Raw genomic sequence first — 228,154 nt, forward strand, 5'->3', positions numbered from 1 at the left:
CTCGGTATCGCGCCAGAAACCCTGTCGCGCGTGCTGCGGCAGCTGCGTGACCAGGGGCTGCTCGATGGCATGGGCAAAAGCCTGCGGCTGCCCCAGCCGGAGTCGCTGCGCCAACTGGCTAAATCCTGATTTTCTGGCTCAGTGGCTGTGCGAGCCTCTTGCGGTGCTTTCCTGCAAACCCTTGGACCAAGGTGTTTTCCTTACGGCCTTCTACCGATAGCGGGATGGCGCTGAAATAGCGAACATGTGCGCAGTCTGAACAGGAGTTGCGCCATGTCCTTGCCTTTGGCAATCCGTCTCCCTTATCTACCAGCCGTTAAGGCCGCCTAGGGAGCGTATGGGACGTCTGCTTGACAACCAACGCCTGCTGCCTTCGCAGCACGCCACGCAGCCCGGCAGTGCTGTGGCGGGCCGCTGGACTCTGCAATTGATGGTGGTGGTGCCGCTGCTGGTACTCTTGGCAATGGCATTGGCGGGGCTGCTGGTCGTGCGCAGCAACCAGGAAAGCACCACCCGGCAGCTCGTGGCGCAGCAGGCTGATGAGACGGAGCTTCTGGCCAAGCTGATCGGCAGCAAGCTTGAGCAGAGCCAGAAGGTGCTGGCCACCGTGGCAGAGGCTGCAGCGCCCTGGGCGCTTGACTCCCGTCCCACCCTTGAATGGCTGCTGGACCAGGGGTTGCCTGCCACCCGTTACTTCGACAGCATGGTCTTCGCCCGTGGCGCGCAGGTGTTTCGGCTGGATTTCCGCTCGGGCGACGGCAACCGGGCAGAGGTGGAGTCGGCAGAGCGCGACCTGCTGAGGCGGGTGATTGTCGACGGCAAACCCCAGGTATCCGATCCGGTCAAGAGTACGCTGGGCGGGCCCAGCATCGCGCTGGGCATTCCGCTGCGGGCCCGAGACGGCAGTGTGCAAGGCGCCATGGCCGGTGTGCTGCGCCTCCAGTCGCAGAGCCTGTTGCCTGTGTCGTTGGCCGTACCGGCCCGTGAGAACGCGCAGTTGGTTGTGATGAGTACCAGCGGAGTGGTCATCTCGCACCCTGATCCATCCCGTATTCTGGGCATGGCGGTCGATGAGCCTGCGCTGGCCCAGGCTTTGCGGCTGTGGAGCGAGCGTGAGCGCAATGGTGCGTCCAACGGCGCGAAAGCCTGGTGGCGCGCACCGCAACTGATCAGCGTGGCGGAGATTCCGGCCGCGCGCTGGCTGGTGGTGCGGGTGGTGCAGCATGAGGCAAGCCTGCCTCTGGTGGGGCATATGCTCGACACTTGGGCGGGGCTGCCTGTTCTGGCTCTGGCACTCGCCATGGTGGCTCTTAGCCTGGCCTGGCTGTGGTGGCATACGTGCAAGCTGAGGGCGATGGTTGCCGATATCCCGCCGCCCATGCCGGGCGAGGCACTGATTGCGGGGGATGAACTCGATCAGATCGGGCGCCAGTTGCGCAGCCTGCAGCAGCAGCAAAGCCTGCTGGAGCGCCGCTTGCAGCAGAAGTCCCAACTGGCCGATATCGTGCTGGAAAGTGCGCGCTTTTCCATGTTGCTTCTGAAAAATGAGCGCATGGTGCAGGTTTCGCAGGCGCTTTCGCATCTCCTGGGCTACGACCGCAGTGAGCTTGAGGGTAAGGATGTGCAATTGCTGGCGATGGATGCGGCGGATCTGGACGCGTTGTGGAATCAGGCCCAGCCATTGCTGTCTCGTGATGGCAGCGCCGAGGTGACGGTGAGCTTGCGCCACCAGTCGGGGGCACCGGTGATCGCCACGGTGCAGATGGTGCGCGTGCCTGGTGTGGCAGAGGGTTATCTATGGTGCTTTGTGCGCGCGGGCCAGGCCCGGGTGGCCAGCCGTTCGGCCTCACAGCAGGACAAGTTGACCGAATTGCCCAGTTACGATGCGCTGTTCTCGCATCTCACCGCCATGCTGCAGGCGCAGCGTGAAGGCCTGGACGGATCCTCTCCCAGCACGCCGGTCCTGTTCTATGTGAATGTCGACAACATGTCGTCCATCAACGCATTGGCAGGCCATGCGCAAGGTGACCTGGTGCTGCAACAGGTGGCGCGCCAATTGCAGATGCTCCAGCCATTTCAGGGGTTTGCCGCGCGTGTGGCTGGCGACAAGTTTGCCCTGGTGTTGCGCCAGTGCAGCCGCGAAAAAGCCGACGCGCTCGCAAGGCAGCTGTGCGAAGCGCTGCAGAATTGGCAGCCAGAGCTGCGTGGCAAGCACTTCATGGTCACGGTCAGCATCGGGCTGCTGCACATGGACGCAGGCTTTGCCGATGCCCACCAGGTGATCCGTGCTGCAGACATGGCCTGCTACGAGGCCAAGCGGCAAGGCGGTAACAGCGTGCACTGGAAAGCCGACCGGGTGGAAACAAGTGGTGCGTCGTTGCGCCACGGGTAAGACCGGGATTGCCGCGAGGGCCACTGCTGCTAAGCTCGTCGGATACGAGTTTTTCTGGCATGCGCTGCGTGCCCGCCGGCATGCGAGACCAAACCCTGTTTGACAAGATAGACCTGCACCTCATCCGGGTGCTGCACACGGTGCTGACCGAGCGCAGCGTCTCGCGTGCGGCGTTGCGCCTGGGCATGTACCAACCTGCGGTGTCGGCGGCCCTGAAGCGCCTGCGCGAGTTGGCGGGCGATCCTCTGCTGGTGCGCTCGGGTGCCGGCATGATGCCGACCGAGGCAGGCCAACGCATGGTGGAGCCGGCAGCGGCCATCCTGCGGGCGGCAGAAGGCCTGTTCAGCGATGTGCGCAGCTTTGACCCGCGCACGGCCACACGCACCTTCCGGATTGCAGCAAGCGATTACTTCGACCCGCTCTACCTGCCCACCCTGGTCGCACATATCAAGGCCGAAGCGCCGCTGTGTACGGTCGAGATCTATCCGCTTTCGCCCGAAACCCATTACCACGCGCAACTGGCCAACGGTGACATCGATGTGGTGGTCGGCAATTGGTTACAACCCACCGATGACCTGCACATGGCCAATCTGATGCGCGACGAGGTGGTGTGCCTCGTCAGCAGCAAGCACCCGGCAGTACGACGAGGCTGGGATGTGACCAGCTGGCTGGAGGCCGAGCACATCGCCCCCACGGCCACCCACCCTGGCGCGCGCGGCATCATCGACGCACATCTGGACGCCATGGGGCTGCAGCGTCGCATCACGGCGCGCTGTGCCCATTTCAGTGCCATTCCGGCCATGTGTGCATCCACTTTGCTGGTGCTGACGACCGGCCGCCAGTTCTGCGAGCGGTTCAGAGGCCAGTTGCCTGTCGAGATTCTGGAGTGCCCCGCGCAACTGCCGCCACTCGATTACTACCTGCTGTGGCATGCGCGCTCGCATGCATCGGACGCCGCAGCCTGGCTCCGTGATTGCCTCAAGAAAGTGGCGCAATCCTTGCGTAGTACTGCTGGCACCGTGTAGAAAATCGATGTAAGTGAGCGCTTCTCCGGATTTTCTCCCGCTCCCCGTAACATTCTGAGAGACAATTGCGGCCCATGAATGCACAGACTCCGACTCCGACGACCGCAGGCACTGCAGTGCCCCGGTTACAGCTGATCGGCATCACCAAGCGCTACCCCGCGGTAGTTGCCAATAACCAGGTATCACTGACGGTACACGCGGGCGAGATACACGCCATACTCGGCGAAAACGGCGCAGGCAAGTCCACGTTGATGAAGATCATCTATGGATCGGTGAAGCCGGACGAGGGCCAGATCCTGGTCGATGGCAAACCGGTGCAGGTGCGCAACCCGCAGGAAGCCCGCCAGCTTGGCATCAGCATGGTGTTCCAGCATTTCAGCCTGTTCGATACCCTGACGGTTGCGGAAAATGTCTGGCTGGGTCAGGACAAGCGGCTTTCGCTGGCCGAGGTGACTGCACGCATCACTGCCGTTGCCGGCGAGTACGGGCTGGAAGTGGATCCGCTGCGCCCGGTCCATACCTTGAGCGTCGGCGAAATGCAACGGGTCGAGATCATTCGCGGCCTGCTGACCAAGCCGCGCGTGCTGATCCTGGACGAGCCTACTTCGGTGCTGACGCCGCAGGCGGTGGAAAAGCTGTTCGTGGTGCTGCGCAAGCTGGCTGCAGAGGGCTGCAGCATTCTGTATATCAGCCACAAGCTGCACGAGATTCGCGCGCTGTGCACCGCCTGCACGGTGTTGCGCGCCGGGCAGGTCACGGGCGAATGCAACCCGGCTGTTGAGAGCAATGCCTCGCTTTCGCGCATGATGATTGGCGCAGAGCCGCCGCAACTGGAGCTGCGCCCCAGCCAGGTCGGTGCTGCCGTACTGCAGGTGCAGCAACTGCGACTGCCTCGGCAAGACCAGTTCGGCGTCGATATCGACGGCATATCGCTGCAGGTGCGCGCTGGCGAGGTGGTTGGCATCGCCGGAGTATCCGGCAACGGCCAGAAGGAGCTGCTCTACGCGCTGTCGGGGGAGGACATGCGCGCTGCGCCTGCGATGGTGATGATCGGCAGCACGCCCGCAGGTCGCCTGACACCGGGCCGCCGCCGCGCATTGGGGCTGCATTTCGTACCGGAAGAGCGTCTGGGCCGGGGAGCCGTTCCCAGCATGGGCCTGGCCCACAATCTGATTCTGACCCGCAAGGAGATGGTCGGCCCTGGCGGCTGGCTGCGCATGGGGCTGCTCGATACCATGGCGCGCAACATCATCGATCGCTTTGGCGTCAAGGCGGGCGGCCCGCACTCGGCGGCGCAGTCGCTGTCGGGGGGCAATCTGCAGAAATTCATTGTGGGCCGGGAGATCGACGCCAAGCCCAGCCTGCTGATTGTGTCGCAGCCGACCTGGGGCGTGGATGTGGGCGCCGCAGCGCAGATTCGCGGGGCGATACTCGCGCTGCGCGATGCGGGCTGCGCGGTGCTGGTGGTCAGTGAGGAGTTGGACGAATTGTTTGAAATCAGTGATCGCCTGCATGTGATTGCCCATGGACGCCTGTCGCCTTCGGTGGCGCGTGCCGATGCCACCGTGGCGCAGATTGGCGAATGGATGAGCGGCCTGTGGCCCACAAGCAACGCGGAGGTGGCCCATGCTCAAGCTTGAAGCCCGCCCGCAGCCATCACGCATCTGGACCCTGGCGTCTCCATTGCTGGCACTGGTCATCACCGTGCTTCTGGGCATTGCACTGTTCGCGCTGCTGGGCAAGGACCCGGTTCGCGGCCTGCAGGCCTTCTTCTGGGAACCGGTCAAATCGGCCAATGCGCTGGCAGAACTCACCGTCAAGGCCACCCCGCTGCTCTTGATTGCACTGGGCCTGGCCGTGTGCTTTCGCTCCAACGTCTGGAACATTGGTGCCGAGGGGCAGTTCGTCATGGGGGCCATTGCCGCTGGCGGTGTGGCGCTGATGGCGGGCAAGGGCACAGGAGGCTGGATCGTGCCCGTCGTACTGCTCGCCGGTGTGGCAGGCGGCATGGCCTGGGCTGGCGTTGTGGCGTTGCTGCGCGACAAGTTCAATGCCAATGAGATTCTGGTGAGCCTGATGCTGGTCTATGTGGCCACCTTGTTCCTCGGATATCTGGTGTATGGCCCGTGGAAAGACCCGATGGGCTACAACTTTCCGCAGACCAAGATGTTCGAGCGCGTCACCCAGATACCGAAGCTGGTGCAGGGCATGCGCATGAACATCGGCGTCATCATTGCCCTGGTGGCGGCGGCCCTGTTGTGGGTGTTTCTGTTTCGCACCAAAGTGGGGTTTGCGCAGCAGGTGGGCGGTCTTGCACCGGCCGCGGCCCGCTATGCGGGTTTCAGCTCGCGCCGCGCGCTGTGGACGGCATTGCTGATCTCGGGCGGCTGTGCAGGCCTGGCAGGGGCGCTGGAAGTGGCGGGCCCCGTAGGCCAGCTCACGCCCTATGTGCCCATGGGCTACGGCTTTGCGGCCATCATCGTGGCCTTTGTGGGGCGCCTGCACCCAGTGGGCATGGTGTTCTCCGCCATTTTGATGAGCATGTTCTATATCGGTGGCGAGCTCGCGCAGTCGCGCCTGGGCTTGCCCAAGTCGCTGACCGGCGTGTTCCAGGGCATGCTGCTGTTCACCTTGCTGGCCTGCGACACCCTGATCGCCTACCGGGTGCGCTGGGTGCGGCCCGCTGTCGCTGTGAAGGGAGGCCTGTGATGGACGCTTACGCACTGTTATTGGGCTCCACGCTGACGGCGGGCACCATTCTGGCGCTGGCGGCGCTGGGCCTCCTGATCAATGAAAAGGCCGGTATCGTCAACCTGGGCGCCGAGGGGATGATGCTGTGCGCCGCCATTGCGGGCTTTGCCACCGTGGTGCACTCGGGTAGCACCTGGCTGGGCTTTGTGGCGGGCATGGCCGCGGGTGCGGCATTGGCACTGGTGTTTGGCTGGCTGGTGATCTGGCTCAATACCAACCAGTACGCGACCGGCCTGGCGCTGAGCCTGTTCGGCGTGGGCTTCTCGGCATTTGTCGGCATCAACTATGTGCAGGCCAAGATGCCGGCATCGCCCAAATATGGCATTCCGGTGCTGGAAGACCTGCCTGTCGTTGGCAAGGCGCTTTTCACCCTGCATCCACTGGTCTACGGCACCATGGTGCTGGCTGCGGTCATGGTCTATTTCCTCTACCGTACCCGGGCAGGCCTGGTGCTGCGCTCGGTGGGCGAATCGCCTGCCTCTGCCCATGCACTGGGCTACCCCGTGCGCCGCATCCGCCTGATGGCCGTGGTGTTTGGCGGCGCGTTGTGCGGGCTGGCTGGTGCATTCATCTCGGTGGTGTATACGCCACTGTGGGTGGAAAACATGGTGTCGGGGCGCGGCTGGATTGCGCTGGCACTCACAACCTTTGCCACCTGGCGCCCGGCGCGCGTGCTGCTGGGGGCGTACCTGTTCGGCGGCGTGACGATGCTGCAGTTCCACCTGCAGGCCACGGGTGTGCAGGTGGCCAGCCAGTTGCTGTCCATGCTGCCGTATGTGGCCACCATTGTGGTGCTGGCAATCATGTCGCGTAATCCAACCTGGATTCGCGTCAACATGCCGGCATCGCTGGGCAAACCGTTCTACCCGGGTTCATAAAAAGTATAGGCAGTAACCCATTCCGTTCCACCATTTCAGATTCGAAAGCGTTCACCCATGAGCCATTCCAGCAAACGTACCTTGATCCAGTTGATCGGCCTGTCGGCAATTTCCATGGCGGCTCTCGTGGCCTGCGGCAAGAAAGAAGAAGCTGCGGCCCCGGCGGCTGCGCCAGCACCTGCTGCAGCCGCTCCGGCTGCTGACAAGTTGAAAATCGGTTTCGTCTACGTCAGCCCTATTGGCGATGGTGGCTGGACCTACCAGCACGAGCTGGGCCGCAAGGCGATTCAGGAAAAGTTTGGCGACAAGATCGAGACCTCGATGGTCGAGAGCGTGCCTGAATCTGCCGATGCCGAGCGTGTGATGCGCGACATGGCAGGCCAGGGCAACAAGCTGGTCTTCGCCACCAGCTTTGGCTACCAGGAATTCGTGCAGAAGGCTGCAGCCGACCTCAAGGATGTGAAGTTCGAGCACGCCACCGGCTACAAGACCGGTGACAACGTGGCCGTTTATGACACCAAGACCTTTGAAGGCGCCTACCTGGCTGGCGTCGTGGCGGGCGCCATGACCAAGACCAAGACGGTGGGCGTGGTGGCATCGGTGCCGATCCCCGAAGTGGTGCGCAACATCAACAGCTTCGTGCTGGGCGCGCAGAGCATTGATCCTGCGATCAAGGCCAAGGTGGTGTGGGTGAACGAATGGTTTGCGCCACCCAAGGAATCCGAAGCCGCCACCAGCCTGATCAACGGTGGTGTGGATGTGCTGTACCAGAACACCAATTCGCCAGCGGTGCTCAAGACCGCCGAAGAGCGCGGCGTGCGCGCCTTTGGCAAGGATGGCGACATGAGCGCCTTTGCGCCCAAGGCGCACCTGGGCTCAGCCGTGATCGACTGGACGCCTTACTACACCAAGGTGGTAGAAGACACCCTGGCTGGCAAATGGCAGACCGGCAACTTCTGGTGGGGCGTGAAGGAAGGCGCCATGGACCTCAAGAAGATCGCAGACGATGTGCCGCAAGAGATCAAGGACAAGGTCGAAAAGGCCAAGGCCGGCATGAAGGACGGCAGCTTTGCCGTCTGGACGGGCCCTGTGCAGGACAACACCGGCAAGCAGGTGCTCGAAGCTGGCAAGGTGGCTGACGACGCCTTCCTGCGCGGCATCAATTTCTATGTGAACGGTATTGAGGGCAAGGTACCCGGTACCAACTAGACACGGCAAAGGGCGCATTGGCGCCCTTTTTGCTAGAGGGTACGGAGCAGGGCGCTGCATCCATGCAGACCATGACCTGTCGTTTTTTGGCGGCAGAGCTCGGCAAATCCCATGCTTTGTGCCTATATTGAACACAGTTTGATTGATCTCCCCGATAACAACCACGCAACCGAGGACTTTTCCATGAATCCCATGCACAAGCGTTCGCTGCTCAAGGTAGCAGCCCTTTCGGCCCTGGCCAGTGCGGCCCTGGTGGGCTGCGGCAAGAAAGACGAGCCAGCGCCTGCGCCGGCCCCCGCACCGGCAGCTGCTGCGCCTGCACCGGCTGCAGAGCCGCTCAAGATTGCCTTTGGCTACGTGGGCCCCGTGGGCGACGGCGGCTATTCGTTTGCGCACGACCAGGCGCGCAAGGCCATCGAGAAGGAATTTGGCGACAAGATCCAGACCTCATTCGTCGAGAGCATTCCTGAAGGTGCCGATGCCGAGCGCGTGTTCCGCGACATGGCGGCCAACGGCAACAAACTGGTGTTTGCCACCAGCTTCGGCTACATGGAGCCGATCCAGCGCATCGCGCCCGATTTCCCGGATGTGAAATTCGAGCACGCCACGGGCTACAAACAGGGCACCAATGTGGCGACCTACGACAGCCGCACCTACGAAGGCGCCTATCTGGCGGGCGTCATTGCCGGAGCGATGACCAAGTCCAATGTGCTGGGTGTTGTTGGCTCGGTGCCGATCCCCGAGGTGCTGCGCAACATCAACAGCTTCACCCTGGGCGCCCAGTCGATGAATCCGAAGATCACCACCAAGGTGGTCTGGGTGAACGAATGGTTTGCGCCGCCGAAGGAAACCGAGGCAGCCACGGGCCTGATCAACGGCGGCGCCGACATCCTGTTCCAAAACACCGATTCGCCTGCCGTGCTCAAGACGGCCGAGGAAAAAGGCAAGCGTGCCTTTGGCTGGGATTCGGACATGACGGCCTACGGCCCCAAGGCGCATCTGGGTTCGGCCATCATCAACTGGACACCGTACTACAGCAAGGTGGTGAACGACGTGCTGGCCAACAAGTGGACCAGCCAGCACACCTGGTGGGGTGTGAAGGAAAACGCCATCGACATCGTGTCACTGGCGCCTGATGTTCCCGACAACGCCAAGGCCAGGATCGAGGAAGTGAAAAAGGGCCTGAAGGACGGCACCTTCACCATCTGGAAGGGCCCGATCCTGGACCAATCCGGCAAGGCCGTGGTGGAAGAGGGCAAGTCGGCGGATGACGACTTCCTGCGCGGTATCAATTTCTACGTCAAGGGCGTGGACGGCAAGGTGCCAGGCGCGCAGTAAACCGCTTTTGGCACATGCCCAGGGCCGCACATGCGGCCCTTTTTTCGTTACAGTGGTTCATTCATCGGACTTTGCGATACTGGCAAACTGCTATGAAAATTGAACTGCTGGCGCTTGCAGCACCTCCGCCAGCGGCCGAAATCGATAAAAACCACAAAACAAACAGAAAGTACCCATGCCCTCCTTGCCCACCGATTTTCCCCATGATCTGCCTGCAGACCGCCTGCCTGCCCTGCTGCGCGCCATGCCTAAAGCCGAGCTGCACATGCATATCGAAGGCTCGCTGGAGCCCGAGTTGATCTTTGCGCTGGCCCAGCGTAACGGTGTGGCGCTGGCCTACCCGGATGTGGAAGCCTTGCGCGCGGCCTACGCCTTCACCAATCTGCAGAGCTTTCTCGACATCTACTACGCAGGCGCCAGCGTGCTGCTGACCGAGCAGGATTTCTATGACATGGGCATGGCCTACCTGGAAAAGGCCGTGGCTGACAACGTTGTGCATACGGAGATATTTTTCGATCCGCAGACGCACACGGCACGCGGCGTGCACATCAAGCACGTCATCCTGGGCTTGCACCGCGCCTGCCAGGTGGCGGAAAAGCGCTGGGGCATCACCTCGCAACTGATCCTGAATTTCCTGCGCCATCTGAGCGAGGACGACGCCTGGCTCACGCTGGAGCAGGCCTTGCCCTACCGCGACTACTTCAGCGGCGTGGGCCTGGACAGCAGCGAAGTCGGCAATCCGCCGGAGAAGTTTGCCAGCGTGTTCGCCCACTGCAAGGACCTGGGCCTGCGCCGCGTGGCCCATGCGGGTGAAGAGGGGCCTCCAGCCTATATCTGGGGTGCGCTGGATCTGCTGCACGCCGAACGTGTTGACCACGGCGTGCAGGCCGTGCATGACGCAGCCCTGGTCCAGCGTTTGAAAGAGGAGCGCATTCCGCTCACCGTCTGCCCGCTGTCCAACCAGAAGTTGCAGGTCTTCCCTGATCTGGCCGACCACAACATGCCCCAACTGCTGGCGCAAGGGCTGGTAGCGACCGTCAACTCGGACGATCCAGCCTATTTTGGCGGCTATGTGAACGACAACTTTGTGCAGCTGTTTGCTGCCACCGGCATGGGCGCGCGCGAAGCCTACCAGCTGGCTGCCAACAGCTTTGAGGCGAGCTTTGTGCCACAAGAGCGCAAGGACGCATGGATGTCGCAGCTGCAGCAATGCTTTGTGCAGGCAGCGCGCGGCGCATAAACTGGATAAAAAGGGCGTTTGCGCAGTATGGATGTGCGCTGGCAGCTATCAAAATCATAGAAAGGAGACGCTGCGGCGTCTCTTTTTCGTAGTGTGGCAGGTGACTGCCCGCATCTGCGCCATGGCGGAGCGCTGTGCCAGGCGTACATATGCCATGACAGAATGCCGACCATGACTTTTTCCAACTGGAACCGTCCGCTGGTCTGGCTCTCCGCCTGGGTGGTGGTGGCCGTTGCAGGCGCTGCCTGGCTGGGCCACGCGCGCCTGCGGGTGCTGGAAGACGCGTTTGTGACGGACGCGCGCATCGTGCACCGCCTGCTCAGCCAGCGCGCGGTACAGCACGATGCGGTGATGGCCATGCTGCCGCTGCTGCAGCCACCGGTCGACCGTCCGGGCAACGTGGCCTTGCCGCTGCCGCGCCTGCCCGCTGCCTATCCGCAGATCACCCAGGTGTTTCGCCGCCTGCCGGACAGCACCTGGCCCGCCAACTGGCCCGACGCGTTGTGCGCTGGGGCGCAGGAGGCGGTCACCCGTTCGGGCCAGAGCGGCCATGCGGAGCTGGCCCTTGCTGATCTGCCTGCGGGCAAGGCCTGGCTGGCACTTGCAGGCCAGGAGGTCGATTTTGCGCTGCTGCTGGATTTGCGCGCAGCGATTCCCTGGGAGGAGTGGCCCATGGATGCTGCAACCAGCGCGGTGCGCGTGCGGCTGGAATACCAGGGGCAAGCCATGGTGGTGCAGGCCGGGCGGCCACCATCGGATGGCTGGCGCTATGCCTTTCGCAAAACCCTTGCCTCGCAGAGTCAGCCTTTCGATGTGGTGCTTGCGCGTGAAGTGGGTTGGGGCGAACTGCCCTGGGGCCGCATGCTCACCTGGGCGGTGGTGAGCGCAGCAGTGCTTGCTGCGCTGCGAGCACTTCTGCGCCAGCGGGCAGCGGTGCGCCGGGCCGAAGAGCTGCTGCGTGTGGGGCAGGTAGCGCGGCTCAACCAGCTGGGAGAACTTGCCGCCGGCATGGCCCATGAGTTGAACCAACCCCTGACCGCCTTGCTTGCCAATACCCAGGCTGCGCAACGTTTGCTGAAGGACGAAGAGCCCGATCTGGACACCGCGCGCCATGCGATGGGGCAGGCCGTGGAGCAAGCGCGGCGCGCGAGTGCCGTCGTGGGGCGGTTGCGCCGCGTGGTGGAGCGGCCCGATCTCTCGGGCCAGGCCCAGCCGCTGGCACTGGCCGCTGCCGTGCACGAAGCGCTGCACCTGCTGGAGCCCGAGCTGCGCCGCCGCAGCATTGCTGTGCAGGTGGATGCGCCTGCCGATCTGCCTGCCGTGCTGGCCGAGCCGGTGGCGCTGCAGCAAATCCTTCACAACCTGGTGATGAACGCACTGCAGGCGATGGAGCAGGTGGAGGCCAGCCAGCGTCGCCTGCATATTCGCTTGCGTGTGCAGGGTGCGCAGGCGCTGCTTGGCGTGTGCGATTCGGGGCCTGGTGTGCCCGCCGAGGCGCGTACACGGCTTTTCACGCCGTTCTATACGACGCGCGCAGGCGGGCTTGGGCTGGGCCTGTCGCTGTGTGAAAGCCTGGCCCAGGCAATGGGGGGCGAGTTGACACTGGCGCCATCGCCGGAAGGGCCCGGCAACCGGCCGGGCGCTGAATTCCACCTGCTGTTGCCGCTGGCCGTTCCGGCCTCGCTGGCCTGAACGATTTCCTTTACAGATGCCATGACCTCTGCACTCTCGCCCCTCATCCATCTCGTGGACGACGATGCCGCTGTGCGTGACAGCCTCGCGCTGCTCATCGGTACGGTGGGCCTGCGTGTGCAGCCATGGAGCGATCCGCAGGTGTTTCTGTCGCAGTTTGAGCGCGGCGATGTCGGTGCCATCGTGCTGGATGTGCGCATGCCCGGCACCAGCGGGCTGGCGGTGTTGGACATGCTGATGGCGCAGGGCGTGGACCAGCCGGTGATCATGTTGACCGGCCATGGCACGGTGGAGATGTGCCGCCGCGCTTTCAAGGCGGGAGCTACGGAGTTTCTGGAAAAGCCGGTGGATGACGAGCTTCTCATCGAGGCATTGCAGGCGGCGGTGCGCCAGCATGTGCGTTCGCGCGAGCGCCTGCAGGCCGACCGACAGGCCCGCGAGCGCTATGCACAGCTCTCGGGCCGCGAGCGCGAGGTGCTGGGGCTGATTGTGGCAGGTCTCACCAACAAGGAGATAGGCCGGGCGCTGACGCTTTCGCCACGTACCGTGGAGACGCACCGCGCCAACCTGTTTGCCAAGCTGGGGGCGGATTCGCTCGCGCAGCTCATTCGCGGCTACGCCGAGCTGGTGGACGAAGACACTGCGTAGTTTTACGGAGGTGCGCGCGTAGCCGACCGCATTGGCGCGAGGCTGGTGTTTTTCTACAGTGGCATGCATTCCATCCCTTTCGGAGAACCGCATGCAACGTACCTTGATCCTTGCCGCCCTGTCCCTGGCCGCCACCGCAGCCAGCGCCCAAGGCGTGCGCACCGAGAAGAACATGTCGCTGGAGCTGGCGAGCCAGATTGCTGCGCAGACCGTGGCTGCCTGTACTGCCAGTGGCTATGCCGTGACTGCCACCGTGGTGGACCGCGCAGGCGGCGTGCGCGCCGTGCAACGTGCCGACAATGCCGGCCCGCACACGGTGGAGGCAAGCCGTGCCAAGGCATTCACCTCGGTCTCGGCCAAGGCGCCGTCGCTCGCCATCATGGAGAACGCGCAGAAGAACCCCGCTGCAGCAAATCTGAAGGACATTCCCGGCTTTTTGCTGCTGGGTGGCGGTGTGCCCGTGAAGGTGGACAGCGAAGTGATCGGCGCTGTGGGCGTTGCCGGTGCGCCGGGTGGTCATCTGGACGACCAGTGTGCCCAGACTGCCCTGTCCAAGGTCGCCGACCTGCTGAAGTAAGCCATCGCAACCATCCCTATCTACCGATGAAGAACCTCCAACGCATCCTTACCGTCCTTTTTCTGGCTGCGAGCGGCTGCGCGCTGGCCCAGGGCAATCCGAGCAATTCAAGCACTGGTAGCGGCAGCTACTATGGCGCGCTGCGCATCAATTCCGCCAGCTACAAGGCGCATGACATGGATTCCAGCGCCCGCCCAGGCCTGGGACAGTTCGTTCCGGGCGACGATTCCCGCTCTGCGGCTGGCGGCTCACTGGCTTTGGGCTACCAACTGCCTTCGAACTGGCGCGTGGAAGCGGAATACACGCTGCCGAAGAACAACGAGTTCACCAGCGGTTCCACCAACTTCCCGACCAGCTTCAACCACCACAAGATCCGCTCGCAGCGTCTGATGCTCAATGCGTACAAGGATTTCCCCTTGAATGCGCAGTTCTCGCTGTACGGCATGGGCGGCCTGGGGCTCTCCCTCCTGGAGTCCAGCGGCTGGCAGGGCAATGTGAACCGCCAGTATTTCAGTGATTCGCAGAACAAGCTGACATATTCGCTGGGCCTGGGCCTGAGCTACTCGCCAGTGCAGAAGGTCAGCATCGACCTGGGCTGGCGCTATGTTGCCATGGGCAAGACCAGGAGCGGGGCGAACAACTTCACCAATGTTCGCGGCAAGCAGGACGAGCAGATGCGGGCCAAGCTGACTTCCAGCGAGGTCACGCTGGGCCTGCGCTACAGCTTCTGATCAGGCGGCCGACGTGGCTTGCACATGCATGGCGTTGCGCAGCTGCAGCGCATAGCCTTCCAGCATGGCGCTGCCCGGCTCCTTACGCGGCCAGGTGAAGGTGAGGCCGTCGCCTGCATGGCGCGGCACCACATGCAGGTGGAAGTGCGCCACGGTCTGGCCACCTTCGGCACCATTGGCCTGCAGCAAGGTGAGGCCCGCAGGCTCGAAAGCCAGCTTGGCTGCCAGCGCCACCTTGCGGGCGGTCTGCATCACGGCAGCCGATTCGGCATCGGTGATCTCGAAGATGTTGGCTGCGTGGCGCTTGGTGGCGACCAGCACATGGCCGGGGTTGACCTGGCCCAGATCCATGAAGGCGAGGGTCAACTCGTCCTCGTACACCTTGGCCGAAGGAATCTCGCCGTTGACGAGCTTGCAGAAAATGCAGCTGCCTGGGGGAGAGGTGTCAACAAAATGCGGCATGGGCTGTGCCTCCTCCTTTTCGCGAGTCCTTCGCAGAGGGCGCGTCGGTTCATGGTTGATATGGGTGAAAACTGATTTCACCAACCGGTAAAAGAAACACTATAGACCGCCCAATTGCGCTCATTGGGATTCAATATTCAGGGTTTTCCCTTGATTTTTAATGGTTTGCGATTGCCGCGTTTACGTGGGTTCGGCACCTTCGGGTACGCCAGGCACCGATAGGTGATATAGGTCAATCCATATATCGGTGGCGCTGGCTGCGTTTAAGCTTGCTGCATGCATATCTACCGATCCTCCCTGCTGCGCTTTGCCGATGATGGCCGCGCCATGTATGACGAAGATGGACTGCTGGCCACGGCGCCCGGCGCCGATGGCCGTGAGCGCGTGGTGGCAGTGGGCAGCTGGCAGGCACTGTCGCCCCAACTGCTGGGGCAGGCGGGTGGCGAAGTGGTGGTGCGCCACCTGCCGGGCCGCCTGATTGCGCCGGGCTTTGTCGATCTGCACATCCACTATCCGCAGACCGATGTGATCGGTGCGCCGGCGCCCGGTCTGCTGCCTTGGCTGGAGAACTACACCTTTCCGCATGAATCGCGCTTCCACGACCGCGCCTATGCCGACGGGGTGGCTGATTTCTTCATGAACGAATTGCTGCGCAACGGCGTGACCACGGCGCTCGCCTTTGCCACATCGCACCCCACGTCGGTGGATGCGATCATGACGGCTGCGCAGCAGCGCCGCATGCGCATGATTGCCGGCAAGGTGCTGCAGGACCGCAACAGCCCGGACGGCGTGCGCGACGATACCGAGCAAAGCCTGGTCGATACGGAAACGCTGATTCAGCGTTGGCACGGCACAGATCGCCTGGGTTATGCGATCACCCCGCGCTTTGCCCCGACGAGCACGCCTGCCCAGTTGCGTGGTGCGGGCGAGTTGGCTGCCAAGTACAGCGATGTGTGGATTCAGTCGCATGTGGCAGAAAACCTCGACGAAGTGGCCTGGGTGAAGGAGCTGTTTCCGGCCGCGCGCAGCTATCTGGCGGTCTACGACGACTTTGGCCTGATGCGCGAGCGCGCCGTGTATGCGCACAGCATCTGGCTCGATGACACCGACCGCCAGTTGATGTACGCCACCAGATCAGCGGCAGCCGTGAGCCCCACCAGCAACCTGTTTCTAGCCAGCGGCTACTTCGATTACCTCAAGGCCGACGAGGCGCAGATGCTGTACGGCCTGGCCAGCGATGTGGGGGGCGGCATGAGCTTTTCACCGTTCCGTACCATGCAGGCGGCCTATGTGGTGGGGCGTGAAAGCCACGCCAAAGCGGGGCAGAGCCTGTCGCCGCAGCACCTGTGGTGGCAGCACACCGCGGGCGCTGCCAAGGCGCTGGGCCTGCAGGGCGTCATCGGCAACCTGCAGCCCGGCTGCGAGGCAGACTTTGTCGTCATCAATCCGCGTGCGACACCGCTGCTGGCCCGCAAGGCCGAGCAGGCGCGCAACCTCGATGAGTTGCTGTTTGGCATGGTCATCCTCGGTGACGACCGCTTGATCGAGCAGACGCACATTGCCGAACAGGTTTGAGTAATCTTGGCCGGTGGCGCACGACAGATGAGCGCCACCAGCTATCAAAAAGATACTAAACCTGTGATTCGGGTCTTGCTCCTGCATTCGCTACAATCTCCGCCCAGGAGTTTTAGACATGAGCATTCAGAGCGATAAGTGGATCCGCCGCATGGCAGAACAGCACGGCATGATCGAGCCGTTTGAGCCCGGCCAGGTGCGCCAGGTCGATGGCAAGAAGATCATCAGCTACGGCACATCGAGCTACGGCTACGACATCCGCTGCGCGCGCGAGTTCAAGGTCTTCACCAACATCCACAGCACCGTGGTCGACCCCAAGAATTTCGACGAAAAGAGCTTCGTTGATTTTGAAGGCGATTACTGCATCATCCCGCCCAACAGCTTTGCACTGGCGCGCACGGTGGAGTACTTTCGCATTCCGCGCGATGTGCTGACCGTCTGCCTGGGCAAGAGCACCTATGCGCGCTGCGGCATCATCGTCAACGTCACGCCGTTCGAGCCCGAGTGGGAAGGCTATGTGACCCTGGAGTTCTCCAACACCACGCCGTTGCCTGCCAAGATCTATGCAGGTGAGGGTTGCGCGCAGGTGCTGTTCTTCCAGGGCAACGAGCCTTGTGACGTGAGCTACAAGGACCGTGCCGGCAAGTACCAGGGCCAGCACGGGGTGACCTTGCCCAAGGCCTGACAGCGTCGAGCATGCAGAAAAGCCATCCAGCGTCTTGGATGGCTTTTTTTATCGATCTTTGTTAATGCCTAACTTTTTGCAAGATTTGCAAATTTTGTTCAATTGCAGGGGCGACTGTCCTGCGGTTGGCCGCCCAAAGCGTTGCTTTGCGAGCATGGCGGCAACAAATGCGCTACTGTAGCGTCCAGTGACAGGTAATAGATAACTGATGCGGCGCCTTGGCGCGGCAAGGAGAGTGACGATGAGATGGGAAGGCAATCGCGAATCTGAGAATGTGGAAGACCGCCGTGGGCAGGGTGGCGGCGGAGGTGGTGGTGGTTTTGGCATCGGCGGTCGCAGCATTGGCATCGGCACCGTGGTGCTGGCGCTAATTGGCTGGGGCGTGTTCGGCATCAATCCGCTGACCACGATTGGAGTGCTGTCGGGCAGCGGTTCGCCCGCACCGGTGGAGCAAGGACCCGCCAAGGCGCCGCCGTCGAACGATCAGGGTGCTAAATTCGTCTCGACCGTGCTGGCGTCGACCGAAGACGTCTGGACCGATATCTTCAGCAAGGCCGGCGCCCGCTACCAGGCGCCAAGGCTGGTGCTGTTTACCGGCGTGACACGAACCGCCTGTGGCACGGGCCAGTCCGCCATGGGGCCGTTCTACTGCCCGGGTGACCACAAGGTCTATCTGGATATGGACTTTTTCAACACCATGAGCCGCCAACTGGGAGCGCCTGGCGAATTTGCCCGCGCCTATGTCGTGGCGCACGAAGTGGGCCACCACGTGCAGAACCTGCTGGGCATATCGGACAAGGTAGACAGCATGCGGGGCCGTATCAGCGAACGCGACCAGAATGCGCTGTCCGTGCGTCTGGAGCTGCAGGCAGACTGCTATGCAGGTGTATGGGCCAACCATTCGCAGCAGGCCAAGAACTGGCTCGAGCAGGGCGATATCGAATCGGCCGTGAATGCCGCGCAGCAGATTGGCGACGACAAGCTGCAGCGAGAAGCCTCGGGCACGGTGCGGCCAGACAGCTTCACCCACGGCTCCAGTGCGCAGCGGGTGCGCTGGTTCACCCAGGGCTACAAGACGGGCAGCGTGCAGTCGTGCGATACCTTCCAGGCGGGCAGCCTGTAATTCTGTCGGGAACACGTATCCAGCAGCCGGCTTTGCCGGCTGTTTTTTTGTGCGGCCTGCAGTGGTTGGGCTCCCATTTTTTAAAAACAATAGCAGTCAAGCAAGGGTATGCGCGCCAGGGCAGCAATACATGACAGCTACACCCCCATTCCGTAACCGTGTACGGGGTTAAGCGCAGCAGCAATCTGCCCACGGTGCGACAATAGGGGGCTTACATGACAAATTCTTTCTCCAACCTTCATCTGGCCGAGCCCTTGGCCAAGGCCATCGCCGAGATGGGCTATGCATCCATGACGCCGATCCAGGCACAGGCCATTCCTGTGGTGCTGACCGGCAAGGATGTCATGGGCGCAGCGCAGACTGGTACCGGTAAGACGGCTGCCTTTTCATTGCCGTTGCTGCAGCGCTTGATGGCGCATGAAAACAGCTCGGCATCGCCTGCCCGCCACCCGGTGCGCGCCCTGGTGCTGCTGCCCACGCGCGAGCTGGCCGATCAGGTGGCCCAGCAGATTGCCCAGTTTGCCAAATACACCAAGCTGCGCAGCACGGTGGTGTTCGGCGGCATGGACATGAAGCCCCAGACTATCGAGCTGAAGAAGGGTGTGGAGGTGCTGGTGGCCACACCGGGTCGCCTGCTCGACCATATCGAGGCCAAGAACGCCGTCCTCAATCAGGTGGAATATGTGGTGCTGGACGAGGCTGACCGCATGCTCGACATCGGCTTTCTGCCCGATCTGCAGCGCATCCTGTCGTATTTGCCCAAGAAGCGCACCACCTTGCTCTTCTCGGCCACGTTCTCGCCCGAGATCAAGCGGCTGGCCGGCAGCTACCTGCAAGATCCGATCACGATCGAAGTCGCCCGTCCCAATGAGACGGCTTCCACCGTCGAGCAGCGCTTTTTCAGCGCCTCCGACGATGACAAGCGCCGCGTGATCATCAAGACCCTGCGTGATCGCCAGGTTCGCCAGGCCTTTGTATTCGTCAACAGCAAGCTGGGCTGCTCGCGCCTGACGCGCACTCTGGAGCGTGACGGTCTGCGTGCCGCAGCACTGCATGGCGACAAGAGCCAGGACGAACGTCTGAAGGCGCTCGAAGCCTTCAAGCAAGGCGAAGTCGATCTGCTGGTGTGCACCGATGTGGCTGCGCGCGGACTGGACATCAAGGATGTGCCTGCCGTCTTCAACTACGACGTGCCTTTCAATGCCGAAGACTATGTGCACCGCATTGGGCGAACGGGCCGTGCGGGCGCTTCAGGTCTGGCCGTGACTCTGGTCACCAATGCCGACGCGCGCCACGTGAGCGACATTGAAAAGCTGATCAAGAAGAAGATCGAGGTCGAACCCTTCGAGCTGGATGAGCGGCCACGCGGCCGCTTCAACGACGGCCACCGGGACCGCCGCGAGCGTGAAAGCCGCGATCAACGTGGCCGCGAGCGCGACGACGAAACATCGGACCGCCGGGAGCGCTATCGCCCGGCACCCGTGTCGCGCGATCCGTTCTTTGACAAGCCCTACGAGGCGAAAGCTGCCGAGCCCGCAGCCTGGGATGCGGGCTCCAAGCCCGCACCTGCACGGGGCGCTGCCAGCGTCAAGCCACGTCGCAAGGTGGCGGCGCTCTTCAAGCCCGCACCCACGACCGAGTCGTGACACTGTGATTTCAACGGCAAGGCCTCTGCAGGAATGCAGAGGCCTTTTTCCATCTGGCTCTTCGGCGGTTGTTGAGGCTCAGCCGGGTTGCTGCGCCTGCTCGCATTCCACGTGAATGAGCTCGCGCTCTTCCAGGCTGGCACCAAAGCGCACGGCCGTCAGGCATCCGCCCCAGACACAGCCTGTATCCAGCGCAATCAGGTGCGGGCGATTCAGTTCGCCGAGTGTGGACCAGTGGCCAAAGGCGATGGTGGTCTCGGCGGTCGCGCGGCTCGGCAGGTCGAACCATGGCAGAAGACCGGGAGGGGCATGTTCGGTGCTTTCGGCGCTTTCAAAATCCATCCGGCCGTCGGGGGCGCAGTAACGCATACGGGTAAGCACATTCGTGATGACGCGCAACCGCTCCATGCCGGAGAGCTGCTCGCTCCACTGGTCGGGCTCGTTGCCATACATGGCCTGCAGGAAGAGGGGCAGCTCATCGCCCTGCAACACGGCTTCCACCTCCTGTGCGTAACGAAGGGTATCGGCCGCGCTCCAGCGTTGGTGGACGCCGGCATGCACCATCAGCAGGCTTTCTCCGCCCACATCATGGGTACGTGCCAGCGGCTGCTGCCGTACCCATCGCAGCAGTTGGTCTGCATCGGGCGCCTGCAGCACTTGTAGCAGGGTGTCGCGCCTGGAGAATTTGCGTCGTCCGTTGGCTGCGGCGAGCAGATGCAGATCATGGTTGCCCAGCAGCACGCGGATGCTGTCCCCTGATTCCATGCAGCGGCGAAGGGTTTTTTCCGAATCTGGTCCCCGGTTGACCAAGTCGCCCAGAAGGTAGACGGTGTCGCGGCTGGGCGAGAAATCAATTTTGGCGAGCAGGCGCTCCAAAGCGCCATCGCATCCCTGGATATCGCCAATACAGTAAAGTGACATGCTTGTTGAACTACCTGTGAACTATTTTGTTAGACGTACTTCTGATCGCGCTTTTGACCCTGCTTAATGGCGTATTTGCCATGTCGGAGTTGGCGCTGGCAAGCAGCCGTAAATCACGTTTGCTGGCCATGGCGGAAAGCGGCGACAAGGGCGCCAAGGCGGCCCTGGAATTATTGGCCAATCCTACCCAGTTTCTTTCGTCCATTCAGGTGGGTATCACTTCCATTGGCATGCTCAATGGTATTTTCGGCGAAGCCGCTTTCAGCGACGGCCTGGCGAGCTGGCTCATTTCTGCAGGAATGCCGGCCTCGGTGGCGTCTGTGGCAGCAACGGCCACGGTGATCATTGTGATCACCTACCTCACCATCGTGTTTGGCGAATTGGTGCCCAAGCGCATTGGCCAGATGTATCCCGAGGCTTCCTCACGCATGATTGCGCTTCCGCTCACATGGGTGTCCAGGATTGCCAAGCCTTTCGTGTGGTTGCTGTCGGTTTCCGCGCAGTATGTACTCAAGTTGTTGCGTATCAAGGATGAATCGAGCCGGGCTGTGACCGAGGAGGAAATCGTGGCCAGCCTCGATGAAGGCCGTGATGCAGGTGTGATCGAGCAGCACGAACACCTGATGGTGCAGAACGTCTTCCATCTGGATGACCGCCCTCTGATCTCGATGATGGTGCCTCGCGGCGACGTGCAGTGGCTGGATGCTCGCCTGACAGTGGCCCAAGCGCTGCACGAAGTGCGTGCGGCCGGAGGCAAGGGAGCGCACTCCTGGTATCCCGTCTGCCGCGAATCGCTCGACAACGTGGTGGGTCTGGTGAGCGTTGCGCACCTGCTGGATGTGGTGTCTCCCAAGACAGTGCCGGTGTCGGATCTGGTGGTGGCGGCCACCTATGTGCCTGAAACACTGAGCGGCTTTGAGTTGCTGGAGCAGTTCCGCGCTCGCGCCGGCCGCATGATTTTCGTGGTGGATGAATACGGGGTCGTGCAAGGCATCATCACGCCGCGCGATGTGCTGGAAGCCATTACCGGAGAGCTCAAGCCAGGTGGTGCCAACGAGGCCTGGGCCGTTCAGAACGACGATGGCTCCTGGTATCTGGATGGCCTGATGCCGATATCCGAATTGAAGGCACGCCTGGATATCAAGGAATTGCCGGATGAAGGCAAGGGCAGATATAACACGCTGGCCGGTATGCTGATGGCCGAATCCGGGCATATGCCGCCGGTGGGCGAGAAGATATATTGTGCAGGATGGGTATTCGAAGTAATGGCTCTGGAAGGGAAACGCGTGGACAAGGTGATTGCTCGCATCGACGCGGGCCTTGCCGATTACTAAAGGTAATAGACCGCCATGTTTATGAAAATTTACATTGGTATTTAATGGTTGAGGGGCAAAAAAGCCTTTTGCAAATTTGAGTTTTGGGTATACTGGGGCCGTTAATTAAATTACTTGGATATACCAACATGGCTACTTTGAAGGAAATCGACGCCCAATTGGCGGCACTGCAAGCCCAACGTGAAGAAGTTCGCAAAAATGAACTGAAGAACGTCGTGGATCAGGTACGCAGCCTGGTGGCCGAATATGGACTGAGTGAGCTGGACGTGTTTCCCCCAGCACGTGGTGGCCGCAGTGCCGCAGCAGGCTCCAAGGTTGCTCCTAAATACCGCGATCCAGCGACTGGCGCAACCTGGACTGGCCGTGGCAAGGCTCCAAAGTGGATTGAAGGCCAGGCCCGCGAGAAATTTGCGATCTGATCAAGAGAGCGCAATGCATGAAAACCCGCTTCGGCGGGTTTTCCTTTTTCAGGGAGCGATTTTCAGCATTTTGCAGCTACAGAAATCCCCTTTTTCATAGATTGCTGCTATTGAAAATTCTGATGAATCTATAGGCTTATTTTTCGAGTTGCTGAGTGGAGGGATATTGGGGCAATGGGTATGACAAGTCCCCGGTCACGAAAGCTTCAGACGGTCCGTGCCTGAGGTGGTATGGACTTTGCGAATGGGCGGGGCGCGGTGGCAGGCAGCACCAATAGCCATATCGAATGTCTGGCGACATGCAGGTGTCGGCGCACGCAGGTAGACTGTCTGTTCGAGAAGAATTTCTGTGGCATTCCCAAGCAAAACAGGAGCAACGATGAAATCGAGCAACCCTCAGTCGGGCAAGCATGCTTTTGCCTCCACCTTGAAGTCTCTGTCGCTGGGTAAGGCGGGCAAGGGCAGCTTCTATTCGCTGCCAGCCCTGGCCAAACAGTATCCCAATATCAAGCGGTTGCCGGTTTCACTGCGCATCGTGCTGGAGTCGGTGCTGCGCAACTGTGATGGCCAGCGGGTTCTGCCGGAGCATGTGGAGCAGCTTGCCAATTGGAAACCTCGGGCGGAACGGACCGAAGAGGTGCCATTCGTCGTTGCCCGCGTGGTGCTGCAGGATTTTACGGGCGTGCCATTGCTGGCAGATCTGGCTGCCATGCGCAGCACTGCCGATCGGTTGGGGAAAAAGCCCAAGGCGATCGAGCCGCTGGTGCCGGTGGACCTGGTGGTGGATCACTCGATCATGGTCGACTACTACGGCAACAAGAATGCCCTCGACCTGAACATGAAACTGGAATTCCAGCGCAACAACGAGCGCTACCAGTTCATGAAGTGGGGAATGCAGGCTTTTGACACCTTTGGCGTGGTGCCTCCGGGTTTTGGCATCGTGCACCAGGTCAATCTGGAATACCTGGCGCGGGGCGTGCACCACACCAAGGACGGGGTGTACTACGCCGATTCCCTGGTCGGGACGGACAGCCATACCACCATGATCAATGGCGTTGGCGTGGTGGCGTGGGGCGTGGGCGGTATCGAGGCCGAAGCCGCCATGCTGGGCCAGCCGGTGTATTTCCTGACACCCGATGTCGTCGGCTTTGAACTGACGGGTAAGCTGCGCGAGGGGGTGACGGCGACCGATCTGGTGCTGACGGTGACCGAAATCCTGCGCCGCGAAAAGGTCGTGGGCAAGTTCGTGGAGTTCTTTGGCGAGGGCACGCGCAGCCTCTCCGTTCCTGACCGGGCCACCATCGGCAACATGGCGCCCGAATATGGCGCAACCATGGGCTTCTTCCCGGTTGACGGCAAGACCCTCGACTATTTTGAAGGTACCGGGCGCACCAAGGCCGAAATCGAAGCATTTGAGGCCTATTTCAAGGCGCAGGACCTCTTTGGTGTTCCCAAGGCGGGGGACATCGACTACTCGCAGGTTGTCAGGCTGGATCTGGGCACCGTCGCTCCCAGCCTGGCGGGGCCCAAGCGCCCGCAGGACCGCATCGAGATCGGACATGTGGCCGACAAGTTCGCGGAGCTGTTTACTGCGCCGATTGTGCAAAATGGCTTCAATCTGCCTGCGGACAGGCTCGGGCAGAGCGTGCGGGTACATATCAACGGCGAAGGAGAAACCGCCGAGCCCGATGCCAAGCCTGTGCCCGCCGGTGCTCCGCGCAACGTGGTAGAAATGGTGGCCAATACCCCCAATGTGGAAGATGCACCGGGCAGCCTGCGCAGCGAGGAAGCGCATGTGGAGGCCAAAGAGCGCGGTGGCATCGATCTGCACAATGGAGATGTGCTGATTGCGGCCATCACCAGCTGTACCAATACTTCCAACCCCAGCGTGATGCTGGCGGCAGGCCTGCTGGCCAAGAAGGCGGTGCAGGCTGGCTTGACGGTCAAGCCCCACGTCAAGACTTCGTTGGCTCCTGGGTCGCGCCTGGTCACGCTCTACCTCACGGAGTCGGGCCTCTTGCCCTATCTGGAAAAGCTGGGTTTTGCGATTGCGGGCTATGGTTGCACCACCTGCATTGGCAACGCTGGCGATCTGCTGCCCGAATTCAATGCCGCGATCCAGCAGAACGACCTGGTATGCGCCGCCGTGCTGTCCGGCAACCGCAACTTCGAGGCCCGCATCCATCCCAACATCCGCGCCAACTTCCTGGCGAGCCCACCTCTGGTCGTGGCCTATGCCATTGCCGGCAACGTGCGCAAGGACCTGATGACCGAGCCGGTTGGCAAAGGCAAGGACGGGCGTGACGTGTACCTGGGGGATATCTGGCCGAGCACGGATGAGGTGCACAAGCTGATGAAGTACGCGATGAACGGCAAGGCTTTCCGGGCCAACTACGAAAAGGTCACCAGCGAGCCGGGCAAGCTGTGGGAGAAGATCAAGGGTGTGACGGGAGCCACCTATACCTGGCCCCAGAGCACCTATATTGCCGAGCCTCCGTTCTTCAAGAGCTTCCAGCTGGAGGCCAAGCACGAGAATGCCCAGGGCGCAGACCAATATGCCATCCACAGTGCACGGGTCATGGCGCTGTTTGGCGATTCGATCACGACCGATCACATTTCGCCGGCCGGCTCCATCAAGGAGACCTCGCCTGCCGGGCAATGGCTGCTTGCCAATGGCGTCAAGAAGGTCGATTTCAACAGCTATGGCTCGCGCCGCGGCAATCACGAAGTGATGATGCGCGGCACTTTTGCCAATGTCCGCATCAAGAACCAGATGTTGCCAGTCGGCGCCGATGGCTCGCGCGAGGAAGGGGGACTCACCATCTACCAGAACCCCGGCGAGGACCAGGGCCAGAAGCTGTTCATCTATGACGCGGCCATGCGCTATGTTGCGGCCAACACCCCCACCGTGGTCTTTGCCGGTGAAGAGTACGGTACCGGATCGAGCCGCGATTGGGCTGCCAAGGGGACGCAGTTGCTGGGCATCAAGGCCGTCGTGGCGCGCAGCTTTGAGCGAATTCATCGCTCCAACCTGGTGGGCATGGGGGTGCTGCCCCTGCAGTTCCTGGCCGGGGAAAGCTGGGAGACGCTGCGCTTGCGTGGCGATGAGCAGGTCGACATCATTCCCGACCCCTCTCTGGCTCCGCGCAGCAAGGCCAGACTGGTCGTGCACCGCGCCGACGGCAGCAAGACCGAGACGGAACTCGTGTTGCGAATCGATACGCCTATTGAAGTAGAGTATTACAAGGAGGGCGGTATACTTCCTTTTGTACTGCGGCAGCTACTGTAAGTAACTGCTTGCAAAATATCCTAACCGGGCCCGTTCTAGCAGGGCCCGTTTGCGTTTGACGGCAATTGCTGGTCAAATGCCGCTATTTACATTTACCTTTTTTACCCCCTCGGTAACCGATGGCACGTCCTTACACCCCCTTATCGCTTGGTCGGCGCCTGTGGGATACACATACGCGTGTCATGCTGTGTCTGCTGGCTGGAGGGGTTTTGCTGGCGGGGCTGATGGCCTCGGACGACCAAGGCATCGGTTTTGCTGCCGCCCTGGGCACCTGGATTCAATTGCTGGCCTTGCTGGCAGCCCTGGCCACCATTGGCTGGGGAGCGCGTTTGCTCTTGCAAAGTGCTTCAGGCGGCGCGCCTCTTGGGCGGCCCTTGTGGGTATGCAGCGCAGTGGCCCTGGCCGTCTATACCGTGTTTGCAGCGCTTCCGGTCAGCCAGGCCGAAGCCATGGTGCAGGCGCAGTCCTGGTCGATCATTGCAGTCAATCTGCTGCTCTCCCTCACGCTGTTGATCATTTCGATAGATGTCAGACATCCTGCGGGTCAGGATGGGCTGGCAACCAGTGTCGAGCGCACGGGCAGTCTGCAGTTGCGCAGCAATGCCGGCGTGCTGCTGATGCTGGTGGCGTTGGCTGTGCTGGCTGCCATCGTGGCGCGTGGGTTGGTTTTTTCCCATTGGGCGCAGGCATATGCCTTGCCTGCGGGCATGCTGCTGTGCTGCGGCAAGGCATGGTGGGATACGCGCAATCTGGTAGGGCGCTCCAGCCGATGGCCGGTGCGCAGCATGACCGCTGCCGTGGCGCTGGCTGCGCTGGCACAGGGCGCATATTCCCATGCGCCCTTGGCGCTGTCGGTCATGGAGGCCGCCTGGTGCTATGCATTGTCGGTGGTGGCCCTGGTCATGCTGATGGCTTCGGTGCGGCATACCCTGGTTGGCTGGGCCTCTGCGCATCCGGAACGCCTGCAAGGGGCTGAATGGCTGGAGCAGGCGCCTATCGGCATGGTGCGTGTCGATGGAGCTGGCATTATTGTGCATGCCAACCAGACCCAGCTGGAATGGCTGGGGGTCAAGACCCTGAGCGGCCAGCCCTGGACTCAGGCCCTGACCCCTGCATTGCGCAGCCAGGGCCCCGAATGGATGGAGCGGCTGCGTGCGGGCGAATCGCTGGCTTTCGAGCAGAGCATCGAGACCCGGCACGGTGTGCGTCACCTGCAGACCGATCTGATGGTGGCCCCACAGGGGTTCGATGACAACGCGTTTCTGCTGCTGTCGCATGATGTATCGATGCAGAAGCTCATGGCAGGCCGCATGCAGGAGCAGCAGTCGCAACTGGTGTCGTTGGTCAGTGCGATTCCCGACCTGGTCGTGCTCAAGGGCGTGGATGGCCGCTTTCTGCACTGCAACCAGGCCTTTGAGCGTCTGGTGGGGTTGACGCATTCGCAGATCATTGGCCGAACCACGACGGATCTGGCGCTCGATGCCTACCTGCCGTCCGAGGTTGAAACCGACCTGCAGGCCAGGCACTCCCTGTCTCCTGTGGTGTATGAGGAAACCCTGCGCTTTGCCGATGGCGGCTATCAGGGGCGTTTTGAGATCACCAAGTCGGCCATTCGCTCGGCGTCCGGTGAAGTCACCGGCCTGCTGTGCATTTGCCGCGACCTGGCCGAGCGCAGCCATGCGCGCAAGGAAATCGAACGGCTCGAGTTCTTCGACGTGCTCACGGGCCTGCCTAACCGGCGCATGCTGATGGACCGGCTGGAATGGTCGATCCGCGCCTGCAAGCTGCGCGCCAGTTATGCGGCGCTGCTGTTCATCGATCTGGATAATTTCAAGGATCTGAATGACTCCCTGGGCCACCAGCAAGGGGATCGCCTGCTGTGCGAAGTAGGCAAGCGCCTGATCGCCAGTGTTCGCAGCGGTGACGTGGTGGCGCGCTTTGGCGGTGACGAGTTTGTGGTGCTGGTGGAGCATCTGGGCGGCGTGCGCGAGCAGGCTGAGAACCATGTCCGTGGCGTGGTGGAGCACCTGATCAGCCGTTTCAACCAGCCCTTCAGCCTCGACGGTGTTGCCCACTACAGCACGCCCAGCATTGGCGTGACGGTGTTTGGCGACAACGATGTGCACAGTGCCGAAGAACTGCTCAAGCGCGCGGACATGGCCATGTACCAGGCCAAATCAGCCGGGCGCAATACCCAGCGGTTCTTTGATCCGCAGATGCAGGCGCAGGTCAATGCCCGTGCGCACCTCGAATCCGACCTGCGCCATGCGATTCACGATGGCGAGTTGCAGGTGTACTACCAGCCGGTGATGAACGGCCATGGGCGTCTCCTGGGGGCCGAGGCACTGGTGCGCTGGCGCCATCCGGGGCGGGGCCTCGTCATGCCTATCGAATTCATCGATCTGGCGGAGCAGACCGGGCTCATCGTGGACCTGGGCACCTTTGTCATGCGCACCGCCTGCGAGCAACTGGCGGCCTGGGCAGACAGTCCTTTGACCGAGTGCCTCACCATAGCGGTCAATGTCAGCCCCCGCCAGTTCCGCAATGCAGGGTTTGTCGATGAAGTGCTGTCCATTTTCGACGAAACCGGCGCCGACCCGTCCAAGCTCAAACTGGAGCTGACCGAGAACCTGCTGCTGGGAGACGTGAACGAGACCGTGTGCCGCATGCGCGAGCTCAAGGAGCGCGGCGTGGGCTTCTCGCTCGACGATTTTGGCGTTGGTTACTCTTCGCTGGCCTATCTGAAACGGTTGCCGCTCGACCAGCTCAAGATCGACCGCAGCTTCGTCAATGATGTGTTGAGCGATGTCAATGATGCCGTCATCGTGCGCACCATTCTGGCCCTGGCCCACAACCTGGAGCTGGAGGTGGTGGCCGAAGGCGTGGAAAACGCCGGCCAGGTGGATTTCCTCGTCAGCAATGGCTGTGAGCGTTTCCAGGGTTACCACTTCGGCAGGCCGGTGCCGATCGGCGAGTTCGAACGCCTGCACGGCTTTGCTTCGTGCGTTTAGGCGCCTGACTCCGTTTCATGCACTCCTTTGAGCAATTTGCTGCGTCTTCGCGCTGGCTCAAATGTGCGTGGCCTGATCCCGGCACAATGGTGGCATGCAAGAACAGATTCTGATCGCGGGCGGGGGTATCGGGGGGCTGGCTGCAGCGCTGGCAGCAAGTCTGGCCGGTACGGAGGTGCGTCTGTATGAACGTGCCCCGGCTTTCGGCGAAATAGGGGCTGGCGTACAACTGGGTCCCAATGTGGTGCGGCGCCTGCAGGCCTGGGGGCTGCAAAAGGGTTTGCAGGCCACCGCAGCCTTTCCGCAGGCGCTGGTGTCGCGCAACGCAACCAGTGGCGAGGCACTGGCCCGACTCGACCTCGGAGCCGATGCCGTGGCACGCTATGGCGCCGCGTATGCCACCATCCACCGGGCTGATCTGCACCAACTGCTGCTCGATGCCGTGCAAGGGCGTGATGGCGTGCACCTCAATCTGGACAACCCCGTGGATTACCACGAGGACAATGGCGAGGTCGTCACCATCACCACCAAGAAAGGGAAGAAGATCGAGGGCGATGCGCTGGTAGGGGCCGATGGCGTCTGGAGTCGCACCCGCCTGCGCATGCTGCACGATCAGCCGCCGCGCCAGACCGGCCATCTCGCCTACCGTGCCATGGTGCGCCAGGCCGATCTGCCGCCTGCGCTGCGCACGCAGGAGATCACCGCCTGGATGGGGCCGCGTTTTCATGCCGTGCAGTACCCGGTGCGCGCGGGCGAACTGCAGAACCTGGTCATCATCACCGAAGGTGCACCGCCCGATGATCTGGAAACCTGGGACCATGCCGCCAACGCAGCGGATCTGCAGCGCAGCCTGGCTGGCGCGCACCGGCAATTGCTGGATCTGGTGCAGGCCGTAGCTGCAGTGGGTTCTTCGCCGTGGCGCCTGTGGCCGCTGGTCGAACGTGCACCCGTTGCGGGCCCGCATGAGATGGCCCAAGGTCTGGTGGCGCTGCTCGGGGATGCGGCGCACCCCATGCGACCCTACCTGGCCCAGGGTGCAGCCATGGCCATCGAAGACGCTGCCGAACTGCAGCGTGCGCTCACCATGCACGATCTGGAGTTGCCGCTGCGTTTGCGCCGCTACGCGCTCAACCGCTGGGAGCGCAATGCAAGAGTGCAGGCGCGCGCCATCCGCAACGGTGACATCTTCCATGCCCGCGGCCTCGTGGCCCTGGGCCGTGACACGGCCTTGCGCGCCCTGGGATCGCGGCTGATGGACGTGCCCTGGCTGTACCGGGGCGATGGTTCGTCAGCCACGGTGCTCTGAGGGGTTCCGTTCGCCTTTCGGGATGCATGGCTTTGCTTTAAAAATCATAGCTAGAGGCGATTTACTCTATTGATTTTTAAAGGCTTATAGCTCTGAGGTGCGCTGTTTGCATACACGCATGGCTATCTTTTCGATAGACAGTGCTCTGCCTATCTGCCGCCTTGCTGCGCCAGCAGGGGCGATTTGGGCAGAAAGCGAAAGGCCAGACAGCCCAGCATCAGCATGGCGGCCACGAAAAGCATCACATATTCATAGGTTTCGGCCTGGTGGTGCTCGGCCCAGGCCGCGACTTTGCCAGACCCCCATTGCATCAGCGCCACGCCCAGAAACATGGCCATGGTGTAGACCGAGAGCGCGCGGCCCGTGGTCTCTTTGGGGTAGGACGAGCGCACATCGGCATACTGCAGCACGGAGTAGCCGGATACCAGGCCCATCAGCAGGATCAGGGCTACGGTGGCAAGCGGATGGTGCACAAAGGCGAGGGCGCAGAAGATGCTGGCCATCACGGTGGCGCCAATGATGATGCGGCGGCGGCGCCTGGCCGGGCCCGGGTCGAAGCGGCCAAAGATCGATGGGACGAACAGCGAGATCACCGACACCACCAGGGCCACATTGCCCGTGGCAACGAGGCTGAAACCGTAGCGGTCGATCAGCATCGGGCTCAGCCACAGGCCGCGCACGGTCAGGAACGACGCATAACCAACCATGCCCATCAGCGCAATCGCCCAGGTGTGTGGCACCTTCAGGAGACCGCCAAAGCCTTTGACGGCATTGATCCAACTGGGCTTGGGCAGATCGTCGCTGGCCAGGCGCGGTTCGTGCACGCGCCAGAAGATCGCCAGCCACGACAGCGCACACAGCGCTGCCAGCAGCCCGAAGCCAAAGCGCCAGCCCTGGTGCTGCACCAGCCAGGCCAGCGGCGTGCCGGTGAACAGCAGACCCAGGCCTCCAACCCCCATGCCCACGCCCGACATGAAGGCAAAGCGATCACTGGGAAAGTGGCGCGAGATGAACATGGTGCAGGCCAGAAACGCGGGCGAACAGCCAATGCCGATCAGCAGCTGCCCCAGCATCAGCCAGTGGTAGCTGGGCGCAGCGGCGGAAATGGCTGAACCCGCAATCGCCAGCGGAAAAGCGGTGAGTACGGTTTTGCGCAACCCGTACAGATCCATGCCAACGCCCATGAAGAGCTGGGTGACACCGAAAGACAGGCCAAACAGCCCGGCAAATGCGCCCAGCGACTCAGCAGACAGCCCGAAATCCGTTCGCAGCCCGTCGGCAATGATGGAGGTGACGGTACGGAACGCCTGGCTCAGCGCAAAAGCCGAGAGCAGGGTGAGCAGCATGGCCCACAGTACGGTGGGGGATGCGGGCGGCTGGGCGGCTGCGGGCGCAGCCTGGGATGGGGTTGGGTTGTTGTCGGGCATGGCACAGGCAGGCATTGGCGTGGCAGCGGCGCCGCCTGAAGTATTTGTTTGCTATGTAAAAAATAGCAATTGGCGCTCATCAGGCGGGCGCTGGAGGCTGAAAATGCTGCAATCGCACATGCATACTATAGGACAGACCCGCTGGGTCTGCAGCCCGCGCATGTCACATGCGGCAATCCTGGCAGGATCGGATGCTGGCGTGACGCAACGAGCAAAGGCCACTCGTAGCGCCGCAGGGGAGTCACAAATCTGTACGCAGGCTCCAGATTTCGGGGAACAGCACGACATCGAGCATCTTCTTGAGGTAGCTCACGCCACCCGTGCCGCCTGTGCCGCGCTTGAAGCCGATCACCCGCTCCACGGTCGTGAGGTGGCGGAAGCGCCACTGGCGGAAAGCGTCCTCGATATCGGCCAGCTTTTCGCCCAGCTGGTACAGGTCCCAGTACTGGTGCGGGTCGCTGTAAACGGTGATCCAGGCCTTCTTGACACCTTCGCTCTCCGTGTAGGGCTGGGTCCAGTCGCGTTGCAGTGCTTCCTGCGGCACGGCGATGCCCTCGCGTGCCAGCAGCTGCAGGGCAATGTCGTACAGCGATGGCGATTCGTAGGCCCGCTGCACCTGCTCCAGCAGGTCGGGGCGGTGCGCATGGGGCTTGAGCATGGCTGCATTCTTGTTGCCGAGCGAAAACTCGATGCAGCGGTACTGCGCGCTTTGAAAGCCGCTGGAGTTGGCCAGATAGGGCCGCATGGCCGAGTACTCGGGCGGCGTCATCGTCGAGAGCACGGTCCAGGCGCCCACCAACTGCTCCATGATGCGCGAAACCCGCGCCAGCATCTTGAAGGCCTCGGGCTTGGTATTGGCGGATGGGTTGGCAATTGCCTGCATGGCGGCGCGCAGCTCGTGCAGCATCAGCTTCATCCACAGCTCGCTGGTCTGGTGCTGCACGATGAACAGCATTTCGTCGTGCGCGGGCGACAGTGGGTGCTGGGCGTTCAGGATCTCGTCCAGGTGCAGGTAGTCGCCATAGCTCATGTCTTTGCTGAAATCGAGCTGGGCGCGCTCTTCATGCACAATGGATTCGGGCTTGCTGTTGGTGTCTCGCATGGTGTGTGGGGCTATGAAGCGGCTTGAATTACAGCGCAAGAATGGCACTGCATCGAGGGGCCGCAAGGCCTAAAGTGGCTGCATCGATTGTACTGAGGTGATTCGCATGAAACCGTCTGCCACTCTCGCTTCTGCTTCCCAGCGCGCACAGCAAACCCAGGCTGATCCGCGCTGGGCCGACGTGCGTGCCCGCGATGCCGGTGCCGATGGTCGCTTTGTCTATGCCGTACGCACTACCGGTGTATTTTGCAGGCCCTCGTGCAGCTCGCGCCAGGCCAAGCCAGAAAACGTCAGTTTCTTCGACTCTCCCGCACAGGCGCAGGCAGCGGGCTACCGCGCCTGCAAGCGCTGCCAGCCCGACGCACCGGCCAAACCCGGGCATGCGGCGCTGATGGCTCAGCTGTGCCAATGGATCGCTACCGCTGAGGAGGAGCCCAGCCTGGCCGATCTGGCTGAGCGCGCGGGGATGAGCCCTTTCCATCTGCAGCGGGTCTTCAAGGCGGCGGTGGGTGTGTCGCCCAAGGCCTACGCCAAGGCCCAGCGCCGCCAGCGCCTGCAGGCGGCGCTGGGCGACGCCCAGGAGGCGCCGCGTGTCATCGATGCCATTTTTGACGCTGGCTTTGCCAGCACTGCGCAGCTTTACCGCGACAGCCAGGCCGTGCTCGGGATGACGCCGCGCCAGTACCGCACCGGCGGCGCGGCTCAGAACATTCGCTTTGGTGTGGGCGAGTGCAGCCTGGGGCCTATTCTGGTGGCTGCCACGGAACAAGGCATTTGCGCCATCCTCCTCGGCGATGATGCCGATGCGCTGGTGCAAGACCTGCAGCAGCGCTTTCCCAAGGCGCAACTCGCGGGGGGCGATGCGGCGTTCGAGCGCTGGATGGCGCAGGTCATCGGCTTTGTGGATGAGCCCTCGCGTGGGCTGGCGCTGCCGCTGGATGTGCGGGGCACGGCCTTCCAGCAGCAGGTATGGCAGGCGCTGCGCCGCATTCCGGTGGGCAGCACCGTCAGCTACAGCGAACTGGCGCGCACGCTGGGCATGCCGCAGGCCAGCCGTGCGGTGGCGGGCGCCTGCGCTGCCAATGCGATTGCGGTGGCCATTCCCTGCCATCGCGTGGTGCGCAGCGATGGCGAAATCTCCGGCTACCGCTGGGGCGTGGACCGCAAGCGCGCGCTGCTGCGGCACGAGGCAGAACTGGCTCCCCAGGCCCTGCGGGTGGCGCGTCATGGCTAAGCGGGCGGCCAGCGCTGGCCAGGCTGCCTTGCCGCTGGGTGATGAGGAAATATTTGAAGAGAAATTGCCTGCTGCGCCCATCCATAAAGCGCCAGTTGCTATGAATTTTGAAGATAAAGCGGCAATTCGCCATCTGGCGCACTACGACTGGCCCGGCATTTGCGCGCAGGTGGACAGCCAGGGTTGGGGCCTGCTGCCGGGTTTGCTGGATGCAGGGCAGTGCGCCCAGTTGGCCGGAATGTATGACGAAGCAGCGCATTTTCGCAGCCGCATCACCATGCAGCGCCACGCTTTTGGCCGGGGCGAGTACCAGTACTTTGCCTATCCGCTGCCAGCGCTGGTGCAAGCCATGCGCGACGCGCTGTATGCCCGGCTGCAGCCATTGGCCGAGCGCTGGCGCCAGTTGCTGCAGCCAGAGGCCAGTCCGTGGCCTGCCTCGCACGAGGCTTTCATCGACCAATGCCATGCGGCGGGCCAGGTGCGGCCTACGCCCCTGCTGCTGCGCTATGGCACGGGCGATTACAACTGCCTGCACCAGGATCTGTATGGCGAGCTGGTGTTTCCATTGCAGGTGATCGTGCTGTTGTCGCAGCCAGGGCAGGATTTTGAAGGGGGTGAGCTTGCGCTGACCGAGCAGCGCCCGCGCATGCAATCGCGTGTGCAGGTGCTGCCCCTCAGGCGTGGCGATGCGGCCATCATCGCAGTGCGGGAGCGGCCGGTGCAGGGTGCGCGCGGCAGCTATAGGGTGCAGCACCGGCACGGCGTCTCCACCATACTGCGAGGCGCACGCCACACCCTGGGGGTGGTGTTTCATGATGCGGAGTGAAAACCGCTGGAGGCACAATTGGAGTACACGGTAATCGCTATCAAAATGAAAGCAAATCAGCCAGTCCTTGGTCGTCGCCATAGTGACCCTCGTGTCTGCGTTAGCACTGCCACCTTCTGACTGTCTCCCCATGCCACTGATTCTGGAAACCATTGCAGCGCTGCCCGCCAACTACCGCCCACAAGATGTGCTGGCCCTGCATTCGCGTGATACCCAGCAGCGCTCTGAAAAAGTGGAGGGCTTGCACATCTCCAAAGGCGTAACTTGGCAAGGCCGCCCGGCACTGCTGCAACTGCAGATAGGGCTCGGCCAGGAAAGGCTCGGCCAGAAAGGGCCCGGCCAGGAAAGGCCCGGCGAGCAAACACACGGCCAGGTGCAGGCCCGCCTGACGGTCGACGGGCTGCGCAAAGGCAAGCTTGCCGCTGCCAATGCACAGCAACTGGCCCTGAACGCCATGGTCTCGCGCATGCTGGGGCTGGGCGATGGTGCAGACCAACTGGAGCGGCAGCATGCACAGCACCCGGTGCTGGGCCCCTTGCTGCGTAGCCAGGCGGGCTTGCGGGTACCGGCCAGCAGTACGCCGTTTGAAGCGCTGGTGTTGGCGATTACCGGCCAGCAGATCAGTGTGGCAGCCGCCATTGCGCTGCGTCGGCGGCTGATTGAAACGGCAAGCGTGCAGCACAGCAGTGGCTTGCTATGCCACCCCGATGCGGCGGCACTCGCTGCGCTGACACCGGAGCAACTGCGTGCGGCGGGTTTCTCGGTCAGCAAGATCGCCACCCTCGAGCGGGTTTGCGCCGCGATTGCCGACGGTGCCCTGCCGCTGGACACCTGGGCTGCGCAACCCATGGAGGCCGACTCGGCCCGGGCGCTGGAGGCCGCGCTGCTGGCCATCAAGGGCATTGGCCCGTGGACGGTGCACTACGCCTTGCTGCGCGGCTTTGGTTGGCTCGATGGCAGCCTGCACGGCGACGTGGCGGTGCGCAATGCCTTGGCACGCCTCCTGGACGTGCCCAGCGTGTCACAGCGCGAGGCGGAGCAATGGCTGGGCGCGTTTTCTCCCTGGCGTGCCTTGGTGGCTGCGCACCTGTGGGCCAGCCTGTCGGCCAAAAGCTATTGAAGCCTGAGCGCATGCCCACACGCTCTTTGTGCGCGTGGCTGGCGGCTGGGCCGTTCCTCCAATCCCTGGCGCCAAGCTGTTACGCACCGTGCGACGGCGCTGCCACCAGCAGGATGAAGCGTGCGGTGGCGTTGCCTTCGTTGGCAAAGTGGTGCTCCGTATCCATGGCCAGCTGCGCGCTGTCGCCTGCCTGCAACAACACGGACTCCGCTCCCGTCCAGACCCGGAGCGTGCCGCTTTCCACGTAGAACACCTCGCGTGTGCCGGGGCGGTGGGGCGCAAAGTGGCTGGATACCTGGCCGGGCGGCACGTCGTAGTGCAGCAATTCCAGGCCAGGCAGGGGGCGGGCAAGCGCCAGCCGGACGATACCCGTGTCCTCGTGCACAAAACGCGGGTGCTCGCCCGCCCGGGTGATCTGCGCGGCAGCGGGGCTCTGGATCAAATCGCTCAATTCACAGCCCAGGCCACGTGCGATGGCCATGGCATTGCGCAAGCTCACACTGAGCAGCCCGCGCTCCACCCGCGACAGCGCCCCCGATGTCACGCCGCTTGCCTGGGCCAATTGGTCCAGCGTAATGGCCAGTTGCGCGCGGCGGGCGCGTACGGCCAGGCCGAACTGCAGGTCGGAGTCGGAACCGGGAGAAGGGATTTCAGTCTGCATGGATTGACAAATTTCGTGTAGGAAATATTATTTACCTATATGCAATTTTTACAAGGTCACTACCAATGTACCTGCTATTGAGTGCTTTGCCGGTCCTCGCTGTCATCGCGGGACTGTTGCTGGGGCTGCGTTCGCTGTATGCGGCGCTGCTGGGCGTGGTGCTGGCATTGGCTGGCTGCATGCTGGCTTTTCCCTTGACCGCGCAGGCGGCGCTGCAAGCTGCGACGGGTTGGCTGCCCGTGCTGGTGGAGGTGCTGCTGATCGTTGGCGGCGGCCTGCTGCTCTCGGAGGTGCTGCGTGCTGCGGGGGCGCAGAAAGCCCTGGCGCAATGGGTGATGGGGCGTACCGGCAAAGGCGTTGGCGCCGTGCTGCTGGTGGTGCACGGGGTCACCCCTTTTGCTGAATCGCTCACGGGCTTTGGCATCGGCATCACCATCGGGATTCCGCTGCTGGCGCACAGCGGATTGCCTGCGCGCAAGGTGGCGGTGATCGGTCTGCTCGGCCTGTGCGCTGTGCCATGGGGGTCCATGGGCCCGGGCACGCTGATTGCGGCCACGATGTCGGAGCTTTCGTTTGACGCACTGGGCGTGGCATCCGCGTGGGTCAGCGTGATTCCCATGGTGGTGGTGGGCGTGGCTGCGGCATGGCTGGCCAGCGATAGCGGCCAGCGTGGCACTGCGATGCTGCAGGGGGCGCTGTCCGGCCTGCTGCTGGCTGCGGCCATTGGCCTCGCCAATATGCTGGCCGGCACTTCGGCCGCCGGGGCATTGGGCGCATTGGTGTTGACCGTCTTGTGGCTATGGCTTGGCAGGCGGGGCGTGAAGGGTTCTGCGACGGCTGCCCCTGCGCCATTGAATGCCCTGGGTTGGCGCGCGCTGGCAGCCTATGGCCTGCTGCTGCTCGGTGTGCTGGTGGCAGGGGTGGCGGTGCGCGCAATGCAGTGGACGGGTGTGTGGCATCTGCTGGCATCGCCTGCGGTCTGGCTGTTTGTGGCAGCGGCCTGGTTTGCCAAGGGCCTGCCCGCTGGCAGCAGCCTGCAGCGGGTGTGGCAATCGTGGCGCCAGGTGGCGCCCGTGACCGGTCTTTTCATTGTGCTGGGGGTGGTGATGGCGGTATCGGGCATGGCGGCGCAGCTCGCGCACGCTCTGGCGCAGGGCGGCAGCGCCTATGTGTTTGCCGCCCCGTTTGTGGGCGCCCTGGGCGGCTTTGTGACAGGCTCCAACACCGGGGCCAATGCCATGTTCGCTGCCACGCAGGCCGAGATTGCCCAGGCCCTGGGCGTAGGGGTGCTGCCGTTCATGGCGGTTCACAATGTCAGCGCGGCACTGCTGCTGATGGCATCGCCCGGCAAAGTGGAAATGGCTTGCCAGCTGGTGCCGGTAGGGGCGCCTGGCGAGGTACAGGCGCAGCGCTCATGGGTGCAATCCACCGTGCTGTTGATCACCATGGCTGCGGTGCTGCTGATGGCGATGCTGAACGTGGTGCTCAGTATGGCGTTGCCTTGACCGGGGTCATGCTGGCAAGCTCTGGCAGCTGCGGCTGGGTCTGGCGGGCGGATGTATTGCTGAGCCAGCGGCCCAGGTGCTTGCGCTGGCAGGCCTGCAATTCATTCAGCAACGCGTGGCTAGGGTCTGGAATATGCCAGCGATTGCGCAGGTCGGCCTGCATGCGCAGCAGCAAATGCGCAGTCATTTCGGCATCGGCCAAGGCGCGGTGGGCCTTGTCGGCAGGCGGTAATTGCAGGTGGCGCACGATTTTGCCCAGCGAGTGGCTGGGGGCCTCGGGGTAGAGGCGGCGCGACAGCAATACCGTGCATGCAAACAGGCCGGTACCGAACTCTTGTGAGGCTGGGCAGCCAGCGCGCTCCAGCTCGTCGCGCCAGAACTTGCTGTCGAACGATGCGTTGTGCGCCACCAGCGGCGCGCTGCCGACAAAGGCAGCCGCCTCGCGCATGACCTCTTCGGCCGGTGCCGCCGCCTGCAGCATGGCGGTGGTGATGCCGGTCAGCTGCGTGATGAAGCTGGGCATGCGCTGGCCTGCGTTCATCAGGCTCTGGTAGCGATCGACAATGCGGCCATCCTCCACCATCACGATGCCCACCTCGGCGGCACGCGCCCCATGGGCCGGGCTCATGCCCGTGGTTTCGAAGTCGAGGATGGCGATGCGTTCAGACATGCAATGTCAGGCGGGCGGAGATCAGGTGACCGCGTTGATGCGGTTGAATTCCGGACGCTTCCATTCGCCCGATTCCAGCACCTGGCGCAGGTGTTCCACCGCGTTCCACACGTCTTCAAAGCGGGTGTACAGCGGCGTGAAGCCAAAGCGCAGAATGTCCTTGTGCGGGCCCTTGCCGTTATCGCCCTTGCGGAAATCGCCAATCACGCCACGGGCGATCAGCGCCTGCATGATGGCGTAGGCGCCGCTGCCCTGGCCGTCGACACCAGCGCCTTCATCGCGCGTCAGACATACCTGCGAGCCGCGCGCAAAGATGTCGCGCGGCGTGGCCAAGCCCAGGCCGTGGCCGGCGCAACGGGTCTCTACCAGCTCGATGAACAGGTCGGTCAGCGCCACCGACTTGCGGCGCAGCGCCGTCATGCCGCCATACTGTTCGGCTTCGGTGTACACATCCAGCCCACACTGCAGGGCGCTCAGGGCAATCATGGGCTGGGTGCCGCACATGTAGCGGCGAATGCCCGCCGCAGGCTGGTAATCGCTGGTGAAGGCAAATTGCTCCGCATGGCCGAACCAGCCTGACAGCGGCTGCCAGAACTTGTCGGTGTGGCGCGCATTGACCCAGACAAAGGCCGGCGCTCCCGGGCCGCCGTTGAGGTATTTGTAGCTGCAACCCACTGCGTAGTCGGCATTGGCGCCGTTCAGGTCTACGGGTACTGCGCCTGCGGCATGGCACAGGTCCCAGATTGTCAGAATGCCCTGGGCATGGGCGTCGCGCGTTACCTGGGCCATGTCGTGCATGTGGCCGGTGCGGTAGTTGACGTGGCTGAGCAGCAGCACGGCCACGTCACCCGTCAGGCAGGCGGGCAGCTCTTCGGGCTCGATCAGCACCAGCTCCAGGTTGTGCTGCTTGCACAGTGATTCGGCAATGTACAGATCGGTGGGGAAGTTGCTGCGCTCGCTCACGACCTTGGTGCGGGGTACCGGGTCGGAGAATTCCTGCTGAGACAGGCGGATGGCGGCACTTAGCACCTTGTACAGGTTGACCGAGGTGGTATCGGTGAACACCACTTCGCCCGGGCGGGCGCCAATCCATGGCGCAAACTGGTCGCCCAGGCGCTGGGGCAGGTCGATCCAGCCAGCGTCGTTCCAACTGCGGATCAGGCCCTGGCCCCACTCGCGTTGCACCACATCGGCTACATGGGCCGCTGCGGCCCTGGGCAGGGGGCCCAGCGAGTTGCCGTCGAGATAGATCACGCCATCTGGCAGGTCGAACAGATCGCGCAGTGGCGCGAGCGGCTCTTGCAGATCGACTTCGCGGCAGGCTTCCAAGGTGGTCATGGCAGTGTCTCTTAGAGGAAAATAGGCTGTTGGCGCACGTCTATCAAGCGCCAACAGCTATTGAATTTGTAGTTCAGGAATTTCGATGATTGTAGGCGCCGGGCAGGGCGCGCAGCACGGCGCGCACCGGTGAGGCATCGGCCTGCACCAGTTTGAGCGGCAGCGCAATCAGTTCATAGTCGCCCTCGGGCACGGCATCGAGCACCAGGTTTTCGAGCACGCGCATGTCGTGGCGGCGAATGGTCTGGTGGCTGGGCAGCGCCTTGCTGTCCGCCGGATCGATGCTGGCCGTGTCGATGCCGATCAGGCGCACTCCGCGAGCAGCCAGGCGTTCGACGGTATCGGCTGCGTATCCGGTGAGTGCAGCATCCCAGCGGGTTTGCGGCATCTGCTGGTAGGTGCGCACCAGCACGCGCTCGGGCAGGTCGTCACTGATGGCGTGCTCCAGATGGCACCACTCGATCAGCGCGCCGCAATCCATCGCGTGGATCACCCGGCAGCGGCCCAGGTAAGGCGCCAGATCCACATGGCCGATGGTGGCGCCATCAGGGGCGTAGTGCAAGGGCGCATCGGCATGCGCGCCCGCGTGGGGCGTGCTGGTGATGCTTGCCACATTGACCGGGCAACCCGGCCCGATGGTGGCCACCCATTCCTGCTGGTAGGGCGTATCACCAGGGAAAACCGGCATGCCCACATAGACAGGCGGCGAGATGTCCCATAGCTGCAGAGCGGTGGTGGGTGTGTTTGGCATAGGTATGCAATGTATCAGCGCTGGCGGTACCAGATCTGGTAGACGGCAGCCAGCACCAGCAGCATGGGCACGCCGATCACTGCCGTCATGTGAAACACATCGGTGAAATAGGTGGTGACGATGACGGCCAGCATCAATACGGCGCCGAGCAGCGTCAACACCGGAAAGCCCCACATGCGAAACTGCAGACGCTCGCCCGGGTGCTCGCGCTGCCAGCGCGAGCGGAAGAACAGGTGCGTGACGAACACCATGAACCACGCAAACATGGCGCCGAACATCGAGATCGACATCATCAGCGTGAGCGATTCCTCGGGCTTGAGCACATTGAGCACCATGGCTACCGCCATGCCCAGGCAGGAGACGGCAATTGCACCCATCGGCACGCCACGGCTGTTGACGCGGCCAAGGGCCGCTGGCGCATAGCCGCCGCGCGAGAGGCTGAACATCATGCGCGAGGTGACGTAGAGCTGCGCATTCATCGCCGACAGGCTGGCCACCAGCACCACAAAATTGAGCACGCTGGGTGCGCCCGGGATGCCGACGATCTCCATCACCTTGACGAAGGGACTCTTGTCGGTGCTGGCATGGCTCCACGGCACGATGGCCAGCATCAGCGCCAGCGACAGCAGGTAGAACAGCACCAGGCGCAGCACCGTGGTCTTGAAGGCGGAGGTCACTGCCTGGCGCGGGTTCTGGGCCTCGCCTGCGGCAATGGCAATCGATTCCAGGCTGAGGTAGCTGAAGATGGCCACGATCACCCCCACCCAGGTGCCCCACCAACCGTTGGGAAAGAAGCCGCCATCGGCCGTGTAGTTGGAAAACCCGACACCTGCCGGGCGCGAACCGAACACCACGTAGGCGCCGATCAGGATGAAGGCCACGATGGCCACCACCTTGACCATCGAGAACACATATTCCATCTGCCCGAACGCCTTGACGCTGGTGGCATTGACCGCCGCCAGGACGACCGAGAACAGCGCCACCCACACCCACTGCTCCACATCGGGAAACCAGTACTTCATGTACTTGCCGACCGCGGTTACCTCCATGCCCACGGCCAGCACCACGGCGGCCCAGTAGGCATAGCGCACCACAAAGCCAGCCATGGGGCTGATGTAGTGCTCGGCATAGGCACCAAAGGAGCCGCTCGTGGGGTGCGCCACGGTCATCTCGGCCAGGCACCCCATCAACAGCAGGCCGATGAGCGCGCCAATCGCATAGCTGATGAGAACGCTCGGCCCGGCAAAGCCGATGGCGAAAGCGCTGCCCATGAAAAGCCCCGTACCGATGGCACCGCCAATGGCGATCATGGTCATTTGGGCGGCGGTGAGCTGCTGTAAAAGCCCGCGCTCGCGGCGAGCAATGGATTCAAAAGGGGACACGGGAATGGGCCTGAGTGAGGGGCCGGAGCGGCATTGGTAGCTGCTGGCGCATGGAAGGGAAAGCGGCGATTTTAGGTTTTGTGGGAAATCCATGTTGGCTGTTTGCTGCTTGGACTGCTTTTAATTTTGCAAGTAGCTGTTGGCCGGGACTCGCCCCGGCGGGTGAGGCACTTTCTTGTCTCGCAGCAAGAAAGTACCCAAAGAAATGCGCCCTGTGCTCCTCGGCGCAGGCAGAAGGGGTGAGAGCCGAGCGCAGCGATGGCCCGCGTGGATGTTTGGCTGTCGGGTTGCCCCCTTTTGCATGCGCCTGTGGCGTGGTGTTTGCAGGGTGGCGCTGGCACCGCAGAGTGCCAGCGCTTCGTGATCTGACTTGCCGCATCTGTATGAACGAAGCGCGGAGCGCGCAGTGAGTTATGCGGCACACCCCGCAAATGCTGCGACCCAGGTTGCCCGAAGGCGAAGCCGCAGGGACGCAGGCAGCAGGGCGGCCTTCTTTTGGGTACTTTTCTTGGCCGACAAGAAAAGTGCCTCGCCCGCCGGGGCGAAACCCGGCCAGCAACATGCAACTCAGCCATAGCTTAAAAGCAGGCTACAAGTTCCAAAGCCCAAATCCCAAAGCCTTAGCGCACCCCCACAATCACATCCCAACTGAGCCCAAACTTCTGCAAATACTTGCGCAACCGATCCGCATCATTCACCACGCTCCGCTGCGCCCGCGAGGCTTGAAAAAGTTGGCGCCCAGCATCCGACAAGCTGCTGGCACCGCGGCAAACACGTACGACAGACGCCAGCTGCATCCGGTCAAACAGATCCATCGCAGCAATCGCATCGGCGGGCAATACATCCTCCAGCGCCACCTCTGCAGGGTCATCATTCGATGGCTGCAGTGCATCGGGCCGCTGCCACAACCACTGCAACCGGCCAATCTCGGCCTCAACCTGATCCTCGGTGATACGGCCACTGTGAGACAAGGTGGCCAGGCGTGTCACGCTGGCGTGCAGGTCGCGGAAGTTGCCGCTCCACAAGGCCGCCGGGCTTTGCGCAAACTGCAGATAGCGCTTGCGTGCCTCGGCGTTGAAGCGCTCGGTGCGGTGGGTCTGCTGCGCGTGCAGGGCCAGCAGATGGTCGATATTGGGTTCGATGTCTTCAGCGCGCTGGGCCAGGCCGGGCAGGTTGTAGGTCCACAGGTTGATGCGGGCAAACAGGTCTTCGCGAAACCGGCCAGCGCTCACCTCCAGCCGCAGATCGCGATTGGTGCCGGCAATCAGCTGAAAGTCACTGTTCACCTCGCGGTCCGACCCCATGGGGTAGAAGCGCTTTTCCTCAATCGCCATCAGCAGCATGGCTTGCTCGTCCGCGCCCAGCTCGCCGATTTCGTCGAGAAAGAGAACGCCATGGTCGGCGGTGCGCAGCAGGCCGGCACGCTCGGTAGCGGCGCCGGTGAAGGCGCCCTTTTTGTGGCCAAACAGCGTGCTGGCGGCGCTGTCGCCGCGCAAGGTGGCGCAGTTCACTTCCACAAAGGCGCCGCTCACCTGGTGGCGCGCCTTCTTCAGTTCATACATGCGCCGCGCAAGGAACGACTTGCCCGCGCCGGTGGGTCCCACCAGCAGCATGGGTGCCTGCGAGCGGCCCGCCACCTGTTCGATCTCTTCGATCAGCCGGTTGAAACGCTGGTTGCGTGTGGCGATATGGCTTTTGAGAAAGGCCACGCCGTCTTCGCTGGCCCGTGCGTGGCGCGTGGCAATGGCGTCGTAGCGCGACAGATCCAGATCGATGAGCGTGTAGTTGCCCGCAGCGCCATCCACCTGGCGCTTGGGGGGCGAGGCCTGCAGGATGACGCCCGGCATGGCGCGTGATTCGGCCAGCAGGAACAGGCAGATCTGCGCCACATGCGTACCGGTGGTGATGTTGAGCCAGTATTGCGCGGAATCGCTATCAAATTGATAGCTTTGAGCCCAGTCATAAAGGGCGCCATATACCTGCTGAAAATCCCAGGGATCATGAATGGGCAGCTCCACCAGATGCACCTCGGTCTCGGGGCTCACAGCCGCGATATCAGCCTGCACCAGCCGTGCCAGGTCGATGTGCGATCGCGTATACAGCAACTCCATTCGCGCCACCACCATGTCTTCATGCTGTGTGATCGCGACCGACGGGCGCCACTTGCTCCAGCGGCCAGCGCCGCGCCCGCTGTCCAGCTGGGTACCCAGAAAGCCGATGACGGTGATGGATTTCATGTTGGGATGGGGTGCTAATGATGATAAATAATTCTAAAGTAGCTATCTAAATAGATAAATTTCTATGGTTGAAAAAACGGTGTCAAGATGGCTTGAAAAATGAATTTCTTTAAAAATCATTTTGTTATGACTTTCAAAGGCATAAATTCAAAAGCTGGCATGCTTCTGGCAATAAGAATGGCAAGCGCTGTGTGGCGTGAGTCGGGGAAAGCAAGGCAGGGTCCTTGCTTTCCCGCCGGGCCAGGGCCCGCAATGAACCAGACAAACAAGAAAAAGGAAACACCATGACCTACCAACAAATGCAAGTGCCCAACGGCGTGCCGATCAAGATGTGGACCAACGGCGTGCCCGTGGAGCCAGAGGCCCAAAACCAGCTGGCCAACATCTCGCGTCTGCCCGTCGTGTTCAAGCACGTGGCGGTGATGCCCGATGTGCACCTGGGTATCGGCGCCACCATTGGTTCGGTGGTACCCACCATCAAGGCCATCATTCCGGCGGCCGTCGGTGTGGACCTGGGATGCGGAATGATGGCCTGCAAGACCACGCTGACCGCGAGCGACCTGCCGGACAACCTGGCACCCATTCGCGCTGCCATCGAGCGTGCCGTGCCCGTGGGCATGACGCCCAAGCGCTACGGCCGCGACAAGGGGAGCTGGGAGACGCCGCCTGAGGAAACCGATGCCGCCTGGACGGTTCTCGTCAAGGAGTTCGAGGAAATCTGCGAGGCGCACCCGCGCATCAAGAACACCAACAACTACAAGCATCTGGGAACGCTGGGTACCGGCAACCACTTCATTGAAGTGTGCCTGGATGAAAACCAGTCGGTGTGGATCATGCTGCATTCGGGTTCGCGCGGGGTGGGTAACGCCATCGGCACCCACTTCATCGAGTTGGCGAAAAAGGATGCCGAGCTGCACCAGCGCAACCTGCCTGACCAGGATCTGGCGTACTTCGAAGAAGGCGCCGCTTACTTTGGTGACTATGTGAAGGCGGTCGGTTGGGCGCAGAAGTTTGCGCGCGCCAACCGCGAGGTGATGATGATCCGCGTGATCAACGCGCTCAAGAAGGTGATCACCAAGCCGTTCGAAACGCACTTGGAAGCGGTGAACTGCCACCACAACTACGTGCAACGCGAAACGCACTTTGGCGAAGAGGTGTTTGTAACCCGCAAGGGCGCGGTGAGTGCGCGGGCCGGTGAGCTGGGCATCATTCCCGGAAGCATGGGCGCCAAGAGCTTCATCGTGCGTGGAAAGGGGAACCCCGAAAGCTTCAACAGCTGCAGCCATGGTGCGGGCCGCACCATGAGCCGTAACAAGGCCAAGAAGTTGTTCACCGTGGAAGACCAGGTGCGAGCCACCGAAGGCGTGGAATGCCGAAAGGACGCCGACGTGATCGACGAGATCCCGATGGCCTACAAGGATATCGACGCGGTGATGGCTGCACAGAACGACCTGGTGGAAGTGGTGTACACGCTCAAACAGGTGGTGTGTGTGAAGGGGTGAGGGCCAGGGTCGTGCTGCCGCTTTTGGGATGAAAGGCGGCAGCTTCAGCGCTGGCTGCCGCTCAGCCGTGGGATGCGTCTCGTCTGAACCTCTTCTGTAAATTTGATCTCGCTATATCTATATATTTGGTGGCTGTGTGCGTTTTAGGAATAAACGCTGGAGGTTGTTTGATGTGCGAAGAAAGAGAACTGCTGCATTCTGCGCACCCCGTGGAGGCGTCCATGCGCATTGAGGTATTGGAGAGCTTGCGCCGTATAGAAGCGGAACACAAGGTGACCGTATTGTTTGCCTGCGAATCCGGCAGCCGTGGCTGGGGTTTTGCCTCGCCTGACAGCGACTACGACGTGCGATTCATCTACGTTCACCGGCTGCCCTGGTACTTGACGGTGGCACCGGGCCGAGACGTTATCGAGCTGCCGATCAGCGGTGAGCTGGATGTGAACGGCTGGGATTTGCGCAAGGCGCTTGCGTTGCTGCGCGAATCCAACCCCACGCTACTGGAGTGGCTGGGCTCGCCCATCGTCTATCGGGAGGAGGCAGATGTCATGGACCGCTTCCGCAGGTTGGCGCAGCGCGTGTTTTCCAACGCCAAAGGCTGGCATCACTATGCCAGCATGGCCAAGAAGAACTTTCGCGAACATCTGCAAGCGGATGAGGTGCGCTACAAGAAGTACTTGTACGTGCTGCGTCCCTTGTTGGCTGCGCGCTGGATTCGTGCCCGGCCAGGTGTGCCGCCCATGCGCTTTGCGGAACTGGCCCAGCACACCCTGGATGCCACCCGCGACGCAACGCTGATTGCTGAAATCAACGCATTGCTGGAAGTCAAGATGCGAGCGGGCGAAGCAGCCACCAGCCCACGTTGGCCCGGAATTCATGCCTTCATCGAGACCGAGCTGGCGCGCAATGCGGCGGAGCCCGTGCAGCCTGTGCCAATGGCAGGACATGCCGATCTGGATGCATTGCTGCACGATACGGTATTGCATTTTGACCGCCGCTGTCATGACCGCAGTTGATGTGCGAGGTGTATTGCAACGCGCCTGGCTATGCAGGGCTCTGGAATGGAGCCTTGCAATTTCAGAGAGACCTGCCTGCTGGGCAATTTGGCCCCAAGCAGGCACCAAGAGAAAAGAACAAGAACGATGTCAACAACAAGTACAGAATGGAAGGCGGTAGGCCGGGACGTGTCGCGGATTGAGCCGCAAGTCGAAATTGACGGCTCGCAAGGCGAAGGCGGTGGCCAGATTCTGCGCACAGCGCTGGCGCTGTCCGTGATCACGCAAAGGCCGCTGGCGGTGCGCAACATCCGCGCAAAGCGCCCCAAGCCTGGCCTGATGCGCCAGCACCTGGCCTGCGTGCATGCCGCGCAGGCGATCAGTGATGCCCAGGTATCGCCCGTGGCGGTGGGCGCTACCGAACTGCACTTTGCGCCGCGCGCGCTCCGGGCGGGCCAGTACCAGTTTCCGATTTCGGGTGCGGGCAGCTCCATGCTGGTGCTGCAGACGGTATTGCCTGCGCTGCTGCTGGCAAAGGGCGAGAGCGAAGTGCGCTTGTCGGGTGGTACGCACAACCCGATGGCGCCGAACTACCACTTTGTAGAGCGCGCTTTTGCGCCGCTGGTGGCGCGGTTGGGCGCGCGGGTCGATATGGAGCTGCGCCGCTTTGGCTTCTATCCTGCCGGCGGCGGTGAGGTGCAGGTGCGCATCGTGCCTGCAGTTGGTACGCTGCAGCCATTTGATCTGCTGGCGCGGGGCGATCTGCAGCATGTGGTGGCAGAGGCCGTGTGCGCTGCAGTGCCCAAGGCGGTTGCCGCGCGGGAGTTGGATGAGTTGGCGAGGCTGACGGGCTGGGATCGCAGCGCCATGCAGCAGTTGCCCGCCCGCCAGCATGAAGGCCCTGGCAATATTCTGCTGGCTACCCTGCATTACACACACGTGACGGAGCTGTTCAGCTGTCTGGGCGCGCATGGCGTGTCGTCGGAAGCGGTAGCGCGCAATCTGTGCCAGCAGATGCGCGATTACCAGAAGAAGCCCGAGGCGGCGGTGGGCGCACACCTGGCTGACCAGCTGGTGCTGCTGCTGGCGCTGGCGGTATGGCAAAGCGGAAAGCGCGCGGCTTTCAGTTGCAGCGAGGTGACGGAGCATCTGCGCAGCAACATGGAAGTGATCCAGCAGTTCTTGCCGCTGCGCATTTCCATCGAAACAGCATCGGCCCCGGTGGTGCATATCGCTCCGGCGTAGAACCTTCACAGGAGCAACAGCGATAAAAAAGCGGTCTAGTACAGACCGCTTTCCAGTGCAGGCAGACCGTGCCTTTGGCGCACCCGGTTGCAGGCCTCGCTGCCTGCTGCAAATTCGCGGCAGGGCGAGGGTCGCCATTCGTAGATGCCGCAAGCGGCCTTTTCGCCCACCGTGCCCGTCAGTGCTGCACAGCGTGGCCGTGCGTAGTCGGTACCGCGCATGCGGCAGATGGAATCATTGATCTCGTCCGCCAGGCTCGCCGGTACTCGCCCGCCATGGATCTCCGATTCATAGACCGAAAAATCGACACGAAAACTGGCGCAGCAGGCGCCACAGGTAAGGCAGGGGTGAGGCATGGATTTTGTGACAAAGCGAAAAAAGCCCGAGCTAGCGTGACCAGGGTGATTGCATGCAGCTAGCTAGATATGGCATAAGCCTATCTATGCAATAAATAAAGGAGTTTGTATGGCGCTACGTTCTATTTTGCCATTTCGACTGGGTGCTGTAGTCGGGGCTGCGTTGCTGGCGACCGCGTGCGGCGGAGGTGGTTCTGACAGTGCCAATCAAGGCAATCCCAATCCACTGGTTGCGGATACCGCTTTTGGAGAGGGCGGCAATGTCCGTATTGCTTTGGGATCTTTTAACGGAGCATTGAGCGCCATTGCCGAACAGCCCGATGGCAAGTTGATTGCCGCGGGGTATCGCAAACTGGGGCCGTCAGTGGTAGAGCAGTACCCCTTTGGGGTACGGCCCAAGAGTGCGGTGTTTGTGAATCGGTATCTTGAGAATGGGCAGCTGGATTCCAGTTTTGGAAGTGGCGGAACCGTCGACATTTCTGTTCGGGGCGCAGATATATCACCATATCTGAAGGTGATGGAGGATGGTGAAATCTATGTATCCATTAATGCGTCTCGGCCATGTAACTATGAATATGCAGGCAGTCTTCGGCTGATGTGTACTGTTGATGGGGTGCGCGAAGATTCGAAAACGGTATGGGTGAAATTGAAAAGCTCTGGGGAACTGGATGCAGGCCCCGCTGGTGATGGCTTGAATGCAGCACAGTTACCTGAAGCGATTCGTGTGCTCGCTAACCAGGTAACGGGACAGCGATTGGCTCTGGAGAATGGAAAATACCTCGTTTTGCAATCCAATACCAATGCGGTGGGGCAGATATATAGCTGGAGCCTGATGCGCTATTTGGCAGATGGATCTGTGGACAGCCAGTTTGGCACCAATGGTGTGGTGTATTCGCGTTGCAAGACCAACCAAGGCCGTGTGGTTGCGGACAGGCAAGGCAATGTATGGGTTGTTTCAGCTGTCAGCGCTAACTATTCCCAGCCGTCTGCCGATATGGGGCTTTGTACCGAAAAAATCAGCGAGTCGGGCTTGCCGAGCGTGAGTGCGCCCAATCCGATAAAGACGGCGTTGGGTGCCAATGTGTCTGTTCACGATGCAAAGCTGACGGATGACGGGGCATTGATGGTGGTATTGGGAACAAGCAATGCAGGCGGCTATGGGCTGAAAGCATTGAAGTACCAGGCAGATGGAAATCTGGTGGATAGCTATGGCACACGAGGGATTGCCGATCTGCAAGGACTGAGTGCAGACCAAATGGCAAGAATTGGGGTTCGTATCGTGGATGGTTCCGGGGCGATGGCCGGACTGGCCCCAGGACAGCGTTCTTCCAATAGCAACTATGACCGCCCGAATCTTTGGGCGCAGTGGTTGGCAGACGGAACACCCAATAGGCGCTTTGGAAATGACGGGATATTGACCATGGGAGATGTGCCTGATTTTTCCATCCGTGCTGTGGCCCTGGTAGACCGTCGTAAGCGTTGGCTGATGCAGACCACGACTTCGGCAAGTGCCCACATCGATTCAGAAGGTTTGGTGACCTTGACGCGTCTGGTTGGCGATAGCCATTAGCGTGGTAAAAAGCCCCCTGCAAACTTGCAGAGGGCTTTTTTCCAGGCGAGTAGATTATTTACCGGCTGCAGCCGCCTCCTTCACCCAGCCATCAAACCTGGCCTGGTTCTTCTTGATCCAGCTGTCCACATGGCGGTCGATGTCGGCGGTCTTGTTCTCGCCATTGCGCATCAGCAGATTCTGGGCGGTGATGTCTTCAATGGGCACTTGCATGATGGCAAACAGCTTGGCTGCTGCCGGGTTGGCATCGGCCCATTTCTTGTTGGCCAGAATGTACTGATTGTTCACCTTGAAGCCATAGTTCTTGCCGTTGGGCAGGCGGGTGTCGTCATCGCCCTGGGCGCCAGGGATGTTGGGCACCTGCAGCCACACCACGTCCTTGCCCGGCTGGAGCACCCCGTTGACCCAGTAGGGCGTCCACACATAGTAGAGCACCGGTTTGCCGGACTGGTAGCGCGCAATGGTGTCGGCAATCAGGGCGGCGTAGTTGCCCTGCCTGTGGGTGACGCTGCCTTCCAGGCCCAGGCCCTTGAGGTGTTTGTTGATGGCCAGCTCGCAACCCCAGCCGGGATTGCAGCCGGTCAGGTCTGCCTTGCCGTCGCCATCGGTGTCAAACAGCTTGGCGATTTGGGGATCCTTGAGCTGCATGATGTCGGTGATCTTGTATTTGTCAGCTGTGGCCTTGTCGATCAGATAGCCCTGCGCCGCATTGGTGGAGAACACGCCTTCGCGGTAGAACACCTTGGCGCCGCCGTTGCGGTCGTAAAAGCTCTGGTGCAGCGGAATCCAATGGTTGGCCATGAAGGTGGCATCGCCCTGGGCCACCACCACGTGTTCGGTGCCGTTTTCAAGACCCTTGGGAGCCTTGACGCTGTAACCCAGCTTTTCGAGTGCGCGCGAAACGATCAGGGTCTGGAACATTTCTTCATCGACGGTGCCCAGAAGCGGGAGGGCATCCACGCCCTTGCCCGGTAGATTCTGTGCCTGGGCATGGGCAGTCGTGCTCAGCAGCAAGGCAGCGACGATGCCTGTCAGGGCGGTGCGGCGGGTGTTGTGTTGGTTCATGGTTCTCCTTGGATGAATGTTGCCCTTGGCGAGCTGATGCAGGCCATTCGAACCCAGTGGCCTGGGCCCGGTGGGCATGAAAAAGCGGCACACACGGTGCCGCTCGGAAGCGAAGAATTATTTGGAGGTGGCTGCTGCCTTGGCCTGTTCGATCCAGCCGTCAAAGAGCTGCTGGTGGGCCTTGATCCAGCCATCGGCATGGCGCTCGATATCGGCAGGCTTGTTCTGGCCGTCCTTCATCGCCAGGTTCTGCGCGTTGATGTCGGCCACGGGCAGCTTCATGAGGGAAAACAGCTTGGCCGCCGCGGGGTTGGCGTCGGTAAAGCGTTTGTTGGCAACGATCTTCTGCGTGTTCAGCGGAAAGCCGTAGTTCTTGCCATTGGGCAGTGCCGTCTTGGTTTGCGCCTGATCACCCGGCAGCGCGGTAAAGGGTACCTGCAGCCAGACCACGTCGCGGCCTGGGCGCAGCTCGGCGCTCACCCAGTAGGGCGTCCAAGTGTAGTAGAGGATGGGCTTGCCCGATTTGTAACGCGTGATGGTGTCGGCCATCAGCGCCGCGTAGGCCCCCTGTACATGGGTGACGGTGTCGCGCAGCTTGTAGGCTGAGAGTTGGTGCTCGATGGCGCCTTCACAGCCCCAGCCGGGCGTGCAGCCGGTCAGATCGGCCTTGCCATCGCCATTGGTGTCGAACAGCGCCGCAATCTTGGGATCCTTGAGCTGTTCGATATTGGTGATGTTGTGGGCATCGGCGGTTTTCTTGTCGATCAGGTAGCCCTGCACGGCGCTGGTGGAGTACTCGCCTTCTCGGTAGAGCTTGGCGGCGCCCCCTGCGTTCTTGTAGAACTCGGCATGCAGCGGATCCCAGTGGTCGGCCATGAAGGTGGCATCGCCGTTGGCAATAGCCACGTGGGCGGTGGCGTACTCCACTTCGCGGATCGGCAGCACGTTGTAGCCCAGCTTCTGGAGCGCCTTGCTTACCAGCAGGGTCTGAAATGTTTCTTCGGCAATCGAGCTTTGCAGCGGCTGCACCTGAACGCCTTTGCCTGGCAATTCCTGTGCCTGAGCACCGGTGCCTGCGGCCAGGCCCATGGCAAGCAGGCTGCTGGTGAGGATGGTGCGGGTGTTGCGCAACGCCGTTGTGAGGGGAGAATGTTGAAACATGATGCTCCTTTTTAATAGCTGCCTGCGCTTTATAGAAAAGCGCAGGCGGTGGTTTTTATGAATGAGTGGAATGTGTGCTCAGTGCGCAGCCGCTGGCTGGGGCTGGTGCGTGCCCTGTGTTGCGTTTGCAGGTGCAACTGGTGCAACCGCTTCCGTCTTGCGCAGGCTGCGTGCCACCAGGCCGACGGGGCCCGTCTGCCACCAGTGGCGCACGCCACGTCGGGGCTGGCCCATGGCCTGGGTGATGCGGTCGAGCAGGATGGCCAGCAGCACGATGCCCAGGCCGCCCACGGTGGCCAGGCCCATGTCCAGGCGGCCAATGCCGCGCAGCACCATCTGGCCCAGGCCCCCTACTGCAATCATCGAGGCGATCACCACCATCGACAGCGACAGCATCAGCGCCTGGTTGATACCGGCCATGATCGATGGCATGGCGAGCGGCAGTTGTACCTTCCACAGCAGCTGCATTGGCGAGGCGCCATAGGCGCGGCTGGCCTCGATCAGATCGGGCCGCACCTGGCGGATGCCGAGGTTGGTCAAGCGGACGAGCGGCGGCAGCGCAAATACGATGGTGACCACCACGCCAGGCACGTTGCCAATGCCAAACAGCATCACCACGGGCACCAGGTAGACGAAGGCGGGGGTGGTCTGCATGGCGTCCAGCACGGGGCGGAAGAACTTCTGCGCACGGTCGCTGCTTGCCAGCAGAATGCCCAGCGGCAGGCCAATGATGATGCAGAAGGCGAGCGAGGTCAGGACCAGCGACAGCGTGACCATGGCCTCATGCCAGATACCCAGCATGCCGACGATCAGCAGCGACACGATGGCCCCAATGGCCAGGGCGCCGCCGGCAAACTGCCATGCCACCAGGGACAGGATGGCAATCATCGCGACCATGGGAATGGCGGTGAGCAGGTGTTCCACGCCATTGAGCGTTCCGTCAATCGGCACGCGCACGGCCTGGAAGAAGGGGCGGAAATGCGCCACCACCCAGGTCAGGCCGCTGTTGATCCAGTCCTGCACCGGCAGGCTGCCGTCCCACAGCTGGTGTAGCGAAAAGCCGCTGTCCTGCACCTGTTGCGCCGCCTGCACGGCGTGCGATGGGTCGGCCGCCTGCGCAGCGCCCGTGACGGCATTGGCAACTGCATCCGGGCCGCCAAGCCAGTCGGTATTGCCCGAGACCTCGCCTACGGCGACCCAGGGATCACTGCTGGCACTGTTGGCGGTGGAGGCTGCTGCTCCAGCGGCATCGGCGGCCGGGCTGGCGGCGTTGCCGGTCCAGGACGCTGCGGTTTCGGTGCTGGACATGGTGTCTGCCCACGGGTCGCTGGCAGTGTTCTGGGCGATGGTGATGGGGGCTTTACTCATGCGGCAATCCTGTTCTCGTTGTTGTGGGTTTCAGCGGTCGTGGCGGTGGCTGCCTGCACGGCAAGCACGGCAGGGTCGGTGGGCGGCACTGGAGGGGTGTCCCGATCCAGGAAGCGCAGCAAGGTGTTCTTGCTGATCACGCCGGCAAACCGGCCATCGGCTTGCAAGACGGGCAGCGGACAGGGGGCTTGCGCCACCTGGCCGAACAGATTGGCCACCAGCGCATCGGCAGCAATCGGTTCCACCTTGTCCAGGTAGGCGTTCTGCAGGCCCAGCGGGCCGACATGGCCTTGCAGCGCGCCGCGCAGCGAATCGGCGGACACCGTGCCCAGGTACTGCTTGCGGGGCGAGACGATGTAGGCGAAGTCGCGGTCTTCGTCTTGCAGCAGCTGCAACGCCGCGCGGGCACCGCGCTGGTCGCTCTCCTTGACGATGGTGATCGCGCGGCGTGCAATATCGCCTGCCTTGAACACGGCGGCTGCATCCACGCCCTGAATGAAGGCCCGCACATAGTCGTTGGCGGGGTTGCGCAGAATCTCGTCCGGTGTGCCCACCTGCTGCACCTGGCCGTCCTTCATGATGGCGATGCGATCGCCAATGCGCATGGCCTCGTCCAGATCGTGCGAGATGAACACGATGGTGCGACGCTTGACCTCCTGCAGGCGCATCAGCTCGGACTGCATCTCGGTGCGGATGATGGGGTCGAGGGCGGAGAACGCTTCGTCCATCAGCAGGATGGCGGGGTCGGAGGCCAGTGCCCGGGCCAGGCCCACGCGCTGCTGCATGCCGCCCGAGAGCTCGTCCGGGTAGCTCGCGCCCCAGCCAGCCAGGCCTACCTGTTCCAGGGCCTGCTCGGCGGCGGCAAGGCGCTCCTGGCGGCCCACGCCAGCCAGCTCCAGGCCGAAGGCAGTGTTGTCCAGCACGGTCAGGTGCGGCATCAGCGCAAAGCTCTGGAACACCATGCTGATGTCCTTGCGGCGCAAGGCACGCAGCTCGCGGTCGCCCAGTTTGTTGATGTCCTGGCCGTCGACCACGATGGCGCCACTGGTGGGCTCGATCAGGCGGTTGAGCATGCGCACCAGCGTGGACTTGCCCGAGCCTGACAGGCCCATGACGACAAAAGTCTCGCCGGCTTCGATGGTGAAGTTGGCATCAAACACGCCAATCGACTGGCCGGTCTGCTCCATCACTTCTTGCTTGCTGGCGCCCTTGCGCACAAGATCCAGCGCAAGCTTGGGGGAATCACCGAACACCTTGAACACATGCTCGATACGGATTTGTTTGGCCATAGAGGCACCTCCCTTGTCAGAAGCTGCTTGCGCCAGATTGCGCCAACGCACGGCCCCGTTCAGCGCGGGGGGGCGATGGTGAAACAAAAGCAAATCCGTGATTTGCGATCTGTGAAAAGGCGTAAGCGGCTTGTATGAAGTTGCACATTGCCGGGCGCGCGCAGCAGCGCGCGGACCCGGCACGGGACCGTGAAAGCCAAACCCTGATGCCGACAGCTCCGCCCGCCAGCGCAGACGGCGCCAGCTGGGCAAGCCCTCGTGGTGAGGGGCGGGACACATAGTGACCAACAATTTCTGCCTGTACCGGGCGTGCATGCCAGAAGCCAAAAGGCGCCAGTTGCGCTGCTTCAGGGTCGAGCCCGGGTACAGGGTCTCTCGTGCGCATTGGAAGAGGTCCGGTCAGGAGGACTTCCAATCACGCGAGCGTGGCGGGCACTGTACAAAGGCCACCACGCCGGGGCATCAGGGCCGGAAGCATTCCGGCCTTTAGACGGACTTCGGCATGGCGCCAAAGACCCGACGGAGACGATCCACGCTGACGTTGTTCAGCACGGATTACCTGCATTGCAGGTTGTAAAACATCGTTTTAGTATACGGATTTGAGATAAAGAAATCAAAGGATGATGGTTTCATCCGGGGTAATTTCGGTCCATTTCGGTGGTGGAGCGGTGCGTGCGTTTTTCAGAACCGCTATCTTTTTTGTAGTTCTTTTTGACGCTATATGGTCGGATCGGTCGATACCGGGTGTTGTGAATTTTGTAACATTTAAAGAATAATTTCGTTACAAAAAAATCAAAATGTGGAACTGCCGAAACGCAATTTTTGGCGGTTGCCGGCGGATGGCCTAGCTTGCTCAGTCAAAGATGTCTTTTGCTGCAAATTGACAGCGCGTTGACGTAATTGGCTGCGTCGGCAGCAATGTGCCCGGCCTCTGGGCGCAAAAAAGCCCCGGCGGGCGGGGCTTTCGGGGCGTGGGCAATGTGGTGTAGTCGTTCAATGCCCGTCTTTCGCTCCATGGGTGTGGCCTGCTGCGGGGTGCAGGATGCGATCCGTCCAGGCGATGGCGAGGGCCGACAGCAGGAAGACCACATGGATGATGGTCTGCCACATTAGTACCTTCTCGCTGTAGTTGGCGGCGTTGATGAAGGTTTTGAGCAGATGGATAGAGCTGATGCCGATGATGGACAGGCCTAATTTGACCTTGAGCACCGATGCATTCACATGGCCCAGCCATTCGGGCTGGTCGGGATGGCGGTTGAGGTGCATGCGGCTCACAAAGGTTTCGTAGCCGCCCACGATCACCATGATGAGCAGGTTGGAGATCATCACCACATCGATCAGGCCCAGCACCACCAGCATGATCACGGTTTCGTTGAGCGAGGTGATCTGCACATCGGGCGAATAGCCGACGGAGGTGACGAGGATGCGCAGCGCCTCCTGGTTGCCGAAAACGGCCTCCACCAGATGGAGCAACTCGACGAGGAAATGCCAGACATAGACCAGTTGGGCGGCGATGAGGCCCAGGTACAGCGGCAACTGTAACCAGCGGCTGGCAAAAATGATCGCTGGCAAGGGGCGCAGGGGAGCGTTTTCGGGAAGAGACATGGAGCGGTGGTTCGAAGTTGCGAATAACTTCCTTCGCCTGCCTGAACGGTGAAATGAATGGTTGTGGCAGCGGGCGGCGCGCAAGGCGCAAGTCTCATGGCCTGGTACTGCCAGTCCATGCCCGCTGGGACATGCAGCAAAAGAGCGTCGCGCATTGTAGCGAGCGCGACGAGGCGGTGGCCAAGAAATGTGCTGCTTGCCCTCGGGAATGCAGGGGAGAACGTCGTCCGCGCGCATGAGAGGTGGTGCATTCCACCTGTACCAGGGAATGGGCATTTCTCTCATATGGGAAAGCGCTGATAGCTATCAAAAAATGAGCTAAATGCGAATAAACGAATCCTGCAGCGATTGCAGTGAAAGCCAAACTCCCGCGCAGTCACTGCTTGTCAGATGCTTGTAAGTGCGAGGGTCCACAGTAGCGGCGAGTTTCATACCTACAATGGTTACAAAGGAGACAAAGCAATGACCGCAAATTCCCAAGGAACGATTGAATCCGTATTGGTAGAAAACCGCGTGTTCCCGCCGCCTGCATCGGTGTCGGCCACGGCCCGTATCGGCAGCATGGATGCGTACCATGCGCTGTGCCAGGAGGCCGAGCAGGATTTTGAAGGCTTCTGGGCCAAGCGTGCCAAGGAGCATGTGCAGTGGACCAAGCCCTTCACCCAGGTGCTGGACCAGAGCAACCCGCCGTTCTTCAAGTGGTTCCATGATGGCGAGCTGAACGTCAGCGCCAACTGCCTGGACAGGCACATCGGCACGCCGGTCGAGCAAAAGACCGCCATCATTTTCGAGGCCGACGACGGTGCAGTCACCAAGGTCACTTACAAGGAGCTGCTGGCACGCGTGGGTGCGTTTGCCAATGCGCTCAAGGCCCAGGGCGTGCAAAAGGGCGACCGGGTGCTGATCTACATGCCGATGACGGTCGAAGGCATTGTGGCCATGCAGGCCTGTGCCCGCATTGGCGCCACGCACTCGGTGGTGTTTGGCGGCTTCTCGGCCAAGGCGGTGAACGAGCGCGTGATCGACGCGGGCGCCGTGGTCATCGTCACGGCCAACTACCAGATGCGTGGCGGCAAGGAATTGCCGCTCAAGGCGATTGTGGACGATGCGCTCGCCATGGGCGGCTGCGAATCGGTGAAAAAGGTGCTGGTGTTCGAGCGCACCGCATCGGCCTGGAACAAGGTGGAAGGCCGCGATGTGACCTTTGCCGAGGCGCTGGACGGCCAGAGCAGCGATTGCGCGCCCGTACCGGTGAATGCAGAGCACCCGCTCTTCATCCTGTACACCAGTGGCTCCACCGGCAAGCCCAAAGGGGTGCAGCATGCTTCGGGCGGCTATGTGCTGTGGGCGAAGATGACGATGGAGTGGACGTTCGATCTCAAACCATCTGACGTTTTCTGGTGCACGGCTGACATCGGCTGGATCACCGGCCACACCTATATCGCCTACGGCCCGCTTGCCGCAGGCGCTACCCAGGTGGTGTTCGAGGGTGTGCCTACCTACCCGGACGCAGGCCGTTTCTGGCAGATGATCGAGCGCCATGGCGTGAGCATCTTCTATACAGCGCCCACGGCGATCCGCTCGCTGATCAAGGCCGCCGATTCGGATACAAAGGTACACCCCAGAAACTGGAACCTGGGCAGCCTGCGCATCCTCGGCTCGGTGGGCGAGCCCATCAACCCCGAAGCCTGGATGTGGTACTACAAGAACGTGGGTGGCGAGCGCTGCCCGATTGTCGATACCTTCTGGCAGACTGAAAACGGCGGCCATGTCATCACCCCGCTGCCGGGGGCGACGCCGCTGGTACCCGGCAGCTGCACCTTGCCGCTGCCCGGCATCATGGCCAAGATCGTGGATGAGACCGGCAAGGAGCTGCCCAACGGCACGGGCGGCATTCTGGTCATCTCCAAACCCTGGCCGTCGATGATTCGCACGATCTGGAACGATCCCGAGCGCTTCAAAAAGGCCTATTTCCCTGAAGAGATGGGTGGCAGCATCTACTTGGCAGGTGACGGCGCTGTGCGCGATGCCAAGACGGGCTACTTCCGAATCACCGGCCGTATTGACGACGTGCTGAACGTGTCGGGCCACCGCATGGGCACCATGGAGATCGAATCGGCACTCGTCTCCAAAACCGATCTGGTGGCCGAGGCCGCCGTGGTGGGCCGCCCGGACGACATGACCGGCGAGGCCATCTGCGCCTTCGTGGTGCTCAAGCGCGCCCGCCCCACCGGCGAGGAGGCCAAGCAGATTGCCAAGGAACTGCGTGACTGGGTGGCCAAGGAGATCGGCCCCATTGCCAAGCCCAAGGACATTCGCTTCGGCGACAACCTGCCCAAGACCCGCAGCGGCAAGATCATGCGCCGCCTGCTGCGCTCCATTGCCAAGGGTGAAGCCATAACCCAAGACACCAGCACTCTGGAGAACCCGGCCATTCTGGATCAGTTGTCCGAGAACAACTAATCTATAAGGCAAGAAGTGGCGAAAGGCCTCCTCTTGAAAGAGGCCCCGCCAACTGCTCCCAAGCAGCCCGGCTTTGCCGGGCTTTTTTTGCGTCCGCGAACGAGAAATCAGGCTAAATTGGTTTCCAGCGCCCAGCCAGAAAGCGCTTTATAGGCAAAAACAATAGCAAACATCCGCTTGCAAACCGCTCCATTGGCTGACATGACGGGATTGCCCGCTGCGTGGTAAGGTTGGTGCATTGCACAACAACGATGTTCTGTCATGCGAACCATTCTTCTTCTCATCATTGCCGTGCTGATCGGCGGTCTGGCGGCGCTCAATTGGGAGACGCTTTCCACCCCGTCTGAGGTCAATCTGGGCCTGTCGGTCATCCATGCGCCCCTGGGTGTGCTGATGCTGGGGCTGACGGTGCTGCTGTGCGTGCTGTTCGTGGCCTATGTGCTGTCGATGCAAGGCTCGGTATTGCTGGAGGCGCGCCGCCACAACAAGGAAATGGCTGCCCAGCGCGAACTGGCTGACAGGGCAGAAGCGTCGCGATTCACTGAACTGCGCCAGGTACTGGCGCGCCAGCACGCCGACGGCCAGACCGCACTGATGGTGCGCCTTGCGGAGCTGGAATCGCACCTGATTGCCCGCGCACAGGAGTCTGACAACAGCAATGCGGCCTATCTGGGGCAACTGGAAGACCATATGCGCCACAACGATACGGGATCGCGCAGCCTTCTGTAAACACGTTCTAAGAACCTGTTCAAAGTCTTTTGAGCAGCAGAACCAAGAAGGCCAGATGGACAAACTGCAAGCTGGTATTGAGCAGCCGCTCGCAGTTCTTCCATAATCGCCTGTTCTTGTCCAGCCAGGCAAAGCTGCGCTCAACGATCCTGCGCTTGGGCATGACCTTGAAGGTGTGTAGCTCGCTCCTTTTGGCTATCTGCACCTTGATGTGCTCGCCCAGGATTTCCTGCGCGCTCTGCTCAAAGGGCCTGCCCACGTAGTCGCTGTCGCACAGCAGGCTTTGCACCTGCTTGAGCCCGCTCTTGCAACGCTGCAGTGCTTGCAGCGCTCCTTTGCGATCCGTCACATTAGCCGTGGTCACGGCTACTGCATGTGGCAAACCCTGCGTATCCACTGCAAGGTGGCGCTTGATGCCCGATACCTTCTTGCCCGCGTCATAACCTTTCAGGGCTGCCGTGTCCGTGTTCTTCACGCTCTGCGCGTCCACGATCAAGTGCGCGCTGCATGCGTTGCGCCCCTGTCTCTCTCGGGCCGCGCCAACCTGATTTTTTGAGTGCCTGCTCCAGCAGGCTGCCTCCTTCACGAGGCTCACTCCAGATCGCAAAGTACGAGTGCACCGTGCGCCACTTGGGAAACTCTTCCGGCAGCATGCGCCACTGGCAGCCGCTCCTGAGCAGGTACAGTACCGCACAGAACACCTCATACAGCTCCACTCTGCGCGGTGCCGTCTTCTTGCGCGCGCTCTCCAGCAACGGCCTGATGATCTCGAATTGTTCGCGACTGATGTCGCTTGGATAGCTTTTTCTCACCCTCCAAGCTTCTCACATATTCGAGAGACTTTGAACAGGTTCTAAGACCGCCATGCCATCGGCCTGGGGGCCTTTGACTGACAAAAGGATCATAAAAGAAGCCACCGCGAGCGGTGGCTTTGATTTTTGCCTGGCGCTAGATAGGTAAGGGCTGAATGCTACTTATTGAATAGCAATCGAGTCTGTGGCACCTGATGCCACAGGGCTTACTTGAGCGACAGCACCCAGTTGGCCAGCGTCTTGGCTTCTGCCTCGCTCACCTGCGTATTGGCAGGCATGGGCACGGGGCCCCAAACGCCGGAGCTGCCCTTCATGATCTTCTGTGCCAGCATGTCGGCAGCACCCGCCTGACCGCCGAACTTCTTGGCGATGTCCTTGAAGGCGGGGCCGACCACTTTTTTATCTACCGAGTGGCAAGCCATGCAGTTCTTGGACTGGGCCAGCGCCTGATCTGCCCACGCAGGGGCACTGGCGCTCAGGGCCAGTGCCGTGGCAATCAGAATACGTTTCATCGTGCAATCTCCTTGGTATGGGGTACATTTCATTCTAATGCTCCCAGCGCTGGAGCATGCCCGCTGTGGGCAATTGCATGTGTAGGAGGGGATTGCAATGTATTTTTTGATTCTGGGGATCATGCTTCTGTTGCTGAAGTACCTGGAAATCGGCCCGGTGGCAGCCTGGTCGTGGACCGTGGTGCTGGCGCCTTTTGCCTTGGCGGTTCTATGGTGGGCCTGGGCCGACTGGTCTGGCTACACCAAACGCAAGGAGATGGAAAAGGAAGACCAGAGAAAGGCCGCCCGCATTGCCAAGGCCAAGGAAGCCATGGGGCAGGGGCCGCGCCGCCGCTAGGCCCACTTCGCCTCCGGTTTCGCCATGCAGAACCGCCCTCGGGCGGTTTTTTGTTGCGCGTCACCCGACGGAGGCGTCTCTTTGGGCGGGTATTCAGGGAACCCGAGCGTCATACAGATGCTTTGTAGTGCGCCATAATCAGATACTGCACTGGCGCGCACTCAAGAGGTTCACGCCGACTTGCCCCGCTGGCTGCGGGCCTACCGCCGCAGGCAGCCCTTCGCAAGACAGGCTTATTCTCATTGATCATCTGTTTTCCCGAGTACCACGATGCCCGCATACCGTTCCAAAACCTCTACCGCCGGCCGCAATATGGCCGGCGCCCGCTCGCTGTGGCGTGCCACCGGCATGAAGGATGGTGACTTCTCCAAGCCGATCATCGCCGTCGTCAATTCGTTCACCCAGTTCGTTCCCGGCCATGTGCACCTGAAGGACCTGGGCCAGCTCGTAGCCCGTGAGATCGAGGCCGCAGGCGGAGTTGCCAAGGAATTCAACACCATTGCCGTGGACGACGGCATTGCCATGGGCCACGACGGCATGCTGTATTCGCTGCCCAGCCGCGAAGTCATCGCCGATTCGGTCGAGTACATGGTCAACGCGCACTGCGCCGACGCCATGGTGTGCATCTCCAACTGCGACAAGATTACCCCTGGCATGCTGATGGCAGCCATGCGCCTGAACATTCCGGTCGTGTTCGTCTCCGGCGGCCCGATGGAAGCAGGCAAGGTGCGCCTGGCAGTGCCTGCGGCAGATGGCAGCAAGACGATTCAGATCAAGAAGCTCGACCTGGTCGACGCCATGGTGATGGCTGCAGACAGCAATGTCAGTGACGCGGATGTGGCTGAAGTCGAGCGCTCGGCCTGCCCCACCTGCGGCTCCTGCTCGGGCATGTTCACCGCCAATTCCATGAACTGCCTGGCTGAAGCCCTGGGCCTGGCATTGCCCGGCAACGGCACGGTGGTGGCAACGCACTCCGACCGGGAGCAGCTCTTCAAGCGCGCAGGCCGCCTGGCGGTGGAGCTGTGCCAGCGTTACTACGAGCAGGAAGATGAGACTGTGCTGCCGCGCTCGGTGGGTTTCAAGGCCTTTGAGAATGCCATGACGCTGGACATCGCCATGGGCGGCTCGACCAACACCATCCTGCACCTGCTGGCGATCGCGCAGGAAGCCGGCATCGATTTCACGATGACTGACATCGACCGCATGTCGCGCACGGTGCCGCAGCTGTGCAAGGTGGCCCCCAACACCAACAAGTACCACATTGAAGACGTGCATCGCGCAGGGGGCATCATGGCCATCCTCGGCGAGCTCGATCGCGCCGGCAAGCTGCACACCGATGTACCCACGGTGCATGCGAAGACCATGAAGGATGCCCTGGACCAGTGGGACATCGTCCGAACGCAGGACGAAGCAGTGCGGACCTTCTACATGGCGGGCCCCGCAGGCATTCCCACGCAGGTGGCCTTCAGCCAGGGCACGCGCTGGCCGAGCCTGGATCTGGACCGCGCCGAGGGCTGTATCCGCTCATACGAGCATGCCTTCTCCAAGGAGGGGGGCCTCGCTGTGCTGCGTGGCAATATCGCGCTCGATGGCTGCGTGGTCAAGACCGCCGGTGTCGATGACTCTATCCTGGTGTTCGAAGGCTCTGCACACGTGGTCGAGTCGCAGGACGAGGCCGTGGAGAACATCCTGAGCGACAAGGTCAAGGCGGGCGATGTGGTGGTTGTGCGCTATGAAGGCCCCAAGGGCGGCCCTGGCATGCAGGAGATGCTCTACCCCACCAGCTACATCAAGTCCAAGGGCCTGGGCAAAGCCTGCGCGCTGTTGACCGATGGCCGTTTCTCGGGCGGTACCTCGGGCCTGTCCATCGGCCATTGTTCGCCAGAAGCGGCAGCTGGCGGCGCTATCGGCTTGGTGCAGAACGGCGACAAGATTCGCATCGACATTCCCAACCGCACCATCGATGTGCTGGTGAGCGATGAAGAGCTGGCCAAACGCCGCGAAGCGCAGAACGCGCTGGGCTGGAAGCCTGCCAAGCCTCGCCCCCGCCAGGTGTCCACTGCCCTCAAGGCCTACGCCAAGCTGGTCACGTCTGCAGACAAGGGCGCGGTGCGCGATATCTCACTGCTGGACTGAGCGCCGTCGCTCCCAATGAAAAGCCGCCCCAGGCACAGGTTTGGGGCGGCTTTTTTGTCGCTGTGCGGCTTTTGAGGCATGAAGCTGCCAACCGCACTTGTCACTTCGCTCGCCTGCGTACTACCAATGCAGGCAGATCTTGCCGAAGTGTTGCGCGCTGATCTGGTGTGCAAACGCATCTGCCATCTGCGCCAGCGGGTAGCTGCTGTCGATCACCGGGCGCAGCGCCAGGTGGTCGAGTGCGCGCACCAGATCCTGCTGGTGCTCGCGGCTGCCGACGATCAGGCCCTGAAGGGTCTGCTGCTTGCACATCAACTCCACCGTGGGCACATCGCCGGCAAAGCCGGTCAGCACGCCGATCAACGCGATGTGGCCGCCGGGCGTGCAGGCCCGGATGGATTGCGGCAAGGTGCCGGGGCCGCCCACTTCGACCACAATGTCCGCGCCGCGCCCGCCAGTGGCGGCCAGCACAGCATCGCCCCATTGGGGTTGGTCGCGGTAGTTGATGACTTCATGGGCACCTAACGCACGCAGGCGCTCTGCCTTGGCAGCGCTCGAGGTGGTGGCAATCACCCGCGCGCCCATGGCGTGGGCCAGTTGCAGTGCAAAAATCGACACCCCGCCAGTGCCCAGCACCAGCACTGTTTGACCAGCTTCGAGGCGGCCATCCACCACCAGGGCGCGCCAGGCGGTGAGGCCTGCCGTGGTCAGCGTAGCAGCTTCTTCATGCGTATAGCCTTTGGGCGCATGGGTAAAGGCGGTGGCTGCCATGGTGACCTGTTCGCGCGCAAAGCCGTCCACGCCATCGCCAGGCACGGTGGCAAAAGTCGATGGCACCTGCCTGCCCGATTGCCACAGCGGGAAGAAGCAGGAAACCACCGCGTCGCCCACAGCAAATTCGGACACCCCTTCGCCCACGGCGGTGACCACGCCTGCACCGTCGGCCATGGGGATGCGGCCATCGGCCGTTGGCGAACGACCGGCAGCGATGGCCAGGTCGTGGTAGTTGAGTGAGCTGGCGTGCAGGCGCACCTGGATCTCTCCGGCGCGAGGCGCCGCAGGCGCTGGCAAGTCGACCAGTTGCAGCCGGTCAAGGCCGCCGGGGGCTGCAAGTTGCATGGCTTTCATGGAATTCCTCTTTCGTCAGTTTGGATGGCAAGGGCTGCACAACACAGCCGCCCGGCCATCATGCAAGCCATGGCCTCACAATGCCAGAACCAACATATTTGTTGTCTAGTATTAAAAATGTAAGTAATGCATGTCCATTGACTTGCGGCTAGTATCGGGCGATTGCGATGTAACGCTGTGGAGGTGTGATGAAACGATTGAACAGCAAAAGCGGTTGCGCAGTGGAAGTGACGCTATCGGTCATGGGTGGCACCTGGAAGCCCATTGTGCTGTTCCACCTGCTGCATGGCACCAAGCGTTTCAGTGAGCTTTCGCGCGCCATTCCCAACGTAACGCAACGCATGCTGACCTTGCAGCTGCGCGAACTGGAAGAGGCTGGCATTGTGGCGCGTACCGTATACGCCGAAGTGCCGCCACGTGTGGACTACGCACTGACCAACATGGGGCGCAGCCTGGAGCCTGTGCTGACCGCCATGCGCGACTGGGGGCTGGGCTATGCACAAACCCAGGGGGGTGAACCGGCGGAGAGCATGCAGGTGCGCTGCACGGCCTGAGCTGTGTCGAAAGGAGTATTGAGGTTTGCCTACAATGCGTCAATAGCTGTTAAAAATATAGCAAAATGGTAATGCCGTCATTGATTGCAGGTTTGGCGATAATGCCTCCGTTGCACCTTCTCCCCTGAAGTCTGCCTTCCATGATCTTCCGCCTGCCTCTGCTGCCCCTGGCGCGGCGCCAATTCCTGTGCCATGCCGCAGTGCTGTCCTTTCTGGCGGGATGGTCCACCAGCTATGCACAGGCGCAAAGCAAGCCTGCCTATCCGCGCCAGCCCGTCAAACTGGTGGTGCCGTTTGCACCTGGTGGGTCAACCGACATCGTGGCTCGCCTCATTGCTGATGCCATGCACGGCCCGTTGGGGCAACCTGTGGTGGTGGAAAACAAGGCAGGCGCTGCAGGCCTGATTGGCGCAGAAGCCGTGGCACGTGCGCAGCCCGATGGCTACACCATTGGCATAGGAACCATCAGTACCCTGGCCGTCAATACCGTGGTGCTGAAAAGCGCCCGCCATGACCCGCTGCGCGACTTTGCTCCCATTACCGCGCTGGCCCAGATTCCTTCGGTGTTCTCCACGCATCCCAGCCTGGGTGTCGGTGATCTGCAGAGTTTCATCGCCACCATGCGCGTCCGCCCGGATCACTACACGATTGGCTCTGCAGGCGTGGGCTCCATTGGTCACTTGATCGCTGAGTCGATGAACGCCGAGTTGGGTATTCGCATGCGCCATATTCCCTACAAGGGCCAGGGGCCGGTGGTGAATAGTGCGCTGGCGGGTGAGACGCAGGTGCTGAGTGACCAGTACCCGTCATCGAGCAGCCTGGTGCAGTCGGGCAGGCTGGTGCCGTTTGCGGTGGCTGCGCAGCAGCGCCTGCCGTCCCTGCCGCAGGTGCCCACGCTGGCAGAGGCTGGCTACCCTGCGCTCAATCGCCTGGCCATCACCTGGTTTGGCCTGGTGGCGCCAGCAGGCACTCCGCAAAATGTGGTCGATACGCTGAATCAGGCAGCGCGCGATGCCTTGAAAACCCCCGCCGTGCGCGAACGCCTGGCGCAGCTCGGCGTGCAGCCGTTGGGGGGAACGCCTGCGCAATTCGCTCAGTTGATTGCCCAAACCCGTAGCCAGGTGGAGCAATTGGTGGAGCAGCGCAGGATTCCGATGGAGTGACCGCGCAGCACCTGTGCAGGGCTCGTTCATGAAGATTTGGTAATGTACGTATAAACCCCTGGTCATTTGCCCCATCACGGCCTACAATCCGCGCCGAACCAGTTGAAAAGGAGTTGTCCTGTGGACGTACCAAGTTGTTGGCCAGCCGCCAACGCACCACAGGCAAGGTAACCGCAAACGCCTCAGCTTTGCGCGCTGCCTTGCCAATCAGGCGGGCAGCCTGCGAATCCCTGTAGCTACCCTTATATAGCGCACAGGTTTCGCTCGCACCCCATTCCAAAAAATCGACCCAGCAACAGGCATGGCGGAGCGCTGCCGTGCGCTGGATAGGGAGCGAACCATGCAAAAACGCAAGTTGTTGCGCACTTGCAGCCGTCGTTTTTCGTCGCAGCTCGTGCGGCTTGCGCAGCGGCTGCATCCTGCACGCCTGCCGCGCGGCGCTGCACGCCTTGGGCATCGCGGCATTTACCGCAAGCCGCTGCATGCGCTGGCTGCGGCCCTGGATCCTTTCAGTACCCCATTCCGTTCCTGATCGGGCATTGACGAGCAGCGCAGGGCCATAGCGCCTTGCAGACTGTCTCCATCGCTGGGGCCTGATCCCCGCATGTCCCGCTGATCAAGGAATGGAGTAACCCCTTCTCTGTGCGCGCCCGCATGGCTGCATGCCGCTTGCCTGCGCGCTTCATGACTGAGCTTGCCTTGGGTGCGGCTACGCCGTGCCCGGCACCAAATCGCTTGAAGGAGGGTGGCCATGTTGACCACGCTGAAAAACGGATTCGTGAACTTTCTGCGCTCGCGCCACTGGGCCGAGCATTTCCGCCGCATCCCCATGCTCGATCAACTGGCCAAGGCGCCAGCCGATCTGCGTGTGCCTGCAGCTTTGGGCGACCGCCTGCGCGCAGCCGCACTGGCGGCTGAAGCAGAATTGCTGCAAGGCATGAACAGTGCCACCGACGGCCTGGACGCGGCCCAGGTGGACGCTGCGCGCGCCGAGGCGGGCTGGAACACCATCGCACAGGACAAGCCCATGTCGGCGGGCGAACACCTGTGGCTGTGCTTTCGCACGCCGTTCAATATTCTGCTGACCTTGCTCGCCACCGTGTCCTGGGTGACGGACGATTTCAAGGGCACGGTCGTCATCAGCAGCATGGTCCTGCTCTCCACAGTGCTGCGCTTCTGGCAGGAGGGGCGCGCCAACAAGGCCGCAGCCTCGCTGCAGGCGATGGTGTCCAATACGGCGACGGTGCTGCGACGCAGGGTTCTGGGCGAGGATGAGCCCTCTGATGCACGCCCATCGGGCTTTCCCACCGCGCCCGCCGCGCTGGAGCTGCCGGTGCGCGAGCTGGTGCCGGGAGACATCATCAAGCTCTCTGCTGGCGATATGGTGCCCGCCGATTGCCGCCTGCTGCAGGCCAAGGATCTGTTTCTGGCCCAGTCGGCGATGACGGGCGAATCAATGCCGGTTGAGAAGTTCGCCCAGTTGCAGGGCGCAGACCAGAGCAATCCCGTGGATCTGGACAACATCGTCTTCATGGGCACGAATGTGGTTTCGGGCGCGGGCACGGCGGTGGTATTGGCCACGGGCAACAGCACCTATCTGGGGGCGCTGGCAGGGCGCGCCACAGCCATGGACCGGGCGCCGACTGCATTCCAGACCGGTGTCAACAAGGTCAGCTGGGTGCTGATCCGTTTCATGCTTGTCATGGTGCCGCTGGTGTTTGCCATCAACGGTTTCACCAAGGGCGACTGGACCGAAGCGCTGCTGTTTGCGCTGTCGGTGGCGGTTGGCCTCACACCCGAGATGCTGCCGATGATCGTGACCGCCACGCTCGCCAAGGGCGCGGTGTTCCTGTCGCGCAAGCAGGTCATCGTCAAACGGCTGGACGCCATCCAGAACTTCGGCGCCATGGATGTGCTGTGTACCGACAAGACTGGTACGCTGACGCAAGACAAGATTTTTCTGGCACGGCATCTGGACGCCTGGGGCGATGAGTCGCACCACGTGCTGGACATGGCCTACCTCAACAGCTACTACCAGACCGGCCTGAAGAACCTGCTGGACGTCGCCGTGCTGGAACACGCCGAACTGCAGGAGGTGGTGCGCAACTACGCCAAGGTGGACGAGATTCCCTTCGACTTCGTGCGCCGGCGCATGTCGGTGGTGGTGAGTGATGGCAGCGGGCATCACCTTCTCATCACCAAGGGGGCGGTCGACGAAATTCTGCAGGTGTGCGCCTCGGTGCATGCGGCGGGCGCCGTGCTGCCGCTCGATGATGGCCTGCGCAGCCGCATTGTGGCGGTGACCGAGGAGCTGAACAACCAGGGCCTACGTGTGGTGGCCGTGGCCACGCGCGAGAGCGCCGCCAACCAGCAAAGCTACGGTGTGGCCGACGAGGCTGGCATGGCGCTGTGCGGCTTTGTTGCCTTCATCGATCCGCCCAAGGAGAGCACGGCTCCCGCCTTGCAGGCGCTGACGCAGCATGGTGTGCATATCAAGGTGCTGACGGGGGACAACGCTGCCGTCACGGCCAAGGTCTGCAAGGAAGTAGGCATCACCGAGCAGGCGATGGTGCTGGGCGGCGATGTGGAGCGTATGGACGATGTGGAGCTGGCCCGGGCCGTGGAGACCCACAACATCTTTGCCAAGCTGAGCCCGGCGCACAAGGAGCGCATCGTGCGCATGCTCAAGGCCAATGGCCATGTGGTGGGGTTTCTGGGGGATGGCATCAATGATGCTGCGGCACTGCGCGCGGCCGACATCGGCTTCTCGGTCGATACGGCCGTCGATGTGGCCAAGGAGGCGGCCGACATCATCCTTCTGGAAAAGAGCCTGATGGTGCTGGAGCAGGGCGTGCAAGAGGGAAGACGTACCTTTGCCAATATGCTCAAGTACATCAAGATGACGGCCAGCTCCAACTTCGGCAATGTGTTCTCGGTACTGGTGGCGAGTGCCTTCATCCCGTTTCTGCCCATGCTGCCGCTGCAATTGCTGGTGCAGAACCTGGTGTACGACCTGTCGCAGACCGCCATTCCCTTCGACCATGTGGACGAAGAGTTGATTGCCCACCCGCAGCGCTGGAACCCTGCGGACATCGGCCGCTTCATGGTGTTCTTTGGCCCCATCAGTTCGGTGTTTGACATCCTGACCTTTGTGCTGATGTGGAAGGTGTTCGATGCCAACACGCCGGAGAAACAGACCCTGTTCCAGTCAGGCTGGTTTGTCGTGGGGCTGCTCACGCAGTCGCTGATCGTGCACATGATCCGCACGGCGCGCATTCCGTTCATCCAGAGCCGCGCGGCATGGCCAGTGATTCTGATGACGCTTGCCGTGATGACCATCGGCATCTTTCTGCCCATGGGGCCGCTGGCCTCGCATTTCAAGCTGGAGGCCTTGCCCGGCTCGTACTTCGTGTACCTGGTGCTGATCGTGCTGGCCTACATGGGTCTCACGCAGGTCATGAAGAAATGGTATATCCGTCGCTTTGGCTGGCAATAGATGCCACCTGTTGCTTGTGGGTGAACAATGGTGAAAGACAAGAGGGGATCACAACCGTGGAAGCTTTGAAGTTCATGCAGCTCGATTCGCTGCTCAATACCTTGCTCAGCCTGGTCACGGCCTTTGTGCTGGGCACCTTGATTGGGCTGGAGCGCCAGTACCGCCAGCGCACGGCGGGGCTGCGCACCAATGTGCTGGTAGCCGTGGGGGCGGCGATTTTTGTCGACAGTGCCAACACCATTGCCGGGGCCGACGGCGCTGTGCGGGTGATGGCCTATGTGGTGTCGGGTATCGGCTTTCTGGGCGCCGGCGTCATCATGCGTGAAGAGGGTAACGTGCGCGGGTTGAACACGGCCGCCACCTTGTGGGGGTCGGCAGCCGTGGGCGCTGCCGCCGGTGCCGATCTGATCGTGCAGGCCGTGATGGGCACGGTCATGGTGCTGGCAGCCAATACCTTGCTGCGCCCGCTGGTCAATGCCATCAACCGCAAGCCGCTGGATGTGGTGTCCACCGAGGTGACGAACGCCGTCTTTGTGGTGGCCGAGCGGCTGCACCAGCGCCTGGCCCTGGCCATGCTGCAGGATGTGCTGGAGCGTGGCGGCTATCCGCCAGGTGACATCGACATCAAACCTTTTGGTGACGAGGAAGTGGTGATCGAGGCGACGCTGGCGGCGCAGTCCGTTCATGGTGACGAGCTGGATGCCCTGGTGCAGCAACTGGCTGTCAAACCGGGTGTACGCCAGGCCTTCTGGAGCCCCAGTACGAGGGACTGATACAGGGGCGATGGCAGCCTGTCAAAAAAGAGGCGATGAAGGTTTGCCGATCAGGCCTCAAACGCAAAGCCCACACCGTACACGGAGCGGATGCACTCCGCATCCTCTCCCAACACTACCCGCAGCTTTTTGCGCAGGTTCTTTATGTGGCTGTCGATGGCGCGGTCACTCACTTCCAGCGCGTCGGCATAGGCCAGATCCAGCAACTGGCTGCGCGGATAGATCTTGCCGGGGTGGCGATGCAGGATGGACAGCAGCGTGTACTCGCGCCGTGTGAGCCCCAGGTCCTGACCCCGCCAGCTGGCTTGGCAGGTGGCGTCATCCAGCCGCCAATCAGAAACGGCGGCGCCGCTTGCTATCGCTTCTCCGACCTGGTTGCGGCGCAGCACCACTTTGACGCGGGCAATCAACTCGCGCGGGGAAAACGGTTTGCAGATGTAGTCGTCGGCACCCATTTCCAGCCCAATGAGCCGATCCACCTCTTCCACCTTGGCGGTGAGGCAGATGACCGGGCACAGCTGGCGCGCGCGGCATTCACGCAGGATCGTGAGGCCGTCGGTGCCCGGCAGCATCAAATCGAGGATGGCAAGCGCCGGTGGGCGTGCAATGGCCGCCGCCAGGGCTTGCGAGCCATCGGCAAAGTGCTCGACCTCGTAGCCCGCATGGTGCAGGTAGTCGGTCACGATCGAGGCGATGTCGGCCTCGTCTTCGGCATACAGAATGCGGGGTTTGACACTGTTCATGGGTTGGGGTCCGTCAAGGGCAGGATCACGGTCATGCGCAGGCCGCCCAGTGCAGATGCACTGGCACGCAATTGGCCACCATGGGCCTGCACAATGCTTTTGCAGATGGCCAGGCCCAGGCCTGAGCCACCGCTGGCGCGGCTGCGTGAGGCTTCCACGCGGTAAAACCGTTCAAAGATACGCGGCTGGTCTGCCGGGGCAACGCCCGGAGCACTGTCGTCGATATGCAGTTCAATCCAGCGCTGCTGGCTGCTGGCAGCAGCAGCCTCATGCACGCTGGCGCTGATGGCCACCGTGCCCGGCGCATCGGTGTAGCGCAGATTATTCTCAAAAATATTGCCCAACACCTGGTGCAGCTGCGCTGCATTGCCGTGTATCCAGGCAATTGGCAGGCTCTGTGCCAGGGTGGCTGCTGGTGGCAAGGCAATCTGCGCCTGCACAAATCGCATCTGCACGGCATCCACCGCTTCGGCCACGAGGGCCCGCAGGTCCAGCGCCACGGCAGATGCCGCGCGCGGCGCGGTCAGTTGCAAGGCAGGCGCGTCTTGCGGGGCCTGCACTGCGAGCGTGGTGGGGATGGTCGCGCGCATGTCGGCCACCAGTTGGGTCAGGCGCATGATCTGCCGGTGCAGGCGCTCGCTGGTGTTTGCGTCAAACTGGCGGATACCGTCCTGAATGGCTTCGATCTCTGCACGCACAGCGGCCAGGGGCGTTCGCAACTCATGCGCCACCTGGGTCAGCCATTCGTTCTGCTGGGCCTGTGCCTCGTGCAACTGCGCGGCCATGTGGTTGAAGCGGCGTGCCAACTGGCCCAACTCATCACTGCCTTCGGCTGCAATGCGGTAGTCGAGCTGGCCCTGCGCAAAGGCTTGGGCGCCTTTGGACAGCGCTTCGATTGGCCGGATCCAGCGGCGGCTGAGCCACCAAGACAGGGCGCCCGCCACCACCAACCCCAGACCGGCCGCAATGGCCAGAAATACCAGATGTTCCTTGAGGAAGGCGCTGTCGATCTGGTTCTTCAGATCGGCGGGCGGCCCCAGGGTCAAAGTACCGATCAACTGGTGCTTGCTGTCAAACAGCGGGTTGGTCGCACTGGCGGCCTGCGGTGCTACCCCGGCAATCAGCTGGCCTTTGGCATCGAGCAGGCCCAGGCGCTCATGCAAGGGATGGCGCTCAATGGGCTTCAGATCGGGCGTGCGCAAAGGGCCTATCGTGGCGCCCCTGGGTTTGTTGTCGTCCGATGGGGGCGCTACCGGTATGGCGGCCTGGGCGCCAAATCGGGTCAGGGCGTTCCAGCGCTCGGCGCTCAGGCCCGACCAGCTTTGCTCCTTGGCATACTCCCGCCTGAGCTGGCTCTCCAGGTATTCCAGCCGCCCCAGCTCGATCTGCGCAACGTAAGGCGCCAGACCGCGCTGCAGGCTCCAGTACGAAAAGCCTGCAAAGCCCAGCAGCAGACCGAGCAGCAGCAGGACCATGGCAAGCAGGACACGGGTTTGGAGGCGGTTCAAATACAAGCTGGAAAGTAGAGGGTAAAGGTAAAACGGGCAGACACAATGCCTGCCCGGCTATTCTCTTACACAGTGCGTGGTGTGTGCAGGAGTGTCGCAGAGGAGGTCCTCACGGACCGATAGAGGCCGTGCGCATGGCAACCAACTGGTTGCCTGCTTTGCGGCAAAAGGCTTTGGCTGTTTTGCCATTGCCCATGGGCAAATCCACCTTGTCGCCTTCCTTCTTGCCCTTGCAAGCCTCAATGGCTTCCTTGGGCACGGCGGTTTTGGCGGCGGCAGGCGCCGCATGGGCGTTGCTGGACAGCGTACCCAGCAACAGGGCACCGGTCATGGCAGCGCCCGACAGCAGCAGGCAACTCATCTCGATGGCTTTCATGCACATTCCCTTTCATCAAAAAGATGGCTCTGCGGGAAAACAAAACAATCTGCAAGAGCAGAAAAACTGGAGTGTGTTTTGCACCTGGCTGCAGAGCCAATGGATGTACTTTAGAAGCCAAATGAGGAGGAAATTGGAGAGGGTCTGAGGAGCTTGTGACAAAGCGCAATCGTGTGCCAGGCCCTTTATTGGCGCGCCTTGCAGGCTGATGGGGCCATGCCCAGGCACACGCAGCTGCGCAAAGTTATGCAAAGGGCTGGCAAAAAATGCTGCGCATCAGGCAGGGTATACAAGCGACGAGGGCGTCTCGTCATCACCATCAGCGCCCGGCTTGCGTGCGGCAATGCGCTGAACCACGCGATCCGGGGCGGTGAGGCGCCCCTGTTCAAAAGCCACGATATGCCAGCCCGCACACACTTGCAGCAGTTCACCAGGCTGAAGCAGGAAGTCGGCCCGCGAAGGCTTGCCAAAGGCTTCGTTGCCTGCGGCAAAGGTCTCGTACAGCAGCAGGCCGCCAGCGGCCACACTGTCCAGAATGTGCGGCCACAGCGGCCGCCACAGGTAGTTCGTCACCACCACGGCGTCAAACTGCTGATGGGGCAGCGGCCAGGGGGCGTTTTCGATATCGGCAACGATCCATTCGCCTTGGGTGTCACCGCGCAACCCATCAATGGCTGCAGCGTCGCGGTCCAGGCCAGTCACCTGCAGGCCCAGTGACTGCATATGGCGCGCATGGCGGCCAGTGCCGCAGGCCACATCAAGCGCCGTTCCGTTCCGCAGAACCAGTGGTGCAAAGCGGGTAATCCAGGCGGAAGGAAGGCTGCCAGAGTGCATTTGCTATTAAAAATGGAGCTTGTTGCGCATAGTGGGCGGGCGCACAATGCCGTTTTTCAAGCTACTAGAAGCAGGCCCACACATGGTCGGCCATTCGCACCATGAATTCGGGCTGCGTGTACAGCATGAATACGGCAGCCAGCACCACCGCAGCCAGCGCCCAGCCGCCTGCTCGCAGCCACAGGCGGCGGCGTGGTGCGAGCGAGGTGGCGGATGGGGTGGTCATGGTGCCGAGTGTACGCCCAGCGGCATTTACGCAATGGCTGTGCTGCGTTTTACGGGGCTTTCCTTGACGGGCAGATTCACGAGGCCCGCGAAGATGCCCAGCGCAATGGCCACGTACCACACTGCGTCATAGCTGCCCGTGTGGTCGTACAGGTAACCACCGAGCCAGATGCCCAGGAAGCTGCCGATCTGGTGGCTGAAGAACACAAATCCCGACAGCATGGACAGGTGCTGCACGCCAAACACCTGGGCGATCACGCCATTGGTGAGCGGCACCGTCGACAGCCACAAAAAGCCCATCACCGCCGCAAACGCATACACCGACCAGGGCGACAGCGGCACCAGCAGAAAGATGATGATGGCCACGGCGCGGATGAAGTAGATGCCTGAGAGCAGGTAGCGCTTGGCCATGCGTTGGCCCAGCGATCCTGCGAGGTAGGTGCCAAAGATGTTGAAAAGCCCGATCAACGCCAGAGAATAGCTGGCCACGTGCGCGGGCAGGCCAAAATCCTTCAGGTAGCTGGGCATGTGCACGCCGATGAACATGACCTGGAAGCCGCAGACGAAATAGCCTGCAGTCAGCAGCAGAAAGCTCGGGTTCTTGAAGGCCTCAGCCACCGCCTGTGCAATGGTTTGCTGGTGGCCTGCGGCTGAAGCCTTCTTGATGGCATGGAAATTGGGCTCGCGCAGGGCAAAGGCCAGCGGCACGATGATCAGTACCAGCAGCGCGCACACCACCAGCGCGTTGTGCCAGCCCAGGCTGGCGATCAACTGGCCTTCGACCGGCACCATGAAAAACTGGCCAAACGAGCCTGCGGCAGCAGCAACGCCCATGGACCAGGAGCGCCTCTCTGGCGGTATCTGCCGGCCGATCACGCCGTAGATCACCGCGTACGTGGTGCCAGTCTGCGCCATGCCGATCAACAGGCCTGCCGTCAGCGCAAACAGCACGGTATTGGGAGCCCAGGCCATGCCTGCCAGGCCCAGCGCATACAGCAGGGCCCCGGCCACCAGCACCTTGGTGGCGCCAAAACGGTCTGCCAGCATGCCGGTGAAGATGCCGATCAAGCCCCAGCTGAGGTTCTGCACGGCCAGCGCAAAGGCGAAGGACTCGCGTGTCCAGCCCATCTCCTGCGTGATGGGTTGCAGCCACAGGCCAAAACCGTGACGAATGCCCATCGACAAGGTGACCACGGCTCCGCCGCACAGCAGGACGCGGGCGATGGACAAATGTTGTGCGTTGTTGTGTTGCATATGCTTAGGCTGTCTCGTAATAACAGAATTGTTACTGCAACGCAGCAAACCAGCTGTCACCCGTATATTGACCGGCCATGTTTCAGGCCCATTTGGGAGTCCAGGAAGGTTTTTGCACGCTCTGGAGCCAATCGTTAACAACTTCTACCTGTTTATTCATACAGCTATCTACAATGGCAGCCGCTAGAATGGAAAGTTATGGCAAGCAAAAACACGTCTACCAGTGAATACGGAGAAGGCTCGATACGCGTCCTCAAGGGACTGGAGCCGGTCAAGCAGCGTCCGGGCATGTATACCCGCACTGACAACCCGCTGCACATCATTCAGGAGGTGATCGACAACGCGGCCGACGAGGCCCTGGCAGGGTTCGGCAAGAAAATCCGCGTCTACTTGCACACCGACGCTTCCATTAGCGTGGAAGACGATGGTCGCGGCATTCCGTTCGGCCTGCACCCGGAAGAGCACGCGCCCGTGGTCGAGCTGGTCTTCACCCGCCTGCATGCCGGCGGCAAGTTCGACAAGGGCCAGGGGGGCGCCTACAGCTTCTCGGGCGGCCTGCACGGTGTGGGTGTTTCGGTCACCAATGCATTGGCCACACGCCTGGAGGTGACGGTGCACCGCGAAGGCTCTGCCGCCACCATGGCGTTTGCCGGGGGGGATGTGGTCGAGCCGCTGAAGGTGCGCGCGCTCACCAGCGGCGACCGCAAGCAGGGCACAACCGTTCGCGTCTGGCCGGATGCCAAGTATTTCGAATCCAGCAACCTGCCCATGGGCGAACTGGTGCACCTGCTGCGCAGCAAGGCCGTGCTGATGCCAGGCGTGAGCGTGCAGCTCACCAACGACAAGACCCGCGACACGCAGACCTGGCAGTACAAGGGCGGCCTCAAGGACTACCTGCTGCAGACCCTGCCTGTGGACCCGGTCATTCCGGTATTCGAAGGCGAGGGCTTTGCTGGCAAGCACGATGACAACTTCGCCGAAGGCGAGGGCGCCTCGTGGTGCGTGGCCTTTACCGAAGAAGGCCAGCCGGTGCGCGAGAGCTATGTCAACCTGATTCCCACCAGTGCGGGAGGTACGCACGAAAGCGGCCTGCGCGACGGTCTGTTCCAGGCGGTCAAGAGCTTCATCGAGCTGCATTCGCTGCTGCCCAAGGGCGTCAAGCTGATGCCTGAGGACGTGTTTGCCCGCGCCAACTATGTGCTGTCGGCCAAGGTGCTGGATCCGCAGTTCCAGGGCCAGATCAAGGAGCGCCTCAACTCGCGCGATGCCGTGCGCCTGGTCTCGGGCATGGTGCGGCCTGCTCTGGAGCTGTGGCTGCACGAAAACGTGGAATATGGCAAGAAACTCGCAGAAATCGCCATCAAGGCCGCGCAGACCCGCCAGCGTGCGGGTCAGAAGGTCGAAAAACGCAAGGGCAGCGGCGTGGCCGTGCTGCCCGGCAAGCTGACCGATTGCGAAAGCCGTGACATCGCTTACAACGAAGTCTTCCTGGTCGAGGGGGATTCAGCAGGTGGCAGCGCCAAGATGGGCCGTGACAAGGAAACCCAGGCCGTGCTGCCACTGCGCGGCAAGGTGCTCAACACCTGGGAAGTGGACCGCGACCTGTTGTTCAAGAACACCGAAGTGCATGACATTGCCGTTGCCATTGGCGTGGATCCCCACGGCCCCAATGACGAGGTTGACTTGAGCGGCCTGCGCTACGGCAAGATCTGCATTCTCTCGGATGCAGACGTGGATGGTTCGCACATCCAGGTGCTGCTGCTGACGCTTTTCTTCAAGCACTTCCCCAAGCTCATCGATGCAGGCCATGTCTGCGTGGCGCGGCCACCGCTCTTTCGCGTGGACATTCCAGCGCGTGGCAAAAAACCGGCGGCCAAACTGTATGCGCTTGATGAGGCTGAACTCAAGGGCATCTTCGACAAGGCCGCCAAGGACGGTGTGGCGCGCGAGAAGTGCAAGGTCAGCCGTTTCAAGGGCCTGGGCGAGATGAATGCCGAGCAATTGTGGGATACCACTCTCAACCCCGACACCCGCCGCCTGCAGCCAATAATGCTGACGCACTCCGACCTGCAGCAGACGCAGCAGGTGATGGGCCAGCTGATGGGCAAGGGCGAAGCCGCCGCGCGGCGCGATCTGATGGAGATTCACGGCAACGATGTGGAGATCGACGTCTGATTCCATTCCTCAACCATCCGATGACTTTGTCGGCTTCGCTCGTCGTGCTACAGCACTGCCTTCGCTTCGCCTTCGTGTATTCGAATGGTGGAGACACGGAATAAGGCAACCACCACCGCTCTAGCACCAAATGGCGCCGCATCAATAGATAAAACCATTGCTGACGCCCGTCTATCAAGCGCAGAAAGCTATCAAAATATGAGTGAACAAACCGGTTTGGACCTGTTGTCCAACACACCGCCGGATGACGGCGGCAGTCTTGATCTGGGCAACTACGCCCAGCGTGCCTATCTGGAGTACGCGCTCTCGGTCGTCAAGGGCCGTGCGCTGCCCGATGTGTGCGACGGCCAGAAGCCCGTGCAGCGCCGCATCCTGTACACCATGGCGCGCATGGGTCTGGGATTTTCGGGGGCCAATGCGGCGCATGGCGCTGCTCCCGCCAAGAGCGCGCGGGTGGTGGGCGACACCATGGGCAAGTACCACCCGCATGGCGACTCGGCCATCTATGACGCCATGGTACGCATGGCGCAGGATTTTTCTCAGCGCTACCCGCTGGTCGATGGACAGGGCAACTTCGGTAGCCGTGACGGCGATGGCGCAGCAGCCATGCGTTACACCGAAGCGCGGCTGGCCAAGATCACCACCTTGCTGCTCGACGAGATCGACATGGGCACCGTCGACTTCGTGCCCAATTACGACGGCAAGGAAGAAGAGCCTGCCCAGTTGCCTGCACGCCTGCCCTTTGCGCTGTTGAACGGCGCCAGCGGCATTGCCGTGGGTCTGGCAACCGAAATCCCCAGCCACAACCTGCGTGAAGTGGCCGATGCCTGCGTGGCGCTGATCAAGAAGCCCGCGATGACGGATGCCGATCTGCACGCCATCGTTCCTGGCCCCGATTACCCGGGTGGCGGTCAGATCATCAGCAGCGACAAGGATATTGCCGATGCCTACCGCACCGGCCGTGGTTCCATCAAGGTGCGCGCGCGCTGGACGATTGAAGAGCTGGCGCGTGGCCAGTGGCAACTGGTGGTGAACGAGCTGCCGCCCGGTGTCTCTTCGCAGAAGGTGCTCGAAGAGATCGAGGACCTGACCAACCCCAAGGTCAAGACCGGCAAGAAAGCGCTGACGCAGGACCAGACCCAGCTCAAGGCCACGGTGCTGTCGGTGCTCGATGGTGTGCGCGACGAGTCGAGCAAGGACGCGGCGGTGCGTCTGGTGTTCGAGCCCAAGACCGGCAAGACGCCACAATCCGAATTGATCACCTGCCTGTTGGCACACACCAGCCTGGAGACCTCGTCATCGATCAACCTGACGATGATTGGCATCGACGGCAAGCCAACGCAGAAATCGCTGCGCCAGATGCTGGAGGAGTGGATCGAGTTCCGCCAGATCACCATCACCCGCCGCTCGCAGCACCGCCTCACCAAGGTGCTGGACCGTATCCACATCCTCGAAGGTCGCCAGCTGGTCCTGCTGAACATCGACGAGGTGATTGCCATCATCCGCGCCAGCGATGAGCCCAAGGCCGCACTGATGGCGCGCTTTGACCTGACGGAGCGCCAGGCCGACGACATCCTGGAAATCCGTCTGCGCCAACTGGCACGGCTGGAAGCCATCAAGATCGAGCAGGAGCTCAAGGAGTTGCGCGAAGAGCAGGGCAAGCTCGAAGACATTCTGGCCAATCCCGCTTCGCTCAAGCGCCTGATGGTCAAGGAAATCGAAAGCGACGCCAAGCAGTTTGCCGATGCGCGCCGTACCTTGATTCAGGAGGAGAAAAAGGCGGTTGCTGAAGTCAAGGTGGTGGATGAACCCGTTACCGTTGTGGTGTCCGAAAAAGGCTGGGTGCGCGCGCGCACCGGCCATGGTCACGAGACCGGCAGCTTCAGCTTCAAGTCGGGCGACAGCCTGTACGGCACCTTTGAATGCCGCACGGTCGACCAGTTGCTGGTATTTGGCAGCAACGGTCGGGTCTACTCAATCCCCGTGGCCGCCTTGCCGGGCGGGCGGGGCGATGGCCAGCCGGTGACCACGATGATGGAGCTGGAGGCAGGCACGCAGATTCTCTACTACTTTGCCGGGCCGCTGCCCGCCAGTCTGCTGCTGGCATCAAGCGCTGGCTACGGCTTTACCGCGCAGGTGGAGAACATGGTTTCGCGCCAGAAAGGCGGCAAGGCCTTTGTCACGCTGGCAGACGGCGATACGCTGTGCCGTCCCTCGCTCGTGTCGGGCACCAATGGCAGCGTCGAGCTGCCAGATGCCACCCATGTGGTCTGCGCCTCGGCGGGCGGACGCATCCTCACGTTCGACATCACCGAACTGAACCAGATGGCCAATGGTGGCAAGGGCCTCAAGCTGATCGATCTGGAGGGCAATGACCGCCTGGCGGGCGCCGCCGCCTACACGCGCAGCATTCGCATCGAGGGCATTGGCCGTGGCGGCAAGGCGCGCGAGGAAACGCTGGAGATCCGCAGCCTGAACAACGCCAAGTCCAGCCGCGCCAAGAAGGGCAAGGCAGCCGACCTGGGCTTCAAGCCGAACGCGGTGTTCCGCGTGGAGTGACCGACGGGGTCGATACGGGCCCTGCCATATTCAAAAAAAAAAGAGAGCTGGCTGCGCGCTCCTGTCAATGATTCCGCTACGAAAATGGTTGGAGATCAAGGATGGGGAGGTGCAGCCGACTTTCTTTTTTTGTGATCGAAAAACCTCAGCCCATGCGATCGTCCGACACAGTTGAAGGCAGGTGCTGCAGGCCCTGACTGAACCAACCTATGCGTTCGGTAGAGCGCACATCCAGCTGCGGTACATAGGGCTTGATGTCGAGCACTGGCGTGCCGTCCAGCATGTCATTGCCGCGAAAGCGAAGCACGTGGCCCTGCACCTGCACCAGTTGCACGATGGACAGGCCGATGCGGTTGGGCCGCGCCGGCGCGCGCGTGGCGAAAACGCCGTGGCTCTCGGTATCCATGAAGGGCACGACTTCGAGCTTTTCCGTCGCCTGGTGCAGATGCGTGAGCAGGATCAGGTAGGCGAAGCCTTCGATGTCACGCAGGCCGGCGGCAAAGGCTTCGAATACTTCCAGTTCACCTTCCGCATCGGCTGCGGCCACGGTCTGGATCGGCATGCCCTGTGTGCTGTGGAAGGGACTGCGGATCGTGCCGATGGGGCGCATGGTGATGATGTCGTTCATGGGTGGCTTTTATTGGCGGCAAAGGGATCGGAGAACTGGGGATTGCTGATGAATGTGTAGTCGGTCAGCGTTTTCAGAAAGGCCACGAGGTCGGACTTGTCCTGAGCCTGCAGGCGGATCTGTGAGATGAGCGGATCCTTGTAGGGGTTGAGCCGGCCGTCGCCTGCATACAGGCCATTGCCCACATTGCGGCCGCCGTCGGCATAGAAGTCGAGCACGGCTTCGAGCGTGCCGATGCTGCCGTCATGCATGTAGGGTGCGGTCAGCTCGATATTGCGCAGGCTGGCTGCACGAAAGCGTCCCATGTCGGTGATCTTTCGGGTGAGTTCGTACACTCCGCGGTTCGGCTCCGGGTAGGCGCCTGTACCTCCGATGTTGAACAGCCCCGTGTTGTGAAACACCGCTGGCGCGTCGGTTGTCGTGGCTGTGCGGAACTGGTCATTGAAGTTCGGGCTGCCGTGGCAGCGCGAGCACAGCGCCTGATCGCCGAAGAAAAGGCGCATTCCCCGCGTCTCCGTATCCGTCAGTGTCACCTGCCCGGCAAGATGGCGGTCATAGCGGCTGTCTGCCGAGATGAGCGTGCGCTCGAAGGCTGCGATGGCCTTGGCAACATGGTCCCAGCTCAGCGGCTCTGGCAGGCCCGCAAACGCTGCTGCAAAGCGTGGCGGGTAGTCGGGATCGCGGCGCAATCGGGCCAGTACCTCGTCGCGGTTGCCGTCATTCACGCCTAGCTCTACCGGATGGACATTGAACAGCGGCGCGAGCAGCTGCTGCTCCAGTGTGGTCGCTGCCGGATCGGCCCAGTTCAGCGTGCTGTGGTAGGCCACATTGGCCAGGGGCTGGGCGTTGCGCGGGTGTATCTCGCCGGTGGAACCACGTGCCAGTGCCCGGTTGTCGGTGAAGGCGCTGGCCTGTGCATGGCAACTGGCGCAGGACTGCGTGCCGTTGCCCGACAACCGGGTGTCATAGAACAGGCGCCGACCCAGCTCCACTTTGGCCGTGTTCATTGGATTGTTTTCAGGCACGACAGGCGGACTCCAGTCGGCTGGAAGACTCCATTGCCAGGGCTCGGTAGCAGGCAACTCGATGGTGCTGCCTGCCGTGGAACCGCCGCCGCAGCCTGCGAAGGTTGTCGCCACTGCCAGGCAGGCGAACATCCAGATCTGCAGGCGTGTTGTACGCAGGGAACGGCCGCATGGTGGGGCGGCGCTATCATGGGGTTGCATCGCTATTCCAAAATATAATAACGATGGTATTTTATTGAATGAATTCAAATCAATGAGGAGCACATGAAAATCATTTCCGCTTTGCGCAACACCTTTGGGCTGCGCCGCTGGTTGCTAGCCGGTATGGCTTCGGGGTTCGTGGCGCTGTCGGCCTGTGGTGGCGGGGGTAGTGACGTGGATCGGGGACCGACCACACTGCCGGTGGCAGCCAAGCTCAATGGCCTGTACTGGGACAAGGCCGAATCCAGGCTGTACCTGACTGACGACACGGCCAACAATATCCGTGTGTGGGACGGCAACCAGTCCTTTCCGGCCTATGCGGCCTTGCCTGCAGCGCCAGCCAGCGGCGCCACGCTGGGACAGTTGACGCGCAGATCTGATGGCGCGTTCTACACCACGCGTTTTGGTTTCGGTACCGATGGCGCAGTCGTTGCCGTTCCCAAGAGCGGCACCGCCTTCAACCTGGAAGGGACGGACCCAAAGCGCCGCCGCATCGGCATCACCACGGCACCTGATGGCGCCTTGCTGGATGGATGGTTCATCAAGGGCGGCGCAGGCGCAGTGAGCCAGCTGAGCATGAACGGCCAACAGGCGAGCGAGCGTGAACTGGTCACCGGCCTTGGCAAACCGGTAGGCCTGGCAGTGGCGGGTGACACGCTCTACATCGGCGATCAGAACAACGGGCAACTGCTGTCGTACTCGCTGAGCAAGGTGCGCGCGCAGCCCGCCGGTCTGGCTGACGGCAAGCTCGTGGCCACTTTCACGACGCTCGATGGTATCGACCTGATGACAGCGGCGCCAGACGGTACGCTGTTCTTCGGCGGCTCAGGCGGCAAGCTGTTTCAGGTCAACCCCAAGGGGGAAACCAGTGTGCTGGCGAGCGGCTGGTCCAAGATCATCGGCGTGGCCTACGACGAGTCCAACCGCCGGCTGTTCGCGGCAGTGGCGGCTCCCGATGCGAGCGGCACGGCGAGCGTTCGGATCGTGCCGGTGAAGTGAGCAGGATATGCCTTGGCCGCTTGCCTTGTCTGGTGCAGGCAGCACGGCTGGGGCCAGAAAGGCAGGCCGGTAGCCTGAAGGCAATCCCGGCTGCCATCACCTTGCAGGCAGCAAAACTCGCAGGTGCTCCACAAACGCCTTCACACCTTGCGGCAGCTGGCGTCCGGTCAGCGTCTGCAATTCGATGGAGCGGGCATTCATGCCGCGCTCGCGGATGGCCGCCGTATGCAGCTGGCCCCGGCGCACGTATTCACGCACGGTTACTTCGCCGCCCAGCGTGAGTCCGCCGCCGTGCAGCACAAATCGCACCAGGGCATCGAACTGGCTGCTCTCCAGCGCCGGTTCAAACTCCAGCCCGCGCTGACCGCAGGCAATGTCGAACAGCTGGCGCGCGGTGTTGCCTTCGTCCAGCAGGGCAATTGGGTAGGGGTGCATCTGCGCAAGCGTCACGCTGGCAAAGCGGGCCAGCGGGTGATCGGGCGGCATGATCGCAATCACGGGCGAGTTCTGGCGGTGTTGCACATCGATGTCGCGTACTGCGGCGCGGCTGTAGGTGAGACCGATGTCGGCGTCTCCGTTGCGCACGGCGTGGGTCACCTCGGCAGGTGATGCGGCAGTGAGCTGAAACCGCATGCCCGGGTGCTGGTTGCGGAAAGTGGCCATGGCATGGGGCAGAAACTCGAAGGCAAACCCGGCGGATGCAACCACGCGGACATGGCCGCGGCGCAACCCGTGCAAGGCCTGGATATCCGACACCACCTGTTCTGCTTCCAGCGCGTGGCGTCTGGCATGGTGAGCGAGCAGCTCTCCTGCGGCACTGGCCACCATGCCTCGTGGGCGGCGCTCGAACAAGGGGGTTTGCAGCACTTCTTCCAGTGATGCGATCTGGCGGCTGACGGCCGATGCCGAAACGTTGAGCCGCAGCGCAGCTTCGCTCACCGAGCCGCTGCGCACCACTTCCAGAAAGTAGCGAATGGCGGTGTCCTGTAGATGCTGAGACGTTCGCATGGCCTGCTTTGCAAAAAACGCAACGATAACCGCAGAAAATTGTGATTGTCGGAAAGTGGATGTTTACCTATGCTGAATTTTCAAGACATCCAGGAGACGGACATTCAATGAGCGAGCACCGTATTTCTGCCAGCTCCGGCATCGTGGAACTCAGCGCCACCCAGCTTTCAGCAGCCATCCATCGCAAAGAGGTTTCCTGCACTGAGGTGCTGCAGGCCTTCTGGGGCCAGATGGATCGGCTCAACCCCCAGGTCAATGCCTTGGTGGCGCACATGCCCCGCGAGCCGCTGCTGGCGCAGGCGCGCCAGCTTGACGAAGAGCTGGCGCGTGGCCACAGCAGGGGCCCGCTGCATGGCTTTCCGCAGGCGCCCAAGGACATTTCACCCGCTGCAGGCATGGTCACTACCAAGGGCTCGCCGATCTTCGCGGGCCAGGTAACGCAGGCGGATGCGGTGGCTTTCGAGCGCATGCGCGCTGGCGGCGCACTGTTTGTGGCTCGCAGCAACTCGCCCGAATTCGGGCTGGGTGGCCACACCTACAACCCTGTCTATGGCACCACGCGCAACGCCTTCGATCCCGCGCGCTCGGCGGGTGGCAGTAGTGGCGGTGCAGCCGTGGCTGTGGCCTTGCACATGCTGCCGGTAGCCGATGGTTCGGACATGATGGGTTCGCTGCGCACGCCGGCCGCATTCAACAACGTCTACGGCCTGCGCACTTCGGTGGGCTGTGTGCCGCACGGGCCGGGGGATGAGGTGTTCTTTCAGCAGTTCAGCGTGGCGGGGCCGATGGCGCGCAATATTCCCGATCTGGCGTTACTGCTGTCGGTGCAGGCGGGGTTTGATGCACGGCTGCCGCTCACGCGGCGCAGCGAGGGCGCGCAGAACTGGGGCGGGGCGCTGTCGCGTGATTTTCGCGGTACGCGCATCGGCTGGCTGGGCGATCTGGGCGGGCATTTGCCCATGGAGCCTGGGGTGCTCGATATCTGCCGTACGGCACTTCAGTCGTTCATCGAAATCGGCTGCAAGGTGGATGAAGTGGTGCCGCATTTCGACATGGAGCAGCTGTGGCGGGCCTGGATCGACCTGCGCAGCTTCACCGTGGCGGGCGCCAATGCAGCGTTGTACGACGATCCGGCCAAACGCGCATTGCTCAAACCCGAAGCCGTGTGGGAGATGGCGCGTGGCCGCGCGCTGTCCGCCATGGACATCTATGCGGCAGCGCGCGTGCGAAGCGCCTGGTATGAGACGCTGCGGCGGTTGTTCGAAACCTACGATTTCCTGATCCTGCCTGCCGCCCAGGTCTTTCCTTTCCAGGCGGAGCTGGACTGGCCCAAGACCGTGGGTGGCCGCACCATGGACACCTACCACCGCTGGATGCAGGCGGTTATTCCCGCCACCATGGCGGGCCTGCCTGCGCTGGCAGCACCTGCGGGCTTCAGTGCGCAAGGGCTGCCTGCAGGCTTGCAGATCATCGGACCTGTGCAGGCCGATCTGGCCGTGCTCCAGATAGGCCATGCCTACGACCAGGCCAGCGGCCATGCGCGCGTAGCGAGTCCGCTGCTGGCTTGATGTCGTGTTTTCAGAAAGCGTATCTTCCAAAGGAGATTTTCACCATGGCCTTGTCCCGCTCCCGCTTCCTCATCTGCATGGCGGCCAGTGCTGCCGCACTGGCGCTGCCGCCGGCCCTCGCGCAGCAGCATTACCCTGATCGGCCGATCAAGCTGGTGGTGCCCTATGCGCCCGGCGGCGCGACCGACATTCTGGGCCGCCTGCTGGCCACTGCGCTGGGCGAGAAGCTGGGCCAGCCTGTGATCGTGGACAACCGCCCCGGCGCCAGTACGGCCGTGGGGGCGGGGCTGGTGGCCAAGGCGCAGCCTGACGGCTACACACTGCTGCTGGGTGCAGGCTCGACGCTGACGATGAACCCCGTGGTGCGCAAGACGCTGCCCTACGATCCGCAGCGCGGCTTCACCATGCTGGGCGTGGTGGCAGACATGGGGCTGGTGCTGGTGGCCCACAATGAGGTAAAGGCCAATACCTTGCAAGAGCTGGTCGCTGAATCGAAAGCCGCGCCGGACAAGTTCTCGTATGGCACTTTCGGCGCGGCGTCATCGGTGCATTTTGGCGGCGAGCTCCTCAAGTCCGCCACGGGCTTGAGCATGCTGCACGTGCCCTTCAACGGCAGCTCGCCCAGCCTCACCGCGCTCATGGGCGGACAGGTGCAACTGGCCGTCGATACGGTGGTGGCGACCTCGCCACTGATCAAGTCGGGCAAGATCAAGCCGATTGCCGCACTGGGAGCCAAGCGGCTGGCCCTGTTGCCGCAGGTGCCGACGGTGGCCGAGAGTGGCTACCCGGGTTTTGACATGAGCACCTGGTTCACCTTCATGGCGCCAGCCGGACTGCCTGGGCCAGTGCAAAAGAAGCTGGAGCAATCACTGGCCGATGTGATGGCCGTGCCCGAGATGCAGCGCAAGCTCGTGGACATTGGCCTGACACCCGCCTGGGGGCCGGGTGCGGCACTGCGCGAACGTGTGGAGCGCGAACTGCCGCTGATGCGCGAAGTGGCGCAGCGGGCCAATATTCAGGCAGAGTGAGTGCCTGCAGCGGAGTTGAGGATCGGTATCAAAAAGATAGCTGCTGGCGCATATGCAGAAAGCGCTGGCAACCATTTTTGGTTTTCAGCAGATCAGGCGACCTGTGCGTGGAAGGCCTTGTTGGCGATCTTCCAGCCTTGCTCGGTCTTGAGCAGCACGAAATAGTCGGTGAAGGTGACACTGCCGTGCACCAGCGTGACCTTGGCGCTGGCCGCCGTGCCCACGATATCGAGCGTATCGATGGTGCGGCGGCGCGTGGCTTCGTCGATGGCGGGGGTGTTCTTGAAGCGCTGGCAGTAGGTATCGAGGTCCCACGATGTCAGGGGGCCTTCGCGCACGCTCTCCAGCCGTGCGGTAGGCATGAAGGCGGCGCGCATGTGCTCGGCACTGTCTTCGGCATGGCCTCGCATGTACAGCTCCAGCGGCACGCGCACGGCGGCCTCTTCGGGGTGGCTGGTCAGGCGGGTGGCGGCGTTGTTCATGGTGTTGTCTCCTCGGAAATAGTTCGGAAATCGGTGGGAAATCTGCCGCAGGACCGTGAACACGGTCCCGAGAGGCGCTCATACAGGGCAGTACGGCGCCCTGCGGCAGGTATGCGAAGCGATGGTAGTGGGCGCAGGCGCTGCGATTAGCGCCATTGCGGTCATCAGTGCTTAACGTAGGTTTTTCCACCACAGCGCATTGATGCGTGGCAGGCCAACGGTCAGCACCTCGCCGATCTCCGGGGTTGCCAGCGTGATGCTGCGCTGCTTGGTCAGCGCCTCCAGGCGGTCCAGAGGATCGCGCCAACCGTGCATGGCGAGCGCAAAGGTGCTGTTGTGCACGCTGTAGAGCACCTGGCCACGTACATCGGTAAACGCTTGCACGGTTTCCTCTGGTGTCATGTGTACCGAGGGCCAGTAGGCATCGTAGGCACCGTTTTCCATCAAGGCCACATCCATGGGGCCGAGCTTTTCGCCAATGGTCTTGAAACCGGGGAAGTAGCCTGAATCGCCGGTATAGAAAATGCGCTGGCCTCCCGCCTGCAGCACCCACGATGCCCAGAGCGTGCTGTTGCGGTCATTGAGCGTGCGGCCTGAGAAATGCTGCGACGGCGTGGCGGTGAGGGTAACGCCGGCATGCGCATCGGCCTGCCACCAGTCGAGTTCGGTGATGCGGTCCGCTTCCACCCCCATGGCACGCAGGCGGGCACCGACTGCCAGTGGCACGAAATAGCGCTCCACCTTGCCAAGTAGAAACTTGATCGTGGGCTCGTCCAGATGGTCATAGTGGTCGTGCGAGAGCACGAGGCCTGCAATTGGCGGCAACTCCTGCAGCGGCAGCGGCGTGGGGTGAAAGCGCTTGGGACCGATGAAGCTGAAAGGCGATACGCGCTCGCCAAACACCGGATCAATCAGCCAGTAGCGCCCCTGCAGCTTGAGCAGGTGCGAGGAGTGACCCAGCCGGATGATGTGGTTGGCGTCGTCTGGCAGCGCCTGCAACTGCGCCTGCGTCACCGGCCGCACGGGAATCGGGTCTTGTGGCACGGTGCCGGTCTTGTCGCCAAACAGAAAACGCGACCAGATCTGCAACCCGCCTGCGTGGGGCTTGATGTCGGGGTTGGGGCCATTGCGAAAGCGCTGGTCCTGCGCCGAATATTGTTGCGAAGCCTGGTAGCGGCGCTGGCTTTCTTCGTCGGGAGTCGATGCGCATGCGGCAATGGAGCAGGCCGTAGCGACCAGCCAGCCGCTGCGCAGGCGTTTGAATCCGCTGCGTGGGCTTGCCGTGGCGGGGGATGGCGAGGGGGAGGGTGTGCTCATGGAACAGGTGTCGAGTTCTCCGAACCATGATAGCGGCCTGAAAAAAAGCCGCAGGCGTGCGGCTATTGGCTCCAATCTTCCATGCACAGAGGCTATGCCAGTGCCTTGCGCCCTACGGCCTGGATCAACTGGTTCAGCCGCGCATATTGCTGCTGGAACACCTCATCCGCCTGGGATTGCGAGTTGATCGGCTGGCGCACATTGCGGCCTTCGGATTCGAGCTTGCTGCGAATGGCAGGCGTTCCCAGCGCGGCAGAGACTGCATTGCGCAGTACCGTGACGCGCTCTGGCGGCGTGCCTTTGCGTACAAAGTAGCCGCCACCGATCGTATGCTCGAAATCGGGTGTGTACCGGCTTGCGGAGATGAGTGGCAGGTGTTGGATGGGCGCGGGCAGCGCCTTGGAGAAGCTGGTGAGAATGTGCAGGCGGCCCTGCTGCTGCATGCCATCGAAGCTGGTCTGGTACGGCAGGATGGCGAAATCCACCTGGCCGCCAGCCACATCCTGCAGGGCAGGTGCTGCGCCCTTGTAGGGCACGTGCAGAAACGGCAGCTTCAGCTGTGCTGCCAGGGCATCGCCCATCAGGTTGTACATGGAGTCGATGCCCACCGTTGCATAGGTGAGCGGTTTGTCCTGGCGCTTTTTGGCAAAGTCGATGAAATCGTCATAGGTGCGGGCGGGCAGGTCGTTTTTCACCAGCAGCACGATGACGGCATCGGTGGTGGGGCAGGCGAAGCTGAAATCCTGCGGTTTGTAGCGCGCAGCCGGGTTCAGCATGGGGGCCAGAAAGACTTCATTGGCCGAGCCGTGGAAGAAGGTGTATCCGTCACTGGGGGCGGACAGCACCTTGCCAGCGCCCAGTAGGCCGGTGCCGCCGCCGATGTTCTCGACGATGACCTGCTGCTGCAGCGTCTTGCCCATGGATTCCGCAAAGATCCGCGCTGCAACGTCGCTGGCGCCGCCTGCGGGATAGGGAACGACCAGACTCAACGGTTTGCTGGGGAATGCATCACTGGCCCGCGCAAGCGGTGAGATGGCCGACAGACCGGCAAGGCCCGCCGTGGCGCTCAGACTCTGGATGAAGTGGCGGCGATGGATGTGCTGCATGAAAGCTCCGGAAAGATGTGCAGATGTGCGGGGCCGACAGGGGCTAGCGCAGATAGCTCTGGACGAGGTGCGACCAGAAGGCGGCGCCAATGGCCAGGGCCTTGTCGTTGAAGTCGTACAGCGGGTTGTGCACCATGCAACCCCCATCTTCTCCGACGCCATTGCCCAGGCGAATGTAGGCGCCGGGGCGCTTCTGGAGCATGTAGGCAAAATCCTCGCTGCCCATGGTGGGCGTGCGCTGGCTCACGTTGTCGGCGCCCAGTAGGCGGATGGCGGCCTCGCGGGCGTACTCCGTCTGCGCGGGATGGTTCACCAGCACGGGGTATTTGTGCAGGTAGTCGATCTCGCAGGTCAACTGGTAGCTCTGGGCCTGGCCTTCGACAAACTGGCGAATGCGCTTTTCGACCAGCGTGCGCACCGCAGGGTCGAGCGTACGCACACCGATTTTCAGCAACGCAGATTCGGGAACGATGTTGTAGACCTCGCCGGCCTGGATGGAGCCGACGGTGATCACTGCCGCGTGCAAGGCATCGATTTCGCGGGTGACGATCGATTGCAGGCCCAGCACGATGCTGGCTGCGCACTGCATCGGGTCGATGCCATGGTGCGGCATGGCGCCGTGGGCGCTGCGGCCATGCAACCGGATGGTGACGCGGTCGAACGAGGCCATGGCGGGGCCGGGGCTGATCGCCATCTTGCCAACGGGCAGGCCGGGGGCGTTGTGCAGGGCGTAGATTTCGTCGCAGGGAAAGAGGTCGAACAGGCCTTCATCCACCATGCGCAGTGCGCCGCCTTCATTTTCTTCCGCAGGTTGGAAGATCAGGTTCAGCGTGCCGTTGAAATCCACCGATTGGGCCAGATGCCTCGCAGCGCACAGCAAGATGGCGGTGTGGCCATCATGTCCGCAGGCATGCATCTTGCCAGGCAAGGTGCTGGCGTAATCGAGGCCCGTGCGCTCCTGGATGGGGAGCGCATCCATGTCGGCGCGAATGCCGATGGCCTTGCTGCCATTGCCCTTGGTCAACTGCCCCACGACACCAGTGGAGCCCAGGCCGCGATGCACCCGGTAGCCCAGGCCTTCGAGGGTGCTGGCGACCAGGTCGCTGGTTCGCTGCTCTTCAAAAGCCAGTTCTGGGTGGGCGTGGATCGATCTGCGGATCGAGACGAATTGCGGTGCAATTGCTTCCACGGAAGACAGGAGACCGGCGCTGGCAGGGAAATCTTGAGACATGGCTTGTGCGATGGCAGGCGGAGAGGGTGTCTGGCATTGTGGAGTGGAGTGCCGGGACGCTTTGTCACTCAATGGACAAAAGGAGTGTCCTGAGCGCCCAGGGCAGCAGATGCAAAACGCCGAGAGCAAAAACGCAAAAACGCGCCCTCGGGCGCGTTTGAGTCTGAAATGTGAAGTCTGGGATTCAGGCTTTGCGGCGAAGCGTGCTCATTCCACTTCGGCAATCAACTCGATCTCGACGCAGGCACCACGGGGAACCTGTGCCACGCCAAATGCGCTGCGTGCATGGGCGCCTTTTTCTGGGCCGAACACCTGGGCGATCAACTCGCTGGCGCCGTTGGTGACGAGGTGCTGCTCGGTGAAGTCTTCCGTGCTGTTAACCAGGCTCATCAGCTTGACGATGCGCTTGACGCGGTTGAGGTCTCCGCCCACGGCCGCCTGCAGGGTGCCCATCAGGTCAATGGCAACTGAGCGCGCAGCCAGCTTGCCTTCGGCAGTGTCGATGTTCTTGCCGAGCTTGCCTGCCCAGGGTTGCCCGTTCTTGCTAGCTGTGTGGCCACTGATGAAGACCAGGTTGCCGGTCTGCGCAAAAGGGGAATAGGCTGCAGCAGGCGTGCGCACGGGCGGCAGCTCGATGTTCAGGGCTTTGAGTTGGTCGTAAACGCTCATGGTTGGTGTCCTGGGGATGGTCAAGAAAAGGAATGCCTGCAAACCAGTTCTGCTATCAAATTTGCATGCTTACCGCACATCGTACCAGTCCCATCGGCCATTTTTCTATGCAAAAAGGCAGCGGCGCCATGCCCAAAAGACATTGGCGCCGCTGGCGTAGGCCTGGCGCCCGGGTATCAGGCCAGCTCGGCGATCAACTCGATTTCCACGCAGGCGCCGAAGGGGATCTGTGCCACGCCAAAGGCACTGCGGGCATGGGCGCCTTTTTCAGCACCGAACACTTCGGCCATCAATTCGCTGGCACCGTTGGTGACGAGGTGCTGCTCCGTGAAATCGCTGGTGCTGTTGACCAGGCTCATCAGCTTGACGATGCGTTTGACGCGGTTGAGATCACCGCCCGCTGCGTGCTGCAAAGTGCCCAGCAGATCGATGGCCACGGCGCGCGCGGCAAGCTTGCCTTCTTCGGTGGTGATGTTGCGACCAAACTGCGCCACCCAGGGCTTGCCATCCTTGCGCGCGATGTGGCCGCTCAGGAAGACCATGTTGCCGGTCTGCACATAGGGCACATAGGCAGCAGCAGGAATGGCCAGCGGCGGCAGGCTGATGTTCAAGGCTTGGAGTTGGTCGTAAACGCTCATGGAGTCCTCGGTGGTTGGTGGGGGCAGCAGCGCTGCGCCGATTGCAGAAAGCGCCAAGTGTGGCACAAATGCATACTGCTTCCCAGCGCAGGCGATGACCTTCGTCATGAATGTCTACCGTTCGTCTGTTCAGGGGGCCGACCCTTGGAAGCACAGCGGCGGTGATGCCTAGCATGGCACCATGCCAAGCGCCTTGTCACCGTCACCACGCTCTTCTGTGCAAGACGCCACTGCGTCTTTTTTGGGGTGGCAGCCTCTGGCATGGCTTTGGGGCGTTGTGCTGGGCGCCACATTGCAGCTGCAGCAAGCGGAGCTGTACCCGCAAGCGGTGTATGGATGGGCGATGGGTTTGGGCACATTGGCAAGCGCCTGGTGCATATGGCGTGCAGGAGCATGCAGAAAACACGGTGGATGGCGCCGGCGTGCCGATCGTCTGGGCGCAATGCTGGCGGCTTGCGCGCTGGCCTGGGGGCAGGCGGGTTGGCAGGCCACGCAGCAGATGGCGCTGCGGCTGGATCCCGCGCTGGAAGGGGTAGATTTGCTGCTGCAAGGCACCATTGCCGCCATGCCGCAGCAAACGGCGCTGGGGCAGCGCTTTCGTCTGCAGGTTGACACGGCGGAGTCAGGCGGGCGACCGGTTGCAGTGCCGCCGTTGGTCGATCTCGCATGGTACGCACAGCCCGCTGCCAATGCCACGCGTAGTGGTGCACCTGCTGGCTCTGTAACGATTCCCACGCTGGCGGCGGGGCAGCGCTGGCGCTTGCCGGTACGGCTCAAGGCGCCGCACGGCAGCGCTAACCCGCATGGGTTTGACTATGAACTGTGGATGTGGGAGCAGGGCGTGCACGCTACGGGCTATGTGCGCTTGCCAGTGGGCGCTCGAGCCGGTGGCAGCCTGCAGTCCGGCCCGCAATTGCTGGAGGTTGGCAACACACATCCGGTGGAGCGCCTGCGGCAGCATGTGCGCGATGCCATGGTGCACCGGCTGGCGCCGGTTGCCGATGGCAGGCGTGCAGGTGGCGATGGGGGCGAGCAGGAGGCTGAGACACGGCGGGCCCGTATCGCTGGCGTGTTGGTGGCTTTGGTTACCGGTGAACAGCGCGCCATCGACCGGGAGGACTGGCGTGTCTTTCGCATTACGGGCGTGGCGCATCTGATGGCGATTTCGGGCCTGCACATCACCGTGTTTGCCTGGGCTGCCAGCATGGTGGTGAGCTGGTGCTGGCGCCGCAGCAACCGCCTGTGCCTATGGCTGCCCGCGCCCCAGGTGGCCCTGGCTGCCGGGGTGCTGAGTGCTTTTGCCTATGCTGTGTTCAGCGGCTGGGGAGTACCTGCGCAGCGAACTGTGCTGATGCTGGCGGTGATCGCCATGCAAAGGCTGAGTGGCAAGACATGGCCCTGGTATGCGACATGGCTGATGGCCTGCGGCGCAGTGGTGGTCTTCCAACCCATGGCATTGCTGCAGGCGGGGTTCTGGCTCAGTTTTCTGGCTGTGGGCATCTTGTTTGCTTCGGATATTGGAGCGGGCGCTCCCCGTGAACCCTCTGCTGGACGGCTACAGGGCACCAAGCGCCGCTTGCAGGCCTTGTTGCGCGAACAGTGGATCGTGACGGTGGCCATCACGCCACTGTCCCTGTTGCTGTTTGGCCAGGTGTCGGTGGTTGGCCTGCTGGCGAATGTGCTGGCCATACCGTGGGTGACCTGGGTAGCGACGCCTATGGCGCTGCTGGGCGTGGCACTGCCTCCGTTGTGGGATATGGCTGCCTGGGCCATGCAGATACTGATGGTGTGGCTGGAATGGCTGGCGCGCTGGCCGCACGCCGCGCTGTGGCTGCCTGCCGCGCCATGGTGGGCGGCAGTGGCAGCCATGGCGGGCGGCATCTGGCTCGTGTTGCCGCTGCCATGGCAGTTGCGCATGCTGGGCCTGCCATGCCTGCTGCCCGCACTCTGGTGGCAGCCGCTGCGGCCTGCCGAGGGACAGTTCAGCCTGCTGGCGCTGGATGTGGGGCAGGGCCAGGCCGTGCTGGTGCAGACGGCTCGCCACAGTCTGTTGTACGACACGGGGCCGGTCTACGGCCCGGGCAGCAATGCAGGGGACCGCGTGGTGGTGCCCGTAATGCGTGCGCTGGGGGCGCAAGGGCGTGAATCGGGCGTGTTGGACATGCTGGTGCTCAGCCATGGTGACAGTGACCATACCGGCGGCAGCGCCGCTGTGGCAGAGCAACTGCGACCTGCGCAGGCCATGGGCTCTCTGACCTTGCAGGAGCGCAGCCAAGCAGGTTTGCAGGCGCTGCCCTGGCGTGACTGTGCTGCGGGCCATTCCTGGAGTTGGGATGGGGTGCAGTTTGAAGTCCTGCATCCTGATGGCCCCTTGCCAGTGGAAGAGCGCATGGGGCGCCAACGTTCAGGCAATTCGCGCAGCTGCGTATTGCGCATTCAGGCGCAGCCCTACCAGGTCCATGCGGCAGCGGCTCTATTGCTGGGTGATCTGGAAAAGCAGCAGGAGCAGCTACTGGTGCAGCGCGGTACTGTGCTGCGTGCAGACCTGATGCTGGTTCCACACCATGGCAGCAATACCTCGTCGAGCCCGTCGTTGCTGGCCGCCGTGGGTGCCAGCCGGGCCGTGGCGCAAACGGGCTATCGCAATCGGTTTCGCCATCCAGCAACCCCCGTGGTGCAGCGGTATGCAGAGCAGCGCATCCGGTTTCACTCCACAGTCGAATGCGGCGCTGCATTGTGGCATTCCACCTTGCCAGCAGCATTGCAATGCCAGCGCCAGATTCGGCAGCGGTATTGGCAGCATGGATTGCACCAGTTTGGTGCAAATTCAGCGCATATCGACAGCGAGTCTCTGCCGGAGCGCGATGCTGCTCCTGCAAAATCCATAGGGGATGGCAATGGGGCCTTGATACCCGATGAAGGTTAGTACCTAGCTGGCGGTGGCGCGAAACTTGCTAAGCTGATTCTGTGAGAAAGGACATGTTGATGCAGAAATTTGATGAGATGTACCAAGGGCTGCCATACGCCACGGGGGCCGAGCGGGTGCATTACCAGACCTACGCCAAATGGCTCAAGGAGCAGCCTTTCGACAAGATGCAGGCATTGCGTGAAGAGGCCGAACTGGTGTTCCGCCGTGTGGGTATCACTTTTGCGGTCTATGGCGAAAAGGACGAAGATGGCTCGGGCACCGAGCGGCTGATTCCGTTCGACCTGATCCCGCGCATCATTCCCTCGCACGAATGGCGGCAGATGCAAAAGGGCCTGGTGCAACGGGTAACGGCCCTCAACCGGTTCATCCATGATGTCTACCACGACCAGGAAATCCTGAAAGCCGGCATCGTGCCGCGCGATCTGGTGCTGGACAACAGCCAGTACCGGCCCGAAATGCAGGGCGTGAATGTGCCGCTCGACATCTACGCGCATATGGCAGGCATCGACATCGTGCGCGCGGCCGAAGCCGACGGAAGCGGCACCTACTATGTGCTGGAAGACAATCTGCGCGTGCCGTCCGGGGTGTCGTACATGCTGGAAAACCGCCGCATGATGATGCGGCTTTTTCCAGGGCTTTTCAGCAGCCATGCCGTAGCGCCTGTGGCCCATTACCCCGATTTGCTGCTCGATACCCTGCGTGCCAGTGCCCCCGCCCACGCCGTCAACAATCCGACGGTGGTGGTATTGACGCCAGGCATGTACAACAGCGCTTATTTCGAACATGCCTTCCTCGCGCAGCAAATGGGGGTGGAACTGGTGGAAGGGCAGGATCTGGTCGTGCGCGACGATATGCTCTACATGCGCACCACACAGGGGCTGCAGCGCGTCGATGTGATCTACCGCCGTGTGGACGACGACTTTCTGGACCCGCAGGTCTTCCGCCCCAATTCCACGCTGGGCTGCGCGGGCCTGATGCAGGTGTACCGCAAGGGCAATGTCGCCATCTGCAATGCGGTGGGAACCGGTGTGGCCGACGACAAATCGGTCTATCCCTATGTGCCCGACATGATCCGTTTCTACCTGGGGGAAGAGGCCATCCTGAAAAACGTGCCGACCTGGATGTGCCGCAAGCCGGATGACCTGGCCTACGTACTGGACCATCTGGATGAGCTCGTGGTGAAGGAGGTGCACGGCGCTGGCGGTTACGGCATGCTGATCGGACCGGCAGCCACGCGCGCAGAGATCGAGGAGTTTCGCGCGGTGCTCAAGGCCAAGCCCAGTGGCTATATCGCGCAACCCACGCTCAGCCTCTCGAGCAGCCCCACCTATGTGGAAAGCGGAATTGCGCCGCGCCATATCGATCTGCGCCCGTTCGTCCTCAGCGGCAAACAGGTGCAGATGGTGCCGGGTGGCCTGACGCGCGTTGCCCTCAAGGAGGGCTCGCTGGTCGTCAACTCGTCGCAAGGCGGAGGCACCAAGGATACCTGGGTGCTGCGCGGCCCGGAGGATGACTACAGCGAGTGGGAGGGCGGCCAGCAGTGAGGCTTGCACGCACCACCTGACCTTCGACCAAGATCATGCATAGCGAAAGATTTTATTGATGCTGAGCCGTACCGCCGATCACCTCTACTGGATGTCCCGTTACACCGAACGGGCGGAGAACACCGCCCGCATGCTGAATGTCAGCTACGAAACCTCCATGCTTCCGCAGTCTGCGTCCGCTGCCACCAAGGCCTGGCAGAGCGTGCTGTCGATCAGCGAGCTGCTGCCCGCTTACTACCAGCGCCACGATGAAGTCACCCTGGAAGGCGTCTTGCACTTCATGGTGCGGGACGAAACCAATTCCTCATCGATCTACAGCTGCCTGCAGGCGGCGCGCGAGAATGCCCGCGCCGTGCGCGGGGCGTTGACGACAGAAGCCTGGGAGACGCAGAACCTGACCTGGCTGGACATGAACCGGCTGTTCAAGGCCAAGAAGTTCGAGACTGACCCGGCCAAGTTCTTTGAATGGGTCAAGTACCGTTCACACCTGTCGCGTGGCGTGGCGTTGGGCACCATGCTGCAGGACGATGCGTTTCGCTTCCTGCGGTTGGGCACCTTCATTGAGCGGGCAGACAACACCGCGCGCTTGCTGGATGTACGCTTTCACGCCATCAAGAACGATTACCATGGCACGGTGCCAGGCAAGGGCCAGGCGCAGTTCGACTTCTACCATTGGAGTGCCATTCTGCGCAGCGTCTCGGCGTTCGAGGTGTACCGCAAGGTCTACCGCAATGTGATCACGCCCGAGCGTGTGGCAGAGATGCTGATTCTGCGCCGAGACATGCCACGCTCCCTGCATGCCAGCATGTACGAGGTCGTGCAGATTCTGGAAGCCGTGGCCAATGACCACTCGGCTGAAACCCAGCGCCAGGCAGGCTTGCTGCTGGCCGAGTTGCAGTATGGGCGCATTGACGAATTGCTGGCCACCGGCCTGCATGCCTACCTGGTGCACTTTCTGGAACGCGTACATGCGCTGGGTGGTCGCATCGGCAACGATTTTCTCGCTACCGCGGACCTGTAAGTGAACAGCATGTAGCGGAAACGAAAAAAGAAAAGGGAAAGGGCGCATGGCGCCCTTTCCCTTTTCTTTGGATGGTGTGAGCTTGACGCTCGGCGGGCTTACTCCAGCTCGCCCATCACTGATTGCAGGTAGTTCTGCGTGCCGACCTTGTCGATCAACTCCAGCTGGGTTTCCAGGAAGTCGATGTGCTCTTCGGTGTCGTCCAGAATCTTCTGCAGTAGATCGCGCGAGACATAGTCGCGCACGCTTTCGCAATGGGCAATGCCGTCCTTGATGGTGGCTTGCGCGCCTTGTTCCAGGCGCAGATCGCAGGCGAGCGCTTCAGGCACGTCTTCGCCGATCTGCAGCTTGCCCAGATCCTGCAGGTTGGGCAGTCCGTCGAGCATGAAGATGCGGTCCATCAGCCAGTCGGCGTGCTTCATCTCGCCGATGGATTCCTCATATTCCTTCTTGGCCAGCTTGTCGAGGCCCCAGTGCTTGTACATGCGGTAGTGCAGAAAGTACTGGTTGATGGCGGTGAGTTCGTTTTTCAGCTGGGCTTGCAAAAAGCCAATGGCCTTGGGGTCGCCTTTCATGGTGGGCTCCTTCTCGGTGTGTCAGTGGTCGATGGGTGTATTGTCGGGGCGAATCGGCGATGCGCCAAACCGGTGGGTTGCTAATCCCCGCTGCGGCGTTCTGGCTGCGTTTAAGGTTGAGTTGTGTTCGCATTTGACAGTGCCTGCCTGCGCCTGCATGATTCGGCCTTGTCGGAGCGCAAGGCCGTTGTCACATGGCTGTGCTAACTTGCAGAGGTGGTGCGCAATCTGCTGTGCGGCCTTGCAAATTCGGCAATCGTCCCTATTGAAGAAGTACGACAGGTCGGGATCTTGAAAATAGCTTTTGCAAATTAAAACGATCAATTTAATTGACTGGATTAATGATTCAAGTTTTCCTACACTAACTCCTGTCAAGCAATTTTTACCACTAGAAGGAAACAGCAATGTCCCTGATCAATACGCAAGTCCAACCCTTCAAGACCACTGCTTTCGTGCAGCGCGCTGGCGCCGCCAAGGGTGAGTTCATCGACGTGACCGAAGCCGATTTGAAGGGCAAGTGGTCTGTCGTGATCTTCATGCCAGCCGCTTTCACCTTCAACTGCCCCACCGAAATCGAAGACGCAGCCAACAACTACGCCGAGTTCCAGAAGGCTGGCGCAGAGGTCTACATCGTCACCACCGACACGCATTTCTCCCACAAGGTGTGGCATGAAACCTCCGACGCCGTGGGCAAGGCACAGTTCCCACTGGTTGGCGATCCAACCCATCAACTGACCAATGCCTTTGGCGTGCACATCCCTGAAGAAGGCCTGGCGCTGCGCGGCACTTTCGTGATCAACCCTGATGGCGTGATCAAGACCATGGAAATCCATTCCAACGAAATCGCCCGTGACGTGTCGGAAACCCTGCGCAAGCTCAAGGCTGCCCAGTACACCGCTGCTCACCCAGGTGAAGTGTGCCCCGCCAAGTGGAAAGAAGGCGAGAAGACCCTGGCTCCTTCGCTGGACCTGGTCGGCAAGATCTGATCGATCTCACACTGCTACAAAATAGGTAGCTTCAGACGCCCGGGTGCCTGGCGCCCGGGCATTATTTTTTTCAAAAACTAGAAAATTCAATCGTTACAAAGTCAAAAGGAAGATCCATGCTCGACAACACCATGAAAGCACAATTGAAAGCGTACTTGGAGCGTCTGACCAAGCCCGTCGAGCTGGTGGCGGCCTTGGGCGATGACGAAAAGTCGCAGGAAGTGCGCGAACTGCTCGCGGACATCAAGGAGCTCAATGACAAGATCACCGTGGTCGAGAAGAAGGATGGCGACGAACGCCGGCCTTCGTTTCTGATCACCAACCCAGGCGTGGATACCGGCGTGCGTTTTGCCGGCGTGCCACTGGGCCACGAATTCACCTCGCTGGTGCTGGCGTTGCTGCAAGTGGGTGGCCACCCATCGAAGGAATCTGCAGATCTGCTGGAGCAGGTCAGGAATATCGATACGCCACTGCACTTCGAGACCTACTACTCGCTGTCATGCCACAACTGCCCGGATGTGGTGCAGGCGCTGAATCTGATGGCGGTGCTCAACCCCAAGATCACGCATACTGCGATTGACGGCGGCATCTTCCAGAAGGAAGTGGAAGCGCGCGAAGTGATGGCGGTGCCCACTGTTTTTGTCAACGGCGAACGCTTTGGCCAGGGCCGCATGGAGCTGGCCGAGATCGTGGCCAAGGTCGACACGGGCGCTGCGGTACGGGAAGCCGCCAAGATTTCTGCCAAGGAAGCCTTTGATGTGCTGGTGGTGGGCGGAGGCCCTGCTGGCGCGGCTGCGGCCATCTATGCCGCCCGCAAGGGCATCCGCACCGGCATCGCGGCCGACCGCATTGGCGGCCAGATGCTCGATACCGTGGATATCGAGAACTTCATGTCGGTCAGCAAGACCGAAGGCCCCAAACTATCTGCGGCGATGGAAAACCATATCCGTGACTACGAGGTGGACATCATGGCCTTGCAGACTGCCAAGCGCCTCACCCCTGCTGCGCAGGAAGGCGGCTTGATCGAGATTGAGACGGAATCGGGTGCCAAGCTCAAGGCCAAGACCGTGATTCTCTCGACCGGCGCCCGCTGGCGCAACATGAACGTGCCTGGTGAAGACAAGTACCGCACCAAGGGTGTGACGTACTGCCCGCACTGCGATGGTCCGCTGTTCAAGGGCAAGGATGTGGCCGTGATCGGCGGCGGCAATTCGGGCATTGAAGCAGCCATCGATCTGGCTGGTGTCGTCAAGAGCGTCACGGTGCTGGAATTTGCTGCGGAGCTGAAGGCCGATGCCGTGCTGCAGAAGAAGCTGGCGACCTTGCCGAACGTCAAGGTGATCCTGAATGCCCAGACCACCGAAGTGAATGGCGACGGCAAGAAGGTGACCGGTCTCACGTACAAGGACCGCACCAACGACGAGATCAAACAGGTTGCGCTCGAAGGCATCTTTGTGCAGATCGGTCTGCTGCCCAATACCGATTGGCTCAAGGGCACGGTGAACCTGACGCGCTTTGGCGAGATCGAGATCAATGCCAAGGGTGAAACCAATCTGCCCGGCGTGTTTGCTGCCGGTGATTGCACGAACGTGCCGTTCAAGCAGATCATCATTGCCGCAGGTGCTGGTGCCACGGCGGCGTTGTCGGCCTTCGATCACCTGATCCGGCATTGAAATGGCTGCTGGCGCTTGACTGGTAAGCGCCAATTGCTATCAAGGCAATACTGAAATCTCCCGTAAATGCAAAGAGGACTGCCTGGCAGTCCTCTTTTTTTGTTTGCCTCTGTTGCCGAACTTGATCGGCATCAAAAAACGGCCCGAAGGCCGTCTGTGGGAATGGCGGGATGCCGATCAGCCCTGCTTGCCGATGAGCAGGTATTCCATCAGGGCCTTTTGCACATGCATGCGGTTCTCGGCCTCATCCCAGACGACGGATTGCGGGCCGTCGATCACATCGGCCTGCACTTCCTCGCCGCGGTGCGCGGGCAGGCAATGCATGAAGAGGGCATCCTTCCTGGCAATCGCCATCATCTCCTGGTCCACGCACCAGTCGGCAAAGGCCTTCATGCGCTTCTCGTTCTCTTCCTCGTAGCCCATGCTGGTCCACACATCGGTGGTGACAAGGTCTGCATCCTTGCAGGCATCCATCGGGTTGCTGAAGATTTTGTAGCAATCCTTGTTGTAGGGACGGCCGCTGAAGGCCAGTTCTTCATCGATCTCGTAGCCGCTTGGCGTGCTGACGTGCACCTTGAAGCCCAGCAGGTTGGCCGCCTGCAGCCAGGTATTGGCCATGTTGTTGCCGTCACCCACCCAGGCCACCGTCTTGCCCTGGATGGAGCCGCGATGCTCGATGAAAGTGAAGATGTCGGCCAGGATCTGGCAGGGGTGGAACTCGTTGGTCAGGCCGTTGATCACCGGCACGCGCGAGTGGGACGCAAAGCGCTCGATCTTTTCCTGGCCGAAGGTACGGATCATCACCAGATCGGTCATGCGGCTGATGACGCGTGCGCTGTCCTCGATGGGCTCGGCGCGGCCCAGCTGGCTGTCGCCGGTGGTGAGGTGCACCACGGAGCCACCCAACTGGTACATGCCCGCCTCAAAGCTCACGCGCGTGCGCGTGCTGGCCTTTTCAAAGATCATGGCCAGCGTGCGGTCGGCCAAGGTGTGGTGGGTGACGTAGCCCTTGAACTTCTGCTTGATCAGCGCAGCACGCTTGAACAGGTATTCATACTCATCGGCCGTGAAGTCTTGGAATTGCAGGTAATGTTTCATAACGCTCGGGTCTTGTCTGTAGAGCTTATGCAAACAGGGAGGTGCAGCGGGCCTTTCCATTGGCAGGCTGCGGCCTGATCCTGATTTGCATAAGCCGTGGTTTACTTGCCAGCCAGGAATGCCTTGACCAGCGGAGCCAGCTTGGCGACGATCTCGTCGGCTTCCGCTTCCGTCAGGATGAGGGACGGCACAAGGCGGATCACGGTGTCGGCGGTCACGCTGAACAGCAGGCCTGCCTCTTGCGCTCCACGGGTGATCAACTCGCCGCAGGGCTTGTTCAGCTCCACGCCGATCATCAGGCCCTGGCCGCGCACTTCGACGAAGCCTTCCGTACCCGCCAGCGCCTTGTTCAGTGCGGCCTTCAGATAGTCGCCGACCTTGGTGGCGTTGTCCAGCAGCTTCTCTTCTTCCATGATGCGGATGGTTTCGACGCCAGCGCGCATGGCCAGGGGGTTGCCGCCGAACGTGGTGCCATGGTTGCCAGGCTGGAACACCTTGGCTGCCTTGGGGCCCGCCACCACTGCACCGATCGGCACACCCGAGCCCAGGCCCTTGGCCAGCGACATTACATCGGGCACGATGCCGGCCCACTGGTGGGCAAACCATTTGCCGGTGCGGCCCATGCCGGCCTGGATTTCATCCACCACAAACAGCCAGTCCTGGGCATCGCACAGCTCGCGCACCTGCTTCATGAAGTCGGCGCGCATGGGGTGCAGGCCGCCTTCGCCCTGGATGGGCTCCATCATCACGGCAACGATATTGGGGTTGCCTTCGGTTGCCTCTTTCAATGCCACGAAATCGTTGGCCGGCACGCGCAGGAAGCCATCGAGCAGCGGGCCAAAGCCATTGCGCACCTTGGGGTTGGCCGTGGCGCTCATTGTGGCAATGGAGCGGCCGTGGAAAGCGTGGTCAAAAACCACGATGACCGGCTTTTCGATGCCCTTGTCCACGCCATACTTGCGGGCGATCTTGATCGCCGCTTCGTTGGCTTCCAGGCCGGTGGAGCAGAAGAAGGCGTTGGTCATCTTCGAGCGCTCCACCAGCAGGGCCGCCAGCTTTTCCTGACCAGGCACGTAGTAGTAGTTGCTGGTGTGGATCAGCTTGGTCATCTGGTCATGCAGTGCCGCCACCAGCTTGGCATGGTTGTGACCCAGCGTGTTGACGGCGATGCCGCCCAGTGCATCGAGGTATTCCTTGCCGTTGACATCCCACACGCGCACGCCCTGGCCTCGCTCCAGTGCGACTGGCACGCGGCCATAGGTAGTCATCACATGGGGCTCTGCAGGCTTGACGATGTCGGTCATGGGAAATCTCCACAAAAAAGTAAATAAAAACTCCACAGATACCCGCTAAAGTGGCTGGGCGTCGGGTGGAAAGGCCATTCTAGGGGCTGGGCGGTACACCACTAGTGAAGAATGTGCATCACTGCATTGCGCAAGCGATCTCTTTGTGAAATATACGCTTTGCGTTGAAGAGCTGTACATGAAATGGACCAGCTGTGTAGTGTTTTCGGGATTTCGTGCCCGGTATCCTGTTGGTCTGCCTGAATTGCGTGAATTTGCGGCAAAACTATGTTGCCTGCGCATTTCATGATGTCTTGAAGTTATAGGCCCTGCGTGCTTATCTCTTATATAAGAGTTAAAATGCTGGTTTGGCCTCGGGCAGTGATCCTCCTGGAAGGCCGTTATCAGAGGTTTCCGTCACATGGTTTCTCCGTCGTCTCAAGAGGTTTTCATTTTGGGCATCACCCAGGGTGGAAGGACATTTCGCCCCAGCGACTGGGCGGAGCGCCTGGCTGGGGTGATGAGCCAGTTTCGTCCGGGCGGCGCGCGTCCCGGCAGCCATCTGGGCTACTCGCCCTGGTGCATTCCCACCACGATGAATGGCGCCAAGTGCGTGGTGGTCAAGCGCGAGTTGCAGGCCCATGAGCCGATGGCCTGGGACTTCGTGATGAATTTCGCCCGCGACAATGATCTGCAGACCACCGATGCCTGTCTGATCCCGGATGCTTCGGCATCGGCTCCCGCTACCAAGGCCTGATTCTCAGGCCTTCTTTTTTGGGTGCGGGCAGCGGGCGGGAGAGAGTCCGGTGACCGGGTGAAGAAGCGCGGAATGCTATTGTTTTTGATAATGCAGGCGGCTTCTGGCGTGAGCTGGCGTATATTGGGGGTGAGTACGAACGTAAAAAAGCCGTCTTGCGACGGCTTTTTTACTACTGACAGCGCACCCGTTTACAAACGGCGGGCAGAGGGTCTGCCCGTGCGATTGCCTAAATGGATTAGGCGGCCAATGCCAGGGCTTTCACCTTGGCAGCAATGCGGCTCTTATCGCGAGCGGCCTTGTTCTTGTGGAAGATGCCCTTGTCGGCGATCGTATCCAGCACGGACTGGGCCTTTGCAAACAGTTCGGTGGCCTTGGTCTTGTCGCCAGCGGCAACAGCCTTTTCCACGTTCTTGATAGCGGTGCGGTACTTCGAACGCAGCGAGGTGTTGGCGGCGTTCAGCTTGACGTTCTGGCGGGCGCGCTTGCGGCCGGATGCCAAACGGGGGTTCTTCTTGACTGGCTTGGATGCCATGATGATTTTCCTTAAAAGTCTGCGGATGTTGTCAGTGAACCAGCGATTATAGCGGCAATTTACACAGAAATCCAGGCGCTAGTTCAATCCCCTGGCTGGGCACGGCTACACTTTGCGGGTGTCTCTGTTCAAAGCCGCCTCCACCGTCTCCCTGTTCACACTGCTCTCGCGTGTGACAGGCCTTGCCCGCGATCTGCTGATGGCCACCATGTTCGGTGCCAGCGCGCTGACGGATGCCTTCAATGTGGCCTTTCGCATTCCCAATCTGTTCAGGCGATTGTTTGCGGAAGGGGCCTTTAGCCAGGCCTTTGTGCCGGTACTGGCCACGACCCTTGCCAAGGAGGGGGAGGAGCGCACGCGCGCCCTGGTGCAGAGCGTGGCAACGGTGCTGTTCTGGATACTGGCGGTGACTTGCGTGGTTGGTGTCGTGGCCGCACCGGCGCTGGTGTGGCTGCTGGCCAGCGGCCTGCGCCAGAACGCACACAGCTATGACGCTGCCGTGCTGATGACGCGCTGGATGTTTCCGTACATCGGTTTCATGTCGCTGGTGGCATTGGCCGCAGGCGTGCTCAATACTTGGAAGCGCTTTGTGGTGCCGGCATTCACGCCGGTGCTGCTCAACGTCAGCATGATTGTGGCAGCCTTGCTGCTGGCGCCTTGGCTGGGTGCGCGCGGCGTGGAGCCTATCTATGCCATGGCGGCAGGGGTGATGTTGGGGGGCGTGCTGCAGTTGGCCATCCAGTTTCCGGCACTGCGACGCATCGCCATGGTGCCGCGCATTGCCTTCCGGCCATCGGCCATCAAGGCTGCCTGGGCGGATGCTGGCGTGCGTCGCATTCTGACGCTGATGGCACCGGCCTTGCTGGGTGTCGGGGTGGCGCAGATTTCTCTGATGATCAATACGCAGATTGCGTCGTACATGGCAACGGGCAGCGTGACATGGCTGTTCTATGCCGACCGGCTGATGGAGTTTCCCACCGCATTGCTGGGCGTGGCGCTGGGCGTGGTGCTGACACCCCAGTTGGCTTCGGCCAAGGCGGCGGGCGATGATGCACGCTATGGCGCCATGCTGGACTGGGGGTTGCGGATGGTGGTGTTGCTGGCAGTGCCATGTGCCGCAGCCTTGCTGGCCTTTGCTAAGCCACTGGTGGCAGTGTTGTTCCACTACGGCGCGCTCAAGGGATCGGATGTCGGGCAGATTGCCCTGGCGTTGCAAGGCTATGGTGTGGGCCTGCTGGCGATGGTGGCCATCAAGGTGCTGGCACCGGGTTTCTATGCCAGCCAGGACATTCGCACGCCGGTCAAGATCGCCATCTGCGTGCTGGTCATCACCCAGCTGTTGAATCTGGTGCTGGTACCCAGCTTTGCACATGCGGGTCTGGCACTGTCGATTGGCCTGGGCGCGATTGTGAATGCGCTGTGGCTGCTGGTGGGGCTGATGCGCCGAGGCAGTTTCAAGCCGCAGCCGGGCTGGCTGATCTTCTTTGCCCGTGTCGGGTTGGCGGCTGGCCTGCTGACCATCTTTTTGCTGTGGGGATCGCATACGTTCGACTGGGTGGCGCTGGGCAGCGAACGGCTCAAGCGTGTGGGCTGGCTGGTTCTGTGGCTGGCGGGCTCGGTGGTGCTGTATTTTGGCGTGCTGGCCCTGTCGGGCATGAAGCTGCGCAGCCTGCTGCGCCGCTGATACTGAATGGGCAACTGATAGGCACATTCACAACAGTTGGTGACAGTTGTCGCCCAGATGTGCCTGCACGATGCTATACATTGAAGCTATGGCGCAAGCAGCGCTGCAGAAGCGCCAGAACGCGGTGATTGCACCAGCGTTGTTGCCGGAGCGCTGCAGCAGGGATGCATATGGACTTCAGCTTTTCGATCCCCACCCCGTTGGAGCATTTCGCGTCGCTGGTACAAAGCGATGACAACTTTCCGCTGCTGGAAGCTGCAGCGGCCATTGCCTGCATCGAATACCCGCAGCTTGACATCCAGCAGGTGGTCAACGAGGTGGACCAATTGCTCAGCCAGTTGCGAGAGAGCCGTGACGCCCACAGTCGCAGCGCCCTCACACGCCTCAAGGTGCTCAACCACCGCTTCTATGCCGACTGGGGATTCCAGGGCAATCCCAATGATTTCTATGCCCCCGACAACAGCTGCCTCAATGCGGTGCTGCATCGCAGGCGCGGCATTCCGGTGTCTTTGGCGGTGATCTGGCTGGAGCTGGCCTCTGAACTGCAACTGCCGGCGCACGGCATCTGTTTTCCGGGCCACTTCCTGCTCAAGGTCAGTGTTGCAGAGGGACAGATCGTGCTCGATCCTCTCTCGGGGCAATCGTTCTCCAGTTCCATGCTGGCCGAAATGCTGGAGCCCATGCAAAAGGCGTATCACCGGGTCGACGAGGATGATGTTCCTCTGGGGCTTTACCTGCAGGCAGCAACATCGCGCGACATCATCGTGCGCATGCTGGCCAACCTCAAGGAAATCTACCGCAGCGACAAGGCCTGGGCGAAGCTGATCGAGGTGCAGAACCGTCTGGTATTGCTGCAGCCCACCGAATGGACGGAGCTGCGCGACCGGGGGCTGGCATACGCAGAACTGGGGGTGCAGGACCGGGCCCGCGAAGACCTGCAGCAGTACCTCAACCAGACCGGTGTGCCGGAGGATGCCGCCCAGATCCGTGCGGCGCTGCTGGATTTACAACGCATGTAACAAACATCAGTTGTTTGACATGTATTTGTCACTATTTCGTCATACATCGGCGGCAATATAGTGCTCTGAGGCGTTAGCACTACCGAATCAATTCCGGGTGAATGAGGTGCGCCAGACCATACGGCCATGGTGGCAGGCCGTGTATTGGTATGGCCGTTTTTGCCGGGCTTGTCTGCAGACGATGATTCAGCGGTGGTGTTAGCGGCACTTTTTGAGGAAGAGTTGCTATGAAAGACCGTTTTGGAATTTCGCCCGAGGATGTCATGCACAAGATTGCACGCGATGTCATGGACGATTACGACGAATCCTTGGAGCTGGAGATGGAGGATGGCCTGCTGGGGGCGCCTTTTGCTGCAAGCCTGAGCGAGAACGAATACAAATATTTCCGCGAGCTGCTGCGGCTGCAGGGCGAACTCGTCAAGCTGCAGGACTGGGTGCAGCACACGGGTCAGAAGGTGGTGGTGCTGTTCGAGGGGCGTGATGCCGCAGGCAAGGGCGGCGTCATCAAGCGCATCACCCAGCGCCTGAACCCGCGCGTGGTGCGGGTGGCGGCTCTGCCTGCACCGAATGACCGCGAGCGCACGCAGTGGTATTTTCAGCGTTACGTGGCGCACCTGCCTGCTGCAGGCGAGGTGGTGCTGTTCGACCGCAGCTGGTATAACCGGGCTGGCGTCGAGAAGGTCATGGGCTTTTGCACCAACGAGCAGTACGAGGAGTTCTTCCGCTCGGTGCCCGAATTTGAAAAGATGCTGGTGCGTTCGGGTATACGCCTTGTCAAATACTGGTTTTCGATCAGCGACGAGGAGCAGCACCTGCGCTTTCTCGGGCGCATCCATGATCCGCTCAAGCAGTGGAAGCTCTCGCCGATGGATCTGCAAAGCCGCGTGCGCTGGGAGGAGTATACCAAGGCCAAGGAAGTGATGCTGGAGCGCACACACACACCCGAGGCGCCATGGTGGCTTGTGCATGCCGATGACAAGAAGACGGCGCGCCTCAACTGCATCGCGCACTTTTTAAGCCAGATTCCGTATTCCGATGTGGATCACGAAAATGTGGTGCTGCCTGATCGCGTGCGCCACCCGGACTACAGCCGCCAGCCGGTGCCCGCTTCCATGTATGTGCCGGAAATCTACTGAGGCCGGAGTCCGTGCCAACGCTGCACAGGCCACCTGCTGACCGGCGGCTGGCCTAGCATTCAAGCAAAACGCCTCGGTTCCCCGAGGCGTTTTTTTGTGAACGGTATGCTATCTATTCAGTAGCTGTTGGCCTATATCAGGCGTGCGGCGAACAGCTCTTTCTTCAGGTAGGCGTAGAACAGCGGCGCAGCCACAAGACCGGCGGGGCCGAAGATGGCTTCGGCCACGAACATCACGGACAGGAGTTCCCAGACGCCCATATGCGTTTTTGCGCCCACCACTTTGGCATTGATCAGGTATTCGGCCTTGTGGATCAGCACCAGAAAGGCCAGGCATGCCACCGCCGTCAGGGGCGATACCGACAGGCCGACAGTCGTGATGACGGCGTTGCACACCAGGTTGCCGACGATGGGGATCAGGCCGCCAAAGAAGGTCAGCATGATGAGTGCGCCGCTGTAGGGCAGGCGCATGTCGAGCAGAGGCAGGATGCCGAGCAGGAAAATGGCGGTCAGCACAGTGTTGAACAGCGCAATCCAGAACTGCGCGGCCACAATCTGGCGGAAGGCATCGCCAAATCGTTGCACCCGCAATTGCAACTGGTGGGCCAGCGGCGCGTGGGAGAGGCGGCCATGCCGCACTGCGGCCAGCGAACCGATCAACAAGCCGACAAAGACATACAAAAGCCCTGCGAGCCAGGAGCGACCCATGTTTGCAATGGTGCCGGCCTTGGTGCCCAGGTACTCGGCTGCACGCTGTTGCAGCTCCTGCGCGCCATCGGGCAGCACGTTGGCCAGCTCGGGCGGCAGCTTGCTGCGCAGGTCGAGCAAGGTCTTGGCCATGGATTCCAGAATGTCGCGGTACTGCTGCGGAGCGTTGAGCAGATAGCCCTGCGAATGGATCAGGCCCAGGGTGACCAGAACAATCGGCACCACGAGCACGATGGTCACGGCCACATATTCGATCCAGCGGGCCGGCGGCACCTGCAGCGACAGAGGCTGGCGGCTTGCATCAGCAATCTTGCGGACCAGAAACTGGGTGAAGGTATAGCCCACGCAGGCGGCCAGAAGCCCCACCAGCAGCCCATTGAGCATGATGATGAGCAGCGCAAAGCCCATCAGCAGGTAGGAAGCCAGACGCACGCCCCAGTGCACGGGCGGTGGCCGCCAGGGTTGCGGCGCATCGGCAACACCGCCGGCGGATGGATTGCCCGCCGAAGGGGAGGATGGTGGTGTTGCAGAGTCTTGGCGCATGGCGGCAATCGGTCAAAAAGCAGGCTGGCCTGCAGGACCAGCGCTGCCTGGCAGGGCAACCCGGTGGGTTGCCCGCAGGTGGAATGAGCTTAGCGCACCGTGACAGCTGCTTCGCTGCCGCGTGGGCCAATGCTGCCAATCGTCCACACTTGTTCACCAAGTGCGGCAAAGGCGCTCTTGACGGCTTCGGCGCTCTCGGCGGGCACCACCACCACCATGCCGATGCCATTGTTGAAGGTGCGGTTCATTTCGATATCGTCGATACCCGCAGTCTTCTGCAGCCAGGCAAACAGTTCGGTCTGGGGCCAGCTGCCCTTGACCAGTTGCGCGCCCAGCCCTTCGGGCAGCACGCGTGGAATGTTTTCCAGCAAGCCGCCGCCGGTGATATGGGCCAGCGCCTTGATGGGCTGCTCGGCCAGCACGCTCAGCACGTTCTTCACATACAGGCGCGTGGGCTCCATGATGGCCTGCTTGAAGGGCTTGCCATCCAGCGTGGCGGGCACGTTGCCCTGGCTTTCGGCGCGCTCGATGCACTTGCGCACCAGCGAGAAGCCATTGGAGTGCACGCCATGCGAGGCCAGGCCCAGCACCACATCGCCTGCCTGCACGTTCTGGCCGGTCAAAATCTTGCTTTTCTCGACGGCGCCCACGGCAAAGCCTGCCAGGTCGTATTCGCCGTCGGGGTACATGCCGGGCATCTCGGCGGTTTCGCCGCCAATCAGCGCGCAGCCCGACAACTCGCAACCCTTGGCGATGCCGCCCACCACGGCGGCAGCGGTGTCGACATGGAGCTTGCCGCAGGCAAAGTAATCCAGGAAGAACAGCGGCTCGGCGCCTTGCACCAGCACATCGTTCACGCTCATGGCCACCAGGTCGATGCCCACAGTGTCGTGCATGTTCCATTCGAAGGCGAGCTTGAGCTTGGTGCCCACACCATCGGTGCCGGAGACGAGCACGGGCTCCTTGTAGCGCTTGGGAACCTCGAACAGGGCGCCAAAGCCACCGATGCCAGCCATCACGCCTTCGCGCATGGTCTTTTTGGCCAGGGGCTTGATGCGCTCCACCAGCGCATCGCCTGCGTCGATATCAACGCCGGCATCTTTGTACGAGAGAGGGGTAGAGGTAGTAGAAGAGCTCATGGAGGCAATACAAGGGCAAAAAAGCGGAGCACAACCGCCGCGGGCTGGCCACAAGCTGCGATTCTATGACGCCCTGTATACCCGAGGGGGGAGAATGCCTGTGGCGCAGGGCGTAAACACCTTCCGGAGGGCAGATTGCAGTGCCTGGCCGGGATGAATACGGTATTTGTGCCGCCAGAGCTCTGTGTCCGTCTAAAATCAACGGGTTTGCATGCATTGCATATGTGCAGATTGCGGGCCTTGCTGTCAATGGCCGGTCCGGTCTGGCTGCCTTGCATGTGAGTGATCGCTCATTTACCAACCCCTACTGTCCATCCGTACGCAGCCCATGCGTGTCCCATCCGTCTTGCTCCATGTTCTGCGCGCCCGCATTGTTGCGTCGTGCGGCGTGGTCACCTGTGCGGGAGGCTCGGTATGAAGCAGATGGCGCTGGATCTGGGACTGGCCCCCGGGCCCAACCTGCAGCGGTTCTTTCCGGGCTCCAACCAGGCGGCGCTGGAGCATCTGCGCCTGCAGGTGGGTGACGGGTGGGGAACTCCCCGTTCGCCAGTGCCCACTTACCTGTGGGGTGAGATGGGGGTGGGCAAGACCTATCTGCTGCGAGCCGTGGCCGAAACCCTGCGAGAGCAGGGGGCCACGGTGGGCTGGCTGGATGCGAATACCCGCTTTCCCAGCGCGTTCAATGAGCGCTGGTCGGCGGTGATTCTGGATGAGGTGCATTTTTACAACTCCGTCCAGCAGGCGGCGGCATTCAACTGGTTTGTGAATGCCACCAGCCCGGCAACGGGTGCGCGGCGCTGGGTGCTGGCGGCAGGCGATGCGCCGCCTTCAGACCTGAAGCTGCGTGATGATTTGCGCACCCGGCTGGGCTGGGGCGAGATTTACCAGCTACACCTGCTGACCGAGGAGCAGCGCCGTGGCGTGCTCAAGGATGAGGCGCAGCAGCGCGGGCTGACGTTGCCGGACGATGTGATGGACTATATGCTCAAGCGTTTTTCGCGCGACCTGGGCAGCCTGATGCAGCTGCTGGACCATCTGGACAATTTTGCGTTGCGCAACAAGCGGGCTTTGACGATCCCGCTGCTCAAAGACATGCTGGAGACGGAGTGATTTCGGCTCCAGGCCCAACCGAGAAGAATCGAGAAGATTTGATGAATACCACTGCCGCTGCCAAGCCACGGCTCGCGCTTTTTGACCTGGATCACACCCTGCTGCCACTCGATTCCGACTACGAGTGGGGCGAGTTCACCTTGCGCAAAGGCTGGTGCGACAAGGAGGAGTTCGGCAGCCGTAACGCCGCATTCTTTGCCGACTACCAGAAAGGCACGCTCGACATTCACGAATACGTGCGCTTTGCAACCGAGGCCATCCGCAGGCTGGGCCGCGATGCTGCCGATGCCGCGCACGCCGTGTTCATGCGTGAGGTGATCGAGCCCCACATCCAGCCAGCGGCGCGCGCGTTGCTGCAGCAGCACCGCGATGCAGGCGACACCATCGTGATCGTTACTGCCACCAACGAATTCGTGACCCGCCCGATTGCGAAGGCATTGGGTGTGGAGCATTTGCTGGCCGTCAATCTGGAGCGCGATGCCACGGGCTGGATCACCGGCGAAATCGCTGGCGTGCCCACCATGCGTGCAGGCAAGGTCACCCGCATGGATGACTGGCTGGCAGAGCGAGGACTCTCCTGGGACACGGTGGACAGCACGTTCTACAGCGATTCGATGAACGACGTGCCGCTGCTGGAAAAGGTCAACACCCCCATCGCGACCAACCCCGATGAACGCCTGCGCAAGCTGGCTGCCGAGCGCGGCTGGCGCATCCTGGATTTGCTGGAGCCCCACGCATGATCAAGAACATCATTGACAAACTGCTGGGCAAGAGCGCTGCCGTCGGCAAGGCCAAGAACCCATTCGGCAAGCGCGAGGAAGTGCCTGTCGAGGTGCACCATATCGATCCCAAGCTGGTGGACCGGCGCGCCGTTGATGTCTGCAGCACCTTGAAGGAAGCTGGGTTTGAGGCTTATATCGTCGGCGGCGCCGTGCGCGATCTGCTGCTGGGTCTGCGCCCCAAGGATTTCGACGTGGCCACCAACGCCACGCCCGAGCAGGTCAAGAACCTGTTTCGCCGCGCCTTCATCATTGGGCGGCGCTTTCGCATCGTGCACGTGGTTTACGGTCGCGGCCGCGAGAATGAAGTCATCGAAGTCACCACCTTCCGCGCCTTCCTCGACAGCTCCAAGGCCGAGCAGGTGCAGGGCAACGAAAAAACCAGCAAGGCCGCCCTTGCCGGCATGAAGCTGGCGGTGGACGAAAGTGGCCGCGTGCTGCGCGACAACGTCTGGGGTCCGCAGAACGAGGACGCGGCGCGCCGCGACTTCACCGTCAACGCCATGTACTACGATCCGCAGACGCAGATCGTGGTGGATTACCACAAGGGCATCCGCGATGCGCAAAAGCTCGTGCTGCGCATGATCGGCGACCCGGCCACGCGCTACCGCGAAGACCCGGTGCGCATCATCCGTGCCGTGCGCTTTGCCGCCAAGCTCAGCAAGAAAGGCTTCACCATCGACCCCAAGACGGCCAAGCCGCTGGTCGAGTGCGCGCAGCTGCTGCAGGAAGTGCCCCAGAGCCGCATGTTCGATGAGATGCTCAAGCTGCTGCAGACCGGCCATGCGCTCGCGTCGGTCGAGCAGTTGCGCAAGCTGGGCCTGGCCAAGGGCATCTATCCTCTGCTGGACGTGGTGGTAGATCGTGCCGATCTGCCCTTTGTGCAGGCTGCGCTGATGGACACCGACCGCCGCGTGGCCGAAGGCAAGAGCGTGGCGCCGAGCTTCTTGCTCGCCTGCGTGCTGTGGCAGGACGTGAAGGCAGGCTGGGATGCGCGCCTGGATCGGGGCGAGCACCCGTTCCCGGCCCTGCAGGATGCGATTGACGAGGTGTTCAACCTGCGCATTGGCGATGTGTCAGGGCGCGGCAAGCTGGCCGCCGACATGCGCGAGATCTGGGTGATGCAGCCGCGCTTTGAAAAGCGCACGGGCAGCACGCCGTTCGGCATGATCGCCCAGGTGCGTTTCCGTGCGGGCTTTGACTTCCTGCGCCTGCGTGCCGATGTGGACGAGGTGGACGAGATGCTGGCCAACTGGTGGCAGGAGTTCCAGCAGGCCGACGAGGCACGCCGGGAAGACCTGATCGCCCAGGTGCGCGAAGAGCAGCGTGCCAAACAAAAGGGCGCCACAGGTGCCAAGCGGGGTGCCAAAAAGCCGGCCAGCAAGGCCCCGGTGGAGAGCTCGGACGCCAGCGCGCTGCAGGCCGTAGCCCAGCAGGCACTGAATGACGGGGAAACATTGGATGCACCCGCCAAGAAGCGCCGCCGCCGCCGTCGCAAGCCCGGAGGCGCAGGGCAGGGCAACAGCGGTGCGGGTGAGTGATTGCTCTTTTATTGATAGCTTGTGGCGCCTTCCGTATATGCGCTGCAGCCTGTTTTTATGAGTAATTTTGCATTGCCGCTTGCAGCGCAGGCGCAGCAGCAACCTGACGGTGACTGGACACCTGCTGTAGGGCACGCCGTGCGCGCGTGGATTGGGCTGGGTGCCAACCTGGGAGATCGCGGGGAGGCGATGCAGCAGGCATTGGCGCAACTGGCGACCACGCCCGGGGTGGCGGTGGAGCGGGTGTCGTCGCTGTACGCCAGCAAGCCGGTGGATTCAGACGGGCCGGATTACCTCAATGCCGTGGCCCAGTTGGTGACCCGGCTGCCTGCCCATGCATTGCTCCTGGTACTGCAGCAACTGGAGCAGGCGGCAGGCCGTGAGCGCCCTTATCGCAATGCGCCGCGCACCCTTGATCTGGATTTGCTGCTGTACGCCAGCCGCGAGACGGTGGTGAGCCTGCCCGATCTGCAGGTGCCGCACCCGCGCATGTGGCAGCGTGCCTTTGTGCTGTCGCCACTGCAGGAGTTGCAGCCTGCATGGGTCAGCGATGCGCAACTGCAGCCGCTCTTGGTGCAGGGTGTGGCGCGCGCAGAAGGCCCGGCCTGGGCACTGCCTGCTTAGATCGTAAATACGTTCTTAGGTCGCACCAGGACAAAAAAGGCGCCGGGGGTGTCGCCAGAGCGTGGCATTTTCGATGCCTACCCCTCTGTGCACCCGCAGCGCCTGTCCTGGATGGACGGGGGCAGATAACCGCACCCCCACCATCCTCTCCATCACCGGCTGCCCAGGCGGTCAGTCCACCTTGGCGCCGGACATCTTCACCACCGATTCGTACTTGTTGCGCTCGGCAGCCATGAACTTGTCGAACTGCGCAGGCGTGGTGGGCACGGGTTCGGCCATCAGACCAGCGAATTTGGTCTTGGTGGCCGGGTCTTTCAGCGCATCGGTAAAGGCCTTGTTCAGGCGGTTGATGACCTCGGCAGGTGTGCCGGCCGGAGCCACCAGACCCCACCAGGTATCGATCTCAAAGCCCTTGAGCGTGTTTGCCAGTGGCTGCACGCCCGGCAGCATGGGGCTCTCGTGCAGGCTGGTGACAGCCAGCGCCTTGAGCTTGCCGCTGTGGATGTTGGCCGATGCTGCGGCCAGGTTATCGATGTTGAAATCCACTTCGCCCGACAACAGAGCCAGTTGCGCGGGGTTGGCGCCGCGGTAGGGAACGTGCACGGCGAAAATGCCGGCCTGGCGCTTCATCATCTCGCCTGCCAGGTGGCCCGCGCTGCCGTTGCCGCCGCTGCCGTAGTTCAGCTTACCGGGGTTCTTCTTGGCGTAGGCGATCAGGTCGGCCACATTGTTGATGCCCAGGCTCTGCGCGCGCTGGGCGTTCATCACCAGCACATTGGGTACACGCACCATCTGCGTGATCGCGGCAAAGTCCTTGCCGGCGTCAAAAGGCATCTTGCTGTAGAGCCAGGGATTGACGGCATGGGTAGCCGTGGCTGCCAGGCCGATGGTCAGCCCATCGGGCGCTGCCTTGGCAACGATGTCGGCCCCGATATTGCCGCCTGCGCCGGCCTTGTTGTCCACCACCACGGTGCCCAACTGGTCCCGTACCCTCTCGGCCAGGACGCGCGAGGTCACATCCAGCGGGCCGCCGGGTGCGTAGGGCACCACCAGGCGGATCACGGGTTCTGCAAATGCGCCTGGCGCTGCCAGGGTGGATGCGGCCAGCACGGCCGACAACAAAAGGTTTCTGCGTTGCATAGGAGTGGTTTGCGGTTTAAAAAAGAGAGCTACTTGCGGTTGTTGGTATTGGTTTTCGATGGATTTTATGTTCGAAACTCAATAAAAATAAGCATAAGCAGCTATAGTTTTTTTATCAGACCTTGTTCTGCTTGTCTGCTTCGGTGACAAAGGAGTCGGCATGGAACGCATCATCGGGCAGGCTGCGCTGTGCGGTAAAGCTTGCGCGGGCCGAGTCCACCACGATGGGCGCGCCGCAGGCATACACCTCGTGGCCTGACAGATCGGCAAAATCGTCCAGTACGGCCTGGTGCACAAAGCCGGTGCGGCCGCTCCAGCCGTCTTCGGGCAGGGCGTTGGATACCACGGGTACGTAACGCAGGCTGGGCATTTCGGCGCAGCGGGCATTCACCCAGTCGCTCATGTACAGATCCTGCGGCCGGCGGCCACCCCAGTACAGCACGGCGGGACGGGTAATGCCCTTGTGCTGCAAATGCTCGATCAACGCCTTGATGGGCGCAAAGCCGGTACCCGATGCGAGCAGCACCATGGGCTTGTCGCTGTCCTCATTGAGGTAGAAGCTGCCAAACGGGCCTTCGATGCGCAATATCTCGCGCTCTTTCATTGCGCCAAACACATGGTCGGTGAACAGGCCGCCAGGGGTGTGGCGAATGTGCAGCTCCAGCCCGGGGCCGGTGTCCTGCTGGTGTGGAGCCACGGCCATCGAGTACGCGCGGCGCGCGCCGCCCGCCAGCAGGAATTCGATGTACTGGCCCGCGTGGTAGCGGAAGGTGTCTGCCGCAGGCAACTGCAGGCGCAGCTTGATCACATCGGGCGAAAGGCGTTCGAGCGTCTGCACCCGCACCGGCATCTTCTTGACCGGGAAGGCGCTCTCGTCGGTGACATGGCGCGATTCGATCACCACATCGCTCGTCGGCACGGCGCAGCACGGCAGGATCAGGCCCGCCGCCTCTTCCTCGGCGCTCAGCGCGCGATCGCTGTGCGGGCCATGTACGACGGTGCCACTGAGCTTCTTGCACTTGCAGGAGCTGCAGGCGCCGTCCTTGCAGCCATAGGGCAGACCCACGCCGCTGCGGATGGCGGCGGTCAGGATGGCTTCAGAGGCTTGGGTGGCAAATGCGCGTCCGCTGGGGAGAACCGAGATTTGAAACGCGCTGGGAGAAGAGCTCATCGCACCAAAATTCCTTCGACACAAAACAAGGGCGCCCACGAGCGCCCGAACCTGAAACCGTGGGGGTGTTGTACCGGCACACCGCATGGGCCGATGCGTGGCATGCGCCACGCGGTAGACTGCGGGCCGGACGCGGCCATTGGAGGTGATGGGCCGCACCAGACAGACTGTAAGAGTGTGTTTCTACTCCCCCGAAAAGCTTATTGTGCCTTCAATTCAAAAACCGCAGCGCGTGCGGCGTGTACCACGCGCGCTGCCTTCGCGCTTCAGGCGGCAGCGTGTGTTGATCGTTGGCTGCGGCGACGTGGGCCAGCGCGTGGCCCGTCTGTGGCAGCCTGTGGAGCGTCGCATTTCGATGCAACTGGCCGCTGGCGCTCATCTGGTATGTGCTGAATCATCAAATTTGATAGCAAAAGAGGGTGTTCACCCCAATCACCGGCAGCCTCTGGTGCGGGCGCTCACCTCATCGCCAGACAAATGTGCCGCACTGCGTGCGCAGGGCATTCTGCCGCTGCTGGGCAACCTTGACGATGTGACCAGCCTGCGCCGGCTGGCAGGGCTGGCGCAGCGCGTGGTGCATCTGGCGCCGCCTGCTGCCATCGCATCCGCCGAAGGCGAGGCTGCAGCCAGCGTGCAGGACCGGCGCACCCGCCATCTGTTGCGGGCGCTGGTGCGCCGGGCCCATAGCGCGCCCGCTCTGGTGTATGGATCGACCAGCGGCGTATATGGCGACTGGCAAGGCGCCTGGGTGGATGAGGCCATGCCCCTCAGAGCCACCACGGCGCGAGCGCTGCGGCGGGTGGACGCCGAAAGCCAGTTGCGGAGCTGGGCTCTGCGCTTTCAGCACAGCGGCGTGCGGGTGCATGTGCTGCGTATCCCCGGCATTTACGCAGGCGACCGCGAGGGCGGCACGCCGGTTGCGCGCCTGCTGCGGGGCACGCCCGCATTGCGGGCAGAGGACGATGTTTTCACCAGCCATATCCATGCGGACGACCTGGCGCGCGCCGTGGCGCTGGCGCTGTGGCGCGGCAGACCACAGCGCACCACCAACGTGGCAGATGATTCCGCCCTGCGCATGGGCGATTATTTCGACCTGGCCGCCGACCTGTGGCAATTGCCGCGCCCGCCGCGTATCAGCCGGGCGGATGCGGCGCAGCAACTCAGCCCTGTGCTGCTGAGCTTCATGAGCGAATCGCGCCGTGTGTCCAACCGGCGCATGAAGACGGAGCTGGGCCTGAGGCTGCGCTACCCGACGGTGCAGCAAGGCCTGGCGGCGGCATATCAGTTGTCAATGGATTTGCCAAAAAAATAGCTTCTGGCGCTTTGCAGATAAGCGCAAGAAGCTATCAATAGGGGAGCGATTGCCTTGTCAGCAAGCGGCGCTGCCGCCTTGGCTGCGGCAGTTTCGTGGGTTGACGCTAGGCTGTACGGGGCGGGGAGCCGTCTCGCCAATCTGGCCTCGGGGGTGGGAATAGCCTTGCGAATCCACGCACTTGAACACATCGCAGCGGGTGATGGAAGGGGCAGGTTGCACCGGCTGGGGCTGGGGCCGGGGCGGATGGGGGCGCCCATGGGGATAGCGGTCCCAATAGTCGTCGTTGACCACGGTCGTTGAAGGCGCGGGGCGGCTGGCTTCGAGGCGGCCATAGGCGTCAGGGCCCATGCAGTCGAGTTCCATCTGGCGCTTTGCGGCATCCAGTTGTGCCTGGCTGCCCATGCTGCGGTCTGCCGCCGCGGCAGAGGCTGCGGTGTAGCGCTCGCGTGACTGGTGACAGGCGGCCGAGTTGGCGTAATCGGGGCGTTGGCGGCCCTGACTGCGGGTGGCTGCATTCTGGGCCGTGCGCTCATCGGCTTCGAGCTTTCGCTGTTCCAACTCCTGCTCGCGCCTCTCTGCCTTGGCGCGGAGTGCTTCGCGCTCGCGTGCGCGGTCCTGGGCCAGCTCCTCATCGCTCTTGCGGCGCTCGATCTCGGTGGCGCTGGTACCGCGTGCGCATTCACCATCGGTATAGGTGACCTTGCCCGTAGCCGGGTCTGTGCAGCGGGTCACCTGCGCCTGCGCGCCATGGGGCCCCGCCAGCCACAGGCTGGTACCAGCGACGACGGCCAGCCCCCAGCTTCTGATTTGCAAGGCGGTATGCATGGTGCGAAGCGATGCAGAAGGTTGGCGCATGGTCAGGATTGTTCTTGCCAGGTGATGGACGGGCTGGGCGCGTCAGCGCTGCCATTGCTGGGGACGGGTCTCCCGGTAGCCCGGCGTGAAGCGGCTGCCCCCGCCACTGGGGCGCGAAGGGCGGGCACCGCCGCCATCGATGGGGCGTCCAATGTTCGCGCCCGTGCCTGGGGAGACATAGCTGGGGCGGTTGCCATGGTAGGACGGGCGGTCATACCCTCCGTGACCTGGGCGGTAGTAGCCGCCGCCGGGGCGGTAGTAGGGACGCCCGCCGCCATACACATAGGTGGGCGAGCTTTCGATCACCAGCGACGATCCGCCGTAGTAGGGATAGCCGCTGTAGCCGTAACCATAGCCGCTGGAATAGGTGGAATAGGCATCACCGGTGTAGTAGGCGCCATCGACGGGTGCGACGACGCAGCCTGTCAGCAATGCGGCACCGGCGATGGTGGCCATCAGGGTGCCCAGTCGTGCGATAGTCATGTTTCGTTTCTCCTGGTGGTTCGAGGCTGGCAGAACCACAAAATCTACTGGTGCGGCGACACTGGTGCCCCGCTGCACCGATTCGCCTGTCAGCAAGGATGGGATGGCACGTTGATGGTGTCGCTGCCGGAGCGGACCTGGTCGCGGTAGCGGGCGCAATCGGCCTGTTGCTGCGAGCTCCCAAAACGGCTGCGGTTGTTGTCGCGCTCGCGCTGCTGGCGATCACGGTCACGCTCGCGGGCCTGGCGATCGAGTTCACGGCGGCGGTCTTCATCGCGGGCGCGCTGGTCACGGTCGCGGTCACGCGCCTGGCGGTCACGGTCACGTTCCCGCTCACGGGCCTCGCGTTCACGTTCGCGCTCGCGTTCGGCGCGCTGGCGATCGCGGTCACGTTCGCGGTAGTAGCGGTCGTCGTAATAGCCGTCGCGCACATAGACGGTATCGCCAGGGCGGTTGTAGCCATAGCCATAGCCGCCATCCCCATAGTAGCCATCGCTGCCCGTGGCAACGCAGCCAGTGGCGGCGAACAGCGTACCGGCAATGGCAGCCACGCTCAGCAAATGACGACGATTCATAGTTTTGAGACCTTTCATGCGGACGAGGGCAGAGGCATTCCCTGGTGTGAGACGGCCCTTCAACCCTGCTAAATACCTCCATGCTAACTGCTGGGTGCGAGGTGTGGCGAACATTCGCCCATGTATGTAAATACGCTTGAATGCCTCAGGGGGTTGACCGCTGCCCTCGTGAGGTGGATGGTTTTGCCTATCTTTACAGAAAACAGCGCGTAGCGGATTGCCTACAGATAAGACGGGTTCGTGCTGGTTCCAGCATCGTTCGTACCCAAAAGCGGCTGGATGGCGCAAAGCGCGGCAAACGGCAATGTTGCAGAGCAGCATTTCGCTTCGTGGCGTGAGGCGCGCGCGGCTTATATGCGATTTCGTCCAGGCTGTGTCGCTTTTTTTACAGGAATTCTCCTAATATCGGTGCAGGGCTTTGCGGGACAAGAATCTGGTTCACGCGATCAAAGTCTGCGCAGGCGGTGGCATGGTGCCATCGGTGTGGCGCGGCGGGGGATGGCGATCTACTACAGATGCACTTGATGGAGTACTACGCAATGGACAAAGGTATCAAAGCAGCAGTGGCAATGGTGGTGGCCGGCATGGCAGTTGCTGCTGGCGCGCAGGAGGTGGTGAAGATCGGTACGATGAGTCCGCTGTCCGGCCCACAGGCCCACTACGGCAAGGACAATGTCACCGGCGTGCGTTTCGCCGTGGAGGACCTCAATGCCAAGGGTGTGACGATTGGCGGCAAGAAGATCAAGTTTGAAGTGGTGGCCGAAGACGATGCCGCCGATCCCAAGCAAGGCACTGCTGCCGCACAGAAACTGTGCGACGAGAAGGTGGCGGCCGTGGCTGGTATCCTGAACTCGGGCGTGGCCATTCCATCGTCCAAGATCTTCAACGACTGCGGCGTGCCGTTCATCACTGGTGCGGCCACCAACCCTGAACTGACCCGCCCCGCCTACCCAGGCGTGTTCCGTATCATCGCCAACGACAACGCATTGGGCGCTGCGCTGGCAGGCTACGCAGCCAATACGCTCAAGCTCAAGAACGTCGCCGTGATCGATGATCGTACCGCTTACGGCCAGGGCCTGGCCAACGTGTTTAAGAAGGACGCGGAATCCAAGGGTGTCAAGATCGTTGCTTCCGAATTCACTAACGACAAGGCCACCGACTTCATGGCAATCTTGACATCGATCAAGGCCAAGAAGCCCGATGCGATCTTCTACGGCGGCATGGATGCACAAGCCGGCCCCATGCTGCGTCAGATGGTGCAGTTGGGCATGACCAACGTGAAGTTCTTCGGTGGCGACGGCATCTGCACGGCTGAACTGGCCAAGCTGGCCACCGGCACCAAGACGCTGGAAAACGTGGTGTGCGCTGACGGCGGTGCTTCGCTGGCCAAGATGCCAGGCGGTGTCGAATGGAAGAAGCGCTACGACGCGAAGAACCCCGGTGTGTTCCAGGTCTACAGCCCGTACTTCTACGACGCGACCATGCTGATCGTCGACGCGATGCAGCGCGCCGATTCCACCGATCCCAAGAAGTACCTGCCTGAACTGCGCAAATCGGAGTACAACGGCGTGACCGCCAAGATCGCCTTCCAGGACAACGGCGAGCTGAAGGTGCCTCTGTACACGCTGAGCCACTACATTGCCGGCAAGAAGACGCCTATCGGCGAATAAATCCTTCCAGCACCTTGGAACCACACACAACCCGCTTCGGCGGGTTTTTTGTTTCTACCGGGGAATGGCTGCTTTGGCATGCATAAAACCCGGGTGACAGTGGCTGCATGCAGCGCGCCCTACAATGCCGGTGTCATTCTTCGGAATGAACAACATTCTCAGGGCGGGGTGCAATTCCCCACCGGCGGTATCTGTGGCCAGCAACCTGCTGGACTGCAGCAGCCCGCGAGCGCCTGGTGGCCTGCATGGTCACCAGGGTCAGCAGATCTGGTGAGATGCCAGAGCCGACGGTTACAGTCCGGATGAAAGAGAATCGCGTGCGCTCCATGGCGCCTGCATTGCCGTTGTGCGGCCGTGCAGGTGCGTGTTGCGTTCGCGTGCCCTGATTCAGGTCAATTTATTGGATACACACCATGAATCAGATGTCCTCCATTTCCTATTCCATCGGCAAGGCTCAGCGGCTGGCCATTGTCAGCGCGCAGTGGCATGCCGACATCGTGCACCAGGCGCGCGATGCGGCTGTCGCCCAACTGGCCGAGCTTGGCTGGCAAAAAGACCAGATCGATCTCATCGATGTACCTGGTGCCTTCGAGATTCCGCTCGTGCTCAAGCGCCTTGCACAGACGGGCCAATACGCGGGCCTGATGGCCTGTGGCCTGGTGGTCAACGGCGGCATCTATCGTCACGAATTTGTGACGACAGCGGTCATCGATGGCCTGATGCGTGTGCAGATGGATACGGGTGTGCCCGTTTTCTCGGCCGTGCTGACTCCGCGCGATTTCCACGACTCGCAAGAGCACCACGACTTCTTCCATCAGCATTTCGTCAAGAAGGGCACGGAACTGGCCCGCGCCTGCGACGCAACGGTTCAACTGCACCGTTCGCTGGAGACCCAGCAAACCCACAGGCAGCAGCCTCTGCACAGCCTGGCTGCGTAAGCCGGATCCGGCGCCTGTTTTTTAAAGGCCCATTGCCGTGCTTGTGAATCAAGCGCTGCAATGGGCTTTTCTGCATCTGCAGGCTGCGCGCAGGATGGATGCAGTCTTCCATCACGGGCCCGTTTGACGTTGTGTTGCTTTTGCCGCAAATTCACGAGCAGGGATTTTTCACACCATTATGAAGGGACGTAATTTTGTATTTCTTTTCCTGAGGAAATTTTGCCATTTGATCCATCGCAATGGGCAATGGCATGGCATAAATCAATAATAAAACTTTACAGGAAGAGAAAGATGAATCGTAAATATATAGAAATTTTAGTTATTGGCCTCAGCCTTGCTGGAGGTATTGCGCATGCCGACGAAAATCCGCTGGGCCCGCTTGCGAAAATGGTAGGTATCTGGGAAGGTGATAAAGGCAATGACGTGGCACCAGCACAAAAATCGACGGGTGCTATTGGCGCACCCGCTGTAAGCCCCTACTTTGAGCGGATCTCCATTGTGCCGGGTGCAGGCGCCACCAATGCCAGCGAGCAGGACCTTGTCACCGTTCAGTACCACCAGGAAGTATTCCGAAAATCGGACAAAAAGAAATTCCATGACCAGGTGGGTTATTGGATCTGGGATAAAAAGTTCAACACCATTCTGCATTCCTACTGCATACCCCGCGCAGTTTGCATTACTGCGGAAGGTAAGTTGGAGGATCCGAATAAATTTGAAGTCGGCACCGACCGGGCAATTGCCGAAAGCATATTCATGAAAAACAACGGCACCACCCGTATGTTTAATATGTCAATGGCAGTCAATGGCGATGACATGAAATATAACCAGGTAACATTAACCACCATTTACGGCAAAGACTTCAGCCACTCGGACAGCAATACGCTCAAGCGCGTGAAGCAATAAGAGCCGTCCACACCACCCGCCAAATCGCGGATATGCGTTGGGGAAGAGGCGCCGGCTCGTGCCGTGCGAAGCCACAGGCAATACCAACCTGCGACATAGTTTGGTGCCAACGGCTTCGCGTCCCTGGCTAGGCGAGGCCCGCAACGTAGCAATGGCATATCCAGACGGGTCGTGGCGGGCCTGGTTGCAGGCACGGCCACTCCCGCTGGGGAAGATGAATCAGGCCATTCTTGCGTGCAGGCTCTCGCCGGCGCCCCGGCATAGACAGTGACCATCCCACCGCCCATTCTGTCGGTACGCGCCCAATGGCCTTTGTGGGAGGAGGAGGAAGCGTTCATCTGGCTGAGTGGTCCGGCCGCACGAGCTGGGGCCCCACGACTCCTGCCTGATTCCAGTCATCTTCCACTCTGATAACGATGCCCGTACCGTGCGGGTTAGCGAAGAAGCAGCCATCAATGGCATTCTCTTTCTGCTGCAGGCAGGTATTCGATGGAGGCCGGGTCAATCATCTCTCTATAGCGCAGAAGCGGAAGAACGCACTTTTAGTAGGCAACTGCAGAACCGCGCCATGCGCGCAGGCGATCCGATTGGGATAATGGCCATCATCACGATTGTTGGCGCCACAGGCGCCACCCAGGCCCGAGGAGCCTCATCGCATGCGATTTTCGCCCTTTCCCGAAGATGGCCCCGAGAAACTGCATTTGGCTGCTCCAACGGGACCGAGTCGGGAGCGGCGCAGAATTCTGCGGGCCTGTGTCTGGCTGGCTGCCGGGTACTGTGTAGCCATCATTTTCCTCACGACGGTGATGCGTGGCTTTCTGGGGGGCGAGCGTTACGAGCTGACTGCCGCCCGAATGACGCTGTTCGCCCTTGCTCCGGTTCTGATCATGGCTGTTTCGCTGGCCTTGCTGTGGAGCAGGAGCCGCAGCCTTCGCTCCATGGCTGCCCAGTCCGTTGCACTGTCGCTGGGGGCCGCATGCATTTTTGGTCTTCTGGATCAAAGCCTCAATGTCTATGAATCGCAGCAGGTTGCATTCGACCTGAGCGATTTCAGCTACAACATGCTGTACGGTTCAGCACTGGTCTTTGGCTGGTGCTGCTTGTTGGTTGCGTATCTGTTCAGCGCCGACCTGATGGAGCGCGAGCGGCGCATGCATGCCTGGCGCGAAGAGGCGATGAATGCCCAGATGCGCGCACTGCGCTACCAGATCAACCCGCATTTCTTGTTCAACACCATGAACGCGCTGGCGGGATTGATGGAAGAGCGGGCGGTGGACCAGGCACGGACGATGCTGCTGTCTCTTTCCAGCTATCTGCGTGCCACGCTCACGCTGGACCCTTCGGCGGCTATTCCTCTCGAGGAGGAGGTTGCGATGCAGCAACGGTATTTGGATATCGAGCAGGAACGGTTTTCCGACCGCATGCGGGTGAGCATCAATGTGCCTGCCTCACTGGGAAAGACGCTGGTGCCAGCGCTGGTGTTGCAGCCTCTGGTGGAAAACGCGGTCAAGCACGGTGTCTGCAGCATGCCCGGGCCGGTGGAGATTGCGGTGAGCGCACGCGCGGATGAAGATCAGTTGCTACTGGTGGTGGAAAACGACTTCTGTCCTTTGACGGGTCGAATCAGCCATGGCACAGGCATTGGCCTCAGAAATGTGCGCGAGCGTATTGCGCTGCAATTTCCTCAAAAGGCCGCACTGACCACGGAAACCGTGGGTGAGGGACGGCGGTTTCGCGTCACGGTCTGCCTGCCTCTGCGCTGGGGTTGATGGAGTAAGCGCAGACGGTTTTGCTGGAGAGGCAAAGAGGGCTTTTGTTCGCGCCACGGGTGCCGCGGTCATTTTTTGGCACACTGGCGAGCCGTTCTCCGCTTTGGCGCAGCGGCTTTTTCATCGCCAGGTAGCCCTTGGAAGGGCGACTGCCGCGCAAGGCAGGCAGGTTGGCGGATCCCTTTTGCAATGACTGAATCTTCTCCTCTGACCCGCCAGCAAGCCTGGCTGGGTGTGATCGCCCTGGCCATGGGCGCCTTCGTCTTCAATACCAGCGAATTTGTACCAGTGGGCCTGCTCAGCGACATTGGCGCGAGCTACGGCATGACCACCGAGCGCGTCGGCCTGATGCTGACCATCTACGCCTGGATCGTTGCCCTCACTTCCTTGCCCTGCATGCTGCTGACCAAGAATGTCGAGCGCCGCAAGCTATTGATGGGCGTGTTTGCCTTGTTCGTTGTCAGCCACGGCGTATCTGCCATTGCCTGGAACTACCCGGTACTGCTCGCAAGCCGCATGGGCATTGCACTGGCGCATGCGGTGTTCTGGTCCATCACCGCGTCGCTGGCCGTGCGCATTGCACCTGAGGGCAAGAAGCCCCAGGCGCTGGGCTTGCTGGCCACGGGAACGACCCTGGCCATGGTGCTCGGCATTCCGCTGGGCCGCGTGGTGGGCGAAGCTCTGGGCTGGCGCACCACCTTTGGCGGCATCGGCCTGGTTGCCCTGGCAGTGATGCTGGTGCTGTGGCGTCTGCTGCCACTGCTGCCCAGCGAAAACGCAGGTTCGGCCCGGAGCATTCCGATGCTGTTCAAGCGCCCAGCCCTGTCAGCCACCTATGCGCTGCTGATTGTGATGGTGACCGCGCAGTTCACCGTGTACAGCTATATCGAGCCCTTGATCCAGCGTGTTGCGGGGCTGTCCAACGACGTCACCACCTGGGTCCTCTTGCTGTATGGCGGCATGGGCATTGTGGGCAGTGTGCTGTTCGGCGCCATGGGCCTGCGCTGGCCGCGCGGTTTTCTGCTGGTGGCCATGGCGGTGCTGACGGCCTGCCTGTGGTTGCTGCTGCCCAGCACGCAATGGTCGCTGGCACTGTATGCGGTGTGCGCAGTGTGGGGTGTGTCCATGCTGTGCATGGTGCTGCCGCTGCAGGCCAAGGTGCTGCGCCTCGCCTCGGACGCCACCGATGTGGGCATGTCGCTGTTCTCGGGCCTTTTCAATGTCGGGATTGGCGCTGGCGCCTTGCTCGGCAGCCAGATCGGCACGCACTGGGGCTTGCAGTACCTGGGGCCGGTGGGTGGTGGTATTGCCGTGGCAGGGGTGCTGTGGTGCGCTTTTGCCAGTTGGTACTGGGTGGGTACCTTTGCGCCAAAGCCGCAGCGTTGAGCTAGCTCCTGATGGAAAGACGCGCCGCAAGGCCTGCGCGGTAGCGCACAGGGGCATTACATGGCCAGCGGCGCAAAGTGTGCCTGCAGCGCCGCCAGTGCCAGGCGCACGCGCGCCGGCAGGGCGTGCCGCTGCGGCGTGATGGCCCAGATGTCCAGGCTACCGCAGTCCCAGTCGGGCAGCAGACGCAGCAACTGGCCGCTCTCCACGGGCTCGGCAACGTCCAGCGAAAAGAGCCTGGCCAGGCCCAGGCCTTCGCTGCACAGCTGCTGCAGGCCTTGTTGCTGGTTGCAGATGATGCGTGGCGTGGTGTGCAACTGCGCGGTGGCTCCCGTGGCAGGGTGCTGCAGGCGCAACTCGGTCACTAGGACTTTGCCGGTGTTGCGTACGATCCACGGCAGGGCCCCCAGTTGCCGAGGATGCTCGGGCAACTGGGCCTGCGGGGCCAGCAGGCTGGGCGCCGCGCAGATCCACCAGGGCAGGCGGCCCAGGGGGCGAGCCACCCAGGTGGAGTCAGGCAGGCTGCCCAGGCGCACGGCCAGGTCAATGCGCTCCGAGACCAGATCGGTGTGCGCATCGTCCAGCAGCAGTTGCAGGCGCAGCTGTGGGTGGGCATGCAACAGGGGGGCCAGCGCGCGGCCCAGGGGGGCGGCGAGGCCCAGCACGGCGGCAATGCGCAGTTCGCCAATCGGCTCTTCGCGTTCGGCTTCCAGCTCTGCGCGGGCCTGGCGGGCCGCCTGCAGCATGACGGCGCACTGCGCATAGAAGCGCTGCCCTGCCTCGGTCAGGCTGTGCTTGCGGGTGGTGCGCTGCAGCAGAGGCAGGCCCGATTGCGCTTCCAGCTGGCGGATGTGCTGGCTCACGGCCGAGGCCGTCGTGCCCAGCGTGCGGGCGGCGGCGCTCATCGAGCCCTGTTCCACCACGGTGGCGAACACGGCCATGCGATTGAGGTCTTCCATGTGGGTAATTTTGAAGTATAGCTAAACAATCATTGCAGAAATTGATGAATTATCAAATGAATGGCTGCAATCTACAGTAGAGGCCTACGCACATCACAGGCGCACCAGACGCCTTCTCTTCAATTTGACCAAGGAATTCACCATGCAAGTCGCACTGATTGGCGCCACCGGATTTGTCGGCGCTGCCGTATTGAACGAGCTGCTGCAACGCGGCCACGAAGTGGTGGCGCTTGCGCGTCAGCCCGAAAAAATCGCCGCGCAGCCGCACCTGAAAGTGGTGCAGGCCGATGTGATGGACGCCCAGGCCGTGAGAAGCGCGGTGGCTGGCAGCGACGCCGTGTTGAGCGCCTACAACGCGGGCTGGACCAATCCGCATATCTACGACGACTTCATGCGCGGCTCACGCGCCATCGCGGAAGGCGTCAAGGCCGCAGGCATCAGGCGCTATCTGGTGGTGGGCGGCGCAGGCAGCCTGTTCGTCAACGGCCAGCAACTGGTGGATTCGCCCGAGTTTCCTGCAGCCATCAAACCGGGAGCCAGTGCGGCGCGTGACATGTACACCGAGCTGCAAAAGGAGCACAGCCTGGACTGGACGATGCTCAGCCCTGCCGTGGGTTTTCATGGCGGGTCTGCGGCGCAGGCACAGGGCCGCACGGGTAAGTACCGCACCGGCAGGGACGAGCCGCTGATGCAGGCGGACGGCCAGAGCGGCGATATCTCGGTGCAGGATCTGGCGGTGGCGCTAGTGGACGCGCTGGAGCAGAACACGCATCTGCAGCAGCGGTTTACCGTGGCCTACTGATGATTGCAGGCAGATAATCAGCAAAATAGCTGCTGGCGCTCTCCTGCAAAGCGCCAGCAGCTATTGTTTTTGTAGTTTCAAATGTTCTTCAGAAACTGCGTGATGTGCGAGAGCACTTGCTCAGGCATCTCGCGGTGCGGCATGTGGCGCGCACCGGGCAGAATTTCGCAAAGCCCGCCACCGCCAGCGAGCCGGGCGATGCGGGCGGGCTGGGCAGTGGAGCCGTATTCATCCAGCTCGCCGTGCAGGGCCAGGAGCGGGCAGGTGAGTCGGGGCAGACTGTTGTCGAGTGACCAGTCGGCAAAGGCCGGGCTCAGCCAGGTTTCCGTCCAGGCGTCCACCACCCAACGCGCTTTGTCGCCATGGTATTTGGCCAGTCGCGCCAGTTGCTCTGCCTCCTGAAACCGGGCGCGTGCCTCGCGGATGCCTGCCAGTGTATGGGGCTCCACCAACGCCTGCGCGGCGATGGTGACCACGGCCCGGCATTCGCTGCTGGCGCGCGCGGCGATTTCCACCGCCATGCCGCCGCCCACGCTGTGGCCCAGCAGCACATAGCTTGCCAGTTGCAACTGTTCGCACACGGCAGGAAAGTGCCGCGCGGCTTCTTGCGCCACAAAATCGAGGTCGGGCAGACCCTGACGGGCAACGGACTGGCCAAAGCCCAACCGGTCGTACGCCACCACCCGGCGGCCCGTGGCCTGTGCCAGCTGGGCCGGAAAATCCCGCCACAGCGCGACGCTGCCCAGCGACTCATGCAGCATCACGATGGGCGCGCTGCCTTCGCTGCCTGCATTGTCAGAAGGCGTCCATGACTGCGCAAAAAGCCGCCCCTCAGGGACGGTCATCCAATGCTGTTGGGTGGTGATGGTCGTCATTGCAGATGGTTGTGCGCAGAAGCATGCAGGGCAGGATGTGCAGCGGCCGAACTGGAGACAGCGGCGGAGGGGGCAGCCGGATAGACAATGAATTCGAGCTTCATGCGCGCCTGGTCCGGGTCGGTCCAGCGGTAAGGCAGGTTGTAGACCCGGCGTTCGGGCATGCTGCCGATCGGCCAGGCCGCCCACCACCAGGCGTCGGGCGCGGGGGTTTCGGTCGATACCTGCAGCAGGGGCAGGCCTTTCGCGCGGGCCTTCTCCGCTTTGCGCCAGGCGCATCCGAGGTGAAAGCCGGGGTCGTCTGCGTCGCAGACCACCACTTTGGCCTGCGGAAAGAGCATGTGCAGCACGCCGCCTGTGGTGTGGTGCTCGGCCAGAATCATGCCTTGGCCATTGAAACCTGCTTGGCGCAGGCTGGCTGCAATGGCGTCCAGTTGCCAGTTCAGCCGGTCGCCATTGCCTCGCTGGGCGTCGCGCAGCGGCGCGAGCATGGCAATCGAGCACATCAGCACCAGCATGGCCAGGCACGCAGCCAGATAGCGCCGTGCATCCCTCTCGTTGTCGCCTGCCTGGGGCCAGCGCGACAGCACCCATAGCGGAGCCATCAGCAGCAAGGGCTGGATCCAGCGGCCATCGAACTTGGAGGCTCCTGCCAGCACCATCAACGCCAGCACCGCAACCACCACGATCGCGTAGTGGCGCAGCAATGGCTCTATCCATGGCAGGGTGCCGGGGCGTTCGCTGTGAGTGGGTGCGGTTGGTGCTGCGGGTGTCTTCCAGAACTTCCCCAGCGTACAGGCCGCCATCAGCAGCCAGGGCAGCACTGCCAGCAGCAAGAAGGCCAGCAGGTCGCCTGCGCCGGTGGCCAGCCCGTGCAGGCGCGAGGGCGTATCGGCGGGATGCAGTTTATCGAGGGTCGAGCCGCTGGCCTTGTCCCAGTGCTCCAGCACCCACCAGGCATGCGGAGCCACGAGGGCGAGGGTGACCAGCGGCGCCAGCCAGAAGCCACGTGACAGCAATGCGCGGCGCGGGGCTGGCACGGTCAGTGCAGCAACCAGCAGGGCGACGGCGACGAGTGCGTAGCTGTACTTGGACAGAATCCCCCAGGCCACGGCCAGACCAATCCATACAAAGCCAAGCGGACGCGGATTGCGGACATGGCGCAGCACCAGCCACCAGGTGCAGGCAATCGCACAAGTCAGCATGACGGTGTGGGTCTGGTCGCGCAGCAACTGCCAGCCGATGCCCGGCAGCCAGGCCAGGCCAGCCGCCGCCAGCCACGCCGTGCGCTCCGGCAACACCTGGCGCGCCGCCAGCAGCATGAACACAAAGGTCAGGGCGATCAGGGAGTTCTTGACCAGCACCACCGCCAAGGTGGTGGGCCCCAGTGCGAGGTTCACGGCCCATTGCAGCCAGGTATAGAGGGGTGGCTGCGGCCCGTAGCCCAGCCGCAGCCGTTGCGACCAGACCAGTTGCTCGTTCTGGTCCCACGAGACGGCAGAAGACATCCACAGCCGCGTGATGATCACCAGCAGCGCCAGCACGGTAATCCAGAGCCAGGGCGCCCGGCTGGGTGCCTGCACGGTGGTGTCGGAAGAAGCGCTCATTGCCAAAATACAGTCACCATCGGATAGCTCGTCATGATGCCTTGATCATATCGGGCTTGGTACAGGCATTGAATAACTCTTGTTTTTATAGCGGACTGCGCTTGCCAAGCATGCGCTGCAGCGAATGATTCTCAGAACCAGCGAGCCACAAGCGGCATCAGCAGCGCCGCCAGCAACACCTGCAGGCTCAGGGCAAGGCCTGCGTAGGCGCCCGCGTCGGCGTTCACCTGCAGGGCGCGCGCAGCGCCGATGCCGTGCGAGGCGGTTCCAAGGGAGAAACCTCGCGCGACCCAGTCCAGATCACTGGTGCCCACGCCCAGCAGCCTGAACAGGGCCCGCGCCGAGAGTGCGCCAACGAGGCCGGTCAGCACGGCAAACACGGCGGCCAGCGCCGGAACGCCTCCGATCTTCTCCGCAACGCCCATGGCGACTGGTGCGGTGACCGATTTGGGCGCGAGCGAGCGCAGCACCTCGGGAGACAGGCCCACGGCCCAGCCCGCGGCGACCGCGACAATGGCTGCGGTAGCGCCCCCGGCCAGGGCTGCCACTAGGAAGCGGCTCCAGCTGCGCTGCAGTTCGGCGCGCCGCTCCCACAGCGGAAAGCCCAGCGCCACCACGGCAGGCCCCAGCAGAAAGTGGATGAATTGCGCGCCTGCAAAGTAGGTGGGGTAGGACACGCCTGTCACCATCAGGGCAGAACCCAGCACCACCACCGACCACAGCACGGGGTTGGCCCAGGGTGCCTGGCCGGAGCGCACATAGAGGGCCTGTGCCAGCGCATAGACAACGAGGGTGGACGTCAGGCCGAACAGTGGCGCGGACGACAGGTATACCCAGAGCTGAACGAAATCAGGCATCGCCGGACTCCTTTTTCCCATCTGCGAACTGGTCGCGCATCAGCACCCGCACCAGCAGCACGGTGACGGCCATGCCCGCCCAGGTGGACAGGGCAATCACCAGCATCAGCTTGAGCCCGTAGTCGCGCAGCAGATCGAGGTGGGTGATGACGCCTACACCCACCGGAACAAACAGCAGCGACAGGTGCGAGAGCAGAAAGCGCGCCGTGGCCTGCACCGGCTCGCGCACCAGGGGCGCACGCAGTGCCACGACCAGGAGCAGCATGCCGACCACCGGGCCGGGAAACGGCAGGTTCAGAAGGCGCGCCAGCGCTTCACCGATGAGCTGGAGCACAAGAAGCCAAGCCATTCCTTGCAGTGCTTGCATAAGGAGAAAGCCTTTCAAAGTGAAGAGTTGAATCCGTTCAGTTCCATGTGCCGGGCGGCAGCGCAAAGCAGATCTGCCTGATTGCGCAGCATAGCGCCGCAATCAGGAGGAGGGCGGTTGCACAGGGGCTTGCATGGCCTTTGCATAGTGCTGCGGCGCAAACCGCAGCGCCAGCACCGCAACGGCGAGTGCCATGCCCGCCTGGTAGAGCCAGCCGCTGGTCCAGCTGCCACTCCAATGGTGCAGCTGTGCCATCACGAGCGGCGCCAGTGCCGCCAGCACAAAGCCGCCGCCTTGCATCAGCGCGTTCAGGGCGCCCGCCTGGGTGGGGCGGGGCAGATGGTCGAGTGCCAGCACCATGAAGAGGGAAAAGCAGCCGCCCAGCCCCACGCCCAGGATGATGGCGTTGGCGGTCGGCATGGCATCGGGCCACAGCGCAAGGCCGGCAAAGCCGATGACCTGCGCAGCCAGGGCCACCAGCATCCAGCCGCGCCGGTCGATATGGCGGCGAGCGAGCGCTGGCATGGCCAGAGCCGATGCAGCCTGCGCAATGGAGAGAATGGCCAGCAGCGACCCACTTTGCGCGGCCGACCAGCCATGGCCCTGGTAGAAGGGCGCGAGCCAGGCCACCGTCGAGGCATAGCCGCCATTCATCAGGCCAAAGCTGATCAGCAGCAGCCAGGTGCGAGGCCGTCGCATCAGCCAGCCGGTATCGCTGGCGGGCACGGTGCCGGACGCGGCAGGCGCCAGAGCCTGCGTACTGCGCTGAATGCGCGTGAGCGCCCACCAGGCGAGCGGCAATGCGGCCAGCACGGGCAGCGCCCAGATGGCCATGGCCGCCTGCCAGCCCATGCCCCATTGCATGGCCAGTGGCGAGAGCTGCGCGCCCAGTGCGCCGCCACCCATCAGCGCGGCAGAGTACACGCCCATCATTGGCGCCACGTGGCCTGGCGACTGGCGCTTGATCAGCCCCGGCAAGGCACTTTGCACCAGGGCGACGCCCACGCCGCACAGGCCGGCAGTGGCAATCAGCACGATGGTGGTGGCGTTGCCTGCTGGCATGAGGCGCAGCGCACAACCCAGGGCGATCAGCAGCAGCGATGCACAGACGGCCGTGCGTGCGCCCAGGCGCTGCAGGGCTGCGGGTGCCAGCCAGCCTCCCACGCCCATCAAGGCCATGGGAAGCAGGGTGAGCCAGGAGAAGGCCCGCAAGTCCATGCCGGTGGCCTGTTGTATGGCGTGGCCCAGTGGGCCGGGGGCCGTCAGAAAGGGGCGCAGATTGAGGGTGACGAGCACCACCGTCAGCAGCCAGAGCGCAGGTGTGATGGCAGGCGCCGCCTGGGCGCCTGGTTGGGTCGGAGACGACATGGCCGCTCAGCCCTGCGGCGGCCAGGGGCTGTCGCCATACAGCTGGGCGGCGGAGATGCCGGTGTCGATGCGGGTGATGGGTAGCGGTGGCGGGTTCAGCTGGATACCCAGGCGCTGGTAGGTGCCTTCGCTCGACAGGTTGTAGGGCGCGGCATCGGCGTTGTCGAACGCAAAGAACACTTGCTTGGCATTGCCTGCCACCAGCGCGGCAAGGCACTTGGGGCAGGGGTGGCCGCTGGCGTAAATGCTCAGGCCAGCCAGGCTGGGATTGCCACGGGCACGCGTGCCGGCGCGGATGGCCTGCAGCTCGGCATGGGTGCTTGGGTCGTGGCTGGCGATGATTTCATTAACACCCGTGGCGATCACCACGCCGTCCTGCGCCAGCATGGCGCCAAAGGGGCGGCCACCAGCCAGGCGGTTGCGGTGGGCCAGATCAACCGCCTGGCGCATCAGCGCCACATCAGAATTCTGGTTTGTCATTTGCTATGAATTAGTGAGCTATTGGCGCTTGTAACGAAAGCAAGGAAGCCACTTTTTGAATATTTTTCTACAATGTTCCATTTTGCCTTTGGCGTGCGCACTCCGGGAGGCGCACTCCCAAAGGCCGAGGTGTGAGGATGTGTTTACCGCCGTCTCCGGCAGGCTTTCTGCAAGCTGCGCTAGCCAAGGCCCCTGCAAAGCGGCAAGATGCAGGCATGCGTCCCACCACTCGCCTTGTTCCTGACGATGAAAACTGGCAGCCCGACCGCACGGGGTACGCCCTGTTCACCACCCGGTTGGGTGTGTGCTCCATTGCCTGGGGCGTGCGGGGCGTGGTGGCGGTAATGCTGCCCGACCCATCCCCCGACACCACTCGCGACCGTGTGCTGCACAGCGCTACCCGGCGTCGCCCAGGGGGCTGGCGGCAGGCGTTGTCAGCAGGCAGTCTGAGCCCGGCTGCACTGCAGGCCGTGGCAGGGGTGCAGGTTTTGATGGCGGGCCGTGCCGAAGGTGCTGGAGACGCATCGGCCATCAGGGAGGATTGGGCCTTTGCCCAGCCGCGCCTGACAGCGGCTGGCATGGTGCTGCCGGATGTGCGTGCGCAGTTTCGCTCCAGCCGCTGGGCTGCCAACGGCCTTCCACTGCTCGACGACATTCCGCTGGATTGGCATGGCGTTCCCGAATTTGCCCGGCATGTGTACCGGCTGGCATTGGCGATTGCGCCGGGCCACACCCGCACCTATGGCGAGCTGGCCGCCGTTCGCGCTGCTGGCAGCGGCACTGAAGAAGCTGCCAGCAGCGCGAACGGCGGCCGGGGCCTGGCGCGGGCCGTGGGGCAGGCGCTGGGCGCCAATCCGTTTGCACCGGTGGTGCCTTGTCACCGCATTCTGGCGGCGCAGGGCGGATCGGGAGGCTTTTCGGCCAGTGGCGGCACGCGCACCAAGCTCAGCCTGTTGGAATGGGAAGGCGCTGCGCTGGGCGACGGGGCGACATTGCCGCTATTTTGAAGACGGGTAAACCAGGAAAGTCCGAAGCCCAAAGCCCAAAGTTCAAGCCTTCAAAAGCCAAGAGCCGCAATCGCGGCTCTTGGCTTTTTTTGGGGGGAGAAGGCTTACACCACGCCGCTCTCGCGCAACTCGGCAATCTGCGCCTGGCTGCGGCCCATCTCGGCCAGAATCTCGTCGGTGTGCTGGCCCATGGCGGGTGGCGGGCGGCGCACCACGGGGGGGGTAGCAGTCAGGCGCATGGGGCTTGCCACGGTGCTGATGGTGCCAATGCCATCACCCGCGTTGCGAGGTGTCTGCACATGCAAGCCGCGCGCCTTGACCTGCTCGTCATCAAAGGCCTCGGCAATGTTGTTGATCGGGCCGCAGGGCACGGCCTTGTCTTCCAGCAGCTTGATCCACTCGGCGGTGGTGCGGGTCTTCATCAGCGGGTAGAGCAGCTCTGCCAGGGCCTTGCGGTTGATGATACGGTCTGAATTCTTGGTAAAGCGCGCATCCTGCGCCCAGCCCGGGTTGCCGGTGGCGGCGCAGAAGCGGGCGAACTGGCCGTCGTTGCCGATGGCCAGCAGCACATTGCCGTCCTTGCTGGGGAAATCCTGGTACGGTCCCACGCTGGGGTGGATGTTGCCCGCACGCTCGGGGATGACGTTGGCATTGAGGTAACCCACGGCCTGGTTGGCAAGCACGGACATGCCCACGTCGAGCAGTGCCATGTCGATGTGCTGGCCTTCGCCTGTGCGGTGGCGCGCATGCAGCGCCGCCAGAATGGAGCTGCACGAGAAGATGCCGGTGAACACGTCGGTCACCGCCACACCCACCTTCAGCGGGCCGCCGCCGGGCTCGCCATCAGGGTGGCCGGTGATGCTCATCATGCCGCTCATGGCCTGCACCATCAGGTCATAGCCTGCGCGCGGCGCGTAGGGGCCGGTCTGGCCAAAGCCGGTGACGGAGCAGTAGATGAGGCGCGGGTTGATCTTCTTGAGGCTTTCGTAGTCGAGCCCGTAGGACTTGAGGCCGCCTACCTTGAAGTTCTCCACCAGGATGTCGGCGTCGCGGGCCAGCTCCACGATCAGCGCCTGGCCTTCTGGCGTGGCCATGTCGATGGTGATGCTGCGCTTGTTGCGGTTGCAGCAGGTGTAGTAGCTGGCCTGGTCGGTCTTTTCGCCATCATCGGTGTGCAGGTACGGGGGACCCCAGTGGCGTGTGTCGTCGCCTGCAATGGGTCGTTCCACCTTGATCACATCGGCGCCCAGGTCGCCCAGCATCTGGGCGCACCAGGGGCCTGCCAGCACGCGCGAGAGATCGAGAACTTTGATGCCGTCCAGCGGCGCAATGGGTTGGGTCATGGTGTCTCCAAATTTGATAGCTGGCAGCGCTTGTCAGATGCGCGCTATGGTCTGAAATTTTCAGCAAATCCTGCCGATGGTACGGCCAGCTTTGCGTCTGTACCATTCGCATCCCGCAAGGGGCCGGTTAAAGGATCGCAAAGCGCTGGGCGCAGAAGGCAGACAACCCACCCACGGCATGGTCTGCTGTGCGGTGGGTGTGTCATGAATTGCAATCAATTTGGCCCTTGGGGCTTCGTGGGTGTGCGCTGATTGTTATTGAAAATATAGTCAATCAAATGCCACCCATTGGGTAACGCCGGGCAGGGTGGGTCTGAATGCGTCCTCAGTTGGCGAATGCAGCAATGCCGGTCTGCGCGCGGCCCAGGATGAGTGCATGCACATCGTGGGTGCCTTCATAGGTGTTCACCACTTCGAGGTTCACCAGATGGCGGGCCACGCCGAATTCGTCGCTGATGCCGTTGCCACCCATCATGTCGCGTGCCATGCGGGCAATGTCCAGCGACTTGCCGCAGTTGTTGCGCTTGATGAGCGAGGTCACCTCGATCACGTTCTGGTGCTCGTCCTTCATGCGGCCCACACGCAGTGCGGCCTGCAGGCCCAGGCTGATTTCGGTCTGCATGTCGGCCAGCTTCTTCTGGATCAGCTGGTTGGCAGCCAGTGGGCGGCCAAACTGCTTGCGGTCCATGGTGTATTGGCGGGCGGTGTGCCAGCAGAACTCGGCGGCGCCCAGCGCGCCCCAGGCAATGCCAAAGCGGGCGCTGTTGAGGCAGGTGAACGGGCCCTTCAAGCCGCGCACTTCGGGGAAGGCGTTTTCTTCAGGCACGAAGACGTCGTCCATCACGATCTCGCCGGTGATCGATGCGCGCAGGCCCACCTTGCCGTGAATGGCGGGGGCGGTCAGGCCCTTCCAGCCCTTTTCCAGGATGAAGCCACGGATCTGGCCGACGGCGCCGCCTTCGGAGACTTCCTTGGCCCATACCACGAACACATCGGCAATGGGGCTGTTGGTGATCCACATCTTGCTGCCCTTGAGCTTGTAGCCGCCGTCGACCTTGTAGGCGCGGGTGGCCATGCTGCCAGGGTCGGAGCCATGGTCGGGCTCGGTCAGGCCAAAGCAGCCGATGAACTCACCCGTTGCCAGCTTGGGCAGGTATTTCTGCTTCTGCGCTTCGGTACCGAACTCGTTGATCGGCACCATCACCAGCGACGACTGCACGGAGGCCATCGAGCGGTAGCCCGAATCGATGTACTCGATCTCGCGCGCCACCAGGCCGTAGCTCACGTAATTGAGGCCTGCGCCGCCGTATTCGGTGGGGATCGTGGGGCCCAGCAGGCCCAGCTCACCCATTTCGCGGAAGATGCTGGTGTCCACCGATTCCTTGCGGAACATTTCCTGCACGCGGGGTGCCAGCTTGTCGCGGCAGTAGGCGCGTGCCGCGTCGCGGATCATGCGCTCGTCTTCGGTCAGTTGCTCGTCCAGGTGCAGGGGATCGTCCCAGGTGAAATTGGCCATGTGTGTGCTCCTTGAATCCGTTTGGATGTGTATTGAATGGGTAGGGGGGAGGCGCGGGCAACGTGTGCCCGTCCACTCCTGTACAGCCGCCATCGTAGGTGGGGACGTGCCGTGACGCAAACGATTGTTTATCATCCAGATATGCTGAAAGATCATTTATGAATATTGGCTGAACACCATGCTTGCTATCAAATTGGTAGAGATGGTGTATGTTGGTAGAAGGAAAGTACTTAAGATGGACAGGGGAAATAACTCCGTGAGGCCAGAGGAAAAGGTTGAGTTATGCGCCGAATGATTCCATCTACCCAGGCACTGGCCTGCTTTGAGGCTGCCGCCCGGCACGAAAGCTATACCCGCGCTGCGCAGGAACTGGCACTGACGCAGAGCGCCGTCTCGCGCCAGATCATTGCGCTGGAAGAGCAACTGGGCGTGCAGCTGTTCAAGCGGTCGCGCCACGGCATGGTGCTCACACCCGCAGGCCACCAGTACAGCCAGCAGGTGGCGCAATGGCTGCAGGGCATCGAGCGTGGCACGCTCGACATCATGGCCCACCAGGGCGCAGGGGGCGCCATCAGCATTGCCGCCGTTCCCACTTTTGCCACGCGCTGGCTGCTGCCGCGGCTGCCGCAGTTCCAGCAGTTGCACCCCGGCGTGGTGGTGCATATCGATGTGCAGACCCGTCCCTTTGTATTTGCCGAGCGGCAGGTGGACGCGGCCATCTACGCAGGCACGCCCGAGCAGGCGAGGCAGTGGCCGGGCACGCAGGCTACGTGGCTGATGGACGAGATCATCGTTCCGGTCTGCAGCCCGCGCCTGCTGGAGCCGGCCATTGACCGTGGCAGGGGCCGCGCGTACCAGCCGGTTGCGCCCCAGGTGCTGGCCCGGCTGCCGCTCCTGCAGCAAAGCACACGCCCGGATGGCTGGCGCAGCTGGTTTGACGAGGTGGGCGTGGAGGCGCCGCATGCGCTCGACGGCCCGCGCTATGAGCTGTTTTCCATGTTGGCCGTGGCAGCAGCGCAAGGCATGGGGGTGGCCTTGATTCCGCCGATGCTGATCGAGGACGAACTTGCGCGGGGTGAGCTGGTGGTGGCCTGCAACCTGCCGCTCAGGGGCAGCCGGGCCTATTACCTGATCACGCCCCTGGCCACCGACGGAGCGCCGGTGCGGGCGGCGCTGGAGGCCTTTGCGCGCTGGCTGGCGGGTCGGGCAGCTGGCTGAATACGGTGTTTGCAGAGAGGCCATGCGCCCATCGCCGACAATCCCGGGTCATTTCCAAGAAAACCGACAGAAACCTTTCAGGAGTTGCCATGTCTTTCTGCCAAACGCTTTGGCAAGCCAACCACGCCCTGTACCAGCGCACGCTGGATCTGCCCTTCAACCGCGAACTGGCTGCAGGTACCCTGAGCCGCGAGCGCTTTCGCCATTACATGATTCAGGATGCGCACTATCTGGTGGCCTATGGCCGGGCACTGGCCGTGGCGGCAGCCAAGGCCGACAACGCCGAAGGCGTGGTGCAGTTTGCCAATGCGGCCAATGAGGCGGTGGTGGAGGAGCGCAAGCTGCACAGCGGCTTCATGCGCGACTTCGGCATCACCGCCGAAGAGTTTGCCGCCACGCCGCTCACTCCGGCCTGCCACCACTATGCGAGCTTTCTGGTGGCCAACAGCTGGTCAGAAAGCTATCCCGTCGCATTGGCTGGCTTGTTACCGTGCTTCTGGATCTATGCCGAAGTGGGGCGAGACATCCATGCGCGCTCCATGCCGGGCAATCCGTACCAGGCCTGGATCGATACCTATGCGGGCGATGAATTCCACGCCATTGTGCGCGGCGTGATTGCCACGATCGACCGCGTGGCCGACGCCGCCGACAGTGCGACGCACCAGCGCATGGCAGAGGCCTACCGCTATTCGGCGGAGCTGGAATGGATGTTCTGGGACAGCGCCTACCAATTGGGCGGTTGGCCGACGCGCCCTTGAAGATGCATCCTTAGAACGTGTTTCCGATCTCTACGCAGCCGCGTTGGAGTGCAATTGGGATGAGTTCGAAGCGATGAGACGCAGCCTGCCCCAAGGGCTTGCTCAGCGGTTTACCGCCTCGCAGGCGGCGGCGCACTGTCTGCACGCGTCTGCGCAGCGCTGGCAGTGGTCGTGGTGGTGCTGCACGCATTCATTGGCGCAGGCCAGGCAGATCTCGCCGCATACGCGGGCCAGGTGTCTGGCCATTTCGCTGTTGCGGGCCATGGCAGAAGCCGTCAGTTGGCAGATGGCTGCGCAATCGATGTCCAGCGCAATGCAGCGCGTCATCATCTGAATGTCTTCCTCGCGCAGGCAACCGGCCAGGCAGGCATTGCAGGCGATGGCGCAGGCGTTGCAGGCGTCAATACAGGCCTGGTAGCTGGGGGTAGGGGTCATGGGAATCTCCTGTTGGGTGGGCGGGTGGCGTACTTTTCGTTGTACTCCGCCCTGCCACAGGTGTGTGTAGGTGATGGGGCCCAGTTGGCCAGGCAATCGATGGAGGAGGCACGGGCGCTGCCCGGCCCTGCTTGCGCGAGGCTCCGTGTAAACACTCTGTCGCTCTTTGGTAAAGCAGTGCAATGTCGGCTTGTGGATGACACGGTTGGCGGTGTTGGCCTACAAAACAGGCCATGGCGCGGGCCTACGCTAGCGGCGTTATCTCACCAGATGCGCGATGGCGCAGACCCCGAAGTCACCTGAATCCGAGGCCTACGACCTACGAAACACGCATCGCAACCAGAAAAGGAGTTGCCATGTTGTCTCTCAATCCCGTCAAGCCCGACACCGTCTACCACGCTCCCGTGTTTGAGCCCACCGTCGACGAACTGGCCTTGCTCAAGAAGCTGGAGCTGGGCGAAGTGATCTCGATAGCGACCGCCCTGCACGACCATGTCTCCAAGCGGCTGTTCGAGTGGGGCATGGTGGATCGCCGTGATGGTGATCTGGCGATCACGGCATTGGGCCTGCAGCAGATTCGCCGTGTTGAATAGTGGCTGTACGGGCGCACTGCAAAGGCAATGCGTACCGGCTGAGGCCGGAAGAATCTTCTCAGTCGCTGAAAGGGCAACCGCACTGGTTGCCCTTTTTTTCATCACCTGTATTTAAACCATTGCAAATCAAGGTGATGGGCCTCTTATCTACAGCTGTGCACAGTGTTTTCCCCAGCATTGTGCCCGGTGGATGGGGACAAGCGGCGGGTGAGTGACTTGTCCACCCGTGATGGGCAAAAAGGATCTGCAAAGTCCATGCGGTGCGCGCTGGCTGCTACAAAAACAGGCATATTTTCGACCGAAAGCCGGTCAGATCGCGGATAAAACGCGTGTTGCTTAAAATTTGGGCTGTTTCATATTTTTGATGTTTTATCAAATACTTGCTGTGCTTATCTACAGCTGTGCACAGTGCTTTCCACAGCATTGTGCCCGCCAGATGGGGACAACGGGCGTGTAGACCGGCTTACACCTCGTTTTCAGCGAGCGGGGTGCACTGCTCCTGCAGATAGTCCAGCATGGCACGTAGCTTGGGCGGGATGTGCGGGCCTGGCGCATAGACGGCGTAGACCATGCGCGGGGCATAGCCGCCGGTGAGTTGCCAATCGGGCAGCACCTGCACCAGGCTGCCATCGGCCAAGTGGCTGCGCGCCACAAAATCGGCCATCAACGCAATGCCTGCAGCAGGCCCCTGCTGCAGCGCGCGTAGCATGCCGTGGCTGCTGGCGATGGTGATGGGGGTATTGAGCCGCACTTTGGTGGCGGGTGTGGCTGGCGCTTGGGAAGGGGCCATCTCCACCGTGTTCTGGAACAGGCCATAGCCCAGGCTCATGCAGCGGTGGGCCAGCAAATCCTGCGGGGTGGCGATGGGGGCGTGCTTGCGCAGGTAGTCGGGGTGCGCCACCAGGACATAGGCCATGCGCGCCAGTGGCCGCGCCACCATGCCGGGCGGCAGGGCATCGGCTGCAGCAATGCGGATGGCCAGATCCAGCCGCTCTGCGGTCAGGTCGGCCATGGCATCGGTCATGGACACCTGTACCTGCACCTCGGGCCAGCGTGCGCAAAAGCCCGGCAGCAGTGGAGCCAGCCACCAGTCGCCAAACACCAGTGGCGCGTTGATGCGCAGCACGCCCTGGGGCTGCTCGCGGTGTGCTGCGGCGCGCGATACGGCCAGCTCGGCGCTCTGCAGCATCTGCAGGCAGTCGGCGTGCACGGCGGCACCCACTTCGGTGAGCGACAGCGAGCGCGTGGTGCGATGCAGCAGCTTGACGCCCAACTGCGATTCCAGCCGTCCCACACTGCGGCTTACCGCGCCGGTGGTGAGCCGCAGTTGGCGTGCCGCACCGGCAAAGCTATGGTGGGCCACCACCTGTGTGAATACCTGCATATCGGCCAACGGAAGCGTGTCGGGAGTCATGGCAGAGGCTTGCTGAGTTTATTGATTGAAATTCAATAATAAATTGAAATGAAATTGGATTGTTGATTTTTCATTGATGCATGACCATGCGCATATGGCAATGACAAGGAGTTGGTGATGGCGCATTCAAGTACGGTCTCTCCGGGGGCAGGATTGAGGGGCTCTTCAGCCCAGGCGAAAACTGGCGGAGGCACCTGGCGCATGGTGGCCGCCATGCTGCTCTCGGGCACCATTGGTCTCGTGGTGATTGAAAGCGGCCTGCAGGTGGAGTTGGTGGTGCTGCTGCGCTGTCTGCTGGGTGCACTGGGGTTGGGTGCATGGCTGTGGTGGCGCAAGGCGTGGGTAGCGCCCAGCCGGAGCGGCTTCTGGATGATGGCTGCAGGCGGTGCGGCCCTGGTGGGCAACTGGGTGGCGCTGTTCCATGCCTACGCCTACGTTGGCATTGCGGTAGCCACGGTGGTCTACCATGTGCAGCCGTTCTTGCTGGTGCTGGCGGCAGCACTGGGTGGCGAGGCGCTGCGCTGGCGCCAATGGCCGTGGATGCTGCTGGCCCTGGCAGGCGTGGTGCTCACCAGTGGCCTGGGCAGCGATGCGTCCCTGGCGGGCCCACATGCAGCGGCAGGCCTGCCCATATGGGGGGTGTTGCTGGCCTTGCTGGCGGCAGCGCTCTACACGGTGACGGTGATCACCACCCGGCGCGTGAAGAACACCGCACCGGCGCAGATTGCCATGGTGCAGATGCTGGCGGGTGGATCGCTGCTGGCGCTGTGGCAGGCGCCGGCACTGGCCGCCATGGTGCTGCAGGGCTGGCAGCAGCCGGAAGGGGTTCCGCTTACGCAGACCGTGGCTTGCGTGCTGGTGGTGGGGCTGGTGCACACATCGCTCATGTATGGACTGATGTACGGTGCCTTCCAGCGCCTGGGGGCTGCGGCCATCGCCATGCTGAGCTTTGTCTATCCTGCCGTGGCCCTGCTGGTCGATCTGTGGTGGTTCGGCACGCACCCGGCGCCTGCGCAGTGGCTCGGCATGGGCCTGATCGTGGTGGCGGTGGTGGGCTATCGCTGGCAGGAATTGCGGGCCGTACAGCGCTGAAGCACCGAGGCAAGACTGGCGGCATGCGCTTGCTGCAATGCGGCATTTACTTTTCTTCGCAGTCGGGATAAAGCAAAGGCAACACGGCTGCACTAGGATGCGATCATTCTTCTTTACATGAGGCGTCCTCCTGAGGGTGGGGGTGCCTGCGAATGTAAGACCACTGATCGATCGCATGCCATGGACCACAATTCCAACAATTCCGCCCATCCTGCCCATATTTCCCAGCCTTCTGCTGCGCCGCTGACCAGTCCGGCCCCCAAGCCGCGCAGGCGCTGGGTGGGCTCCACCATTGCCGTGCTGCTGGTGGCGGCGTTGGCGGGCGGTGCCTGGTACCTGGTGCAAAGCAAAAAAGCCGGCAGCGGCGGGCCGGGCGGCCCCGGCTTTGGCGGCCCGGGTGCGATGCGGTCCATGACCGTGACAGTCGGCAGCGCCACTGTCAAACGGCAGAACCTGCCGGTGACTCTGACCGCGATGGGCACGGTGGTGCCCACCAACACCGTCACCCTGACCACCCAGGTTTCCGGCGTGCTGCGCGATGTGCTGTTTACCGAAGGCCAGATGGTGAAAAAAGGCCAGAAGCTGGCGCAGATCGACCCCCGACCCTTCGAGCAGGCGCTGATGCAGGCCAAGGGCCAACTGGCGCGTGACCAGGCCCAGCTGGACGCCGCGCGCGTCACCTTGAAGCGCTACCAGACGCTGTGGAGCCAGGACTCCATCGCCCGCCAGGACCTGGATACGCAGGCGGCCACTGCCAAGCAACTGGAAGGCACGGTGATCGCCGATCAGGCAGCGGTGCAGTCCGCGCAACTGAACCTGGGGTACTCCAGCATCACGTCGCCCATTGATGGCCGCATCGGTCTGCGCAGCATCGACCCCGGCAACTATGTGAGCGCGGGTGGCACCACAGGCATTGCCGTCATCACCAAGGTGGCGCCTATCGATGTGAGCTTTACCGTGCCGCAAGACCATATCCCCTCGGTTCTCGACGCGCAAAAGCAGGACGGGCGCCTGCCCGTGGTCGCGCTGGACCGCGCGGGCAGCAAACCGCTGGCCACTGGTGCATTCCTCACCTTGGACAATCTGGTGGATACCACGACGGGTACCGTCAAGGCCAAGGCACGGTTTGACAATGCCGACGGCGCGCTGTTTCCCAACCAGTTCGTCAACACCAGATTGACGCTCAAGGACATCAGCACTCTGGTGGTGCCGGTCACCGCCATCCGCACGGGCGGCAACGGTGACTTCGTCTATGTCATCAACCAGGACCGCACGGTGAACCAGCGCACCGTGATCCGGGGCATGAGCACGGTCGAGTGGGTGGCAATCAGCAGCGGCCTGAAAGAAGGCGAGCTGGTGGTGACCGAAGGTGCTGATCGCCTCAAGGACGGAGCCAGTGTTGCCCTGCAAGGCGACACACCCACGCAAGCGCCGGGCGCCAGCAGTGGCCGCCGAGGCAACCGGGGCGAGGGCGGTAGCGGAGGACGGCGCGGCGGCGCGGGCCGCTCGGGCGATGCGCCTGCAGCTTCCGGCGCTGCGGCCAACGGTGGTGGAGGCGGCGCAGCCACGGGCAACCCGGCCGGGGTGGTGCCCAATGCGGCGCAACCCACACCGGCCTCGCCTGCAGTGCCGGTCCCTGACGTGGTGCCCACGACGCCTGCCTCTTCTGCGGCTCCGGCAACGCCCGCCAAGGCGCAGTAAGGCGGGTTGATCGATGAGTCCTTCCCGTCCATTCATTCAAAGGCCGGTGGCCACGGCCTTGCTGATGGTGGCCATTGTGCTGTCGGGCCTGGTCGGCTTCAAGCTGCTGCCCTTGTCGGCGCTGCCCGAGGTCGATTACCCCACGATCCAGGTGCAGACCCTGTACCCCGGCGCCAGCCCCGAGGTGATGAGCCGCACGGTAACGGCGCCGCTGGAGCGGCAGCTCGGCCAGATGTCCGGGCTCGACCGCATGTCGTCCACCAGCGCGGCAGGGGTCTCCATGGTCACCCTGCAGTTTCAGCTGGGCCTGTCGCTGGATGTGGCCGAGCAGGAGGTGCAGGCCGCCATCAATGCCAGCAGTGCGCTGCTGCCTGCCGATCTGCCTGCGCCGCCTGTCTATGCCAAGGTCAACCCGGCCGATACGCCGGTACTGAGCCTGTCTATTACCTCCAAAGAGCTGCCACTGACGGAGGTGCAGAACATCGTCAATACGCGGCTGGCGCAAAAGATCAGCCAGGTCTCGGGCGTGGGTCTGGTCACACTCGAAGGCGGGCAGAAGCCGGCCATGCGCATCCAGGCCAACACGCAAGCGCTGGCGGCCAACGGCATCACCTTGAGCACGCTGCGCACCGCCATCAGCAATGCCAACTCCAACACTGCCAAAGGCAGCTTTGATGGCCCCAAGCGCGCCTACTCCATCAACAGCAACGACCAGTTGCTGACTGCCGAGGCCTACATGAACCTCGTGGTCAGCTGGAAGAACGGAGCGCCGGTCTACATGAAGGACGTGGCCCAGGTGGTGGCCAGCGCCGAGAACGACCGCCTCGCAGCCTGGGTGGACGAGACACCAGCCATCGTCGTGAACGTGCAGCGCCAGCCCGGCGCCAATGTGATCGCCACGGTCGATGCCATCAAGGCGCGCTTGCCGGAGCTCACGGCCTCCCTGCCCGCATCGGTGGAGGTGAAGGTGCTGACCGACCGCACCACAGGCATCCGCGCTTCGGTGGAGCATGTGCAGATGGAACTGGCGCTGGCCGTCATCATGGTGGTGCTGGTGATCTTCTTCTTCTTGCACAGCCTGCGCGCCACGGTGATTGCCAGCTTGGCGGTGCCGATCTCGCTCATCGGCAGCTGCGGCCTGATGTACCTGCTGGGCTACAGCCTCAACAACCTGAGCCTGATGGCGCTGACGATTGCGACCGGCTTCGTGGTGGATGACGCGATCGTGATGATCGAGAACATCGCCCGCTACATCGAGGAGGGCGAGACGCCGATGGCGGCAGCGCTCAAGGGTGCGTCGCAGATCGGTTTCACCATCATCTCGCTCACCGTGTCGCTGATCGCGGTGCTGATACCGCTTCTGTTCATGGGCGATATCGTGGGCCGGCTGTTCCGCGAGTTTGCGGTCACCCTGGCTATCACCATCCTCATCTCTGCCGTGGTGTCGCTCACCCTCGTGCCCATGATGTCGGCGCGCTGGCTCAAGCACGAAGACACGGGCGCACACAGCCATGGCTGGGTGGGGGCCGTGCAGCGCGGCTTTGACAAGGTGATCCACCACTACGACCGGGGGCTGCAGTGGGTGTTTCGCCACCAGGGCCTGACCCTGGTGGTGGCCGTGGCCACCCTGGCGCTGACCGGATTGCTGTACCTGATGATTCCCAAGGGACTGTTCCCGACCCAGGACACGGGCCAGCTCAAGGCCCAGATCGTGGCCGCGCAGGAGGTGTCTTTTGCCCGCATGAGCGCGCTGCAGCAGCAGGCGGTGAGCGCCATCCTGCACGATCCGGATGTGGAATCGGTCAGTTCGGTCGTCGGTGTGGATGCCGCCAACAACACCATGCTGAATACAGGCAGCCTGTCGATCAACCTCAAGCGGCCGCATGATGCGCAGGACGCGGTGATGCAGCGCCTGCGTGACCGCGTGGGCCAGGTGGCGGGCGTGTCGATCTTTCTGCAGCCAGCGCAGGATCTGACCATCGATTCGCAGAGCGGGCCTACCGAGTACCGCCTGTCGATCGGTGGTGTGAGCACCGACGAGGTGAACCAGTGGACGCAAAAGCTGGCCGCCCGCCTGCAGGAGGTGCCCGAGGTGCGCAATGCCACCAGCGACGCCGGTCGCCAGGGGCTGTCGGCCTATGTGAATGTGGACCGCGACACCGCATCGCGCCTCGGCATCAGTGCCAGTAGCATTGATGACACGCTCTACAGCGCCTTTGGCCAGCGCATCGTCTCCACCATCTTCACCGAGACCAACCAGTACCGTGTAATCCTGGAGGCGCAGCAGGGCCAGTTGAACAGCGTGCAGACCTTGGGCAATCTGGCCATCAACGCCAACAGCACGGGGGCCACGCCGCTGTCGGCCATTGCACGGATCGAAGAGCAGATGGCGCCGCTGCAGGTCACCCGTGTGGCCCAGTACCCCGCAGCCACGCTGGGCTTTGACACTGCGCCCGGCGTGTCGCTGGGCCATGCGGTCGACGCGATCAAGCAGGCTGCGCAGGACATCGGCATGCCCCGGTCGCTGACCATGGAGTTCCTGGGCGCGGCCGGCGCGTACCAGAAGTCGCTCACCAGCCAGTTGCTGCTGATCCTGGCTGCGCTGGTGTGTGTATACATCGTGCTGGGTGTGCTGTACGAGAGCTATGTGCACCCGATGACCATCCTCTCCACCCTGCCGTCTGCAGGTGTGGGCGCCTTGCTGGCGCTGATGCTGAGCGGCAATGACCTGGGCGTGATCGGCATCATCGGGATCATCCTGCTGATCGGTATCGTCAAGAAGAACGCGATCATGATGATCGACTTTGCCATCGATGCCGAACGCAGCCAGGGCATGGCGCCGCAGGATGCGATCCACCAGGCGGCGCTGCTGCGCTTCCGTCCCATCCTGATGACCACGCTGGCCGCGCTGTTTGCTGCGCTGCCTCTGATGTTCGGCTGGGGCGATGGTGCAGAGCTGCGCCGCCCGCTGGGCCTGGCAATCTTTGGCGGGCTGATGCTCAGCCAGCTGCTCACGCTCTTCACCACGCCGGTGATCTACCTCGCCTTTGACCGGCTGGGTGCACGTTTTCGCCGCAAGCCTCAGACCCCCGCGCCTGGCGGCAGCGTGAATGATGGCGGCGCAGGCGACGGAGTGGCGGCATGAATCTGTCCTTGCCGTTTGTCAAACGCCCGGTGGCCACGGTTTTGCTGACCATCGGTATCGCGCTGGCGGGAATGGCAGCATTCTTTGTGCTGCCGGTGGCGCCGCTTCCCCAGGTGGACTACCCGGTGATTTCGGTATCGGCCAGCCTGTCAGGTGCCAGCCCCGAGAACATGGCATCGAGCGTGGCCACGCCCCTGGAGCGACACCTGGGCGTGATTGCTGGCGTCAACGAGATGACGTCGAACAGCTCGACGGGCTCCTCGCGCGTCACCCTGCAGTTTGATCTCAATCGCAATATCGACGGCGCCGCGCGGGAGGTGCAGGCCGCCATCAATGCGGCACGCACCGATCTGCCATCCGACCTGCGCAGCAACCCCACGTACCGCAAGATCAATCCGTCCGATGCGCCGGTCATCATCCTGGCGATGACATCGCCCACACGCACACCCGGCGAGCTGTACGACGAGGTCTCGAACGTGGTGAGCCAGCGCATCTCGCAGGTCGATGGTGTCGGCGATGTGGAAATTGGTGGCGGGTCGCTGCCATCGGTGCGTGTGGAGCTGCTGCCGCAGGCCCTGAGCAAGTACGGCATTGCCACCGAGGACGTGCGTGCCGCCATCCAGGCCGCCAACGCCAACCGTCCCAAGGGAGCCATTGAGAATGAAGGCAACCGCCTGCAGATCTATACCCCTGCGCCCGAGCGCAAGGCATCCTGGTACCAGGGCCTGGTGGTGGGCTGGCGCGACAATGGCGCCGTCAAGCTGGGCGATGTGGCACGCGTGATCGACGGCCCGGCCAACGTGCACACCATGGGCCTGTTCAATGGCCAGCCCGCCATTCTGGTGCTGATCACGCGCCAGCCGGGGGCGAACATCATCGACACGGTTGACAACGTGCGCAAGCTGTTGCCTGAGTTGCAGGCGCAATTGCCCAAGGATGTGAACATCCAGGTGGCCAGCGACAGCACCAATTCCATCCGTTCGTCGCTGCGCGAGATCGAGACGACGCTGATGGTGTCCGTCGCACTGGTGGTGCTGGTGGTGGGCGTCTTCATCAGAAAGGCGCGTGCGACGGTCATCCCGGCAGTGGCGACCGTGGTGTCGCTGCTGGGGACCTTCGCCATCATGTATCTGCTGGGCTTCAGCCTGAACAACCTGAGCCTGATGGCACTCACCGTGGCAACCGGCTTTGTGGTGGACGACGCGATTGTGGTGCTGGAAAACACCAGCCGCCACATCGAGCAGGGCATGGACAAGATGGCTGCGGCCTTGCTGGGTGCCCGCGAAGTGGGTTTTACCGTGCTGTCGATCAGCCTGTCGCTGGTGGCGGTGTTCATTCCGCTTCTGTTCATGGACGGGCAGATCGGCCGACTGTTCAAGGAGTTCGCCGTCACCCTGTCGGTGGCGGTGATGATCTCGCTGGTGATCTCGCTCACCACCACGCCGATGATGTGTGCGTGGTTCCTGCGCGATGAGGATACCGTCAGCTCCGAACCCCAGGGCCGCATGGCGCGGACGCTGGAGGCCGGCTACTCCTGGATGCTGCGCATCTATGAGCGCAGCCTGGACTGGGCGCTGCACAGCAAGGCGCTGGTCATGGCCATTCTGGTGGTGGTGATTGGGATGAACGGCTATCTCTTCGTGCATGTGCAAAAGGGCTTCTTCCCGCAGCAGGACAACGGCCAGCTGGCTGGCGGTCTGCGTGCGGACCAGAGCATCTCGTCCACGGCCATGGCCGACAAGCTCAAGGATGCGCTGGCCATCATTCAGCGCGACCCTGCTGTGGACACCGTGGTGGGCTTTTCGGGCGGCAGCCGTGCGGGTGGCGGCTTCATGTTCATTAACCTCAAGCCAGTGAAGGAGCGCGATGTGACCAGCCTGCAGGTGGTGGCGCGCCTGCGGCCACAGCTGTCGCAGATCACCGGCCTGCGTGTATTCCTCAACCCGGTGCAGGATCTGCGCATGGGCGGGCGCTCGTCCAACTCCACCTACCAGTACACGCTCAAGAGCGACAACACGGCAGATCTGAAGAAATGGGCCACGCGCCTTGCCGACCGTCTCAAGCAGGAGGCGTTGCTGCAGGACGTGGATACTGACCAGGCAGAAAACGGCGTCGAGGTGTATGTGGATGTGGACAAGCAGGCCGCCGCGCGCCTGGGCGTCAACTCCAAGGCCATCAACAATGCGCTCTACAACGCATTTGGCCAGCGCTCGGTTGCCACCATCTACAGCGATCTGAACCAGTATTCGGTCATCATGGAGTGGGCGCCCGAGTACACGCGCGGACCGCCTGCGCTGCAGGATATCTATGTGCCGTCCAACCTGGCGGGTACTGTGGGAACGGCGGCCAACCCGGCGCTCAAAAGTGCCTCGACCGGCAATGTCATCAGCACGGCTGCCGACACCATGGTGCCGCTGTCTGCCTTTGCCAAGGTGGTAGAACGGCCCGCACCCACATCGGTCAACCACCAGGATGGCGAGCTGGCCACGACGATCTCGTTCAACCTGGACGAAGGTGTGGCGCTGAGCGAGGCGCAGGCCGTGATCCGGCAGGCGGAAGCCGATATCGCCATGCCGATCAATGTACGCGGTAGTTTTCAGGGCACGGCGCTCAGCTTCCAGAAGACGCAGTCGCAGCAGCTGTACCTGATTCTCGCGGCGCTCGTGGTGATCTACATCGTGCTGGGCATTCTGTATGAAAGCCTGGTGCATCCGGTCACGGTGCTGTCTACCTTGCCGTCGGCAGGTGTGGGTGCGGTGATTGCGCTGATGCTGTTCGACATGCAATTCACAGTGATTGCGCTCATCGGCGTGTTTCTGCTGATCGGCATCGTCAAGAAGAACGCGATCCTGATCATCGATTTTGCGCTGGAAGCGCAGCGCGCGCGGGGCATCAGCGCCACGGATGCCGTGCGCGAAGCCTGCGTGCTGCGCTTCCGTCCCATTCTGATGACCACCCTGGCTGCCGCGTTGGGTGCGCTGCCGTTGGCCATCGGCTTTGGGCAAGGGTCGGAGCTGCGCCAGCCACTGGGCATCGCCATCATCGGCGGCCTGTTGGCCAGCCAGGTGCTGACGCTGGTAACCACACCTGTCGTGTATGTGCTGATGGACAAGCTGCGTCGCCATGCGCCCGATGAGCGCTATCTGAGCCGTGCGCAGCCGCAAGAGGCCGGGCCTGCACCGGGTTAAGAAGAAATTTATGAAAACACAACGCGAACAACCATCTCCACGCGCCAATGCGCTGCGCACTCTGGCCTTTGCGCTGTGCTGTGCGGGCATGTTGAGCGCCTGCTCCGTGGCACCTGTGTATGAAGTGCCGAGCACACCAGCGCCCGCCAGCTTCAAGGAGGCAGGCGCACTATGGCAAGGCGCCCAACCCAATGACGCCATGGACCGTGGCGAATGGTGGACCTTGTTTGGCGACGCGAAACTCAACCAGTTGGCCGCGCAGGTGCAGGTGAACAACCAGAACATCGCGGCAGCGGCCGCTGCCGTTGCACAAGCCCAGGCTGCGGTGCGCGTGCAGCGAGCAGGCCTGCTGCCAACGGTCAGCGGCTCGCTCGGACAGACACGCCAGGGCGGCAGCCAGGCCAGCGGTAGCGGCAGTGCATCGCTGGGCATCAATGCAGCCTGGGATGCGGATGTATGGGGGCGTTTGAAAGAGTCCGTCAGCGCTGCGCAGAGCAGCGCACAGGCGAGCGAAGCAGACCTTGCTGCCGCCCGACTGTCGGCGGTGGGCAGCCTGGTGCAGAACTACTACCGGCTGCGCGAGGCTGATGCGGAACTGCAGATCCTGCAGCAATCCATCGAAGGCTACCAGCGCAGCCTGCAGATCACGCAGAACCGCTACGACAGCGGCATCGATGCCAGGACGGCCGTGCTGCAGGCGCAAACCACCCTGACCAATACCCAGGCCAGCGCCGAGTCACTGCGCCAGTCGCGCCAGACCTATGAGCATGCGATTGCCGTATTGACCGGCCAGGCGCCAGCACAGTTCGACCTGCCTGCTGCCCCTTGGCAGGTTACGGTGCCGGAGGTGCCGGGCGTGGTGCCTTCGACCTTGCTGGAGCGCAGGCCCGATATTGCATCGGCCGAACGTGCCGTGGCTGCTGCCAATGCGCAGATCGGCATTGCGCAGTCGGCCTACTACCCGAGCCTCAGCCTGTCGGGGTCGCTGGGCCGCACGGGATCCAATCTGGGTGATTTGTTCAGCGCTTCGGGCCTGCTGTGGTCGCTGGGCGCGTCTATCAGCCAGAGCATTTTCAATGCAGGGGCCACTGCGGCGCAGGTGGATTCGGCCAGGGCTGGGCATGTCGCCAAGACGGCAAGCTACCGGCAGACGGTGCTGGGAGCCTTCCAGGCGGTGGAAGATGTGCTCAGCAACATCGCCGCACTGAACGCCCAGCAGCCGTTGCTGCAGCAAAGCCTGGATTCGGCCGAGAAGGTGGAGCAGCAGATGCTCAACCGCTACAAGGAAGGGCAGGTGCAATACACCGATGTGGTGACCGCGCAGGCGACAGCACTGAATGCGCGCCGCTCACTGATCCAGCTGCAGCTGAACCAGCAGCTGGCCGCAGCGCAACTGATCCAGGAATTGGGTGGCGGCTGGCATGCGCCATGGATGCAAGCCTCGGATGGGGCAGTGCTACAGCCCAAGCCTTAGGGCACTTTGAAGGACTGCTGCTGCCTGCGCCTGTTCACTGCAGCTGGGGCAGAAAGTTACGCCCCGTCCGTTCTACAAAACGGCCATAGCTCATTGGCGGCCCAAGAGTAGCGTTTGCGTCGTTGGGCAGTACCCAGGCCCAGGCGCGCTGCTGCTGTTCGTCATACACCAGCTTGTACAGGTGGCTGGGCACCCAAACCTGGTTGCGGCCAATGGTGTGTGCGCCGCTTTCGAACAGCGGGCCGGTATATACAAATACATTGCCGTTGGCGCGCTTGGCGTACTTGCGCACATCGCCTTCCAGCTTGGACCAGATCTTGCGGTTGTTGGTGGGGTCCTGAGGCACCATGTTCGACAGCGCAAACGACTGCGCCATGCCGGTTTCGGTGCTCTGGTTGGCGGCGGCTGCCATGTGGCCTCGGTCGTAGCCGCTGCCTTGGTAATCGGACAGATCAGCCTTGTACGCGGAGCGCAGGCGCGCATCGGCATAGAAGCGGTCGGTCCGTTCCTGTCCAGCAGCATGTTGCAGGCGATTGCGATTGAGCCGTTCGATGGTGACGATCGGGGTTTTGGACAGCCCAGAATACAGCACGGCAAAGCCATCCGAGCACAGCGCTACCGGCATCCAGCTGGTCCCCACGCTGGCCAGCCCGAGCGGGGCGCTGGCGGGCAATTGTTCTGCGCACTGCGCAAAACTGTCTGATGCGGAGGGTTGCTTGCCGGCCTGGCCTTTGGGTGGAGCAGGCTGGCTGGCCCCACTGCTGCTCCCCTTGCCACCGGATGACGGATGCGCAGATTCACGGCTTTGGCGGGCCAGGGTCTGCAGGGCTTCCTGCCAGTTGGCCCAGCGGTCCTGTTGCTCTTCGAGCCAGTGGCCGGCGTCGCGTACCAGCGGCTGGGTGTGCAGCCAATGCTGCGTTTTGTCTCTGGCCCAGTGGCGGGCGCCTTCCAACTGGGGGGCCAGCACGAAAGACCCTGCCGCAACTGCTGCGCTGTAAGTCGCAATGGCAGTCTTGCCGATCAGCGGACGCAGCAGCCGGGCGATCAAGCTGCTGGAGGATTTGCGGGATGTGTTGCTGCGTTTGCCAGCACGAGATGCAGAGCGGGAACGGGACGGGGGACAGGCCATGGACGAACAGACACCGGGGCGCTCAATGCGCCCTTTGCAGGAGAGCAGCAGACAGAAAAACGCATGCGCAACTGGCGCTGCGGCAGGAAGCTGTCTGCTATCGTTATTGTGGCGCGCTTACAAGCAAGGGCGCGCGTAAATGATGAAATTATTTAAAACATTTCTGCATGCCCTGGTGCAACAGAACGGGGTGCTTAGTGAAAGTCACGGCTGCGGATGCGCAAGGTGTCAAACCAGTCGGACATATCGCGCAATCGGTGGGCGATCAGGTTGCCGACATCGCCCGTGCGCTGCCAGCGCCCCTCCACCGCCAGCAGTTGCGAATGCAGCAGCGCCTCACGCTGGTGTTCGCGAATCTTGGGCCAGCAGATCACCTGCAGGTTGCCGGTCTCGTCTTCCAGGGTGATGAACACCACGCCTTTGGCAGTGGGTGGCTGTTGGCGCAAGGTGACGATGCCGCAGGCGCGCACCCAGCTGCCGTCACGCGCATCGCGCAGGGCCGCATGGGTGCGGAACCTGTGGCGTTGCAGGCGTTCGCGCAACAAGGCCAGCGGATGGCGGCGCAGGCTCAGGCCCAGCGCGGCATAGTCCCAGTGGATGTCTTCCTGCTCGGCGGCCGAGGGCAATTCCAGGTGGCTTTCGAGGATGGCGGCGGCTTGCAGCAAGGGGCTGCTGTGCCGTGGCGCAGCTGCTTGCCATAGCTGGTTGCGGCGATGGCCTTCCAGGCTGGCTAAGGCATCGGCGGCGGCGAGTTGCTGCATGGCAGGTGCATCCAGCCGGGCGCGCAGGGCCAGGTCTTCGGCGCTGATGAAGGGCGCGGCCTCGCGTGTCTGCACCACGCGTTCACTCTGGGCTTGCGACAACTGTTTGACCAGTCGCAACCCCAGGCGCACTGCAGGCTGCGCGCCGCCGCTGTATTCCATGGTGCAGTCCACCATGCTGTGCATCACATCGACCGGCAGCACCTGCACGCCATGGCGCTGTGCATCCTGGATGAGCTGGCTGTTGCTGTAGAAGCCCAGTGGCTGGCTGTTGATCATGGCGGCCAGAAATTCGGCCGGGTAGTGGCATTTGAGCCAGGCGCTGAAGTACACCAGGATTGCAAAACTGGCTGCATGGCTTTCGGGAAAGCCGTATTCCGAAAAGCCCTGAATCTGCTGGAAGATGGCTTCGGCAAACTCGGGGGGGTAATTCCGCTGCGTCATGCCCTCGATAATCTTGGCATGGTATTGCTGCAGGTCGCCGGTGCGTCTCCATGCAGCCATGTTGCGGCGCAGCTGATCGGCTTCGCCGGGGGTGAAGCCGGCGGCGACGATGGCGATCTGCATGACCTGTTCCTGAAAGATCGGAATGCCTAGCGTGCGCTCCAGAACGTGCTCCAGATCATCGCTGGGATAGTTGACTTTCTCCAGGCCTTGCCTGCGCCGCAGATACGGGTGCACCATGCCGCCCTGGATGGGCCCGGGCCGCACCAGCGACACTTCGATGACCAAGTCGTAGTAGTTGCGGGGCCTGAGGCGCGGCAGCATGCTCATTTGCGCGCGGCTTTCTATCTGGAAGACGCCGATGGTGTCGGCGGCGCAGATCATGTCGTAGGTGGCGGGGTCTCCGTGCGGGATGTCGCCCAGCCCGAAGGTGCCGCCCTTGCGCGCGCCAACCAGATGCAGCATTTTTTGCAGTGCCGTCAGCATGCCCAGGGCGAGCACATCCACTTTCAGCAGACCCATGGCATCCAGGTCGTCCTTGTCCCACTGGATGACGGTGCGGTCTTTCATGCTGGCGTTCTCGATCGGCACCATGCGCGACAGCGGCCCGCGCGTCAGTACAAAGCCGCCGACATGCTGCGACAGGTGGCGTGGAAAGTGGCGCAGGGTCTCCACCAGCTCCACCAGTTGGTGCACGGCCAGGTCATCGGCCTGCAAGCCAGCCTTTTGCAGTGCTTCGCTGCGCAGCAGTTCGGCGTCCCATTGCGAATGGTCGCGTGCCAGCAGGTCGATCTGCTCCGCTGCAAACCCGAGGGCCTTGGCCACGTCACGGATCGCGGATTTTCGCCGGTAGCGGATGACCACCGCCGTCAACCCGGCGCGGTGCAGGCCGTATTTCTTGTACAGGTACTGGATGACTTCTTCGCGCCGCGCGTGCTCGAAATCCACGTCGATATCGGGCGGCTCGTTGCGTTCCCTGCTGATGAAGCGTTCAAACAGCACCGTGCTTTCGGCAGGGTTTACCTCGGTCACGCCCAGGCAATAGCAGACGGCCGAGTTGGCTGCCGAGCCTCGGCCCTGGCACAGGATGTTCTGGCTGCGCGCATAGCGCACGATGTCGTGCACGGTCAGAAAGTAGTGCTCGTAGTGCAGCTCGCTGATCAGGGCCAGTTCATTCTCCAGCTGGGCCTGGGCTTTGGTGGGAATGCCTTGCGGCCAACGGCTGGCCGCGCCTTCGTAGGTCAGCTGGCGCAGGTAGCTGGCAGGGGACAGGCCCACGGGCACGACCTCGTCGGGATACTGGTAGCGCAATTCATCCAGCGAGAAATGGCAGTGCGCCGCGACGGTGAGCGTGGCATCGAGCAGATCGCGAGGGTACAGTTGTGCCAGCCGCAAAAGGCTGCGGAGATGGCGCTCGGCATTGGGCTGCAGGCCGTAGCCGCACTCGGTCAGCGGCTTGCGCAGGCGGATGGCGGTGAGCGTGTCCTGCAGCGGTTTGCGCGAGCGCACGTGCATGTGCACATCGCCTGCGGCCACCAGGGGCATGCCTGTGGCGCGGCTGGCAGCGCGCAACTGCAGCAGCCAGGCTTCGTCGCCCAGGCTGCGGTCTTGCTGCACCGCCAGCCAGCAGCGGCCGGCAAAGTGATCCTGCAGCCATCGGGCCTGGGTATCGATGTGGGCAGCGCTTGCCTGGCGGTGCGGGGCCAGCAGCAACACGCAGTCATCAAACACTCTTTTCTTGATAGCTGCTTGCGCAAGCGCGTATTGCCCTTTGGGTGCTCTTCTTCGCAAATGGGTAATCAGTGCGCACAGGTTGCCGTAACCGCGCAGGTTGCAGGCGAGCGCGATGAGGGTGAAAGGCGGCGCATCGTCATCACTGCATTGCACTTCGAACTGCGCGCCGATGATCAGTGGCAGGCCGCATTCGCGGGCCGCCACATGGGCGCGCACAATGCCGGCGAGCGAACATTCATCGGTCAGCGCCAGTGCAGCATAGTCCTGGCGGTGCGCGCGTGCCACCAGCTCGTGCGGGTGGCTGGCGCCGCGCAGAAAGCTGAAATTGCTCAGGCACCACAGCTCGGCGTAGCGTGGAATGGCGGGGCGGAGAGGGGATGTCATGGCAAGGCTCATGCAAAGCGGCCATGCAGAAACCAGGCGCTGTCCTGCGCTGACAAGCGGGTGTGAAAGACCCACAGCAGGCCTGCATGCGCACTGTGTGCCACCCAGTAATCGCGTACGGCGGTGTGCGCGATCTGGCGCGTGGGAATTGTGGGAGGCGGGGTGTCGGTGTCGGATTTCGTATCTGCTTCGCCAGCGCTGGGCAGCACAAAGCCAGGGCTGCGGTGCCACCAGCCGCCTTCGATGCGCTGCGGCCCTGCCAGCAACTGCAGCGGGCCTTGGTACAAGGGCTGGCTGTTGCCGTCCTGCAGCAATTGCAGGGGCTCGGCCAGCAGGAAGCTGGGTTGGGGCAGAGGTGGCACTGCGGGTTGTGTGGCTGGTTGTACGGGGGATGGGGCGCCAAGTTGGCAGGCGGGTTGCCATTGCACCTGCCATTCCGGGCGATGGTCGGCCTGCAGTTGGGGGCGCTGCACCTGGTGGCTGCCCAGGCGTGCGGTAATGCGTTCGAGCACCTGCACCAGGCTCTCGCCTTGTGCGGTGGTGTCGGGTAGCAGGCTGGCACTGGTTTCATGCAGGGCTTCGGGGGCATCGGCGTGCAGGCTCAGCTCGCCCACGGGCGCGAGCAGTTGCACATGGGCCAGATGCGCTTGCAGCAAGCGGGCCAGGTGCCCGACGTCGCGTGTAGTGGTGGCCGTATGCAATACCAGCTCGCCGCCATCGCCCACATGTTTTGAGCGCATTGCGTCATGGCACCAGCGCAGGGTGCAACTGCGTATGCCTGCCCGCTGCGCAGCAAGCCAGCCACACAGCTGCAGCAGCAGGTGGCGCGCGCCATGCATCAGGCCATCGGCCTGATCGATGCGCATGGGTAGCTCCAGCCGGGCATCAAAGCGCGCAGGCAAGTCTATCCAGGGGTATTGGTCGGGGCGCAGGCCATAGGCCTGGTCGAGCGCGGCCAGCAGATCTGCCCCCAAACGCCTTGTCACGCCGCCGCGCGGCAGGGCTTGCACCGCTCCCAGGCTGGTGCAGCCCAGTTGCGAGAGCAGTTGGGCGTGGTGTGCGGTCGCATCCAGGGCGGCCAGCGGCAAAGGTGCCAGCACCTGCGCCAGTGGCGCGCCAAAGCCGTGGCGCAGGTCGCAGCGTGCCAGGGCAATGGCGGCCAGGCTGGTGGGGGCCCAACTGATGGCGCGCACGCCTTGCTGCCGTGCTTCGCGCAGCAGGCGCCGGGCCAGTTGCTGACGGCCACCGAAGAGGCGCTGGCTGGCAGACAGCTCCAGCACCAGTGCATCGCCAAACGGCGCAGGTGAGGGCACGCAGGCTACGCGCGGTGTGAACTGCAGCGCCCACAACGCCAGGCCATGCATATTGGCATCAATGCGGCTGGGCGGTGGCGCGGTCTGTGTGTTTTGCAGATGGGGCAGCAGTGCGGCCCAAAGCGGTGTCATGGCGTACAGGAGAGAGTGAGGGGGCTGAAAGAGGGGTGGAAGAAGGCGTGGGGGTTGCGTTACCCAGCATGCGAGGCGTCAGGAACGCTTGCAGACTGTGTGGTGCGGCAGGCAGATCGAGCGAGCCTGTATGTGCCGGCCCGCGCCGCTTGACGATCTGCAACTGCAGTGACCAGGGCCTGCTGGTATGCGCCAGCAGGCGCAGCGGTGCGGCCGATGCCTGATGCTGGCCACTGCTGGGCCGAAAGAGGAAGACCAGCCCTTCAAATTGCTGCGCGCTGATCTGCAGACGACGGATCTGCTCGGGATTGGCCTGCGGCAGCCAGGCAAGGAGCACGCCTGCCGCATTGGCGCGGATGAACTGCTCCAGCGCCCAGAGCCGGTCCTGCGGCGTGGAGGTGTTGATCCACACGAACTGCTCGGGCGCCAGTCCCTGCTGCGCCAGGCCGCTGGCATGAGGCGGCAGCGGCGGGCCGATGGCCACGATGGCTTTGCGCTGCAGGCTGTGCTGCTGCAGCGCGGCGGCTGTCAGTCGCCATTCCAGCTGGCCTGCCTGGGATTGCAGCACTTCCGTCAGGCACTGGCTGGGCCAGCCTTTGCCGGGCAACTCGCAATCCAGTGCTTCCCATCCCGTAGGTGTACAGGCCAGTTGCGTGCGCACCAGGCAGTCGCCGCGCCAGATGCTGGCGGCAACCGATGGTGGCAAGACAGGAGCCGGATTGGACGGGATGGAATGCATGATAAATACTGTTTATATATACAGTATAAAGCGGTGCGAGGTGCTTGTCTGCAATGGCCGGGGCAAGAGGCTTTCCTCTTATCAAATGCATAGCGCACAATGCTTTGCCAGATAGCGCTGGCAGGATTTTTATTACCATGGCTTGCAGCACGGGTAAGATCAGGCCCACATGCATATACCAGAACCCCACGACTCCGCCGACCGGCCAGTGCCGCCGCATGCAGCGGCTTCGGCGCGGCATACGGCCGTGGCCGATGGCGTAGCCATTGATGGCCTGGCGCCCGTTCCGCATCTGGAGCGCAAGGCCGCTGCGCTGCTGCTGTTCACGATGCTGCTCATCCTGGGATCGGCGTTGTATCTGTTGTATGCGCGCGGTGTTTTCGAACCCAAGCAAGAGCTGATCCTGACGGCTGAAGACTCCGAGGGTGTGACCATTGGCATGGACATGACGTTTTCGGGCTTCCCCATCGGCAAGGTGGACAAGATCGAGCTGGCCCAGGATGGCACGGTGCGTATCCATGTGGCTGTGCCGGAAAAGGATGCGCACTGGCTGCGCATCAGCAGCGTGTTCACCCTGGTCAAAGGTTTGGTCGGGGGAACCACGATCAAGGCGTACTCGGGCATTCTGGACGATCCACCTCTGGAAGACGGCGCGGTGCGCGCCGTGCTGCTGGGCGATGCCACGGCGGAGCTGCCGCAACTGATGAGCAATGCACGCCAGCTGCTGGAAAACCTGAACATGATGACCTCGGCCGGATCGGCGCTGGACAGCACCTTGGTGCAACTGCGCACGCTCAGCACCAAACTGAATGGCCCTGGCGGCGCGCTGGGCGTGGCGCTGGGTGGAGATGAAGAGGCCAAGAAGATCTCCGTCACCCTCGACCGTGCCAACCAGTTGCTCGCTCGCCTGGATGGCTTGGTCAAGAATACGGACAAGCAGGTCTTTGGCGCGCAGGGCGTCATGCCCGAGGTACGTGCGACCGTCCAGCAACTCAATGGCGTGCTGACGGATGTGCGCGGCAGCCTCAAGAAGGTGGATGCCGTGCTGGTGGAGGCGCAGGCTGTAGGCGCCAATGCGAAGGATGCTACTTCCAACCTGGGCGACTTGCGGGCCGATGTCGAGGCCAGCCTGCGCAAGGTGGAGGGCATGCTGGCCGAGTTGAACCGCAAATGGCCGTTTGCCAAGAAAGAGGCGGAGGTCAAGCTGCCATGATGCCGACGCGCTTTTTCTCTTCTTCTGCGGTACATTGGATTGCTATTGTTCTGGTAGCATCTTGCGCGCTAGTGGCTTGTGCAGGAGGCCCCAAAGTACCAGATTGGGCCATCAACGAACAGGGTGCGGCCGAGCGGGCAACCGATGCCTACCTGTCTGGTAACAGTCGCGTTGCCGATGCAGAGTGGCGCCGTGCGCGCGAGGAGGTTCGCCGCACTGCACGACCTGACCTGCTGGCCCGGCTGGAGCTGGCACGCTGCGCCGCACAGGTGGCTGCGCTGGATGCATCCCCATGCAGCGGCTATGAGGCTGTGGCTCAGGATGCGGCAGCGCCCGAGCAGGCTTACGCTCGTTATCTGCGCGGCGCACAGCAGCCTGCAGACATTGCACTGTTGCCCAAAGTCCAGCAGGCCGTGGCGGCGCAGCAAGCCACCGGGGCTGCTGCAGCGCTGGCGGCCATGGAAGACCCGCTCTCGCGTCTGGTGGCTGCAGGCGCGCTGGCGGTGCGCAGCCCACTGCCCATGGCGGTGGTGCAGCAGGCGGTCGACACTGCTTCTGCCCAGGGCTGGCGCCGTGCGCTGCTCGCATGGCTCATCAATCAGCAGCGTCTGGCGCAAGAACAGGGCGATACCGCGTTGGCGGCGCAGGTGCAGCGGCGGCTGGATGTGCTGCAGGCGACGCAGAAGTAGCACAGCGCCTGCGCAACCTGTACGCCTTCCCTACAATCGCTGCCCATGCAACTTTCAACGCTGTGGCGGCAATCGTCCGCTTTTCGCATGGGGGTGTCGATCAGTATCGCCACCGGGCTGTATGGCATCTCCTTTGGTGCTTTGGGTGTGGCCGCAGGCCTCTCGGTATGGCAGACCTGCGCGCTGAGCCTTTTGATGTTCACGGGCGGTTCCCAGTTTGCATTCGTTGGTGTGGTGGCGGGCGGCGGCGCCGGAGTGGCTGCGCTGGGTGCAGCCAGCTTGTTGGGTGTGCGCAATGCGGTCTACGGGATGCAGATGGCAGCGCTGCTGGGCCCCAAGGGGCTCGCTCGGCTGCTCTCGGCACAGCTGACAATTGATGAATCCGCCGCCACTGCCCTGGGCCAGGCGGACAAGACCGAGCAGCAGCGCGGCTTCTGGACGGCGGGCGTTGGGGTCTATGTCCTGTGGAATCTTTTCACGGCAGCAGGCGCACTGCTGGGCAATGCGCTGGGCGACCCCAGCCGCTGGGGGTTGGATGGTGCGGCAGTGGCTGCTTTTCTGGGGCTGCTGTGGCCGCGCCTCAAGGGGCGGGAGCCGATTGCGCTGGCTGTGGCGGCTGCGGCAGTTGCCATGCTGGCGGTGCCCATGGTGCCGCCGGGCATTCCGATTCTGATTGCTGCCGTGCTGGGCGGTGTGTGGGGTTACTGTACCCGCAGCAGTGGGCAGGCACCCCGCGCCGCAGGAGGCGCCGCATGAACACGGAAACCGTTGCACAGATCGGTGCCCACTGGTGGCTCTGGGTGTTGCTGGCGAGCGCTATTGCCTATGCCACCAAGCTGCTGGGTTACGGCGTGCCCGCACGCTGGCTGCACCATCCGCGCATGGCTCGGGTTGCGGGTTCGCTCACCATCGCCTTGCTGGCTGCGCTGACAGCAATGAACACCTTTGCCAGCGGCCAGCAACTGGTTCTGGATGCGCGGCTGGCGGCCTTGGTGGTTGCGGCCATTGCGCTAACGCTGAGGGCTCCGTTCCTAGTGGTGGTGGTGCTGGGGGCCGGGGCATCGGCGGCCGTGCGCTGGTGGATGTAAGAACGTGTTGACGATCTCCTTGCGCCGCGACAGTGGCTTTGCGGGCGCCCCTGACCGGGCGTCCCTAGCCGGGCGCCCCCAAACCCACTGCCCCAATGGGTTGGAGTGAAATTGGGCGATTTCTTCGCGCTGGCCCTTGCCTGCACCTCGGTGCAAGCTGCGGCCCAGTGCTTTGAACTCATCCCGATTGCACTCCAACGCGGCTGCGTAGAGATCGTAAACACGCTCTTAGCGCCGCAAAGCAGTTCCTGGCACAGTGGTTCAGCACTTTGGTATAATCGACCGGTTTTGCATGGTGCAAGACGCACGTCGCAAGCTTTTCCGGCTGCGACGCAAGTAACCAAAAATGCCAGCGCGAGCTGCATTTTTCAGAAGGAAAACACATGATCGCCGCATCTATCAAGGCCGAAGTTGTAAAGGCCAACGCACGTTCCGCTTCCGATACTGGTAGCCCAGAAGTCCAAGTGGCTTTGCTGACCGCCCGTATCAACGAACTGACCCCTCACTTCAAAGAGCATGCCAAGGACCACCACGGTCGTCGCGGCCTGCTGCGCATGGTGAGCCGTCGTCGCAAGCTGTTGGACTACCTCAAGTCCAAGGACGCTGACCGTTACACCGCGCTGATCGCCAAGCTGGGCCTGCGTAAGTAAGCCTGGGGTGAGATGAAAACGCCTGAGTTAGTCCGCTAGCTCAGGCGTTTTTTACTTCGGAGGGTGTAAAGCAGAGCGAAGCTGTGTCATTCCAATGCTGCAAAATTTGTAGCTATAAGTGCAGCACTGGAATGGCATCGTGTTCTGTTTGTACCCTTAAATCAAGCCGGGCCTGCGTGCCCAGCTATCCATCAAGGAGTCAATATGACCATGTTCAATAAAGTGACCAAGACTTTCCAGTGGGGCCAGCATACGGTCACCATGGAAACCGGTGAAATCGCACGCCAGGCTTCTGGTGCCGTGCTGGTCAACATCGATGACACCGTGGTTCTGGCCACCGTCGTCGGTTCCAAGATTGCCAAGGCCGGCCAGGATTTCTTCCCGCTGACCGTGGACTACATTGAGAAGACCTACGCTGCAGGCAAGATCCCTGGCAGCTTCTTCAAGCGCGAAGCCAAGCCTAGCGAACTGGAAACCCTGACCAGCCGCCTGATCGACCGTCCGATCCGTCCGCTGTTCCCCGAAGGCTTCTACAACGACGTGCACGTGGTCATCCACACCATTTCGTTGAACCCTGAAGTGGATGCCGATATCGCCGCAATGATCGCCGTGTCTGCTGCACTGTCCGTCTCGGGCATTCCTTTCAATGGCCCCATCGGTGCTGCCCGCGTGGGTTACATCAATGGCGAATACGTGCTCAACCCCGGCCAGACACAGCGCAAGGATTCGCAGATGGATCTGGTGGTGGCTGGTACTGAAGCCGCAGTGCTGATGGTCGAGTCCGAAGCACAGCAACTGCCTGAAGAAGTGATGCTGGGCGCCGTGGTCTTCGGTCACGACCAAGGCAAGATCGCCATCAACGCCATCCACGAACTGGTGCGCGATGCTGGCAAACCCGCCTGGGACTGGGCTGCGCCCGCCAAGGACGAAGCACTGATTGCCAAGGTGACCGAGCTGGGCGAAGCCAAGCTGCGCGCCGCCTACCAGGAGCGCAACAAGCAAGTGCGTACGCTCGCTTGCCGCACCGCTTACGCTGATGTGAAGGCTGCACTGACGGAGCAGGGCGTGGCGTTTGACGGCGTCAAGGTCGAAGGCATGCTGTTTGATATCGAAGCCCGTATCGTGCGTTCGCAGATCCTGGCTGGCGAGCCCCGTATCGACGGCCGCGACACCCGCACCGTGCGTCCCATCGAAATTCGTAACTCCGTGCTGCCACGCACCCATGGCTCGGCGCTGTTCACCCGTGGTGAAACGCAGGCCCTGGTGATTTCCACCCTGGGTACCGAGCGCGATGCACAGCGCATTGACGCCCTGGCTGGCGAATTTGAAGACCGTTTCCTGTTCCACTACAACATGCCTCCGTTCGCCACTGGTGAAGTGGGTCGCATGGGTTCGACCAAGCGCCGCGAAATCGGCCACGGCCGTCTGGCCAAGCGCGCCCTGGTGGCTTGCCTGCCTTCGAAGGAAGAATTTCCCTATACCATCCGCGTGGTGTCGGAAATCACCGAATCCAATGGTTCCTCTTCCATGGCATCGGTCTGCGGTGGCTGCCTGTCCATGATGGATGCTGGCGTGCCCATGAAGGCGCACGTGGCCGGTATCGCCATGGGTCTGATCAAGGAAGACAACAAGTTTGCCGTGCTGACCGACATTCTGGGTGATGAAGATCACCTGGGTGATATGGACTTCAAGGTGGCTGGTACGACCAACGGTATCACTGCCCTGCAGATGGATATCAAGATCCAGGGCATCACCAAGGAAATCATGCAGGTTGCTCTGGCACAGGCCAAGGAAGCGCGCATGCACATCCTTGGCAAGATGCAGGAAGCCATGGGCGAGGCCAAGGCTGAGATTTCGTCGTTTGCTCCCAAGTTGTATACGATGAAGATCAACCCCGAAAAGATCCGTGACGTGATCGGCAAGGGCGGTGCCACCATCCGTGCGCTGACCGAAGAGACCGGAACCCAGATCAATATCGAGGAAGACGGCACCATCACCATCGCCGCCACCGACGGTGCCAAGGCAGACGAAGCCAAGCGCCGCATCGAGGAGATCACTGCCGAAGTCGAAATCGGCAAGGTCTACGAAGGCCCGGTCGTGAAGATTCTGGACTTCGGCGCTCTGGTTAACCTGCTGCCGGGCAAGGATGGTCTGCTGCACATCAGCCAGATCGCCCATGAACGCGTTGAAAAGGTCACCGATTACCTGCAGGAAGGCCAAGTGGTCAAGGTCAAGGTTCTGGAAACCGATGACAAGGGCCGCGTCAAGCTGTCGATGAAGGCGCTGACCGAGCGTCCAGCGGGCATGCCGGAGCGCGAACCTCGCGAGCCACGCGAATTCCGCGAGCGTGCACCACGCCAGCACCGCGAGCCGCGTGAGCCACGCGTGGGTGCTGAGGGCGATCAGCAACAACAGCAGCAGCAGTAATGCCTGCTGGGCGCACCCAAGCTTTTGGGCCTGGGTGCGTTTTTGTTGATCGAACAATGTGAATGATGTGATGTACCAAGGAAGCGCCATGGACAAGATGCGTGCTGTCGAGATGAACGGCTTTGGCGAGCCGGGTGTCTTGAAGCTGGGCGAGCGCCCCATGCCGCAAGCAGGGCGGGGCGAGCTGTGCATTCATGTGGCTGCCAGTGGTGTCAATCGCCCTGATGTGCTTCAGCGCAAGGGCCACTATGCGCCGCCTCCGGGCACGTCTGATCTGCCCGGGCTGGAGGTTGCGGGTGTCATCGTTGCCGGTGATGCTGCAGCCATGGCTGCGCAGGGCCTGAAGCTGGGTGACCGCGTCTGTGCGCTGGTTGCCGGTGGTGGTTATGCCGAGTATTGCGTGGCGCCTGTTGCGCAATGCCTGCCGGTGCCTGCGGGTCTGTCGGACCTGGAGGCTGCAGCCCTGCCTGAGACCTTTTTCACGGTCTGGAGCAATGTGTTTGACCGCGGTGCGCTGCAGGCGGGCGAAACCTTGTTGATTCAGGGTGGCAGCAGCGGCATTGGCGTGACGGCAATCCAGCTGGCCAAGGCTTTTGGTGCGCAAGTGATTGTGACGGCGGGTTCGGACGAGAAATGCCAGGCCTGCCGTGAGCTGGGGGCTGACCATGCCATCAACTACCGGACGCAGGATTTTGTCGCAGAAGTCCAGCGCATCACCGCAGGCAAGGGCGTTGATGTGATCCTGGACATGGTTGCAGGCGATTATGTGGCCCGTGAGGTGGAGGCGCTCGCAGAGGATGGCCGGCTGGTCATCATTGCCGTGCAAGGCGGTGTCAAGGCGGAGTTCAATGCCGGCCTGGTGCTGCGCCGCCGTCTGCAGATCACCGGTTCCACCCTGCGTCCCCGTCCTGTGGCTTTCAAGGCTGCGATCGCAAAGGCCCTGCAGGCCAAAGTGTGGCCTTTGCTGGCTGCTGGCAAGGTGCGTCCCATCATTCATAGCCGGTTCCCTGTGGCGCGTGCGGCCGAGGCCCATGCGCTGATGGAATCCAACCAACATATCGGCAAGATCATGCTGAGCTGGAGCGAGCAATGAAAAAACTGATTGCAGGCAATTGGAAGATGAATGGCAGCTTGACTGCCAACCAATCCTTGCTGCAAGAAATTCTGCAAGGACTGGGGCAGGCTGCGTGCGATGTGGCAGTGGCTGTGCCTGCCGTCTATGTCTCCCAGGTACAAGGCTTGCTGCAGGGCTCTGCCGTGCAACTGGGTGCGCAGGACGTATCTGCGCACGACAGTGGTGCCTACACTGGTGAGGTGTCTGCAGCCATGCTGCGCGAGTTCGGCGTGCGCTATGTCCTGGTGGGGCACAGCGAGCGACGCCAGTACCATGGCGAGACCGATGCTATGGTGGCTGCCAAGGCGCAGAAGGCACTGAATGCGGGTATCACACCGATTGTGTGTGTGGGTGAGACCCTGGCGCAGCGCGATGCAGGTGAGACGGAGGCTGTGGTCAAGCGCCAACTGGCGGCGGTGATCCATGCCATTGGTGCCTGCACAACGGAAATCGTGGTTGCTTATGAGCCTGTCTGGGCCATTGGTACCGGCAAGACTGCGACGCCCGAGCAGGCGCAGGCTGTCCATGCTGTATTGCGCGCGCAACTGGCGGCTGCCAGTACCCAGGCGGCCAAGGTGCCGCTGCTGTATGGTGGCAGCATGAATGCAGGCAATGCCGAGCAACTGCTGGCACAGCCGGATATCAATGGTGGCTTGATTGGTGGTGCAGCACTGAAAGCACCAGATTTTCTGAAGATTATTGCCGCTGCCGCTTGATATATGGGTGCGGGCAGCTATCGATTTTGATAAAGAGGGTAGATGATGGTAACGATTTTGTTGGCAATTCAGATGTTGGCTGCACTGGGCATGATTGGCCTGGTCCTGGTTCAACATGGCAAGGGTGCAGATGCAGGCGCGGCTTTTGGTAGCGGCGGCGGTGCGGGCAGCCTGTTCGGCGCTTCCGGCAGTGCCAATTTCCTCTCGCGCAGCACAGCGGTGCTGGCTGCGGTGTTCTTTGCGGCCACGCTGGCACTGGCTTATTTTGGCAATGCCCGTCCTACATCCGCTGGTAGCGTGCTGGAGGGCCCTGCTGCAACCATTCCGCAGTCCAATGCACCAGCTGTTGATGCTGCAGTGCCTCCCGCAAGCTCTTCGGTGCCTGCACCGGCAACGCCTGCTGCTCCAGCTGCTGGCGGTGATGCCGCTGTGCCTGCGCCTGCAGCAGCAGCAGATGTTCCTGCCGCTGCAACGCCTACCGAGCCAGCGCAACCCGCAGCGAAATAAGTCAACTATTTTGGAAAGAATCCCCGATATCAGGGTTTTTACAGAGTAGAATCTTGGTCTGTCTGGGAAGTAAATTGTTGCAAAAGCAATTACACCTGCCAGACCAGTCAAAAACAGCCGTCGTGGTGAAATTGGTAGACACGCTATCTTGAGGGGGTAGTGGCGAAAGCTGTGCGAGTTCGAGTCTCGCCGACGGCACCAACACAAAAAAAGGCCTGCCTGGGTCGCGTCTTGTGCTTACCCAGGTTGGCTCCTGCGGTGAGTACTCAGATGAATCTCGATCAATACCTCCCAGTCCTCCTGTTCATTCTGGTGGGCATTCTTGTCGGTGTAGGTCCTCTGGTGGCGGGATACATCCTTGGTCCCAATCGCCCGAATGCGGCGAAAAATTCCCCTTACGAATGCGGCTTTGAGGCGTTTGAAGACGCACGCATGAAATTTGACGTGCGTTACTATCTCGTCGCCATTCTGTTCATTCTCTTCGACTTGGAAATTGCTTTCCTCTTCCCCTGGGCAGTATCGCTGCACGAAGTGGGAATGCCTGGTTTTATCGCGGTTCTCGTGTTCTTGGCCATTCTGGTGGTGGGTTTCGCCTATGAGTGGAAAAAAGGCGCGCTGACCTGGGAATAACCGGAAATCACAAAGGTGCACGATGATTGAAGGTGTGTTGGAAAAGGGCTTTGTCACCACGAGCTACGACTCGGTGGTGAACTGGGCCAAGACAGGGTCCATCTGGCCCATGACGTTTGGTTTGGCATGCTGCGCTGTCGAAATGATGCACGCAGCTGCAGCGCGTTATGACATCGGTCGCTTTGGTGCCGAAGTGTTTCGCGCGAGTCCACGCCAGGCGGACTTGATGATTGTGGCTGGCACGCTGTGCAACAAGATGGCTCCGGCCATGCGCAAGGTGTATGACCAGATGGCGGAGCCGCGCTGGGTGATCTCGATGGGCTCTTGCGCCAATGGCGGTGGCTACTACCACTACAGCTATTCGGTGGTGCGGGGCTGTGATCGTATTGTTCCGGTGGATGTGTACGTTCCAGGCTGCCCTCCCACTGCCGAGGCGCTGATCTACGGCATCATCCAGCTGCAGCAGAAGATTCGCCGCACCCATACCATTGCACGCGCCTAGGAGTCGGAATGAGTGTTGAACTGATACAGCCGACTGTGCTGCAACAAAACATCGCCCGTGTGCTGGGCGACAAGGCGCGTTCCGTGACCTTGGCGCTGGATGAGGTGACAGTGGAAGTGGCTGCCCAGGACTATCTGGCTGCAATGCAACTGCTGCGCGATGCCCCCGAATGCAAATTTGAAGTGCTGATGGATCTGTGTGGTCTGGATTACTCCGCATACAAGGATGTCGGTACCGATGGCCCCCGCTATGCGGTGGTGTGCCACCTGTTGTCGGTGAGCCTGAACCAGCGTCTGCGTGTGCGCGTGTTCTGTCAGGACGATGATTTTCCGGTCGTCGACACGTTGAGCGAGTTGTGGGGCTCCGCCAACTGGTTTGAGCGCGAAGCCTTCGACCTGTTTGGCATCGTGTTTGAAGGCCACTCCGATCTGCGACGCATTCTGACGGACTATGGCTTCATCGGCCATCCCTTCCGCAAGGATTTCCCGCTGTCCGGCCATGTCGAAATGCGTTACGACGCGGAGCAGGGCCGGGTGATCTACGAGCCTGTCTCGATCGAGCCACGCGAGATCACGCCCCGCATTATTCGTGAAGAGCATTACGGAGGCCTGCACTGAGGCATTCGGTCCTCACGATGAAAAAACATGGCTGAAATCAAAAACTACACACTCAACTTCGGTCCCCAGCACCCTGCAGCACACGGGGTGCTGCGTCTTGTGCTGGAGCTCGATGGTGAAGTGGTGCAACGCGCTGACCCGCACATTGGTCTGTTGCACCGCGCCACCGAAAAGCTGGCCGAGAGCAAGACATTCATCCAGTCGCTGCCTTACATGGATCGCCTGGACTATTGCTCGATGATGAGCAACGAGCACGCCTACTGCCTGGCCATCGAAAAGCTGATGGGCCTGGAAGTGCCTATCCGTGCGCAGTACATCCGTGTGATGTTCTCCGAAATCACCCGCATCATGAATCACCTGATGTGGCTGGGCTCTTCGGGCAATGACGGCGGCAGCTCCACCATCCTGATCTATACATTCCGCGAACGCGAAGACCTGATGGATATGTATGAGGCCGTCTCTGGCGCCCGCATGCATGCTGCCTACTTCCGCCCCGGTGGTGTGTACCGTGATTTGCCTGACAGCATGCCGCAGTACAAGGCCAGCAAGGTGCGCAATGCCAAGTCGCTGGAGCTGATGAACAGCAACCGCAAGGGCTCGCTGCTCGACTTCATCGATGATTTCACGGCACGCTTCCCCAAGTGCTGTGATGAATATGAAACTCTGCTGACCGACAACCGCATCTGGAAGCAGCGCAATGTGGGTATCGGCGTGGTTGATGCCGAGCGCGCGCTGAACCTGGGGCTGACCGGTCCGATGCTGCGTGGCTCCGGCGTGGCATGGGATATGCGCAAGAAGCAGCCTTACGAGGTCTACGACCGCATGGAGTTCGATGTGCCAGTGGGCACGACGGGTGACTGCTATGACCGTTACTTGGTTCGCGTGGCGGAAATGCGCCAGTCCAACCGCATCGTCAAGCAGTGTGTGGATTGGCTGCGTGCCAATCCCGGCCCGGTGATCACCGACAACCACAAGGCTGCTCCTCCGGATCGCGAAGCGATGAAGAGCAACATGGAAGAGCTGATTCACCACTTCAAGCTGTTCACCGAAGGCTTCAAGGTGCCCGAGGGCGAGGCATACGCGGCTGTGGAGCACCCCAAGGGTGAATTCGGCATCTATTTGGTGAGCGATGGTGCCAACAAGCCCTATCGCATGAAGATTCGTCCACCGGGATTCGTGCATCTGGCCGCTCTTGACGAGTTGAGCCGCGGCCACATGCTGGCTGACGCCGTGATGGTGCTGAGCACCCTGGACATCGTGTTTGGAGACGTTGACCGATGATTACCGAAGCAACAAAAGCACGTTTTGCACGCGAAGTTGCCAAGTATCCGGCAGAGCAGAAGCAATCGGCCGTGATGGCCTGCCTGTCGATTGTGCAGCAGGAAGAAGGCTGGGTCAGTCAGGAGAGCGAGGCAGTCATTGCCGAATTCCTGGAAATGCCGGAAATTGCCGTGCATGAAGTGACCACCTTCTACAACATGTACAACCAGCATCCGGTCGGCAAATACAAGCTGAGCGTATGCACCAACCTGCCATGCCAGTTGCGCCGTGGCCGTGAGGCGCTCAAGCACCTCGAAGACAAGCTGGGCATCAAGATGGGTGATACCACCGCCGATGGCGTGTTCACCGTCGAACAGTCCGAGTGCCTGGGTGCCTGTGCCGATGCGCCGGTGCTGCTGGTCAATGACCGCCATATGTGCAGTTTCATGGATGACGAGAAACTGGATCAGCTGGTGGACGGATTGCGCGCAGCGGAGGACACCAAGTGACTACATCCGCTCAAATTCTCAAGCAGTTCCAGGCAACTGGCGTCGAAACCTGCTTCCATGACCGCCACATCGATCCGCAGATCTATGCGGGTTTGAATGGCACCAACTGGTCGATCAAGGACTACGAGGCACGTGGCGGCTATGAAGCCCTGCGCAAACTGCTGGGCAAGGACGGTGGCGAGGGCCTGACCCAAGACCAGGTAATTGCGACCATGAAGGAATCGGGTCTGCGTGGCCGTGGCGGCGCAGGTTTCCCTACCGGCCTGAAGTGGAGCTTCATGCCTCGCAACTTCCCCGGCCAAAAGCATCTGGTATGCAATTCGGACGAGGGAGAGCCAGGCACCTGCAAGGACCGCGACATCCTGATGTACAACCCGCACATCGTGATCGAAGGCATGATCATTGCCGCGTACGCGATGGGTATTTCGCTGGGCTACAACTACATCCACGGCGAAATCTTCCAGGTCTACGATCGCTTTGAAGCTGCTCTGGAAGAAGCCCGTGCGGCTGGGTACCTGGGTGACAACATCATGGGCAGCAGTTTCAGCTTCCAGTTGCATGCACACCATGGTTTTGGCGCCTACATCTGCGGCGAGGAAACGGCTCTGCTCGAGTCGCTTGAAGGCAAGAAGGGGCAACCTCGCTTCAAGCCGCCTTTCCCTGCGAGCTTTGGCCTCTACGGCAAGCCTACCACCATCAACAACACCGAAACCTTTGCTGCGGTGCCATGGATCATCCGAAACGGTGGTCAGGCCTATCTGGAGTGCGGCAAGCCGAACAACGGCGGCACCAAGATCTTCTCGGTCAGCGGTGACGTGAACAAGCCAGGCAACTATGAGGTTCCGCTGGGAACACCATTCTCCAAGCTACTGGAGCTGGCCGGTGGTGTGCGTACGGGCCGCCAACTGAAGGCAGTGATTCCTGGTGGATCTTCTGCGCCAGTGCTGCCGGCGAACATCATGATGGAATGCACGATGGACTATGACTCCATCTCCAAGGCCGGATCCATGCTGGGCTCGGGTGCCGTCATCGTGATGGACGACTCGCGCGACATGGTCGAGAGTCTGCTGCGTCTGTCGTACTTCTACCAGCACGAATCCTGCGGTCAATGCACGCCTTGCCGCGAAGGCACGGGCTGGCTGTGGCGCATGGTGGATCGTATCCAGCATGGCCATGGCCGCAAGGAAGATTTGGACATGCTGGACTCCGTGGCCGGCAACATCATGGGGCGCACGATCTGTGCATTGGGTGATGCGGCTGCCATGCCGGTACGCGCAATGATCAAGCATTTCCGCCATGAATTCGAAGCAAAGATCAACGCTGCTGAAAAGCAGACCGCTGCTTCTTCCTGATCGCGAGAGAGCATATGGTTGAAATTGAAATAGACGGTCAGAAGGTCGAGGTCGCGGAAGGCAGCATGGTCATGCACGCGGCTGATGCCGCGGGCAAGTACATCCCTCACTTCTGCTACCACAAGAAACTGTCGATCGCGGCAAACTGCCGCATGTGCCTGGTGGACGTGGAAAAGGCTCCCAAAGCCATGCCTGCGTGTGCTACGCCAGTGACGCAAGGCATGATTGTGCGTACCACCTCGGACAAGGCGGTGAAGGCTCAGCAATCGGTGATGGAGTTTCTGCTCATCAACCACCCGCTGGATTGCCCGATCTGCGACCAGGGTGGTGAGTGCCAGTTGCAGGATCTGGCCGTGGGTTACGGTGGCAGCAGCTCGCGCTACCAAGAAGAAAAGCGTGTGGTGTTCCACAAGAATGTGGGTCCGCTCATTTCCATGGAAGAAATGAGCCGCTGCATCCACTGCACCCGTTGCGTGCGCTTTGGACAGGAAGTGTCCGGCGTGATGGAACTGGGCATGGTCAACCGCGGCGAGCACTCCGAGATCACTACGGTGGTGGGCGACACAGTCGATTCCGAGCTCTCTGGCAACATGATCGACATTTGCCCCGTTGGTGCACTGACGAGCAAGCCTTTCCGCTACAGTGCCCGTACCTGGGAACTGTCCCGCCGCAAGTCTGTCTCGCCCCATGACTCCACGGGTGCGAATCTGATCGTTCAGGTCAAGAACAACAAGGTGATGCGTGTCGTGCCTTTCGAGAACGATGCCGTCAACGAATGCTGGATCGCCGACCGTGACCGCTTCTCCTACGAAGCGCTCAACGGCGAAGAGCGCCTGACCAAGCCTATGATCAAGCAAGGTGGTCAGTGGTCGGAAGTCAGCTGGCAGGTCGCCCTGGAATATGTTGCCAATGGCATCAAGGGTGTGCAGCGCGATCATGGCGCCGAGGCACTGGGTGCACTGGTCAGCCCGCACAGCACGCTGGAAGAGCTGTTCCTGGCAGGCGAACTGGTGCGCAGCCTTGGCAGCCGCAATATCGACTATCGCCTGCGCAATGCCGAATTTGCCAAGGACGACGGTGTTCGCTGGCTGGGTCGTTCCATTGCTTCGCTGTCGGATCTGAACACCGCTTTGGTGGTGGGCTCGAACGTGCGCAAGGAACATCCGCTGTTCGCGCAGCGTATTCGCCAGGCTGCCCGCAAGGGTGCGGTGGTCGCCACAATCAATGCCAAGGCTTTCGATCTGGCCATGCCTGTGGCCCACCAGTTGCTGGCTCCTGCTGCACAGTGGGCTTACGCGCTGTCTTCGGTCGCAGCCGCCATTGCTCAGTCCAAGGCCGTTGAGGCACCAAACAACGCAGGCACCGTCACGCCTGAATCCATCGAGATCGCTCGCGCACTGCAAAGTGGTGAGCAAAAGGCCATCCTGTTGGGCAACGCGGTAGCGCACCACGCGCAAGCCAGCACCTTGCTGGCGATTGCCAACTGGATTGGTACCCAGACGGGTGCGACCGTCGGCTTCCTCACGGAAGCGGCCAATACGGTGGGTGCGCAATGGGTGGGCGCCGTGCCGCAAGGGCAGGGCCTCCACGCTGGTCAGATGCTGGCTGGTGGCATCAAGGCCGCCATTTTGCTGAACACGGAACCCGCGTTCGATTCGGCCGCTGGCAGCAATGGTCTGCAAGGCTGCGAGATGGTGGTGAGCCTGAGCCCGTTCAAGGCCAACATGGACATCGCCGATGTGCTGCTGCCGATTGCCCCATTCACCGAGACATCGGGCTCATTCGTGAACGCCGAAGGCCGCGTGCAGGGCTTCCATGCAGTCGTCAAGCCGCTGGGTGATGCACGACCAGCCTGGAAGGTGCTGCGCGTCATGGGTAATCTGCTCGGCGCAGCAGGCATGGACTTTGAGTCGTCCCAGGATGTGCTGGCCGTGGCCACGCGCTCGCAGGACCAGGTTCCTGCTGAGCTGCTGTCCAACAGCACCAAGACGAATATGGCGGTATCGGCCCCTGCAACCCAGGAGCCGGTTGTCGCAAGCATTTACCAGTTGGATGGAATCGTGCGTCGTGCGCCTGCGCTGCAAATGACTGCGGATGCCCGCCAATCCTCGGAGGTGGTGGCACCATGATTGACGCGATTTACAACGGCGGTCTGACACTGATCGCAGCGGGCTGGTGGTCGACGCTGGTCTGGCCGGTGATCTGGAACCTGATCAAGATCCTGTGCATCGTGCTGCCCCTGATGGGCGCGGTGGCCTATCTGACGCTGTGGGAGCGCAAGCTGCTGGGCTTCATGCAGGTGCGCTACGGTCCCAACCGCGTGGGACCTTTCGGTTTGCTGCAGCCTCTGGCCGATGGCTTGAAGCTGGCGACCAAGGAAATCATCACGCCTACAGCTGCGAGTTCCGGCTTGTACCGCCTGGGGCCCATCATGGCCATCATGCCTGCGCTGGCTGCCTGGGTGGTGATTCCTTTTGGACCTGATGTGGCATTGGCCAACGTCAATGTAGGCCTGTTGCTGGTGATGGCGATCACTTCGATTGAAGTCTATGGCGTGATCATTGCGGGCTGGGCGTCGAACTCCAAGTACGCCTTCCTGGGTGCGCTGCGCGCATCTGCCCAGATGGTGTCCTATGAAATCGCCATGGGCTTCTGCTTCCTGGTGGTCATCATGGTTACGGGCAGCATGAATCTGACCGAAATCGTGCTTGCGCAAGGCAAGGGCATGATGGCATCGGCCGGTGCCAGCATCTTCTCCTGGAACTGGCTGCCTCTGCTGCCGATGTTCATCGTCTACCTGATCTCGGGCGTGGCCGAAACCAACCGTCACCCGTTCGACGTGGTGGAGGGTGAGGCCGAAATCGTGGCTGGCCACATGGTTGAATACTCGGGCATGGGCTTTGCCGTGTTCTTCCTGGCTGAATACGCCAGCATGTGGTTGGTGTCCATCCTGGCCGTGATCATGTTCCTGGGCGGCTGGTTGCCACCTTTCGAATTCCTGTCGTTCATCCCCGGTTGGATCTGGCTGGCAGCCAAGACTTTCCTGGTGGTGTCGATGTTCATCTGGATTCGCGCGACTTTCCCGCGTTTCCGCTATGACCAGATCATGCGTCTGGGCTGGAAGATCTTCATCCCCGTGACCCTGGTGTACCTGGTCTTTGTCGGCGGCTGGCTGCTGTCGCCCTGGAACATCTGGAAGTAAGCGGAGACACACAACATGACTACTGCAGTTTCTCCCCGCACTTTCTCGGTGAAGGACTTTTTCAAGAGCTTCATGCTCTGGGAATTGATGAAGGGCATGGCCCTGACGGGTCGCTACGCCTTCGCGCGCAAGATCACCGTTCAGTTCCCTGAGGAAAAGACGCCGCTGTCTCCACGTTTTCGTGGCCTGCATGCGCTTCGCCGCTACGAAAACGGTGAAGAGCGTTGCATTGCCTGCAAGCTGTGCGAAGCCGTCTGCCCTGCAATGGCGATCACCATCGAGTCCGATGTGCGTGATGACGGCTCGCGCCGTACCACCCGTTATGACATCGACCTGACCAAGTGCATTTTCTGTGGCTTCTGTGAAGAAAGCTGCCCTGTTGACTCGATCGTGGAGACCCAGATTCTGGAATACCACGGTGAAAAGCGCGGCGACCTGTACTTCACCAAGGAAATGCTGTTGGCCGTGGGCGACCGTTACGAACCTGAAATTGCCGCAGCCAAGGCTGCGGACGCAAAGTACCGTTAAGGCGGCGCTTGGAGACTGATTGAAAAGAGCCCCACATGGACGTCACAACTGGTTTTTTCTATCTGTTCTCGGTGGTGCTGCTATACGCGGCATTCCGGGTCGTTACTGCCCCAAATCCGGTGCACGCTGTGCTGCACCTGATGTTGGCGTTTTCGCAGGCAGCCGGTATCTGGCTGCTGCTCAAGGCTGAGTTTCTGGCCATCGTTCTGGTGATGGTTTACCTGGGCGCCGTGATGGTGCTGTTCCTCTTCGTGGTGATGATGCTGGATATCCGCATCGACCAGCTGCGCAAGAGTTTCTGGAAGAACTTTCCGCTCGCCGCTGTGATTTTTGCGATTGTGGCCTTCGAAATGGGTGTCGTGCTCATTGGCGGCTTCAGCATGGTGGATGAGCCCAAGGTGATTCCAACGGTGGTGGATGCTGCTGGCAAGGTCGTTCCCTACAGCAACGTCAAGGCGCTGGGTACGCTGCTGTACACCGAGTACCTGTTCCCAGTGCAGATCGCTGCCGTGATCCTGCTGGTTGCCATGATTGCTGCGATTGCACTGACACTGCGCCATCGCAAGGATTCCAAGGCGATCGATGCGTCGCTGCAGGTGCGCGTGCGTGCCGAAGACCGTCTGAAGCTGGTGAAGGTGGAAACGGTGAAGCCTGCTGCCCCTGTGGTGCAAGAAGCTGCCGCAACCGAGGAGAAGAAGGCATGACACTGACACTTGGTCACTTTTTGACTCTGGGAGCAATGCTGTTTGCTCTGTCTGTGGTCGGAATCTTTCTGAACCGCAAGAACCTGATTGTGCTGCTGATGGCCATCGAGCTGATGCTGCTCGCGGTGAACATGAACTTCGTTGCCTTCTCCCATTACCTGGGTGACATGCACGGACAGATCTTCGTGTTCTTTATTTTGACGGTTGCCGCTGCGGAGTCGGCTATTGGCTTGGCTATCTTGGTGCTGCTGTTCCGTAACAAATCCACCATTGATGCGGAAGATCTCAATGCCCTGAAGGGTTGAGGCACCAATACTTGCAAGGTTAAGAAGAATGAGTCAAACCCTTTCTGCTTCAACACTGTTGGCGGTGCCTCTGGCTCCGCTCGCAGGATCTTTGCTGGCAGGCATATTCGGTACCGCATTTGGTGGCAACCGTATCGGCCGTGTCGGTAGCCGCTCGCTCACCATCCTGGGTGTGCTGATTGCTTTCGTCATCTCTGCGATGACGTTCCAGAGCGTTGTGTTCGAAGGTGCCACCTTCAACCAGACGCTCTACACCTGGATGACGGTGGGTTCGCTCAAGATGGAAATCGGCTTCATGATCGATTCCATCACGGCAATGATGATGTGCGTGGTGACCTTCGTGTCGCTGATGGTGCACATCTACACCATCGGTTATATGGCAGAAGATGACGGCTACGACCGCTTCTTCTCGTACATCTCGCTGTTCACCTTCTCGATGCTGATGCTGGTGATGAGCAATAACCTGCTGCAGCTGTTCTTCGGCTGGGAAGCAGTGGGTCTGGTGTCGTACCTGCTGATCGGTTTCTACTTCAAGAAGGAAACTGCGATCTTCGCCAACATGAAGGCTTTCGTGGTCAACCGCGTTGGTGACTTCGGCTTCATTCTGGGCATTGGCCTGATCGCTGCCTACACCGGCACGCTCAATTACACCGAGATCTTCGCCAAGACCAATGAGCTGGGTGGCATCACTCTGCCGGGTACCACTTGGTCGCTGATGACCGTGATCTGCATATGCCTGTTCATTGGTGCCATGGGCAAATCGGCACAGTTTCCGCTGCACGCCTGGCTGCCTGATTCGATGGAAGGTCCAACCCCCATCTCGGCACTGATCCACGCGGCGACCATGGTGACCGCCGGTATCTTCATGGTTTCGCGCATGTCGCCGCTGTATGAGCTGTCAGACGCTGCGCTGAACTTCATCCTGGTGATTGGTTCGATCACTGCGCTGTTCATGGGTATTCTGGGCATCATCCAGAATGACATCAAGCGCGTGATTGCATATTCCACGCTGTCGCAACTGGGCTACATGACCATTGCACTGGGTGTGTCGGCCTACTCGGTGTCGGTGTTCCACCTGATGACCCACGCATTCTTCAAGGCGCTGCTGTTCCTTGGAGCTGGTTCCGTGATCATGGGCATGCACCACAACCAGGACATCCGCTGGATGGGTGGTGTGCGCAAGTACATGCCCATCACCTGGATCACCTTCCTGCTGGGTAATCTGGCGCTGATCGGTACGCCATTCTTCTCGGGCTTCTACTCGAAGGATGCCATCATTGAGGCGGTGCACGCTTCAAATCTGCCTGCTGCCGGTTTTGCCAACTTTGCCGTGCTGGCTGGTGTGTTCATCACTGCGTTCTACTCGTTCCGCCTGTATTTCATCGTGTTCCACGGCAAGGAACGTTACGACCAGAACCCCGATGCGCACCATGATGACCACCATGGACATGACGACCATCACGGCCATGGCCACGATGCCAAGCCGCATGAGTCGCCATGGGTGGTGACCTTGCCTCTGGTGCTGCTGGCCATTCCTTCGGTGGTGATTGGTGCCATCGCGCTGATGCCCATGCTGTTTGGCGACTTCTTCAAGGGCGTTATCTATGTCGACGGCTCCAAGCATGGAGCCATGGCGGAGTTGGCCGAGAAGATTCACGGCTGGCTGCCGATGGCATTGCATGGCTTTACGGCTACGCCTTTCTGGCTGGCCCTGGCAGGTGTCGTGGTGTCCTTCATCTTCTACATGGTCAAGCCCGAGATTCCTGCAGCCATCAAGCGCGCTTCGCAGAAGATCGGCCTGTACCAGGTGCTGGAAGGCAAGTACGGCGTGGACTGGGTCTATGAAAACGTCTTTGCCCGTGGCGCGCGCGTATTTGGCAATGTGTTCTGGAAGGTGGGCGACCAGGGCCTCATCGACGGCCTGATCGTCAATGGCTCCTGGAAGGTGGTTGGCCGTATCGCTGCACTGGTGCGCTGGCTGCAGACGGGTTATGTGTATCACTACGCACTGGTCATGATTCTGGGCATCTTCCTGGCCATGACGTACTTTGTGCTGCTCAACAAGTAAGGAAGAAGAAAAATGGGATTGTTGAGTCTTGCAATTTGGACCCCCATCGTCTTTGGCGCGGTGGTGCTGGCTTTCGGCAAGCAAGAACAAGCCAAGATGGTGCGCTGGATCGCCTTGATCGGCGCGCTGGCTGGCTTGCTGGTCACGATACCGCTGTACACAGGCTTCCAGCTTGGTACTTCGGCCATGCAGTTCGTCGAAAAGGCCTCCTGGATTCCGCGCTTCGGAATCAATTACTACCTGGGCGTTGATGGCATCTCGTTCTGGTTTGTCCCGCTGACGGCCTTCATCACGGTGATCGTGGTGCTGGCGTCCTGGGAGAACATCACCGAGCGCGTCAACCAGTACATGGGTGCGTTCCTGATTCTGTCGGGTCTGATGATCGGTGTGTTCTCCGCACTGGACGGTCTGCTGTTCTACGTGTTCTTCGAAGCAACGCTGATCCCGATGTACCTGATCATCGGTATCTGGGGCGGACCCAACCGCATCTACGCGGCTTTCAAGTTCTTCCTGTACACGCTGATGGGTTCGCTCCTGACCCTGATCGCAATCCTGTACCTGTACACCAAGGCAGGCAGCTTCGAAATTCTGGCTTGGCACCAGTTGCCGCTGTCGATGACGGAGCAGACGCTGATCTTCTTTGCCTTCTTTGCAGCCTTTGCGGTGAAGGTTCCGATGTTCCCGGTGCATACCTGGCTGCCGGACGTGCACGTGGAAGCACCTACCGGTGGCTCCGCCGTGCTGGCCGCCATCATGCTGAAGCTGGGTGCCTATGGCTTCCTGCGTTTCTCGATGCCGATTGCACCTGACGCTGCCCATAAGTGGGCATGGCTGATCATCGCGCTGTCGCTGATTGCCGTGATCTATGTGGGTCTGGTTGCCATCGTGCAGAAGGACATGAAGAAGCTGGTGGCGTACTCGTCGGTGGCTCACATGGGTTTTGTGACTCTGGGTTTCTTTATCTTCAACGACATCGGTGTGATGGGCGGCATCGTGCAGATGATTGCCCACGGCTTCGTGTCGGGCGCCATGTTCCTGTGTATCGGCGTGCTGTATGACCGCGTGCACTCCCGTGAAATTGCTGCCTATGGCGGCGTGGTCAACACCATGCCCAAGTTTGCTGCCTTCGCGCTGCTGTTCGCAATGGCCAACTGCGGCTTGCCGGGCACCGCTGGTTTCATCGGTGAATGGATGGTGATCCTGGGTGCCACCAAGTTCAACTTCTGGATCGGTGTTCTGTCTGCAACTGCCCTGATCCTGGGTGCGGCTTACACCCTCTGGATGTACAAGCGCGTGTACTTTGGCCCGGTGACCAATGACAATGTCCGTGAGCTGCAGGATATCGGTGGCCGCGAATTCTTTATCCTGGCCGTGTTGGCAGCCGCAGTGCTGTACATGGGTATCTATCCTGCGCCATTCACGGATGTGATGGGTGCGTCGGTTGCTGACCTGCTCAAGCATGTCGCCACGTCCAAGCTGTGATGCCCGGACAGAATTGAGAGACTTGAGATGATTGATAACATCAGCTGGCTGGCTATCTATCCTGAAATCGTACTGTTGGTGATGGGCTGCGTCATCACCCTGGTGGACCTCGGCGTCAAGAGCCGTGGTCGTACCGTGACCTACATCCTGTCGCTGCTGACCCTGGTGGTGGTGGCCGTGATCACGGGCATGTACGCCAGTGCAGGCAATACCTTCTACGCCTTTGGCAACATGGTGGTTTCCGACTCCATGGGCAACTGGCTCAAGTGCTTCGCAGCCATCGCCATGGCGGTGACCCTGGTGTATGGCCGAGGCTATGCGCGTGACCGCGAAATGCTGCGCGGCGGCGAGTACTTCTCGCTGTCCCTGCTGGCCTTGCTGGGCATGAACGTGATGATCTCGGGCAACAATTTCCTGATCATCTACCTCGGCCTGGAATTGCTGACTCTGTCGAGCTATGCGCTGGTATGCCTGCGTCGTGACAACGAAACCGCTGTTGAAGCCGGCATGAAGTACTTTGTGCTGGGCGCCATGGCTTCGGGCTTCCTGCTGTACGGCCTGTCCATGATCTATGGCGCTACCGGCTCGCTCGACATCGGCGAGGTCTTCAAGGCGGTGAACTCCGGTCTGATCCGTCACCAAGTGCTGGTCTTCGGTCTGGTGTTCGTGGTAGCTGGCCTGGCCTTCAAGCTGGGTGTGGTTCCATTTCACATGTGGGTTCCTGACGTGTACCAGGGCGCGCCAACGGCTGTCACCATCATCGTTGGCGGTGCACCCAAGCTGGCAGCTTTTGCAATCGTGATCCGTCTGCTGGTGGATGGCCTGCTGCCGCTCGCCATCGATTGGCAGCAGATGCTGGCGGTGCTGGCCATCATGTCGCTGCTGGTGGGTAACCTGGCCGCCATTGCGCAAACCAATATCAAGCGCATGCTGGCGTACTCGACCATCTCGCAAATGGGTTTTGTGCTGCTGGGCCTGATGTCCGGTGTAGTCAATGGCAATGTAGAGGCTGCTACCGCTGGCAACGCATACAGCGCCGCCATGTTCTACGTGGTGACCTATGTGCTGACGACGCTGGCTACCTTCGGTGTGGTGCTGCTGCTGGCCCGCGAAGGTTTCGAGAGTGAAGAGATTGCTGATTTTGCAGGCCTGAACCAACGCAGCCCCCTGTATGCGGGTGTGATGGCCATCTGCCTGTTCTCGATGGCGGGTATTCCTCCGCTGGTGGGCTTCTATTCGAAGCTGGCTGTGCTGCAGGCGCTGGTGGCATCGGGCAGTGGTCTGTACATTGCGCTGGCCGTGTTTGCAGTGATCATGTCCCTGATCGGTGCGTTCTACTACCTGCGCGTGGTCAAGGTCATGTACTTCGACAAGCCCATCACTGCCACCAAGGTGTCGGCCCCGCTGGACGTGCGTGCCGTGCTGGTCGTCAATGGTGCCTTGGTGCTGATCCTGGGCATTGTGCCCGGTGGCCTGATGAAGCTGTGCTCCGATGCCGTGCTGCGTGCATTGGCAAGCTAAGCTGTAGTCCTTCTGCAAGAAAGCCCGCATGTCTATCACTGCATCCATCTGGCTCGTGATAGTGGCGGGCTTTGTCGCAGCCAATATTCCTTTTCTCAATCAGCGGCTTTTCGCCGTCGGCCCCCGAGGCAGCGTGGGCGGCAAAGCCCTGTGGATACGGTTGGTCGAGCTGGTGGTGCTGTATGTGCTGACAGGGGCTCTGGCCTTGCTGCTGGAAGGCAAGGCCGGGCAGCGCAGCGCCCAGGGCTGGGAGTTTTACGCCATTACTGCCACGCTGTTTCTGACTTTTGCCTTTCCAGGATTCGTCTACCAATACCTGACCCGCAAAAGCCGTTCGGCGGACTAGCGTATGAAGGTTCTCAATCTGCGCTGCCCTTTGAACCACGTGTTCGAAGGCTGGTTTGCTTCTGATGCCGAGTTTGCGCAGCAACAGCAGGGTGGTTGGCTCAGTTGCCCGATGTGCGGCTCTGCCGAGATCGTCAAAGGCCTGAACGCTCCCCGTCTGGCACGCAAATCCAACACAGTATCCGCTCCCGCCAAGCCTATCCAGGAGACGTCTCACCAGGGGACGGCAAGCGATGCGGCAGCACCGGTTGCCGATCTTCAAGCCATGCAGCAGGCATGGCTCGCGGTCTCTCGCCACATTGTGGAGAACACCGAAGACGTGGGCTCCAGCTTTGCCGGGCTTGCACGCCAGATGCATGAAGGTGAAGTTGAGGGCCGCGCCATTCGTGGCACCGCAACTGCAGACGAACGACGGTCGTTGGCGGACGACGGAATCGAGGTCGTTCCCTTGCTGCTTCCAGAAGCTGCAAAACACAGCCTGCAGTAGCATTTTCATTTTTCAATCAGAACAGCCAGTATTGCACTGGCTGTTTGTGTTTTGTGCTTCCTAATTCATAGCTATCTCATGCCAATTCCATGGCAATCAAGGGCATGCCGGTCATCGAGATCACAGTTCTGGCGGGCATCTTGCATGTCATCCTGATGACTATAAAAATATGAGCAGCTCGCGCCCACGGGAAAACGCTTACGCATGCGTACTTACAGGCTTTCCCCACTATGACTTCTTGATAGTTTTTCCTAACATGGGCATTGTCGAAGCGGCGTGTCCTTTACGTGCAAGGATGCGCCGAACTTTTTTAAGCGAAGTGGTGCAGTGCCAATGAGTGATGTCATTCTTCAAACCCAGGATCTCACCAAGGAGTTCCGTGGATTTACAGCGGTCAGCAACGTGAATTTGTCCGTTCAGCGGGGATCCATCCACGCCTTGATCGGGCCCAATGGCGCGGGCAAGACCACCTGCTTCAACCTGCTGACCAAGTTTCTGACCCCGACCAAGGGCGTCATTCATTTCAATGGCGTCGATATCACCAAGGAAGAGCCAGCGCAGATTGCGCGACGCGGGGTGATTCGCTCGTTTCAGATCTCGGCAGTCTTTCCACACCTGACCTTGGTGGAAAACGTGCGTATCGCGCTGCAACGCCAGTTGGGAACCTCCTTTCATTTCTGGCGTAGTGAGCGCACGCTCGACAGCCTCAACGGCCGCGCCGTCGAGTTGCTGGATGAAGTGGGCCTGGCCCACATGGCCAATGAGGTGACCCTGAACCTGCCCTATGGTCAGAAGCGGGCGCTGGAGATTGCGACGACGCTGGCCATGGAGCCCGAGCTGATGCTGCTCGACGAGCCAACACAGGGCATGGGCCATGAGGACGTGGACCGGGTGACGCAACTGATCAAGAAGGTGTCGGCAGGCCGCACCATTTTGATGGTGGAGCACAACATGAAGGTGATCTCCACCATTGCAGACCGCATCACCGTTCTGCAGCGTGGCGCGATCCTGGCCGAAGGCGATTACCAGACGGTGTCTCAGAACCCGCAGGTGATGGAAGCGTACATGGGAACGACGGACGGCCAGCTGCAGGGAGCGCACTGAGATGAACGACAAGAATATGACGCCTGCCTTGGAAATCTCCGACCTGCAGGCATGGTATGGGGAGTCGCACGTGCTGCATGGCGTGAACATGCGCGTGATGCCGGGCGAAGTGGTCACATTGCTGGGCCGCAATGGAGCGGGGCGCACATCCACCATGCGCGCCATCATGGGCCTGACAGGGTCTCGCAAGGGCTCGATCAAGGTCAATGGCGTCGAAACCATCGGCATGCCAACCCACAAGATCGCCCACCTGGGGCTGGGCTACTGCCCGGAAGAGCGCGGTATTTTTGCCAGCCTGTCCTGTGAAGAAAACCTGATGCTGCCACCCGATCTGAAGATGGGGACGCCAGGCATGTCGGTCGCTGAAATCTACGAAATGTTCCCCAACCTGGCCGAGCGCAAGCACAGCCAGGGCACCCGGCTGTCGGGTGGCGAGCAGCAGATGCTGGCCGTGGGGCGGATTTTGCGCACAGGCGCCAAGCTGCTGCTGCTCGATGAAATCTCCGAAGGGCTTGCGCCCGTGATCGTGCAGGCACTGGCTCGCATGATCATCAGCTTGCGCGCCAAGGGCTATACGGTGGTGATGGTCGAGCAAAACTTCCGTTTTGCTGCTCCTCTGGCAGACCGCCTCTATGTCATGGAACACGGGCAGATCGTCGAGCAGTTCGGGGCTGATGAGCTGGAGGCCAAGATGCCGCTGCTCAACACCTTGTTGGGTGTTTGATAAAAATAATAGCTGGCAGCGCTTGATTTGATTGGGTTTAAGGTAGAAAAATTATTGAACCCCCCAACCGGTAAGCGCTGACTGCTCTCTTTTTTAGGGCCAGCAGAAAGCATGACCACCATTGCTGGTCCATCAGAAATGTTTTTACAGGAGACAGAGATGAAAGCGAAGCTCACAACCATTGCACAGGTCACTTGCTTGATGGCCCTTGCTGCCGGCGCGGCCCAGGCGCAGGAAAAGGTCAAGATCGGCTTCATTACCGACATGTCCAGTCTGTACGCAGACGTCGAGGGCAAGAACGGCGCGATCGCCATCCAGATGGCCATCGATGATTTTGGCGGCAAGGTGCTGGGCCAGCCAATCGAGCTGGTGTCGGCCGATCACCAGAACAAGGCGGATATCGCCGCATCCAAGGCGCGTGAGTGGGTGGATACCCAGGGCGTCACCATGCTGTTTGGCGGCACCAACTCCGGCACCGCACTGGCCATGGCCAAGATTGCGCAGGAGAAAAAGCGCGTATTCATCGTCAACGGCGCTGGTGCAACAGCCCTGACCAACGAGCAGTGCAGTCCCTACACCGTGCACTATGCCTATGACACCATGGCGCTGGCCAAGGGTACCGGCAGTGCCGTGGTCGAGCGTGGCGGCAAGAGCTGGTTCTTCCTGACAGCGGACTATGCCTTCGGCCATTCGCTGGAGAACGATACGGCAGCTGTCGTCAAGGCCAGCGGTGGCTCGGTGGTGGGCACGGTCAAGCACCCGCTCAATGCATCCGATTTCTCCTCTTTCCTGCTGCAGGCGCAAAACTCCAAGGCCCAGGTGCTGGGTCTGGCCAATGCGGGTGGCGACTTCATCAACAGCGTCAAGGCTGCGAAGGAATTCGGCATCAACAAGACCATGAAGACTGCGGGTCTGCTGGTGTTCCTGACCGACATCCACAGCCTGGGCCTGAAGAACACCGAAGGCCTGCTGCACACCGTCAGCTGGTACTGGGACATGAACGACGAATCGCGCAAGTTTGCCGAGAAGTTCTTCGCCAAGACCAAGCGCATGCCCACCGACATCCAGGCTGCAGACTACTCTGCCACGATGAACTACCTGAAGGCCGTTGAAGCTGTGAAAACGGCGGATGCCGACAAGGTGATGGCACACCTCAAGAGCACGCCGCTCAACGACTTCTATGGCAAGGGCGTGCTCCGCCCCGATGGCCGCTACGCCCACGACATGTACCTGGTGGAGGTCAAGAAGCAGGCCGAGTCCAAGAAGCCCTGGGACTACCTGAAGGTGCTGCAGACCTTGCCGGCTGACAAGGTGTGGACCACCAAGGCCGAATCCAAGTGCGCTCTCTGGAAATAAGCTGAATCCCGGCGCGTGTTCATCCACTGATTCGTGAGCCCCTCATGGAAATTTTTGGTGTTTCAGTTCCGGCCTTGATGAGCCAGCTTCTGCTGGGCCTCGTCAACGGGTCGTTCTATGCCATCCTCAGTCTGGGGTTGGCAGTTATCTTCGGCTTGCTCAATGTGATCAATTTCGCACATGGAGCACTGTTCATGCTGGGGGCCATGTTCACGTGGATGGCCGCGTCATACTTCCAGGTCAACTACTGGGTGATGCTGTTGCTATCGCCCATCCTGGTTGGCGCCATCGGCATGGTCATCGAGCGCTTCCTGCTTCGCCACATCTACAAGCTCGACCACCTCTATGGCTTGCTGCTGACCCTGGGCCTGTCGCTGTTGATCGAGGGCGTTTTCCGCTCGATCTATGGCGTATCGGGCCTGGGCTATGACACGCCTGAACTGCTCGAAGGTGCGACCAATGTTGGCGTCATGATGCTGCCCAACTACCGCATGTGGGTGGTGGTGGCATCGCTCGTGGTGTGCTTTGCGACCTGGTTCGTCATTGAAAAGACCCGCCTGGGCGCCTACCTGCGCGCTGGCACGGAAAACCCACGCCTCGTTGAAGCCTTTGGTGTGAATGTGCCGTTGATGATCATGCTGACCTATGCATTCGGCGTGGGCCTGGCGGCCTTTGCCGGTGTGCTGGCTGCGCCGGTCTACCAGGTCACGCCTCTCATGGGACAGAACCTGATCATCACCGTGTTTGCGGTGGTGGTGATTGGCGGCATGGGCTCCATCATGGGCGCGATCGTCACGGGCCTGGGCCTGGGCGTGATCGAAGGCCTCACCAAGGTGTTCTATCCGGAAGCCTCGGCCACCGTGGTGTTCGTGATCATGGTGATTGTGTTGCTGGTGCGCCCAGCAGGCCTGTTTGGCAAAGCGAAGTGAGGGCTAGGGGATGAATTCCAAGAAATTTGCCAAATGGGGATACGGCTTGCTGCTGCTGGGGCTGATTGCAGCCCCCTTGATGGGCGCCTATCCGGTGTTCGTCATGAAGCTGATGTGCTTTGCGCTGTTTGCCTGCGCCTTCAACCTGTTGCTGGGCTATACCGGGCTGCTGTCGTTCGGCCATGCTGCATTTTTTGGTGGCGCAGCCTATATCACGGGCCATACCATCAAGACATGGCATCTGACGCCTGAACTCGGCATTCTGTTTGGTGTGGCCTTCGGTGCGTTGCTGGGCCTGGTGTTTGGCTGGCTGGCCATTCGCCGCCAGGGTATCTACTTCTCGATGATTACCCTGGCGCTGGCGCAGATGCTATTCTTTGCCTGCCTGCAAATGCCGTTTACCGGCGGCGAAGATGGTCTGCAGGCCGTGCCACGTGGCAAGCTGTTTGGCGTGCTGAGCCTGGAGAGCGACCTTACGATGTACTACGTGGCGCTCGTCATTGTCGTGCTGGCTTTCCTGCTGATCATGCGAACCGTGCATTCACCGTTTGGCCAGGTGCTCAAGGCCCTGAAGGAAAACGAGCCGCGCGCCATCTCGCTGGGCTACGATGTCAATCGCTTCAAGCTGCTGGCGTTTGTCATCTCGGCAGCGTTGGCAGGACTGGCTGGTTCGCTCAAGACGGTCGTGCTGGGCTTTGCCACGCTGACGGACGTGCACTGGACCGCTTCGGGCCAGGTCATCCTGATGACGCTGGTGGGTGGTCTGGGCTTGCTGTCCGGGCCTATCGTGGGCTCAGCGGTGATCGTGGCCCTGGAAAACAAGATCGGCGATATTGGCAGCGCGCTGTCGCGCTGGACGGGCGTGGAATGGTTCAACACTCTGGGTGAGTCCGTCACCATCGTCACCGGCCTCATCTTTGTGATCTGCGTGCTGGCCTTCCGCCGAGGCATCATGGGCGAATTGATCGCTTTCGTCGATCGCAGGAAGAAATAAGCTCAACTGCGCAGTTTCTCCACTGCGCTGCCAACGACAAAGGCCCGCATGTGCGGGCCTTTGGTTTTTTGGGCGGGATTATTTCCAGAGCTTGCAGGTGGATTCTGCCTTGGTCGTCCACACATCGTCGGGGCTGAGCGTCTTGAGAATCTTGAAGTAGTCCCAGGCACCTTTCGATTCTGCGGGTGCCTTCACCTGCATCAAGTACATCTCATGGGCGTAGCGGCCATCGGGGCGAATGGTGCCCTTGGCATAGAAGTCGGACAAGGGTTCTGACTTGAGTGCTGCCATCACCTTGTCCGAATCGGTGGATTTGATCCTGTCGGCAGTCTTGAGATAAGTCATCATGGCCGAGTAGTCGGCCGCCTGCAGCGAGGTGGGCATCTTTTTGAACTTCTCAAAGAAGCGATCGGAGAACTTGCGGCTTTCCGGGTTCAGATCCCAGTGCCAGCTGTCGGTGAACATCAGCCCTTCAGTCTGCTTGAGACCGAGGCTGTGGATGTCCGAGCTGAAAAGCAGCAGGCCAGCCAGCTTCATGGTCTTGGTCACGCCAAACTCCCGCGCCGCCTTGATGGTGTTGATGGTGTCTCCACCTGCATTGGCCATGGCAAGTATCTGTGCCTTGGAGTTCTGTGCCTGCAGCAGAAAGGATGAGAAATCCGATGCATTGATGGGATGCCTGACCGAGCCAATCACGCGGCCTCCAGCCGCCTTGATCACCTTGGTGGTGTCGGCTTCCAGGGCATGGCCGAAGGCGTAATCGGCGGTCAGGAAGAACCAGTCCTTGTCTCCCAGGCCCACAATGGCGCCGCCGGTGCCCTTTGCCAGTGCCACGGTGTCGTAGGCGTAGTGCACCGTGTACGGACTGCACTGGTCATTGGTGAGGGCCGATGTGCCAGAGCCGTTCACAATGATGAGGCGCTTTTTCTCCTCGGCCACCTTGGCCATGGCAAGGCCAGTGCTGGAGGTGGTGCCGCCCACCAGCATCTGCATGTCGCGCTGGTCAAACCATTCGCGCGCTTTGGACGCTGCCAGATCCGCCTTGTTCTGGTGGTCGGCAACCATCAGCTCCACCGGCTTGCCAAGCACCTTGCCACCATAGTCATCAATCGCCATCTGCAAGGCAAGAGCACCGCCCTTGCCGTCTACATCCGCATAGACGCTGGACATGTCGGTGATGAACCCGATCCGCACCTTGTCCTGCCCCATGACACCCTGGGCCGCCAAGGCGAGAACACAGCCAGCAGCCGCTGCAGCTATTGGGCGTCTGCGGTGTGGTAGCGCGCGGCGCGCGGGTAGGCGTGGCGTTGCAGGAACATTCATGGGAGTACTCCTTGTTCAAAAAGACATGCGTACGGCGCGGCGGCCACGTGCGGGGCAGGCGTGGGCTGCTGCGCCCCGATGGTTGCAGGCGGAATGGGCAGTGCCTACTGGGGTAAGCACCAAAACAGGGCCACCCCAGCATGGATCTGCGCGAATGGGGCTGGTGTACGCAATGAGGGCGAAGGGCTGGCGCAGTACGGCGGGAACCGGCTATACTGCATGCAGCTCCGGGGTGTGCGAAAGCGCTGAGATGCGAAAGGCAGTTGCAAGACTGCTGATTAGCGAACCCGACGAACTTGATCCGGTTCATACCGGCGGAAGAAGAGCGGGACCCTGACGCAGGGCCCTTGGACAAGAGGATGCGGGGCATCCATCCATGGGCACAGCACACCCCAGGCGCCTCGCGCACTGGGGTTTTGTCTTTTTAGGGCGAACTTTCGGGGCGCAACGGCCTAGGCTGGAGTCGGCAGATTCCAGAGGGAGCCTCAGCATTGGCCAGTCAGTGCAAAAGGCTCCCCCGGTGCAGGATGGTGGCGGCACCAAAGCCGTCACCACCAGATCAGAGCGGGCCCAGCACTCCACGGAGCGTTTGATGAACTTCATACGCTTTTTGGAGACTGCAATGAACGCCCCCGATTCGATCTTCACTCCCGCCGCTGGCAACGCCCCTGATGCAGCCCGCTTTGCCCAGTTGCTGGCCCAATCCCGTCAGCCTTTTCCGGCATCCACCAAAAGCCATCTCAATGGCGCCATCCACCCGGAGTTGCGTGTGCCCGTGCGCGACATCGCACTCACCAATGGCGAGCAGGTCAGCGTGTATGACACCTCGGGGCCGTACACCGATCCGTCGGCGGTGATCGATGTGCGCAGCGGCCTGCCCAGCGTGCGTGGCAGCTGGATCGAATCGCGTGGCGACAGCGAATACTATGCCGGCCGCCTGCGCGTGGCGCTGGACGATGGTGGCAAGCGCGGCGAGGAGGATGCGCGCGTGGCCCAACTGCGGGCCGAGGCAGCCGCGCTGCAGCGCCAGCCACGCCGGGCCAAGAGCGGTGGCAACGTCACCCAGATGCACTATGCGCGCAAGGGCATCATCACGCCCGAGATGGAGTATGTAGCCTTGCGCGAGAATGGCCGCCGCGAGTGGATGGCCGCGTACCAGCAAGATGCTGCACGCGAAGCGCGCCTGGCCGGCAACAGCCTGGGCGCCGCGATTCCGAAGATCATCACGCCCGAGTTCGTACGTGACGAAGTGGCGCGCGGCCGCGCCATCATTCCGGCCAACATCAACCACCCCGAGATCGAGCCCATGGCCATCGGGCGCAATTTCAAGGTCAAGATCAACGCCAACATCGGCAACTCGGCTGTCACATCCAGCATCGAGGAAGAGGTCGAAAAGCTGGTCTGGGCCATTCGCTGGGGCGCCGACAACGTGATGGATCTGTCTACCGGCAAGAACATCCACACCACGCGCGACTGGATCATCCGCAATTCGCCCGTGCCCATTGGCACCGTGCCCATCTACCAGGCGCTGGAAAAGGTGGGTGGCATTGCCGAGGACCTGACCTGGGAAATCTTCCGCGACACGCTGGTCGAGCAGGCCGAGCAAGGCGTGGACTACTTCACCATCCACGCAGGCGTGCGCCTCGCATACATCCACCTCACGGCCCAGCGCCGCACCGGCATCGTCTCGCGCGGCGGCTCCATCATGGCCAAGTGGTGCATGGCACACCACCGCGAGAGCTTCCTGTACGAGCACTTCGAGGATATCTGCGACATCATGAAGCAGTACGACGTGAGCTTCTCGCTGGGCGATGGCCTGCGCCCGGGCTGCGCGTCCGATGCCAATGATGAGGCGCAGTTTGCCGAACTCAAGACGCTGGGTGAGCTGACCCAGATCGCATGGAAGCACGATGTGCAGACCATGATCGAGGGCCCTGGCCACGTGCCCATGCACATGATCCAGGCCAACATGACCGAGCAACTCAAGCACTGCCACGAGGCGCCGTTCTACACCCTGGGGCCGCTGACCATCGACATCGCCCCCGGTTACGACCATATCGCCAGCGCCATCGGTGCAGCCATGATCGGCTGGTTCGGCACCGCCATGCTGTGCTATGTGACGCCCAAGGAACACCTGGGCCTGCCCGATCGTGACGACGTCAAGCAAGGCATCATTGCCTACAAGATCGCAGCGCACGCGGCTGACGTTGCCAAGGGTCATCCGGGCGCACGCTCGCGCGACGATGCGCTCTCCCAGGCGCGCTTCGATTTCCGCTGGGAGGACCAGTTCAACCTGGGTCTGGATCCCGACACAGCGCGTGCGTTCCATGACGAGACGCTGCCCAAGGACAGCGCCAAGGTGGCGCACTTCTGCAGCATGTGCGGGCCCAAGTTCTGCTCGATGAAGATCACCCAGGAAGTGCGCGATTTCGCCAAATCGCAAGGTGTGGCCGCGGAGCAGGGCATCTCGGTGGGCATGCAGGCCAAGGCGGAAGAGTTCAACCGCACGGGCGGCGAGTTCTACATTCCGATCGCATCGGATACGACAGCGCGTTGAACCGTGTGAGATAGAGACGAAAATAGCGGCCAGCGCCAATCCACAAAGCGCTGGCCGCTATTTATTAGGTAGCAACTACTTGAAGAGGCCGTTAGCTTCAGTCTGCCAGCTCACGCAGCACCTGCCCATACATCTCCAGGTCGTTGGCCGAAAAGCAGCAGAACACCACAGACTGAACGCCGGGTGCGTTTCCTGCACATGCCTTGACGGTTGCCACGGCGATGCGCGCCGCAAGTGCAATGGGGTAGCCATAGATGCCGGTGCTGATGCTGGGGAAGGCGATGGCCTGTGCACCCACGCTTTCGGCCAAGGTCAACGAGTGCCGGTAGCATGCCGCAAGCATTGATGCTTCATCGTTTTCGCCATTGCGCCACACAGGCCCTACGGTGTGGATGATGTGTTTGGCAGGCAACCGGTAGCCACCCGTGATCTTGGCGTCACCCGTTTTGCAGCCGCCCAGCAATCGGCATTCGTGCAGCAGCTCGGGCCCGGCGGCCTGGTGAATGGCGCCATCGACCCCACCGCCGCCCAGCAGCGATGAGTTGGCGGCATTGACGATGGCATCCACCTGCAAGCTTGTGATGTCGGATTGGATGGCAGTGATGTGCATGGCAAGAGTCCGGCAATGAGGGCCTCTACAAAGGCGGTTTGCAGAGGGGCCCTGGGGTTTCAGCGTAGCGCCTCCACAAGTGACTCACCTGTATCTTGCAACGAAAGTGTCAGACCTATTTGCTGCACTGCACTAAACTTGCCTGCAGTGACGGCCTATCGCCTGCGATTTTCATCCAAGAAAGACCCAGCCATGAATGTCTCTCAAGCCATGAAAGAGCGCCGCTCGGTGCGCGCGTTTTTACCCAAGGCCCCTACGGCAGACCAGGTGCACAGCCTGATGAGTGATGCCGCGCAGGCCGCATCCGGAGGCAACCTACAGCCCTGGCGTGTGGTGGCGCTGGCGGGGGCGGCCTTGACGCAGCTCACGGATGCTATTGCTGCGGCGCAGCCCGATGAGGAGCAGGTCAGCAACCTGTCGTATCCGCCCAACCTGTGGGAGCCGTACCGCAGCCGCCGCTTCAAGAACGGCGAAGATTTGTACAAAACCATTGCCATCCCGCGCGAGAACAAGGCGGCACGCCTGGAGCAACTGGCCAGGAATGGCCAGTTCTTTGGGGCGCCGGTGGGTATTCTGGTGTTTGCAGACGAGCGCATGGGCTATGCGCAGTGGGTGGATCTGGGCATCTACCTGCAATCGCTCATGCTGCTGGCCACCGAGCGCGGCATGGCCACCTGTGCCCAAGGCTTTTGGCGCCGCTATGGCAATACGGTGGAGCGGGTACTCAAGGCCCCTGAGCCTTACCGCGTTGCCTACGGTGTGGCACTGGGCTATGAAGACACGCTGGCGCCGATCAATACATTGCGCGCCGATCGTGCGCCGTTTGCCGAGTGGGCGCAGATGCGGGGCTTTGAATGAGCTGTTTGCAGTGAAAGTGGCTGCTGGCGCTTGTCCGTAGCGCGCTATCACTTAAATTTTCATAGCAAAAAGCCGCAAGGGTTTCTTGCGGCTTTTGTGTTTTTTGTGCTGTATGGGCCTGCGGTTGGCCGGGTTTACTTCCAGATAGGGCAGTTGGCCTCTTCCTTGCTGGCAAACAGGGTGTCGCCGGGCAGCTCCTTGATCAGCTTGAACGAGTCGTGCTTGGCCTTGGATTCTTCGGGCGTCTTCACCTGCAGCAGGTACATGTCGTGCACATAGCGGCCATTGGGCTGGATCTTGCCCTTGCCAAACATGTCGTTCAGCTCCATGGATTTGAGCGTGGCCATCACCTTGTCGGCATCCAGCGTCTGGGCCTTTTCCACGGCCTTGAAATAGTTCATGGCAGAGGAGTAGTCAGATGCGTGCAGCGAAGTTGGCATCTTGCCGGTCTTGGCATAGAAGCGGTCAGTCCATTTGCGTGCCTCAGGGGTCCGGTCCCAGAACCAGCTGTCGGTGAACATCAGGCCACCGGCAAGTTTGAGCCCCAGGCTTTCTACTTCGTTGGCAAACACCATCAGCGCCACCGGTTTCATCTTGGGGGTGACGCCAAACTCGCGCGCGGCCTTGAGCGAATTCATGAAATCGCCACCCGCATTGGCGAGGCCCAGAATCTGCGCCTTGCTGGACTGCACCTGCATCAGGTAGGACGAAAAGTCGTTGGCATGAAAAGGTGCGCGAACTGATTTGAGTACCTGCCCGCCGTTGGCGGTGATGACCTTGGTGATGTCGTTTTCCAGCGTGTGACCAAAGGTGTAGTCGGACACCAGCAGGGCCCAGCTCTTGCCGCCTTGCTCTGCCACGGCCTTGCCCGTGCCCCGTGCAATGGCTGTGGTGTCGGAGTTGTAGTGCACCCAGTACGGCGAGCAGTTGGCACCGGTGATACCCGAGGAATACGCACCATTGATGAGCAGCACGCGTTTTTTCTCGTTGGCCACCTGGCCCATGGCAAGTGCCGTGGCGGTGTTGGTGCCGGCAATCAGCAACTGCACGCCCTGCGTGTCCACCCATTCGCGTGATTTGGTGGAGGCAATATCCGCCTTGTTCTGGTGATCTGCAGCGATCAACTCAATCGGCTTGCCCAGCAGCTTGCCACCGAAATCGTCAATGGCCATCTGGATCGCTGTGGCACCGCCCTTGCCGTCGCCGTCGGCGTACTGGCTGGACATATCGGTCAGGAATCCCAGGCGAACCTTGTCCTGGGCGTGGGCCGGGCTGGCCAGCAGACCGCATGCCAACGCGCAGGCTGCCATGACGGGGCTCAGAACTGGGAACGAGGGCTTGAACATGAAAGGCTCCTTTGTAATTGGTTGGAGTGGATAGGTGTCTGCATGCATGCTAGAAGCATTGCTTCTGGTGCGTGATAGTGAAAACCGTTGCACCTGCCGTTTCATGTCGCCCAGGTTACGTCGTCTGAATATTGATAACCTGTATGTTTTTAATTTTTGTGCAGATAGCAGAGGATGTGTTGAAGAAGACGCGGCCGTTTGCCATAGGAAAGGTGCATGCTTTTTTCATGACCGTGTCATTGATTGTTGCAAAACTCTCGCCTTTCTTTTGGGGATACTATGCGACGCCTACCTCTTGTGGCAGCAATGGCAACATTGCTGACATTGCCCTTTCAAACCACACTTGCCGCTGAAAGCGCTGTGGTTGCAAGCATGCAGCCTCTGCAGGCGCTGGAGGCCAGGCTGGCCAAAGCCGATCCACAAGGACAGGTCTATGTCGACAAGGTATTCAACGACAAGACTGCAACCGGCCTGCCTATTGGCTGGCGCACGCCTGGATGGAACAAAGGCAAGGCCTCCATTGACGCGACAACCGGCAACCTGCTGATCGACGGCACCGCCAACGACACCGCAATGACGGCCGTCATGCTGCCGGTGGAGCTGGAAAAGCTGTCCAACTACCGCGTCGACATGGAATTCACCTTCGACAAGGTGAACAGCAACACCCGCTGGGGCAGTGTGATGTACCGCAGTTCTGCAGAGAGCGGAACCTACGCCTATGAACCCTATCACCAGTTCGCGATGCGACAGAACGCCACTGCCAGCAATGGGACTGAATTCGCGTTCCGCAAGGCGGGTGCATGGTCGGTGACCAGCACCAAGGCTTTTACCGAAGCCATCGACAAGAACAAGACCTATATTGCCAGCGTGGTGGTACATGGGAACCGTGTTCGGCAATACCTCAATGGAGTCTTGTTGCACGATGTCGTCATCACATCTGGCCTGACCCAAGGCGGTATCGGCATGCAGACTGCGGGGCTGGTCATGCGCGTCAAGAGCCTGAAGGTGACCGAACAGCTGACCCCTTTGCCTGATCTTGACATGCCTGTCACCGTACAGGACACCGGCACGCTGGCTGCCATGGCGCCGACGCTGGTGCAGGCGGCCCATGCGGGCGTGGCGCTGGACGGAACGGGCGTCAGCACGAGCTTGCTGAGTTTGGACAGCGCGCTCAACCTCAAGGACGCCAATGGCGCCGTGGTGGGCACCCTCAAGGCGCACTACGAGCAAGCTGCGCGCAACACCATACCGCTGCTGCGTATTGACGATGCGGCCACGGTGCATGCGCTGGTGGCTTTCTCCAACGATGTACACAACCTGGCCGATGTCACGCTGCTGTCTGGCGATGTGGCACTGCTCAAACAGGCGCGCGTAGCGCTGCCCAAGGTGCGCACGGCTGTGGATTTCAGCCAGCGCAACCTGGGCACATCGACCCAGGACCTGCTCACGATCTCCGGCGACACCAACCGTGCAGGCGCCAAGATCGCCATCCTGCCCGCGAACCTGAGCCACCGTGACTTCGTGGCCCGCCTGCAGCGCCTGCTGATCACGGTATGGACAAGTGCCGAAGCGGATACGCCCGAGCAGGCGGCACGCATCCTGACCAGTGGCGTCAACGGCGTGGTGTCGGCCAACAGCGCTGCCTATGCGGAGGTGCTGCGCAAGCTGCCTGCCAATACCCTGCTGCGCAAGCCGCTCGTGATCGGCCACCGCGGCATGCCCAGCCGTGAAGACGAAAACACGCTGGAAAGCGCGAGAGCCGCCGTGGCCGCCGGGGCCGATGCTGTGGAAAACGATATCTACATCACCACCGATGACCACCTTGTCATCATGCATGACGACACGGTCAACCGCACCACGACCGGCACCGGCGCTGTCGAAGGCATGAGCCTCGATCAGGTCAAAGCCTTGCGCACCAAGGGCAAGGGCTACCAGGTGCCCACCATGCGCGAGTATTTCCAGACCTTCAAGGACAAGCCCATCACCCATGTGATCGAGCTCAAGAGTGCCAACCCGCGCATCATTGCCCAGCTCAAGAAGGAGATGGAGCAAGAGGGCGTGGCCGACCAATCGGTTGCCATTTCGTTCAGCAGCGACCAGCTCAAGCGCAGTGCCGAGCAGATGCCGGAGTTGACCGGCGGCTTTCTCAACAGCATTGCCGAGAGCGCCGATGTGACCAACAGCGTGCGCAACGTGCTGGAAGCCACACAGGCCAATTCCTCTACCTTCAACCCCAGCTATGGCGCCATCAGCCAGCGCACCATGGAGGCGGCCAAGCATCGCGGCGTCACATTCTGGCCGTGGACGGTGAATACGCCCGCAGATTTCTACAAGTACTACAGTTGGGGCACCCACGGCATCACCACCGACCACGCCTATCTGGCCAGCGACTTTCCGGTCGATATTTCTGCCAAGCCCCAGCAAGGCGTGCTGGCACTCAACACGCCAGTGAATCTGGAGGTTGATCTGCTCACGCAACTGCAGGACAAAAAGGCTGCAGTGGCCAACGAGCTGGTGTACCTGGGAGGCACTGCCGCTGTGGCACAGGACAACGGCGGCACGCTGAGCTTCAGCACGGCTGGCACGGCCATCGTCATGCCCGGCTACCGCCACAAGATGGATGCCAACTACAGCTACGTGATCCTGGGCAAGCCTGTAACACTGATTGTTGGCGATGGCAGCCATGGCGTGGTGGGCGTGCCCAACGTGGCATCGGCGGGCAGCGTTGCGTGCTCCAGCGCCGTACCGGGCCAGACCAGCAGCTGCACGGTAGTGCCGCAGCCGGGCTACCAACTGCTGGGGCTGGCCGCAAGCAGCAATTGCCCCGCAGGCAGCTGGAATGCGGATCGCTCCACCTACACTACGGGCACGCTTACCGGCCAGTGCCAGCTTCAGTTTGATTTCGCTGCCAAGCCTGCAACGGCTTCCCTGGCACCAGTTGGCAAGGCGGGTGATGTGCAGGCCAGCGTCAGTGGTGGTGGCTCCGGTCTGTGGGCGTTTGATGCGGGCAAGCCGGTAGCAGTTAGCGCTGCTTCACAGCCGCCTCAAGGCGTGAGCTTTCCGTTTGGCCTGGTGAGCCTGCAGCTCACGGGTGGACAGGCAGGGCAAAGCGCCACGGTGGAGTTGACCTATCCCGAGACGCTGCCCGCAAACGCCAGGTACTACAAGTTTGGCAAGACGGCAGACAACCAGAAGGACCACTGGTATGCGTACCCCAACGCCACCATCAACGGCAACAAGGTGGTGCTGAACCTGACGGACGGCCAATTGGGCGATGACGACCTGGTGGCCGACGGTGTGATCCGCGATCCGGGCGGTGTTGCTGTGGTGGCGGGAGACCCTGGTACGCCATCGGCGCAGGCCACGCCGGTTCCGGCCCTGGGTCAGGCGGCTTTGGCACTGTTGTCGGGCAGCATTGGTATGCTAGCCTGGCGCCGCAAACGCAAGGCTCAGGCCTGATCGCTGCGTTGAAATGGCTCACAGATGGCTCACACCCGCCAGTTGCTCAAAGCCCTGGCGGGTTTTTCTTGCCGCAGTCGGGTGAGGCGTAGCCGGATTTAGTTGCGAGGGGCGCGGACTGCGTTCTTAGGCCGAAAGGCCTTGCACACCGCGTCTTGCGTTTCCAGATAGGGGCCGCCAATCAGGTCGACGCAGTAAGGCACGGCGGCAAAAATGCCTGGCACGAGCTGCGTTCCCTCGGCATCCTTCAGGCCCTCCAGCGTTTCTGCAATTGCCTTGGGCTGACCGGGCAGGTTGATGATCAGGCATTGGCCGCGTATGACGGCGACCTGGCGCGACAGGATGGCCGTGGGCACGAAGCGCAGGCTGATCTGGCGCATTTGCTCGCCAAAACCAGGCATTTCCTTGTCAGCCACGGCCAGGGTGGCTTCGGGCGTCACATCGCGCAGCGCCGGGCCGGTGCCGCCTGTGGTCAGCACCAGGCTGCAGCCTGCATTCACCAGTTCGATCAAGGTCTGGCTGATCAGCGCCTGTTCGTCGGCAATCAGGCGGGCCTCGTAGGCCACCGGGTTGTGCAGCGCACGGCCCAGCCAATCCTGCAGGGCGGGCAGGCCTTTGTCCTCATACACACCACTGCTGGCGCGGTCGCTGATCGAGACAATGCCGATTTTGACGGAGTCGTATGCAATACTCATATTTTGATAGCTGATTGCGCGCACCCACCATGCGCCAGGGGCTTTTTTCTCTCAATCCTCGTCGCTGGCGTCGTCATCTGCCGCGGATGCCTGCACGCGTGCTGCGTGGGCGGCCATCACATGGTCCCGCACCAGCTGGAACAGCTCGCGGTACGCGCGGCCTTTGCGGGCGGCCTGGCCGGTGGATTCCTGCACGTTGGCATCGTGGGCGCCGGGCATATCCTTGCGCGCCTGGCGTACCAGCGAACGCAACTGCTGGATATCGGTCTGCGGCGCCTCGTTGATCCATTGCGCCACGGCATCGTCGTCTGCAATCATGCGGTCGCGCCACTGTTCCGAGGCATGCAGCAGGGCTTTTTCAATGCCGGAGCCTTCTTTCTGCTCTGTGAGCGCGGCGTTGATGGCGGCCACCTCGCCTTCGTCGAGCCTGCGCATCAGCTTGCCAACGAACTGCATCTGGCGGCGCTTGCCTTCGAAGTTGGTGATGCGCTTGGCTTCGGCCAGCGCGTTCACCAGAATCTCGGGTAGTTGCAGGCGGTTGAAGAGATCGCTGCGCAGCGTGAGCAGTTCCTTGCCCAGGTCCTGCAGGGCGTCCATTTCTTTCTTCAGATCGGACTTGCTCGATTCGGTCGTGCCTTTGAGTTCGGCCTTCAGCTCGATATCGAGTTCGCTGCCTTCGGCCACGAACTTGCCGCGAACGAAATAGCCTTTTTTGGGTTTGCGTGACATGGTTATGCTTTTGTTCAAAAGGCCACAGCCCGGCAGGGAGGAGCTGAACGGGCCATTGCCTCTGCTGCGCACGCTGGTTGCGCAGGTCGTTCAGCCCATCTCAGTGCCAGGGCAATGGCGGTTATCAGTATCATAGCGGGCAGTATGAAAAAAACCGTATCCAGCTCCAACAGCCAGGGCGATGCCCAGGCCGCAACCGGCTTCAGTTACAGCCGCGCATTTTTCAAAGACCTTGTCGAGCAGGCGCTGTCGCATGCCAAAACACTGGGTGCCACCGACGCCGGAGCAGATGCCTCCGAAGGCGCAGGCCTGTCGGTCAGCGTGCGCAAGGGCGAACTGGAGACGGTGGAGCGCAACCGCGACAAGTCGCTGGGTGTGACGGTGTATATCGGCAAACGCCGAGGCAATGCCAGCACCTCGGATTTTTCGACCGAAGCGGTAAAGCGCACGGTGCAAGCAGCCTATGACATCGCCCGTTTCACGGCCGAAGACCCGGTTGCTGGCCTGCCCGATGCAGCCGATATTGTGCCAGCAGCCGAGCAACGCGAACTTGACCTGTTCCATCCGTGGGCTATTGACAGCGAGGCAGCCGCACAATTGGCGCTGCAGTGCGAAGCGGCCGCCTTTGCCACCGACAAGCGCATCACCAATAGCGAGGGCGCTGGCGTATCAGCCCAGCAAAGCCATTTCTACAGTGCGCATACCAACGGCTTTGCCGGCGGCTACGCCAGCTCACGCCACAGTATCTCGGTGGCTCCCATAGCGGGCAAGGGTGCTGACATGCAGCGCGATGCCTGGTACAGCAGCATGCGCCGCGCGCAAGATCTGGCCGACCCGGCTGTCGTCGGGCGCTACGCCGCAGAGCGCGCCTTGTCGCGCCTCAATGCACGCAAGATTCCGACCACCGAATGCCCAGTGCTGTTCGACGCGCCGCTGGCCGCGGGCCTCGTGGGTTCGCTGGTGCAGGCCATCAGCGGTGGCGCGCTGTACCGCCGCAGCTCCTTCCTGCTGGGTTCCTTGGGCAAAAAGGTATTCCCCAAGCACATCCAGCTGGTGGAGGATCCCTTCCTCATTGGCGGAAAGGGCAGTGCGCCGTTCGACGACGAAGGCGTGCGTGTCAGCAAGCGCCATGTGGTGGAAGACGGCAAGGTCAATGGCTATTTCCTGTCCACCTACTCGGCCCGCAAGCTGAGCATGAAGACCACGGGCAACGCAGGCGGTGCGCACAACCTGCACTTCTATTCCTCCAAGACGCGGCCAACTGACGATCTTGCCGCCATGCTGCAAAAGCTGGGTACGGGTCTTTTCGTGATCGAACTCATGGGCCAAGGCGTGAACCCGGTCACAGGTGATTACTCGCGCGGCGCCAGCGGCTTCTGGGTCGAGAATGGGCAGATTGCCTTTCCCGTGCAGGAAATCACGATTGCTGGCAACTTGAAGGACATGTTCAAGGACACTCTGGCTGTGGGTGCCGATGAGTACTGCGCGGGCTCCAAGACCCTGGGCAGCATTCTTGTTGGCAAGATGAAGGTGGCAGGTTCCTGATGTTCACTGGGATCATTCAGGCGGTTGCCACCATTGGTGCCATTGACGACCAGCCCGGCCTGCGCACGTTCACGGTTGCCTTTCCTCCAGGTTTTTGCCAGGATCTGGCCATTGGCGCGAGCGTATCGCACGATGGCGTATGCCTGACAGTGACCGAGCTGGTGGACGCGCAGCATGCACGGTTTGATGTGATGCTGCAAAGCCTGAACATCACCACCCTGGGCCAGTTGCAGGTAGGCTCGTTCGTCAATGTGGAGCGCGCCGCCAAGGACGGTGCCGAGATTGGCGGCCACCCGCTGTCCGGCCATGTGGATTTCACCGGAACCCTGGCTGCGATCCGCGAGTTCGACAACAACTACGTGATGCGCGTGGCCGTGCCCGAAGCCTTTCGCCGCTACGTGTTTGCCAAGGGCTATATCGCCATCAACGGCGCCAGCCTGACGGTTGCCGAGGTGAACCGCCAGGAAGGCTGGTTCGAGGTCTGGCTCATCCCCGAAACCCGCCGCATGACGGTGTTCGAAGCCAAGCGTGTGGGCGACGGCCTCAACATCGAGATCGAACGCGGCACGCAAGTGGTGGTGGACACCGTCCGCGAAGCCGTGGATGAAAGCCTGGGCCAGCTCAAGCCCTTGCTGGAGAGCCTGCTGCGCGAGAGGGGCCTGTCGCTGGACGATCTGGTCAAGCCGCCGCAGTTGCCACGAGGATAGGGTCCCGCCAGAGAGCGTTCCCCACTTGGCCTGCTGCCGCCAGCCTTGGCGCACCAGAATACCCGCATCAGCGGGTATTTTTCATGGCTGGAGCTTGGTTGGCAGCAGCAGCGAGACGCACGCCGCAACGAGCAACAACACGGCAGCCGCCCCAAAGGCAATCCAGTGCGTGCCAAATTGCTCGAATGCCCAGCCGCCAAGCCAGCTGCTGATCATGGCGCCGATCTGGTGGCCCAGGTAGGCCCATCCGTACAGCAGGCCTACCAGCTTGATGCCATACAGATCGCCCAGAATGGCAGATGAGGCGGCAATCGAGCCAGCCCAGACAATGCCGCCGATGGCAGCCACTGCATACAGCTGCCAGTGGTGAACGACTGCCACCAGGCCCACAAAGCCCAGGCCGCGTACCAGGTAGATGACGGCAAGGATGTAGCGGCGCGGCACCATGTCAGAGAGCTTGCCCAGCGCCAGGGTGCTGAAGATCGCCACAAAACCGATGAGACCGATGCCCCCCGCGCTGCTGCCCGCGTCAAAGCCATGGTCCATCAGCATGGGCATGCCGTGGGTGCCCAGCAGGTTCATGCTGAAGCCGCAGGCAAACAGGCCCAGGAATATCTGCCAGAACGGTGCGGTTGCGATAGCCTGTGTAAAGCTGATTGCTTCTGATTTCGTAGCTGCTGGCGCTTGATGGGTGGGCGTTGTTTGCCGGTTTTGTTCAATTTGCGCAGCAGACAGATCGGTATTTTCGGGTGCATCGTCGCGCACGATCCATAGAGCCATGGCGCCGATGATGAGTGCAAACACCACCGCAAACCCCAGCAGGGTGCGCTGCCAGCCCCAAAGGCCGATGGTGGTGGTGAAGACGGGTGTCATCACCGCGATGCCCGCCATCGAGCCCGTTGACAGAAAAAACAGTGCCATGCCACGCTGGCGCGTGAACCAGCGGCTGATCATGGGTGTGACTGCCACCGGGCTGGTAAAGGCCAGCCCAAGCGACAGCGCGACGCCATAGGCCCAGAAAAAGCTCCATGGCGTGCGGGCGTTCACCGTCCAGAGGCAGGCGAGCACGACAATGGCGGTGCCTGTCAGCAAAACGGTGCGCGTGCCCTTGCGCGCCACCAGCCAGCCTGCCGCTGGCATGCCCAGGCCATAGCAGAGCATGCCGACTGCCACGATGGACGAGAGCAGGCTGCGGCTGAAGCCCAGATCCTCCGACATAGGCAGCATGAACGGGCCAATGCCCATGCGCATGCCGACCGTGAGCAGCGTGAGGATGGTGGAAGCCGCGACGATCACCCAGCCGAAGTAAAGGCCGGGCGGCGGGGTAGGGCCCGGGGGCACTGAAGAGGGGAGTGCTGCTGTCATGTCGCGGTGGCTGCAGGGCGCCCTAAGGCGGGCCTGTGCAGCAGGGATGGATAACTGCAGATGATAGGCCGGGGCTCAGGATCAGCAAGCATGTGGGGCGGCTGGATGTCGCCCACGCGGCATGGTTGGTTGCGGTTCAGCGCTTGTGAATGGCTTGGGGCGTGGTGTCGGGCAACAGCATCAGCAGCGTGCGGTTGTAGTCTTCCACCACCATCAATTGCCCCAGGTGGTTCAGCGCGAGGCCGGTGGGGCGGCCTAGCGGGCGCATGTTTCCGTCTGCCGTCCATCCGGTCAGCCATTCCACCGGTTTTCCGCCTGGCTTGCCGTCCTTCTGGCGCGCAAAGCCCACCACCCGATGGCCCTGCGGGCCGTGCCAGGCCACCAGCAACTGGCCTTGAAAAGGACTGGCTGCGGGCGTGGCGAGCAAATGCAGCGGCGCCGTGTGCGCAGGCCACAGCATGCGGGGTGCCTTGGTGGACGCACACTGGACGCGCTTGTCATAGCCGCGCGCCACGCGCTGCTGGCCCACGCAGTAGGGCCAACCGTAGTCTGCGCCCGCGACCAGCTCGTTCAGCTCTTCCGGCGGTTCATTTTTGTCGCGGTAGTCGATATTGTTTTCGCCTTGCCATAGGCTGCCTGCGGCCGGGCCATCGGGCAGCGTGGCAAGCGCCACCGAATTGCGCAGGCCAAGTGCAAAAGGTGCAAATTGCTGCACTGGCGGCTGCCCAGGTACTGGCGGGTTGTGCAGAACCGCACGCCAGACCGCGCCACGGAACTGCATGGCCTCCCGCTCGGGACACGGATAGGCAAGCTCGCCTTGCTCGCCCTGGCAGCGGTCGGTGACCGAGCCCATGTTGACATACAGGCTGCCATCCGGCCCGAACGTGATTTCCTTGAGCGGGTGGGCTCCGTCGTTGGGCAATGCGTCCAGCACCGTCTGCGGCTGTACCGGCTGGCCTGCTGCGGGCACCGGCGTGCGCCAGATGCGGCCCGCCTCACCGATGTAGATCTGCGCATCGGGGCCGCGCACCAGTGCCAGGGGCCGATCCAGCTTATCTGCCAGCACTTTGACCTGCGGGCGTTGCAAGGGTGTGGCAGTGGGCCGCGCAGGTAGCGTTATCTCCAGCAGCCGCCCCTGGTGGGGCACCCAGCTGCCCATATCGATGATCCACAGGCGGCCTGGGCTGATCTCCAGCACCCGGCGCGGTGCGCGCAGGCTATCGCGTTCATCGGCCACCAAGGCCACGCAGGTTCCTGCCGGGCTGCCGATGCTCACGCGCTCGTAGCCGCCACAACTGCCCTGCGGCGTGTAGCCCCGCGCCTGTACCTGGGGCGTGCATGCCAGCAAGGCTGCCAGCGCAGTGGCTGCGCGCAGCCCTGCCAGGCGCTCAGGCCAGCAATTGCGCAATGGCCTGGCCCACATCGTCTGTCTTGGCCTGTCCGCCCAAATCGGGCGTTCGGGGGCCGCTCAGAATGGTCTGGCTGACCGCGTCGACGATGGCATCGTGTGCCTGCCGCCACGCGCCCTGGCCGTTGCCCAGAAAATCCAGCATCAGCGCCACCGACCAGACCATGGCAATGGGGTTGGCAATCTTCTGGCCATAGATATCGGGTGCGGAGCCATGCACGGGCTCGAACAGCGAGGGGAAGTTGCGCTCGGGGTTCAGGTTGGCCGACGGTGCCAGGCCAATCGTGCCGGTGGTGGCGGGGCCCAGATCGGAGAGGATATCGCCAAACAGGTTGGTGGCCGCCACCACGTCAAAGCGGCCGGGCTGCAGCACAAAGCGGGCGGTGAGGATATCGATGTGCTGCTTGTCCAGCACCACATCGGGGTAGTTTTTGGCCATGGCTTCGGCGCACTTGTCCCACCAGGGCATGCTGATGGCAATGCCATTGGACTTGGTGGCGAGGGTCACATGCTTCTTGCTGCGGCTCTGGGCCAGGTCGAATGCGAACTTGAGCAGGCGGTCTGCGCCCTTGCGGGTGAACACGGCCTCCTGCAGCACCATTTCGCGGTCCGTACCTTCGAACATGATGCCGCCCAGCGCGGTGTACTCGCCTTCGGTGTTCTCGCGCACCACGTAGTAGTCGATGTCGCCCGGCTTGCGGCCAGCCAGCGGGCAGGGCACGCCATCAAACAGGCGTACCGGGCGCAGGTTGATGTACTGGTCGAACTCGCGGCGGAACTTGAGCAGCGAACCCCACAGCGATACGTGGTCGGGCACGGTGGCGGGCCAGCCCACGGCGCCGAACAGAATGGCATCGAAGCCTTGCAAGTGGGCTTTCCAGTCGTCGGGCATCATCTGGCCGTGCTGGGCAAAGTAGTCGCAGTGCGCCCAGTCGAAATGCTGCATCTCCAGCGGCAGGTCAAAGCGTTTGGCTGCAGCTTCCAGCACACGGATCCCTTCGGGCATCACTTCCTTGCCGATGCCGTCGCCAGCCAGTACGGCGATACGTTGTTTCTTGCTCATGGATCGTCCTCTAGGTGTCTTGGTGGCACTGCCAGCCTGCGGCGGCAGACCTACAATGGCGCGTCCTTGCCATTTTGCAAGGAGGATGCCAGCTTCGCCACGCATCCTAGCGCCATTGGCATGGGCTGTGCAGCATTTGCGGGACAGCGTGTGCGCTTGCTGCGGTTTTCGCTGATCTACCGTGTCTCATCTCCCTTTCCCTCCTGAATTCCTGGCCGTGCTGGCCGCTGCCTGCTGGGCGATGGCTGCGCTTTTTTCTGCGCCGGTCTCGCGCAAGATGGGCGCATTTGCCTTTACGCGCTGGCGCATGGTGTTTGCCAGTGTCATGCTGGGCGGCTGGGCCACCATTGCGGGTAGCTGGGGCACGCTCAATCCCACCTTGATTGCGGTGCTGGTACTTTCGGGCTTCATCGGCATTTTTATTGGCGACACGGTGCTTTTCGCCTGCATGAACCGGCTCGGGCCTCGCCGCTCGGGCATTCTGTTTGCCACGCACTCGATGATGTCTGCCGTGCTGGCTGCGCTGTTTCTGGGCGAGCGCATGGGCGGCACTGCCATGGTGGGCTGCGCCCTGCTGGTAGGAGGGGTGATGACGGCGATTGCCTTTGGCTCGCGCGCAGGCAGCGCTACGGAGTGGGAGGCCACGCGTGGCCGCCTGGCGGTGGGTGTGGGCCTGGGCCTGTTGGCTGCGCTGGGGCAGGCCTTGGGCACCTTGGTGGTCAAGCCGGTAATGGGGCCGCAGGTCGATCCGGTGGCTGCTTCAGCCATCCGCATGGCGGCAGGTTTTGGCTTTCATGCATTGCTGCTGGTGGCGCGCTGGCAGCCTGCCCGTTTGCAGGCGCCCATGGTACAGCGCGACTGGGCTCTGGTAGCGGGCAGCGCCTTCTTGTCGATGGCGCTGGGCATGACTCTGATCCTGGCCGCGCTCAAATACGGTAGCGCGGGCCTGGTGGGCATGCTGTCGTCGATTTCACCGATTCTGCTGCTGCCGTTGCTGTGGTGGAAGACCCGCGTGGCGCCCACTTTGGGGGCTTGCCTTGGCGCCGTATTGACGGTTGCGGGCGTGGCGCTGATTCTGTCGCGCAGCCTGTAGCGCCGTACAGGCTGCGCGCAAAGCTTATTTGATCAGCTTGACGGAACCGGACAGGGTGACCGATACCGTGGTGTAGCCGGCTTCCAGGCCTACGGGTTCGCTGGCATCCGCCGATTTGGACATGGCATAGCCGCGGTTGGCACGCATCATCGGCTGGCTGGTGCCGCTCTGGTTCAGGTTGATGTTGCCATATTCATAGCGCGCAAACCCCATGGCGCTTGCCGTGACCTTGGCCTTGGCCTCAAAGGCTTTGACGGCGTCGGCAATCAACTGATCCTGCGCTTTTCTACGGGCAGCGTCCGACAGGCGAAAGCCGGAGCCTGCCAGCCGCGCCTTGTCCATCAGGGCAGCCATGGTCTGGCCGACCTGGGCGGTGTCGGTCGATTCGATCTGCACGTTGAAGTTGGTGCGCCAGCTGGAGATCTTGCCGTCCTTGTTGTAGACCGGCGTGGTGAACAGGTTCTCGGTGGTGACCTGCAGCGACGGCGATTTCTTCACCGTGGCGAGCACATCGGCCAGTGCGGTTTTGCCCAGCTGTTGTGCCTGCGCCTGGTCTTTTGACTCCTTCTCCACGCTGAACTGCGCCCATGCGGTGTCTTCTGGCACACGGGTCGTTGCTTCGGCGTCAAGCGTCAGCGTGGGGCCGGTATCGGCGGCCTTGGAGTTGTTGGAGTGGTTCTGGGCCATGGCGGTGGTGGTGACGAATGGGGCGGCGGCGATCAGTGCGGCGGTAGCCAGCAAGCGCATTTTTTTCATGAAAACTCCTCGTAGAACGGCAGGGCCCGTCATCGGCCTGGTGAGCGATGCCTTGGTGGCCCTTGCGATGGTAGTTGCAGCCGGGCCCATAGCTGTGCGGGCGAATTCCGCATTTGGCTGGGGCGTGCGTGGTCTGCACACTGCAATGGAGTGTGACAGCGTAGGGCTTCGATAGTTCCGCGCCTGTAGGAGAGCTGCCGCAATGCCCTTGGTTAATCTAATTTCACATTGGCGGCGTTCACCACGGCTTCCATGCGTGATTTTTCTTCACGGATGAAGGCGGTTGTCTGTGCGGGAGGCATCAGCTGGATATCGTAACCCTGCGCCACCAGCGCTTGCGTGGCCTCGGGGGCTGCAACGCCTTGTACAAAGCCTTGGTACAGCCGTTGCCGTTCCGCGTCGGCCAGCCCGGCCGGTGCAATGGCGGCAATCCAGCCATCCAGTGCGTAGTCTGGCAGTCCCTGTTCTGCAATCGTGGGCACATCGGGCAGCGCGCCCGACCGTTTGGCGCTGGTGACGCCCAGGGCACGCAGCGAGCCGGTCTTGACATGCGGCGCTGCGGGCGCAACGGCCACTACACCCAACTGTACCTGGCCACTGAGCAAGTCATTCATCAACTGGCCCATGCCGCGGTAGGGGATGTGCGGAATCTGCAGCCCGGCCTGCTGCACAAACATGGCTGCGCCCAGGTGCAGGATGGTGCCGTTGCCCGAAGAGCCGTAGTTGAGCGTGCCTGGGTTGGCCTTGGCATGGGCGATCAGTTCCTGCACATTGCGCACGGGCAGCTTGGGGCTGGCAACCAGCACGAAAGGTGTGCTGCCGATGATGGTGATGGGGGTGATGTCGCTGATCGAATCGAACGGAATGTTCTTGTAAAGGCTGGGGTTGACGACATGGTTGTTGCTGATGATGCCGATCGTTGAGCCATCCTTGGGGGCGCGCACCAGCTGTGCGGTGCCGGTAATGCCTCCTGCGCCGGGCAGGTTCTCGATCACCAGGGCCTGGCCCAGCACCTTGCCGATGCTGGGGCCGATGGCACGGATGGCTCCATCTGCCCCCGAGCCGGCCGACAGCGGCAGGATGACGCGCAGCGGCTTGTCGTGCGGCGCTGCGGCTCGGGCCAGCGGCGCCAGTGTGCCAGCGGCACAGGCGATGGTGGACGCCAGCCACTGGCGGCGAGTGATGGATGGGGATGCGTTCATGCCTTGTCTCCTGAATGCGGGTCTGCGCCCGTCTGGTAAGCGGTGATTGCTGTCAAATCAAAAGCTTGTCTCTGCAGTGCAGCTAGCCTGCAATGGCTCCAGAGCTGCGCAGCGTTGCAATCGCAGCGTCGTCATAACCCAGGCTGTGCAGCAGCTCCCGGGTGTGCTCACCCAGCTGCGGCGGGTCCAGGCGTACGCCCAGGCGCTCACCTGCCAGCCGGATGGGCAGCAGGGTGGTGGGCGCTTGCTGGCCGGCACGTTCGCCATCGGTCAGGCGCACGTCGGCCAGGCCGCCCGTGGCAAGCAGGTGCGGGTCGTTCAGCAACTGCTCGGGCTTGCTGATGGGGGCGTAGGGCAGGCCATTGGCTTCAAACTGCTGGGCGATATGTGCTGCCGTCATTGGTGCAAAGCGCTGGCGCAGCTCGGGCAGCAAACGGGGCCGCAGTTGTACCCGGCTGTTGTTGGTGGCGTATTGCGGGTCGGTCAGCAGATCGCTCCAGCCAAAGGCGGTGCACATCGCAGCCCACTGCGCATCGCTCACGGCGGCCAGAAATATCTGCTCGTCGCTTTGCACCGTGAATACGTCATACACCGACCATGCAGAAATGCGGTTGGGCATGGGCTCGGCCGCCTGACCGGTCACGGCGTACTGCATCATGTGCTGGCCGACGAGGAACACGTTGTTTTCGAACAATGCGGAGTCGATCTCCTGCCCCTTGCCGGTCTGCGCCCGCTGCATCAGCGCGGCCATGGCGCCAATGGCGCCAAACATGCCGCCCATGATGTCGTTGACGCTGGTGCCCGCGCGCAGCGGGTCGCCAGGGCGGCCCGTCATATAGGCGAGGCCCCCCATCATCTGCACCACTTCGTCGAGCGCGGTGCGGTGCTCATACGGCCCGGGCAGAAAGCCGGTGTGGTTCACGTAGATGAGGCGGTCGTTCAGCCTGGAGAGCGCTGCGTAGTCGAGGCCGTATTTCTTCATCACGCCGGGTTTGAAGTTCTGCGCCACCACATCGGCGGTGCTGGCCAGGCGGATGGCTGCCTCCAGCCCCTGTGGTTGGCGCAGATCCAGAGCGATGCTTTTCTTGTTGCGGTTGAACATGGGGAAAAAGCCCGCGCCTGCGCCCAGCAGGTGGCGGGTGCGGTCGCCTTCGACAGGCTCTACCTTGATGACCTCCGCCCCCAGGTCTGCCAGCACCATGCCGCAAGTGGGGCCCATGACCATGTGGGTGAATTCGACCACGCGCAGCCCTGCGAGCGGCAGAGTGGGCGGGGTGCTGGAAGAGGAAGGATTGCTCATGATTTGGTAGCTATAGGCGCTTTGGATATGGGCGCCAGAAGGCGTTCTTATTGGAAGTTTTTGTGAAGACTCAGATCGCTGCCGCGCGAGGGGCTGGCTTGACGCTGGTGCCGATGACACCGGCCTGCCACAGGCTGCCATGCAAGGTCTCGCCAGGCAGCCAGTGCTGCAACTGCTGCCGCAACTGCAGCAGGGCTGGCACGTGTATACCGGTGGCCACGCCCATGCGTTCGAGCATGTAGGCGAGGTCTTCGGTGGCCACATTGCCACTGGCGCCGGGTGCGTGAGGACAGCCGCCAATGCCACCCAGGCAGGCATCAAAGCCGCGCATGCCGCTTTGCCAGGCTGCGTAGGCATTGGCCAAGCCCATACCGCGGGTATCGTGGAAATGTGCGTAGCGCAATCGATCGCCAACCAGGTGCAAGGCCTTGTCAAACAGGCGGGTGACAGAAGCTGGGTCGGCGTAGCCGACGGTGTCGGCCAGGCTGAGACGGTCGGCGCCAGCATCGAGCAGGGCCTGCAGCAGGCGCAGCACCTCGGCTTCGGCCACTTCGCCCTGCAAGGTGCATCCAAACGAGGTACCCACACCGCCTTCGATGATGGTGCGGGCGCCCGCCGCATCACGCGCCGCGCGGATACGAGCCACCTCGGCCACCACTTCATCCGGTGTCTTGCGCAGATTGGCCAGGCTGTGCGCATGGCTGGCCGACAGCGGCACGATCATCGCATGGGCTCCGGCTGCAAGGGCTCGTTCCGCCCCCTTGAGATTGGGCACCAGCACAGATGCCACGAGGCCCGGCAGTTGCAGCGCATGCTGCAGCACCGCCTCGGTATCGGCCAATTGCGGCAGCAGCCGGGCGGGCACCATGGAGCCGACCTCCACTTCGCGCACGCCGGCGGCATAGGCGGTATCGATCCAACGGCATTTCTCTGCAGTGCCGACGATGGTTGCGACGCTTTGCAGGCCGTCGCGAAGGCCTACCTCACGGATGGTGGCTGATGTGCCAGTAAAGGGTGGGGTTTGCAAGGGGCTGTCTCCGTTGCGTTGTTCTGGCTTGGATTCTAAAATTTCCAAAGCGTCAGTAATAATCAATTTGAGAAGCTATATAGTTCCAAAATGGAAAATCTAAAAACCTGCATTCGCGCACAGTTTCCCGCCTTCAGGCCTGTCTGTGGAGGCCTTGGGAGGTCCGCCGATGCATGACCTCAGCCTGTTGAACCTGCGCCTGTTTGTCCAGGTATGCGAGCAGCGCAGCATTGCCAAGGTGGCGCAATCAGAGGCCCTGGTGGCGTCTGCCATCAGCAAGCGTCTGGCTCAGCTGGAGCACCAGATGGGGGCAGATCTGTTTCTGCGCGAGAAGCGCGGCCTGCGGCCCACTGCAGCAGGAGAGACCTTGCTGGAGCATGCCCGCACCATGCTCGCGGCGGCCAACCACATGCAGCAGGAGATGGCGGCCTACAGCAAAGGCGTGCAAGGGCAGGTGCGGGTGCTGGTGACGGCTTCGGTGATGGCCGAATCGCTGGCCGAAGATGTTGCCTGTTTCCTGCAGCAGTCTGCGCACGCCAACATCCGCGTTACCTTGGAAGAATGTGTAAGCCCGGACGTGGTGCGTGGTGTACGCGAAGGGCGTGCCGCCATGGGCATCTGCTGGGATGCAGCCGATCTGTCCGGTCTGCAGACGCGGCCCTACCGCAGCGACCGGCTGGCTATTGCCGCCCACAAGACCCACCCGATTGCCCAGCTGGACGAGGTGCACTTTGCCGACGTGCTGGATTACGAACATGTCAGCATGCCGGCCCTGAGCGCGGTACAGATTCTGCTGACCCGCGCTGCGGCACAAGAAGGCAAAAGCCTGCGCCACCGGGTGCATGTTTCCAATTTCGACGCAGCCCTGCGCGTGGTGCAGGCCAATCTGGCCATTAGTGTGGTGCCGCGCGAAGTGGCGCAATCCTATGCAGCCAATACCGACGTGCGCGTGGTTCCGCTTGCTGACAGTTGGGCGTACCGGCGCTTTGCAATCAGTTGCAGAGACGAGAGCCAACTGCCACCAGCTGCAAGGGCGCTGCTGGAGTATTTGAGTGGATCCACCAGCTAGGCGCTGGGTGGCATCTCTCGGTGAGGCCAGCCAACATGGATGCTATTGCTGTCATAGATGGCACTGAGGATGCCCCAGTAAAAAAGCCTTCTGCGCGCTGCACAGAAGGCTCAGTCATGGCGTCAACGCTCAGTTGCTCTTGAACGTCGTCAGGTAAGAGAATTTCTGACCGGTTTCCTTGATGGTGAAGCTGTATTGCAGCTTCACAGTCTCGCCGTTGGTGTAGGTGCTGCGCAGGGCAAATGCCAGTGGCTGGCCCGCTGTCACAACCTGGCCGTCCCGCAGGCCGTCAAAGGTGGCTTTCACAGGAGAGTCAGGAGTCAGGTTTTCCGTCTTCAGATCGGCAATGGTGTAGTTGCTGCCATTGGCTACCAGCTTGTAGCCGGCCACCTTGTAGGTCGTGCCGCAGTTGCCTTCACAGCTGACAGTGGAGGTCGGCGTGGCGGTGTAGGGCCAGGTCACCAGGTTTTCCGTGGTGTCATTGGTGCCCGTGCTGCCGACGCTATAGAGCAGGACGTTGTTGATGGCCTTCACGTTGATGGTCATTTGGGCTGCCTGGCTGTTGTCCTTGCCGTCATTGACGATCAGGACGACCACATACTGGCCTACCTTGTCTGCCAGAAAATTGGGCTTGACAGCGGTGCTGGACGACAGGTATGCAGTGCTGCCCTCGGGCGCAGAAATCAGCGCCCATTTGTAGGTGATGGGGTTGCCGTCTGCATCGGAGCTGCTGCTGCCGTCCAGATTGACTGTTTTGCCATGGACGGCATCGGTGACATCTGTAATCACTGCGACAGGAACCTTGTTGGGCTTGGGTGCGGGCTGCTCGGAGCCGTCATCGGGGCCGTTCGTGCCATCATCGATCGATGGATCGAGGTACAGCGGGCCTGCTTGAACCAGATTGCCCTTGCCGTCTGCGATTCGCATGATGGTCAACTCTGGTGAGGTGTCAGGCAGTGGGCCGCCGTCACCCAGAATGGCACGCGCAGCACCGTAGAAGCCGGTTCCGATGCGGATGCGCTGCTGGTCGCCGGTTTGCGTCTTTGGTTCGCAGGTAAAACGGAATTCCAGCCAGTAGTTGGAGAAGCAGGTATAGCCCGCTTCCTTGTCTTCCACAACGCCTTCACCAGTTTTCACCAGGTTCAGGATGCGGTGCTTGACAGCACCTGAATGGGGAAGCAATGCCCAGGTGCCGACCAGGCTGTCGACACTTTCCACGTCCACGCCAAAGTAGTAGCGCTGCATGCGCAGAGGGTCTTCCTGCGGGAACTGAACGAGTCCGGTTGCGGAAGTGGCAAACGTCACCTCAGAGATCCCAGCATAGCCATCCTCAACACCATCTGCGGCCGGGCCGCCCAGATGGCGGCCATCACGGTACTGCAGCAGGCGGATGGAGGGGGTATCTGGGGTAGGGATGGTGCTGGGGCTGTGAACCTGCAGCCCGATATGGAAGGTCGCCTTGCCGGTGTTCGTATAGTTGTAGATCGGCATGAACAAGGTGTGCTTGGCGTTGGTAGGCTTTTGCACATCCAGGGAGATGCCGCGTCCGGCTTTGCCGGTGACTTCCTTGGTCACAATCCAGGTACCCGCTTCAGGCAAGGAGTTGCGGCGGAAAAACTGGTTGGTGACCAGTTTGTTGTCCTTGATGCTGTACGCCACCTTTTCCACCCGTGCGCCCAGAACGCGGTGCTTGGCGCCGCCGGTGCCCACGGTGATGGTGCCGTGCAGCTCATCGAGGCTGCGCTCCATGGTCAGTGTGGTGGGCTGACGGGTCAGCGTCGTGCCGCTGCTGTTGAGCTCTTCGCCCACGCAGGCAAACAGGTGGTCGGCACCGGTGTAATTGCACTCCATGAACCCATACTGTTTGGGTGTGGAAAGATCAAAGCGGCGAACTGTGAATTTGTCACTTTTGGCATATGGCCAACCGGGGTCCATGTCCGGGTTGAGGGCCAGCTGCGATCCGAGGCCGATATCGGCAAAATAGGTTTTCACCGGCTTGTCGTTCTCATCGAACTCCACCATGGCCCAGCGCTCCGAGTATGCGGTATCGGACCACTGGTTCTCCGGCATGCTTTCGTAGTTGAAACGCTGCATCCGCTTGATTTTTTCGCCGGGCAACTTGATGGTGGCGGTGGTGCGGCTCGTGAACTCGATCTCGACATTTCCCGCATTGGCTGCTTCGGAGCCATTTTTGGGAGCGCTGCCAAATGAAGGGCCGTCCTTGTATTGGATCAGAGGTGCAACCACTTTGTTGTCAACCACAGGGCCGGTAGCCATGTGGAAGGTGGCCGAGCCGTCTTCGTTGTAGTTGTACAGCTGCATCAGGAAGACGCCGTCTTGTACATCGATACCCATGCCGCGGCCAGGTTTGCCCGTCAGTTCATTGGTGATGATCCAGTTGCCGTTCTGTGGCGTGATCGTGTTCGCGGCCCAGCCTGCAGAAAACGCGCAGGAGATCAGTGCAGCGGTAATGCTCTTTGTAAACAGTCGCATGGGTCTCTTCAATTAAATGACGGGCAAAAAATTGGCAACGCATTGCCTGCGCAGCCAACCGGGTATTGTACGGCAGCTTGTATTGGTGCTGAAAAGCAGGTAATTGGCGCTAAAGTGCGACAAATTGAAACCGGCTCGGCAGCCCCTTCAAAAGGCTTCAGTGGCTCAGTGCAGCCTTGACAGCGGCGGACACCACACCCATATCGGCTTTGCCAGCCAGTTTGGACTTGACGGCACCCATGACCTTGCCCATGTCGCCTGGGCCTGAGGCGCCGACTTCAGCAACAATGGCTTGAACGGCTGCGGTGACTTCTTCTGCGGACATGCGCTCTGGCAAGTAGGCCTTGATCACTTCGATCTCGGCCTTTTCCTTGTCGGCCAGATCCTGGCGGTTCGCGGTTTCAAAGGCTGCGATGCTGTCCTTGCGCTGCTTGATCATCTTGTCGACGATGGCAATGACCATGGCGTCATCCAGCTCGACACGCTCATCCACTTCCTTTTGCTTCATCGCAGCCTGCAGCAGGCGGATGGTGCCCAGGCGTTCCTGGTCCTTGGCACGCATGGCGGTCTTCATATCTTCGGTGATTTGTGCTTTCAAGCTCATGGCTTTCTCCTTTTGGGGCAGGCCGGAGGTGTGAGCAGCGGGCTGCCGAAGTTGTATGGGTGTGCTGGGGTGGCTACGCCAGAAAATGAAAAACCCGCGCCTGGCGTCCCTAGCGCGGGTGGTGTCACAACCTGGGCATTCAATGCGCCGGGTGTGAAAGCTGCGATCAGTACAGCTTCTTGGGCAGTTGCATGCTGCGAACGCGCTTGTAGTGGCGCTTGACAGCAGCAGCCTTCTTGCGCTTGCGCTCGGCAGTTGGCTTTTCGTAGAACTCGCGAGCGCGCAGGTCGGTCAGCAGGCCCAGTTTTTCGATGGTGCGCTTGAAGCGGCGCAGAGCAACGTCAAAGGGTTCGTTTTCTTTTACACGGATAGTCGTCATTAGCTAATGTTTTCCATTGGTGCCAACAGAGGGTTTTGGGGAAGATCGGGCCCCAAAGCCTTGTATGGCGGGTTGTGCCCTGTCATATTGACTAGTATTGGCAGACAGGGCTTTGCCAGCAAAGAGCCTGAGATTATAACTGGTTTTTGTCGGAATGCAACGACCCTGCACAAGCAGCCGCACTGGCCCAGGCCCATTGAAAGTTGTAGCCACCCAGCCAACCGGTGATGTCGATCACCTCGCCAATGAAGAACAGACCGGGTATGCGCTTGGCTTCCATGCTTTGCTGCGACAGCTCGCTGGTGTCGACGCCGCCCACAGTCACTTCGGCTTTTCGGTAGCCTTCTGTGCCTGTCGGCGTCAATTGCCAGCATGTCAGGCGCTCTGCCAGGCGCAGCAGGGCTTTGTCGCTGGCCTCGGCAATCGGGCGCTGCCAGTCGGAATCCTGTGCCACCCAGGCGTCGGCAAGGCGTGCTGGCACGATGGCCGCCAGTTCGTTGGCAATCAGCTTGCGTGAGTGTTGCTTGGCGGCCAGCAGGTGCGCGGCCACATCCAGCTCGGGCACCAGGTTGATGTCGATAGGCATGCCTGCTTGCCAGTAGCTGGAGATTTGCAGAATTGCCGGGCCAGAGAGGCCTCGGTGGGTAAAGAGCAGATCCTCGTGAAACTCCATGCGCGTTTTCTTGCTGCCAGTGCCAATCACCACGGGCAGTGCGAGGCCCGCCAGTTGTGCATAGGGCGCCCATGCAGCACCGTCAAAGGTCATAGGAACAAGGCCGGGCTCGCGAGCTACCAGCTTCAGGCCAAATTGCTGGGCCAGACGGTAGCCCAGATCGGTGGCGCCGATCTTGGGGATGGACAAGCCGCCTGTGGCAATGACGAGGTTGGTGGCCTGCACACGCCCGCGATCAGTATCAATTTGATAGCGATAGGTGGCCGTTGCATCTTCGCTATCTGCCATTTTTTCTATATTTTTGACAGCACAGGGCTGCCAGCGCTCCACACGGCCGGTCTCGCACTCGGCCAGCAGCATGGCGATGATGTCTTCGGCCGAATGGTCGGCAAACAACTGGCCTTTGTGCTTTTCATGGTGGGCAATGCCGTGCTTGTCGACCAGGGCCACAAAATCGGCAGGTGTGAAGCGAGAGAGCGCCGAGCGGCAGAACTGCGGGTTCTGGCCGACAAAGTGCTTGTGTGGTGCGCGCACATCCAGATCGCGGTTGGTGAAGTTGCTGCGCCCGCCGCCTGAGATACGGATTTTTTCCGCCACTTTGGCCGCATGATCGATCAAAAGGACCTTGAGCCCGCGCTGCCCCGCCTGTGCGGCGCAAAACAGTCCGGCAGCACCGGCGCCGATGATGACCGCGTCAAATTGCAGGGAGACGTTGGATGGGGACATACTGAATTGCTATTAAAAAGAGAGCTTGCTGCGCTTGGTGAATGCGCGATTTGTGCAATTTTCTTGAAATGAATCGTCACACTGAACTGCGCTTGCAAAAACGCCGCCTTGGGGGTGGGCACGGGCTGTGCTTGGGGGTGGTGCGACACCTGAAAAGCGCCGCATTATCGGCGATACATGCGCCGTTACATCGTGCGCCCGAAACGGGCCATGCAGTGCCAGGCCTTTTTCAGGGTGGGGCCATCGTAGCGGGTGGGGTGTTCTGCCTGCGCCCGGCCGAGCGTTGCGGGGGTCAGGCATTGGTGCTCAGCGCCATCCAGCCGTGCCAACATGTCTTGCAGCGCATCTGCAATTTCTGCGCCCCGATAGGCGGCAGCATCCGGCAGCATGGTTGCAGTCAAACGGTAGCCGCCGTGCCAGCGCACCGGCACGCCGCAGCGTGTGGCCGCAGCCGCAGCCGGGCTTCCCGCCAGACTCGGGTCCAGCACAATGGCCGCCACATCGCGTGCCAGCACCAGGCCTCCGTGAAGCTGTGCCTCCACATAGTGGTCCAGCGGGTCGGGCAGAGAGAGGCATCGCAGCTGTTGCCAATCCATCTGCGGCCACAGGCCCACATGCGTGGGCTGCCAGTAGCTGTCAGGGTCGCAGAAGCTGCTGCGCATAGCCAGTTGCGGGTGCAGCACGAGATAGGCGCTTCCAAAGCGCGGGGCTGCGCCGTAGCCGATGCTGCAGGCGTGGCCCAATGGGCTTAGATCCACGGCCCCATACACGGGACGCTCATCTGGGGCAGACGAATCATAGGCACCGGCAAACCAGTCATGCTCCCACTGCCAGCGCTGACCACCGGCTTGCGGGCTGTAGCTGCCGTTGCTCCAGCCGCTTTCAAACTGTGATTGGTAGCGTCCGCTGGCAGCCAGTTGTGCCATTACCGGCTGGCCACCATACAGCCAATCGGCATGAAAGTGGATGTGAATGGGGGCCAGCGGCGCTGTATTGCAGTGGCTGGTACCACGGCTTTGCACGGCTTGCAACGCCTGTAACTGGGCAGGCTTCAACACGGAAGATGCGGGCTCGGAGGCAGGTGTTCGCATGGTGGCGCCAGCATAGCAGCCGTGGGCGTGGATTCATTGCCTGGAGGGCAGTGTCGCTTTGGGCGGCAAATCCCTACAATTGCGACCATGCGTCTTCCTCACCACCAACTCACGATGACCGTGCTTATGTCGCCAGACATGGCCAATTTCTCTGGCAATGTGCATGGCGGGGCCATCCTGCGTCAGCTCGACAATGTGGCCTATTCCTGTGCCAGCCGCTATGCAGGCCGCTATGTGGTCACGCTGAGCGTCGACCAGGTGATGTTTTTGGAGCCCATTCACGTGGGTGAACTGGTGTCGTTTTACGCCAGCATCAATTACACCGGCACCTCGTCAATGGAGGTGGGTATCAAGGTGGTGGCCGAGAACATCCAGGAGCGCAGCGTGCGCCATGTCAACAGCTGCTTTTTCACGATGGTGGCGGTGGATGACAACCGCAAGCCGGTGCCCGTGCCACCGCTGCAACCCGAAACCGATGAGGAAAAACGCCGCTGGAACGCTGCCATCACCCGCAAGGAGTTGCGCAAGGAACTGGCCCGGCGCTTTGCCGAAACCCGGCAGACCGACGTTGCGGCAGGAGGTGCGGGTGGGCAGTAATTGATTGCGTGCCGCGCCATCCCGTCAAACATGTAAAAGACTCTGAAACACAAAAGCCAGCGAAGGCGCTGGCTTTTGTGTTTTCAGGCACAGATATGCGAGGGCGAAGGCGCGTGATCACCGTGCCTTGTTGGCATCTGCCGGGTTGGCAGACAAAACGGCATCCACACCTACTTTGTAGAACAGCTTGTATTCCTTGCTGGCGTCACCTGCAAAATCACTGGCCAGCGTGCTGACATCGCTGGAGAACTCAAACGGGTGCACAAACAGGTTGGCTGCATGGGCATTGGTCACGAGGTTGGTTGCAGACATCATTTGACGATCACGGTAGTCCCATTTGCCGTCATTGTTCAGATCGTCAGGTTGGCCATCATTGTTTTTGTCCAGATAGGTGGCCGAGATGACATAAGGCTTCCATGGCGAAATGCCATCGGCGTAGGTCTTGATCTGCGCCAGGCCTGCAGTGGTGACCATGTCGGCATAGGTGGTTGCCGTGCCTGCCACAGTGAAATCATAAGGACGGTCATAGGGCGCTGACAACTGGATCACGCCCCAGGGTGTGAGGTCACTGCCCTGAATCATCTGCACCAGCCGTACCTTGGTCTTGTCGCGCAAGGTCTTGAGGTGCTGAACTTCCGTAGAGCGGATCATCACGGGCGAGGTTGCCGACGTATTTCCCGCCTGCTGCAGCGCGGCGATCAGCTTGTCTTCCATGGGTAGCCCCAGCTTGCTATGGTAGGTGGGGTTGCGGGTCTGCAGGTAGAGGCCGGGCGTGCGGGCTTGCCGTTTGGCCCAGTCGAACACTTGCGCAAGTGACTGGATACGGAAGCTGTTGATGTCGGTCGGAGTGCTGGAGCCCGTTGGATTCTTGAGGCGCAATGTCTGCAGTTCTGCCAGCGTGAAGTCGGAAGCAAACCATCCGGTGACCGAAATGCCGTCGATCACCTTGGTGGTCTTGCGGTCAGAGAACTCGGAGTGGTTGGCGATATTGGTAATGTCGGTGATATCGGGAGAGCCCAGGGCCACCAGGGTGCCATCCTTGCTCATGACCAGATCCACAGCAATGAAATCAGCGCTTTGCGTCATGGCCTGGCCCATGCTTTCGAGCGAATTGGCGGGCTGGCTGCCAACGCTGGCCAATGCAAAGCTCTGGGGGCGTTTGTTATCCAGCGTGGGGTAATCGGGGTTGCCAGGGGTTTCGCCACCGTCGCCGGGGCCCACGCCAAATTCGGTATTGCAGCCGCTGATGAGCGCTGCACACAGGCCGGTGATGGCGATGGCTCCCAAACGCCATGCATGTTGCGTTGGCTTCACGTTTTCTCCTCGTCTTGTTAGTGAGGCCAGCAGCTGGGTGGCCTGCTGGCGGGCCGTAACTGCCATTGCATGAGAGCCTGGGGGGCATCAGGCGGCAGTTTTACGGTTGCGCTACTCGTCGTGGTACACGGGCGAGCAGCGCCTCGCTATCGTAGTCGTAAAAAGAGGAGGTATCTTGGAGTGCGGTATCGCCACTTTGTTGCGGATCAACGGACTGCTCGGCTTGAGCTGCCAGGGCCGCGCAGTGGACGATATCGCCCACCACGATGACGCTCGGGCTACCAAGCTGCTCGCGCGCCATGGTGGCGGGAAGCTCCGCCAAGGTGGTGATGGCCTGGCGTTGCAGGGGAAGGCTGGCGTGTTGCACGATGGCCACCGGCGTATTGCCGGGCAAGCCCTGCAACAGGCCTTGGGTGATGCTGATGGCGCCAGCTACTCCCATGTAGATCACAAGGGTGAGCCGGGCGCTGTGAGCTGTCTGGGCAAGCTGCACCCAGTCGGGCCCCACACCGCCGGGCTTGGCGTGTCCGGTGATGAACACCACCCCCTGGGCATGGTCTCGGTGGGTCAGCGGCGCCCCCAGGCTGGTGACGGCGGCAAGGCCAGCCGTGACGCCGTTGACGATACGAGGGATCACACCATGGGCGCGCAGGAATTCCACTTCTTCGCCGCCTCTGCCAAAAATGAATGGATCACCGCCTTTGAGGCGCACGACCTGCTCGCCACTTTGCACTTCCTGCAGCATCAACCGCTGGATGAAGGCCTGGGGTGTACTCTGGCAGCCGCCGCGCTTGCCCACATGCACAATGCGCGCGCCGGGCGCTGCCCATTCCAGTACCGCGTCGTTCACCAGATCGTCCACCAGCAATACCGTGGCCTGCCGAATGGCTTTGGCGGCAGCGATGGTCAGCAGGTCTGGGTCGCCCGGTCCGGCACCCACCAGCGTGCAGCTGCCAGGCAATGGCTTGGCCGTAGTGGGCAGATGGGCATTGTCCGAAGGGGCCAAAATTTCATCGGTCATGGGAGTTTTGCTCCTGATTTAATAGCATTCTGCGCTTGTTCGGAGGACGACAAGGCTGAATTTCTCATCAAATCCACCAGGCTGCGTATGTGTTGCACCTGTTGCGCAAGGGCGGCAGGCACTGGCAGGCGACCTGCGAGCACTGCCTCGGTATAGCGGGCGGTGCTATCGGCGTCGATACTGTCAGGCAGCCCCGGCACTTCGCTGTCGGTGCCTGCGGCACGCGCCTGCAGCAATTGATGGTGACCATGTACGAAACCGTCGTACTGTGGCGTGCGGCGCGGGTCGGCGCAGACTTCGCCTTCAAGGCCACGAGAGAGCAGGGCATCGAGACCCAGTTGCGTCAGCGTAGCTTGCAGCATGGGCAGGTACTCGGGGTGGGTGTAGCTGCCCAGCAGCAGGGCGGGGCCTGCTACGGGCTGCAGCAGCTTGGCAACGCTGTGGCCTGGATTGCGCAGGCCGATCACTTGGCGCACGGCCAGCAGCCGCGCCAGCGCCGGTAGCAAGGTGGCCGTATGCACGGTGGTAACCTGGGCAGGCGCCACGATGCCGGCCTGCGGGAGTGTGCTGATGCCCAGGCGTTGCAGCACCGCGAATACCGAGGTGCGGCTGGCTTCGGTCTGCATGCCGTGCACCAGCACCGGCAGCCCTTCGCGCGCCAACAGCAGCGCCAGCAATGGCGTGAGGGTGGGCAGGCGGCGTGCGCCGTTGTAACTGGGAATGATGACGGCAGGCACAGGGCCTGGCGAGCCAAGGCGAGCCATGCGGGCATGCACCGCATCCCACAGGCCGCACATCTCTTCGGCGGTTTCTCCCTTGATGCGCATGGCGATACAGAACGCGCCTACCTCATAGTCGCTGACGTGGCCATCCAGAATCTGGCCAAGCAGGTCAGCGGTCTGTGTGCGGTCCAGCGCCTTGGCGCCACGTGCGCCGCGCCCGATCTCTTTGATGTAGTGCTGTATGGCCATGGTATGCAGGAATGTTTGGCATATTATTTTAGGTTTTATAGATGAAAAAGTAATAAGAAAAATCATGCCTCCCAACATGCGGGGTATGGGCCAGGCGCCCTTGTCCGGTGCAGATGCTTGGAAGACATGCATTTGTCATGCCAATCATGCAAGGTGCTGTGACAATTGACGAAGTTTTGCGCTGTGAGCGGCTGCAAAGTGGTGGCAAGGGCCTAATATCGGCGGTCTGAGCCAATGCCTTTTTGGGCGCATGAAAGGAAACCCTATGTCCGTATCTCCATCGATGGTTGAAGAGCTGCTGCAGCAACTGCAAGGCGCACCCATGCAGCAGATGGCGCAAAGCCTGGGCGAGAGCGAAGCACAGACCGAGCAGGCCGTGCAGGCTGCCATTCCGATGATGCTGGGCGCCTTGGGCAACAACACGCAAAACGCCGCAGGAGCCGATGCCCTGTTTGGCGCGCTGCAGCGTGACCACGCCGGCGGCCCGGACCTGGGAGGCTTGCTGGGCTCGTTGCTGGGCGGAGGGGCGGGTGGCAGCCAGGCCGGTGGCGGCCTGGGTGGCCTCGGCGGTATGCTGGGCAGCGTGCTGGGCGGAGCCTTGGGCGGCGGCGCTCCTGCGGGCGGTAACCCTGCTGCGCTTGATGGTGGCAGCATTCTGGGTCACATTTTTGGTGGCCAGCAGGACCAGGCTTCGAGCAGCCTGGGGCAGGCCACGGGTCTTGGAAACAATGCAGGAAATCTGCTCAAGATGCTGGCGCCCATTGTGATGTCCTTCCTCGCGCAGCGTGTGATGGCAGGTGGCATGAACTCTTCCGATCTGGGCAGTGCCCTGGGCCAGGAACAAAGCCGCGTGCAACAGCAAGGTGGCTTGGGCGGCGGCCTGCTGGGTTCGCTTCTGGACCAGAATGGTGACGGCAAGCTGGATGTGGGCGATCTGATGAAGATCGGTGGCTCGCTGCTCGGCGGCCGCCGCTGATCGCAGGCGCACTCGCCACTGCTTCAATGCATCCCCAATACCTTCCCGCGATGCGGGGTGGTGTTGGGGATTTTTCATGTCCGCCCTTTGAAGCGCCTACACTTTCGCCCCATGAGTTTGCTGATTTTGGGAATCGAATCGTCGTGCGATGAAACGGGTGTGGCCCTGGTGCGCACGCGGGAGGGTGGCGCTGTGCCGCAGCTGCTGAGCCATGCGCTCTATAGCCAGATCGAGATGCACCGCGCCTATGGCGGTGTGGTGCCGGAGCTGGCCAGCCGCGACCACATCCGCCGTGTGCTGCCCCTGACCGAAAAGGTGCTGCAGGATGCCGGTTGCGTGCTGGATGACGTCGATGCCATTGCCTTCACGCGCGGGCCGGGCCTGGCGGGTGCACTGCTGGTGGGCTCGGGTGTGGCCTGCGCCATGGCCGCAGCACTCGATAAGCCAGTGCTTGGCGTTCATCACCTTGAAGGCCATCTGCTTTCGCCGTTTCTGAGCGATGATCCGCCCCAATTCCCATTTGTCGCGCTGCTGGTATCGGGTGGGCACACGCAGCTGATGCGCGTCGATGGCGTGGGACAGTACGCGATTCTGGGCGAAACCATTGACGATGCTGCAGGCGAGGCGTTCGACAAATCTGCCAAGCTGCTGGGGCTGCCGTATCCGGGCGGGCCGGAGCTTTCGCGCCTTGCACAAGGCGGCGATCCCGAAGCCTTCAAGCTGCCGCGCCCGCTCTTGCACAGCGGTGATCTGGATTTCTCATTTGCCGGCCTGAAGACCGCCGTGCTGACCCAGGCCAAGAAGTTGGGCGACACGCTGGATGCGCGCAAGGCCGATCTGGCGGCCTCCACGCAGGCGGCGATCGTCGAGGTGCTGGTGAAGAAAACCTTGAGCGCACTCAAGGACACCGGCATGAAGCGCGTAGTGGTTGCTGGTGGGGTGGGCGCGAACCGCCTGCTGCGCGAGCAACTGAACACCGCCTGCGCCAAGCGCGGCGTGCGCGTGCATTACCCGGAGCTGCATCTGTGTACCGACAACGGCGCAATGATTGCCATGGCGGCTGCCATGCGCATCCAGGCAGGACAGCAACAGGCGGAGAAAATCTATGCCTTTGACGTGAAGCCGCGCTGGCCGCTTGATTCCATCGTGGCACCGTCCGCTGCGGTATAGATCACATCTGCGCCTTCGGGCAGCAAGACGGGGCCGCTTGGGCCCCGTTTTGTTTTTGGGTGAATGCCTTGTTACTGGATGCTGAGCGTCTGCACCGTGGGCTCTGGCTGGTGGGTGGCCAGGGTCAAGGTCAGCACGCCGTTCTCCAGTGTTGCCTTGGAAAGGGTGGCGTTAATCGCTGCAGGCAATTTCCAGGCGCGTTGCACGCTGCGCGGTGCGCCTTCCACGCTGCTCAGCCGCACTGTCTTGTCTTGCAGTGCAATGGTCAACTGCTCACGGGAGAGGCCAGGCACATCAAGCTGGATGGTGAACACATTGGCTTCCTGGTTGACCGTCTCGTTCGCTGGCGTGGAGGTGGTGGTCTGCAGGAAGCGCTGCAGGGCAGCATCCATGGCGGCGGGCGAAACAGCAAAAGCGGAGCGGTGCAGCAGAGGGCTCATGATCATCTTCATTCCTTTTCTATCAGCGCAGCACGATTGCTGCTGAATGACTGGTAGTTGGATGGAGAAGCGTTGATTTCAAGAGAAATTCTCTGCTTTTTATTTTTATGGAACTGCTCTTGAAACCCTTTCGATAGCGGCCATATTGCGCGCGTTACGGCGTGCTGAAGTTGGCGGGGTCGGGCGTGCGCTGCTGGCGCGCCTTGTTGCGCAGATAGGCCTTGGCAGCGGCTTCGGCAGCCGGTGAGTTGGTGCTCTCGCTGCTGGGTTCCTGTACCTCGCTGTCGGTATCGGGCAGGGCTGGCGTACCAGTGCGCGCGCGCTTGATGGCCTGGCCCAGCTCGATCACCGACATCGCGTAGAAGCTCGAGAGGTTGTAGCGCGTGATGGTGTAGAAGTTCTGCGTTCCGGCCACGTACTGCGTCTCTCCGTCGCCATTTTTCAACTCGATCAGAGCCAGCAGACCGCTATGGCTGTTGCCGGGTGGCGCCACTTGAACGCCGTTGGCGGCCATGTCGGCGGCGCTGAAGCTGGGCTTGATGTCGGGTTCAAGCAAGGTGGCCAGCTGCGCCGGTGTGCTGCGCAGCTGCATGTCGTAGTAGGCCGGCATGCCGCGCTGCCAGCCATGGGCGACAAAGTAGTTGGCCACCGAGCCGATGGCGTCGGCCTTGCTGGTGAACAGGTTAATCTTGCCGTCGCCATCGAAATCGACGGCGAAATTGGACCAGCTGGTGGGCATGAACTGCGGCATGCCCATGGCGCCTGCGTAGCTGCCTACGGTGTCGAACGGGTTGGCGTTGTTCAGATAAGCCGTGGTCAGAAATTGCTCCAGCTCGCCGCGAAAGTACTGGGCGCGGTCTGCTGCGCGCGGGTGGCTCGCAGGGTAGTCGAATGCCAGGGTGGCCAGTGCATCGACCACACTGAAATTGCCCATCTGCTGGCCGTAGATGGTTTCCACGCCAATGATGCCGACGATGTATTCGGCAGGCACGCCATAGGTTTGCTCGGCGCGCGCCAGGGTGGCCTCGTTTTCGTTCCAGAAGCGCAGACCGGCGCGGATGCGGATGGGTTCGACAAAGCGGCTGCGGTAGGCACGCCAGTTTTTCACGCCTGCAGGGCCCGTGCGCGGGGTCATCAGGCGCTGCACCGTAGGGTTGAAGCGCGCCTGGCTCAGGCTGGCGCGCAGCCATGCTTCGTCGATATGGCGGCGGGAAGCAACTTCGCGCACAAAGGCATCGGCTTCCGGACGGCTGGCGTAGCTCTGTGCCGAAGCGCTGGCTTCGCTGTCACGTGCTTTCTTGGAGGATTTCTGTGCATGGGCGCTTGTCAGGCAAGCGGTGGCGGCTATGAGAACAATCGTACTTTGGAGAATGCGGTGCATGGGGGCTTTATACCTTGTTGGCTTGCGTTGCCAGGCTGGACCAGGGCAATTGTCGTAACTGTTTGCGCAAGGCGGCGAGGGAGTGCTGTGGTGCAGCCTTGCCTGCTGGCGTGGCATAGCGCAGCTGCTCCATGGCCTGCAACCATTTGGCAAAGGCGCGGGCTTCGGGAGAATCCGGTATCCGGTGGCGAATGGCGTTTGCCAGGTTGCGTGGTGTACTGCTGTCGCTGCTGGCGATACCGGCCTTGGCCAGGCGTTTGCGCACCTGCGCGATCAGTGCCAGCCAGGGATCGGTGTGGCGGCGCTGGTATTGCAGCGCGGCGGCTGCAATCAGGGCGCTGGCCATTACCAGCACGCCCAGGATGCGCACCAGATCCATCCAGTTCGGACTTTGCAGGCCGAGGCTGCCGAGCAGATCCATCTGCTCGCGCTGGGTGTAGTTCAACACCCATTGGTTCCAGCTGTTGTTGACGGCTTCCCAAACGGCGCGCATGCGCTGCAGGCCGCTGATGGCGGTGGGGCTGTTCACGCTGATGCCCATGAAATTGCTGATGTTGAGGCGTTGCGCGGCACCCACGCGCCCGGGGCTGACGGCGCCGGTGGGGTCCACGCGCACCCAGCCTTCCTGCTCACCGAGCCAGACTTCTGCCCAGGCGTGCGCATCGGCCTGGCGCACGGTCCAGTAACCATCCACGCTGTTGCGCTCGCCACCCTGGTAGCCGGTCACGATGCGCGCTGGCACGCCTGCGCTGCGCAGGGCCACCACAAAGGCGGCGGAGATGTGCTCGCAAAAGCCCTCTTTGCGGTCAAACCAGAACAGGTCGGCCGCCTGGCCGTTGTAGATGCCGGGATCGAGCGTGTAGGTGTAGCCGCCAGTGCGCAATTGGGCCAGCAGGCGCTGTACCAGTTGCTGGTCTCGGTTGGGTGCGTCGCCGATGTCTGCCACCAGCTGCTGCACCCAGGCACGGGTGCGCGGATTGCTGGTTGCGGGCAGGCGTCGATTGAAGGACAGCTCCCGGTTGCCAGCCTGCATGCCGAAACGGTAGCTGGTATGGCTTTGCATGGCGATGCGGGTGACTTCGGCAATCGGCCGGTTGCTGAGCCATTGCAGATCGCCGGTGCTGT

At 61.7% G+C, this 228,154-nt stretch carries 198 protein-coding genes, 1 tRNA gene and 2 riboswitches (2 of these 201 cut by a window edge); of the genes, 115 read left to right on the forward strand and 84 right to left on the reverse strand.

Going from position 1 to position 228,154, the window contains the following annotated elements:
* The 13 genes from LAD35_RS05285 to LAD35_RS05345 form a co-directional block, all read left to right on the forward strand.
* Positions 1-129: the 3' end of a Crp/Fnr family transcriptional regulator gene (locus tag LAD35_RS05285; RefSeq protein ID WP_224151649.1), read on the forward strand. The gene continues 504 nt to the left of window position 1, outside the view; the window shows 129 of its 633 coding nt (coding positions 505-633); its start codon lies beyond the left edge, outside the window; it ends in the stop codon at positions 127-129.
* A 208-nt stretch (positions 130-337) separates the two neighbouring features.
* The gene (locus LAD35_RS05290; RefSeq protein ID WP_224151650.1) at positions 338-2,392 is read left to right on the forward strand and encodes a diguanylate cyclase domain-containing protein; all 2,055 of its coding nucleotides are present in this window, start codon (positions 338-340) and stop codon (positions 2,390-2,392) included.
* A gap of 80 nt (positions 2,393-2,472) precedes the next feature.
* Positions 2,473-3,417 (forward strand): LysR family transcriptional regulator, encoded by a 945-nt coding sequence (locus LAD35_RS05295; protein WP_224151651.1) that lies wholly within the window; start codon positions 2,473-2,475, stop codon positions 3,415-3,417.
* A 74-nt stretch (positions 3,418-3,491) separates the two neighbouring features.
* Positions 3,492-5,057: an ABC transporter ATP-binding protein gene (locus LAD35_RS05300; RefSeq protein ID WP_224151652.1), complete on the forward strand. Its 1,566-nt coding sequence runs from the start codon at positions 3,492-3,494 to the stop codon at positions 5,055-5,057.
* Positions 5,044-6,126 carry an ABC transporter permease gene (locus tag LAD35_RS05305; protein ID WP_224151653.1) on the forward strand — a complete coding sequence of 361 codons (1,083 nt, stop codon included), beginning with the start codon at positions 5,044-5,046 and terminating at the stop codon, positions 6,124-6,126. The genes LAD35_RS05300 and LAD35_RS05305 overlap by 14 nt, the downstream gene beginning before the upstream one ends.
* Entirely contained in the window at positions 6,126-7,046 is a 921-nt protein-coding gene (locus tag LAD35_RS05310) for an ABC transporter permease (RefSeq protein WP_224151654.1), read from the forward strand. Before LAD35_RS05305 ends, LAD35_RS05310 begins: the two co-directional genes overlap by 1 nt.
* Before the next feature lie 57 nt (positions 7,047-7,103).
* A complete protein-coding gene (locus LAD35_RS05315) occupies positions 7,104-8,255 on the forward strand; it encodes a BMP family ABC transporter substrate-binding protein (protein WP_224151655.1) in 1,152 nt (383 codons plus the stop codon).
* Between the two features lie 183 nt (positions 8,256-8,438).
* Complete coding sequence (locus LAD35_RS05320; RefSeq protein WP_224151656.1) at positions 8,439-9,593, forward strand: BMP family ABC transporter substrate-binding protein; 1,155 nt, start codon at positions 8,439-8,441, stop codon at positions 9,591-9,593.
* Positions 9,594-9,768: 175 nt separating this feature from the next.
* The gene (locus LAD35_RS05325) at positions 9,769-10,833 is read left to right on the forward strand and encodes an adenosine deaminase (protein ID WP_224151657.1); all 1,065 of its coding nucleotides are present in this window, start codon (positions 9,769-9,771) and stop codon (positions 10,831-10,833) included.
* A 171-nt stretch (positions 10,834-11,004) separates the two neighbouring features.
* Entirely contained in the window at positions 11,005-12,525 is a 1,521-nt protein-coding gene (locus LAD35_RS05330; RefSeq protein WP_224151658.1) for a sensor histidine kinase, read from the forward strand.
* A 21-nt stretch (positions 12,526-12,546) separates the two neighbouring features.
* Complete coding sequence (locus tag LAD35_RS05335; RefSeq protein ID WP_224151659.1) at positions 12,547-13,173, forward strand: response regulator transcription factor; 627 nt, start codon at positions 12,547-12,549, stop codon at positions 13,171-13,173.
* 91 nt (positions 13,174-13,264) lie between these two features.
* Positions 13,265-13,750, forward strand: a complete 486-nt coding sequence (locus tag LAD35_RS05340) for a GlcG/HbpS family heme-binding protein (protein WP_224151660.1) — start codon at positions 13,265-13,267, stop codon at positions 13,748-13,750.
* Positions 13,751-13,776: 26 nt separating this feature from the next.
* Entirely contained in the window at positions 13,777-14,481 is a 705-nt protein-coding gene (locus LAD35_RS05345) for an outer membrane protein (RefSeq protein ID WP_224151661.1), read from the forward strand.
* Here the strand turns inward: LAD35_RS05345 and LAD35_RS05350 are convergent, their stop codons facing one another.
* Positions 14,482-14,943: an HIT family protein gene (locus LAD35_RS05350; protein WP_224151662.1), complete on the reverse strand. Its 462-nt coding sequence runs from the start codon at positions 14,941-14,943 to the stop codon at positions 14,482-14,484.
* Positions 14,944-15,219: 276 nt separating this feature from the next.
* Here LAD35_RS05350 and guaD point away from each other — a divergent pair, with 276 nt between their 5' ends.
* The 4 genes from guaD to LAD35_RS05370 all read left to right on the forward strand — a co-directional run bounded on the left by guaD (position 15,220) and on the right by LAD35_RS05370 (position 19,972).
* Positions 15,220-16,518, forward strand: coding sequence for a guanine deaminase (gene guaD / locus LAD35_RS05355; protein WP_224151663.1), 1,299 nt, complete (start codon positions 15,220-15,222; stop codon positions 16,516-16,518).
* A 118-nt stretch (positions 16,519-16,636) separates the two neighbouring features.
* The gene (dcd, locus tag LAD35_RS05360) at positions 16,637-17,203 is read left to right on the forward strand and encodes a dCTP deaminase (RefSeq protein ID WP_184709251.1); all 567 of its coding nucleotides are present in this window, start codon (positions 16,637-16,639) and stop codon (positions 17,201-17,203) included.
* Positions 17,204-17,444: 241 nt separating this feature from the next.
* Positions 17,445-18,326, forward strand: coding sequence for a KPN_02809 family neutral zinc metallopeptidase (gene ypfJ / locus LAD35_RS05365; RefSeq protein ID WP_224151664.1), 882 nt, complete (start codon positions 17,445-17,447; stop codon positions 18,324-18,326).
* Positions 18,327-18,541: 215 nt separating this feature from the next.
* Positions 18,542-19,972, forward strand: a complete 1,431-nt coding sequence (locus LAD35_RS05370; RefSeq protein WP_224151665.1) for a DEAD/DEAH box helicase — start codon at positions 18,542-18,544, stop codon at positions 19,970-19,972.
* 78 nt (positions 19,973-20,050) lie between these two features.
* On the opposite strand, the gene LAD35_RS05375 is transcribed toward LAD35_RS05370, so the two are convergent.
* Entirely contained in the window at positions 20,051-20,893 is an 843-nt protein-coding gene (locus tag LAD35_RS05375) for a symmetrical bis(5'-nucleosyl)-tetraphosphatase (protein WP_224151666.1), read from the reverse strand.
* Positions 20,894-20,946: 53 nt separating this feature from the next.
* Here LAD35_RS05375 and LAD35_RS05380 point away from each other — a divergent pair, with 53 nt between their 5' ends.
* The 5 genes from LAD35_RS05380 (at position 20,947) to LAD35_RS05400 (ending at position 30,252) form a co-directional block, all read left to right on the forward strand.
* Positions 20,947-22,227, forward strand: coding sequence for a hemolysin family protein (locus tag LAD35_RS05380; RefSeq protein WP_224151667.1), 1,281 nt, complete (start codon positions 20,947-20,949; stop codon positions 22,225-22,227).
* 128 nt (positions 22,228-22,355) lie between these two features.
* Positions 22,356-22,646: an H-NS histone family protein gene (locus LAD35_RS05385; protein ID WP_224151668.1), complete on the forward strand. Its 291-nt coding sequence runs from the start codon at positions 22,356-22,358 to the stop codon at positions 22,644-22,646.
* A gap of 379 nt (positions 22,647-23,025) precedes the next feature.
* The gene (locus LAD35_RS05390) at positions 23,026-25,935 is read left to right on the forward strand and encodes an aconitate hydratase (RefSeq protein WP_224151669.1); all 2,910 of its coding nucleotides are present in this window, start codon (positions 23,026-23,028) and stop codon (positions 25,933-25,935) included.
* Positions 25,936-26,054: 119 nt separating this feature from the next.
* Positions 26,055-28,946, forward strand: coding sequence for a putative bifunctional diguanylate cyclase/phosphodiesterase (locus LAD35_RS05395; protein ID WP_224151670.1), 2,892 nt, complete (start codon positions 26,055-26,057; stop codon positions 28,944-28,946).
* Positions 28,947-29,040: 94 nt separating this feature from the next.
* Positions 29,041-30,252, forward strand: a complete 1,212-nt coding sequence (locus tag LAD35_RS05400; RefSeq protein ID WP_224151671.1) for an FAD-dependent monooxygenase — start codon at positions 29,041-29,043, stop codon at positions 30,250-30,252.
* A 149-nt stretch (positions 30,253-30,401) separates the two neighbouring features.
* Here LAD35_RS05400 and LAD35_RS05405 read toward each other — a convergent pair whose 3' ends face one another.
* Together LAD35_RS05405 and kynA are read right to left on the reverse strand one after the other, a co-directional pair.
* On the reverse strand, positions 30,402-31,679 hold the full coding sequence (locus LAD35_RS05405; protein ID WP_224151672.1) for an MFS transporter: 1,278 nt from the start codon (positions 31,677-31,679) through the stop codon (positions 30,402-30,404).
* A 241-nt stretch (positions 31,680-31,920) separates the two neighbouring features.
* Positions 31,921-32,781: a tryptophan 2,3-dioxygenase gene (gene kynA, locus LAD35_RS05410; RefSeq protein ID WP_224151673.1), complete on the reverse strand. Its 861-nt coding sequence runs from the start codon at positions 32,779-32,781 to the stop codon at positions 31,921-31,923.
* A gap of 106 nt (positions 32,782-32,887) precedes the next feature.
* On the opposite strand from kynA, the gene ada reads away from it, so the two are divergent.
* The 3 genes from ada to LAD35_RS05425 all read left to right on the forward strand — a co-directional run bounded on the left by ada (position 32,888) and on the right by LAD35_RS05425 (position 35,961).
* A complete protein-coding gene (ada, locus tag LAD35_RS05415) occupies positions 32,888-34,015 on the forward strand; it encodes a bifunctional DNA-binding transcriptional regulator/O6-methylguanine-DNA methyltransferase Ada (protein WP_224151674.1) in 1,128 nt (375 codons plus the stop codon).
* A 100-nt stretch (positions 34,016-34,115) separates the two neighbouring features.
* A complete protein-coding gene (locus LAD35_RS05420) occupies positions 34,116-34,841 on the forward strand; it encodes a 2OG-Fe(II) oxygenase (protein ID WP_224151675.1) in 726 nt (241 codons plus the stop codon).
* Between the two features lie 130 nt (positions 34,842-34,971).
* A complete protein-coding gene (locus LAD35_RS05425) occupies positions 34,972-35,961 on the forward strand; it encodes a DNA-3-methyladenine glycosylase 2 (protein WP_224151676.1) in 990 nt (329 codons plus the stop codon).
* Positions 35,962-36,040: 79 nt separating this feature from the next.
* Here LAD35_RS05425 and LAD35_RS05430 read toward each other — a convergent pair whose 3' ends face one another.
* The gene (locus LAD35_RS05430; protein WP_224151677.1) at positions 36,041-36,622 is read right to left on the reverse strand and encodes a helix-turn-helix domain-containing protein; all 582 of its coding nucleotides are present in this window, start codon (positions 36,620-36,622) and stop codon (positions 36,041-36,043) included.
* A 65-nt stretch (positions 36,623-36,687) separates the two neighbouring features.
* On the opposite strand from LAD35_RS05430, the gene LAD35_RS05435 reads away from it, so the two are divergent.
* A complete protein-coding gene (locus LAD35_RS05435; protein WP_224151678.1) occupies positions 36,688-38,127 on the forward strand; it encodes an L-lactate permease in 1,440 nt (479 codons plus the stop codon).
* Here the strand turns inward: LAD35_RS05435 and LAD35_RS05440 are convergent.
* From LAD35_RS05440 to rtcR, 5 genes are all read right to left on the reverse strand, one after another.
* A complete protein-coding gene (locus LAD35_RS05440) occupies positions 38,108-38,797 on the reverse strand; it encodes a 3'-5' exonuclease (RefSeq protein WP_224151680.1) in 690 nt (229 codons plus the stop codon). The two genes, LAD35_RS05435 and LAD35_RS05440, sit on opposite strands and share 20 nt — an antisense overlap.
* Before the next feature lie 21 nt (positions 38,798-38,818).
* Positions 38,819-40,135: a kynureninase gene (kynU, locus tag LAD35_RS05445; protein ID WP_224151681.1), complete on the reverse strand. Its 1,317-nt coding sequence runs from the start codon at positions 40,133-40,135 to the stop codon at positions 38,819-38,821.
* A gap of 73 nt (positions 40,136-40,208) precedes the next feature.
* The gene (kynB, locus tag LAD35_RS05450; RefSeq protein ID WP_224151682.1) at positions 40,209-40,886 is read right to left on the reverse strand and encodes an arylformamidase; all 678 of its coding nucleotides are present in this window, start codon (positions 40,884-40,886) and stop codon (positions 40,209-40,211) included.
* 14 nt (positions 40,887-40,900) lie between these two features.
* Entirely contained in the window at positions 40,901-42,268 is a 1,368-nt protein-coding gene (locus tag LAD35_RS05455; protein WP_224151683.1) for an amino acid permease, read from the reverse strand.
* A 620-nt stretch (positions 42,269-42,888) separates the two neighbouring features.
* Complete coding sequence (gene rtcR / locus LAD35_RS05460) at positions 42,889-44,505, reverse strand: RNA repair transcriptional activator RtcR (RefSeq protein ID WP_224151685.1); 1,617 nt, start codon at positions 44,503-44,505, stop codon at positions 42,889-42,891.
* A gap of 284 nt (positions 44,506-44,789) precedes the next feature.
* Between rtcR and LAD35_RS05465 the strand changes: the two genes are divergently transcribed.
* The 3 genes from LAD35_RS05465 to rtcA all read left to right on the forward strand — a co-directional run bounded on the left by LAD35_RS05465 (position 44,790) and on the right by rtcA (position 48,244).
* Positions 44,790-46,007, forward strand: coding sequence for an RtcB family protein (locus LAD35_RS05465; RefSeq protein WP_224151687.1), 1,218 nt, complete (start codon positions 44,790-44,792; stop codon positions 46,005-46,007).
* A 170-nt stretch (positions 46,008-46,177) separates the two neighbouring features.
* Positions 46,178-47,020 carry a nucleotidyltransferase domain-containing protein gene (locus LAD35_RS05470; RefSeq protein ID WP_224151689.1) on the forward strand — a complete coding sequence of 281 codons (843 nt, stop codon included), beginning with the start codon at positions 46,178-46,180 and terminating at the stop codon, positions 47,018-47,020.
* Positions 47,021-47,146: 126 nt separating this feature from the next.
* The gene (rtcA, locus tag LAD35_RS05475; protein ID WP_224151690.1) at positions 47,147-48,244 is read left to right on the forward strand and encodes an RNA 3'-terminal phosphate cyclase; all 1,098 of its coding nucleotides are present in this window, start codon (positions 47,147-47,149) and stop codon (positions 48,242-48,244) included.
* Positions 48,245-48,279: 35 nt separating this feature from the next.
* On the opposite strand, the gene LAD35_RS05480 is transcribed toward rtcA, so the two are convergent.
* Positions 48,280-48,600 carry a YkgJ family cysteine cluster protein gene (locus tag LAD35_RS05480; RefSeq protein WP_224151692.1) on the reverse strand — a complete coding sequence of 107 codons (321 nt, stop codon included), beginning with the start codon at positions 48,598-48,600 and terminating at the stop codon, positions 48,280-48,282.
* 109 nt (positions 48,601-48,709) lie between these two features.
* Here LAD35_RS05480 and LAD35_RS05485 point away from each other — a divergent pair, with 109 nt between their 5' ends.
* Positions 48,710-50,170: a hypothetical protein gene (locus LAD35_RS05485; protein WP_224151693.1), complete on the forward strand. Its 1,461-nt coding sequence runs from the start codon at positions 48,710-48,712 to the stop codon at positions 50,168-50,170.
* A 54-nt stretch (positions 50,171-50,224) separates the two neighbouring features.
* Here the strand turns inward: LAD35_RS05485 and proX (LAD35_RS05490) are convergent, their stop codons facing one another.
* From proX (LAD35_RS05490) to LAD35_RS05510, 5 genes are all read right to left on the reverse strand, one after another.
* Positions 50,225-51,235 carry a glycine betaine/L-proline ABC transporter substrate-binding protein ProX gene (gene proX / locus LAD35_RS05490; RefSeq protein ID WP_224151694.1) on the reverse strand — a complete coding sequence of 337 codons (1,011 nt, stop codon included), beginning with the start codon at positions 51,233-51,235 and terminating at the stop codon, positions 50,225-50,227.
* A 117-nt stretch (positions 51,236-51,352) separates the two neighbouring features.
* Positions 51,353-52,324: a glycine betaine/L-proline ABC transporter substrate-binding protein ProX gene (proX, locus tag LAD35_RS05495; RefSeq protein WP_224152597.1), complete on the reverse strand. Its 972-nt coding sequence runs from the start codon at positions 52,322-52,324 to the stop codon at positions 51,353-51,355.
* Between the two features lie 150 nt (positions 52,325-52,474).
* Complete coding sequence (gene proW / locus LAD35_RS05500) at positions 52,475-53,764, reverse strand: glycine betaine/L-proline ABC transporter permease ProW (RefSeq protein ID WP_224151696.1); 1,290 nt, start codon at positions 53,762-53,764, stop codon at positions 52,475-52,477.
* On the reverse strand, positions 53,761-55,053 hold the full coding sequence (proV, locus tag LAD35_RS05505) for a glycine betaine/L-proline ABC transporter ATP-binding protein ProV (RefSeq protein WP_224151698.1): 1,293 nt from the start codon (positions 55,051-55,053) through the stop codon (positions 53,761-53,763). The genes proW and proV overlap by 4 nt, the downstream gene beginning before the upstream one ends.
* A 993-nt stretch (positions 55,054-56,046) precedes the next feature.
* Positions 56,047-56,658, reverse strand: coding sequence for a TIGR00645 family protein (locus LAD35_RS05510; protein WP_224151699.1), 612 nt, complete (start codon positions 56,656-56,658; stop codon positions 56,047-56,049).
* A gap of 462 nt (positions 56,659-57,120) precedes the next feature.
* On the opposite strand from LAD35_RS05510, the gene acs reads away from it, so the two are divergent.
* Positions 57,121-59,121 carry an acetate--CoA ligase gene (acs, locus tag LAD35_RS05515; protein WP_224151700.1) on the forward strand — a complete coding sequence of 667 codons (2,001 nt, stop codon included), beginning with the start codon at positions 57,121-57,123 and terminating at the stop codon, positions 59,119-59,121.
* A 107-nt stretch (positions 59,122-59,228) separates the two neighbouring features.
* Here acs and LAD35_RS05520 read toward each other — a convergent pair whose 3' ends face one another.
* Positions 59,229-59,384 carry a hypothetical protein gene (locus LAD35_RS05520; RefSeq protein ID WP_224151701.1) on the reverse strand — a complete coding sequence of 52 codons (156 nt, stop codon included), beginning with the start codon at positions 59,382-59,384 and terminating at the stop codon, positions 59,229-59,231.
* Between LAD35_RS05520 and LAD35_RS05525 the strand changes: the two genes are divergently transcribed.
* Positions 59,383-59,850, forward strand: coding sequence for a LapA family protein (locus LAD35_RS05525; RefSeq protein WP_224151702.1), 468 nt, complete (start codon positions 59,383-59,385; stop codon positions 59,848-59,850). The two genes, LAD35_RS05520 and LAD35_RS05525, sit on opposite strands and share 2 nt — an antisense overlap.
* Positions 59,851-59,869: 19 nt before the next feature.
* Here the strand turns inward: LAD35_RS05525 and LAD35_RS05530 are convergent.
* Together LAD35_RS05530 and LAD35_RS05535 are read right to left on the reverse strand one after the other, a co-directional pair.
* Positions 59,870-60,662, reverse strand: a protein-coding gene (locus LAD35_RS05530) for an IS5 family transposase (protein ID WP_224151163.1) whose coding sequence is annotated in 2 segments (ribosomal slippage) — positions 59,870-60,404 and positions 60,403-60,662 — 795 coding nt in all. Because the reading frame shifts where the segments join, the coding sequence is not laid out codon by codon here.
* 206 nt (positions 60,663-60,868) lie between these two features.
* A complete protein-coding gene (locus LAD35_RS05535; RefSeq protein ID WP_224151703.1) occupies positions 60,869-61,174 on the reverse strand; it encodes a c-type cytochrome in 306 nt (101 codons plus the stop codon).
* A gap of 97 nt (positions 61,175-61,271) precedes the next feature.
* Between LAD35_RS05535 and LAD35_RS05540 the strand changes: the two genes are divergently transcribed.
* Positions 61,272-61,511: a TIGR04438 family Trp-rich protein gene (locus tag LAD35_RS05540; RefSeq protein WP_224151704.1), complete on the forward strand. Its 240-nt coding sequence runs from the start codon at positions 61,272-61,274 to the stop codon at positions 61,509-61,511.
* Between the two features lie 270 nt (positions 61,512-61,781).
* Complete coding sequence (gene ilvD, locus LAD35_RS05545) at positions 61,782-63,647, forward strand: dihydroxy-acid dehydratase (RefSeq protein ID WP_224151705.1); 1,866 nt, start codon at positions 61,782-61,784, stop codon at positions 63,645-63,647.
* Between the two features lie 120 nt (positions 63,648-63,767).
* Here the strand turns inward: ilvD and LAD35_RS05550 are convergent, their stop codons facing one another.
* On the reverse strand, positions 63,768-64,775 hold the full coding sequence (locus tag LAD35_RS05550; protein WP_224151707.1) for a zinc-dependent alcohol dehydrogenase family protein: 1,008 nt from the start codon (positions 64,773-64,775) through the stop codon (positions 63,768-63,770).
* Positions 64,776-64,963: 188 nt separating this feature from the next.
* On the opposite strand from LAD35_RS05550, the gene LAD35_RS05555 reads away from it, so the two are divergent.
* The 5 genes from LAD35_RS05555 to LAD35_RS05575 all read left to right on the forward strand — a co-directional run bounded on the left by LAD35_RS05555 (position 64,964) and on the right by LAD35_RS05575 (position 70,761).
* Positions 64,964-65,329, forward strand: a complete 366-nt coding sequence (locus tag LAD35_RS05555) for a winged helix-turn-helix transcriptional regulator (RefSeq protein ID WP_224151709.1) — start codon at positions 64,964-64,966, stop codon at positions 65,327-65,329.
* 140 nt (positions 65,330-65,469) lie between these two features.
* Positions 65,470-66,492 carry a Bug family tripartite tricarboxylate transporter substrate binding protein gene (locus LAD35_RS05560; RefSeq protein ID WP_224151711.1) on the forward strand — a complete coding sequence of 341 codons (1,023 nt, stop codon included), beginning with the start codon at positions 65,470-65,472 and terminating at the stop codon, positions 66,490-66,492.
* Positions 66,493-66,832: 340 nt separating this feature from the next.
* Positions 66,833-67,024: a hypothetical protein gene (locus LAD35_RS05565; RefSeq protein ID WP_224151714.1), complete on the forward strand. Its 192-nt coding sequence runs from the start codon at positions 66,833-66,835 to the stop codon at positions 67,022-67,024.
* Positions 67,025-67,243: 219 nt separating this feature from the next.
* Positions 67,244-69,988: a magnesium-translocating P-type ATPase gene (mgtA, locus tag LAD35_RS05570; RefSeq protein WP_224151715.1), complete on the forward strand. Its 2,745-nt coding sequence runs from the start codon at positions 67,244-67,246 to the stop codon at positions 69,986-69,988.
* A gap of 56 nt (positions 69,989-70,044) precedes the next feature.
* Entirely contained in the window at positions 70,045-70,761 is a 717-nt protein-coding gene (locus LAD35_RS05575; protein WP_224151716.1) for an MgtC/SapB family protein, read from the forward strand.
* Positions 70,762-70,811: 50 nt separating this feature from the next.
* Here LAD35_RS05575 and LAD35_RS05580 read toward each other — a convergent pair whose 3' ends face one another.
* The 6 genes from LAD35_RS05580 to LAD35_RS05605 all read right to left on the reverse strand — a co-directional run bounded on the left by LAD35_RS05580 (position 70,812) and on the right by LAD35_RS05605 (position 75,701).
* On the reverse strand, positions 70,812-71,504 hold the full coding sequence (locus LAD35_RS05580) for a response regulator (protein WP_224151718.1): 693 nt from the start codon (positions 71,502-71,504) through the stop codon (positions 70,812-70,814).
* Entirely contained in the window at positions 71,501-73,012 is a 1,512-nt protein-coding gene (locus tag LAD35_RS05585; RefSeq protein WP_224151719.1) for an ATP-binding protein, read from the reverse strand. The genes LAD35_RS05580 and LAD35_RS05585 overlap by 4 nt, the downstream gene beginning before the upstream one ends.
* 109 nt (positions 73,013-73,121) lie before the next feature.
* Positions 73,122-73,388 carry a hypothetical protein gene (locus LAD35_RS05590; protein WP_224151721.1) on the reverse strand — a complete coding sequence of 89 codons (267 nt, stop codon included), beginning with the start codon at positions 73,386-73,388 and terminating at the stop codon, positions 73,122-73,124.
* Between the two features lie 276 nt (positions 73,389-73,664).
* Entirely contained in the window at positions 73,665-74,222 is a 558-nt protein-coding gene (locus LAD35_RS05595) for a class I SAM-dependent methyltransferase (RefSeq protein WP_224151722.1), read from the reverse strand.
* 64 nt (positions 74,223-74,286) lie between these two features.
* Positions 74,287-74,448 (reverse strand): hypothetical protein, encoded by a 162-nt coding sequence (locus tag LAD35_RS05600; RefSeq protein WP_224152873.1) that lies wholly within the window; start codon positions 74,446-74,448, stop codon positions 74,287-74,289.
* 26 nt (positions 74,449-74,474) lie between these two features.
* Entirely contained in the window at positions 74,475-75,701 is a 1,227-nt protein-coding gene (locus LAD35_RS05605; RefSeq protein ID WP_224151723.1) for an MFS transporter, read from the reverse strand.
* A gap of 198 nt (positions 75,702-75,899) precedes the next feature.
* On the opposite strand from LAD35_RS05605, the gene LAD35_RS05610 reads away from it, so the two are divergent.
* Positions 75,900-77,876: a DNA topoisomerase IV subunit B gene (locus LAD35_RS05610; protein ID WP_224151724.1), complete on the forward strand. Its 1,977-nt coding sequence runs from the start codon at positions 75,900-75,902 to the stop codon at positions 77,874-77,876.
* 198 nt (positions 77,877-78,074) lie between these two features.
* Positions 78,075-80,435 (forward strand): DNA topoisomerase IV subunit A, encoded by a 2,361-nt coding sequence (gene parC, locus LAD35_RS05615; protein ID WP_224151726.1) that lies wholly within the window; start codon positions 78,075-78,077, stop codon positions 80,433-80,435.
* Between the two features lie 145 nt (positions 80,436-80,580).
* Here the strand turns inward: parC and tsaA are convergent, their stop codons facing one another.
* Positions 80,581-81,063 (reverse strand): tRNA (N6-threonylcarbamoyladenosine(37)-N6)-methyltransferase TrmO, encoded by a 483-nt coding sequence (gene tsaA / locus LAD35_RS05620; protein ID WP_224151728.1) that lies wholly within the window; start codon positions 81,061-81,063, stop codon positions 80,581-80,583.
* Positions 81,060-82,289 (reverse strand): methanobactin export MATE transporter MbnM, encoded by a 1,230-nt coding sequence (locus tag LAD35_RS05625; RefSeq protein ID WP_224151729.1) that lies wholly within the window; start codon positions 82,287-82,289, stop codon positions 81,060-81,062. The genes tsaA and LAD35_RS05625 overlap by 4 nt, the downstream gene beginning before the upstream one ends.
* A gap of 63 nt (positions 82,290-82,352) precedes the next feature.
* On the opposite strand from LAD35_RS05625, the gene LAD35_RS05630 reads away from it, so the two are divergent.
* Positions 82,353-83,288, forward strand: coding sequence for an NHL repeat-containing protein (locus LAD35_RS05630; protein WP_224151730.1), 936 nt, complete (start codon positions 82,353-82,355; stop codon positions 83,286-83,288).
* 96 nt (positions 83,289-83,384) lie between these two features.
* On the opposite strand, the gene LAD35_RS05635 is transcribed toward LAD35_RS05630, so the two are convergent.
* Entirely contained in the window at positions 83,385-84,296 is a 912-nt protein-coding gene (locus LAD35_RS05635; protein WP_224151731.1) for a LysR substrate-binding domain-containing protein, read from the reverse strand.
* Positions 84,297-84,403: 107 nt separating this feature from the next.
* Here LAD35_RS05635 and LAD35_RS05640 point away from each other — a divergent pair, with 107 nt between their 5' ends.
* On the forward strand, positions 84,404-85,864 hold the full coding sequence (locus LAD35_RS05640) for an amidase (protein WP_224151732.1): 1,461 nt from the start codon (positions 84,404-84,406) through the stop codon (positions 85,862-85,864).
* A gap of 44 nt (positions 85,865-85,908) precedes the next feature.
* Positions 85,909-86,892 (forward strand): Bug family tripartite tricarboxylate transporter substrate binding protein, encoded by a 984-nt coding sequence (locus tag LAD35_RS05645; RefSeq protein WP_224151733.1) that lies wholly within the window; start codon positions 85,909-85,911, stop codon positions 86,890-86,892.
* A 92-nt stretch (positions 86,893-86,984) separates the two neighbouring features.
* Here the strand turns inward: LAD35_RS05645 and LAD35_RS05650 are convergent, their stop codons facing one another.
* The 6 genes from LAD35_RS05650 to LAD35_RS05675 form a co-directional block, all read right to left on the reverse strand.
* Positions 86,985-87,374 carry a nuclear transport factor 2 family protein gene (locus LAD35_RS05650; RefSeq protein WP_224151734.1) on the reverse strand — a complete coding sequence of 130 codons (390 nt, stop codon included), beginning with the start codon at positions 87,372-87,374 and terminating at the stop codon, positions 86,985-86,987.
* 171 nt (positions 87,375-87,545) lie between these two features.
* A complete protein-coding gene (locus tag LAD35_RS05655) occupies positions 87,546-88,691 on the reverse strand; it encodes an MBL fold metallo-hydrolase (RefSeq protein WP_224151735.1) in 1,146 nt (381 codons plus the stop codon).
* A gap of 92 nt (positions 88,692-88,783) precedes the next feature.
* Complete coding sequence (locus LAD35_RS05660; protein ID WP_224151736.1) at positions 88,784-89,797, reverse strand: Bug family tripartite tricarboxylate transporter substrate binding protein; 1,014 nt, start codon at positions 89,795-89,797, stop codon at positions 88,784-88,786.
* 43 nt (positions 89,798-89,840) lie between these two features.
* On the reverse strand, positions 89,841-91,028 hold the full coding sequence (locus LAD35_RS05665; protein WP_224151737.1) for a M20 aminoacylase family protein: 1,188 nt from the start codon (positions 91,026-91,028) through the stop codon (positions 89,841-89,843).
* A 207-nt stretch (positions 91,029-91,235) separates the two neighbouring features.
* Positions 91,236-91,697 carry a RidA family protein gene (locus tag LAD35_RS05670; protein ID WP_224151738.1) on the reverse strand — a complete coding sequence of 154 codons (462 nt, stop codon included), beginning with the start codon at positions 91,695-91,697 and terminating at the stop codon, positions 91,236-91,238.
* Positions 91,698-91,873: 176 nt separating this feature from the next.
* Positions 91,874-92,335, reverse strand: coding sequence for a RidA family protein (locus tag LAD35_RS05675; RefSeq protein ID WP_224151739.1), 462 nt, complete (start codon positions 92,333-92,335; stop codon positions 91,874-91,876).
* A 181-nt stretch (positions 92,336-92,516) separates the two neighbouring features.
* On the opposite strand from LAD35_RS05675, the gene LAD35_RS05680 reads away from it, so the two are divergent.
* The 3 genes from LAD35_RS05680 to LAD35_RS05690 are packed head-to-tail and all read left to right on the forward strand — an operon-like array spanning position 92,517 to position 97,829.
* Positions 92,517-95,261: a DNA internalization-related competence protein ComEC/Rec2 gene (locus LAD35_RS05680; RefSeq protein WP_377779612.1), complete on the forward strand. Its 2,745-nt coding sequence runs from the start codon at positions 92,517-92,519 to the stop codon at positions 95,259-95,261.
* 59 nt (positions 95,262-95,320) lie between these two features.
* Positions 95,321-96,808 carry a circularly permuted type 2 ATP-grasp protein gene (locus tag LAD35_RS05685; RefSeq protein ID WP_224151741.1) on the forward strand — a complete coding sequence of 496 codons (1,488 nt, stop codon included), beginning with the start codon at positions 95,321-95,323 and terminating at the stop codon, positions 96,806-96,808.
* A 58-nt stretch (positions 96,809-96,866) separates the two neighbouring features.
* Positions 96,867-97,829: an alpha-E domain-containing protein gene (locus LAD35_RS05690; RefSeq protein ID WP_224151742.1), complete on the forward strand. Its 963-nt coding sequence runs from the start codon at positions 96,867-96,869 to the stop codon at positions 97,827-97,829.
* A 98-nt stretch (positions 97,830-97,927) separates the two neighbouring features.
* Here LAD35_RS05690 and bfr read toward each other — a convergent pair whose 3' ends face one another.
* Positions 97,928-98,404, reverse strand: coding sequence for a bacterioferritin (gene bfr / locus LAD35_RS05695; RefSeq protein ID WP_224151743.1), 477 nt, complete (start codon positions 98,402-98,404; stop codon positions 97,928-97,930).
* Between the two features lie 404 nt (positions 98,405-98,808).
* Here bfr and ahpC point away from each other — a divergent pair, with 404 nt between their 5' ends.
* A complete protein-coding gene (gene ahpC / locus LAD35_RS05700; RefSeq protein WP_184705959.1) occupies positions 98,809-99,390 on the forward strand; it encodes an alkyl hydroperoxide reductase subunit C in 582 nt (193 codons plus the stop codon).
* A 116-nt stretch (positions 99,391-99,506) separates the two neighbouring features.
* Positions 99,507-101,063, forward strand: coding sequence for an alkyl hydroperoxide reductase subunit F (gene ahpF / locus LAD35_RS05705; protein ID WP_224151744.1), 1,557 nt, complete (start codon positions 99,507-99,509; stop codon positions 101,061-101,063).
* Positions 101,064-101,240: 177 nt separating this feature from the next.
* On the opposite strand, the gene argF is transcribed toward ahpF, so the two are convergent.
* Both argF and LAD35_RS05715 read right to left on the reverse strand, forming a co-directional pair.
* Positions 101,241-102,161 carry an ornithine carbamoyltransferase gene (argF, locus tag LAD35_RS05710; protein WP_224151746.1) on the reverse strand — a complete coding sequence of 307 codons (921 nt, stop codon included), beginning with the start codon at positions 102,159-102,161 and terminating at the stop codon, positions 101,241-101,243.
* 101 nt (positions 102,162-102,262) lie between these two features.
* Positions 102,263-103,465 carry an aspartate aminotransferase family protein gene (locus LAD35_RS05715; RefSeq protein ID WP_224151747.1) on the reverse strand — a complete coding sequence of 401 codons (1,203 nt, stop codon included), beginning with the start codon at positions 103,463-103,465 and terminating at the stop codon, positions 102,263-102,265.
* Between the two features lie 400 nt (positions 103,466-103,865).
* Here LAD35_RS05715 and LAD35_RS05720 point away from each other — a divergent pair, with 400 nt between their 5' ends.
* Positions 103,866-104,201 (forward strand): DUF3579 domain-containing protein, encoded by a 336-nt coding sequence (locus LAD35_RS05720; protein WP_224151748.1) that lies wholly within the window; start codon positions 103,866-103,868, stop codon positions 104,199-104,201.
* A gap of 238 nt (positions 104,202-104,439) precedes the next feature.
* Here the strand turns inward: LAD35_RS05720 and rpsT are convergent, their stop codons facing one another.
* Positions 104,440-104,736 (reverse strand): 30S ribosomal protein S20, encoded by a 297-nt coding sequence (gene rpsT / locus LAD35_RS05725; RefSeq protein ID WP_221451995.1) that lies wholly within the window; start codon positions 104,734-104,736, stop codon positions 104,440-104,442.
* A gap of 118 nt (positions 104,737-104,854) precedes the next feature.
* On the opposite strand from rpsT, the gene murJ reads away from it, so the two are divergent.
* The 3 genes from murJ to ppk2 all read left to right on the forward strand — a co-directional run bounded on the left by murJ (position 104,855) and on the right by ppk2 (position 108,575).
* Positions 104,855-106,420, forward strand: coding sequence for a murein biosynthesis integral membrane protein MurJ (murJ, locus tag LAD35_RS05730; RefSeq protein ID WP_224151750.1), 1,566 nt, complete (start codon positions 104,855-104,857; stop codon positions 106,418-106,420).
* Between the two features lie 170 nt (positions 106,421-106,590).
* Positions 106,591-107,439, forward strand: coding sequence for a SirB1 family protein (locus LAD35_RS05735; RefSeq protein ID WP_224151751.1), 849 nt, complete (start codon positions 106,591-106,593; stop codon positions 107,437-107,439).
* Between the two features lie 227 nt (positions 107,440-107,666).
* On the forward strand, positions 107,667-108,575 hold the full coding sequence (gene ppk2 / locus LAD35_RS05740; protein WP_224151752.1) for a polyphosphate kinase 2: 909 nt from the start codon (positions 107,667-107,669) through the stop codon (positions 108,573-108,575).
* A gap of 131 nt (positions 108,576-108,706) precedes the next feature.
* Here ppk2 and LAD35_RS05745 read toward each other — a convergent pair whose 3' ends face one another.
* The gene (locus LAD35_RS05745; RefSeq protein WP_224151753.1) at positions 108,707-109,825 is read right to left on the reverse strand and encodes an AI-2E family transporter; all 1,119 of its coding nucleotides are present in this window, start codon (positions 109,823-109,825) and stop codon (positions 108,707-108,709) included.
* An 89-nt stretch (positions 109,826-109,914) separates the two neighbouring features.
* A complete protein-coding gene (gene purM / locus LAD35_RS05750; RefSeq protein WP_224151754.1) occupies positions 109,915-110,964 on the reverse strand; it encodes a phosphoribosylformylglycinamidine cyclo-ligase in 1,050 nt (349 codons plus the stop codon).
* Positions 110,965-111,378: 414 nt separating this feature from the next.
* Here purM and hda point away from each other — a divergent pair, with 414 nt between their 5' ends.
* Genes hda through folK form a run of 4 tightly spaced genes read left to right on the forward strand, consistent with a single transcriptional unit; the run spans position 111,379 to position 115,018 of the window.
* Positions 111,379-112,074: a DnaA regulatory inactivator Hda gene (gene hda / locus LAD35_RS05755; protein ID WP_224151755.1), complete on the forward strand. Its 696-nt coding sequence runs from the start codon at positions 111,379-111,381 to the stop codon at positions 112,072-112,074.
* A 41-nt stretch (positions 112,075-112,115) separates the two neighbouring features.
* A complete protein-coding gene (locus LAD35_RS05760) occupies positions 112,116-112,814 on the forward strand; it encodes a histidinol-phosphatase (RefSeq protein ID WP_224151756.1) in 699 nt (232 codons plus the stop codon).
* Positions 112,811-114,394, forward strand: coding sequence for a polynucleotide adenylyltransferase PcnB (pcnB, locus tag LAD35_RS05765; RefSeq protein ID WP_224151759.1), 1,584 nt, complete (start codon positions 112,811-112,813; stop codon positions 114,392-114,394). The genes LAD35_RS05760 and pcnB overlap by 4 nt, the downstream gene beginning before the upstream one ends.
* A gap of 57 nt (positions 114,395-114,451) precedes the next feature.
* On the forward strand, positions 114,452-115,018 hold the full coding sequence (folK, locus tag LAD35_RS05770) for a 2-amino-4-hydroxy-6-hydroxymethyldihydropteridine diphosphokinase (RefSeq protein WP_224151760.1): 567 nt from the start codon (positions 114,452-114,454) through the stop codon (positions 115,016-115,018).
* A 171-nt stretch (positions 115,019-115,189) separates the two neighbouring features.
* On the opposite strand, the gene LAD35_RS05775 is transcribed toward folK, so the two are convergent.
* Both LAD35_RS05775 and LAD35_RS05780 read right to left on the reverse strand, forming a co-directional pair.
* Complete coding sequence (locus LAD35_RS05775; protein ID WP_224151762.1) at positions 115,190-116,158, reverse strand: Bug family tripartite tricarboxylate transporter substrate binding protein; 969 nt, start codon at positions 116,156-116,158, stop codon at positions 115,190-115,192.
* Between the two features lie 115 nt (positions 116,159-116,273).
* Positions 116,274-117,329: a CDP-6-deoxy-delta-3,4-glucoseen reductase gene (locus LAD35_RS05780; RefSeq protein WP_224151763.1), complete on the reverse strand. Its 1,056-nt coding sequence runs from the start codon at positions 117,327-117,329 to the stop codon at positions 116,274-116,276.
* A gap of 148 nt (positions 117,330-117,477) precedes the next feature.
* Between LAD35_RS05780 and LAD35_RS05785 the strand changes: the two genes are divergently transcribed.
* A complete protein-coding gene (locus tag LAD35_RS05785; RefSeq protein WP_449720088.1) occupies positions 117,478-118,641 on the forward strand; it encodes an NAD-dependent epimerase/dehydratase family protein in 1,164 nt (387 codons plus the stop codon).
* Positions 118,642-118,698: 57 nt separating this feature from the next.
* Here LAD35_RS05785 and LAD35_RS05790 read toward each other — a convergent pair whose 3' ends face one another.
* The 3 genes from LAD35_RS05790 to LAD35_RS05800 all read right to left on the reverse strand — a co-directional run bounded on the left by LAD35_RS05790 (position 118,699) and on the right by LAD35_RS05800 (position 120,557).
* Complete coding sequence (locus tag LAD35_RS05790; protein ID WP_224151765.1) at positions 118,699-119,499, reverse strand: DUF4124 domain-containing protein; 801 nt, start codon at positions 119,497-119,499, stop codon at positions 118,699-118,701.
* A 42-nt stretch (positions 119,500-119,541) separates the two neighbouring features.
* Positions 119,542-119,982 (reverse strand): hypothetical protein, encoded by a 441-nt coding sequence (locus tag LAD35_RS05795; RefSeq protein ID WP_224151766.1) that lies wholly within the window; start codon positions 119,980-119,982, stop codon positions 119,542-119,544.
* An 89-nt stretch (positions 119,983-120,071) separates the two neighbouring features.
* Entirely contained in the window at positions 120,072-120,557 is a 486-nt protein-coding gene (locus tag LAD35_RS05800; protein ID WP_224151767.1) for a hypothetical protein, read from the reverse strand.
* 539 nt (positions 120,558-121,096) lie between these two features.
* Here LAD35_RS05800 and LAD35_RS05805 point away from each other — a divergent pair.
* From LAD35_RS05805 to LAD35_RS05825, 5 genes are all read left to right on the forward strand, one after another.
* Positions 121,097-122,227, forward strand: a complete 1,131-nt coding sequence (locus LAD35_RS05805) for a branched-chain amino acid ABC transporter substrate-binding protein (RefSeq protein WP_224151768.1) — start codon at positions 121,097-121,099, stop codon at positions 122,225-122,227.
* Between the two features lie 150 nt (positions 122,228-122,377).
* Positions 122,378-122,545, forward strand: a riboswitch (FMN riboswitch).
* Positions 122,546-122,640: 95 nt separating this feature from the next.
* Positions 122,641-123,165 carry a 6,7-dimethyl-8-ribityllumazine synthase gene (locus tag LAD35_RS05810; protein ID WP_224151769.1) on the forward strand — a complete coding sequence of 175 codons (525 nt, stop codon included), beginning with the start codon at positions 122,641-122,643 and terminating at the stop codon, positions 123,163-123,165.
* Positions 123,166-123,456: 291 nt separating this feature from the next.
* Complete coding sequence (locus tag LAD35_RS05815) at positions 123,457-124,068, forward strand: heme-binding beta-barrel domain-containing protein (protein WP_224151770.1); 612 nt, start codon at positions 123,457-123,459, stop codon at positions 124,066-124,068.
* A gap of 656 nt (positions 124,069-124,724) precedes the next feature.
* On the forward strand, positions 124,725-125,837 hold the full coding sequence (locus LAD35_RS05820) for a sensor histidine kinase (RefSeq protein WP_224151771.1): 1,113 nt from the start codon (positions 124,725-124,727) through the stop codon (positions 125,835-125,837).
* Between the two features lie 189 nt (positions 125,838-126,026).
* A complete protein-coding gene (locus LAD35_RS05825) occupies positions 126,027-127,223 on the forward strand; it encodes a sugar transporter (RefSeq protein WP_224151772.1) in 1,197 nt (398 codons plus the stop codon).
* Positions 127,224-127,279: 56 nt separating this feature from the next.
* Here LAD35_RS05825 and LAD35_RS05830 read toward each other — a convergent pair whose 3' ends face one another.
* The gene (locus LAD35_RS05830) at positions 127,280-128,182 is read right to left on the reverse strand and encodes a LysR family transcriptional regulator (protein ID WP_224151773.1); all 903 of its coding nucleotides are present in this window, start codon (positions 128,180-128,182) and stop codon (positions 127,280-127,282) included.
* A 142-nt stretch (positions 128,183-128,324) separates the two neighbouring features.
* Between LAD35_RS05830 and LAD35_RS05835 the strand changes: the two genes are divergently transcribed.
* Positions 128,325-128,984, forward strand: a complete 660-nt coding sequence (locus tag LAD35_RS05835; protein ID WP_224151775.1) for an NAD(P)-dependent oxidoreductase — start codon at positions 128,325-128,327, stop codon at positions 128,982-128,984.
* Positions 128,985-129,061: 77 nt separating this feature from the next.
* Here the strand turns inward: LAD35_RS05835 and LAD35_RS05840 are convergent, their stop codons facing one another.
* The 6 genes from LAD35_RS05840 to LAD35_RS05865 form a co-directional block, all read right to left on the reverse strand.
* The gene (locus LAD35_RS05840; RefSeq protein WP_224151776.1) at positions 129,062-129,859 is read right to left on the reverse strand and encodes an alpha/beta fold hydrolase; all 798 of its coding nucleotides are present in this window, start codon (positions 129,857-129,859) and stop codon (positions 129,062-129,064) included.
* Positions 129,856-131,466, reverse strand: a complete 1,611-nt coding sequence (locus LAD35_RS05845) for an ArnT family glycosyltransferase (protein WP_224151777.1) — start codon at positions 131,464-131,466, stop codon at positions 129,856-129,858. The genes LAD35_RS05840 and LAD35_RS05845 overlap by 4 nt, the downstream gene beginning before the upstream one ends.
* Positions 131,467-131,597: 131 nt before the next feature.
* Positions 131,598-132,323 carry an LrgB family protein gene (locus LAD35_RS05850; RefSeq protein ID WP_224151778.1) on the reverse strand — a complete coding sequence of 242 codons (726 nt, stop codon included), beginning with the start codon at positions 132,321-132,323 and terminating at the stop codon, positions 131,598-131,600.
* A complete protein-coding gene (locus LAD35_RS05855) occupies positions 132,316-132,690 on the reverse strand; it encodes a CidA/LrgA family protein (RefSeq protein WP_224151779.1) in 375 nt (124 codons plus the stop codon). The genes LAD35_RS05850 and LAD35_RS05855 overlap by 8 nt, the downstream gene beginning before the upstream one ends.
* Before the next feature lie 102 nt (positions 132,691-132,792).
* Positions 132,793-134,058, reverse strand: a complete 1,266-nt coding sequence (locus tag LAD35_RS05860) for a cyanate transporter (RefSeq protein WP_224151780.1) — start codon at positions 134,056-134,058, stop codon at positions 132,793-132,795.
* A gap of 6 nt (positions 134,059-134,064) precedes the next feature.
* Positions 134,065-134,538 carry a nucleoside deaminase gene (locus LAD35_RS05865; RefSeq protein ID WP_396022773.1) on the reverse strand — a complete coding sequence of 158 codons (474 nt, stop codon included), beginning with the start codon at positions 134,536-134,538 and terminating at the stop codon, positions 134,065-134,067.
* Positions 134,539-134,753: 215 nt separating this feature from the next.
* Here LAD35_RS05865 and LAD35_RS05870 point away from each other — a divergent pair, with 215 nt between their 5' ends.
* On the forward strand, positions 134,754-135,545 hold the full coding sequence (locus tag LAD35_RS05870) for a methylated-DNA--[protein]-cysteine S-methyltransferase (protein ID WP_224151781.1): 792 nt from the start codon (positions 134,754-134,756) through the stop codon (positions 135,543-135,545).
* Positions 135,546-135,649: 104 nt separating this feature from the next.
* Here the strand turns inward: LAD35_RS05870 and LAD35_RS05875 are convergent, their stop codons facing one another.
* Both LAD35_RS05875 and LAD35_RS05880 read right to left on the reverse strand, forming a co-directional pair.
* On the reverse strand, positions 135,650-136,888 hold the full coding sequence (locus tag LAD35_RS05875; protein ID WP_224151782.1) for a CaiB/BaiF CoA transferase family protein: 1,239 nt from the start codon (positions 136,886-136,888) through the stop codon (positions 135,650-135,652).
* A gap of 325 nt (positions 136,889-137,213) precedes the next feature.
* Positions 137,214-138,404 (reverse strand): acyl-CoA dehydrogenase, encoded by a 1,191-nt coding sequence (locus LAD35_RS05880; RefSeq protein WP_224151783.1) that lies wholly within the window; start codon positions 138,402-138,404, stop codon positions 137,214-137,216.
* Positions 138,405-138,686: 282 nt separating this feature from the next.
* Between LAD35_RS05880 and LAD35_RS05885 the strand changes: the two genes are divergently transcribed.
* Entirely contained in the window at positions 138,687-139,622 is a 936-nt protein-coding gene (locus LAD35_RS05885; protein ID WP_224151784.1) for a LysR family transcriptional regulator, read from the forward strand.
* An 89-nt stretch (positions 139,623-139,711) separates the two neighbouring features.
* A complete protein-coding gene (tenA, locus tag LAD35_RS05890; RefSeq protein ID WP_224151785.1) occupies positions 139,712-140,380 on the forward strand; it encodes a thiaminase II in 669 nt (222 codons plus the stop codon).
* 102 nt (positions 140,381-140,482) lie between these two features.
* Here the strand turns inward: tenA and LAD35_RS05895 are convergent, their stop codons facing one another.
* On the reverse strand, positions 140,483-140,815 hold the full coding sequence (locus LAD35_RS05895) for a four-helix bundle copper-binding protein (protein ID WP_224151786.1): 333 nt from the start codon (positions 140,813-140,815) through the stop codon (positions 140,483-140,485).
* 356 nt (positions 140,816-141,171) lie between these two features.
* Here LAD35_RS05895 and LAD35_RS05900 point away from each other — a divergent pair, with 356 nt between their 5' ends.
* Positions 141,172-141,408 carry a hypothetical protein gene (locus tag LAD35_RS05900; protein WP_184705877.1) on the forward strand — a complete coding sequence of 79 codons (237 nt, stop codon included), beginning with the start codon at positions 141,172-141,174 and terminating at the stop codon, positions 141,406-141,408.
* Between the two features lie 463 nt (positions 141,409-141,871).
* Here the strand turns inward: LAD35_RS05900 and LAD35_RS05905 are convergent, their stop codons facing one another.
* The gene (locus LAD35_RS05905) at positions 141,872-142,822 is read right to left on the reverse strand and encodes a LysR family transcriptional regulator (RefSeq protein ID WP_224151787.1); all 951 of its coding nucleotides are present in this window, start codon (positions 142,820-142,822) and stop codon (positions 141,872-141,874) included.
* 117 nt (positions 142,823-142,939) lie between these two features.
* Between LAD35_RS05905 and LAD35_RS05910 the strand changes: the two genes are divergently transcribed.
* The 5 genes from LAD35_RS05910 (at position 142,940) to LAD35_RS05930 (ending at position 153,422) form a co-directional block, all read left to right on the forward strand.
* Entirely contained in the window at positions 142,940-143,914 is a 975-nt protein-coding gene (locus LAD35_RS05910; protein WP_224151788.1) for a DMT family transporter, read from the forward strand.
* 180 nt (positions 143,915-144,094) lie between these two features.
* Positions 144,095-145,615 (forward strand): MdtA/MuxA family multidrug efflux RND transporter periplasmic adaptor subunit, encoded by a 1,521-nt coding sequence (locus LAD35_RS05915; RefSeq protein ID WP_224151789.1) that lies wholly within the window; start codon positions 144,095-144,097, stop codon positions 145,613-145,615.
* 13 nt (positions 145,616-145,628) lie between these two features.
* Positions 145,629-148,760, forward strand: a complete 3,132-nt coding sequence (locus LAD35_RS05920) for an efflux RND transporter permease subunit (RefSeq protein WP_224151790.1) — start codon at positions 145,629-145,631, stop codon at positions 148,758-148,760.
* Positions 148,757-151,948 (forward strand): efflux RND transporter permease subunit, encoded by a 3,192-nt coding sequence (locus LAD35_RS05925; RefSeq protein ID WP_224151791.1) that lies wholly within the window; start codon positions 148,757-148,759, stop codon positions 151,946-151,948. Before LAD35_RS05920 ends, LAD35_RS05925 begins: the two co-directional genes overlap by 4 nt.
* Positions 151,949-151,958: 10 nt before the next feature.
* Positions 151,959-153,422 carry an efflux transporter outer membrane subunit gene (locus tag LAD35_RS05930; protein ID WP_224151792.1) on the forward strand — a complete coding sequence of 488 codons (1,464 nt, stop codon included), beginning with the start codon at positions 151,959-151,961 and terminating at the stop codon, positions 153,420-153,422.
* Between the two features lie 34 nt (positions 153,423-153,456).
* Here the strand turns inward: LAD35_RS05930 and LAD35_RS05935 are convergent, their stop codons facing one another.
* From LAD35_RS05935 to imuA, 4 genes are all read right to left on the reverse strand, one after another.
* The gene (locus LAD35_RS05935; protein WP_224151793.1) at positions 153,457-154,551 is read right to left on the reverse strand and encodes a DNA/RNA non-specific endonuclease; all 1,095 of its coding nucleotides are present in this window, start codon (positions 154,549-154,551) and stop codon (positions 153,457-153,459) included.
* Between the two features lie 194 nt (positions 154,552-154,745).
* A complete protein-coding gene (locus LAD35_RS05940) occupies positions 154,746-157,874 on the reverse strand; it encodes an error-prone DNA polymerase (RefSeq protein ID WP_224151794.1) in 3,129 nt (1,042 codons plus the stop codon).
* Positions 157,875-157,882: 8 nt separating this feature from the next.
* On the reverse strand, positions 157,883-159,319 hold the full coding sequence (locus LAD35_RS05945) for a Y-family DNA polymerase (RefSeq protein ID WP_224151795.1): 1,437 nt from the start codon (positions 159,317-159,319) through the stop codon (positions 157,883-157,885).
* On the reverse strand, positions 159,246-160,058 hold the full coding sequence (gene imuA / locus LAD35_RS05950; RefSeq protein ID WP_224151797.1) for a translesion DNA synthesis-associated protein ImuA: 813 nt from the start codon (positions 160,056-160,058) through the stop codon (positions 159,246-159,248). The genes LAD35_RS05945 and imuA overlap by 74 nt, the downstream gene beginning before the upstream one ends.
* A gap of 169 nt (positions 160,059-160,227) precedes the next feature.
* On the opposite strand from imuA, the gene LAD35_RS05955 reads away from it, so the two are divergent.
* The 31 genes from LAD35_RS05955 to LAD35_RS06105 all read left to right on the forward strand — a co-directional run bounded on the left by LAD35_RS05955 (position 160,228) and on the right by LAD35_RS06105 (position 189,081).
* Positions 160,228-161,271: an MlaD family protein gene (locus LAD35_RS05955; RefSeq protein ID WP_224151798.1), complete on the forward strand. Its 1,044-nt coding sequence runs from the start codon at positions 160,228-160,230 to the stop codon at positions 161,269-161,271.
* Positions 161,272-161,342: 71 nt separating this feature from the next.
* A complete protein-coding gene (locus LAD35_RS05960) occupies positions 161,343-161,960 on the forward strand; it encodes a hypothetical protein (RefSeq protein WP_224151799.1) in 618 nt (205 codons plus the stop codon).
* Between the two features lie 45 nt (positions 161,961-162,005).
* Positions 162,006-162,716, forward strand: a complete 711-nt coding sequence (locus LAD35_RS05965) for an AzlC family ABC transporter permease (protein ID WP_224151800.1) — start codon at positions 162,006-162,008, stop codon at positions 162,714-162,716.
* Positions 162,713-163,048 (forward strand): AzlD domain-containing protein, encoded by a 336-nt coding sequence (locus LAD35_RS05970; protein WP_224151801.1) that lies wholly within the window; start codon positions 162,713-162,715, stop codon positions 163,046-163,048. Before LAD35_RS05965 ends, LAD35_RS05970 begins: the two co-directional genes overlap by 4 nt.
* A 383-nt stretch (positions 163,049-163,431) precedes the next feature.
* A complete protein-coding gene (gene rpsO, locus LAD35_RS05975) occupies positions 163,432-163,698 on the forward strand; it encodes a 30S ribosomal protein S15 (protein ID WP_184705855.1) in 267 nt (88 codons plus the stop codon).
* A 204-nt stretch (positions 163,699-163,902) separates the two neighbouring features.
* A complete protein-coding gene (gene pnp / locus LAD35_RS05980; RefSeq protein ID WP_184705853.1) occupies positions 163,903-166,125 on the forward strand; it encodes a polyribonucleotide nucleotidyltransferase in 2,223 nt (740 codons plus the stop codon).
* Positions 166,126-166,222: 97 nt separating this feature from the next.
* On the forward strand, positions 166,223-167,218 hold the full coding sequence (locus LAD35_RS05985) for an NAD(P)H-quinone oxidoreductase (protein WP_224152599.1): 996 nt from the start codon (positions 166,223-166,225) through the stop codon (positions 167,216-167,218).
* On the forward strand, positions 167,215-167,955 hold the full coding sequence (tpiA, locus tag LAD35_RS05990) for a triose-phosphate isomerase (RefSeq protein ID WP_224151802.1): 741 nt from the start codon (positions 167,215-167,217) through the stop codon (positions 167,953-167,955). The genes LAD35_RS05985 and tpiA overlap by 4 nt, the downstream gene beginning before the upstream one ends.
* A gap of 42 nt (positions 167,956-167,997) precedes the next feature.
* Complete coding sequence (gene secG, locus LAD35_RS05995; RefSeq protein ID WP_224151803.1) at positions 167,998-168,462, forward strand: preprotein translocase subunit SecG; 465 nt, start codon at positions 167,998-168,000, stop codon at positions 168,460-168,462.
* Positions 168,463-168,578: 116 nt separating this feature from the next.
* Positions 168,579-168,663: transfer RNA gene (locus LAD35_RS06000), tRNA-Leu, on the forward strand.
* Positions 168,664-168,732: 69 nt separating this feature from the next.
* On the forward strand, positions 168,733-169,092 hold the full coding sequence (locus tag LAD35_RS06005) for an NADH-quinone oxidoreductase subunit A (RefSeq protein WP_184705847.1): 360 nt from the start codon (positions 168,733-168,735) through the stop codon (positions 169,090-169,092).
* 22 nt (positions 169,093-169,114) lie between these two features.
* Positions 169,115-169,594 carry a NuoB/complex I 20 kDa subunit family protein gene (locus tag LAD35_RS06010; RefSeq protein ID WP_021028558.1) on the forward strand — a complete coding sequence of 160 codons (480 nt, stop codon included), beginning with the start codon at positions 169,115-169,117 and terminating at the stop codon, positions 169,592-169,594.
* Positions 169,595-169,602: 8 nt separating this feature from the next.
* Positions 169,603-170,211, forward strand: coding sequence for an NADH-quinone oxidoreductase subunit C (locus LAD35_RS06015; protein WP_224151804.1), 609 nt, complete (start codon positions 169,603-169,605; stop codon positions 170,209-170,211).
* Between the two features lie 27 nt (positions 170,212-170,238).
* Positions 170,239-171,492 (forward strand): NADH-quinone oxidoreductase subunit D, encoded by a 1,254-nt coding sequence (locus LAD35_RS06020; RefSeq protein WP_224151805.1) that lies wholly within the window; start codon positions 170,239-170,241, stop codon positions 171,490-171,492.
* A complete protein-coding gene (nuoE, locus tag LAD35_RS06025) occupies positions 171,489-171,980 on the forward strand; it encodes an NADH-quinone oxidoreductase subunit NuoE (protein WP_224151806.1) in 492 nt (163 codons plus the stop codon). Before LAD35_RS06020 ends, nuoE begins: the two co-directional genes overlap by 4 nt.
* Positions 171,977-173,332, forward strand: coding sequence for an NADH-quinone oxidoreductase subunit NuoF (nuoF, locus tag LAD35_RS06030; protein ID WP_224151807.1), 1,356 nt, complete (start codon positions 171,977-171,979; stop codon positions 173,330-173,332). Before nuoE ends, nuoF begins: the two co-directional genes overlap by 4 nt.
* A 14-nt stretch (positions 173,333-173,346) precedes the next feature.
* The gene (gene nuoG / locus LAD35_RS06035) at positions 173,347-175,461 is read left to right on the forward strand and encodes an NADH-quinone oxidoreductase subunit NuoG (protein WP_224151808.1); all 2,115 of its coding nucleotides are present in this window, start codon (positions 173,347-173,349) and stop codon (positions 175,459-175,461) included.
* Positions 175,458-176,534, forward strand: coding sequence for an NADH-quinone oxidoreductase subunit NuoH (gene nuoH, locus LAD35_RS06040; protein ID WP_224151809.1), 1,077 nt, complete (start codon positions 175,458-175,460; stop codon positions 176,532-176,534). The genes nuoG and nuoH overlap by 4 nt, the downstream gene beginning before the upstream one ends.
* 15 nt (positions 176,535-176,549) lie before the next feature.
* Complete coding sequence (nuoI, locus tag LAD35_RS06045) at positions 176,550-177,062, forward strand: NADH-quinone oxidoreductase subunit NuoI (protein WP_184705833.1); 513 nt, start codon at positions 176,550-176,552, stop codon at positions 177,060-177,062.
* A 35-nt stretch (positions 177,063-177,097) separates the two neighbouring features.
* Complete coding sequence (locus LAD35_RS06050; protein WP_224151810.1) at positions 177,098-177,766, forward strand: NADH-quinone oxidoreductase subunit J; 669 nt, start codon at positions 177,098-177,100, stop codon at positions 177,764-177,766.
* The gene (nuoK, locus tag LAD35_RS06055; RefSeq protein ID WP_184705829.1) at positions 177,763-178,071 is read left to right on the forward strand and encodes an NADH-quinone oxidoreductase subunit NuoK; all 309 of its coding nucleotides are present in this window, start codon (positions 177,763-177,765) and stop codon (positions 178,069-178,071) included. The genes LAD35_RS06050 and nuoK overlap by 4 nt, the downstream gene beginning before the upstream one ends.
* 28 nt (positions 178,072-178,099) lie before the next feature.
* Positions 178,100-180,139, forward strand: a complete 2,040-nt coding sequence (gene nuoL, locus LAD35_RS06060; protein WP_224151811.1) for an NADH-quinone oxidoreductase subunit L — start codon at positions 178,100-178,102, stop codon at positions 180,137-180,139.
* A 12-nt stretch (positions 180,140-180,151) separates the two neighbouring features.
* Positions 180,152-181,621, forward strand: coding sequence for an NADH-quinone oxidoreductase subunit M (locus LAD35_RS06065; RefSeq protein WP_224151812.1), 1,470 nt, complete (start codon positions 180,152-180,154; stop codon positions 181,619-181,621).
* A gap of 27 nt (positions 181,622-181,648) precedes the next feature.
* Positions 181,649-183,142 (forward strand): NADH-quinone oxidoreductase subunit NuoN, encoded by a 1,494-nt coding sequence (gene nuoN, locus LAD35_RS06070; protein ID WP_224151813.1) that lies wholly within the window; start codon positions 181,649-181,651, stop codon positions 183,140-183,142.
* A 28-nt stretch (positions 183,143-183,170) separates the two neighbouring features.
* Entirely contained in the window at positions 183,171-183,488 is a 318-nt protein-coding gene (locus LAD35_RS06075; protein WP_224151814.1) for a DUF2818 family protein, read from the forward strand.
* A 3-nt stretch (positions 183,489-183,491) separates the two neighbouring features.
* Positions 183,492-183,974 (forward strand): DUF1178 family protein, encoded by a 483-nt coding sequence (locus LAD35_RS06080; RefSeq protein ID WP_224151815.1) that lies wholly within the window; start codon positions 183,492-183,494, stop codon positions 183,972-183,974.
* 333 nt (positions 183,975-184,307) lie between these two features.
* Positions 184,308-185,078, forward strand: coding sequence for an ABC transporter ATP-binding protein (locus tag LAD35_RS06085; RefSeq protein WP_224151816.1), 771 nt, complete (start codon positions 184,308-184,310; stop codon positions 185,076-185,078).
* 16 nt (positions 185,079-185,094) lie between these two features.
* Entirely contained in the window at positions 185,095-185,802 is a 708-nt protein-coding gene (locus LAD35_RS06090; protein WP_224152600.1) for an ABC transporter ATP-binding protein, read from the forward strand.
* A 159-nt stretch (positions 185,803-185,961) separates the two neighbouring features.
* A complete protein-coding gene (locus tag LAD35_RS06095) occupies positions 185,962-187,158 on the forward strand; it encodes an ABC transporter substrate-binding protein (protein WP_224151817.1) in 1,197 nt (398 codons plus the stop codon).
* A 44-nt stretch (positions 187,159-187,202) separates the two neighbouring features.
* Entirely contained in the window at positions 187,203-188,087 is an 885-nt protein-coding gene (locus LAD35_RS06100; protein ID WP_224151818.1) for a branched-chain amino acid ABC transporter permease, read from the forward strand.
* Between the two features lie 10 nt (positions 188,088-188,097).
* The gene (locus LAD35_RS06105) at positions 188,098-189,081 is read left to right on the forward strand and encodes a branched-chain amino acid ABC transporter permease (protein ID WP_224151819.1); all 984 of its coding nucleotides are present in this window, start codon (positions 188,098-188,100) and stop codon (positions 189,079-189,081) included.
* 78 nt (positions 189,082-189,159) lie between these two features.
* On the opposite strand, the gene LAD35_RS06110 is transcribed toward LAD35_RS06105, so the two are convergent.
* On the reverse strand, positions 189,160-190,290 hold the full coding sequence (locus LAD35_RS06110; protein ID WP_224152601.1) for an ABC transporter substrate-binding protein: 1,131 nt from the start codon (positions 190,288-190,290) through the stop codon (positions 189,160-189,162).
* 332 nt (positions 190,291-190,622) lie between these two features.
* A riboswitch (TPP riboswitch) is annotated at positions 190,623-190,744 on the forward strand.
* Positions 190,745-191,026: 282 nt separating this feature from the next.
* Between LAD35_RS06110 and thiC the strand changes: the two genes are divergently transcribed.
* Positions 191,027-192,961 (forward strand): phosphomethylpyrimidine synthase ThiC, encoded by a 1,935-nt coding sequence (thiC, locus tag LAD35_RS06115; RefSeq protein WP_224151820.1) that lies wholly within the window; start codon positions 191,027-191,029, stop codon positions 192,959-192,961.
* Positions 192,962-193,058: 97 nt separating this feature from the next.
* On the opposite strand, the gene LAD35_RS06120 is transcribed toward thiC, so the two are convergent.
* On the reverse strand, positions 193,059-193,571 hold the full coding sequence (locus tag LAD35_RS06120) for an O-acetyl-ADP-ribose deacetylase (RefSeq protein WP_224151821.1): 513 nt from the start codon (positions 193,569-193,571) through the stop codon (positions 193,059-193,061).
* A 192-nt stretch (positions 193,572-193,763) separates the two neighbouring features.
* On the opposite strand from LAD35_RS06120, the gene LAD35_RS06125 reads away from it, so the two are divergent.
* Positions 193,764-194,429, forward strand: coding sequence for a nitroreductase (locus tag LAD35_RS06125; protein WP_224151822.1), 666 nt, complete (start codon positions 193,764-193,766; stop codon positions 194,427-194,429).
* Between the two features lie 134 nt (positions 194,430-194,563).
* Here LAD35_RS06125 and LAD35_RS06130 read toward each other — a convergent pair whose 3' ends face one another.
* Positions 194,564-195,775, reverse strand: a complete 1,212-nt coding sequence (locus LAD35_RS06130) for an ABC transporter substrate-binding protein (protein ID WP_377779919.1) — start codon at positions 195,773-195,775, stop codon at positions 194,564-194,566.
* A 143-nt stretch (positions 195,776-195,918) separates the two neighbouring features.
* Between LAD35_RS06130 and LAD35_RS06135 the strand changes: the two genes are divergently transcribed.
* On the forward strand, positions 195,919-196,128 hold the full coding sequence (locus tag LAD35_RS06135; RefSeq protein WP_224151823.1) for a hypothetical protein: 210 nt from the start codon (positions 195,919-195,921) through the stop codon (positions 196,126-196,128).
* A gap of 19 nt (positions 196,129-196,147) precedes the next feature.
* Entirely contained in the window at positions 196,148-199,234 is a 3,087-nt protein-coding gene (locus LAD35_RS06140; protein ID WP_224151824.1) for a glycerophosphodiester phosphodiesterase family protein, read from the forward strand.
* Positions 199,235-199,332: 98 nt separating this feature from the next.
* Here LAD35_RS06140 and mog read toward each other — a convergent pair whose 3' ends face one another.
* Together mog and yjgA are read right to left on the reverse strand one after the other, a co-directional pair.
* Positions 199,333-199,929: a molybdopterin adenylyltransferase gene (mog, locus tag LAD35_RS06145; RefSeq protein ID WP_224151825.1), complete on the reverse strand. Its 597-nt coding sequence runs from the start codon at positions 199,927-199,929 to the stop codon at positions 199,333-199,335.
* 51 nt (positions 199,930-199,980) lie between these two features.
* A complete protein-coding gene (yjgA, locus tag LAD35_RS06150) occupies positions 199,981-200,658 on the reverse strand; it encodes a ribosome biogenesis factor YjgA (protein ID WP_224151826.1) in 678 nt (225 codons plus the stop codon).
* Between the two features lie 144 nt (positions 200,659-200,802).
* On the opposite strand from yjgA, the gene pmbA reads away from it, so the two are divergent.
* Together pmbA and LAD35_RS06160 are read left to right on the forward strand one after the other, a co-directional pair.
* Positions 200,803-202,203, forward strand: coding sequence for a metalloprotease PmbA (gene pmbA, locus LAD35_RS06155; RefSeq protein WP_224151827.1), 1,401 nt, complete (start codon positions 200,803-200,805; stop codon positions 202,201-202,203).
* Complete coding sequence (locus tag LAD35_RS06160; RefSeq protein ID WP_224151828.1) at positions 202,203-202,910, forward strand: riboflavin synthase subunit alpha; 708 nt, start codon at positions 202,203-202,205, stop codon at positions 202,908-202,910. Before pmbA ends, LAD35_RS06160 begins: the two co-directional genes overlap by 1 nt.
* An 81-nt stretch (positions 202,911-202,991) precedes the next feature.
* Here LAD35_RS06160 and LAD35_RS06165 read toward each other — a convergent pair whose 3' ends face one another.
* From LAD35_RS06165 to LAD35_RS06175, 3 genes are all read right to left on the reverse strand, one after another.
* Entirely contained in the window at positions 202,992-204,275 is a 1,284-nt protein-coding gene (locus LAD35_RS06165; RefSeq protein WP_224151829.1) for an MFS transporter, read from the reverse strand.
* A 136-nt stretch (positions 204,276-204,411) separates the two neighbouring features.
* Positions 204,412-205,698 carry a PQQ-dependent sugar dehydrogenase gene (locus LAD35_RS06170; protein ID WP_224151830.1) on the reverse strand — a complete coding sequence of 429 codons (1,287 nt, stop codon included), beginning with the start codon at positions 205,696-205,698 and terminating at the stop codon, positions 204,412-204,414.
* Entirely contained in the window at positions 205,664-206,746 is a 1,083-nt protein-coding gene (locus LAD35_RS06175; protein ID WP_224151831.1) for a tartrate dehydrogenase, read from the reverse strand. The genes LAD35_RS06170 and LAD35_RS06175 overlap by 35 nt, the downstream gene beginning before the upstream one ends.
* Positions 206,747-206,927: 181 nt before the next feature.
* Here LAD35_RS06175 and LAD35_RS06180 point away from each other — a divergent pair, with 181 nt between their 5' ends.
* Positions 206,928-207,839: a DMT family transporter gene (locus LAD35_RS06180; protein ID WP_224151832.1), complete on the forward strand. Its 912-nt coding sequence runs from the start codon at positions 206,928-206,930 to the stop codon at positions 207,837-207,839.
* A 24-nt stretch (positions 207,840-207,863) separates the two neighbouring features.
* Here the strand turns inward: LAD35_RS06180 and LAD35_RS06185 are convergent, their stop codons facing one another.
* The 4 genes from LAD35_RS06185 to LAD35_RS06200 form a co-directional block, all read right to left on the reverse strand.
* The gene (locus LAD35_RS06185; RefSeq protein WP_224151833.1) at positions 207,864-208,595 is read right to left on the reverse strand and encodes an SIMPL domain-containing protein; all 732 of its coding nucleotides are present in this window, start codon (positions 208,593-208,595) and stop codon (positions 207,864-207,866) included.
* Between the two features lie 212 nt (positions 208,596-208,807).
* The gene (locus LAD35_RS06190; protein ID WP_224151834.1) at positions 208,808-209,797 is read right to left on the reverse strand and encodes a Bug family tripartite tricarboxylate transporter substrate binding protein; all 990 of its coding nucleotides are present in this window, start codon (positions 209,795-209,797) and stop codon (positions 208,808-208,810) included.
* 82 nt (positions 209,798-209,879) lie between these two features.
* Entirely contained in the window at positions 209,880-211,097 is a 1,218-nt protein-coding gene (locus LAD35_RS06195) for a CaiB/BaiF CoA transferase family protein (RefSeq protein WP_224151835.1), read from the reverse strand.
* A gap of 70 nt (positions 211,098-211,167) precedes the next feature.
* Complete coding sequence (locus LAD35_RS06200) at positions 211,168-212,124, reverse strand: hydroxymethylglutaryl-CoA lyase (RefSeq protein ID WP_224151836.1); 957 nt, start codon at positions 212,122-212,124, stop codon at positions 211,168-211,170.
* A gap of 169 nt (positions 212,125-212,293) precedes the next feature.
* On the opposite strand from LAD35_RS06200, the gene LAD35_RS06205 reads away from it, so the two are divergent.
* On the forward strand, positions 212,294-213,193 hold the full coding sequence (locus LAD35_RS06205; protein ID WP_224151837.1) for a LysR family transcriptional regulator: 900 nt from the start codon (positions 212,294-212,296) through the stop codon (positions 213,191-213,193).
* 129 nt (positions 213,194-213,322) lie between these two features.
* Here the strand turns inward: LAD35_RS06205 and LAD35_RS06210 are convergent, their stop codons facing one another.
* The 5 genes from LAD35_RS06210 to LAD35_RS06230 form a co-directional block, all read right to left on the reverse strand.
* Complete coding sequence (locus tag LAD35_RS06210) at positions 213,323-215,686, reverse strand: PKD domain-containing protein (protein WP_224151838.1); 2,364 nt, start codon at positions 215,684-215,686, stop codon at positions 213,323-213,325.
* Positions 215,687-215,843: 157 nt separating this feature from the next.
* On the reverse strand, positions 215,844-216,290 hold the full coding sequence (locus LAD35_RS06215; protein WP_224151839.1) for a GatB/YqeY domain-containing protein: 447 nt from the start codon (positions 216,288-216,290) through the stop codon (positions 215,844-215,846).
* A 166-nt stretch (positions 216,291-216,456) separates the two neighbouring features.
* Entirely contained in the window at positions 216,457-216,669 is a 213-nt protein-coding gene (rpsU, locus tag LAD35_RS06220; RefSeq protein WP_007833691.1) for a 30S ribosomal protein S21, read from the reverse strand.
* A 133-nt stretch (positions 216,670-216,802) separates the two neighbouring features.
* The gene (locus LAD35_RS06225) at positions 216,803-218,068 is read right to left on the reverse strand and encodes a BaiN/RdsA family NAD(P)/FAD-dependent oxidoreductase (protein ID WP_224151840.1); all 1,266 of its coding nucleotides are present in this window, start codon (positions 218,066-218,068) and stop codon (positions 216,803-216,805) included.
* Between the two features lie 185 nt (positions 218,069-218,253).
* Positions 218,254-219,159, reverse strand: coding sequence for a DUF3626 domain-containing protein (locus LAD35_RS06230; RefSeq protein WP_224151841.1), 906 nt, complete (start codon positions 219,157-219,159; stop codon positions 218,254-218,256).
* An 87-nt stretch (positions 219,160-219,246) separates the two neighbouring features.
* Between LAD35_RS06230 and LAD35_RS06235 the strand changes: the two genes are divergently transcribed.
* Complete coding sequence (locus tag LAD35_RS06235) at positions 219,247-219,756, forward strand: acyl-CoA thioesterase (RefSeq protein ID WP_224151842.1); 510 nt, start codon at positions 219,247-219,249, stop codon at positions 219,754-219,756.
* A 117-nt stretch (positions 219,757-219,873) separates the two neighbouring features.
* On the opposite strand, the gene LAD35_RS06240 is transcribed toward LAD35_RS06235, so the two are convergent.
* From LAD35_RS06240 to ybiB, 3 genes are all read right to left on the reverse strand, one after another.
* Entirely contained in the window at positions 219,874-221,070 is a 1,197-nt protein-coding gene (locus tag LAD35_RS06240) for a glycerophosphodiester phosphodiesterase family protein (RefSeq protein WP_224151843.1), read from the reverse strand.
* A gap of 100 nt (positions 221,071-221,170) precedes the next feature.
* A complete protein-coding gene (cobA, locus tag LAD35_RS06245; protein ID WP_224151844.1) occupies positions 221,171-222,091 on the reverse strand; it encodes a uroporphyrinogen-III C-methyltransferase in 921 nt (306 codons plus the stop codon).
* Positions 222,088-223,062 (reverse strand): DNA-binding protein YbiB, encoded by a 975-nt coding sequence (ybiB, locus tag LAD35_RS06250; RefSeq protein ID WP_224151845.1) that lies wholly within the window; start codon positions 223,060-223,062, stop codon positions 222,088-222,090. The genes cobA and ybiB overlap by 4 nt, the downstream gene beginning before the upstream one ends.
* Positions 223,063-223,327: 265 nt before the next feature.
* Here ybiB and LAD35_RS06255 point away from each other — a divergent pair, with 265 nt between their 5' ends.
* The gene (locus LAD35_RS06255) at positions 223,328-224,038 is read left to right on the forward strand and encodes a DUF937 domain-containing protein (RefSeq protein ID WP_224151846.1); all 711 of its coding nucleotides are present in this window, start codon (positions 223,328-223,330) and stop codon (positions 224,036-224,038) included.
* Between the two features lie 111 nt (positions 224,039-224,149).
* Entirely contained in the window at positions 224,150-225,208 is a 1,059-nt protein-coding gene (gene tsaD, locus LAD35_RS06260) for a tRNA (adenosine(37)-N6)-threonylcarbamoyltransferase complex transferase subunit TsaD (protein ID WP_224151847.1), read from the forward strand.
* Between the two features lie 71 nt (positions 225,209-225,279).
* Here tsaD and LAD35_RS06265 read toward each other — a convergent pair whose 3' ends face one another.
* The 3 genes from LAD35_RS06265 to LAD35_RS06275 form a co-directional block, all read right to left on the reverse strand.
* Positions 225,280-225,654 carry an Hsp20/alpha crystallin family protein gene (locus LAD35_RS06265; protein WP_224151848.1) on the reverse strand — a complete coding sequence of 125 codons (375 nt, stop codon included), beginning with the start codon at positions 225,652-225,654 and terminating at the stop codon, positions 225,280-225,282.
* Between the two features lie 148 nt (positions 225,655-225,802).
* The gene (gene mltB / locus LAD35_RS06270; protein WP_224151849.1) at positions 225,803-227,029 is read right to left on the reverse strand and encodes a lytic murein transglycosylase B; all 1,227 of its coding nucleotides are present in this window, start codon (positions 227,027-227,029) and stop codon (positions 225,803-225,805) included.
* Between the two features lie 7 nt (positions 227,030-227,036).
* Positions 227,037-228,154 carry the 3' portion of a transglutaminase family protein gene (locus LAD35_RS06275; RefSeq protein ID WP_224151850.1) on the reverse strand. It continues 964 nt past the right edge of the window, so the window shows 1,118 of its 2,082 coding nt (coding positions 965-2,082); its start codon lies off the right edge, out of view — the gene reads right to left on this strand; the stop codon is at positions 227,037-227,039.

The sequence above is a fragment of the Comamonas odontotermitis genome (genome assembly GCF_020080045.1).
GTDB classification, from domain to species: domain Bacteria; phylum Pseudomonadota; class Gammaproteobacteria; order Burkholderiales; family Burkholderiaceae_C; genus Comamonas; species Comamonas odontotermitis.

Excerpts from the sequence above, each read along its gene's own strand:
- LAD35_RS05290 (WP_224151650.1), top strand. The coding sequence starts at position 338 with ATGGGACGTCTGCTTGACAACCAACGCCTGCTGCCTTCGCAGCACGCC.
- LAD35_RS05295 (WP_224151651.1), top strand. The coding sequence starts at position 2,473 with ATGCGAGACCAAACCCTGTTTGACAAGATAGACCTGCACCTCATCCGG.
- LAD35_RS05300 (WP_224151652.1), top strand. The coding sequence starts at position 3,492 with ATGAATGCACAGACTCCGACTCCGACGACCGCAGGCACTGCAGTGCCC.
- LAD35_RS05305 (WP_224151653.1), top strand. The coding sequence starts at position 5,044 with ATGCTCAAGCTTGAAGCCCGCCCGCAGCCATCACGCATCTGGACCCTG.
- LAD35_RS05310 (WP_224151654.1), top strand. The coding sequence starts at position 6,126 with ATGGACGCTTACGCACTGTTATTGGGCTCCACGCTGACGGCGGGCACC.
- LAD35_RS05315 (WP_224151655.1), top strand. The coding sequence starts at position 7,104 with ATGAGCCATTCCAGCAAACGTACCTTGATCCAGTTGATCGGCCTGTCG.
- LAD35_RS05320 (WP_224151656.1), top strand. The coding sequence starts at position 8,439 with ATGAATCCCATGCACAAGCGTTCGCTGCTCAAGGTAGCAGCCCTTTCG.
- LAD35_RS05325 (WP_224151657.1), top strand. The coding sequence starts at position 9,769 with ATGCCCTCCTTGCCCACCGATTTTCCCCATGATCTGCCTGCAGACCGC.
- LAD35_RS05330 (WP_224151658.1), top strand. The coding sequence starts at position 11,005 with ATGACTTTTTCCAACTGGAACCGTCCGCTGGTCTGGCTCTCCGCCTGG.
- LAD35_RS05335 (WP_224151659.1), top strand. The coding sequence starts at position 12,547 with ATGACCTCTGCACTCTCGCCCCTCATCCATCTCGTGGACGACGATGCC.
- LAD35_RS05340 (WP_224151660.1), top strand. The coding sequence starts at position 13,265 with ATGCAACGTACCTTGATCCTTGCCGCCCTGTCCCTGGCCGCCACCGCA.
- LAD35_RS05345 (WP_224151661.1), top strand. The coding sequence starts at position 13,777 with ATGAAGAACCTCCAACGCATCCTTACCGTCCTTTTTCTGGCTGCGAGC.
- LAD35_RS05350 (WP_224151662.1), bottom strand. The coding sequence starts at position 14,943 with ATGCCGCATTTTGTTGACACCTCTCCCCCAGGCAGCTGCATTTTCTGC.
- guaD (WP_224151663.1), top strand. The coding sequence starts at position 15,220 with ATGCATATCTACCGATCCTCCCTGCTGCGCTTTGCCGATGATGGCCGC.
- dcd (WP_184709251.1), top strand. The coding sequence starts at position 16,637 with ATGAGCATTCAGAGCGATAAGTGGATCCGCCGCATGGCAGAACAGCAC.
- ypfJ (WP_224151664.1), top strand. The coding sequence starts at position 17,445 with ATGAGATGGGAAGGCAATCGCGAATCTGAGAATGTGGAAGACCGCCGT.
- LAD35_RS05370 (WP_224151665.1), top strand. The coding sequence starts at position 18,542 with ATGACAAATTCTTTCTCCAACCTTCATCTGGCCGAGCCCTTGGCCAAG.
- LAD35_RS05375 (WP_224151666.1), bottom strand. The coding sequence starts at position 20,893 with ATGTCACTTTACTGTATTGGCGATATCCAGGGATGCGATGGCGCTTTG.
- LAD35_RS05385 (WP_224151668.1), top strand. The coding sequence starts at position 22,356 with ATGGCTACTTTGAAGGAAATCGACGCCCAATTGGCGGCACTGCAAGCC.
- LAD35_RS05390 (WP_224151669.1), top strand. The coding sequence starts at position 23,026 with ATGAAATCGAGCAACCCTCAGTCGGGCAAGCATGCTTTTGCCTCCACC.
- LAD35_RS05395 (WP_224151670.1), top strand. The coding sequence starts at position 26,055 with ATGGCACGTCCTTACACCCCCTTATCGCTTGGTCGGCGCCTGTGGGAT.
- LAD35_RS05400 (WP_224151671.1), top strand. The coding sequence starts at position 29,041 with ATGCAAGAACAGATTCTGATCGCGGGCGGGGGTATCGGGGGGCTGGCT.
- LAD35_RS05405 (WP_224151672.1), bottom strand. The coding sequence starts at position 31,679 with ATGCCCGACAACAACCCAACCCCATCCCAGGCTGCGCCCGCAGCCGCC.
- kynA (WP_224151673.1), bottom strand. The coding sequence starts at position 32,781 with ATGCGAGACACCAACAGCAAGCCCGAATCCATTGTGCATGAAGAGCGC.
- ada (WP_224151674.1), top strand. The coding sequence starts at position 32,888 with ATGAAACCGTCTGCCACTCTCGCTTCTGCTTCCCAGCGCGCACAGCAA.
- LAD35_RS05420 (WP_224151675.1), top strand. The coding sequence starts at position 34,116 with ATGAATTTTGAAGATAAAGCGGCAATTCGCCATCTGGCGCACTACGAC.
- LAD35_RS05425 (WP_224151676.1), top strand. The coding sequence starts at position 34,972 with ATGCCACTGATTCTGGAAACCATTGCAGCGCTGCCCGCCAACTACCGC.
- LAD35_RS05430 (WP_224151677.1), bottom strand. The coding sequence starts at position 36,622 with ATGCAGACTGAAATCCCTTCTCCCGGTTCCGACTCCGACCTGCAGTTC.
- LAD35_RS05435 (WP_224151678.1), top strand. The coding sequence starts at position 36,688 with ATGTACCTGCTATTGAGTGCTTTGCCGGTCCTCGCTGTCATCGCGGGA.
- LAD35_RS05440 (WP_224151680.1), bottom strand. The coding sequence starts at position 38,797 with ATGTCTGAACGCATCGCCATCCTCGACTTCGAAACCACGGGCATGAGC.
- kynU (WP_224151681.1), bottom strand. The coding sequence starts at position 40,135 with ATGACCACCTTGGAAGCCTGCCGCGAAGTCGATCTGCAAGAGCCGCTC.
- kynB (WP_224151682.1), bottom strand. The coding sequence starts at position 40,886 with ATGCCAAACACACCCACCACCGCTCTGCAGCTATGGGACATCTCGCCG.
- rtcR (WP_224151685.1), bottom strand. The coding sequence starts at position 44,505 with ATGAAATCCATCACCGTCATCGGCTTTCTGGGTACCCAGCTGGACAGC.
- LAD35_RS05465 (WP_224151687.1), top strand. The coding sequence starts at position 44,790 with ATGACCTACCAACAAATGCAAGTGCCCAACGGCGTGCCGATCAAGATG.
- LAD35_RS05470 (WP_224151689.1), top strand. The coding sequence starts at position 46,178 with ATGTGCGAAGAAAGAGAACTGCTGCATTCTGCGCACCCCGTGGAGGCG.
- rtcA (WP_224151690.1), top strand. The coding sequence starts at position 47,147 with ATGTCAACAACAAGTACAGAATGGAAGGCGGTAGGCCGGGACGTGTCG.
- LAD35_RS05480 (WP_224151692.1), bottom strand. The coding sequence starts at position 48,600 with ATGCCTCACCCCTGCCTTACCTGTGGCGCCTGCTGCGCCAGTTTTCGT.
- LAD35_RS05485 (WP_224151693.1), top strand. The coding sequence starts at position 48,710 with ATGGCGCTACGTTCTATTTTGCCATTTCGACTGGGTGCTGTAGTCGGG.
- proX (WP_224151694.1), bottom strand. The coding sequence starts at position 51,235 with ATGAACCAACACAACACCCGCCGCACCGCCCTGACAGGCATCGTCGCT.
- proX (WP_224152597.1), bottom strand. The coding sequence starts at position 52,324 with ATGGGCCTGGCCGCAGGCACCGGTGCTCAGGCACAGGAATTGCCAGGC.
- proW (WP_224151696.1), bottom strand. The coding sequence starts at position 53,764 with ATGAGTAAAGCCCCCATCACCATCGCCCAGAACACTGCCAGCGACCCG.
- proV (WP_224151698.1), bottom strand. The coding sequence starts at position 55,053 with ATGGCCAAACAAATCCGTATCGAGCATGTGTTCAAGGTGTTCGGTGAT.
- LAD35_RS05510 (WP_224151699.1), bottom strand. The coding sequence starts at position 56,658 with ATGTCTCTTCCCGAAAACGCTCCCCTGCGCCCCTTGCCAGCGATCATT.
- acs (WP_224151700.1), top strand. The coding sequence starts at position 57,121 with ATGACCGCAAATTCCCAAGGAACGATTGAATCCGTATTGGTAGAAAAC.
- LAD35_RS05525 (WP_224151702.1), top strand. The coding sequence starts at position 59,383 with ATGCGAACCATTCTTCTTCTCATCATTGCCGTGCTGATCGGCGGTCTG.
- LAD35_RS05520 (WP_224151701.1), bottom strand. The coding sequence starts at position 59,384 with ATGACAGAACATCGTTGTTGTGCAATGCACCAACCTTACCACGCAGCG.
- LAD35_RS05535 (WP_224151703.1), bottom strand. The coding sequence starts at position 61,174 with ATGAAACGTATTCTGATTGCCACGGCACTGGCCCTGAGCGCCAGTGCC.
- LAD35_RS05540 (WP_224151704.1), top strand. The coding sequence starts at position 61,272 with ATGTATTTTTTGATTCTGGGGATCATGCTTCTGTTGCTGAAGTACCTG.
- ilvD (WP_224151705.1), top strand. The coding sequence starts at position 61,782 with ATGCCCGCATACCGTTCCAAAACCTCTACCGCCGGCCGCAATATGGCC.
- LAD35_RS05550 (WP_224151707.1), bottom strand. The coding sequence starts at position 64,775 with ATGAAAGCCATGCAACTTGCAGCCCCCGGCGGCCTTGACCGGCTGCAA.
- LAD35_RS05555 (WP_224151709.1), top strand. The coding sequence starts at position 64,964 with ATGAAACGATTGAACAGCAAAAGCGGTTGCGCAGTGGAAGTGACGCTA.
- LAD35_RS05560 (WP_224151711.1), top strand. The coding sequence starts at position 65,470 with ATGATCTTCCGCCTGCCTCTGCTGCCCCTGGCGCGGCGCCAATTCCTG.
- LAD35_RS05565 (WP_224151714.1), top strand. The coding sequence starts at position 66,833 with ATGCAAAAACGCAAGTTGTTGCGCACTTGCAGCCGTCGTTTTTCGTCG.
- mgtA (WP_224151715.1), top strand. The coding sequence starts at position 67,244 with ATGTTGACCACGCTGAAAAACGGATTCGTGAACTTTCTGCGCTCGCGC.
- LAD35_RS05580 (WP_224151718.1), bottom strand. The coding sequence starts at position 71,504 with ATGAACAGTGTCAAACCCCGCATTCTGTATGCCGAAGACGAGGCCGAC.
- LAD35_RS05590 (WP_224151721.1), bottom strand. The coding sequence starts at position 73,388 with ATGAAAGCCATCGAGATGAGTTGCCTGCTGCTGTCGGGCGCTGCCATG.
- LAD35_RS05595 (WP_224151722.1), bottom strand. The coding sequence starts at position 74,222 with ATGCACTCTGGCAGCCTTCCTTCCGCCTGGATTACCCGCTTTGCACCA.
- LAD35_RS05600 (WP_224152873.1), bottom strand. The coding sequence starts at position 74,448 with ATGACCACCCCATCCGCCACCTCGCTCGCACCACGCCGCCGCCTGTGG.
- LAD35_RS05605 (WP_224151723.1), bottom strand. The coding sequence starts at position 75,701 with ATGCAACACAACAACGCACAACATTTGTCCATCGCCCGCGTCCTGCTG.
- LAD35_RS05610 (WP_224151724.1), top strand. The coding sequence starts at position 75,900 with ATGGCAAGCAAAAACACGTCTACCAGTGAATACGGAGAAGGCTCGATA.
- parC (WP_224151726.1), top strand. The coding sequence starts at position 78,075 with ATGAGTGAACAAACCGGTTTGGACCTGTTGTCCAACACACCGCCGGAT.
- tsaA (WP_224151728.1), bottom strand. The coding sequence starts at position 81,063 with ATGAACGACATCATCACCATGCGCCCCATCGGCACGATCCGCAGTCCC.
- LAD35_RS05625 (WP_224151729.1), bottom strand. The coding sequence starts at position 82,289 with ATGCAACCCCATGATAGCGCCGCCCCACCATGCGGCCGTTCCCTGCGT.
- LAD35_RS05630 (WP_224151730.1), top strand. The coding sequence starts at position 82,353 with ATGAAAATCATTTCCGCTTTGCGCAACACCTTTGGGCTGCGCCGCTGG.
- LAD35_RS05635 (WP_224151731.1), bottom strand. The coding sequence starts at position 84,296 with ATGCGAACGTCTCAGCATCTACAGGACACCGCCATTCGCTACTTTCTG.
- LAD35_RS05640 (WP_224151732.1), top strand. The coding sequence starts at position 84,404 with ATGAGCGAGCACCGTATTTCTGCCAGCTCCGGCATCGTGGAACTCAGC.
- LAD35_RS05645 (WP_224151733.1), top strand. The coding sequence starts at position 85,909 with ATGGCCTTGTCCCGCTCCCGCTTCCTCATCTGCATGGCGGCCAGTGCT.
- LAD35_RS05650 (WP_224151734.1), bottom strand. The coding sequence starts at position 87,374 with ATGAACAACGCCGCCACCCGCCTGACCAGCCACCCCGAAGAGGCCGCC.
- LAD35_RS05655 (WP_224151735.1), bottom strand. The coding sequence starts at position 88,691 with ATGAGCACACCCTCCCCCTCGCCATCCCCCGCCACGGCAAGCCCACGC.
- LAD35_RS05660 (WP_224151736.1), bottom strand. The coding sequence starts at position 89,797 with ATGCAGCACATCCATCGCCGCCACTTCATCCAGAGTCTGAGCGCCACG.
- LAD35_RS05665 (WP_224151737.1), bottom strand. The coding sequence starts at position 91,028 with ATGTCTCAAGATTTCCCTGCCAGCGCCGGTCTCCTGTCTTCCGTGGAA.
- LAD35_RS05670 (WP_224151738.1), bottom strand. The coding sequence starts at position 91,697 with ATGAGCGTTTACGACCAACTCAAAGCCCTGAACATCGAGCTGCCGCCC.
- LAD35_RS05675 (WP_224151739.1), bottom strand. The coding sequence starts at position 92,335 with ATGAGCGTTTACGACCAACTCCAAGCCTTGAACATCAGCCTGCCGCCG.
- LAD35_RS05680 (WP_377779612.1), top strand. The coding sequence starts at position 92,517 with ATGCCAAGCGCCTTGTCACCGTCACCACGCTCTTCTGTGCAAGACGCC.
- LAD35_RS05685 (WP_224151741.1), top strand. The coding sequence starts at position 95,321 with ATGCAGAAATTTGATGAGATGTACCAAGGGCTGCCATACGCCACGGGG.
- LAD35_RS05690 (WP_224151742.1), top strand. The coding sequence starts at position 96,867 with ATGCTGAGCCGTACCGCCGATCACCTCTACTGGATGTCCCGTTACACC.
- bfr (WP_224151743.1), bottom strand. The coding sequence starts at position 98,404 with ATGAAAGGCGACCCCAAGGCCATTGGCTTTTTGCAAGCCCAGCTGAAA.
- ahpC (WP_184705959.1), top strand. The coding sequence starts at position 98,809 with ATGTCCCTGATCAATACGCAAGTCCAACCCTTCAAGACCACTGCTTTC.
- ahpF (WP_224151744.1), top strand. The coding sequence starts at position 99,507 with ATGCTCGACAACACCATGAAAGCACAATTGAAAGCGTACTTGGAGCGT.
- argF (WP_224151746.1), bottom strand. The coding sequence starts at position 102,161 with ATGAAACATTACCTGCAATTCCAAGACTTCACGGCCGATGAGTATGAA.
- LAD35_RS05715 (WP_224151747.1), bottom strand. The coding sequence starts at position 103,465 with ATGACCGACATCGTCAAGCCTGCAGAGCCCCATGTGATGACTACCTAT.
- LAD35_RS05720 (WP_224151748.1), top strand. The coding sequence starts at position 103,866 with ATGGTTTCTCCGTCGTCTCAAGAGGTTTTCATTTTGGGCATCACCCAG.
- rpsT (WP_221451995.1), bottom strand. The coding sequence starts at position 104,736 with ATGGCATCCAAGCCAGTCAAGAAGAACCCCCGTTTGGCATCCGGCCGC.
- LAD35_RS05735 (WP_224151751.1), top strand. The coding sequence starts at position 106,591 with ATGGACTTCAGCTTTTCGATCCCCACCCCGTTGGAGCATTTCGCGTCG.
- ppk2 (WP_224151752.1), top strand. The coding sequence starts at position 107,667 with ATGAAAGACCGTTTTGGAATTTCGCCCGAGGATGTCATGCACAAGATT.
- LAD35_RS05745 (WP_224151753.1), bottom strand. The coding sequence starts at position 109,825 with ATGCGCCAAGACTCTGCAACACCACCATCCTCCCCTTCGGCGGGCAAT.
- purM (WP_224151754.1), bottom strand. The coding sequence starts at position 110,964 with ATGAGCTCTTCTACTACCTCTACCCCTCTCTCGTACAAAGATGCCGGC.
- hda (WP_224151755.1), top strand. The coding sequence starts at position 111,379 with ATGAAGCAGATGGCGCTGGATCTGGGACTGGCCCCCGGGCCCAACCTG.
- LAD35_RS05760 (WP_224151756.1), top strand. The coding sequence starts at position 112,116 with ATGAATACCACTGCCGCTGCCAAGCCACGGCTCGCGCTTTTTGACCTG.
- pcnB (WP_224151759.1), top strand. The coding sequence starts at position 112,811 with ATGATCAAGAACATCATTGACAAACTGCTGGGCAAGAGCGCTGCCGTC.
- folK (WP_224151760.1), top strand. The coding sequence starts at position 114,452 with ATGAGTAATTTTGCATTGCCGCTTGCAGCGCAGGCGCAGCAGCAACCT.
- LAD35_RS05775 (WP_224151762.1), bottom strand. The coding sequence starts at position 116,158 with ATGCAACGCAGAAACCTTTTGTTGTCGGCCGTGCTGGCCGCATCCACC.
- LAD35_RS05780 (WP_224151763.1), bottom strand. The coding sequence starts at position 117,329 with ATGAGCTCTTCTCCCAGCGCGTTTCAAATCTCGGTTCTCCCCAGCGGA.
- LAD35_RS05785 (WP_449720088.1), top strand. The coding sequence starts at position 117,478 with ATGGGCCGCACCAGACAGACTGTAAGAGTGTGTTTCTACTCCCCCGAA.
- LAD35_RS05790 (WP_224151765.1), bottom strand. The coding sequence starts at position 119,499 with ATGCGCCAACCTTCTGCATCGCTTCGCACCATGCATACCGCCTTGCAA.
- LAD35_RS05795 (WP_224151766.1), bottom strand. The coding sequence starts at position 119,982 with ATGACTATCGCACGACTGGGCACCCTGATGGCCACCATCGCCGGTGCC.
- LAD35_RS05800 (WP_224151767.1), bottom strand. The coding sequence starts at position 120,557 with ATGAATCGTCGTCATTTGCTGAGCGTGGCTGCCATTGCCGGTACGCTG.
- LAD35_RS05805 (WP_224151768.1), top strand. The coding sequence starts at position 121,097 with ATGGACAAAGGTATCAAAGCAGCAGTGGCAATGGTGGTGGCCGGCATG.
- LAD35_RS05810 (WP_224151769.1), top strand. The coding sequence starts at position 122,641 with ATGAATCAGATGTCCTCCATTTCCTATTCCATCGGCAAGGCTCAGCGG.
- LAD35_RS05815 (WP_224151770.1), top strand. The coding sequence starts at position 123,457 with ATGAATCGTAAATATATAGAAATTTTAGTTATTGGCCTCAGCCTTGCT.
- LAD35_RS05820 (WP_224151771.1), top strand. The coding sequence starts at position 124,725 with ATGCGATTTTCGCCCTTTCCCGAAGATGGCCCCGAGAAACTGCATTTG.
- LAD35_RS05825 (WP_224151772.1), top strand. The coding sequence starts at position 126,027 with ATGACTGAATCTTCTCCTCTGACCCGCCAGCAAGCCTGGCTGGGTGTG.
- LAD35_RS05830 (WP_224151773.1), bottom strand. The coding sequence starts at position 128,182 with ATGGAAGACCTCAATCGCATGGCCGTGTTCGCCACCGTGGTGGAACAG.
- LAD35_RS05835 (WP_224151775.1), top strand. The coding sequence starts at position 128,325 with ATGCAAGTCGCACTGATTGGCGCCACCGGATTTGTCGGCGCTGCCGTA.
- LAD35_RS05840 (WP_224151776.1), bottom strand. The coding sequence starts at position 129,859 with ATGACGACCATCACCACCCAACAGCATTGGATGACCGTCCCTGAGGGG.
- LAD35_RS05845 (WP_224151777.1), bottom strand. The coding sequence starts at position 131,466 with ATGAGCGCTTCTTCCGACACCACCGTGCAGGCACCCAGCCGGGCGCCC.
- LAD35_RS05850 (WP_224151778.1), bottom strand. The coding sequence starts at position 132,323 with ATGCCTGATTTCGTTCAGCTCTGGGTATACCTGTCGTCCGCGCCACTG.
- LAD35_RS05855 (WP_224151779.1), bottom strand. The coding sequence starts at position 132,690 with ATGCAAGCACTGCAAGGAATGGCTTGGCTTCTTGTGCTCCAGCTCATC.
- LAD35_RS05860 (WP_224151780.1), bottom strand. The coding sequence starts at position 134,058 with ATGTCGTCTCCGACCCAACCAGGCGCCCAGGCGGCGCCTGCCATCACA.
- LAD35_RS05865 (WP_396022773.1), bottom strand. The coding sequence starts at position 134,538 with ATGACAAACCAGAATTCTGATGTGGCGCTGATGCGCCAGGCGGTTGAT.
- LAD35_RS05870 (WP_224151781.1), top strand. The coding sequence starts at position 134,754 with ATGCGTCCCACCACTCGCCTTGTTCCTGACGATGAAAACTGGCAGCCC.
- LAD35_RS05875 (WP_224151782.1), bottom strand. The coding sequence starts at position 136,888 with ATGACCCAACCCATTGCGCCGCTGGACGGCATCAAAGTTCTCGATCTC.
- LAD35_RS05880 (WP_224151783.1), bottom strand. The coding sequence starts at position 138,404 with ATGGCCAATTTCACCTGGGACGATCCCCTGCACCTGGACGAGCAACTG.
- LAD35_RS05885 (WP_224151784.1), top strand. The coding sequence starts at position 138,687 with ATGCGCCGAATGATTCCATCTACCCAGGCACTGGCCTGCTTTGAGGCT.
- tenA (WP_224151785.1), top strand. The coding sequence starts at position 139,712 with ATGTCTTTCTGCCAAACGCTTTGGCAAGCCAACCACGCCCTGTACCAG.
- LAD35_RS05895 (WP_224151786.1), bottom strand. The coding sequence starts at position 140,815 with ATGACCCCTACCCCCAGCTACCAGGCCTGTATTGACGCCTGCAACGCC.
- LAD35_RS05900 (WP_184705877.1), top strand. The coding sequence starts at position 141,172 with ATGTTGTCTCTCAATCCCGTCAAGCCCGACACCGTCTACCACGCTCCC.
- LAD35_RS05905 (WP_224151787.1), bottom strand. The coding sequence starts at position 142,822 with ATGACTCCCGACACGCTTCCGTTGGCCGATATGCAGGTATTCACACAG.
- LAD35_RS05910 (WP_224151788.1), top strand. The coding sequence starts at position 142,940 with ATGGCGCATTCAAGTACGGTCTCTCCGGGGGCAGGATTGAGGGGCTCT.
- LAD35_RS05915 (WP_224151789.1), top strand. The coding sequence starts at position 144,095 with ATGGACCACAATTCCAACAATTCCGCCCATCCTGCCCATATTTCCCAG.
- LAD35_RS05920 (WP_224151790.1), top strand. The coding sequence starts at position 145,629 with ATGAGTCCTTCCCGTCCATTCATTCAAAGGCCGGTGGCCACGGCCTTG.
- LAD35_RS05925 (WP_224151791.1), top strand. The coding sequence starts at position 148,757 with ATGAATCTGTCCTTGCCGTTTGTCAAACGCCCGGTGGCCACGGTTTTG.
- LAD35_RS05930 (WP_224151792.1), top strand. The coding sequence starts at position 151,959 with ATGAAAACACAACGCGAACAACCATCTCCACGCGCCAATGCGCTGCGC.
- LAD35_RS05935 (WP_224151793.1), bottom strand. The coding sequence starts at position 154,551 with ATGGCCTGTCCCCCGTCCCGTTCCCGCTCTGCATCTCGTGCTGGCAAA.
- LAD35_RS05940 (WP_224151794.1), bottom strand. The coding sequence starts at position 157,874 with ATGACATCCCCTCTCCGCCCCGCCATTCCACGCTACGCCGAGCTGTGG.
- LAD35_RS05945 (WP_224151795.1), bottom strand. The coding sequence starts at position 159,319 with ATGACACCGCTTTGGGCCGCACTGCTGCCCCATCTGCAAAACACACAG.
- imuA (WP_224151797.1), bottom strand. The coding sequence starts at position 160,058 with ATGCATTCCATCCCGTCCAATCCGGCTCCTGTCTTGCCACCATCGGTT.
- LAD35_RS05955 (WP_224151798.1), top strand. The coding sequence starts at position 160,228 with ATGCATATACCAGAACCCCACGACTCCGCCGACCGGCCAGTGCCGCCG.
- LAD35_RS05965 (WP_224151800.1), top strand. The coding sequence starts at position 162,006 with ATGCAACTTTCAACGCTGTGGCGGCAATCGTCCGCTTTTCGCATGGGG.
- LAD35_RS05970 (WP_224151801.1), top strand. The coding sequence starts at position 162,713 with ATGAACACGGAAACCGTTGCACAGATCGGTGCCCACTGGTGGCTCTGG.
- rpsO (WP_184705855.1), top strand. The coding sequence starts at position 163,432 with ATGATCGCCGCATCTATCAAGGCCGAAGTTGTAAAGGCCAACGCACGT.
- pnp (WP_184705853.1), top strand. The coding sequence starts at position 163,903 with ATGACCATGTTCAATAAAGTGACCAAGACTTTCCAGTGGGGCCAGCAT.
- LAD35_RS05985 (WP_224152599.1), top strand. The coding sequence starts at position 166,223 with ATGCGTGCTGTCGAGATGAACGGCTTTGGCGAGCCGGGTGTCTTGAAG.
- tpiA (WP_224151802.1), top strand. The coding sequence starts at position 167,215 with ATGAAAAAACTGATTGCAGGCAATTGGAAGATGAATGGCAGCTTGACT.
- secG (WP_224151803.1), top strand. The coding sequence starts at position 167,998 with ATGATGGTAACGATTTTGTTGGCAATTCAGATGTTGGCTGCACTGGGC.
- LAD35_RS06005 (WP_184705847.1), top strand. The coding sequence starts at position 168,733 with ATGAATCTCGATCAATACCTCCCAGTCCTCCTGTTCATTCTGGTGGGC.
- LAD35_RS06010 (WP_021028558.1), top strand. The coding sequence starts at position 169,115 with ATGATTGAAGGTGTGTTGGAAAAGGGCTTTGTCACCACGAGCTACGAC.
- LAD35_RS06015 (WP_224151804.1), top strand. The coding sequence starts at position 169,603 with ATGAGTGTTGAACTGATACAGCCGACTGTGCTGCAACAAAACATCGCC.
- LAD35_RS06020 (WP_224151805.1), top strand. The coding sequence starts at position 170,239 with ATGGCTGAAATCAAAAACTACACACTCAACTTCGGTCCCCAGCACCCT.
- nuoE (WP_224151806.1), top strand. The coding sequence starts at position 171,489 with ATGATTACCGAAGCAACAAAAGCACGTTTTGCACGCGAAGTTGCCAAG.
- nuoG (WP_224151808.1), top strand. The coding sequence starts at position 173,347 with ATGGTTGAAATTGAAATAGACGGTCAGAAGGTCGAGGTCGCGGAAGGC.
- nuoH (WP_224151809.1), top strand. The coding sequence starts at position 175,458 with ATGATTGACGCGATTTACAACGGCGGTCTGACACTGATCGCAGCGGGC.
- nuoI (WP_184705833.1), top strand. The coding sequence starts at position 176,550 with ATGACTACTGCAGTTTCTCCCCGCACTTTCTCGGTGAAGGACTTTTTC.
- LAD35_RS06050 (WP_224151810.1), top strand. The coding sequence starts at position 177,098 with ATGGACGTCACAACTGGTTTTTTCTATCTGTTCTCGGTGGTGCTGCTA.
- nuoK (WP_184705829.1), top strand. The coding sequence starts at position 177,763 with ATGACACTGACACTTGGTCACTTTTTGACTCTGGGAGCAATGCTGTTT.
- nuoL (WP_224151811.1), top strand. The coding sequence starts at position 178,100 with ATGAGTCAAACCCTTTCTGCTTCAACACTGTTGGCGGTGCCTCTGGCT.
- LAD35_RS06065 (WP_224151812.1), top strand. The coding sequence starts at position 180,152 with ATGGGATTGTTGAGTCTTGCAATTTGGACCCCCATCGTCTTTGGCGCG.
- nuoN (WP_224151813.1), top strand. The coding sequence starts at position 181,649 with ATGATTGATAACATCAGCTGGCTGGCTATCTATCCTGAAATCGTACTG.
- LAD35_RS06075 (WP_224151814.1), top strand. The coding sequence starts at position 183,171 with ATGTCTATCACTGCATCCATCTGGCTCGTGATAGTGGCGGGCTTTGTC.
- LAD35_RS06080 (WP_224151815.1), top strand. The coding sequence starts at position 183,492 with ATGAAGGTTCTCAATCTGCGCTGCCCTTTGAACCACGTGTTCGAAGGC.
- LAD35_RS06085 (WP_224151816.1), top strand. The coding sequence starts at position 184,308 with ATGAGTGATGTCATTCTTCAAACCCAGGATCTCACCAAGGAGTTCCGT.
- LAD35_RS06090 (WP_224152600.1), top strand. The coding sequence starts at position 185,095 with ATGACGCCTGCCTTGGAAATCTCCGACCTGCAGGCATGGTATGGGGAG.
- LAD35_RS06095 (WP_224151817.1), top strand. The coding sequence starts at position 185,962 with ATGAAAGCGAAGCTCACAACCATTGCACAGGTCACTTGCTTGATGGCC.
- LAD35_RS06100 (WP_224151818.1), top strand. The coding sequence starts at position 187,203 with ATGGAAATTTTTGGTGTTTCAGTTCCGGCCTTGATGAGCCAGCTTCTG.
- LAD35_RS06105 (WP_224151819.1), top strand. The coding sequence starts at position 188,098 with ATGAATTCCAAGAAATTTGCCAAATGGGGATACGGCTTGCTGCTGCTG.
- LAD35_RS06110 (WP_224152601.1), bottom strand. The coding sequence starts at position 190,290 with ATGGGGCAGGACAAGGTGCGGATCGGGTTCATCACCGACATGTCCAGC.
- thiC (WP_224151820.1), top strand. The coding sequence starts at position 191,027 with ATGAACGCCCCCGATTCGATCTTCACTCCCGCCGCTGGCAACGCCCCT.
- LAD35_RS06120 (WP_224151821.1), bottom strand. The coding sequence starts at position 193,571 with ATGCACATCACTGCCATCCAATCCGACATCACAAGCTTGCAGGTGGAT.
- LAD35_RS06125 (WP_224151822.1), top strand. The coding sequence starts at position 193,764 with ATGAATGTCTCTCAAGCCATGAAAGAGCGCCGCTCGGTGCGCGCGTTT.
- LAD35_RS06130 (WP_377779919.1), bottom strand. The coding sequence starts at position 195,775 with ATGTTCAAGCCCTCGTTCCCAGTTCTGAGCCCCGTCATGGCAGCCTGC.
- LAD35_RS06135 (WP_224151823.1), top strand. The coding sequence starts at position 195,919 with ATGTTTTTAATTTTTGTGCAGATAGCAGAGGATGTGTTGAAGAAGACG.
- LAD35_RS06140 (WP_224151824.1), top strand. The coding sequence starts at position 196,148 with ATGCAGCCTCTGCAGGCGCTGGAGGCCAGGCTGGCCAAAGCCGATCCA.
- mog (WP_224151825.1), bottom strand. The coding sequence starts at position 199,929 with ATGAGTATTGCATACGACTCCGTCAAAATCGGCATTGTCTCGATCAGC.
- yjgA (WP_224151826.1), bottom strand. The coding sequence starts at position 200,658 with ATGTCACGCAAACCCAAAAAAGGCTATTTCGTTCGCGGCAAGTTCGTG.
- pmbA (WP_224151827.1), top strand. The coding sequence starts at position 200,803 with ATGAAAAAAACCGTATCCAGCTCCAACAGCCAGGGCGATGCCCAGGCC.
- LAD35_RS06160 (WP_224151828.1), top strand. The coding sequence starts at position 202,203 with ATGTTCACTGGGATCATTCAGGCGGTTGCCACCATTGGTGCCATTGAC.
- LAD35_RS06165 (WP_224151829.1), bottom strand. The coding sequence starts at position 204,275 with ATGACAGCAGCACTCCCCTCTTCAGTGCCCCCGGGCCCTACCCCGCCG.
- LAD35_RS06170 (WP_224151830.1), bottom strand. The coding sequence starts at position 205,698 with ATGTGGGCCAGGCCATTGCGCAATTGCTGGCCTGAGCGCCTGGCAGGG.
- LAD35_RS06175 (WP_224151831.1), bottom strand. The coding sequence starts at position 206,746 with ATGAGCAAGAAACAACGTATCGCCGTACTGGCTGGCGACGGCATCGGC.
- LAD35_RS06185 (WP_224151833.1), bottom strand. The coding sequence starts at position 208,595 with ATGAAAAAAATGCGCTTGCTGGCTACCGCCGCACTGATCGCCGCCGCC.
- LAD35_RS06190 (WP_224151834.1), bottom strand. The coding sequence starts at position 209,797 with ATGAACGCATCCCCATCCATCACTCGCCGCCAGTGGCTGGCGTCCACC.
- LAD35_RS06195 (WP_224151835.1), bottom strand. The coding sequence starts at position 211,097 with ATGAGCAATCCTTCCTCTTCCAGCACCCCGCCCACTCTGCCGCTCGCA.
- LAD35_RS06205 (WP_224151837.1), top strand. The coding sequence starts at position 212,294 with ATGCATGACCTCAGCCTGTTGAACCTGCGCCTGTTTGTCCAGGTATGC.
- LAD35_RS06210 (WP_224151838.1), bottom strand. The coding sequence starts at position 215,686 with ATGCGACTGTTTACAAAGAGCATTACCGCTGCACTGATCTCCTGCGCG.
- LAD35_RS06215 (WP_224151839.1), bottom strand. The coding sequence starts at position 216,290 with ATGAGCTTGAAAGCACAAATCACCGAAGATATGAAGACCGCCATGCGT.
- rpsU (WP_007833691.1), bottom strand. The coding sequence starts at position 216,669 with ATGACGACTATCCGTGTAAAAGAAAACGAACCCTTTGACGTTGCTCTG.
- LAD35_RS06225 (WP_224151840.1), bottom strand. The coding sequence starts at position 218,068 with ATGTCCCCATCCAACGTCTCCCTGCAATTTGACGCGGTCATCATCGGC.
- LAD35_RS06230 (WP_224151841.1), bottom strand. The coding sequence starts at position 219,159 with ATGCGAACACCTGCCTCCGAGCCCGCATCTTCCGTGTTGAAGCCTGCC.
- LAD35_RS06235 (WP_224151842.1), top strand. The coding sequence starts at position 219,247 with ATGCGTCTTCCTCACCACCAACTCACGATGACCGTGCTTATGTCGCCA.
- cobA (WP_224151844.1), bottom strand. The coding sequence starts at position 222,091 with ATGACCGATGAAATTTTGGCCCCTTCGGACAATGCCCATCTGCCCACT.
- ybiB (WP_224151845.1), bottom strand. The coding sequence starts at position 223,062 with ATGGCCATACAGCACTACATCAAAGAGATCGGGCGCGGCGCACGTGGC.
- LAD35_RS06255 (WP_224151846.1), top strand. The coding sequence starts at position 223,328 with ATGTCCGTATCTCCATCGATGGTTGAAGAGCTGCTGCAGCAACTGCAA.
- tsaD (WP_224151847.1), top strand. The coding sequence starts at position 224,150 with ATGAGTTTGCTGATTTTGGGAATCGAATCGTCGTGCGATGAAACGGGT.
- LAD35_RS06265 (WP_224151848.1), bottom strand. The coding sequence starts at position 225,654 with ATGATCATGAGCCCTCTGCTGCACCGCTCCGCTTTTGCTGTTTCGCCC.
- mltB (WP_224151849.1), bottom strand. The coding sequence starts at position 227,029 with ATGCACCGCATTCTCCAAAGTACGATTGTTCTCATAGCCGCCACCGCT.